At 36.3% G+C, this 230,686-nt stretch carries 190 protein-coding genes (1 of these 190 cut by a window edge); 120 read left to right on the top strand and 70 right to left on the bottom strand.

Translation table 11 applies throughout. The annotated features are described in order from the left end of the window. On the top strand, window positions 1-240 hold the 3' end of the coding sequence (argH, locus tag RE431_RS08340; RefSeq protein WP_309561523.1) for an argininosuccinate lyase. 1,038 nt of this gene lie to the left of the window's left edge; the window shows 240 of its 1,278 coding nt (coding positions 1,039-1,278); its start codon lies off the left edge, out of view; its stop codon occupies window positions 238-240. 66 nt (window positions 241-306) lie between these two features. Here argH and leuB read toward each other — a convergent pair whose 3' ends face one another. The 4 genes from leuB to RE431_RS08320 are packed head-to-tail and all read right to left on the bottom strand — an operon-like array spanning window position 307 to window position 4,611. Next, window positions 307-1,422: a 3-isopropylmalate dehydrogenase gene (gene leuB / locus RE431_RS08335; protein WP_309561522.1), complete on the bottom strand. Its 1,116-nt coding sequence runs from the start codon at window positions 1,420-1,422 to the stop codon at window positions 307-309. Beyond that, the gene (gene leuD / locus RE431_RS08330; protein WP_309561521.1) at window positions 1,419-2,051 is read right to left on the bottom strand and encodes a 3-isopropylmalate dehydratase small subunit; all 633 of its coding nucleotides are present in this window, start codon (window positions 2,049-2,051) and stop codon (window positions 1,419-1,421) included. The genes leuB and leuD overlap by 4 nt, the downstream gene beginning before the upstream one ends. Beyond that, window positions 2,051-3,433, bottom strand: coding sequence for a 3-isopropylmalate dehydratase large subunit (gene leuC / locus RE431_RS08325; protein ID WP_309561520.1), 1,383 nt, complete (start codon window positions 3,431-3,433; stop codon window positions 2,051-2,053). Before leuC ends, leuD begins: the two co-directional genes overlap by 1 nt. Before the next feature lie 5 nt (window positions 3,434-3,438). Then, a complete protein-coding gene (locus RE431_RS08320) occupies window positions 3,439-4,611 on the bottom strand; it encodes a 2-isopropylmalate synthase (RefSeq protein ID WP_309561519.1) in 1,173 nt (390 codons plus the stop codon). A gap of 148 nt (window positions 4,612-4,759) precedes the next feature. Between RE431_RS08320 and RE431_RS08315 the strand changes: the two genes are divergently transcribed. Continuing rightward, entirely contained in the window at window positions 4,760-6,304 is a 1,545-nt protein-coding gene (locus RE431_RS08315; protein ID WP_309561518.1) for a hypothetical protein, read from the top strand. 10 nt (window positions 6,305-6,314) lie between these two features. Then, window positions 6,315-7,196: a DMT family transporter gene (locus RE431_RS08310; RefSeq protein WP_309561517.1), complete on the top strand. Its 882-nt coding sequence runs from the start codon at window positions 6,315-6,317 to the stop codon at window positions 7,194-7,196. On the opposite strand, the gene ypfJ is transcribed toward RE431_RS08310, so the two are convergent. From ypfJ to panB, 3 genes are read right to left on the bottom strand one after another with little or no spacing between them, the layout of a single operon-like run. Further along, on the bottom strand, window positions 7,193-8,035 hold the full coding sequence (gene ypfJ, locus RE431_RS08305; RefSeq protein ID WP_309561516.1) for a KPN_02809 family neutral zinc metallopeptidase: 843 nt from the start codon (window positions 8,033-8,035) through the stop codon (window positions 7,193-7,195). The two genes, RE431_RS08310 and ypfJ, sit on opposite strands and share 4 nt — an antisense overlap. Window positions 8,036-8,085: 50 nt before the next feature. Then, window positions 8,086-8,790: an RluA family pseudouridine synthase gene (locus RE431_RS08300; protein ID WP_309561515.1), complete on the bottom strand. Its 705-nt coding sequence runs from the start codon at window positions 8,788-8,790 to the stop codon at window positions 8,086-8,088. Window positions 8,791-8,814: 24 nt separating this feature from the next. Beyond that, the gene (gene panB, locus RE431_RS08295; RefSeq protein WP_309561514.1) at window positions 8,815-9,633 is read right to left on the bottom strand and encodes a 3-methyl-2-oxobutanoate hydroxymethyltransferase; all 819 of its coding nucleotides are present in this window, start codon (window positions 9,631-9,633) and stop codon (window positions 8,815-8,817) included. Between the two features lie 64 nt (window positions 9,634-9,697). Here panB and RE431_RS08290 point away from each other — a divergent pair, with 64 nt between their 5' ends. Then, entirely contained in the window at window positions 9,698-10,156 is a 459-nt protein-coding gene (locus RE431_RS08290; RefSeq protein WP_309561513.1) for a nuclear transport factor 2 family protein, read from the top strand. On the opposite strand, the gene RE431_RS08285 is transcribed toward RE431_RS08290, so the two are convergent. From RE431_RS08285 to RE431_RS08270, 4 genes are all read right to left on the bottom strand, one after another. Further along, a complete protein-coding gene (locus tag RE431_RS08285) occupies window positions 10,153-11,187 on the bottom strand; it encodes a formylglycine-generating enzyme family protein (protein ID WP_309561512.1) in 1,035 nt (344 codons plus the stop codon). The genes RE431_RS08290 and RE431_RS08285 overlap by 4 nt on opposite strands. 92 nt (window positions 11,188-11,279) lie before the next feature. Further along, a complete protein-coding gene (locus RE431_RS08280) occupies window positions 11,280-12,284 on the bottom strand; it encodes an alcohol dehydrogenase (protein ID WP_309561511.1) in 1,005 nt (334 codons plus the stop codon). 55 nt (window positions 12,285-12,339) lie between these two features. Then, a complete protein-coding gene (locus tag RE431_RS08275) occupies window positions 12,340-12,885 on the bottom strand; it encodes a CPBP family glutamic-type intramembrane protease (protein WP_309561510.1) in 546 nt (181 codons plus the stop codon). Window positions 12,886-13,052: 167 nt separating this feature from the next. Next, entirely contained in the window at window positions 13,053-14,486 is a 1,434-nt protein-coding gene (locus tag RE431_RS08270; protein WP_309561509.1) for an L-serine ammonia-lyase, read from the bottom strand. Between the two features lie 214 nt (window positions 14,487-14,700). Here RE431_RS08270 and dnaK point away from each other — a divergent pair, with 214 nt between their 5' ends. Together dnaK and RE431_RS08260 are read left to right on the top strand one after the other, a co-directional pair. Continuing rightward, the gene (gene dnaK / locus RE431_RS08265; protein WP_309561508.1) at window positions 14,701-16,626 is read left to right on the top strand and encodes a molecular chaperone DnaK; all 1,926 of its coding nucleotides are present in this window, start codon (window positions 14,701-14,703) and stop codon (window positions 16,624-16,626) included. Window positions 16,627-16,753: 127 nt separating this feature from the next. After that, a complete protein-coding gene (locus tag RE431_RS08260; protein ID WP_309561507.1) occupies window positions 16,754-17,146 on the top strand; it encodes a hypothetical protein in 393 nt (130 codons plus the stop codon). Between the two features lie 17 nt (window positions 17,147-17,163). Here RE431_RS08260 and eutC read toward each other — a convergent pair whose 3' ends face one another. The 4 genes from eutC to RE431_RS08240 all read right to left on the bottom strand — a co-directional run bounded on the left by eutC (window position 17,164) and on the right by RE431_RS08240 (window position 21,298). Next, window positions 17,164-17,919: an ethanolamine ammonia-lyase subunit EutC gene (gene eutC, locus RE431_RS08255; RefSeq protein ID WP_309561506.1), complete on the bottom strand. Its 756-nt coding sequence runs from the start codon at window positions 17,917-17,919 to the stop codon at window positions 17,164-17,166. Continuing rightward, window positions 17,919-19,283, bottom strand: coding sequence for an ethanolamine ammonia-lyase subunit EutB (locus tag RE431_RS08250; protein WP_309561505.1), 1,365 nt, complete (start codon window positions 19,281-19,283; stop codon window positions 17,919-17,921). The genes eutC and RE431_RS08250 overlap by 1 nt, the downstream gene beginning before the upstream one ends. A 94-nt stretch (window positions 19,284-19,377) precedes the next feature. Next, the gene (locus RE431_RS08245) at window positions 19,378-20,634 is read right to left on the bottom strand and encodes an Nramp family divalent metal transporter (RefSeq protein ID WP_309561504.1); all 1,257 of its coding nucleotides are present in this window, start codon (window positions 20,632-20,634) and stop codon (window positions 19,378-19,380) included. Window positions 20,635-20,662: 28 nt separating this feature from the next. Beyond that, window positions 20,663-21,298, bottom strand: a complete 636-nt coding sequence (locus tag RE431_RS08240) for an alpha/beta hydrolase (RefSeq protein WP_309561503.1) — start codon at window positions 21,296-21,298, stop codon at window positions 20,663-20,665. 45 nt (window positions 21,299-21,343) lie between these two features. On the opposite strand from RE431_RS08240, the gene RE431_RS08235 reads away from it, so the two are divergent. The 5 genes from RE431_RS08235 (at window position 21,344) to RE431_RS08215 (ending at window position 26,049) form a co-directional block, all read left to right on the top strand. Continuing rightward, window positions 21,344-21,766: a PaaI family thioesterase gene (locus RE431_RS08235; RefSeq protein WP_309561502.1), complete on the top strand. Its 423-nt coding sequence runs from the start codon at window positions 21,344-21,346 to the stop codon at window positions 21,764-21,766. Beyond that, window positions 21,766-22,917, top strand: coding sequence for a chorismate-binding protein (locus tag RE431_RS08230; protein WP_309561501.1), 1,152 nt, complete (start codon window positions 21,766-21,768; stop codon window positions 22,915-22,917). The genes RE431_RS08235 and RE431_RS08230 overlap by 1 nt, the downstream gene beginning before the upstream one ends. A gap of 50 nt (window positions 22,918-22,967) precedes the next feature. Further along, the gene (gene menD / locus RE431_RS08225; protein WP_309561500.1) at window positions 22,968-24,701 is read left to right on the top strand and encodes a 2-succinyl-5-enolpyruvyl-6-hydroxy-3-cyclohexene-1-carboxylic-acid synthase; all 1,734 of its coding nucleotides are present in this window, start codon (window positions 22,968-22,970) and stop codon (window positions 24,699-24,701) included. A gap of 67 nt (window positions 24,702-24,768) precedes the next feature. Beyond that, the gene (locus tag RE431_RS08220; RefSeq protein ID WP_309561499.1) at window positions 24,769-25,113 is read left to right on the top strand and encodes a DUF2853 family protein; all 345 of its coding nucleotides are present in this window, start codon (window positions 24,769-24,771) and stop codon (window positions 25,111-25,113) included. 99 nt (window positions 25,114-25,212) lie between these two features. Next, entirely contained in the window at window positions 25,213-26,049 is an 837-nt protein-coding gene (locus tag RE431_RS08215; protein ID WP_309561498.1) for a CvfB family protein, read from the top strand. 1 nt (window position 26,050) lies between these two features. Here the strand turns inward: RE431_RS08215 and RE431_RS08210 are convergent, their stop codons facing one another. Continuing rightward, entirely contained in the window at window positions 26,051-26,503 is a 453-nt protein-coding gene (locus tag RE431_RS08210; RefSeq protein WP_309561497.1) for a hypothetical protein, read from the bottom strand. 153 nt (window positions 26,504-26,656) lie between these two features. Between RE431_RS08210 and RE431_RS08205 the strand changes: the two genes are divergently transcribed. Next, the gene (locus tag RE431_RS08205; RefSeq protein ID WP_309561496.1) at window positions 26,657-27,061 is read left to right on the top strand and encodes a DUF2059 domain-containing protein; all 405 of its coding nucleotides are present in this window, start codon (window positions 26,657-26,659) and stop codon (window positions 27,059-27,061) included. A 105-nt stretch (window positions 27,062-27,166) separates the two neighbouring features. Next, a complete protein-coding gene (locus tag RE431_RS08200; RefSeq protein WP_309561495.1) occupies window positions 27,167-28,006 on the top strand; it encodes a 1,4-dihydroxy-2-naphthoyl-CoA synthase in 840 nt (279 codons plus the stop codon). 71 nt (window positions 28,007-28,077) lie between these two features. Here RE431_RS08200 and RE431_RS08195 read toward each other — a convergent pair whose 3' ends face one another. From RE431_RS08195 to uvrA, 4 genes are all read right to left on the bottom strand, one after another. Continuing rightward, the gene (locus tag RE431_RS08195; RefSeq protein WP_309561494.1) at window positions 28,078-30,477 is read right to left on the bottom strand and encodes an alpha-ketoacid dehydrogenase subunit alpha/beta; all 2,400 of its coding nucleotides are present in this window, start codon (window positions 30,475-30,477) and stop codon (window positions 28,078-28,080) included. A 196-nt stretch (window positions 30,478-30,673) separates the two neighbouring features. Beyond that, on the bottom strand, window positions 30,674-33,484 hold the full coding sequence (locus RE431_RS08190; RefSeq protein WP_309561493.1) for a gluzincin family metallopeptidase: 2,811 nt from the start codon (window positions 33,482-33,484) through the stop codon (window positions 30,674-30,676). Between the two features lie 77 nt (window positions 33,485-33,561). Further along, entirely contained in the window at window positions 33,562-34,251 is a 690-nt protein-coding gene (locus RE431_RS08185) for an LOG family protein (protein ID WP_309561492.1), read from the bottom strand. A gap of 12 nt (window positions 34,252-34,263) precedes the next feature. Next, the gene (uvrA, locus tag RE431_RS08180; protein ID WP_309561491.1) at window positions 34,264-37,095 is read right to left on the bottom strand and encodes an excinuclease ABC subunit UvrA; all 2,832 of its coding nucleotides are present in this window, start codon (window positions 37,093-37,095) and stop codon (window positions 34,264-34,266) included. 387 nt (window positions 37,096-37,482) lie between these two features. Between uvrA and RE431_RS08175 the strand changes: the two genes are divergently transcribed. The 6 genes from RE431_RS08175 to RE431_RS08150 all read left to right on the top strand — a co-directional run bounded on the left by RE431_RS08175 (window position 37,483) and on the right by RE431_RS08150 (window position 46,791). After that, window positions 37,483-38,490: a response regulator transcription factor gene (locus RE431_RS08175; protein WP_309561490.1), complete on the top strand. Its 1,008-nt coding sequence runs from the start codon at window positions 37,483-37,485 to the stop codon at window positions 38,488-38,490. 400 nt (window positions 38,491-38,890) lie between these two features. Next, complete coding sequence (locus tag RE431_RS08170; RefSeq protein ID WP_309561489.1) at window positions 38,891-40,351, top strand: PQQ-binding-like beta-propeller repeat protein; 1,461 nt, start codon at window positions 38,891-38,893, stop codon at window positions 40,349-40,351. An 84-nt stretch (window positions 40,352-40,435) separates the two neighbouring features. After that, on the top strand, window positions 40,436-42,268 hold the full coding sequence (locus tag RE431_RS08165) for a thrombospondin type 3 repeat-containing protein (protein ID WP_309561488.1): 1,833 nt from the start codon (window positions 40,436-40,438) through the stop codon (window positions 42,266-42,268). Between the two features lie 74 nt (window positions 42,269-42,342). Continuing rightward, complete coding sequence (locus tag RE431_RS08160; RefSeq protein ID WP_309561487.1) at window positions 42,343-43,923, top strand: hypothetical protein; 1,581 nt, start codon at window positions 42,343-42,345, stop codon at window positions 43,921-43,923. A gap of 463 nt (window positions 43,924-44,386) precedes the next feature. After that, complete coding sequence (locus RE431_RS08155; RefSeq protein ID WP_309561486.1) at window positions 44,387-45,430, top strand: M12 family metallopeptidase; 1,044 nt, start codon at window positions 44,387-44,389, stop codon at window positions 45,428-45,430. A 230-nt stretch (window positions 45,431-45,660) separates the two neighbouring features. After that, window positions 45,661-46,791: a M12 family metallopeptidase gene (locus RE431_RS08150; protein WP_309561485.1), complete on the top strand. Its 1,131-nt coding sequence runs from the start codon at window positions 45,661-45,663 to the stop codon at window positions 46,789-46,791. Between the two features lie 49 nt (window positions 46,792-46,840). On the opposite strand, the gene RE431_RS08145 is transcribed toward RE431_RS08150, so the two are convergent. Beyond that, a complete protein-coding gene (locus RE431_RS08145) occupies window positions 46,841-47,434 on the bottom strand; it encodes an acyl carrier protein phosphodiesterase (protein ID WP_309561484.1) in 594 nt (197 codons plus the stop codon). Between the two features lie 139 nt (window positions 47,435-47,573). On the opposite strand from RE431_RS08145, the gene glmM reads away from it, so the two are divergent. After that, the gene (gene glmM, locus RE431_RS08140) at window positions 47,574-48,959 is read left to right on the top strand and encodes a phosphoglucosamine mutase (protein ID WP_309561483.1); all 1,386 of its coding nucleotides are present in this window, start codon (window positions 47,574-47,576) and stop codon (window positions 48,957-48,959) included. On the opposite strand, the gene RE431_RS08135 is transcribed toward glmM, so the two are convergent. Next, entirely contained in the window at window positions 48,956-49,861 is a 906-nt protein-coding gene (locus tag RE431_RS08135; RefSeq protein ID WP_309561482.1) for a lysophospholipid acyltransferase family protein, read from the bottom strand. The two genes, glmM and RE431_RS08135, sit on opposite strands and share 4 nt — an antisense overlap. A gap of 52 nt (window positions 49,862-49,913) precedes the next feature. Here RE431_RS08135 and RE431_RS08130 point away from each other — a divergent pair, with 52 nt between their 5' ends. After that, window positions 49,914-50,561 carry a rhomboid family intramembrane serine protease gene (locus tag RE431_RS08130; RefSeq protein WP_309561481.1) on the top strand — a complete coding sequence of 216 codons (648 nt, stop codon included), beginning with the start codon at window positions 49,914-49,916 and terminating at the stop codon, window positions 50,559-50,561. A gap of 48 nt (window positions 50,562-50,609) precedes the next feature. Continuing rightward, window positions 50,610-51,296, top strand: coding sequence for an SIMPL domain-containing protein (locus tag RE431_RS08125; protein WP_309561480.1), 687 nt, complete (start codon window positions 50,610-50,612; stop codon window positions 51,294-51,296). Window positions 51,297-51,344: 48 nt separating this feature from the next. Here the strand turns inward: RE431_RS08125 and RE431_RS08120 are convergent, their stop codons facing one another. Continuing rightward, window positions 51,345-52,466, bottom strand: coding sequence for a redoxin domain-containing protein (locus RE431_RS08120; RefSeq protein WP_309561479.1), 1,122 nt, complete (start codon window positions 52,464-52,466; stop codon window positions 51,345-51,347). Between the two features lie 136 nt (window positions 52,467-52,602). Here RE431_RS08120 and RE431_RS08115 point away from each other — a divergent pair, with 136 nt between their 5' ends. Continuing rightward, window positions 52,603-54,969, top strand: coding sequence for a GAF domain-containing protein (locus RE431_RS08115; RefSeq protein ID WP_309561478.1), 2,367 nt, complete (start codon window positions 52,603-52,605; stop codon window positions 54,967-54,969). Here the strand turns inward: RE431_RS08115 and RE431_RS08110 are convergent. Next, window positions 54,961-56,145: a Pycsar system effector family protein gene (locus tag RE431_RS08110; protein WP_309561477.1), complete on the bottom strand. Its 1,185-nt coding sequence runs from the start codon at window positions 56,143-56,145 to the stop codon at window positions 54,961-54,963. The genes RE431_RS08115 and RE431_RS08110 overlap by 9 nt on opposite strands. Window positions 56,146-56,202: 57 nt before the next feature. On the opposite strand from RE431_RS08110, the gene RE431_RS08105 reads away from it, so the two are divergent. Beyond that, complete coding sequence (locus RE431_RS08105; RefSeq protein ID WP_309561476.1) at window positions 56,203-59,925, top strand: metallophosphoesterase; 3,723 nt, start codon at window positions 56,203-56,205, stop codon at window positions 59,923-59,925. A gap of 65 nt (window positions 59,926-59,990) precedes the next feature. On the opposite strand, the gene RE431_RS08100 is transcribed toward RE431_RS08105, so the two are convergent. The 4 genes from RE431_RS08100 to RE431_RS08085 form a co-directional block, all read right to left on the bottom strand. Continuing rightward, entirely contained in the window at window positions 59,991-60,872 is an 882-nt protein-coding gene (locus RE431_RS08100) for a mechanosensitive ion channel family protein (protein ID WP_309561475.1), read from the bottom strand. A 14-nt stretch (window positions 60,873-60,886) separates the two neighbouring features. Then, a complete protein-coding gene (locus RE431_RS08095; RefSeq protein WP_309561474.1) occupies window positions 60,887-61,381 on the bottom strand; it encodes a Dps family protein in 495 nt (164 codons plus the stop codon). 98 nt (window positions 61,382-61,479) lie between these two features. Beyond that, window positions 61,480-61,800, bottom strand: a complete 321-nt coding sequence (locus RE431_RS08090; protein ID WP_309561473.1) for a phosphoribosylpyrophosphate synthetase — start codon at window positions 61,798-61,800, stop codon at window positions 61,480-61,482. A gap of 242 nt (window positions 61,801-62,042) precedes the next feature. Further along, window positions 62,043-62,507, bottom strand: a complete 465-nt coding sequence (locus RE431_RS08085) for a thiol-disulfide oxidoreductase DCC family protein (RefSeq protein ID WP_309561472.1) — start codon at window positions 62,505-62,507, stop codon at window positions 62,043-62,045. A gap of 114 nt (window positions 62,508-62,621) precedes the next feature. Between RE431_RS08085 and RE431_RS08080 the strand changes: the two genes are divergently transcribed. From RE431_RS08080 to RE431_RS07900, 37 genes are all read left to right on the top strand, one after another. After that, complete coding sequence (locus RE431_RS08080; protein ID WP_309561471.1) at window positions 62,622-63,629, top strand: LacI family DNA-binding transcriptional regulator; 1,008 nt, start codon at window positions 62,622-62,624, stop codon at window positions 63,627-63,629. Window positions 63,630-64,045: 416 nt separating this feature from the next. Further along, entirely contained in the window at window positions 64,046-65,419 is a 1,374-nt protein-coding gene (locus RE431_RS08075; protein WP_309561470.1) for an MBOAT family O-acyltransferase, read from the top strand. A 2-nt stretch (window positions 65,420-65,421) separates the two neighbouring features. Continuing rightward, complete coding sequence (locus RE431_RS08070; RefSeq protein ID WP_309561469.1) at window positions 65,422-66,339, top strand: hypothetical protein; 918 nt, start codon at window positions 65,422-65,424, stop codon at window positions 66,337-66,339. Between the two features lie 102 nt (window positions 66,340-66,441). Beyond that, a complete protein-coding gene (locus RE431_RS08065) occupies window positions 66,442-67,443 on the top strand; it encodes an SDR family oxidoreductase (protein ID WP_309561468.1) in 1,002 nt (333 codons plus the stop codon). A gap of 23 nt (window positions 67,444-67,466) precedes the next feature. Continuing rightward, complete coding sequence (locus RE431_RS08060) at window positions 67,467-68,744, top strand: nucleotide sugar dehydrogenase (protein WP_309561467.1); 1,278 nt, start codon at window positions 67,467-67,469, stop codon at window positions 68,742-68,744. Window positions 68,745-68,769: 25 nt separating this feature from the next. Then, the gene (locus RE431_RS08055; RefSeq protein ID WP_309561466.1) at window positions 68,770-70,164 is read left to right on the top strand and encodes a UDP-glucose 6-dehydrogenase; all 1,395 of its coding nucleotides are present in this window, start codon (window positions 68,770-68,772) and stop codon (window positions 70,162-70,164) included. A 5-nt stretch (window positions 70,165-70,169) separates the two neighbouring features. After that, the gene (locus RE431_RS08050) at window positions 70,170-70,634 is read left to right on the top strand and encodes a DUF2061 domain-containing protein (protein ID WP_309561465.1); all 465 of its coding nucleotides are present in this window, start codon (window positions 70,170-70,172) and stop codon (window positions 70,632-70,634) included. Beyond that, window positions 70,627-71,223, top strand: a complete 597-nt coding sequence (gene cysC / locus RE431_RS08045) for an adenylyl-sulfate kinase (protein ID WP_309561464.1) — start codon at window positions 70,627-70,629, stop codon at window positions 71,221-71,223. The genes RE431_RS08050 and cysC overlap by 8 nt, the downstream gene beginning before the upstream one ends. Then, window positions 71,223-72,128, top strand: a complete 906-nt coding sequence (gene cysD / locus RE431_RS08040) for a sulfate adenylyltransferase subunit CysD (protein WP_309561463.1) — start codon at window positions 71,223-71,225, stop codon at window positions 72,126-72,128. Before cysC ends, cysD begins: the two co-directional genes overlap by 1 nt. 61 nt (window positions 72,129-72,189) lie before the next feature. Continuing rightward, window positions 72,190-73,446 carry a sulfate adenylyltransferase subunit 1 gene (locus tag RE431_RS08035; RefSeq protein WP_309561462.1) on the top strand — a complete coding sequence of 419 codons (1,257 nt, stop codon included), beginning with the start codon at window positions 72,190-72,192 and terminating at the stop codon, window positions 73,444-73,446. A gap of 4 nt (window positions 73,447-73,450) precedes the next feature. Further along, window positions 73,451-74,458 (top strand): NAD-dependent epimerase/dehydratase family protein, encoded by a 1,008-nt coding sequence (locus tag RE431_RS08030; RefSeq protein ID WP_309561461.1) that lies wholly within the window; start codon window positions 73,451-73,453, stop codon window positions 74,456-74,458. Next, on the top strand, window positions 74,455-75,498 hold the full coding sequence (gene rfbB / locus RE431_RS08025) for a dTDP-glucose 4,6-dehydratase (protein WP_309561460.1): 1,044 nt from the start codon (window positions 74,455-74,457) through the stop codon (window positions 75,496-75,498). Before RE431_RS08030 ends, rfbB begins: the two co-directional genes overlap by 4 nt. A gap of 6 nt (window positions 75,499-75,504) precedes the next feature. Further along, on the top strand, window positions 75,505-76,371 hold the full coding sequence (rfbA, locus tag RE431_RS08020; RefSeq protein ID WP_309561459.1) for a glucose-1-phosphate thymidylyltransferase RfbA: 867 nt from the start codon (window positions 75,505-75,507) through the stop codon (window positions 76,369-76,371). After that, complete coding sequence (locus RE431_RS08015; RefSeq protein WP_309561458.1) at window positions 76,371-77,813, top strand: lipopolysaccharide biosynthesis protein; 1,443 nt, start codon at window positions 76,371-76,373, stop codon at window positions 77,811-77,813. The genes rfbA and RE431_RS08015 overlap by 1 nt, the downstream gene beginning before the upstream one ends. After that, the gene (locus tag RE431_RS08010) at window positions 77,797-78,474 is read left to right on the top strand and encodes a sulfotransferase (RefSeq protein ID WP_309561457.1); all 678 of its coding nucleotides are present in this window, start codon (window positions 77,797-77,799) and stop codon (window positions 78,472-78,474) included. Before RE431_RS08015 ends, RE431_RS08010 begins: the two co-directional genes overlap by 17 nt. Next, window positions 78,471-79,535 (top strand): DegT/DnrJ/EryC1/StrS family aminotransferase, encoded by a 1,065-nt coding sequence (locus RE431_RS08005; protein ID WP_309561456.1) that lies wholly within the window; start codon window positions 78,471-78,473, stop codon window positions 79,533-79,535. The genes RE431_RS08010 and RE431_RS08005 overlap by 4 nt, the downstream gene beginning before the upstream one ends. Then, entirely contained in the window at window positions 79,532-80,728 is a 1,197-nt protein-coding gene (locus RE431_RS08000; protein ID WP_309561455.1) for an ATP-grasp domain-containing protein, read from the top strand. The genes RE431_RS08005 and RE431_RS08000 overlap by 4 nt, the downstream gene beginning before the upstream one ends. A 1-nt stretch (window position 80,729) precedes the next feature. Then, complete coding sequence (locus tag RE431_RS07995; protein WP_309561454.1) at window positions 80,730-81,686, top strand: hypothetical protein; 957 nt, start codon at window positions 80,730-80,732, stop codon at window positions 81,684-81,686. Continuing rightward, the gene (locus RE431_RS07990) at window positions 81,679-82,488 is read left to right on the top strand and encodes a sulfotransferase domain-containing protein (RefSeq protein ID WP_309561453.1); all 810 of its coding nucleotides are present in this window, start codon (window positions 81,679-81,681) and stop codon (window positions 82,486-82,488) included. The genes RE431_RS07995 and RE431_RS07990 overlap by 8 nt, the downstream gene beginning before the upstream one ends. Beyond that, window positions 82,476-83,465, top strand: a complete 990-nt coding sequence (locus RE431_RS07985; protein ID WP_309561452.1) for a glycosyltransferase — start codon at window positions 82,476-82,478, stop codon at window positions 83,463-83,465. Before RE431_RS07990 ends, RE431_RS07985 begins: the two co-directional genes overlap by 13 nt. After that, window positions 83,465-84,343 (top strand): glycosyltransferase, encoded by an 879-nt coding sequence (locus RE431_RS07980; RefSeq protein WP_309561451.1) that lies wholly within the window; start codon window positions 83,465-83,467, stop codon window positions 84,341-84,343. The genes RE431_RS07985 and RE431_RS07980 overlap by 1 nt, the downstream gene beginning before the upstream one ends. Before the next feature lie 4 nt (window positions 84,344-84,347). Then, on the top strand, window positions 84,348-85,490 hold the full coding sequence (locus RE431_RS07975) for a glycosyltransferase (protein ID WP_309561450.1): 1,143 nt from the start codon (window positions 84,348-84,350) through the stop codon (window positions 85,488-85,490). Between the two features lie 19 nt (window positions 85,491-85,509). Beyond that, window positions 85,510-86,352, top strand: a complete 843-nt coding sequence (locus RE431_RS07970; RefSeq protein ID WP_309561449.1) for a polysaccharide deacetylase family protein — start codon at window positions 85,510-85,512, stop codon at window positions 86,350-86,352. After that, window positions 86,349-87,227: a GNAT family N-acetyltransferase gene (locus RE431_RS07965; RefSeq protein ID WP_309561448.1), complete on the top strand. Its 879-nt coding sequence runs from the start codon at window positions 86,349-86,351 to the stop codon at window positions 87,225-87,227. The genes RE431_RS07970 and RE431_RS07965 overlap by 4 nt, the downstream gene beginning before the upstream one ends. A 1-nt stretch (window position 87,228) precedes the next feature. Beyond that, entirely contained in the window at window positions 87,229-88,299 is a 1,071-nt protein-coding gene (locus RE431_RS07960; RefSeq protein ID WP_309561447.1) for a glycosyltransferase, read from the top strand. Between the two features lie 11 nt (window positions 88,300-88,310). Further along, entirely contained in the window at window positions 88,311-89,435 is a 1,125-nt protein-coding gene (locus RE431_RS07955) for a glycosyltransferase (RefSeq protein WP_309561446.1), read from the top strand. 12 nt (window positions 89,436-89,447) lie between these two features. Then, window positions 89,448-90,362 carry a GNAT family N-acetyltransferase gene (locus RE431_RS07950; RefSeq protein ID WP_309561445.1) on the top strand — a complete coding sequence of 305 codons (915 nt, stop codon included), beginning with the start codon at window positions 89,448-89,450 and terminating at the stop codon, window positions 90,360-90,362. A 182-nt stretch (window positions 90,363-90,544) separates the two neighbouring features. After that, window positions 90,545-91,552, top strand: a complete 1,008-nt coding sequence (locus RE431_RS07945; protein ID WP_309561444.1) for a hypothetical protein — start codon at window positions 90,545-90,547, stop codon at window positions 91,550-91,552. A gap of 11 nt (window positions 91,553-91,563) precedes the next feature. Next, the gene (locus RE431_RS07940) at window positions 91,564-92,523 is read left to right on the top strand and encodes a polysaccharide deacetylase family protein (RefSeq protein WP_309561443.1); all 960 of its coding nucleotides are present in this window, start codon (window positions 91,564-91,566) and stop codon (window positions 92,521-92,523) included. A gap of 545 nt (window positions 92,524-93,068) precedes the next feature. Next, window positions 93,069-93,887: a hypothetical protein gene (locus RE431_RS07935; protein WP_309561442.1), complete on the top strand. Its 819-nt coding sequence runs from the start codon at window positions 93,069-93,071 to the stop codon at window positions 93,885-93,887. 73 nt (window positions 93,888-93,960) lie between these two features. Next, on the top strand, window positions 93,961-95,124 hold the full coding sequence (locus RE431_RS07930; protein ID WP_309561441.1) for a glycosyltransferase family 4 protein: 1,164 nt from the start codon (window positions 93,961-93,963) through the stop codon (window positions 95,122-95,124). 36 nt (window positions 95,125-95,160) lie between these two features. Next, window positions 95,161-95,766: a sugar transferase gene (locus RE431_RS07925; protein ID WP_309561440.1), complete on the top strand. Its 606-nt coding sequence runs from the start codon at window positions 95,161-95,163 to the stop codon at window positions 95,764-95,766. Then, window positions 95,766-96,377: an acetyltransferase gene (locus RE431_RS07920; RefSeq protein WP_309561439.1), complete on the top strand. Its 612-nt coding sequence runs from the start codon at window positions 95,766-95,768 to the stop codon at window positions 96,375-96,377. The genes RE431_RS07925 and RE431_RS07920 overlap by 1 nt, the downstream gene beginning before the upstream one ends. Beyond that, entirely contained in the window at window positions 96,370-97,524 is a 1,155-nt protein-coding gene (locus RE431_RS07915) for a DegT/DnrJ/EryC1/StrS family aminotransferase (protein ID WP_309561438.1), read from the top strand. Before RE431_RS07920 ends, RE431_RS07915 begins: the two co-directional genes overlap by 8 nt. Before the next feature lie 11 nt (window positions 97,525-97,535). Further along, the gene (locus RE431_RS07910) at window positions 97,536-99,503 is read left to right on the top strand and encodes a polysaccharide biosynthesis protein (RefSeq protein WP_309561437.1); all 1,968 of its coding nucleotides are present in this window, start codon (window positions 97,536-97,538) and stop codon (window positions 99,501-99,503) included. Window positions 99,504-99,511: 8 nt separating this feature from the next. Then, a complete protein-coding gene (locus tag RE431_RS07905; RefSeq protein WP_309561436.1) occupies window positions 99,512-100,282 on the top strand; it encodes a polysaccharide biosynthesis/export family protein in 771 nt (256 codons plus the stop codon). Between the two features lie 2 nt (window positions 100,283-100,284). Next, window positions 100,285-102,687 carry a GumC family protein gene (locus tag RE431_RS07900; RefSeq protein WP_309561435.1) on the top strand — a complete coding sequence of 801 codons (2,403 nt, stop codon included), beginning with the start codon at window positions 100,285-100,287 and terminating at the stop codon, window positions 102,685-102,687. On the opposite strand, the gene RE431_RS07895 is transcribed toward RE431_RS07900, so the two are convergent. Then, window positions 102,680-103,414: a tyrosine-protein phosphatase gene (locus RE431_RS07895; protein WP_309561434.1), complete on the bottom strand. Its 735-nt coding sequence runs from the start codon at window positions 103,412-103,414 to the stop codon at window positions 102,680-102,682. The genes RE431_RS07900 and RE431_RS07895 overlap by 8 nt on opposite strands. Window positions 103,415-103,566: 152 nt before the next feature. Here RE431_RS07895 and RE431_RS07890 point away from each other — a divergent pair, with 152 nt between their 5' ends. The 3 genes from RE431_RS07890 (at window position 103,567) to RE431_RS07880 (ending at window position 108,697) form a co-directional block, all read left to right on the top strand. Then, window positions 103,567-104,856: a capsule assembly Wzi family protein gene (locus tag RE431_RS07890; protein ID WP_309561433.1), complete on the top strand. Its 1,290-nt coding sequence runs from the start codon at window positions 103,567-103,569 to the stop codon at window positions 104,854-104,856. A gap of 120 nt (window positions 104,857-104,976) precedes the next feature. Then, window positions 104,977-108,267: a PAS domain S-box protein gene (locus tag RE431_RS07885; protein WP_309561432.1), complete on the top strand. Its 3,291-nt coding sequence runs from the start codon at window positions 104,977-104,979 to the stop codon at window positions 108,265-108,267. 25 nt (window positions 108,268-108,292) lie between these two features. Next, complete coding sequence (locus tag RE431_RS07880) at window positions 108,293-108,697, top strand: response regulator (RefSeq protein ID WP_309561431.1); 405 nt, start codon at window positions 108,293-108,295, stop codon at window positions 108,695-108,697. Here the strand turns inward: RE431_RS07880 and RE431_RS07875 are convergent. Together RE431_RS07875 and RE431_RS07870 are read right to left on the bottom strand one after the other, a co-directional pair. Continuing rightward, window positions 108,666-109,778 carry an endonuclease/exonuclease/phosphatase family protein gene (locus tag RE431_RS07875; protein WP_309561430.1) on the bottom strand — a complete coding sequence of 371 codons (1,113 nt, stop codon included), beginning with the start codon at window positions 109,776-109,778 and terminating at the stop codon, window positions 108,666-108,668. The two genes, RE431_RS07880 and RE431_RS07875, sit on opposite strands and share 32 nt — an antisense overlap. 15 nt (window positions 109,779-109,793) lie before the next feature. Continuing rightward, window positions 109,794-110,615: a phosphatase PAP2 family protein gene (locus RE431_RS07870; protein WP_309561429.1), complete on the bottom strand. Its 822-nt coding sequence runs from the start codon at window positions 110,613-110,615 to the stop codon at window positions 109,794-109,796. 163 nt (window positions 110,616-110,778) lie between these two features. Here RE431_RS07870 and RE431_RS07865 point away from each other — a divergent pair, with 163 nt between their 5' ends. From RE431_RS07865 to thrC, 5 genes are all read left to right on the top strand, one after another. After that, window positions 110,779-111,909 (top strand): vWA domain-containing protein, encoded by a 1,131-nt coding sequence (locus RE431_RS07865; protein ID WP_309561428.1) that lies wholly within the window; start codon window positions 110,779-110,781, stop codon window positions 111,907-111,909. An 11-nt stretch (window positions 111,910-111,920) separates the two neighbouring features. Continuing rightward, the gene (locus RE431_RS07860) at window positions 111,921-113,384 is read left to right on the top strand and encodes a magnesium chelatase (protein WP_309561427.1); all 1,464 of its coding nucleotides are present in this window, start codon (window positions 111,921-111,923) and stop codon (window positions 113,382-113,384) included. A gap of 333 nt (window positions 113,385-113,717) precedes the next feature. Beyond that, entirely contained in the window at window positions 113,718-116,165 is a 2,448-nt protein-coding gene (gene thrA / locus RE431_RS07855) for a bifunctional aspartate kinase/homoserine dehydrogenase I (protein WP_309561426.1), read from the top strand. Between the two features lie 2 nt (window positions 116,166-116,167). Further along, entirely contained in the window at window positions 116,168-117,088 is a 921-nt protein-coding gene (locus RE431_RS07850; protein ID WP_309561425.1) for a homoserine kinase, read from the top strand. Then, the gene (gene thrC / locus RE431_RS07845; protein WP_309561424.1) at window positions 117,085-118,380 is read left to right on the top strand and encodes a threonine synthase; all 1,296 of its coding nucleotides are present in this window, start codon (window positions 117,085-117,087) and stop codon (window positions 118,378-118,380) included. The genes RE431_RS07850 and thrC overlap by 4 nt, the downstream gene beginning before the upstream one ends. Window positions 118,381-118,384: 4 nt before the next feature. On the opposite strand, the gene RE431_RS07840 is transcribed toward thrC, so the two are convergent. From RE431_RS07840 to proC, 7 genes are all read right to left on the bottom strand, one after another. Continuing rightward, on the bottom strand, window positions 118,385-119,872 hold the full coding sequence (locus RE431_RS07840; protein ID WP_309561423.1) for a S10 family peptidase: 1,488 nt from the start codon (window positions 119,870-119,872) through the stop codon (window positions 118,385-118,387). A gap of 28 nt (window positions 119,873-119,900) precedes the next feature. Further along, window positions 119,901-121,571, bottom strand: coding sequence for an AarF/UbiB family protein (locus RE431_RS07835; RefSeq protein ID WP_309561422.1), 1,671 nt, complete (start codon window positions 121,569-121,571; stop codon window positions 119,901-119,903). A gap of 46 nt (window positions 121,572-121,617) precedes the next feature. Continuing rightward, a complete protein-coding gene (locus RE431_RS07830) occupies window positions 121,618-123,621 on the bottom strand; it encodes a monovalent cation:proton antiporter family protein (protein WP_309561421.1) in 2,004 nt (667 codons plus the stop codon). A gap of 119 nt (window positions 123,622-123,740) precedes the next feature. Continuing rightward, complete coding sequence (locus RE431_RS07825) at window positions 123,741-125,615, bottom strand: M61 family metallopeptidase (RefSeq protein ID WP_309561420.1); 1,875 nt, start codon at window positions 125,613-125,615, stop codon at window positions 123,741-123,743. A gap of 99 nt (window positions 125,616-125,714) precedes the next feature. Beyond that, window positions 125,715-126,914 (bottom strand): glutamate-5-semialdehyde dehydrogenase, encoded by a 1,200-nt coding sequence (locus tag RE431_RS07820; RefSeq protein ID WP_309561419.1) that lies wholly within the window; start codon window positions 126,912-126,914, stop codon window positions 125,715-125,717. Window positions 126,915-126,948: 34 nt separating this feature from the next. After that, a complete protein-coding gene (gene proB, locus RE431_RS07815; protein WP_309561418.1) occupies window positions 126,949-127,722 on the bottom strand; it encodes a glutamate 5-kinase in 774 nt (257 codons plus the stop codon). Between the two features lie 36 nt (window positions 127,723-127,758). After that, on the bottom strand, window positions 127,759-128,565 hold the full coding sequence (proC, locus tag RE431_RS07810) for a pyrroline-5-carboxylate reductase (RefSeq protein ID WP_309561417.1): 807 nt from the start codon (window positions 128,563-128,565) through the stop codon (window positions 127,759-127,761). 616 nt (window positions 128,566-129,181) lie between these two features. Between proC and RE431_RS07805 the strand changes: the two genes are divergently transcribed. The 5 genes from RE431_RS07805 (at window position 129,182) to ggt (ending at window position 138,002) form a co-directional block, all read left to right on the top strand. After that, the gene (locus RE431_RS07805) at window positions 129,182-132,841 is read left to right on the top strand and encodes a chemotaxis protein CheB (protein WP_309561416.1); all 3,660 of its coding nucleotides are present in this window, start codon (window positions 129,182-129,184) and stop codon (window positions 132,839-132,841) included. 7 nt (window positions 132,842-132,848) lie between these two features. Then, a complete protein-coding gene (locus tag RE431_RS07800; RefSeq protein ID WP_309561415.1) occupies window positions 132,849-135,062 on the top strand; it encodes an ATP-binding protein in 2,214 nt (737 codons plus the stop codon). A 59-nt stretch (window positions 135,063-135,121) separates the two neighbouring features. Beyond that, a complete protein-coding gene (locus RE431_RS07795) occupies window positions 135,122-135,682 on the top strand; it encodes a response regulator (protein ID WP_309561414.1) in 561 nt (186 codons plus the stop codon). Further along, window positions 135,666-136,220, top strand: a complete 555-nt coding sequence (locus RE431_RS07790; protein ID WP_309561413.1) for a biliverdin-producing heme oxygenase — start codon at window positions 135,666-135,668, stop codon at window positions 136,218-136,220. The genes RE431_RS07795 and RE431_RS07790 overlap by 17 nt, the downstream gene beginning before the upstream one ends. A 69-nt stretch (window positions 136,221-136,289) precedes the next feature. Then, entirely contained in the window at window positions 136,290-138,002 is a 1,713-nt protein-coding gene (gene ggt / locus RE431_RS07785) for a gamma-glutamyltransferase (protein ID WP_309561412.1), read from the top strand. Here ggt and RE431_RS07780 read toward each other — a convergent pair. Then, the gene (locus tag RE431_RS07780; RefSeq protein ID WP_309561411.1) at window positions 137,999-138,583 is read right to left on the bottom strand and encodes a pseudouridine synthase; all 585 of its coding nucleotides are present in this window, start codon (window positions 138,581-138,583) and stop codon (window positions 137,999-138,001) included. The genes ggt and RE431_RS07780 overlap by 4 nt on opposite strands. Window positions 138,584-138,686: 103 nt before the next feature. Between RE431_RS07780 and wrbA the strand changes: the two genes are divergently transcribed. Beyond that, window positions 138,687-139,289 carry an NAD(P)H:quinone oxidoreductase gene (gene wrbA / locus RE431_RS07775; RefSeq protein WP_309561410.1) on the top strand — a complete coding sequence of 201 codons (603 nt, stop codon included), beginning with the start codon at window positions 138,687-138,689 and terminating at the stop codon, window positions 139,287-139,289. A gap of 107 nt (window positions 139,290-139,396) precedes the next feature. Here wrbA and RE431_RS07770 read toward each other — a convergent pair whose 3' ends face one another. From RE431_RS07770 to RE431_RS07755, 4 genes are all read right to left on the bottom strand, one after another. Beyond that, window positions 139,397-141,505 (bottom strand): M3 family metallopeptidase, encoded by a 2,109-nt coding sequence (locus RE431_RS07770; protein ID WP_408914515.1) that lies wholly within the window; start codon window positions 141,503-141,505, stop codon window positions 139,397-139,399. Window positions 141,506-141,722: 217 nt separating this feature from the next. Continuing rightward, window positions 141,723-142,754, bottom strand: a complete 1,032-nt coding sequence (locus RE431_RS07765; protein ID WP_309561408.1) for a helix-turn-helix domain-containing protein — start codon at window positions 142,752-142,754, stop codon at window positions 141,723-141,725. A gap of 126 nt (window positions 142,755-142,880) precedes the next feature. After that, window positions 142,881-145,439 (bottom strand): ABC transporter permease, encoded by a 2,559-nt coding sequence (locus RE431_RS07760; RefSeq protein ID WP_309561407.1) that lies wholly within the window; start codon window positions 145,437-145,439, stop codon window positions 142,881-142,883. Window positions 145,440-145,441: 2 nt separating this feature from the next. After that, window positions 145,442-146,122 carry an ABC transporter ATP-binding protein gene (locus RE431_RS07755; protein ID WP_309561406.1) on the bottom strand — a complete coding sequence of 227 codons (681 nt, stop codon included), beginning with the start codon at window positions 146,120-146,122 and terminating at the stop codon, window positions 145,442-145,444. A gap of 71 nt (window positions 146,123-146,193) precedes the next feature. On the opposite strand from RE431_RS07755, the gene RE431_RS07750 reads away from it, so the two are divergent. Beyond that, a complete protein-coding gene (locus tag RE431_RS07750) occupies window positions 146,194-146,880 on the top strand; it encodes an arylesterase (RefSeq protein ID WP_309561405.1) in 687 nt (228 codons plus the stop codon). A gap of 9 nt (window positions 146,881-146,889) precedes the next feature. Here the strand turns inward: RE431_RS07750 and RE431_RS07745 are convergent, their stop codons facing one another. The 3 genes from RE431_RS07745 to RE431_RS07735 all read right to left on the bottom strand — a co-directional run bounded on the left by RE431_RS07745 (window position 146,890) and on the right by RE431_RS07735 (window position 149,610). Next, window positions 146,890-147,279: a hypothetical protein gene (locus tag RE431_RS07745; protein WP_309561404.1), complete on the bottom strand. Its 390-nt coding sequence runs from the start codon at window positions 147,277-147,279 to the stop codon at window positions 146,890-146,892. A 1-nt stretch (window position 147,280) separates the two neighbouring features. Next, window positions 147,281-147,835, bottom strand: a complete 555-nt coding sequence (locus RE431_RS07740) for a hypothetical protein (protein WP_309561403.1) — start codon at window positions 147,833-147,835, stop codon at window positions 147,281-147,283. A 368-nt stretch (window positions 147,836-148,203) separates the two neighbouring features. Further along, a complete protein-coding gene (locus RE431_RS07735; protein WP_309561402.1) occupies window positions 148,204-149,610 on the bottom strand; it encodes an MBL fold metallo-hydrolase in 1,407 nt (468 codons plus the stop codon). Window positions 149,611-149,891: 281 nt separating this feature from the next. On the opposite strand from RE431_RS07735, the gene RE431_RS07730 reads away from it, so the two are divergent. The 5 genes from RE431_RS07730 (at window position 149,892) to RE431_RS07710 (ending at window position 159,592) form a co-directional block, all read left to right on the top strand. Next, a complete protein-coding gene (locus RE431_RS07730; RefSeq protein ID WP_309561401.1) occupies window positions 149,892-150,563 on the top strand; it encodes a TetR/AcrR family transcriptional regulator in 672 nt (223 codons plus the stop codon). 4 nt (window positions 150,564-150,567) lie between these two features. Then, window positions 150,568-152,229, top strand: a complete 1,662-nt coding sequence (locus RE431_RS07725; protein ID WP_309561400.1) for a peptidase domain-containing ABC transporter — start codon at window positions 150,568-150,570, stop codon at window positions 152,227-152,229. Between the two features lies 1 nt (window position 152,230). Then, the gene (locus RE431_RS07720) at window positions 152,231-153,586 is read left to right on the top strand and encodes an HlyD family secretion protein (protein ID WP_309561399.1); all 1,356 of its coding nucleotides are present in this window, start codon (window positions 152,231-152,233) and stop codon (window positions 153,584-153,586) included. Beyond that, window positions 153,583-154,971 carry a TolC family protein gene (locus RE431_RS07715; protein WP_309561398.1) on the top strand — a complete coding sequence of 463 codons (1,389 nt, stop codon included), beginning with the start codon at window positions 153,583-153,585 and terminating at the stop codon, window positions 154,969-154,971. Before RE431_RS07720 ends, RE431_RS07715 begins: the two co-directional genes overlap by 4 nt. Window positions 154,972-155,101: 130 nt before the next feature. Continuing rightward, window positions 155,102-159,592 carry an ATP-binding cassette domain-containing protein gene (locus RE431_RS07710; protein WP_309561397.1) on the top strand — a complete coding sequence of 1,497 codons (4,491 nt, stop codon included), beginning with the start codon at window positions 155,102-155,104 and terminating at the stop codon, window positions 159,590-159,592. Between the two features lie 2 nt (window positions 159,593-159,594). On the opposite strand, the gene RE431_RS07705 is transcribed toward RE431_RS07710, so the two are convergent. Further along, window positions 159,595-161,076 (bottom strand): MltF family protein, encoded by a 1,482-nt coding sequence (locus tag RE431_RS07705; protein ID WP_309561396.1) that lies wholly within the window; start codon window positions 161,074-161,076, stop codon window positions 159,595-159,597. A 303-nt stretch (window positions 161,077-161,379) separates the two neighbouring features. Between RE431_RS07705 and RE431_RS07700 the strand changes: the two genes are divergently transcribed. From RE431_RS07700 to RE431_RS07690, 3 genes are read left to right on the top strand one after another with little or no spacing between them, the layout of a single operon-like run. Then, a complete protein-coding gene (locus tag RE431_RS07700) occupies window positions 161,380-162,180 on the top strand; it encodes a 2Fe-2S iron-sulfur cluster-binding protein (protein ID WP_309561395.1) in 801 nt (266 codons plus the stop codon). A 27-nt stretch (window positions 162,181-162,207) separates the two neighbouring features. Further along, window positions 162,208-163,194, top strand: coding sequence for an FAD binding domain-containing protein (locus RE431_RS07695; protein ID WP_309561394.1), 987 nt, complete (start codon window positions 162,208-162,210; stop codon window positions 163,192-163,194). 26 nt (window positions 163,195-163,220) lie between these two features. Next, the gene (locus RE431_RS07690; protein WP_309561393.1) at window positions 163,221-165,398 is read left to right on the top strand and encodes a xanthine dehydrogenase family protein molybdopterin-binding subunit; all 2,178 of its coding nucleotides are present in this window, start codon (window positions 163,221-163,223) and stop codon (window positions 165,396-165,398) included. A gap of 33 nt (window positions 165,399-165,431) precedes the next feature. Here RE431_RS07690 and RE431_RS07685 read toward each other — a convergent pair whose 3' ends face one another. Next, window positions 165,432-166,634: an NAD(P)/FAD-dependent oxidoreductase gene (locus RE431_RS07685; RefSeq protein ID WP_309561392.1), complete on the bottom strand. Its 1,203-nt coding sequence runs from the start codon at window positions 166,632-166,634 to the stop codon at window positions 165,432-165,434. 239 nt (window positions 166,635-166,873) lie between these two features. Between RE431_RS07685 and RE431_RS07680 the strand changes: the two genes are divergently transcribed. The 14 genes from RE431_RS07680 to RE431_RS07615 all read left to right on the top strand — a co-directional run bounded on the left by RE431_RS07680 (window position 166,874) and on the right by RE431_RS07615 (window position 178,805). Continuing rightward, window positions 166,874-167,095: a CDGSH iron-sulfur domain-containing protein gene (locus tag RE431_RS07680; RefSeq protein ID WP_309561391.1), complete on the top strand. Its 222-nt coding sequence runs from the start codon at window positions 166,874-166,876 to the stop codon at window positions 167,093-167,095. Window positions 167,096-167,189: 94 nt separating this feature from the next. Continuing rightward, a complete protein-coding gene (locus tag RE431_RS07675; protein WP_309561390.1) occupies window positions 167,190-167,654 on the top strand; it encodes a (2Fe-2S)-binding protein in 465 nt (154 codons plus the stop codon). A 28-nt stretch (window positions 167,655-167,682) separates the two neighbouring features. Continuing rightward, on the top strand, window positions 167,683-169,962 hold the full coding sequence (locus tag RE431_RS07670; RefSeq protein ID WP_309561389.1) for a xanthine dehydrogenase family protein molybdopterin-binding subunit: 2,280 nt from the start codon (window positions 167,683-167,685) through the stop codon (window positions 169,960-169,962). Window positions 169,963-169,971: 9 nt separating this feature from the next. Continuing rightward, window positions 169,972-170,307, top strand: a complete 336-nt coding sequence (locus tag RE431_RS07665) for a winged helix-turn-helix domain-containing protein (RefSeq protein ID WP_309561388.1) — start codon at window positions 169,972-169,974, stop codon at window positions 170,305-170,307. Between the two features lie 81 nt (window positions 170,308-170,388). Next, window positions 170,389-171,543 (top strand): cysteine desulfurase family protein, encoded by a 1,155-nt coding sequence (locus RE431_RS07660; RefSeq protein ID WP_309561387.1) that lies wholly within the window; start codon window positions 170,389-170,391, stop codon window positions 171,541-171,543. Then, entirely contained in the window at window positions 171,540-172,694 is a 1,155-nt protein-coding gene (locus RE431_RS07655) for an XdhC family protein (protein ID WP_309561386.1), read from the top strand. Before RE431_RS07660 ends, RE431_RS07655 begins: the two co-directional genes overlap by 4 nt. A gap of 24 nt (window positions 172,695-172,718) precedes the next feature. Beyond that, window positions 172,719-173,324, top strand: coding sequence for a nucleotidyltransferase family protein (locus RE431_RS07650; RefSeq protein WP_309561385.1), 606 nt, complete (start codon window positions 172,719-172,721; stop codon window positions 173,322-173,324). Next, the gene (locus tag RE431_RS07645) at window positions 173,321-173,557 is read left to right on the top strand and encodes a MoaD/ThiS family protein (RefSeq protein WP_309561384.1); all 237 of its coding nucleotides are present in this window, start codon (window positions 173,321-173,323) and stop codon (window positions 173,555-173,557) included. The genes RE431_RS07650 and RE431_RS07645 overlap by 4 nt, the downstream gene beginning before the upstream one ends. Further along, window positions 173,554-174,564, top strand: coding sequence for a ThiF family adenylyltransferase (locus tag RE431_RS07640; protein ID WP_309561383.1), 1,011 nt, complete (start codon window positions 173,554-173,556; stop codon window positions 174,562-174,564). The genes RE431_RS07645 and RE431_RS07640 overlap by 4 nt, the downstream gene beginning before the upstream one ends. Continuing rightward, window positions 174,557-175,000, top strand: a complete 444-nt coding sequence (locus tag RE431_RS07635) for a molybdenum cofactor biosynthesis protein MoaE (RefSeq protein WP_309561382.1) — start codon at window positions 174,557-174,559, stop codon at window positions 174,998-175,000. Before RE431_RS07640 ends, RE431_RS07635 begins: the two co-directional genes overlap by 8 nt. Beyond that, window positions 175,001-175,897 carry a bifunctional molybdenum cofactor biosynthesis protein MoaC/MoaB gene (gene moaCB / locus RE431_RS07630; protein WP_309561381.1) on the top strand — a complete coding sequence of 299 codons (897 nt, stop codon included), beginning with the start codon at window positions 175,001-175,003 and terminating at the stop codon, window positions 175,895-175,897. Further along, complete coding sequence (gene moaA, locus RE431_RS07625; protein WP_309561380.1) at window positions 175,890-176,882, top strand: GTP 3',8-cyclase MoaA; 993 nt, start codon at window positions 175,890-175,892, stop codon at window positions 176,880-176,882. The genes moaCB and moaA overlap by 8 nt, the downstream gene beginning before the upstream one ends. After that, on the top strand, window positions 176,882-178,048 hold the full coding sequence (locus RE431_RS07620; protein ID WP_309561379.1) for a molybdopterin molybdotransferase MoeA: 1,167 nt from the start codon (window positions 176,882-176,884) through the stop codon (window positions 178,046-178,048). Before moaA ends, RE431_RS07620 begins: the two co-directional genes overlap by 1 nt. A gap of 1 nt (window position 178,049) precedes the next feature. Continuing rightward, window positions 178,050-178,805 carry a TSUP family transporter gene (locus RE431_RS07615; protein WP_309561378.1) on the top strand — a complete coding sequence of 252 codons (756 nt, stop codon included), beginning with the start codon at window positions 178,050-178,052 and terminating at the stop codon, window positions 178,803-178,805. Between the two features lie 67 nt (window positions 178,806-178,872). Here RE431_RS07615 and RE431_RS07610 read toward each other — a convergent pair whose 3' ends face one another. After that, window positions 178,873-180,720, bottom strand: coding sequence for a PLP-dependent aminotransferase family protein (locus tag RE431_RS07610; protein ID WP_309561377.1), 1,848 nt, complete (start codon window positions 180,718-180,720; stop codon window positions 178,873-178,875). Window positions 180,721-181,020: 300 nt separating this feature from the next. Here RE431_RS07610 and RE431_RS07605 point away from each other — a divergent pair, with 300 nt between their 5' ends. From RE431_RS07605 to RE431_RS07580, 6 genes are all read left to right on the top strand, one after another. Then, window positions 181,021-181,584 carry a GAF domain-containing protein gene (locus RE431_RS07605; RefSeq protein WP_309561376.1) on the top strand — a complete coding sequence of 188 codons (564 nt, stop codon included), beginning with the start codon at window positions 181,021-181,023 and terminating at the stop codon, window positions 181,582-181,584. Between the two features lie 459 nt (window positions 181,585-182,043). Next, a complete protein-coding gene (locus RE431_RS07600) occupies window positions 182,044-182,820 on the top strand; it encodes an alpha/beta fold hydrolase (RefSeq protein WP_309561375.1) in 777 nt (258 codons plus the stop codon). Then, complete coding sequence (locus RE431_RS07595) at window positions 182,810-183,565, top strand: LuxR C-terminal-related transcriptional regulator (RefSeq protein ID WP_309561374.1); 756 nt, start codon at window positions 182,810-182,812, stop codon at window positions 183,563-183,565. Before RE431_RS07600 ends, RE431_RS07595 begins: the two co-directional genes overlap by 11 nt. Window positions 183,566-183,666: 101 nt before the next feature. Further along, window positions 183,667-184,470, top strand: a complete 804-nt coding sequence (locus tag RE431_RS07590) for a hypothetical protein (RefSeq protein WP_309561373.1) — start codon at window positions 183,667-183,669, stop codon at window positions 184,468-184,470. A 476-nt stretch (window positions 184,471-184,946) separates the two neighbouring features. Continuing rightward, window positions 184,947-185,465, top strand: coding sequence for a hypothetical protein (locus RE431_RS07585; protein ID WP_309561372.1), 519 nt, complete (start codon window positions 184,947-184,949; stop codon window positions 185,463-185,465). A 32-nt stretch (window positions 185,466-185,497) separates the two neighbouring features. Beyond that, window positions 185,498-187,594 carry a hypothetical protein gene (locus RE431_RS07580; RefSeq protein WP_309561371.1) on the top strand — a complete coding sequence of 699 codons (2,097 nt, stop codon included), beginning with the start codon at window positions 185,498-185,500 and terminating at the stop codon, window positions 187,592-187,594. Window positions 187,595-187,899: 305 nt separating this feature from the next. Here RE431_RS07580 and RE431_RS07575 read toward each other — a convergent pair whose 3' ends face one another. Beyond that, a complete protein-coding gene (locus RE431_RS07575) occupies window positions 187,900-189,159 on the bottom strand; it encodes a Y-family DNA polymerase (protein ID WP_309561370.1) in 1,260 nt (419 codons plus the stop codon). Continuing rightward, window positions 189,159-189,575 (bottom strand): LexA family protein, encoded by a 417-nt coding sequence (locus RE431_RS07570; RefSeq protein ID WP_309561369.1) that lies wholly within the window; start codon window positions 189,573-189,575, stop codon window positions 189,159-189,161. The genes RE431_RS07575 and RE431_RS07570 overlap by 1 nt, the downstream gene beginning before the upstream one ends. Before the next feature lie 218 nt (window positions 189,576-189,793). Here RE431_RS07570 and RE431_RS07565 point away from each other — a divergent pair, with 218 nt between their 5' ends. The 3 genes from RE431_RS07565 to RE431_RS07555 are packed head-to-tail and all read left to right on the top strand — an operon-like array spanning window position 189,794 to window position 197,099. Next, on the top strand, window positions 189,794-193,456 hold the full coding sequence (locus RE431_RS07565; protein ID WP_309561368.1) for a DUF7149 domain-containing protein: 3,663 nt from the start codon (window positions 189,794-189,796) through the stop codon (window positions 193,454-193,456). Between the two features lie 44 nt (window positions 193,457-193,500). Next, window positions 193,501-194,964, top strand: a complete 1,464-nt coding sequence (locus tag RE431_RS07560; protein WP_309561367.1) for an SIR2 family protein — start codon at window positions 193,501-193,503, stop codon at window positions 194,962-194,964. Beyond that, window positions 194,961-197,099 (top strand): ATP-binding protein, encoded by a 2,139-nt coding sequence (locus RE431_RS07555; RefSeq protein WP_309561366.1) that lies wholly within the window; start codon window positions 194,961-194,963, stop codon window positions 197,097-197,099. Before RE431_RS07560 ends, RE431_RS07555 begins: the two co-directional genes overlap by 4 nt. A gap of 598 nt (window positions 197,100-197,697) precedes the next feature. Here the strand turns inward: RE431_RS07555 and RE431_RS07550 are convergent. Next, window positions 197,698-198,228, bottom strand: a complete 531-nt coding sequence (locus RE431_RS07550) for a hypothetical protein (RefSeq protein WP_309561365.1) — start codon at window positions 198,226-198,228, stop codon at window positions 197,698-197,700. 259 nt (window positions 198,229-198,487) lie between these two features. Here RE431_RS07550 and RE431_RS07545 point away from each other — a divergent pair, with 259 nt between their 5' ends. The 5 genes from RE431_RS07545 (at window position 198,488) to RE431_RS07525 (ending at window position 205,958) form a co-directional block, all read left to right on the top strand. After that, window positions 198,488-198,796 (top strand): DUF6660 family protein, encoded by a 309-nt coding sequence (locus RE431_RS07545; RefSeq protein WP_309561364.1) that lies wholly within the window; start codon window positions 198,488-198,490, stop codon window positions 198,794-198,796. 85 nt (window positions 198,797-198,881) lie between these two features. Further along, window positions 198,882-203,222: a CusA/CzcA family heavy metal efflux RND transporter gene (locus RE431_RS07540; protein WP_309561363.1), complete on the top strand. Its 4,341-nt coding sequence runs from the start codon at window positions 198,882-198,884 to the stop codon at window positions 203,220-203,222. A gap of 3 nt (window positions 203,223-203,225) precedes the next feature. Further along, the gene (locus RE431_RS07535) at window positions 203,226-204,413 is read left to right on the top strand and encodes an efflux RND transporter periplasmic adaptor subunit (protein WP_309561362.1); all 1,188 of its coding nucleotides are present in this window, start codon (window positions 203,226-203,228) and stop codon (window positions 204,411-204,413) included. A 7-nt stretch (window positions 204,414-204,420) separates the two neighbouring features. Then, window positions 204,421-205,065: a cation efflux transmembrane domain-containing protein gene (locus tag RE431_RS07530; protein ID WP_309561361.1), complete on the top strand. Its 645-nt coding sequence runs from the start codon at window positions 204,421-204,423 to the stop codon at window positions 205,063-205,065. Between the two features lie 11 nt (window positions 205,066-205,076). Continuing rightward, on the top strand, window positions 205,077-205,958 hold the full coding sequence (locus RE431_RS07525) for a cation diffusion facilitator family transporter (RefSeq protein ID WP_309561360.1): 882 nt from the start codon (window positions 205,077-205,079) through the stop codon (window positions 205,956-205,958). Window positions 205,959-205,993: 35 nt separating this feature from the next. Here RE431_RS07525 and RE431_RS07520 read toward each other — a convergent pair whose 3' ends face one another. From RE431_RS07520 to mnmE, 9 genes are all read right to left on the bottom strand, one after another. Next, window positions 205,994-206,731, bottom strand: coding sequence for a relaxase/mobilization nuclease domain-containing protein (locus tag RE431_RS07520; RefSeq protein ID WP_309561359.1), 738 nt, complete (start codon window positions 206,729-206,731; stop codon window positions 205,994-205,996). After that, window positions 206,728-207,315, bottom strand: coding sequence for a hypothetical protein (locus RE431_RS07515; RefSeq protein WP_309561358.1), 588 nt, complete (start codon window positions 207,313-207,315; stop codon window positions 206,728-206,730). Before RE431_RS07515 ends, RE431_RS07520 begins: the two co-directional genes overlap by 4 nt. Before the next feature lie 2 nt (window positions 207,316-207,317). Then, complete coding sequence (locus RE431_RS07510; protein WP_309561357.1) at window positions 207,318-207,653, bottom strand: plasmid mobilization protein; 336 nt, start codon at window positions 207,651-207,653, stop codon at window positions 207,318-207,320. A 132-nt stretch (window positions 207,654-207,785) separates the two neighbouring features. Continuing rightward, a complete protein-coding gene (locus RE431_RS07505) occupies window positions 207,786-208,412 on the bottom strand; it encodes a P-loop NTPase family protein (RefSeq protein WP_309561356.1) in 627 nt (208 codons plus the stop codon). Next, window positions 208,412-208,924 (bottom strand): hypothetical protein, encoded by a 513-nt coding sequence (locus tag RE431_RS07500; RefSeq protein ID WP_309561355.1) that lies wholly within the window; start codon window positions 208,922-208,924, stop codon window positions 208,412-208,414. Before RE431_RS07500 ends, RE431_RS07505 begins: the two co-directional genes overlap by 1 nt. A 110-nt stretch (window positions 208,925-209,034) precedes the next feature. Next, window positions 209,035-209,274, bottom strand: coding sequence for a helix-turn-helix transcriptional regulator (locus RE431_RS07495; RefSeq protein ID WP_309561354.1), 240 nt, complete (start codon window positions 209,272-209,274; stop codon window positions 209,035-209,037). Window positions 209,275-209,422: 148 nt separating this feature from the next. After that, complete coding sequence (locus tag RE431_RS07490; RefSeq protein WP_309561353.1) at window positions 209,423-210,079, bottom strand: hypothetical protein; 657 nt, start codon at window positions 210,077-210,079, stop codon at window positions 209,423-209,425. A 170-nt stretch (window positions 210,080-210,249) separates the two neighbouring features. Beyond that, a complete protein-coding gene (locus tag RE431_RS07485; RefSeq protein WP_309561352.1) occupies window positions 210,250-211,377 on the bottom strand; it encodes a tyrosine-type recombinase/integrase in 1,128 nt (375 codons plus the stop codon). Between the two features lie 150 nt (window positions 211,378-211,527). Then, window positions 211,528-212,952, bottom strand: coding sequence for a tRNA uridine-5-carboxymethylaminomethyl(34) synthesis GTPase MnmE (mnmE, locus tag RE431_RS07480; RefSeq protein WP_309561351.1), 1,425 nt, complete (start codon window positions 212,950-212,952; stop codon window positions 211,528-211,530). 116 nt (window positions 212,953-213,068) lie between these two features. On the opposite strand from mnmE, the gene RE431_RS07475 reads away from it, so the two are divergent. After that, window positions 213,069-213,407 (top strand): DUF4870 domain-containing protein, encoded by a 339-nt coding sequence (locus RE431_RS07475; protein WP_309561350.1) that lies wholly within the window; start codon window positions 213,069-213,071, stop codon window positions 213,405-213,407. 88 nt (window positions 213,408-213,495) lie between these two features. Here the strand turns inward: RE431_RS07475 and dnaN are convergent, their stop codons facing one another. The 5 genes from dnaN to RE431_RS07450 form a co-directional block, all read right to left on the bottom strand. Beyond that, window positions 213,496-214,614: a DNA polymerase III subunit beta gene (gene dnaN, locus RE431_RS07470; protein WP_309561349.1), complete on the bottom strand. Its 1,119-nt coding sequence runs from the start codon at window positions 214,612-214,614 to the stop codon at window positions 213,496-213,498. Between the two features lie 202 nt (window positions 214,615-214,816). Then, on the bottom strand, window positions 214,817-216,487 hold the full coding sequence (gldG, locus tag RE431_RS07465) for a gliding motility-associated ABC transporter substrate-binding protein GldG (RefSeq protein WP_309561348.1): 1,671 nt from the start codon (window positions 216,485-216,487) through the stop codon (window positions 214,817-214,819). After that, window positions 216,487-217,224, bottom strand: a complete 738-nt coding sequence (gldF, locus tag RE431_RS07460; protein WP_309561347.1) for a gliding motility-associated ABC transporter permease subunit GldF — start codon at window positions 217,222-217,224, stop codon at window positions 216,487-216,489. Before gldF ends, gldG begins: the two co-directional genes overlap by 1 nt. 5 nt (window positions 217,225-217,229) lie before the next feature. After that, window positions 217,230-217,526, bottom strand: a complete 297-nt coding sequence (locus RE431_RS07455; RefSeq protein WP_309561346.1) for a putative quinol monooxygenase — start codon at window positions 217,524-217,526, stop codon at window positions 217,230-217,232. Next, complete coding sequence (locus tag RE431_RS07450; RefSeq protein ID WP_309561345.1) at window positions 217,527-218,360, bottom strand: SAM hydrolase/SAM-dependent halogenase family protein; 834 nt, start codon at window positions 218,358-218,360, stop codon at window positions 217,527-217,529. 209 nt (window positions 218,361-218,569) lie between these two features. Between RE431_RS07450 and RE431_RS07445 the strand changes: the two genes are divergently transcribed. The 6 genes from RE431_RS07445 to RE431_RS07420 all read left to right on the top strand — a co-directional run bounded on the left by RE431_RS07445 (window position 218,570) and on the right by RE431_RS07420 (window position 224,654). Next, on the top strand, window positions 218,570-219,523 hold the full coding sequence (locus tag RE431_RS07445) for a PhoH family protein (protein WP_309561344.1): 954 nt from the start codon (window positions 218,570-218,572) through the stop codon (window positions 219,521-219,523). 18 nt (window positions 219,524-219,541) lie between these two features. Then, window positions 219,542-220,504 (top strand): phosphoribosylaminoimidazolesuccinocarboxamide synthase, encoded by a 963-nt coding sequence (locus RE431_RS07440; RefSeq protein WP_309561343.1) that lies wholly within the window; start codon window positions 219,542-219,544, stop codon window positions 220,502-220,504. 152 nt (window positions 220,505-220,656) lie between these two features. After that, window positions 220,657-222,564, top strand: a complete 1,908-nt coding sequence (gene acs / locus RE431_RS07435) for an acetate--CoA ligase (RefSeq protein ID WP_309561342.1) — start codon at window positions 220,657-220,659, stop codon at window positions 222,562-222,564. A gap of 53 nt (window positions 222,565-222,617) precedes the next feature. Next, a complete protein-coding gene (locus RE431_RS07430) occupies window positions 222,618-223,280 on the top strand; it encodes a hypothetical protein (RefSeq protein ID WP_309561341.1) in 663 nt (220 codons plus the stop codon). A 39-nt stretch (window positions 223,281-223,319) separates the two neighbouring features. After that, on the top strand, window positions 223,320-223,967 hold the full coding sequence (locus RE431_RS07425) for a hypothetical protein (protein ID WP_309561340.1): 648 nt from the start codon (window positions 223,320-223,322) through the stop codon (window positions 223,965-223,967). Between the two features lie 24 nt (window positions 223,968-223,991). Beyond that, window positions 223,992-224,654 (top strand): hypothetical protein, encoded by a 663-nt coding sequence (locus tag RE431_RS07420; protein ID WP_309561339.1) that lies wholly within the window; start codon window positions 223,992-223,994, stop codon window positions 224,652-224,654. A 53-nt stretch (window positions 224,655-224,707) separates the two neighbouring features. On the opposite strand, the gene RE431_RS07415 is transcribed toward RE431_RS07420, so the two are convergent. From RE431_RS07415 to RE431_RS07400, 4 genes are all read right to left on the bottom strand, one after another. Beyond that, window positions 224,708-225,382, bottom strand: coding sequence for a 3'-5' exonuclease (locus RE431_RS07415; protein ID WP_309561338.1), 675 nt, complete (start codon window positions 225,380-225,382; stop codon window positions 224,708-224,710). After that, window positions 225,379-227,301: a DUF294 nucleotidyltransferase-like domain-containing protein gene (locus RE431_RS07410; RefSeq protein WP_309561337.1), complete on the bottom strand. Its 1,923-nt coding sequence runs from the start codon at window positions 227,299-227,301 to the stop codon at window positions 225,379-225,381. The genes RE431_RS07415 and RE431_RS07410 overlap by 4 nt, the downstream gene beginning before the upstream one ends. A 40-nt stretch (window positions 227,302-227,341) precedes the next feature. Further along, complete coding sequence (locus tag RE431_RS07405; protein ID WP_309561336.1) at window positions 227,342-228,424, bottom strand: DNA topoisomerase IB; 1,083 nt, start codon at window positions 228,422-228,424, stop codon at window positions 227,342-227,344. Window positions 228,425-228,551: 127 nt separating this feature from the next. Then, the gene (locus RE431_RS07400) at window positions 228,552-229,640 is read right to left on the bottom strand and encodes a M42 family metallopeptidase (RefSeq protein WP_309561335.1); all 1,089 of its coding nucleotides are present in this window, start codon (window positions 229,638-229,640) and stop codon (window positions 228,552-228,554) included. Between the two features lie 153 nt (window positions 229,641-229,793). Here RE431_RS07400 and RE431_RS07395 point away from each other — a divergent pair, with 153 nt between their 5' ends. Continuing rightward, window positions 229,794-230,471: a DUF4294 domain-containing protein gene (locus tag RE431_RS07395; RefSeq protein ID WP_309561944.1), complete on the top strand. Its 678-nt coding sequence runs from the start codon at window positions 229,794-229,796 to the stop codon at window positions 230,469-230,471. Window positions 230,472-230,686 lie beyond the last annotated feature (215 nt).

Here is a 230,686-nt window from a genome sequence, read left to right as displayed (position 1 = left end):
TCGCAGGTAAAAGTGAAAGATGTTGATCTTAAGGATGAAAAATATAAATACCTGTTTACCGTAGACAGTATTAATGAATTGGTAGTTTATGGCCAATCCTTTAGAGATGCTTATAAGATAATTGGTGAGAAGGTTCAGAGTGGATCTTACGAAGCTACAGAAGGCATGAAACACACTCATACTGGCAGCAAGGATAATCTTTCGTTGAATATGATACGAGCAAAACTTCAGCAATTATAAAAAGACATGCCTCCTGGAGATAAAATCAAGCAGGAGGCAGCTGTCTAAACAAACATGAACTAATCTTTAAATTATGGTCATCTGGCCAAGATTAAGGTTTTCATTATTAATGATATGCCCTTCGGTATCGCTGATCACGCTCTCAAGGAAATCTCCAACACGTTCGGTTGAATAGTGATTGTCCTTATTGATATCGATCGTACAAACATTTAATTTAATACTTAGATCTACAGCCATTCGTACAGTTTCAGCTTCTTTTTTAAGTCCAAGATGATCTAACATCATGGCTGCGGAAAGTACTGAAGCTAAAGGATTCGCAATTCCCTGCCCGGTAGCCTGGGGATACGAACCATGAATGGGCTCAAAAAGTGCATTTTTGGTTCCAACCGAGGCAGATTCCAGTAATCCGATACTACCACCTATCACGCTGGCTTCATCAGAAATGATGTCGCCGAACATATTTTCGGTAAGGATTACATCAAATTGCTTTGGGTTCAGGATCATCTGCATAGCGGCGTTATCCACAAACAGAAAATCCAGCTTTACATCGGGATATTCTTTACCGATTTCAGTCACTGTTTTTCTCCAGAGACGGGAAGTCTCCAAAACATTAGCTTTATCTACCAGGGTTAATTTCTTTCTTCTTTCTTCAGCAGCTTTAAAAGCCAAGTGAGCTACACGTTCTATTTCTTCTACGGAATAGGAACAAAGGTCTGAAGCAGATTTACCATCTTCAGAAGTACTTTTTTCTCCGAAATAAATTCCTCCAGTAAGTTCACGGAAGATCACCATATCGGCACCTTCGATATTTTCAGCTTTTAATGGGGATTGATGGATAAGACTTTCGTAAGCCCTTACCGGCCTGATATTGGCAAAAAGGCCAAGTTCTTTTCTAAGTTTCAATAATCCCTGTTCCGGTCTTACTTTAGCAGAAGGATCATTGTCATATTTTGGGTCACCAATCGCCCCGAACAGCACAGCGTCAGACTTTTTACATAGTTCTAATGTGGCCTCAGGCAATGGATCCCCCAATAAATCTATCGCGATTGCGCCCACTTCAGCTTCTTCAAAATTGAACTCATGATCAAATCTATCTGCAACAGCCTTCAACACTTTTACCGACTGCTGTGTTATTTCAGGACCAATTCCATCTCCGGGAAGTACTGCTATATTGAATTTCATATATTTTCAGTTTGTAGGGTTTCTTGCGGCTCTGCTTGTATACCGTTACGTTTCTTTTCAAATTTCTTAATGGCTTCCAGTTTGCTCGTTAAAAAGTCGATATCATCATAACCATTAATTAGGCAGGTTTTTTTGTATGCATCGATCTCAAAACTTTCAGATTCTCCTGTACTTTCAATACTGATCCTTTGTTCTTCCAGATCGATAATGATCTTTTCTTTCGGATCTTTTTCTACCGCGGTGAATAATTTATGCAGAAATTCAGGGCTTACCTGTACGGGTAATAACCCATTGTTTAAAGCATTTCCTTTGAATATATCGGCAAAATAACTGGAAACAACAGCTTTGAATCCGTAGGCTTTGATCGCCCAGGCAGCGTGCTCGCGGCTTGAACCGCAACCAAAATTATTTCCGGCCACCAGAATAGAACCTGAGTATTTATCCTGATTTAAAACAAAATCTTTATTAGGCTCTCCGCTTTTATCAAAACGCCAGTCACGGAACACATTTTCACCGAAACCTTCTTTGTCAGTAGCTTTAAGAAATCGAGCCGGGATGATCTGGTCTGTATCAACATTTTCAGCATCCAGAGGTACGACCGTATCTGTAAGTTTTATAAACTTTTCCATTAGTTCAATGTTTGTGTGTAATCTGAAATTTTACCAGCAATCGCCGTAGCTGCTGCTGTAAGCGGACTTGCAAGAATGGTCCTGGAACCAGGGCCCTGACGTCCTTCAAAATTTCTATTACTTGTTGAAACACAATATTCTCCTTCAGGGATCTTATCATCGTTCATCGCCAGACATGCCGAGCAACCCGGCTGCCTTAGTGTAAAACCTGCTTCTTCGAATACTTTGTCTAAACCTTCAGTTCTTATTTGTTCTGCTACCTGTCGGCTTCCCGGAACGATCAGTGCGTTTACATTATCAGCTTTTTTCTTGCCTTTGATATATGAAGCAGCAACCCTGAAATCTTCGATTCTCGAGTTGGTACAACTACCAATGAAAATATAATTGATAGGTTTTTCCAATAATGCTTCACCCGGTTTAAAATTCATGTAAGCAAGCGCTTTAGCGTCGCTTTTATTTCCTTCTACCGGAATGGTACCTGTAAGTTTGATTCCCATTCCCGGATTAGTTCCATAGGTGATCATAGGTTCAATATCTTCAGCTTCGAATGAGTATTCCTGGTCGAATTCTGCGCCTTCATCGGTTTTCAGGGTTTCCCAGTGAGCTTTCATTTTTTCAAATTCAGCGTCTTTAGGAGCAAATTCTCTTCCTTCTACGTAATCGATGGTCGTCTGGTCTGGTGCGATCAATCCGCCACGAGCACCCATTTCGATGCTCATATTACAAACTGTCATTCGGCCTTCCATAGACATCTCCTCGAAAACATTCCCGGCGTATTCACAGAAATATCCTGTACCTGAATTTGTGCCAAGTTTACTAATGATATACAGGATCACATCCTTTGGAAGCACTCCGTTTTTCAGCTTTCCGTTCACGTTCACCCGAAGTTTTTTCGGCTTTTCAACCAGTAGACACTGGCTCGCAAAAACCTGGGTTACCTGGCTTGTACCAATTCCGAAAGCAATAGTTCCGAAGGCTCCGTGAGTAGAAGTGTGACTATCTCCACAAACGATGGTCATTCCAGGCTGAGTAATACCAAGTTCAGGTGCCATAACGTGAACGATCCCATTGTAAGGATGCCCTAAACCGTAAAGAGTGATATTATTCTCTTCACAGTTCAGACTCAGTTCCTTCAGTTGCTTTCGGGACAAAAGATCTTTCACCGGAAGGTGTTGATCTTTAGTTGGAGTATTATGATCTGCCGTTGCAACGATCTGATCTGGCCGAAAAACCGGAACATTTCTTTCCTTTAATTCATTAAAAGCTTGCGGACTCGTTACTTCATGTATCAGATGTTTATCGATATATAAAATGTCTGGCCCGTTGGGGATACTTTCTACCACATGAGAATCCCAAATTTTATCAAATAAAGTCTTCTTCATAATTATTAGGCGATTGCTCTTGCGCTCTTTTTGTAGATATCCATAATGGTATGAATATCATGGTCTGCAACTTCTTTCTTCGCATCGGCGAAATTCAGGAATTCAAGGTAAACGCTATCCAGTTCTAGTTTTGTAAGTTCATAACCCATTTTCTTTGCTTTATAAGCCAGCGCAGCTCTTCCGCTACGGGCAGTTAAAACAATAGCCGACTCGGTGACCCCGACATCGGCTGGATTAATAATTTCGTATGTTTCTCTGTTCTTAATGACGCCATCCTGGTGAATGCCTGAACTATGCGCAAAGGCATTCGCTCCGACGATCGCTTTATTCGGCTGGACATACATGCCCATTTCCCTGGAGACCATCTTACTGGTATCGTATAACAATTGCGGATTTATGTCTGTATTCAATTGTAAATACGGGTGTTGTCTTAAGATCATGACGACCTCCTCCAATGCTGTGTTACCGGCACGCTCACCAATTCCATTGATGGTACATTCGATCTGTCTGGCACCATTTGAGATACCAGCAATCGCATTAGCCGTAGCCAGACCAAGGTCATTATGACAATGACAGGAAATAATAACATTTTCAATTCCAACCACATTTTCTTTAAGGTATTTGATCTTTTTGCCATATTCTTCAGGTAGGCAATATCCTGTAGTATCGGGAATATTAAGAACCGTAGCACCATTTTTTACCGCTTCGGTACAAACCCGGGCAAGGAATTCATTTTCGGTTCTTCCGGCGTCTTCAGCATAAAATTCCACATCATCAACAAAGCTTTTGGCGTAAGCAACAGCTTCACCAGCTCTTTCGATAATTTCTGGCCTGCTGGCCTTGAATTTGTATTTGATATGGGAATCTGAAGTTCCAATTCCTGTATGAATTCTAGGTTTTACAGCATATTTAAGTGCTTCTGCAGCGACTTTAATATCATTTTTTACCGCGCGGGTTAATCCGCAAACAGTAGCGTTCTTTACGAGTTTGGAAATCTCATTTACCGAATTGAAATCACCGGGACTTGAAACCGGGAAACCAGCTTCAATCACATCTACACCGAGTTCATCCAGTCGCGCAGCAATCTTTAATTTTTGTTTCGTATTCAGTTTGCAACCCGGGACCTGTTCGCCGTCCCTCAATGTAGTGTCAAAAATTTCTACCTTTTCAGTACGCATATGAGATTTATTTTACTTTATCTTTATCTAAAGTATCGGAATCATTAGGCTTTTAGCTCCTGATATTCAAAACTGTTACGACGCTTGAAGTAATAGAAAATACTTGTAAAGCTCTGTTTTACAGTATTTTGTAAAATTTTGATTTACAATGACCAATGACTTAACCGAAAATCTGTTTTCTCTAATAAAATCTCTTTCTGCTTCAGAAAAAAGACAGTTTTCTTTATATGTTGGAAGAATAGGGGTGAATTCAGATTCAAAGTTTCTGAATTTGTACAAAGTAATGTCCCGGCAAAAGAAGTACAATGAAGCCGAAATATTAAAAGCTACAAAAATTACCAAGCTTCAACTTTCAAATGTAAAAACTCATCTTTATAAACAGTTATTAATCTCACTCCGGCTTAACCCGGCTCACCAGAGTATTCCTGTTCAGATAAGAGAACAAGTTGACTTTGCGTATATCCTTTATCATAAAGGCCTTTATCAGCAAAGTCTGAAATTACTGGATCGGGTTAAAACTCTGGCAATTAATTACGAAGAAAAGAATTTAACCTACGAAATTCTGGAACTTGAGAAGATCATAGAATCACAGTATATCACCAGAAGTATGAGTAACAGGGCTGATATTCTTATAAAAGAAACAGAGGAGATCAGTGAACTTAATACGATCTGGGGAAAACTGTCAAATCTTTCATTGGAATTATATTCTATTTTTCTGAAAAAAGGCTATTGTCGAAGCCAGGAGGAGGCAGACCAGATAAAGGCATATTTTAAAGAGAAACTTCCTGAATATAATTACAAACAACTAGGTTTTAGAGAGCGATTGTGGCTGTATAAAGTTCATTTATGGTATAGCTTTTTAACGCAGGATTTTTTAGGCTGTTATCGATATTCGATGAAGTGGAAAGACCTTTTTATCGAATACAAACACTTGATCCCTATACATCCTGTATCTTACTTAAAAGGGAGTCATTATTTGCTGGAATCGCTATTTTATCTGAATCATACGGATCTTTTTGAAGCGACATTAAAACAGCTGGAAGATTCTTTAAGAGACCCCAAGATTCCTCATAATGACAATATTTCTGCACTCTCTTTTCTTTATGTTTATTCTAATAAACTGAATCTTCGGTTTATGAAAGGAGAATTTAGCAATGCCGATGAGCTCGTGGAGAAGATCAACCAGAAAATTGAGAAATTCAGAGGGCGTTTAGACGAACATCATATTATGGTTTTCTATTATAAGATCGCCTGTCTGTATTTTGGCGATGGGAAGAATAAGGAATGTATCGTTTACCTGAAAAAGATCATCACTAATAAATCCCTTGAAATGAGGGAAGATCTTATGTGTTTTTCTAGAATCCTAAACCTGGTAGCTCATTATGAGGCGGGAATGGATTATCATTTAGACAGGCTGGTGAAATCGACCTACAAGTTCCTGATTAAAATGGACGATATGCATGAGGTTCAGAAGGAAATGATCAAATTCCTGAGAAATCTACCGGATGTTTCTCCACTCGATATTAAAGACGAATTCCGAAAACTTCATGCAACTTTAAAGAAGTTTGAAGATCATCCATACGAACGTAGAGCATTCCTATATCTCGACATTATTTCATGGCTTGAAAGTAATATTGAAAACAGGCCGGTGCAGGAGATCATAATGGAAAAGAGTCAGGAATATTCAAGATAAAATTTAAGGTTTGTCAGATAGGCGTCAGTACTTAATTAACATTCTCCAGTTAAATCTCGCGGTATTATTAATAAGTACTTCTGGTGCATTGGGCAGGTATATAACATTACCACCAATTATTACGATCTTTTACAGATGTTTATTGGCGGTAATCATCTTCTATCTTTTTTGTAGATGGAAGAAAATATCTTTGAAACTTGAAAGTAGGAGAGACTTATTAAAAATGATCCTCGGTGGTGTTCTAATGGGCGCTCATTGGATAACATATTTCTATTCCCTGAAGTATAGTAGCGTCGCCATAGCTTTATTGTCCCTATTTACATATCCAGTTATAACTGCCTTTTTAGAGCCTATACTTTTTAAACTGAAGTTTAATAAAGTTCATATTGCATTGGGCATTCTTGTGCTTACCGGAATCTATTTTTTGAGTCCGGAATTTGATCTTGACAATGACTATTTTATCGCGGTGATATTCGGGATCGTTTCAGCTTTCTTCTATGCTTTCAGAAACCTTCTAATGAAAAGGGAAGTAGAAAAATATAACGGTACAGCACTGATGTTCTACCAAATCCTGGTGATCGCGATTTGCCTAATTCCAGCGGTTTTCTTTAGTGAATTTGAAAATGTGCTTCTGCAATGGAAACCCTTGCTAATTCTGGCTTTACTTACTACCTGTATTGGTCACACTTTATTTCTGAAAAGTTTTAGAAATTTTAGTGTCACTGCTGCAAGTATTATGAGCAGTATTCAGCCGGTTTACGGAATCATAATCGCTGCGATTTTCCTGAGTGAAATTCCATCGCTCAAAACTATCTTAGGCGGAACATTGATTATTAGTGCCGTTATTATTGAAAGTCTTATTTCAATAAGAGAATCGAGGAAAAGCTCTTAATTCAAAACATTACTAAACGTATCTCCCTGGCTAATGTCGCCGGTTCTATAACCTTTCATAAACCATTCTTTTCGTTGCTCTGAAGTTCCATGAGTAAATGAATCAGGATTTACGCTTCCTCTAGTTCTTTTTTGAATGGCATCATCTCCAACCGCATTAGCAGCACTTAGAGCTTCATCTATATCACCTTCACTTAAATATTTCTGATTGTATTTAGTCCAGACACCGGCATAGAAATCGGCCTGTAATTCCAAACCTACAGATAATTCATTAGCTTCGGTTTGATTGGTTTGTTGCTGAAGTCTTCTAACCTTACCCGCGGTGCCAAGAAGATTTTGAACATGATGACCAACCTCATGTGCCATCACATAAGCGATAGCAAAATCACCACCTTTGGCACCAAACCTTCGTCTTAGTTCCTCAAAGAATGTTAGATCCATGTATATTTTTTGATCGGCAGGACAGTAGAAAGGTCCGCTGGCAGCTGAAGCACCGCCACAGGCAGTTTGTACGGCATCAGAGAATAATACCAGCCCAGGTTCACGATAATTCATATTATTTTCAGCAAATATCTTATTCCAGATATCCTCGGTATCTGCAAGAACCACTTCAGTAAAATCGCCAAGTTCTTTCTCTTCAGCAGTTAATTCTCTTTGTTCGGTTGGAGCCGAGGTATCCTGAAGTTGATCTAATACTGAAATATCACCATCACTTAAAACGAATTGAGCGATCAAAAAGATCACTCCAATGATACCACCACCGGCAATTAATTTACCTTTTCCTGAAGATCCTCTGCGATCTTCAACATTACCACTTTGTCTACGGCCTCGCCATTTCATGCTAGAAAGTTTTTCTAAAAATAAGAATTAAAGAAAGACAAAACTCTAAATTAAATCATAACGGCGTTCCAAATTGGGTCAGATGGAGGAGGAGCGATAATATGAATTTGGTCCTTTTTAACGGGATGAACAAATTTTAATTCTCGTGAATGCAGATGGATACTGGCATCTTTGTTACTGCGGTCAAAACCATATTTCAGATCACCTTTTATAGGACATCCAATTGCAGATAACTGACTTCTTATTTGATGATGTCTTCCGGTATGAAGATCTATTTCAAGCAAGTAATAATTATCAAGCTTTTTCTGAATTCGATAATCCAGGATCGCTTTTTTAGAATCGGGTACTTCGTTCTTATGGGCATAAGATCTATTCTGCTTAGGGTTTCGCTTCATAAAATGTACTAGCTCTCCGGAGTCATTTGGAGGAGGATTCTTCACCACTGCCCAATAGGTCTTCTTAGCCTTTTTATCCTGAAATAATTTATTTAATCTGGGTAGGGCTTTGGAAGTTTTTGAAAAAAGAACAATTCCGCTTGTTGGCCTGTCAAGTCTATGGACAACTCCCAAGTAGACATTTCCAGGCTTATTATACTTTTCCTTTAAATAAGATTTTACTACTTCACTTAAAGGTTTATCTCCAGTCTTGTCTCCCTGAACGATATCGCCAGGACGCTTGTTAACGATGATAATATGATTATCCTCATGCAGAACCTGAAGATTGTCTTTATTGGAAAGCGTTTTATCCTGATCCAAAAATGAGAGTTTTAGAAAGTAGAATTAATACTGCTCATCATCAGAAGGAAATGCTTTGCTTTTCACATCATCCCTGTAATTCTGAAAAGCTTTGGTCATCTCACCGTGAAGATCGGCGTAACGTCTAAGGAATCTTGGATTAAATTCATGTGTCATTCCAAGCATATCGTGAACAACCAGAACCTGACCGTCTACTCCGTTTCCGGCACCAATTCCAATTACCGGAATAGAAATGCTTTCAGCAACTTCTTTGGCAAGATCTGCTGGTACCTTTTCAAGAACAATCGCAAAACAACCCATTTTCTCTAACATTTTAGCGTCAGATTTCAGTTTTTCAGCTTCCTGTTCTTCTTTAGCTCTAACTGTATAGGTTCCAAATTTGTAGATAGATTGCGGCGTAAGTCCTAAATGTCCCATTACAGGAATTCCTGCATGAAGAATACGCTTAATGCTCTCCTTAACTTCTTTTCCGCCTTCAAGCTTTACAGCATGCCCACCACTTTCTTTCATGATCCTGATGGCAGATCTTAAAGCTTCTTTTGGATCACTCTGGTAACTACCAAAAGGAAGATCAACCACAACCAATGCACGATTTATGGCTCTTACAACACTCGTCGCATGATAGATCATTTGATCTAAGGTTATGGGAAGCGTAGTTTCATGTCCAGCCATAACATTACTGGCCGAGTCGCCCACAAGGATCACATCTATTCCTGCACCATCAACGATCTGTGCCATCGTGAAATCATATGCCGTAAGCATACTTATCTTTTCACCATTCGATTTCATGTCTACAAGAGACTTTACCGTGACACGTTTGTATTCCTTTTTTGCAACAGACATTTGGTTGATTTTAAATTTGAGTAAAAGTAGTAAATTCGTGAACCACATTCAAAACTACTTGACCATGAAAAAATTATTAATGGTGGCTGTATTTCTAACTAATCTGGCAGTATTCTCCCAAACAGATAAAGATGAGGCAACTCCGAAGAAACTTGTACAGGATTTCTTTGAGGCATTTCATGACCAGGATACTGTTAAACTAAAAAGTTTTGCGGTAGACAGTATGCAATTACAATCAATCTCTAAGGATGCAGAGGGAAATACACAAGTGAGCACTACTGAATATTCAAAATTCCTGAAAAATATTGCGAGTATTCCTGCAGAAACAAATTTTGAAGAAAAACTGCATGAATTCAGGATAGAGGAAAATGGATTGCTGGCAACGGTAACCACGCCATACTCATTCTATTTCAACGGAAACTTTTCCCACTGCGGGGTAAACAGTTTTCAATTGGTAAATTTTAGTGGAGAATGGAAGATTGTTTATCTGGTTGATACAAGAACCAAAGAGGATTGTTACTAAATATCCTTTACACATCTAAATCCAGTATGTTCCAGACCGGTGTCTGGAGCAGAACTCATCCTGGCAGAATTTCTATAGCCTGTGCAATAGGATTCGCTGCATAAAAAGGATCCGCCGCGAATCACCTTTTGCTGTTGCATATTTATAAAGTCATTGAAATAACCATCTTTTCTTTCTTTTAATCTGGAATAAGCATCTGGATAATAAGTATCGAGACACCATTCCCAAACATTTCCTGAAGTTTCATATAAACCATAGGAATTTGCCGGGAAACTTTTGGCAGGCGCTTTCTTTTCAAATTTATCTTCGCCCGTATTTTGTTTCGGAAAATTGCCCTGGAAAAAATTCACCATTTCCGGAGCCTTTTCAAAGTCATTTCCCCAGTGATAGATGAGCGTATCATTTCCACCACTGTTAAAATATTCATACTCGGCTTCTGTTGGTAATCTTTTACCGGCCCATTTCGCATATGCCATGGCATCATACCAGGAAACCTGTACTACAGGATAACTATCCTTTCCTTTAATATCACTGTTGGCACCGGTTGGATGCTTCCAGTTCGCTCTTTTTTCAAATTTCCACCACCATTCAGGATTGTAGGGATCGAAAACTAAAGCCCCTGGTTCGTATTTTTTGCCCTTAATTTCAAAAGATCTTTCGGCTGTAGTTACATATCCCGTAGCTTCTACAAAATCTCTGAACTGAGCATTAGTAACCTCGGTTTCATCAACCCAAATTGCTTTAATATTTTCTTTATGTCTGGGAAATTCATCCTGCCTTGCCTGACTGCTGTTTCCGCCCATCATAAAATTACCTCCATCCAACTTTACCATTCCTTTGGTAGATGAGGAATCTTCGCGTGTTTTTATATAGGAGATTTCTCTTAGATAATTTTCGTGATAATTACCGGTCTCTATTTCCGGTTTTTGTTCTACTACCTGAATAGGCGAAGACTTTTCATTGTTCTTGCAGGAAAGAAGCAATAAAAAACTGATTATTAATATGAATGATGACTTAAATCTCGATGACATTTTTGAGAAAATTAAGGCTCAAATATAGCAATAAAAAAACCGGAAAATCCAACTTATAGATCTTCCGGTCCAATAGGCTAGTATTCTAATTTTTATGGTTTCAAAACCACTCTGAATCTTGCCTTGTTATTCATCATTTTTTCAAATGCCTCATTCGCTTTATTTAGTGGGTACTCTTCGATCATCGCTTTTGTTCCGGTCATAGCACTAAATTTTAAAGTGTCTTCAGAATCTATTGCTGTACCGCTAGGCCATCCTGCTGCAGATTTTCTACCCATAAGCAATTGCATAGGAGAAACTTCAATGGGTTCTCCGGTGGCAGCCACCATGAGTAATTTTCCGTCTACTCCCAGGCCATCTACAACGGCTGATATTGCATCACTGTGAGGTGCAGTTGCCAGGATAAGTTTAGCTCCGCCCAGCTTCTGTAATTCTTCAGCTCCATCAGCGTTCCCTGTATTAATAAAATGATGTGCACCAAGTTTATTCGCTAAATCTTTTTTATCATCGCTATGTGAGATAGCAACTGTTTTCATTCCCATCTTATTAGCATACTGAATCGCAAGGTGACCAAGACCTCCAATTCCCTGAACAGCTACTACATCTCCAGCTCTAATTCCTGAATTTCTCAAGGCGTTAAAAACCGTGATTCCGGCACATAACAGGGGTGCAGCATCGGCTGAAGATAATTCTTCCGGAATATTTGCGATGGCTTCTTTTGGCGCGACCATATATTCTGCGTAACCACCATCATAAGAGATTCCGCTCACTTTTGCATTTTCGCAGCTTATAAAATCTCCACGGCGGCAAGGTTCACATTCAAAGCAATGTCCGCCATGCCAGCCAACTCCAACACGCTGACCTTTTTTCCAATTCGAAACATTATTGCCAATTTCTTCAACAATTCCTACGACTTCATGTCCCGGAATCCTTGGATATTCCAAACCTGGAAAACCACCGGCCTTCACGAAATTATCACTATGGCAAATTCCGCATGCTTCTACTTTAATTAAAACTTCATTTTCAGAAGGGCTTGGTTTATCAACATCTTTGATGATAAAATCCCCTCCTGCTTCTTCAATAATTGCTGCTTTCATAATTCAATTTTTTGGAAATAGAAGTTACAAAATGTATCACCAAATAAAATTAAGGCTATGTTAAATAGGAAAGGCTGAATGGAAGTATCACGATAAGGACAATCGAATTATTCATGCTATGCATTAAAATTGGCCATATCATTCCCTTATTTTCCAGTTTAATTTTTCCGAAGAAAAACCCTGCAATTATTCTCGGAAAGATCATCAGGAACAAAATGAGATCTACCTGAAAGGTATCTACATAATTATAGATATGTACAAACCCGAAGATAATTGCCCCCAGAATCCATATAGGCAAATAATATCTGTGCATCCAATAGCAAACACGTCTATAATAGATCTTTGGGATCAATTCTCCCATAGCATAGAAAACTAGCCCCATGACGCCGGCTAAAAGTACATATTTCAACGCCCAGTGAGCGTCATCTGGAATTAATATGAGTCCGAAAATATACAGTAAAGCACAAACAAAAATTTTTAAACTTGTTGCGGTTGGTTTTAAAATACTTCTAAAAATACTTTCTTCTAAGATAGGAGCGGCGATTGCGGCGAGAAATATGAATTTAAGCGGACTTTCCTTTAAAGTTTCCAGAAGTTCCATCTGTTCATATTTCTGAAGATCGAGGCAAAAAATCCAGGTATTTATAATTTGAAGAATAAAGAAAAAGAGAAAATAACACAGAATCATCAAAGCAAAGTTTCTGAATAGATTCTTTACATTAATTTGAAGATTGTTTTCCCTTAATACATTCAAATTTAAATTCGCTTTTAACAGTCGCTGAGACTAACTTTTACCGCGAGACCACCTTCTGAAGTTTCCTTATACTTCTTGTTCATATCTTTTGCGGTGTCCCACATAGTTTCAATTACTTTATCTAAAGGTACTTTAGCTCTGCTGGCATCACTTTCCATGGCGATCTCGGCAGCATTAATGGCTTTTATTGCGCCCATGGCATTTCTTTCGATACAGGGCACCTGAACCAGACCTCCAATAGGATCACAGGTCAAACCAAGATGATGCTCCATGGCAATTTCACTGGCCATAAGCACCTGTTCCGGAGTTCCACCCATAAGTTCAGTCAATCCACCCGCAGCCATTGCTGAAGATACACCAATTTCTGCCTGGCATCCACCCATTGCTGCTGAAATTGTAGCTCCTTTTTTGAAAAGACTTCCAATTTCGCCTGCTACCAGCATGAATCTTTTAATATCTTCATAAGTAGCATCATGATTTTCAATCACCATATAATACATAAGAACGGCAGGAACAGTTCCGGCACTTCCGTTCGTAGGCGCAGTTACCACACGACCAAGCGATGCGTTAACTTCATTTACACTTAAGGCGAAACAGCTCACCCATTTTAGGATCTGGCGGAATTTGACTTCTGTCTGTCTTATTGCCGGGATCCAATCTTCTACATTTGAATAGGCGGTTTCCCCAATAAGTCGCTGATGCATTTCAAAGGCTCGGCGCTTTACATTAAGGCCACCTGGCAGTGTTCCCTCTGTATGACAACCAATATACATGGATTCCAGCATCGTATTCCAAATTTGCTTTAATCCATTATCAATTTCCTCGTCACTACGAAGCGAACGTTCATTCTCCAGTACAATTTCAGAAATACTTTTATTTTCTTTTTTGCAGAATTCAAGCAACTCGGTTGCTTTTTCAATCGAAAATGGGAAATTCTGAAAGTTCTTTATTTTTTTACTGGCATTCTTTCGCTCCTTTTTCACAACGAAACCACCACCGATAGAGTAGAAAGAAGAAGAAGTTTTTTTGCCATTGTAAAGACAGGCTCTAAAAGTCATTCCGTTAGGATGAAATTCAAGAAATTTCCTGTTGAACTTTATATTTTCTGCAATACTGAAATCTATATTTCTTTCACCATTCAGTAAAAGTTTTCCTGTTTCTCTGATGCCTTCGATTTCAGATTCGATGATAGCGATATCCATAGTCACAGGATCGTGTCCCAATAAACCTAATAAAGTCGCAATATCGGTAGCATGACCTTTTCCTGTTAGGCTTAAAGAACCATAAAGATCTATGTGGATCTTTTCAACCTCATCAAAACAACCTTTCTTTTTCAGCTCGTCGATCCAACGCTGAGAAGCTCGCCACGGTCCTAAAGTATGTGAACTGGAAGGACCAACGCCAACCTTCAGCATGTCAAAAACGCTAATGCATTCTATTTTTCGCATTCAGAGTAAAATTTGGAGACAAAAATAGTGAATTGTTAATCCTGCCCATGAAAAATTGAAGAAATTATATCGTTGTAGTATTCGTTGCTATCAGACCAATGACAAGGTGTTTGGAAAAAGTGACAGTCTGTCAGAAGATTTGTGCTGGCATAATGATTGACTTCTTGTGACTGTAAAATTTGATAAACTAACGTAAAAAACAAGTTATATAGTTATGAGTAAAGTAATTGGAATTGACTTGGGTACCACCAACTCCTGCGTTGCCGTAATGGAAGGTAGCGAGCCAACGGTGATACCTAATGCCGAAGGAAAAAGAACTACACCCTCTGTGATCGCATTTGTGGAAGGTGGCGAGATAAAAGTTGGAGATCCTGCAAAACGTCAGGCAGTAACTAACCCAACTAAAACCATTTCTTCTATAAAGAGGTTTATGGGTAATAAGTATTCTGAATCTTCTAAAGAAGCAGATAGAGTACCTTATACTGTAAAAAAAGGTGATAACGATACTCCACGTGTAGAAATTGACGGTCGTCTTTACACTCCACAGGAACTTTCAGCAATGGTGCTTCAGAAAATGAAGAAAACCGCTGAAGATTATCTTGGACAGGATGTAACCGAAGCGGTTATTACCGTTCCTGCATATTTTAATGACTCTCAGCGTCACGCAACAAAAGAAGCTGGTGAGATCGCAGGTCTTAAAGTAAGAAGAATTATAAACGAACCAACCGCTGCAGCACTTGCATACGGATTGGATAAAAAATCTCAGGATCAGAAGATCGCTGTGTATGACCTTGGTGGTGGTACATTTGATATTTCTATTCTTGAATTAGGTGATGGTGTATTTGAAGTACTATCTACGAATGGTGATACGCATCTTGGTGGTGATGACTTTGATGAGGTATTGATCGATTACCTTGCAGATAACTTCCAGAAAGCTGAAGACATTGATCTTAGAAAAGATCCAATGGCACTTCAACGTTTGAAGGAAGCTGCTGAGAAAGCGAAGATCGAGTTATCTTCCTCTTCTCAAACTGAGATCAATCTACCATATGTGACTGCTACTTCTAGTGGACCAAAACACCTTGTAGAAACGATCACTCGTTCTAAATTTGAGCAATTAGCTTCAGAATTAGTAACAAGATCTATGGAGCCAGTAAAAAAGGCACTTAGTGATGCAGGTCTTTCTAAAAGTGATATCGATGAGGTAATTCTTGTTGGTGGATCAACTCGTATCCCTAAAATCCAGGAAGAAGTTGAAGCATTCTTTGGTAAGAAACCTTCTAAGGGTGTGAACCCGGATGAGGTTGTAGCAATTGGTGCTGCGATTCAGGGTGGTGTACTTACAGGAGATGTAAAAGATGTATTGCTTCTTGATGTTACTCCACTTTCTCTAGGTATCGAAACTATGGGAGGAGTTAACACTAAGCTTATCGAATCTAATACAACGATCCCAACCAAAAAGTCGCAGACTTTCTCTACGGCGGCAGATAATCAGCCTTCAGTTGAGATCCACGTGCTTCAGGGAGAGCGTCCTATGGCGGCAGATAACAAGACAATTGGTAGATTCCACCTTGACGGAATTCCACCAGCGCCAAGAGGAACTCCTCAAATTGAAGTGACTTTCGATATTGATGCTAACGGTATCATTAAAGTAAGTGCTACAGATAAAGCTACTGGTAAGTCTCAGGATATTCGTATCGAAGCTTCTTCAGGATTAACAGAAGAGGAAATCGAGAAAATGAAGAAAGAGGCTGAAGCAAATGCTGATGCTGATAAGCAAGCGAAAGAGAAAGTTGACAAGCTGAATGAAGCTGATGCAATGATCTTCCAGACTGAAAAGCAGTTGAAAGAATTTGGTGATAAATTATCTGATGATAAGAAAAAGCCAATTGAGGAAGCATTGGAAGAGTTGAAGAAAGCTTACGAAACTAAAGAAGTTGAAACTATTCAGCCAGCTTTAGATAAGATCAATGAAGCATGGAAAACAGCTTCAGAAGAAATGTATAAAGCTCAGGCAGAAGCTCAGGGCGGTGCAAACGGACAGCCAGGTGGACCACAACAAGGTGCAACCGGAGCTGAAGGTGGAGACGCTAAGAGTGGAGATGATGTAGAAGATGTAGATTTCGAAGAAGTGAAGTAATCTTCGAATCATAATAAATTTGAAAAGCCTCGCAGAAATGCGAGGCTTTTTTTCTATATTCACGCATCTAAAAAATAACTGTTTCGTTTACTAAAAATTATATTACATGAAGAAATTTGCTTTGTTAATGATGTTTTCTTTGACAATTTTGAGCTGTAGTGATGATGTGGTAGATAATGAAAATTCAATTGAAAAAAGTTTAGAAGGAGAGACCGTAAATTCTGAATTTAATGCGGAATGTGATACTAATTTTAGTGAATCGGACTGGTATAATGATTTGATTGAAAGCCTTGAATGTGGAGAATCAAATTGCGAAGTTTCTATTTTGAAGAGTACTTATGAGGAGGAGATTGTATTTTATATCGAAATGACTGACCCCTTATGTAATTATCAGGTGAAATATACCTTCTATGATTGTGAAGGAGAGTTTGTCGCAGAGCTGAGTAATGAAGAAAGTGTAGAATATCATAATACAGATCGAGAAGTGGAAACCTTATTTACATGTGAGGGGGCTAGTTAAAATTTTTCTCATTTGGGTCAAAAATTCAATTTATCCTGATTGGAAGAATCAGCTTTTAACTTCACACCACTTAATTTTCTACGGAAAGATTCTTTAATGAAGTATCTCAGTAATTCTGAAGCTTTTTCGATGCTTAGTCCATTTTTATGAATATTAGAAATACAATTCCGGCGTTCATCGGTAGTTCCCGGTTTTGGCTCGTAGGTTGTATAAATTCCCAGGCTTTTTGGAGAGGATAATCCTGGGCGTTCTCCAATTAAAACAGCAGTAAATTTAGCATTCAATTCTTCTGCAATTTCATCTCCAATCGCTACGCGACCATATTTCACCATGCAAAGTCCGATCTTATAATTTTTAAGTTTCGGAAGGATTTCTTTTAATAATGGAATCGCTCTTTCGTTAATCGCGTCTGCCGCAAGTCCGTCGGTGAGAATAAACAGAATATCAAAACCTTCATTTTCATCATTTGAATTTTGTGCCAGTTTTTTCCCAAGATCAGGTCTTTTTAAATATTCTTTTCGGTCTGTAACCTTAGTTTGAAAATGATATACCGGAAGCTCAATTTTTTTTAGTTTCTCTGAAAGTTCTTCTTCCTTTAGATCTGAATAGATCGCATCTTTGGTAAAAGCATGATCTTCCTGAAAGCTCAAAACTTCCTTTGTTGGAAGGCTTCCTCCAGAATTCCCCAAAGCGATCCTGGCTTTAGAAAGAGACCTTAGGTTTTCCCAGGGATCTTTTTGCAGGTAATTTGATTTTGAAATTTCCTTTGCCATTACCTAAGTTTTAGAATTTGTTCTGGAATTTCTAGTCGGTTTCCCTGTTCATCCATAATTCCCATATTTAGAAGCCATTCTTCAAATTCTGGAGCAGGTCGTTTCTTCAAAACTTTCCTCAAGTACATGGCATCATGAAAGGAAGTCGACTGGTAATTCAGCATAATATCATCAGCACCGGGAACGCCCATAATATAATTGCATCCGGCAACTCCCAAAAGTGTTAGTAGTGAATCCATATCATCCTGATCTGCCTCCGCGTGATTGGTATAGCAAACATCACAACCCATTGGTAACCCAAGTAGTTTTCCGCAGAAATGATCTTCCAATGCAGCACGTGTGATCTGTTTCCCATCATATAAATATTCCGGACCAATAAAGCCAACGACCGTATTTACCAGGAACGGATCGAATTTTCGAGCTACAGCATAAGCTCGTGACTCAAGAGTCTGTTGGTCTACTCCATGATGAGCATCTGCTGAAAGTGATGAACCCTGGCCGGTTTCAAAATACATCATTTGTTTACCGATCGTTCCCCGGTTTAATTCCTTTCCTGCATCATAAGCTTCCTGTAATAATTTAAGGTCTATACCAAAAGATGAATTGGTTTTTTCAGTTCCACCGATAGATTGAAAAATTAGATCTACAGGAGATTTATCCATGATCTCGAGAGTCGTGGTGAGGTGACTTAGGATACAGGTCTGTGTTGGAATTTCATATTGCTGTCTAAAATCATCGAGTTGTTTCAATAATTTCGAAACTTCTTTAGGATTATCGGTAGCCGGATTAATGCCGATCACCGCATCACCACAGCCATACATAAGTCCGTCGATAATGCTGGCGGCAATTCCTTTTGGATCATCTGAAGGGTTATTTGGTTGGAGCCGTACCGAAAAATGGCCTCTTTTACCGACCGTATTTCTGAATTTTGTGACCACTTCAATTTTTGAAGTTACAGAAATCAGATCCTGATTTCTCATGATCTTGGAAACTGCTGCTGCCATTTCGGGAGTTATACCTGGAGAAATATTCTTTATGGTTTCAGCATCTACTTTATAAGAAAGAAGATAGTCCCGAAATTCACCAACGCTCAGGTTTGAAATAGATTTAAATGATTCATTTCTGTGATCATCTATGATCAATCTGGTGACTTCATCTTTTTCATAAGGTACCAATAAGTCCTCTAAAAATGTTTTTAGCGGTAGTTCACTAAGGCAATACTGTGCAGCAATCCGTTCTTTATTGTCTTCAGCAATGAGTCCAGCTAAAGCATCTCCAGATCTTGCAGGGCTGGCTTTCGCCATTAATATTTTAAGATCTTTAAATGAATAAGTTTTTCCGCGAAGAGTGAATTTGTATGCCATATATCCTTGTTCCTGAACTTAATTTACAAAGTTTCGCGAACGGGGAAGAAGCAAATAGTGTTTTTAAGTTTTATTTAATCCTAAAATATCTTAGCTAAGAGAATATGGTATAAAGATAAACTCCGGCGAAAACTACCAGAACAGCGAAGCAAATATGGCTGAAAAACTTATAGGTTTTTCCTGGTCTTTCATTAATCGGCATTTGGTTTCCTGTAACAATCTTAAAATTAAACCAGGCAATTACGGGAGCTGATAAAAAGGATAGGGCGGTAGCAAAGTCGATCAATGCTGTAAAGGATGTTCCGAAGAAATAAAGAATAAGCAATGCTAAACCGGGAATCAGGAAAACATTGATCTTATAATTTCTCCATTTATGCTTTTTTGAATGAGGTTTGGTCGTATTGTTTTCAGCAAGAACTTCAGAAATTACTCGAGGGAAGGCATCGGTGACGGCTAGAGTAGTGGAGAACATCGCAATAAGTGCTGCAATTCCCACGACCGGTCTACTCCAGTCACCCAGTGTTTTTCCATACATGTCTATGAGCTGACCCGAAAATTCTACGCCGCTATTGGAAAAACTTAGTCCGCTTCCAAACATTATCAAAGCTCCCATTAGTAGAAATAAAATTCCGATGAATGTCGCGGCGAAAAAACCAATATTAAAATCGGTAAAAGCCTCTTTAATACTAGTTCTTCTTTTATTTCCTTCGGCTTTTTCCTTTGTCCAGATGGAGTGCCATACAGAAGCGTCCAATGGAATAGGCATCCAACCCATAAATGAAATTATGAAGGCGATACCTGCCTTATTCCATAATTCCGGAGTGGTATAAGAAAGAGTGTTTTCTAGTCGGCCGTCACCAAAAGCAAATATAACGGCGGTTAAAGTTGCGATAGCCAGCAGACTAATAATGATCTTCATCGTCTTGTCCAGGGCAGAATATTTACCTATCAATAGTAGAGCGATACATACCCCAAGTACAATGAAACTCCAGGTAAAGATAGACCAGCCCATGCTGAAAAGTTCTTCAGCCAGACCAGCTGAAACTATGGTCACAGCAGCCTGTACGATAAACATAGTTCCAACGGTGACCAATATAAATATACGATAGGGCCATTTGCCCATTTTTCGATAACCGGTAATTAAATGATCTCCGGTTGCTGCTGCATATCGAGGTCCGAATTCAAGAAAAGGATATTTGGTAGCACAGGCCAGAATTAGAACCCAGATTAAGAGAAATCCATAATCGGCTCCGGCACGAGTAGCCTGTACAAGATGAGAAACACCAATGGCTGCTCCTGCTAAAAGAAACCCGGGGCCTAAAGTTTTTAAGATCGATGATTTTTCAGGCATTTATAGGTGAAAAAGAATTGAATTCAAATTAAGCAAATTTTGAGATCAATTCGGTATTAACTTCATGACCTCCTTTGAAAGTTAATATTTCCAGGTTTTTTGGAAAAATTTTATTCAGTCTGTCCTTTTCGACAGTAATAATACCAGATTCAAGATATTTATCTTCAGTTCCATAGATGAAAGAGAATTTGGTATTTTTTAGAAATTTAAAATCTTCCGATGTTAATTCCTGAGGGACTTTTCCGGAATGCATGATAAGATGATCACACGTAATATTTCTTCTGGCAATAAATCTAGTAGCGACAGAAACACCTTGTGAATAACCCATTATATTCAAGTTATCTAGATTTTTTAGGTCTTCAGCTTCATAAACAGCATCGAGATAACTCAACATGTTTTCTATCTCAAATTCTGTATTCTCTCTGGTGAGCCAGGAGGCGCCAATATGGCGATATTCGCCATTCAAATAATATTTAGACTGTGCCTGCGGAGCAATAATGAAATTCTCTTCAGGGTCAAGATGCTTGAAATACTTCAGAAAATATCTACTCAAATAGCCAATTCCGTGAAAGACAAGCCATACCGTTTTGGTTTTTTCAGTCTTTTCATTCAGGGTAGAATATGTGTTAGATATAGCGTAAGAAAGACTTTTCTCTTTGCTCATGGTTGTTCGGTGTTTTGTATTTTTACAAAGTAACCAATCTTTTAAATGATGACGAAGGAAGAAATGCTTGAGCTTTCAAAAAAAGTATGTAAAGATACATTGATGGAAACTCTTGAAATTGAGTTCACTGAAATAGGTGAAGATTTTCTCGTAGCAAAAATGCCCGTAAATTCAAGGGTTCACCAGCCTGATGGTGTTTTACACGGAGGAGCCAGCGTGGCACTTGCAGAGAGTGTTGGAAGTATGGCTAGTTATGTTTTTTTGAATACCGATGAATTCTTCGTTCGTGGAATAGAGATTAATGCCAATCATTTAAAAAGTATAAAGGAAGGTTGGGTTTATGCAAAAGCTACTTTCATTCATAAAGGAAGAACCACCCAGCTTTTTGAGATCAGGATCACAGATGAGGCGGCGAACCTAATTTCTATCGTTAAACTTACTACCATAGCACTTCCAAAGAAATCATAATGATCGAGTCTACCGAATTCTTTCAGAATTTAAATGAGCATTTACAAGAGAATAAAGCTTTTGTGGTTTATAGAAAACCAGGAGCGAATATTGTAAAAGCACTACTTCAAAATGATAAGCTTACTTATAAAGTTAAGGATCATACAGAAAGCGGATTCATTTTCGCGCCATTTAATGCTGAAGCAGAATCTTATCTTATCCCCTTAGAAAATTCTGAAAGTTTTGAATTTGAATTTCGCGTAGAAGGTTCTCTGGATGATCGCTCTACAGATGAAATTTCATCAGGAGTAGATTTTGAATTGATGGAAGAAGATCAAAAGCAACATGAAAATCTGGTTCAGAATGCTATTGAAGCGATCAAAGACGGCGAACTCAAAAAAGTAGTACTATCCAGGTCTGAAAAAGTTGAGCTATACGATCCTGATGCCATTCGCATTTTTAAAAATTTGCTGAATAAATATGCGCAAGCTTTCGTTTATCTATGGTATCATCCCAAAACCGGATACTGGCTTGGAGCAACACCTGAAACTCTCTTGAATACTGAACGAACCAGGTTTAAAACCATGGCCTTAGCCGGAACACAATTATTTAAAGGGAAAATTGATGTTGAGTGGGGTCAGAAGGAAGTCGAAGAACAACAGTTAGTAACTGACTATATTTTAGATTCTTTAAAATCGATAAAAGCTACGGAAGGAATTTCGTTTTCTGAACCTTATTCCACCAAAGCTGGAAGTTTACTACATATTTGCACCGATATTTCAGGAAAGTTAAGCAGCCTTGAACATTTGAATGAGTTGATAAAAATTCTTCATCCAACGCCGGCAGTGTGCGGTTTGCCAAAGCATAAGGCGCTTGAATTCATTCTTAAAAATGAAGGCTATTCCAGGGAATTCTATTCTGGTTACCTGGGTGAGATGAATATAAAATCTGAAAGTAAAAGAAACTCCAACCGAAGAAACCAGGAAAATCAGCAGTTTTCAGCGATATCGAAAAAAACAGATCTTTTTGTGAATCTTAGATGCATGAAATTAAAGGATGGAAATGCCCGAATCTTTGTTGGTGGAGGAGTCACAACCGATTCAAATGCGGCAGATGAGTGGATGGAAACGGTGAACAAATCACAGACTATGAAAGCTGTTCTTGTTAAATAAGCTCAAAAACTATCTCTAAAATTGCCTGTAAATTGTAATTTTGAGCTTCTATGAAGTACTCAAAAATTCCTGTTGCCCGCTCGGTAGTTGCATTGTGCGTGGCAAAAGACGTCAAACATGTAGTCATTTCTCCCGGTTCCAGAAATGCGCCGCTTACCATAGGTTTTACCCATCATGATGACATAAGGCCTTACAGTATCGTGGATGAACGTTGTGCAGCTTTTTTTGCTTTAGGTATGGCGCAGCAGTTGAATAAACCAGTTGCCTTGGTATGTACTTCAGGTTCTGCATTGCTGAATTATTATCCTGCTATCGCCGAGGCTTTTTACAGTGATATACCATTAGTGGTGATTTCAGCAGACCGGCCTGTAGAAAGGATAGATATTGGTGATGGACAGACCATCAGGCAGAAAAATGTTTTTGAGAATCATATACTTTATTCAGCTAATCTTTATTCTGAATTGGTGCTGGAAAATGAATCGAAAGATCCTAAACTTCAGCAGAAGCAGTTCGAAGCACAAAAGCACAATGAGCGGGAAGTAAATCTAGCGCTTAATAAAGCGATAGAAGAAAAAGGACCTGTGCATATAAACGTTCCTTTTTATGAGCCTTTATATGACACGGTTGAAAATATAGAAGTACATCCTCTTCAAATTTTTCCGGAAATCAAGGAAAGGCATTATTCTGAAAAACAACTTCAGAATTATGCAGATGTGTGGAGTGCTGCCAGGCGAAAAATGGTAATCGTTGGAGTGGCACAGCCAAATGCTGTGGAACAAAAATTCCTCGATCACCTGGCTAATGATCCAAGTGTGATCGTACTTACCGAAACGACCTCAAATCTTCACCAGGAAGAATTTTTCACGAGAATCGATACTCTGATAGGTCCTATCGAAAAGGACTCCAATAAGGATGATCTCTTTGGAAAACTTCAGCCGGAAATTCTGCTGACTTTTGGAGGGATGATCGTTTCTAAAAAGATCAAATCCTTTCTGAGAAATCACAGTCCGAAACATCACTGGCACATAGATTCGAAAAAGGCATATAACACCTTTTTCTGTTTAAATAAACATTTTGAAACCGATGTGAATTCATTCTTTTCGGAATTCTTTCCACTTACAAAGAATATTGAGAGTGATTATGGAAATTTCTGGAAGGAAATTAGAAAAAAAAGGCAAAGCAGGCATGAAGATTACATGGCAGAAATCCCGTATTCTGATCTTAAGGCCATACAGGAGATCTATCAGAAGATCCCAAAAAATTCGGTCTTGCATTTCGCCAATAGTTCCACGATTCGCTATGCGCAATTGTTTCAATGGGATTCTAGTTTAAAAATGTACTGCAACAGGGGAACTAGCGGGATTGATGGGAGTATATCTACCTCTGTTGGTGCTGCGGTAAATTCAGAAGAACCGGTGACCATTATCACGGGAGACCTAAGTTTTTTCTACGATAGTAATGCTCTTTGGAACAATTATATCCCTTCAAATTTCAGGATCATAGTTTTAAATAATAATGGTGGTGGGATTTTTAGAATACTTCCAGGAAATAAAAATTCAGAAAACTTCGATAAATATTTTGAAACCGTTCATGATCTGCAGGCAAAGCCGGTTTGCGATCTTTATGGTTTTGAATATCAGAAAGCAAATTCAGAAATTGATATTCAGGAAGCAATGCAGAATTTCTTTACTGATACCGGAAAACCGAAACTTCTGGAGATCTTTACTCCACGAAAATTGAATGATGAGGTATTACTGGAATATTTCAATTTTATGAAATCTTAAAATTCGTCTAACATTTCTTATAATCCTTTTTTATTATCTTACAGACAGTTCAACTAAAAATTAGATTATGAGTAAATTAGATGAGAAAGTAGGACAATACATAGATGACCTTAAGTCTAAGGTTGGAGAAAGCAATCCGGATATTGATCTGGTTCGTAAAATCGCTCAGTCTATGGGTCCTAGTATTTACAATGCAGATGCTGAAACAGTAGCATCATCCAGTGAATCTGAGGTAGAAACAGTGAAAAAGAACTTTGTCATGAAGAAACTTGGAGTTTCTGATGAAGGAAAAGCCAACGAGGCCATTAACCAGGTTCTGGAAAAATACGGTAAATCGAATAGAAATAAATATAGAGTTGTAGTCTATTATCTTCTAACCAAGCATTTTGGAAAAGAAAGCCTATTTAAATAGATGATAAAATTTATAATTAAAATCCGTTTTTGGGATATTCCTTAAAACGGATTTTTTTATATGCGATTAACAGTATCTTTGTAGGCTAAAATTTATTTTATGATCCAGATAGGTGAATTTCACGAATTGATAATTATAAGAGAGACAGAGCATGGTATCTATCTTGAAAATGATGAAGGCGATGAGGTTTTACTTCCGAATAAATATGTTCCGGAAACCTGGATGGTTCACGAAAAAATCAATGTTTTTGTTTATCTAGATCATGAAAAGAGACCTGTTGCTACTACACTTAAGCCGAAAATAAAGCGTGATCAGTTTGCCAATCTTAGATGTGCAGAGGTTAGTAAGGTAGGAGCCTTTCTTGATTGGGGACTGGAAAAACACCTGTTCGTGCCATTTAAGGAGCAGGTGATCCCAATGCAAAAAGGGGAAACATACCTTGTGTTTTGTTATCTGGACCTAGAAACCGATAGACTTGCTGCATCTTCAAAAGTGCATAGTTTCCTTGATAATTCGGTATTAACGGTTAAACCTTTTGAGGAGGTTGATCTCATCGTTAGTAATCATACCGAACTCGGATTCAATGTAATTATTAATCAATTACATCTCGGCCTTATTTATCATGATGAAGTTTTCAAACCTCTTAAAATTGGAGATGAGATCAAAGGTTTTATTAAAAAGGTAAGGGAAGATAATAAGATCGATATCACCTTGCAGCGTCCGGGCTATCGAAGTATAGAACCGAATGCTCAGAAAATACTTGATAAGATAAAAGCAGCTGGAGGATTTATAGACCTTACAGACAAATCTGCTCCCGAGGAAATTAAAAATAGGCTTCAAATGAGCAAGAAAAGCTTTAAAAAGGCCGTTGGAACTTTATACAAGCAGAGACTTATAGATATTAAAGAAGATGGTATTCTTTTAACGGATAACTAATCTAATAATTGTAATTATAAGGAGAGGTGTATCTTCTGGTACCAAATCCTCTCTGATTATAATTGTTGAGGAATGGATTCGTGTAATAAGGATTCATGAAAATATCATCCTGATCTCTTGCCCGAATATCTCCGGTAACTTCAAAAATTTTCTTTTCACGCTTTCTTTGAGGAAGCGGTGATCCAAGATCTACTTTTTGCTGAACACGATTACGGTTCATTTTATCAATTGCAGCAAGCATATCTATCTGATCACTTTGAATATTATCTTTCAAATGAAGAAAAGAACCATCAGGAAGATTGAAACTGGATTGGGTTTGCCAGTTAAAGCTGAATTCTCTCCAGGTATTGTCAATACTTCGATTACTTATTTCAAAATCTTCACGATCCCAATATTCCTGTGCCTGGGCAAAGGAACCTATTAAAAGAAGTAAGAAGACTAACCTGAATTTCATTTTAATGTTTTATGGTTCTGTATCAAAAACAATGCAAACCTAAATATTTTACTTTCAGAAAATAAGATATTCCCGAAAAAATACCTAACAACAGATTGATTAAATCAGGAAACCTTTATTTTCGTGATGAAATTATACAATCTAAAACCAATTATGAAAAAATTTATTTTTACGCTCAGTATTCTGGCTATAAGCTTAACCTCATTTGCACAGGAGTCTGAAACTTTCGAAGCTAAAGCCGTTAAACTAATCAAAATGACGGCTGGTCAGCAATTCGACATCATGACAGAGCCAATCGTTGAAATGGTGCCTGAAGAAAACAGAGAAGCATTTAAAAAAGAACTGGCGGTTAGCACAGATGGTCTTTATAAAAAAATGGCCGCAGTATATACTGAAAGCTTTACTGAAGAAGAAATCGATAAGATACTTGCTTTTTATGCTACTCCAGTAGGAAAAAAAATGGTTGCAGTAACTCCTGAACTTACGAAGAAAGGAATGGAAATTGGTCAGGCTTGGGGAATGGAACTTCAGCCGTTAATGGCAAAATATATGAACTAGAATCACTGGATTCAGTTCAAAAGCCTGTTGTTTTCGACAGGCTTTTTTTATTGTGCTTTCTGAAATGATCATAAAGCTCTATTTTTACCTTAAAATTTAATTATCATGTCTAAAATTCACTGGGAAACAGTAAAGGAATACGAAGATATCACTTATAAAAAGTCGAATGGTGTTGCCAGGATCGCTTTTAACAGGCCAGATGTACGCAATGCTTTTAGACCGCATACTACTTCAGAACTATTAGATGCCTTTCATGATGCGCATGAAGATACTTCAATTGGTTGTGTGCTACTTTCTGCTGAGGGACCTTCTTCTAAAGATGGGAAATGGGCTTTTTGTAGTGGAGGCGACCAGAAGGCTCGTGGACACCAGGGTTATGTTGGTGAAGATGGTTATCACCGATTAAATATTCTTGAAGTTCAAAGACTTATCAGGTTCATGCCTAAAGCAGTCATTTGTGTAGTGCCAGGTTGGGCAGTAGGTGGAGGTCATAGTTTACATGTAGTTTGTGATCTCACTTTAGCCAGTAAGGAGCATGCCATTTTTAAACAAACAGATGCTGATGTAACAAGTTTTGATGCTGGTTACGGTTCGGCATATCTTGCAAAAATGGTGGGCCAGAAGAAGGCTCGTGAGATTTTCTTTTTAGGTAGAAATTATTCAGCTCAGGAAGCATACGAGATGGGAATGGTGAATGCAGTTATCCCTCATGATGAACTGGAAGACACTGCTTATGAATGGGCGCAGGAAATCATGGCTAAATCTCCAACATCTATTAAGATGCTGAAATTCGCTATGAATATGACCGATGATGGTATGGTTGGTCAGCAGGTTTTTGCTGGAGAAGTTACCAGGCTTGCTTATATGACCGATGAAGCTAAAGAAGGAAGAGATGCTTTTCTTGAGAAGAGAAAACCAGATTTTGAGAAAAAATGGATTCCATAGAGAATTGAAAAATATTCCAAATAAAAAAGCCGTGATTTTAATCACGGCTTTTTTATAATATAAAATTCTAATTATCTCAATTTTGGATACTTCTGAGGATTAGATTCATGCATAATAGCATATATCTTTTCAAAAATGTCTTCAGCTGAAGGTTTTGAGAAGTAATCTCCATCTGTACCGTAAGCTGGTCTATGTTCTTTTGCAGTAAGCGTTTCAGGTTTGCTATCTAAAAATCTATAAGCATTTTGCTCATCAAGAATCTTCTGAAGGATATATGCTGAGGCTCCTCCAGGAACATCCTCATCTATCACAAGCAACCTGTTAGTTTTCTCCACACTTTTCACGATATCATGATTAATATCGAATGGAAGAAGTGATTGCACATCGATTACTTCGGCATCAATATCAACTTCATTAAGTTCTCTGGCAACATCTTCAACTATTCTTAGAGTTGAACCGTAAGAGACCAAAGTGATATCACTTCCTTCTTTAACCGTTTCAGTAACTCCGATAGGCGTTTTAAGCTCTCCTAAGTTCGTTGGAAGCTTTTCCTTTAATCTATATCCATTAAGACATTCTATTACCATAGCTGGTGTATCAAGGCCTAATAGATTATTATAGAAACCTGCTGCTTTGGTCATATTTCTTGGAACCAGTACGTACATACCTCTTAGCAGGTTTAGCATTCCACCCATTTGTGAACCACTATGCCAGATACCTTCCAGCCTGTGACCACGAGTTCTAACGATAAGCGGTGCTTTCTGTTTACCTTTCGTACGATAATGAACCGTTGCCAGATCATCACTCATACCCTGCAGGCAATACATTACATAATCTAAATATTGAATTTCGGCGATAGGTCTTAAACCTCGCATCGACATCCCTATTCCCTGTCCCAGGATAGTAGCTTCTCTAATTCCGGTATCAGAAACCCTGAATTCACCGTATTTCTTTTGCATTCCTTCAAGACCCTGATTTACATCACCAATTTCTCCAGAATCCTCTCCGAAGATCAATGTTTCAGGTCGGCTGTTGAAAATGGCATCGAAGTTATCTCTAAGAATGATCCTCGCGTCTACTTCTTCAGAATTATCATCGTAAGTAGGTAATACCTCTACCTGTGTATCTTCCTCTTTATATAAATAAGATGCATAATCGCTGTGTGCCTGTTCAGAAAAATCATTTAGCCAGTTGATGATCGCAGATTTTGCTGCTGAATCTTCACCAATAAGATATCTAAGTGATTTTCTTGCCGCGGAAACCAGATCCTTTTTAAAAGGCTCTTTATTTCCTGCAATTTCTTTCTTTAAAGATTTTATGAAATTAGAATTAGCACTCGAAGATGCAGCATCATCTAATAATTTAACTAATTCCTTCTGCTTACTAAGAGTTGGTTTGAGGTAAGCTGTCCAGGCATTATGCTTAGCTCCTCTAACTTCTTTTTTGATCGCCTTTTCAAGGTCGTCCAGTTGATCTGAAGTAGCAAAATCATTTTCAATCATCCATTCCCTGAACTTCAGATTACAATCATGCTCTTTTTCCCATTTCAGGCGATCTTCAGACTTATATCTTTCATGAGAACCTGAAGTGGAATGTCCCTGAGGCTGAGTTAGCTCGACCACATGGATTAGCACAGGACAGTGCTCATTTCTGGCAATTTGCGAAGCTTTCTCGTAAGTATCTACAAGCGCCGGATAGTTCCAACCCTCTACTACAAGAATTTCATAACCTTTATTTTCTTCATCTCTCTGAAATCCTTTAAGGATCTCAGAAATATTTTCTTTTGTTGTCTGGTATTTAGCATGAACAGAGATTCCATATTCGTCATCCCATACATTCATTACCATAGGAACCTGTAATACACCTGCAGCATTAATGGTTTCCCAGAAATGTCCTTCACTTGTACTCGCATTTCCAATAGTTCCCCAGGCCACTTCATTTCCGTTATCAGAAAATTTTTCAGCCTGTATACCATCAACGTTTCTGTAAATCTTAGATGCCTGTGCCAGACCTAAAAGTCTTGGCATCTGACCTGCGGTTGGAGAAATATCTGAACTGGAATTTTTCTGCTCCATCAGGTTCTTCCACTCGCCATTTTCGTCCAGGCTATGTGTCATAAAATGGCCACCCATTTGGCGTCCACCAGACATAGGCTCATTTTCAATATTTGTATCTGCATATAATCCGGCGAAGAATTGCTCTGGAGTTAGTTCGTTGATCGCCATCATTAAGGTTTGATCGCGATAGTAACCAGATCTAAAATCTCCATTCTTAAAGGCCTTGGCCATTGCTAGCTGTGGTACTTCCTTTCCGTCTCCAAATATCCCGAATTTCGCTTTCCCGGTAAGTACTTCTCTACGTCCTAATAAACTACACTCTCTACTGGTAACAGCAGTTCTGTAATCATCAAGAACCTGAGATTTGAATTCATCAAATGAAATAGAATTTTCAGTTTGTGTTTCGCTTTGCATGAACATTATTTTGAATGGTAACAAATGTAGCGAAAACTATGATTAAATACAATTCAAATTTTAGGGCAAAAATTGACAATAATGTAATTTTAACTCTATTTTATTATTTATTTTAGAAATAAATATATCCTAATTGAGAATTCGTTGATAATACCGAAATTAGATTAAGGATGTTTTAATAATCACTCTCAACTGCCTAATACCAGCGGCGAGTGAATAACCTTATGAGCGTATTAAGGTCCAGAGCGACTATAAATCTAATACGCTGGTCGTAATCTGGTTCCCCAATCTCCCATCCCAGATTAGAGTAAACAGGAAAGAATAGTTCAAAATAATCCTGAACCAAACTAACTCTTATCCCTGAGTCATACAATAATTTTCCATTATCGCCCCTGTTTTTCACAATTCCAACGTCTCCATATGCATAGATCCAATTCCAGATATTCGTACTTGCGTTGATGGTAGTGATCCACTCATTGGCGTATTCTGGCTGCAGTTGAGATTTGAATCCTCCTTCAGCTACAATGATCTGCTGACTGAATAATCCGCTTCCCTGGCTACGACCATAATAATTATAGTCAAAAAGATAATCTGTTGGTCTGTCGAGGGCAAAGCTGAAGTAATCGTTGGAACGAACATCATTATAAAGAAAGGTTCCGGCGAAAAACCTAAGATTGATCTGCCTATTATTGGTAAATAATTTCCTGTATTCTGCTGTTGCCGAAACTTTACTGAACTTATCAGAAAGCTGGTAATCAAAAGAAGCTGTTAAGTGTTTTAGAAAGTTAGGATTGCTATAGCTATAATTCACGTTCAGAACATTATAGTCTGGGATCAATAATGGATCTACCGGATTCTGATCTCTTTTTACATTAATATTTCGGATGGAAAGTCGCTGTCTTTCATTGCTTCTTAAATAGGAATTTCTGAATGAGAATACCAGGAAAGGCGTGACCTTTTCGTAGAATAAGTTGTAGCCGTAAGAAAATCGTGAACCACCAATTCCATAATAGATCAGGTTAAGATCTTTGTTTTCGAATTGATGCGCATTATAGAAAGATGCTGAACCAACCAGTGTCTTACTCGTAAAACCGTATTTTGGGGAGATAGAGAAATTGAAAGTTTTACTAAGTACTGTCTTATTATATAGCTTAGGGCCTATGGAAACACCATCATAAAGGTTGTATTCAAATTCCGGCATAAAGAAGATCTGGTTATATCTTGGATCTTCCACATCCTGAAATAATCTAAATTGTAAAGGTTTGTTGAGCAGTTTAGACACTCCTTTATAATTGTTCCTCTGATTGAATTCTGGAATTTCCTGTTCATAATTTAACGCCAATCTCTCAAAATCATAATTAGGAATAATGACCGTTTTTGTATCCCGAACATTTTCTACCCATTCTTTATAAACGGTCTCACCATCTACCAAACCATAAAGACTTACCGGCATATCATTATTCCGAAGATTTCTGATAGTTACCTGTAGAGAGTCATCGATCTTTTTCAGTTTACTGATCTTAAAATCAATTTTCTTGTTCGTGCCAACATAATCTTCATAAAACCAGGAAATATCCTTTTCCGCATTTTTCTGAAGAACTTCAACAAAGTCCTTATCAGTGACCGGTTTGAGATTATATTTTGAATAGAATTCAGAAATGGATTTTTTAACTGAATTATCTCCGAGAAATTCCTCTAGATATTTAATTCCAACTCCTGCTTTGTAGGCATTGGCAATATTCTTATTGAATTTTACTAATGAATCCTGGCTGGTGACAAGAGGCTGATCAAGATTCATCCTTGCCATGTTCATGTAAAGAAACTGGTATTGGTCGTTGAATTCAAGATCGGCAGCATGAAACCATCTAATTCCAATGATTTTGCTAAGGCTCCCAATAAGTTTCATTTTTGGATAATACTCATCCACATAATCCATCATCAGGGAAACCATAATAGCATCGGTCACCCACTTTTCCTCTCTTGGATTTAAAAATATTGTATTCTGAAGGTAATTATTGGTAATGGTCTTAAAGAGTTTGAGATCATACTGAAACCCGTCAGGGAAAGGCCTGATAAAACTAGGAAGTTGATTTAAACCATAAATCGGGCTGTTGAGATAATCTTCCTGGGTGATAAAAATGTTCTCATGAGGATATTCACCTAGCCTTCTATTTAAAAAGCTGATGGTTCTTTCCAGGAGTGTATTCTTTACATCAAACTGGATATCCTCATCTTCAATATTCGTGATGACCTGGTTCTCATTGGCGCCAATAGACTCGAAAATGTAGGATTTGGTGATGTACATTTTGCTATCAACACGGTTGTCACCGCTAAAAGTGATCGTTTTATAGCCCTTATTGGTTTGTGTTCTTAAAAGATCTAAACTTGAAGCTGCATAAAATTCAGTAGGAATATCAATGGAGATATTGACTGTATGCGGTTTTAAATATTGCAAACCAAGATCCTGATGGCTGTATAATTTCCAGCCATTGTCCAGTGGAGCAGGAGTGAAGTACCAATATCTTAATTTGTAGTTTCCATTATCGTCACGACCGTACCTTGTGAATTTATCATCTGGAATCTTTACTTTATAGTTTAAATGTAAGTTGATAGAATCCCCCGGAGCTAAAGGCGTATTCAGCTTTACACGTATAAGGTCTGCAACATTTCCAGGTCTGTCCCAGGATAAGGAGTCTCCAGACTTTTCACCGATAGAATTGATGGTGGTATAACCTCTTTCTCTGTCTTTTGCGAAATGAAATCTTCTTGCATAATCTTCAGCAAACCGTTTGGCCAGAGCAGAAGTTTTAGAGCTGAAAGCATTATTCCAATCATTCAGATAAATGCTTACCAGCTCTCTTTCTTCAGTATTTACAAATTTTATATCCTGATCTATTTCTAAGGTATGCGTGCTATCTATTAGCCGCGCATTCACATTGATGACATTCTGTGCAGAAAGCCACCCTGAGAAAACAAAAAATATCAGGAATAACGGAAGGTTCTTCAACTAGCAATAGATTTAGTACTGATAAGCAATCAGGGCTAAATATAGTCAAAGTTTGATACCTTCAAAGGACCTGTTAACTAGAAATTAGGACTTAGGTTATATTCGTCGTAGAATTGATCCAGAATTTCGATTACTTCGTCTTCAGTATCTACAACCTGAACCAGATCTATATCAACAGCACTGATGTTATTGAAACTATCTAAAAGAGTCGTTTTAATCCAGTCTACAAGACCTCCCCAGAATTCACTTCCAACTAAGATGATAGGGAATTTATCAATTTTATGAGTCTGTATCAAAGTGATCGCTTCAAAGAGTTCATCAAGAGTACCGAAACCACCAGGCATTACCACGAATCCCTGTGAATATTTTACGAACATTACTTTTCTAACGAAGAAATAATCAAAGTCAAGGCTTTTATCGTTATCTATATAAGGATTGTCGTGTTGTTCAAAAGGTAATTCAATATTTAATCCTACTGAAGTCCCTCCGGCAAGGTGAGCTCCTTTGTTACCAGCTTCCATAATACCAGGACCACCACCAGTAATTACACCATATCCATGATCTACGATCTTCTTGGCAACTCTTTCTGCCAATTTATAGTACTTCATGTCTGGTTTAGTTCTGGCTGAACCAAATATTGATACACAGGGACCAATCTGGCTAAGTTTTTCGTAACCATTTACGAATTCCCCCATGATCTTAAAGATCGCCCAGGAATCGTTAGTTTTTATCTCGTTCCAGGCTTTATTTCTGTTATGCGTTTTCATTATATTTTTTGGTTAGGTTAATTCCTTCTTCAGGAATTTTGCTGTATAGCTTTTTTTGTTTTTAATGATCTCTTCTGGTGTTCCGGTGGCCACAACTTCTCCGCCGCCTTTTCCTCCCTCATAACCAATATCAATAATATGGTCTGCCATTTTGATCACATCCATATTATGTTCAATGATTAATACTGTATTACCTTTATTGGTAAGGGTGTTTAGAACATCCATTAAAACCCTTATATCTTCAAAGTGTAAACCGGTTGTAGGCTCGTCTAATATATAGAAAGTATTTCCGGTATCTCTTTTGGAGAGTTCGGTAGCCAGTTTTATTCGCTGAGCTTCACCTCCCGAAAGGGTTGTAGATTGCTGACCAAGACTTATATAACCCAGTCCAACATCCTGAATGGTTTTTAATTTTCGATAAATCTTCGGAATATTCTCGAAGAAAGGAGTTGCCTCATCTATCGTCATTTCGAGAATGTCTGCAATAGACTTTCCTTTATAACGAATTTCAAGTGTTTCCCGATTAAATCGTTTTCCCTGGCAGGTTTCACATTCTACATAAACATCTGGCAGGAAATTCATTTCAATAACCCTCAAACCACCACCTTTACAGGTTTCGCATCTACCGCCTTTTACATTGAAACTGAACCTTCCTGGTTTATAACCTCGAATTAAGGCTTCAGGTGTCTTTGCAAAAAGACTTCTGATCTCTGAAAACACTCCGGTATAAGTCGCGGGATTTGACCTTGGAGTTCTACCAATGGGACTCTGATTTATATCAATTACTTTATCTATATGATCCAGTCCCTTGATACTTTTGTATGGCTTAGGTTTTTTTACCCCATTAAAGTAATGGGCATTCATAATAGGGTAGAGGGTTTCATTGATCAGGGTAGATTTACCACTACCAGAAACTCCTGTTACCGCTATCATTTTCCCAAGAGGAATGGTGATATTCACCTTTTTAAGGTTATTACCTGTTGCTCCCTTTAATTCGATCTTCTTTCCATTTCCTTTACGTCTTTCTTCAGGAACTGGTATTTCTCTTTTTCCGCTGAGATAATCTGCCGTTAGCGTATCATGCTGCATAAGTTCGGTTGGAGTTCCTTCGCTAATGATCTCTCCTCCATGCTTTCCTGCTCTTGGCCCGATATCGATCACATGATCGGCACGTTCGATCATATCTTTATCATGCTCAACTACGATCACAGTATTACCTATGTCTCTAAGAGATTCCAGTGAGTTGATAAGCTTTTCGTTATCTCTCTGGTGTAGACCAATACTTGGCTCATCAAGAATATATAGAACTCCAACAAGTTGAGAACCAATTTGAGTTGCCAGTCTTATTCTTTGTGCTTCACCCCCAGAGAGGGATTTTGAACCACGGTTAAGGTTGAGATAAGTAAGTCCAACATCCAATAAAAATTGAAGCCTGGTTCTAATCTCTTTAATGACTTCTTCAGCAATTTGTAATTGCTTTTCACTAAGCTTCTTTTCAATACCGTCAAACCAGTTAAATAAATCTGTGATATCTAAATGAGCAAGCTCGGCAATATTTTTATTATGTATTCTGAAGTATAATGCTTCCTTCTTTAATCTTGAACCTTCACATTCAGGGCAAACTACCTTATCCATATACTCTTTAGACCATCTTCTTAAAGAAGTTGAATCGTTATTACGATACGTAGTTTCAATAAATGACGCGACACCTTCAAAATCTATTTTGTAGTCCCTGGTGATCCCAAGGGCCTTAGACTCACGAGAAAACTTTTCTTTTCCTCCATGAAGTATCATTTCCAGGGCCTCTTCAGGAATATCCTTTATCGCATCTGTTAGTTTAAAGTCGAATCTTTCAGAAATTAGTTCTAATTGAGAAAACACCCAGTTTTTTTTCTGTGGTCCATGCGGAGCCAATCCACCGTTTTTAATGGATTTTGAACGATCCGGTATAATTTTTTCAATATTCACCGTGTACAAAGTCCCGATACCATTACAATTAGGGCAGGCACCTTTTGGTGAATTGAAAGAAAAACTATTGGGCTCAGGATTCGGATAACTGATACCTGTTGTTGGACACATCAAATTTCTACTGAAATACCTGATATTTCCAGTATCCTGTTCCAGGATCATCAATGTATCCTCACCGTGATACATGGCTGTCTTTATACTTTCTTCCAGGCGTTTATCTGAATCTGGCTTTTCATCGATCTTCAAACGATCAATTACGATCTCGATATCGTGAGTTTTATATCGGTCCAGCTTCATACCCTTTTCGATATCCACAATCTCCTCATCGGTTCTAACTTTAATAAAACCCTGTTTGGCGATCTGCTCAAAAAGTTCTCTATAATGTCCCTTTCTACTTCGAATAACCGGAGCAAGTATGCTCACTTTCTTTCCTTTGAAATCCTGTAGTATTAGATCTTTGATTTGCGAATCGGTATAGCTAACCATTTTTTCGCCGGTATTATAGCTATAAGCTTCACCCCCACGGGCAAAAAGCAATCTCAGGAAGTCATAAATTTCGGTGATGGTTCCAACCGTGCTTCTTGGATTCTTAGAAGTGGTTTTCTGTTCTATGGCAATAACAGGCGAAAGACCTTCTATCTTATCTACATCTGGTCTTTCCAGGCTGCCAAGAAATTGCCGAGCATAGGCTGAAAACGTTTCAATATATCTTCGCTGTCCTTCAGCATAGATAGTATCAAAGGCAAGTGATGATTTACCCGATCCTGAAAGTCCGGTAATTACAACCAGCTTTTCCCTTGGGATATTAACATCAATATTTTTTAAATTATGAACCCGTGCCCCGAGTACTTCAATTCTATCTTCAGTTTTCGCCATAAAATTTTTCAAGATGGCAAAGTTACTTATTGTATTAATATTTAAAAAGCCAATGTCAATCTACTGATGTTAAGATAGCTGTAAATTTTGACGTTTTTGATCTTTGAGTTCATTAACCAGATTTGTAATCCAAAATAAAATAAAAAGTTAAAGATTGGATTTAGCGTCTTAAAATCAGGCTTTAGGCGAGCATATAAATACCTGTTTGTCAGAGTAATACTACCGATAATTTTACTGGAAATAGGTGAAATCACCTATATTTGAGTATTCAAAAAGTTCCCTATCCCAAATCATTTTTAAAATTTTAGCAGACATCGATCGGTGTCTGGGAATATCAGCCCTTGTATTCTTGAAATGGTTATTTAAAATTTTTAATGTGGATTGAAGATGGAAAAAAGGCAACTTCTAATTGTAAGTAAAGACCAGGAACTAATAGACAAACTAATAGAGCAGGTGAGTGTTAACCTGGAGGTCACCTCAGAAAAGTCTATACATGTAGCATATAATATCGCGCTCAATCTTTTGCCGGATATTATATTTTTCGACAAAACTTCTTATAACAAAGCATCAGATTTTCGTAATCTGAAAAATTTCAAATCAACTCATTTCCTTACCAAAAGTTTTCTCATCGTATATGGGAGAAGTGAAGATCTCCTGATCATGAAAAAGAGGTATAAGTCTTTAATAGATGAATACCTTCCGGAGAAAATGAATATGGATCAGATTACATCTATCCTATTAAAGAATAGCAGTCCGAAAAATTTCAATTATTGGCATGAGTGTTTTATGGGACTCTTTAATATGATGGCACAACCAATAGTTTTGCTTCAGCAGAACAATATTATCGCCATGAATGATGCCTTTAAAAAGACCTTTAAAATTGACAAACTGGATAGTCTCAAATTAACAGACCTGGTAAATATAGAAAACAAGGCAAAGGTCAAGACCAGTCTTAGAAATTTCGCTAGAGGGAAACATATGAAGGCTGTTACTACTACTTCTTTATTGATACATGATGATAAATTAAGAAATGCGAGGATAAGTTTTTCCAAGCTAAGCAGGAATGTAACCGATCAGTTCATAATGCTTATAGATTTTTCAGGGGAAGAATATTTTATAGACGAGAAGGTGGGTAGCCATTCAGATCAGGTTGAGAAGTGTTTTAAAGAGAATAGCGAACTAACAGATTTTAGTTTTACCAAAAGAGAAAAAGAGATCATTGGATTATTATGTAAAGGATATAAAACGAAGGAAATTTCAGAAACCCTTTTTATATCTCCAAAGACCATTGAAAAGCATCGCTCTAACATTATAAAAAGAACAAATTCTGAAACCATCTTAGAGAGCGTTATCTATGCAATTAACCATAAATTGGTTGATTTTCCAGTTTCTTAAACATATCATAAAAAACTGTTAAACAGGAACTTAAAATTATATTATAGGGGAATTCCCCCATCATTTAAAGCAAAGGTCTTTTATACATTTACATCATTCAATATAGAATATCCCCCCTTTCTAGAATATTGAACCTACACGTAACCCCCGAATCACTTAGTTTTTTGAATTGATACTTTTTGCTCCCAGGAGGAACATCTGTATATATATTTTATTAACCATTCTAAATATTATTAACCAATACTGCTAATTATGAAAACTTAGTCACTCCCAAGCTTTACTTCTAAGAAGTATCCCCAATTTCACATTGTATGAAATTTTCCTCGTGGATTATATCCATGACCGGAACAGATATTTTATTGACCATTCTAAATTTTTTATTAACCAAAACTTTGTAATTATGAAAAGAATTAATTTTTATTTGGCCTTATGTGCGATCTTCGCACTGATGTTGGCTGGGTGTAGTAAGGACGATACTTCGCCCAAAGAAAACCCAGATGAAACCTCTTATGTTGAGCTTTCATTTGAAGCTGCAATAAATGACCTGGTAAACAGGGCGGCTTCAGTAACTAAAGATCATTTTAATCAGATTCCAGATTGCTCAGATGGAACGCCTAGCGTTGCCCGAATTCAGTTCTCATACGGTGGAAGCACATTTAATGTAGATCTGGATATTTCATTTGATGGAACCGTATACTTTACTGACTATTCAGAAGATCTTAAAATTCCAGTTGCAAATAATGGTTCTACCACAGTAACCTTAGAGGAATTTATGGTATATGATGGAGATCCTGATGGCGATGGAAAACTTATATGGATCGCTCCAATCTCAAGCGAGGAAGGTCAGTTTGATGGATATGTAGACAATCCTTTACCTTTCGATATTATCGTAAGAGATGGTACTAAACCTTATATCCCGGTAGAAGTTCTATGTTACGATAACCGAATGGTTAACGAATACGGATATGTATTCTTCGATCTTGAAAATACCGAGCTTATTGAATTCTGTATTTTTGGAAACTTCTGTCCTCCAAGTGGTAGACACTACCTTGCATCTTATAGTGTAAAAGTATATACCGTAGATGATGAAGGTAACAATACTGCCGATCTTTATCCTGAAGGTATTATGAATTCTATTGAAGGTGGTGATGGTGAAGAATACTCATCAGACCCTGTATGTATTGTATTACCAGATAGACTTGGTGAGGAAGATCGTTATCGTATCGAAATCAGAATCCAGGATGGACCTAATTACGATGCTACCGATGGAGAGTTGATAAGAACTACTATCCTATCTGATGAAGAAGTTCGTACTTTCTTTGATGGAGATGGCAATATTGAATATTTCCATTTCTTCGAAGGTTGTGATGAGCCAGATACACCTCCAATCTTTGATGATCCGAGAGATGATGCTATGACGTACAAAACATGTGCGAAAGCAATCAACGATTCAGGAGTTATTGCTCTTGCAGCAGTTACAATCGATGGGAATAATCTTGACGTGACCATTCTTGCAACTGGCATGGCTCCAGGTATGGAACATGCTCAGCATATTCACGGATTGGATTTAGGAGATGCTACCTGTCCTCCAGACGAAGCTGATACAAATTCTGACGGATTAATTAGCCTCGATGAGGGCGCTCCTTTTTATGGTGCACCAAGATTATTTCTCTATGAAGAAGGAACAACTTTCCCGACTCCTTCAGCCACAGGAAATTATATTTATGAAAGATCTTTCACCTTAACAGCTCAACAAAAGGCTCAGTTAACACCAATGTATGAAAAAGTAGTTGTACTACATGGTATGCCTGGTATGCCTAGTCTTCCAGTTGCATGTGGTGAATTTCAATTAGTAGAATAGAACTATAACTAACTGCTCGGTAAATTCGGGCAGTTAGTGTATTATTTATTAACCATTCTAATTATTTAACTAAAACGATTTGTAATGAAAAAATTTAAAATTAGCATAAGTGTTATTGCGATCTTCGCATTGCTTTTCACTTCATGTAGTAAAGATGAGAGCACATCTCCCGGAGAAGATCCAGAAGTGCAATCAGTTGAGATTACTTTTGGCGCATTACTGAACGATCTTGCCAACAGAGCAGCTTCAGTTAACAAAGATCATTTTGATCAAATTCCAACATGTTCTGATGCGGTTCCTGCGGTAGCTAGAATTGGATTCAGCTATGGAGGAGATGAATATGAAACGGATGTGGATATTTTATCTGATGATACCGGTTATTTTACGGCTTACTCAGAAGACTTAATTATACCCGTGCCAAACAATGGTTCTGTGAATGTTTCACTGGATAGTTTTATGGTGTATGATGGAGATCCTGAAGCTGGTGGAAATCTTATATGGATTGCTCCTATTGAAAGTGTTGAAGGACAATTTGATGGATACGTGGATAACGCACTTCCAATTGTTTTTCCAGTTCGTGATGGCACCAAACCATATATTCCTGTTGAAGTTCTTTGCTATGACCGTAGAATGGTTAACGAATACGGCTATCCATTCTTTGACCTGGTTCCAGGAAAATTATATCCATTATGCTTCTTCGCAAACTACTGTCCAAGTCCGGATGGAAGACACTACGTGGGTAACTATGCTTTAGATCTATACTACGATGATGGTGAAACCAGAGTTCAATTATATAGTAGTTCAAATACTATAGCAGATACTGATGATGATAATAACTCTGCAGATCCACTTTGTTTAGTAGTTCCTGAGTCTCCTTTTGAAGACCCAGATCAGGATTACTTATTCTATGTGGTAACTCCTTTAGACTGGCCAGATTACTATGGTGATATAGATAATACGCCACTTCCAGAAGTTGGAGTTAGCTGGACAGAAATAGATGAATTATTAAATGAAGATGGAGAAACTACAGAATACATCCACTTATTTATTGGATGTGAGCCTCCAGTAGACGACTGTCCACTTACACCTGAGCAAGATCCAGATGGAGATTGTATTCCTAATAATGATTGTGTAGGACCTGAGTGTGATAATTGTCCAAGTCTTTATAACCCTGATCAAACTGATACTGATGGTGACGGAGTAGGAGATGACTGTGATAACTGTCCAACAACTGCAAATCCAGATCAGGCAGATTCAGATGGAGATGGAGTAGGAGATGTTTGTGATCAGTGTCCAGACAATGCTGGATCTACAGGATCATTTGGATGTCCAAGTGATGATTGTATAGGTCGTGATTATGATGGTGATGGTCTTATTGGAGATTGTGATCCTTGTCCATATATATCTGGAGACGAATGTGATGGTGGTGGAGATGATGAGAAAGGTTGTGAAACAGCCTGGATGTACGGAGACCACACCTGGACAAATAAAGATGATGATGGCCTAAGTGTCTCTGCTAGATGGGGATGGGCTGAAGAATTCGGTGTTGGTTCAGATAATTTTGACGGAGGAGAAGTTGGTGAATTCCCATTCTTCGCTGGAGCCGGACAGAATGATTATATGAATAATGGATATTTAGCCGGTATGGTTTCAGTTTCTGTGAGTGGTTCAACAATTACAGTTACAGTTACTGCAGAGGATGATGTTACTTTAAATGGTTTACATATCTATACCAGTGACGATATGCCAACAACAGCTGCACCTGGACAATTTGATAAGTTAGAAGGAGTAGACGGATTAAGTGATGATAGTCCTTCTTCTGATAGCGATAATGTTTACGAATTCACTTATAGTGGAGATGGAACATTCTGGATCGCTGTTCACGGTGATGTATGTGGCGATGATGCTGAAGACTAAAGTTTTGAAGCTGATCAGGAATCTCCTGATCAGCTTTTAAATACCATTCTAAATTTTAACCAAAACAAAGTATTATGAAAATTTTTAATAGATATATAGCATTTATAGCCATTGTAGCTATGCTATTCACATCCTGTAGTAAGGATGAAAACAATCCTTCAGCTTCAGATGATCCAAGTGCATCTGGCACAGTAGAGTTAACTTTTGGCGCATTACTTAATGACCTTGCTAACAGGGCTGCTTCTGTAAACAAAGATCATTTCGATCAGGTTCCAGATTGTGCAGATTCAGAACCAGCAGTTGCAAGAATCGGATTTAGTTATGGAGGAAGCGATTATGAAGTAGATGTAGATATTCTTTCTGATGAAACCGGATATTTCACTGATTATTCAGAGGAATTGAAAATTCCTGTAGCTAACAATAGCTCAGTCGAAGTAACACTGAATAGCTTTATGGTTTATGATGGAGATCCGGAAGTTGATGGAGAGTTAATCTGGATCGCACCAATCGCTGCATTCGAAGGGCAATTTGATGGATATGTGGATAATGCATTACCATTTAGTTTTGACGTAAGTGATGGTACTAAACCTTATATAGATGTAGAGGTACTTTGCTTTGATCGTCGTATGGTAAATGAGTACGGTTACGTATTTTTTGATTTAATGCCTGAAGTGATTTATCCACTATGTTTATTTGTGAACTATTGTGATGAAAATGGAAGACACTATGTAGCAGATTATAGTGTAGATCTTTTCTACGCAACTGGTGAAGATAGGGTACAGCTTTATGATCATACCACCGCTGCTGCGATGGCAACGACGGGAGAATATAGCGAAGGTGAGTATTATGCAGACCCATTATGTCTTGTAGTGCCAGGTCCGGTGCCTAATTTATCTGATGATGCACCTTATTTATATTTAGTAATCTACCCAGAAGATTGGGATGGAACAGGTGATATAGATAATTCTCCTATTGGTGAGATCCCAATATCATGGGAAATGGTTGATGGCTTGCTGAATGGAGACGGAACAACCAACGAATACTGGCACTTATTGATCGGAGAATGCGAAGGAGCATTAACCGGTGATGGTTCTGGTGGTGGAGGAACTGGAGATAATGATCTTGATGATGATGGTGTAACCAATGATATCGATAAATGTCCTAATACTCCTGCCGGAGCTATAGTGAATGCCGTAGGTTGTCCAGATACAGACGGAGATGGTATTTACGATAATGAAGATGGCTGTCCTAACGAGAATCCAACTACAGATGTTGACGGAGATGGATGTGAAGATGAAAATGGAAGTGGTCCAGTAGCTTGTTTACCAGAACCCAATACTTCATTAAGTTGTACTACTGCCTCATTCACTGGAGATGTAAGTTCTAATTTACCTCTTGATTTAATGCTGGGGAGTACTACTATAGGAACAATGACAGTGGAAATTGTTAGTGGAAATATTGAAGTTGGTGTTGCATTACTTGTAGCAGAAGGCTATGTAATTGACGATGTAGAAATTTCCATAGGAGATGAAATACAGTGTTATGACGAAACTGACTTCCCTGGTACAGGTCTTTATACACTTGATGGCTCATCAGATTTTAGTTACACATTAACAGATTTATCAATTAGAATTAATGTTTGTCCATCTGAGTAAAATGAAAAGTGAAAATATTAACCCGACTGAATTATTTGACCGGGGGGTGACTAATTTTGCGGGTTAATTTACTCATTCTTGATTCAAGGATGTTGTATGGGCTGTCTGGAGTTTTTCCAGACAGCCTTTTTTTATTAAAAAAGAATATTTTATTGCTACATATTAAAATTATTATATGTTAGATACTGTTTGTCAGTTATTTGCAAGCATGTGAAACACTCGGATATTTTTGGTAAGCACTATAAAATATGAAGGTTTCGGAAGTTCTTAAAAATAAGATTTGAAGATAAAGTTGATAACCCAAATCAACATTGATTTGCTACAACGAACAAAGTTGTAAGAAATTGATTGTTAAAAATTTAACTTTATTTTTAGTTAATATTTTTGGAATAGACTTTGCAAATCTCTGACCGAAAACAAAAAAGGAAAAAGAATTTTAAAACAAAAATTAAAAGACCTACTTATGAAAAAAGTGAAGTTAATCTTCATGCTACCAGCATTAATTTTTATTGGCTGTAGCGAAGACCCCATTTCAGACCAAATCGACAATGAAAACACAACTGAAACACAAACTAAAGAATCAATAGATGATTTAACAGAAGTTGCATTTCCAGAAGCCTACGGAACTGTAACCGATGTCTATTATGCAGGATCTCAATTGCCGGTAGAAGATGTAAATGGACAATATGTTTATCAAGGTGATATCATAATTCCTAAGTCTCAGGCAACAAAAAGTCCCGTTAAACTTGTTTACGATAAAGGGGAGACTCCTCCTCAAAAAAGCGTGGGAAGAACTTCTCATTATTGGACAGATAATACTGTCTATTATGAAATTGACGGTAGTCTTCCAAACACAGATAGAGTGTATGATGCGATTAGTCACTGGGAAGCGAATACAAATATTGAGTTTGTAAAACGTTCTGGACAGTCAAATTATATATATTTTACTCCTGGATCCGGTTGTTCTTCCTACGTAGGAATGGTAGGCGGAAAGCAAAACATTACTCTTGCTGATGCTTGTTCCACCGGTAATACCATCCATGAAATTGGACACGCGATGGGTCTATGGCATGAACAAAGCCGAGTAGACAGAGATAATCATATCACTATACATTTTGATAATATCCAGAGTGGTAGAGAATATAATTTCCAGACATATGCAGAGAATAATTATGATGGTGATGAATTCACAACTAGCTTAGATTTTGGTTCAATTATGATGTATAGTCCTTACGCATTTTCAAGCAATGGGCAGCCAACCATCACTAAGAAAGATGGATCTACTTATGGTGTTCAAAGAACTGCTTTATCAAGTGGCGATGTTAAAGGAATCAACTCTATGTATTCTTCATCTGGAAGTGGTGGAACTACTGCTACATATGTAAATGGTGAATATTACACAATTGCCGGCCTTAAAGTTCTCAGGTACAATGATAAATGGTATTATTATACAAGATGGGGATGGCGACAAATAGTTTTAACCAATGGTAATTGGTACTGGGCTTAATAATTTAAATCCCGGGAGAAGATAATTTTTCCGGGATCTTTTCTGTGTAAACAAAATGTTAAAATCACAATTATGTGGATATAATTCACAGTTAATTTTTTAACAATCCTCTTAACTTACAATATCAAATTCGACAAAGAGTAATTATAATCGACCAATGAACATTAAAAATAGTTAGACTTTTTCCAAATCAAATTCTAACTGGAATAATTAATCAAATATCCCTACTTATGAAAAACCTAAAGTATCTTTTAGCAATCCCGTTATTGGCTTTTGTGAGCTGTAGCGAAGACAACATTTCAGAATCTTCTTTCGAAGGAAACGAACCTCAATCTAGTTTTAAAGATAATATTACGGAAATAGCTTTTCCTGGAGAATCAGGCGCTGTGACTGATATCTACTTCGCTGGTAAAAAGTTACCGGTAGAAGAGTTAAATGGAGAATTTGTTTACCAGGGAGACATTTTTCTTCCGGAAGCAAATGTTTCGAAAACCCCTGTAGATCTTATTCTGGAAGCAGGTGAAGATCCTGCCACTACCAATAAGAGTGTAGGTAGAACAAAATATTTCTGGCCAGATAATATTGTCTATTATGAGATAGACTCTTCGTTGCCAAATCAACAACGTGTGACAGATGCTATAAATCACTGGGAAAGTAATACAGCAATAAGATTTGTAAGACGTACATCAGAAACTAACTATGTATACTTCACTCCAGGTGGAGGTTGTTCTTCATATGTTGGTATGGTAGGAGGTAGACAGCCAATTTCACTGGCTGATGCTTGTTCAACTGGAAATACTATCCATGAGATAGGTCATGCGGTTGGATTATGGCATGAGCAAAGTAGAGCAGATAGAGATCAAACAATCACTGTTCATTTTGACAATATTCTATCTGGAAGAGAGCATAACTTTTATACTTATGAAGAAGCAGGCTGGGATGGTGCAGATTACTCTGAAGGTCTGGACCTTGGGTCTATAATGATGTATAGTCCATATTCGTTTTCAGCAACAGGACAACCTACAATCACTAAAAAGGATGGTTCGCTTTACTCTGCACAACGTTCTGGACTTTCTGCAGGTGATGTAGAAGGCATTAATGTTATGTATCCAGGAGCTACTACCACGGAGGAAACAACTGAAGAAACTACAGGTACGAGCACCGAGGAAACAACTGGAGGTACTACCGAACCTGAACCAACAAATCCAGAACCTAATCCTGAAACAGAATATATCAATGGTGAATATTATGTTATTGAAGGCGTTATGGTCCTAAGAAAAGACGATAAATGGTGGGTTGAAAAAGGTAAGAATTTAAAAGAAGTTGAATTGATCGACGGAAGATGGAGATTCATTAAATAGATTTGAATTTAGTAATAGAAAAGGGCTGGTATACATACCGGCCTTTTTTTTATTCGATTTCGATCTCCTGAAGTTTCAACCGACTGAATTCAATAATATCTGGAAAAAATATTTTAAATTCATTCTCGAAGGTTTCATAAAACTTTTTCAATTCGTGCACTGCCAGGTTCATGTTAGATTTTCTTCCAGTTCGCCTGTTCATGCCCGCCAAAACCTTTTCGATTCCTTCAATTTCCGCATAACTTAAAAGCCAGTTATCTTCTATCATGTAAGGCAAAAAGCTCTTAACTTTTGGAGGTAAGACTTCAAAATTATTTTTTAATAATTCATAGAATTCTGAAGTGTAGATATCAAGAGATATTTCAGAATAATTTTCCCAGTTGGCCGCTAGAAAATGATCATAAAATATGTCCATTATAATTCCGGAATAATGGCCATAGGTATCAAACAATCTATGTGAACTTTGCTTAAAAACGGGATGGGTATCTGTATAAAAATCAATGCCGCGGTGAAGAATAATTCCTTTCTGAATGTCGGCAGGATACTTCTTATATTTCCTTCCTTTTATGGAGTCTGCCATAAAATTTCCAATCCTTACCTGATCATTACTTCCCGATAAGTAGATATGCGCCAAAAAATTCATTGCGGGAAGATACAAATTAAAGTTTCGCAGGGTAAATTTTTGTTAAGTTTTGGAGAGAAGGAATTGAGCCATGTATATTTGCTAAATATTGATTTCCCTGGGATTTCAAATTTGTGATAATAAAAATTTAATAAGTAAAATGACATTAATAAAATCAATTTCCGGAATTAGAGGAACCATCGGTGGTAATACAGGTGACAACCTAACACCGGTAGATACTGTAAAGTTTGCAGCCGCTTATGGAACATGGTTAAAAAAGGAATCAGGTAAAACAGATCTGAAAGTCGTTGTTGGTAGAGATGCCCGTATTTCAGGAAAAATGATTCAGGAATTAACCATGAATACTTTAACAGGTCTTGGAATTGACGTTATAGATCTTGGCCTTTCTACTACACCTACTGTGGAAATTGCTGTGCCGTTGGAGAATGCCGAAGGCGGTATCATTCTAACGGCAAGTCATAATCCAAAACAGTGGAATGCTCTAAAATTGTTAAACAGCAAAGGAGAATTTCTTGATGGAGCAGCTGGAGCTGAAATACTAGAGATCGCTGAAAATGAAGGATTTGAATTTTCTCAGGTTGACGATCTTGGAAAAATTACAAGCATCGATGATTATATTGAAAGGCATATTGAGGAAGTACTAAAATTAAATCTTGTTGATGCCGAGAAAGTTTCTAAAGCAAATTTAAAAGTTGCTGTAGACGCTGTAAATTCAACAGGTGGTATTGCTATTCCGGCACTTCTGAAAAGAATGGGAGTAGAGGTTATAGAACTATATTGCGAGCCTAATGGTCATTTTCCTCATAATCCAGAGCCATTAAAAGAACATCTAACAGATATTTGCGAACTGGTAAAAAAAGAAAACGCTGATTTTGGAATTGTAGTAGATCCAGATGTTGACAGACTGGCTTTTATCGATAACAATGGAGAGATGTTTGGGGAAGAATATACCTTAGTAGCCTGCGCCGATTATGTTTTATCTAAAACGCCGGGAAATACAGTAAGTAATCTATCCTCTTCAAGAGCCCTGCGTGACATAACTCAAAAACACGACGGGAATTACCAGGCAAGTGCAGTTGGTGAAGTGAATGTGGTAAAATTAATGAAAGATAGTAATGCAGTTATCGGAGGTGAGGGTAATGGTGGAATTATTTACCCTGAATCTCATTATGGACGTGATAGTTTAGTTGGAACTGCTTTATTCCTTACCTATTTAGCTGAAAACGGAAAGAAAGTTTCAGATATCAGGGCAGAATATCCTTCTTATTTTATGAGCAAAAACAAGATCCAGTTAACACCAGATCTTGATGTAGATGGAGTATTAAAGGCTGTTGAGAAAAGACATTCGAATGAGGAAATTTCTACGGTAGATGGCGTAAAGATCGATTTCCCTGAAAACTGGGTTCATTTAAGAAAGTCAAATACTGAACCGATCATAAGAATCTATACCGAAGCGAAGTCACAGAAAGAAGCTGATGATCTTGCACAGAAGATGATCAAAGAAATAGAATCTATTATCGCTTAATTAATAATTTCAGCATTATCAGGAATGGGCTCATTGCGATGTTTCCATCGTTTATGAGTCCATAGATAATAATCAGGTTTTTCCCGTATTTGTTTTTCCAGTAGTTCTATAAACTTCTCAGTAATGTAATGCTTTGGTTCATTGGGAGCATCTTCAGTAATTGGTTTTAAAGTCGCCTCGTAATAGCCTCTTCCTGTCTTTTCAACATGCAAGTACACAACTGCCATGTCAAGCTTTCTCGCCATCCTGTCCGATCCTTCAAAAACGGGAACTCTAATACCCATAAAATGTATCCAGTGTTTAGCCCTGCTAAGTTTAGGTGACTGGTCTGCGATCATTGCATAATTAGCGAAAATGCCCTTATCATTATTCGCTTTAATAGTTTCCGTAGTTTTATAGGTAGTGATCAGCGTACCGCCAAACCTGCCTCGAATATCCTTTACAAGCCGGTCGAAATGTTTGTTTTTAATCTTCTTGTAAATGCCATAAGTACTATGCTTGATGCCATAAAGCATTAGAGCGTTTATCCATTCATAGCTGGCAAAATGACCAAGCATGATAATTAGGCTTTTATTCTTAGTTTCTAGTTCTCGCAGATATTCAACGTTTGTGAATTTGAAACGTTTACCAATTTCTTTTTCTGAAATACTGATGCTTTTGATCATTTCCAGAAACATATCGCACATATGATGGTAGAACTTTTTCTGAATACGCTGAATTTCTTTCTCAGATTTCTCAGGAAAGACTAATTCCAGGTTATTTCTAACCGTTTTTTTTCTGTAACCGATTATATGGTAAACGAGTATATATACCATATCTGAAACAAAATAAAAAACAGGAAAGGGTAAAATGGAAATAAGCCACAGGATAGGGTAAACTAACCAGAAAACTAAGCCTTGCATAAAAATTCTTTCCGCAAATATATGGTATATTTGAAATTAAACTTAAGTATATATGGGAGATTTAAACCTTGTAACACTTGCCGTCATCGCGGTGAATGTTATCATTTCTTTTAAAGGTTTCAGTGATCGGGCATTTTTCAATAAATATAAATTTAACGTAGCCGATATTAAACGCGGCTCAAAATTTCAGATTTTCACTTCAGGTTTTCTGCATGTTGATACAGGGCACCTTTTCGTGAATATGCTTACGCTTTATTTTTTTGCCAATGTTGTTATCTATGCGCTAGGATCTCCGGCATTTTTGATAGTTTATATAGGTAGCTTATTGTTGGGCAATTTGCTTTCCTTTTATTTTCACAAAAATGATCCTAACTATACAGCAGTTGGAGCTAGTGGCGCTGTAATGGGAATACTTTATTCATCAATTCTCTTGCAACCAGATATGACCTTAGGGCTGTTCTTTATAATTCCTGTTCCCGCCTACGTTTTTGGAATTGGTTACCTCTTTTATACTATCTACGGAATGAAGAGGAGAACAGATAATATTGGTCATGACGCCCATTTTGGAGGTGCTACAGGAGGTTATCTCTTAACAATGGTACTTGCGCCTTGGGTATTTGAAAGTCATTTACTAATGGTTGTTCTATTGGCAATACCTATTGTCATTCTTTTTTTACTACAAAGAACCGGCTACATATAGTTTGGTATTCTTCTTGGTTATGTCAACTGAAACAAAATACTATTTAATATGAAAAAGTTACTTTTTGTACTGACTATTTTATTGACGATTCCTGCGTTAGCTCAGGAGAACTCTAACAGATCTATTGTAAATGTTACTGGTGAAGGAGTGGTGAAAGTGGAACCAGATGAAGTTCTTATCAAATCTCGTATTGAGCATGAAGGGAATTCAGCCGCAGAGGTGAAAAGACAGAATGATGAGGTCGTAGATAAGGTGATTAAGTATCTTAAATCACAGAATATCGATGAAAAAGATATAAAGACCGAATATGTAAATTTGAATAAGAGATATGATTATAATGATAAAACTTACTCATATGTTGCCAACCAGGCGATTTCTATAAGTTTGCGTGATTTGAAAGATTACGAGAAGATCATGAAAGGGCTATTGGAGAATGGCTTGAACAGGATTGATGGTATTCAATTTAAGTCTTCTGAAATGGAAAGGTATGAGAAGGAAGCCAGGAAACTGGCAGTTCTTGATGCTCAAAACAGAGCAAGAGAATTAGCGCAGCCTTTAGGTCAGGATATTGGTAAAGCTGTATCTATTTCTGAAATGGATTATAATAGCTTTCAACCGGTTTATCGTATGGATGAAGCTGTGGAAATGAGTGCTGCTAAAGGAAGTCAGCAAACGATTGCTCCAGGGGAATTAGAAATTAAAATAAAAGTAAACGTCGGCTTCGAGCTGAAGTAAATAAAAAAGGCGCCAATCGGCGCCTTTTTATTTTTCAGATATACAATTTTATTGAAGTAATTCTCCGATCTTATTTTCAAGAGCAGTACCTCTTAGATTCTTAGCTACGATCACTCCGTTTTCATCAAGAATAAAAGTAGCTGGGATTGCAGAGATCTTATATTTCTTAGCAATAGGGTCATTCCAGAATTGAAGATTAGAAACGTGATCCCATTGTTCTAATTTATCATCTTTGATCGCCTGTAACCATCTTTCTTTTTGCCCAGGTCTATCCAATGAAACGCTTATGATATTAAGCCCCTGATCTTTATATTTATTATAAGTTCTTACCAGGTTTGGATTTTCAACACGGCAAGGCTTACACCATGCTGCCCAGAAATCTACGATGGTAACCTTTCCTAAATTGCTATTTAAAGCAAGCTCTTCGCCTTCTGGCGTTGGTGCCGTGAATTCTGGTGCCTTACTACCAACTTCAGCAGCTTTAGCTGATTCAAGTGCCTTAGCGAGGTTCATAGCCATTGGAGTTTCCTTGATCCTATCTGAAATCTGGTCATACATATCTCTCACTTCAGAAGAACCAAGAGTTCTCATTTTAAGCATGTCATTTAATAACATGACAGAAAGATAAGAGTCTTTGTTCCTATTGAATAACTCCTTCTTGAAATTCTCGTCATTATCTCTCAATTCCGACTGAGTCTCACGCATGCTCGTTAGCTTGGCAGTATCCTGATCCATCATTGCCTGTCTCATTTCCTGCTGCATTTTACCCATTTTTCGGTTTAGTTCCTTTAAATGGTTCAGGTATTCCTGAAGCGCTTCATTTTCACTTCCACCGCTAACCTTGGCTTCTCTTAAACTGTCTTTATCTATGGTAAAATTGATCTTTTCATTTTCAGAGATATAGATCACATTTCCATTGAGGCCTTCGAATCTTAAAAAGCTAAGTACCGGAAGATCTGTCTCTCCCATTTCCTTTTCAAATTTTCCATTTTTGATCACAGTAGTGTCCACTGCCTTGGCAGAATTTGTTTCTGCATCATATTCTGAAATAAAAACTTTTTTACCGTCTTCAACCCCGGAAATATCTCCGCTTAAATAATAACCTTGATCTTCCTGGCATCCTACTAAAATTAGTGTAAGCGCGAAAAAGAGTATTGATATTTTCTTCATTTTATATGTGATTTTGTACAAAAATAAAGAACTCATGTCTCATAGGTACCCTATATTTATAAATTATTGTTAATTTCAAGAAGCTTCTTATCTCAAGGCTTCTATAACTTTTAATTTTACCTTAAATTATCAGGTTATGATGCAGCAGTTAAAAGATTTTCCATTCGATATCCATATAAGTTTTCATAAGGTCATTGAGCAATATGAAGAGGAGGTAAAGGAGATCGAAAGCAGTATTTCCAAGGAATACATGGAGAATATGCTTAAATATATCGCAGATTATCCTGAGCTTACCGAAGGCTTCGAGGATCCAAAATTATTGAAGAAATACAGGGAGCCAATAAAGATTTTACTCGATGATCTTTTTCCTAGTATTCTTACGAATAATGAGATAAAAGCTGCAGCCGTTCCATTTCATAATATTCTTTTCAATTCATCTAAGAGATTAACTCAAATTCTTGAAGATGCTGGGGAAGATTTTGAAATTACCTTCAGAAATATGGATAAGGATCTTATTTATGTTTTTGCATGTATACAGATCTTAAGGCAATATTATAAATATGAGGTGGATATTTCCAGGCCTATGTACTATGATATTCCTGATGCCGACGGTATTAAAAGACATTACAGGATCGCAATGAATGCCGATTTTGTTGAGATTTTCAAAAAAGATAATGCACCAGAGATCACTCAAAAGGATGTAGATGTATTGCTTCAAAATGTTGACGATCTCGAATTATGGAAAGAAAAATTTCCTCCTAACAGTTATATATTTAAAGGTTTCACGATCGTCAATCTTACAGACGTTACTATAGACGATGCTATTTCTGAACTTAAAACCACACTACTCTTCGAAGAAGTAAATGAGGCGGAGGAACTAGAGAAGCTGCAGGAAATATTCAGATCTATTTACAAAATTCCAGATCTGCGTGTTGGGTTCACGGTTTTTAACCGAAGGGATATGGTATTTGAGAGAATGGAAAATGATGACGCAAAAAGTTTCATTCTAGATGATAAACTGGTAAACGATTGTGATACGGGTATTTGTGAGAGAGGTTTTCAGAAGTTGATCGAAGACAACTCTTATTTCACAATTTCTAATGTCGACAATTACCTTAAAAAGAATAAGAACCTTTTAGCAAAGAACCTTAAAAAGAATAAGGTTAAAAGTTGCCTTCTTGCACCTATCGCTAAGAACGGTAGGCTATTGGGAATACTTGAGCTGGCTTCAGAAAGAAAAAATGAGCTTAATAGTATCAATGCTATTAAACTGGATGATATTTTACCTTATATCGTAACCACGGTAGAAAGAAATCGAAATGATTTTGAGAATAGGGTAAAGGCGGTGATTCAAAGTGAGTGTACTTCAATTCATCCCAGTGTTCTTTGGGTTTTTGAAAAAGAAGCAAAGAAGTTCATCAAAGATTATGATAAAGATGGATTGGCTTCCTTTAAAGACATTTCTTTTAAAGATGTTTATCCTCTATATGGGCAAATTGATATAGTAGCTTCATCTGAAGCTCGTAACGATGCAATCAAGAAAGATTTGCTAGACCAATTAGAGATAATCCTCGACATCATCAAGAAAGCCTACGATATTGAAGAATTGCCAATCTATGATCAGGTAAAATACAGGATTTCCGATTTTAAAGAAGAGCTACAGGATCATCTAAATGCCAGTAGTGAACAAAAGGTTTTCAATTTGTTGAAAAAGGAGGTGAATCCTCTAATGAGCCATTTAAAGAAACAATCTGAGGATATTAAGAAGCTTGTAGAAGAATATACGAACAAGCTGAATCCTGAAACCGGTCTGGTTTATAATCATAGAAAAAAGTATGATGAAACTGTTCAGCAGATCAATCGAACCATGTCCCGGTATATTGACAGAAAACAGATCCAGGCACAGGAGATCTATCCACATTATTTTGAAAGATATAAGACCGATGGTGTAGACCACAATATGTACATAGGTTCTTCTATGGCTAACAAAAGGCCTTTTAATAAGGTTTACCTTTTCAATTTGAGGTTATGGCAATTGAGCACTATGTGTGAGATGGAAAACCGCTTCTACCAACTACAGGAAAATACTCCAATAAAACTCGAAGCTGCTTCTCTAATTCTGGTTTACAATAGTACTATGTCTATCAGATACAGAATGGATGAAAAGAAATTCGATGTGGACGGAACTTATAATGCTAGGTATGAGATCATCAAAAAACGTATCGATAAGGCCTTTGTTAAGGGAACTGAAGAACGGGTTACCCAGAAGGGTAAGATGACCATCGTTTACTCGCAAAGTAGCGATGAAAGAGAATATCTGCAGTATATTAAATACCTTCAGGCCAGAAATTATTTTGGAGATGAAATTGAATTATTGGAACTGGAAGACGTTCAGGGAGTAGTAGGATTAAAAGCTATCCGTGTAAACATTCTTTATTCACCAGATCGAAATCATCCCGAAAACACTATCAATTACGAAGATCTTATGGAAGAATTACATTAGGTAGAAAGCTAGTATAAATGCAATTACCGAAATGATAATTCCCATCATGAAGACAGTATAGGTCAATCTTAAAAGGAAATATTTTCGATGCAATACTTTACCGAGAAGGTGAAGATCCAGCATCAACATTTCGTAAACGTAATCCTTATCCTTTATCAATTCATTCATCCCCCATTTGAATTGTTCAAAAGGCATTTTATGGTAATTTCCGAAGAAAAGTAAATTCACATTACGGTTTTTCACTTGCTCTTTGGTGAATTCTCCACTGGTAACATTTGGCCTCGTTGACAGAATCGATAAAATGATGGAAGCCACACTAAATAAAACCAGGATCAAACTTGGAATTAGTAAGTGTTTATTTGATTCAGCCTCAAGTTTAGGGATCAGGTTTGCAAGGGCAAGCGAAATTATAATGGCGTTAACTGAAAGTAAGATGTTAGCCTTCGTATCAGCGATATCACTTAACTTAATATGGTTTCTCAAAGTAACACGGAAAAGAGTTTGAATACTTCTCTCGGGATTCTCATTCTTGTATTTGGCCTTCATGCGAGCTTTATGCTCTTCCTTTTTCAGCTTTTTTTCCTGTTTGTTCTTACTTTCGATGAGCTCTAAAAGATTTTCTTCCTTCTTAGGTTTCCATTCCTTAATCGCGTAATCTGTATAATATTGATGTTTTTCGGTAAATACCAGAATGTTCTCTTCCAACCATTCTGCATTTGTGAAATTTTTAATATTGTGAAGTTCTAATTCCTGTCTTAGGAACTCACTGGTTTCTTCAAAATAATCCTTTCCGAAATGCGAAGAATCTGCGTCACGAATAATCTCTTCTTCCAGTCCGTTAGGTGTACTGGAAAATCTGGTGGCTAAAATATATTGTTTAACTTTTTCACGTAGCTCTTCGGTCGCGTTGTTTTCCTGCAAAAATTCATCTGCGATCTCTGCGCTTTTTTCTTCATGTCCGTTATAAACGTGAGTATAGCCTGTATCATGGAACCATGCCGCAAGAATAAGAGCCTCAGCCTCTTTAACATTAATTTCAGAATTATCGATTAATTCTTTAGTACTTTTAACGACGCGCTCAGTGTGCTGGTAGTTGTGATAAATAAAGGTGTTTGGCAGTTTTTCTTTAAATAATTCTTCAACAAATTTATCGGCTTTCTCAATGAGATTATTCATACATGAAGTTCTTTATAACATCGACCAAATTACAAAAAAAATTGACCATAATTTTCTATGAAAAAAGTTAAACTTTTAGCCCCTTTTATCATCTTGTTCCTTGTTTTTGCGTGTGCTACAGTGGAACCGAAATATAGAGATGGTGAGCCAAAATCTGATTTTGGATACCCTACGAATAAGGAGATTGAAAAGTCATTTTATCTATTGGGTGATGGAGGATACTCGCCACCTGGAGGAACCTCTTTAGGACTTATCGCTTTTAAGAGATATTTAGATTCTGTGAATAAGACAGAGAACTATACAATTTTCCTTGGTGATAATATTTATCCTGATGGAATGCCTCCTGAAGGCTCATCTGAACGTGAAGCAGCTGAATATCGTCTGGATGCTCAACTAGATGCTATTGAAAATTATAAAGGGAAAGTTGTTGTTATACCCGGAAACCATGATTGGTATAATGAGAAGCTTAACGGTTTAGAACGACAAAAGGATTACCTGAAGAGCAAATTCGAAGATATTTTGCTATGGAGTCCTGAAATTGGATGCGGTTTACAATCACTGGAAATTTCAGAAAATATTCAGCTTATCGTAATTGATTCTCAGTGGTATCTTGAAGACTGGGATAAAAACCCTAAAATCAACGATAATTGTGAGCAGATCAAAACGAGAGAAGCAATGTTTCTTGAGTTAGAATCTGAGATCAAAAAGAATCAGAATAAAACAACTTTGATCGCGTTACACCATCCAATTTACACTAATGGTGTCCATGGTGGTCAGTATACTATAGATAGACATATATATCCTTCTCAAAAGAAAATTCCTTTACCTATTCTTGGTTCTCTCGCGACTTTGATCAGGACTACTGGAGGAGTTTCTATTCAGGATGCTCAGAATAATCGCTATAAATCACTTGCCAATAGGTTGTCTGTGATCGCTCAGGGATCTGAGAGAGTGATTTTTGCTTCCGGTCATGAACATTCACTTCAATATATAGAACATGACAGCGTTAAGCAGATCGTTTCCGGTTCTGGATCAAAGGCATCTTATGCGACTTTAAGTAATGATGGTGTTTTCGCTTATAACGGGCAGGGATTTGCTGTTCTGGACGTGTTTAAAGATGGTTCTTCATGGGTGAGTTTCTATGGAAATCAGGACAATAAGCCAAAATTATTGTTTCAAAAGGAAGTTCTGGAAACACCGGTTCCCTTTGAATTTAAGGATTACCCGGATAGTTTTCCAGAAACCATGACAACTTCTATTTATAAGGAAGATGAGGATACAGATAAAAGCCCTGTGCACGAAACAGTTTGGGGTGAGCGATATCGTGAGCTTTATGGCACAGACGTAACTCTTAAAGTTGCAGATTTGGATACTTTATATGGCGGATTGGAAGTAGTTCGTGAGGGTGGTGGACACCAGACAGTTTCCTTGAGGGTGAAAGATAGTCTTGGTAGAGAATATAATATAAGAAGATTGCGTAAAGATGCTCTACTGTTTCTTCAAAATGTTGCCTTCAAAAATCAACCGGTTGAAAATAAATTAGAGAATACAGTTGCAGAAAATCTACTTACAGATTTTTACACAGCTGCTCATCCTTACGGATTTCTGGCAATTCCAGATCTAAGTCAAGCTGCAGGTGTTTATCATACAAATCCTGAGGTTTTCTACCTTCCTAAGCAAAAAGCATTAGGGAAGTATAATTCGGTGCATGGAGATGATATTTATATGATCGTTGAAAGACCTGAAGAAGGCTGGACGGGTTATGAATATTTTGGAAGTCCAGACCATGATATCGTGAGTACAGCAGATATGATCGAAAGATTGAGACGTGATGAAAAATATACACTGGATGAAGCTGCTTATGTAAGAGCAAGAATGTTCGATATGCTTATTGGAGATTGGGACAGGCACCAGGATCAATGGCGCTGGGCCGAAATTGAGGATGCAGATGGAAATCACATTTTCGAGCCAATCCCAAGGGATCGTGATCAGGTTTTTTCAAATTTTGATGGTGCTTTCTTTGGGACACTTAGAGCACTTACAGGATTTGCAAACCAGTTTGCCGTATATGGCGATGATATTAAAGATGTTGAATGGTTCAATATTGCAGCTATGGGTCTTGATAGATCATTACTTCAGAATACAGGTAAAGAAACCTGGCTGGAACAGGCAAAATATATTCAGGATAATGTAACTGATGAAGCTATTAAAAAGGCATTCTCAAAACTTCCCGAAGAGACTAGCGGAGAGACTACTCTAAGCCTAATTGAAAACGTAAAAGGTAGAAGGAACAATATTGTAGACATCGCCGAGAGATATTATGAGAAGCTAGCCAAGCTGGCCATTGTAACTGGTACCGATAAGGATGATTTCATCGACGTGGTTAGAATGGAAGACGGGAATACGCGCGTAACGATTACCCGTAATAAAGATGGTGAGAGAGCTGAAAACTTAAGCGATAAAATTTATAAATTTGGTGAGACTACAGAAATCTGGGTTTATGGTCTTGATGATGATGATAAGATTTTAGTGAAAGGCGAAGGTCCTGCAAAGATCTTTGTTCGAGTGATTGGAGGACAGAATAACGACGTATATACGGTTGAAAATGGTAGCAATTTAAAATTATACGATCATAAGTCCTTACCAAATACCGTAAATAAGCAGAATAAGGCAAAGGTTAGGTTTACAGATAATTATGAGATCAATACTTATGATAAGGACAAGAAAACATTCGATTCGGGTTCTATTTTACCCGATCTTGGGTATAATCCCGATGACGCGTTTTCTTTCAGCCTTGAATATGTGAAATCCATCAATAAGTTTAAGAGAAATCCATTTACCTCTCAATATACGTTCTATGGTGAATATCATTCAGCAACCAATGGTTTTGAACTGAACTACTCCGCTGAGTTCGCTAGCATTGTAGGTAAGTATAATCTATTGCTTGGAGCAAATTATGCCAGTCCGGAATATTCAGAAAACTTCTTTGGTTTTGGTAATGAAACCAGCAATTTTGAGGATGATCTGGACATGGATTATAACAGGGTAGGGCTTAATGAATATGGTGTAAAAGCCTCCTTAGTGAATAAAACCCCGTTTGGTAGTTTCTTCGGATTTACGGCAAGTTTTGAAGGTATTGAAGTACAGGAAGATGAAGGGCGATTTATTACCGAGGATTTTGTGACTTCAGATCCTGACTTCTTCGCCAGAAAGTATTTTGCAGGTTTAGATGCACTTTATAAGTATGAAAGCTATGATGATGTGCTGAATCCAACAAGAGGTATGTTATTTGAATTGAACCTTGGAGCTAAAATGAATACAGCAGATCCTGGGCGTCAATATGGTTATTTCAAACCATACATGGGATTTTATAATGCTCTTACTAGAAATAGAAAATTAGTTATCAAAACCAGGGCAGAGGCTCATATAAATATTGGAACTGAATATGAGTTTTACCAGTCTGCACAATTAGGTGCAGATAGCGGATTAAGAGGTTATAGATTTGAAAGATATTCAGGTAAAAGTTCCTTTGGTACTGGCGCAGATCTTAGATATTCGTTTAATACAGTAAAAACCAGCTTCCTGCCATTTCAATTAGGAATTTATGGAGGTTATGACTTAGGTAGAGTATGGACGGAAGAAGAAAATAGCAAAGTGTGGCATGATAGCTACGGTGGCGGATTTTGGATAAATAGCGCTGATGCTATTCAGGGGAAATTAAGTCTGTTCGCCGGAAGTGAAGGAGCAAGACTACAATTTTCAGTTGGATTGAAATTCTAAGATTGGAGACTATAAAAAAGCCCGGCTCGAATGAGCCGGGCTTTTTTATATAATTGAGGGCAAAATTATTCTCCGCCTTTATTCAACGATAATTTATTAGAAAAATCAATGGTTCTAATAGGGAATGGAATATTAACTCCTTTCGCGTCAAAGGCTTTCTTAATTGAGATAATGGCTTCGTGCTGTGCAACCAATAGATCTCTGTTTTTAGTTGCATCTATCCAGAAACGAACCACAAAGTTTATAGAACTATCGCCAAATCCATTATACATGAATTCAACTTCTTCGTTACCGCGTTGAGGAAACTTATCTTTAATGACTTCAGTAGTAAGATCACGAACCATTTCAAGGTCTGATTCATATCCAACGCCACAGTCAACAAAAACTCTTGATCTGGAGGTTCTGGTAAAGTTTTTAAATGGTTCTTCCACAATTTTTGAATTCGGAATCACTACATAATTATTATCAGATTGTTTGATCACGATGTTTCGTAGGTTGATTTCGGTTACAGCTCCGGCATAGCCATTTGTTTCAACCCAATCGCCGATTTGCAATTCAGGAAGAAAGCTTAGAATAAGTCCTGAGAATGTATTGTTAAGCGTTCCCTGTAGGGCTAACCCAATAGCTAAACCAACAACACCGGCACCTGCAAGAACTGAAGTTAAAACCTTATCAAGGTTTAGCAGTCCTAGAGCTATAAAAAAGCCAATAAGAATTACAATGGCTTTGATAACCTTTACGACCATAAGTCGTATAGAATCCTGTTTAATCTGTTTCCTGGTGATCCTTTCGAATAATCTACCGACGTATTTGGCAATAAATATGAATAATACAAATACGATTACGGCCAAAAGAAAATTAGGCAGATTCAGGATTAAAGAATCCAGCCATCCGCCTAATTTGTCCCATATACCTTTGATTGATTCTTGTAAGTCGAAATCCTGCATATGTTATAAGTTAATTATTTTACTGGTTTATGCTGTTCTGTTGTCTTCATTTTCCATGCATCTAACATCCAGCTAGTCTTTTCAAGCTCACGTATGTAGGCGCCAATAAGGTCTATTGTACCTTCATCGCCACCAGCATCGGCAACTTCAACTACCTTTCTCATTTGTTTCAGTAGAAATCCATGATCGGTTAGTAATAATTCGATCATTTTGCTATCTGAAATATCGGAAGGAGATTCTTTTAAATTAGAATCTTTAAGGTAATCGCTTAAATTACTTGTTGGCTGATATCTCAATGTAAGAATTCTTTCGGCAATTTCATCAACTTTCAATTTAGCATCATCGTATAATTCTTCAAATTTTTCATGTAGATCAAAGAAATTTTTACCGATAACATTCCAGTGAAAATTACGTAGTTTCTGATAGTATAAGTGATAATCGGCTAAAAGGATATTGAGTTCTTCAACAGTCTTTTTCGTTTTACCGGAGTCCAAACCTAAATAATTCATAGTTTTTATTTATAGTATTTTTAATTTCTATTCAAAAATATAATAGTTAGGCCGTTTGCCCAACTAATGCTTAGCATTTAATAGAAGTTTAACTTTGGTTAATCTAGCTCTCGATGGTCTTTTAAATCCAGTTTCTCCATCATTTTTTTAGAGATCTGGCCGCTGGAAACACCGTATCCGTCTACAAGTACTCCTTTATGATTGTCTGAGGTAGTAATAGCGTAAAGAATTGCATTGTCATCTGGATTACTCATTCCTTCAAATCGCAGAACTTTATCCACCTCAAATTCTTCCACTCCAAAAGTCTGGTCTTTAGATTTTAGTTCGATTTCCTCATCCAGAAGATTGAAATCTTCCTCGTAACCTTCTTCTAGTTTAAGTTTATTTATTGCTTGTGATAATGTACCGTAATCTTTCATTTTAGTTCAATTTTATTTGAATTCAAATTACAGTGAAAGCCGCATTAAAGCAAAAACTTGGAAGGGTTTAATATAAGTTTAACTCCCGATTAATAGAAGGTTTCAGGCTTACTTATCTTTATTATTTGAGCTAAATAATCCTAATGGTAACACCAATAAAAAGAAGAAATACCATCCTGTAACTAAACCGATGATAGTTACAATTGCCGCGGCGATATAGAACCAATATGATTTCAAAAAATTCATAACAGGCTAAAAAGTATGATTATTAAAACTAGGTATAATAACCAGTAAGGTTTTAAATGAAGAGGATCTTTTCCAAATAGAAACTTGGTCAGTTTGAAATAGAATGATCTATTCTTGGCAATATGGTTATAACCATGATTGCTTAATTTTTCAAAAATGGAACTGGAAGCATATAACTGATGCCAGAATTTATTTCCCGCATGCCATAAGCTACGATATGCTGAGTCTGGTCCGCTGTAAATTTTTCCATCCGTTTCAATAAGACGGCTAGCCTTCTTAAATTCTTTTATAGGAAAGTCTTTAAAATTTTCAGCTGACTCCTGATAGGTTTTGAAAATTACTTTTCCTTTGGTCTTTTCTTCCCACCTGGTTTTCCAGAATTTACAGAAACCGCATTTGCCGTCCCATATTAGAACATTCTGTGGAGGGTGATGCTCTGTATATTTAATTTTCCCGAACAAAATCTATTTTTTTAAGTAAAGGACTGAAAAAAATAAGTTTACATCAAATCTGAAATCTTTATTTGTGCCAATTCAAGATTTTTTTTAACCTTTATACTTCATACCCTATGACCTATGAAGAGTAAAATTACTTTAAAGGAACTTGCGAAACTATTGAATGTGAGTGTTTCCACGGTTTCAAAGGCCTTACATGATAGTCCCGAAATTAGTCCGAAAACTGCTGAAAGAGTTAAGGAGCTGGCAAGTCTGCACAATTATAAGCCAAATCCGGTTGCTGTAAATCTGAAAAAAAGTAAGACGGGAACGATTGGTGTGGTAATTCCAAATATTTCTAATAGTTTCTTTGCTCGAGTACTGTCTGGGATGGAAGCAGAAGCTCAGAAGCATGGACAGCAGGTAATCACTTATATTTCAAATGAATCCCTGGAAAGAGAAAAGCAGATCTGTGATATGCTAACCTCCGGATTTGTAGACGGTGTGTTGATCGCGGTTTCTGAAGAAACTCAAAAGAAGCAGATATATGATCACCTATTTGGATTACTTGATTATGATATACCGGTAGTGATTTATGATAGAATCAATTTAGGCCTACCCGCCGACAAAATAGGGGTAGACGATGAAAAAAGTTTCTATGACGCCACAAAATTTTTTAAAGCCAAGGGATTAGAAAAAATTGGCCTTGCTTCTGCAATCCATCATGTGGGTATAGGTCAGTTAAGGATCAAAGGTTATGAAAAGGCGTTGCAAAAAGATGATTCCAGTTTTATGGCAACAAGCACTAAACCTGATGATTTAAAAAGAAAGATTAAAATCCTTATTACCGAAGAGAAAGTGGAAGCGCTTTTATGTACAGATTTTGAAAGTGCAATAATGGCTACCAGAGTAGCCTATGAAGAAAAAATCAACATTCCTAAGGATCTCAAGTTAATAGGATATATAAGCAAGGATATAGCTGAATTTCTAACTCCATCTCTAAGTTACATCGAACAGCATCCCCAGGAATTGGGTTCTAACGCCATTAATATTCTAAACAATCGAATCGAGGGAAAATACCAATCGGGTAAATTCGAGGAAGAAATCATTGCTACGACGCTAGTACATTTGGAGTCTACGAGGTTTTAGACTGTATTCAATCTGACCTTAAATTAAATACTATATTTGCCTAAATTATCAACCCAAACAATTAAATGTTATTTAATTCTCTTGATTTCGATCTTGCCGATTGTATCTATACTTTATTGGTTCGTTTTTAATCGAAGAATTTTTACACTATTTTAAATACGCGAAAAGAATAATAAATTTGATTTAATCAAGGTTAAATTTAGTTGAATATTCATAAAAATTTTATTTTTAAAATTAATCCATATACATTTGATTTAGAATAATATTTATTCGAAGGCATTCATGTTTTTTTTTTTTCATCACATTGTAAATTGTATAAGGCCACTGTCTATTAATAAATGTTATTTAATTCTTTAGACTTCGCAATATTTTTACCAATTGTTTTTTCCCTTTATTGGTTTATTTTCAATAAAAAATTGAAGTGGCAAAATTTATTTCTCTTAATTGCTAGTTATATTTTTTATGGATGGTGGGATGTTAAATTTTTGATTCTAATTTTTATTAGTACCCTAACCGATTATTATACGGGCTTAAAAATAGCTACTTCTGAAAATCATAAATTTAGAAAGTCATTCTTAATATTAAGTATTTTTGTTAATCTTGGAATGCTTTTTGGTTTTAAGTATTTTAACTTTTTTATCGATAACTTTAATAGAGCTTTTACCTTATTTGGATCATCGTTTGATTTAAATACACTAGATATAATCCTACCAGTTGGTATTAGTTTTTACACGTTTCAAACCATTAGTTATACCATTGACATTTATAGAAGGAAGATAGAACCGACATCAGATTTTATTGCATTTTCTGCATTTGTGAGTTTCTTTCCCCAATTAGTTGCAGGTCCAATTGAAAGAGCTAAAAACCTGTTGCCGCAATTTGAAAATAAACGGAAGTTTGAATTTTCTCAAGGTATAGATGGTTTAAGACAAATTTTATGGGGTCTTTTTAAGAAATTGGTAATTGCAGATAATTGCGCTGTTTTTGTGAATTATATTTTTGAAAATTCAGCAGATTTATCAGGTAGCACTCTTCTACTTGGAGCTGTTTTATTCATTTTTCAGATTTACGGTGATTTTTCTGGATACTCTGATATTGCAATAGGTACTGCAAGATTATTCGGATTTAATTTGATGCAAAACTTTGCATTTCCACTTTTCTCTCGCGATATCCCTGAATTTTGGCGAAGGTGGCATATTTCCCTTACTACCTGGTTTAGAGATTATTTATATATTCCTTTATCAAGAAGAGGAAGTGGCAATTTCTTTAGAATTAGAAACATTTTTATATTATTCTTAATTACTGGATTTTGGCATGGAGCAAAATGGACTTTCATTGCTTGGGGTGCACTTAATGCAATTTATTTTTTACCCTATTTACTAATTAGAAGAGTTAAGTCAAATAAGGGAATTGTGGCAGAGCACTCTATTTTTCCAAACCTAAAGGAAATTTATCAAGTAACTAGATCATTTGTGCTTGCAGCCATTGGAATTATTTTTTTTCGGGCAAGTGATATCCAGCATGCGATTAACTATCTAATAGGGATTTTTGATGAATCATTATTCACCTTGCCATATTATAGAGGATTAGGTTATATAAGACCTTTAATTATTCTTATTATATTTTTTATGGTAGTTGAATGGTTTGGTAGACGAAATAAATATGCTTTGGAATTAGTAAAAAGTTTTAAATTTAAAAGTTTACGCCGAGCCTTTTATTTTTTAATCATTTTATTAATTGGATTATATATGTGGTCTGAAACTAATGATTTCATCTATTTTCAATTCTAATTATGCGACTATTTCTTCGTAAAATATTCTTATTTCTAATACTTACATTAGGCAGCTATATTGTCTCTATTAATCTGTTGGAGTTAATTTTACCGGATATCTATAAACCTAATATTCTTTATCAGGTAGGGGATGGTATGTTAAAAAAGAAAATGCGGGACAGTGAAAGAATTTCTTCGCCAGATGTAGTATTTTTAGGTTCTTCACACGCATATTATAGTTTTGATCCTGTTTTCTTTGATAAAATAGGTGTTTCGAGTTTCAATTGGGGAACAAGTCAGCAAACTCACCCTCAAACTCAAATGGTTATTAAAGAATACATTACTCAAAATAAACCAAAATTGGTTATTTATGAGGTATTTCCAGAAATCTTTGCTATGTCAGGTCGCGAATCAATGGCAGACTTTTTAAATGCTGGCGAGCCATTTGAAGTCAGTTTTGGAGATATTTGGCATTTCGACAATAGTATTGCATTAATTAATACATATTTAATTAAATATAGTAGAAGAATCTTGGGTGTAAAGGATAAAACTGAGTTTTTTGACGATAAGGAGTCTTATGATCGTGGATTTATTAAGGAAACTAATTTAAATAATAATCCAAGAAATATTCCTATGTTAAAATGGGTTCCGAGAGAGAATCAGTTAAAAGCATTTGAAGAAAATTTGAAACTTTTAAAGGATTTAGATATTCCTGTTTTATTAGTGATAGCGCCTTACCCATTTGATTATAAAAATTCAGATGATTTCATGAGCTACTTACAACCCAAAGCTAAATTGTTGTCTTATAAGGAAATTTTAGAATTCGATGAAATTGAGGATTTTAGTGATTTTCATCATTTAAATTATAATGGAGTTCTGAAGATGAATAGGCATCTAATTGAATTTTTAACAAAAAACAACTATCTTTCCAAATCGTAAAAATTACTTGAGTTTTGGGAATTCTTTAAGATAGGTTTTAAGAATTGTTCCTCAGGAAATTTTATATTTGCCATCTTCAAAAAATACTAAAATTTCTACATCTTGATTACTGAGTTTCAGAAAGGAAAAATTTCAAATTCACGAATATTAGTAACCGGCGGGGCAGGATTTATTGGCTCTAACCTCTGTGAAACTTTATTGAATTATGGAGCACAGGTTACATGTCTTGATAATTTTGCTACAGGACATCGAAAAAACCTCGAGCCATTTTTGGACGATTCCAATTTTATTTTAATCGAGGGTGATATTAGAAATCTGGAAACATGTCAAAAAGCATGTGCAAATACTGATTATGTTTTACATCAAGCGGCATTAGGTTCTGTACCTAGATCTCTTAAGGATCCTATAACTAGTAATGAGGTAAATGTAACTGGTTTTTTAAATATGTTGATAGCTGCGCGAGATAATGATATTAAGCGATTTGTTTATGCGGCTAGTTCTTCAACATATGGGGATTCCGAATCACTTCCAAAGGTGGAAGACATAATTGGTAAACCACTTTCTCCATATGCAATTACGAAGTATGTAAACGAATTATATGCTGATAACTTCAAGCGTTCATACGGTTTAGATACAATCGGATTAAGATATTTTAATGTTTTTGGCAGAAAGCAAGATCCTAATGGAGCATATGCTGCCGTTATTCCAAAATTTGTAATGCAATTTATGGATCATGATAGTCCGGTCATTAACGGAGATGGCACTTTTTCAAGAGACTTTACTTATATCGATAACGTATTGCAAATGAATATACGGGCCATTACAACTCAAAATCCTGATGCACTTAATCAAGTTTACAATACTGCAGTTGGAGATCGCACTAATCTTAAAGAGTTGACGTATCTATTGAAGAAATATCTTAGCGAATATGACTCAGAAATAGCTGATGTTAAAGTAAAGCATGGACCTAATAGACCTGGTGATATACCTCACTCATTAGCTTCTGTGGATAAGGCCAAGGAATTACTCGATTATCAACCAACTCATAAAATCGAAGAAGGACTTAAGGAGGCGGTTAGCTGGTATTGGGAAAATCTTCAATAAATTTTAATCATCAAATTAAATTAATGAATAAAAAAATTGCCGTAATAGGTTTGGGATATGTAGGATTACCTCTAGCTAGGTTATTTGCCACCAAATATTCAGTCGTAGGTTTTGATATTAATCAAGCTCGTATTGACGAATTAATGACGGGTATAGATTCAACACTTGAAGTTGAAAATGATATTTTACAGGCTGTTCTAAAGCAAGAAAATAGCACCGAAAATGGATTGTATTGTACTGCGAATATATCAGAAATTGAAAACTGTAATTATTATATAATTACAGTGCCAACACCTGTAGATAAAAATAACAGGCCTGATCTTACACCATTATATAAAAGTAGTGAAACAGTAGGTAAGGTTTTGAAAAAAGGGGATATTGTTATTTATGAATCTACGGTTTACCCGGGTGTTACTGAAGATGAATGCGTCCCTGTTCTTGAAGAGTCTAGCTCACTTAAGTTTAATGAAGATTTTTACGTTGGTTATTCTCCCGAAAGAATTAATCCAGGTGATAAAGAGCATACAGTAGAGAAAATTCTAAAAGTCACCGCAGGTTCTACACCAGAAATTGGTAAAAAAGTTGATGACCTATATTCTGAAGTAATTATTGCTGGTACCCATTTAGCACCAACCATTAAGGTGGCGGAGGCTGCAAAAGTTATAGAAAATAGTCAAAGAGATATTAATATCGCCTTTGTAAATGAATTGGCTAAAATATTCAATATGATGAATATTGATACACAGGCGGTTCTTGAAGCAGCTGGGACAAAATGGAACTTTCTTCCATTTAAACCAGGTTTAGTTGGCGGACATTGTATTGGCGTTGATCCTTATTATCTGGCTCAAAAAGCGCAGGAGATAGGATATCATCCAGAAATTATTCTTGCTGGTAGAAGAATGAATGATTCCATGGGGCAATATGTCGCAAGTGAAGTGGTAAAGCTCATGCTGCAAAATGATCTCAAAGTTAAAGGGGCAAATATTCTAGTTCTTGGTATAACTTTCAAGGAGAATTGCCCAGATGTTCGAAACACTAAGGTTGTTGATGTCATTAAGTCATTAAGCGAATACGGTGTAAATATAACAATATATGATCCCTTAGCCAGTCCGGTAGAAGTTGAGCATGAATATGGTTTAAAAACAACTTCAATCTTACCTTCAAGTAAATTCGATTCTATAGTATTAACGGTAGCTCATAAGGAATTTAATGACATCAATTATAATAACCTTAAGAATAAGGGTGCCGTTGTCTATGATGTTAAAGGTGTTCTTGGAAATAAATGCGATAAGAAATTATAATTTACCTGAATAAGAAAGAAGTAGAATGGAGATTAATAATATTTGTTGTATAGGTGCTGGTTACGTAGGGGGGCCAACCATGGCTGTAATTGCTCAGAAATGTCCTGAAATTAAAGTAACTGTAGTAGATATAAATGAAAAAAGGATTGCTGACTGGAATGATGAGGATGTTGAAAATATTCCTATATATGAACCAGGGTTGTCAGAAATAGTTGCAGAAGCAAGAGATAGAAATTTATTTTTTTCTACTGATGTTGATGCTGCTATAGATAAAGCAGATATGATTTTCATTTCTGTTAATACGCCTACGAAAACTTATGGTATTGGGAAGGGTATGGCTGCAGATTTAAAATATATCGAATTATGTGCTCGACAGATTGCTAGGGTTTCCACTTCTGATAAAATAGTAGTTGAAAAGTCAACATTACCGGTAAGAACTGCAGAGGCTCTTAAGAATATCTTGGATAATACTGGAAATGGTGTGAATTATCAGATTCTTTCTAATCCTGAATTTTTAGCAGAAGGGACAGCGGTTGCTGACCTTATGAACCCTGATCGAGTTTTAATAGGAGGAGATATTGAGACAGATAATGGTCAAGAGGCTGTTCAAGCGCTAGTAGATGTTTATGCACATTGGGTTCCAAAAGATCAAATTTTGACAACCAATGTTTGGTCTTCTGAATTATCCAAATTGACTGCAAATGCTTTTCTTGCTCAAAGGGTATCAAGCATAAATGCAATGTCTGAATTATGTGAGAAAACCGGTGCTGATGTAAATGAGGTAGCAAAAGCTGTCGGAATGGACTCTAGGATTGGTTCTAAATTTTTGCAATCTTCCGTTGGTTTTGGTGGATCCTGTTTTCAAAAAGATATTTTAAACCTTGTATATATAGCTAAGTCATTTGGCCTTGAAGAGGTTGCAGATTATTGGGAACAGGTAATTATAATGAATGATCATCAGAAGAGAAGATTTGCAGCTAATATTGTAAAAACTTTATATAACACTGTATCCGGTAAGAAAATTGCTATTCTGGGTTGGGCATTCAAAAAAGATACCAATGATACAAGGGAATCTGCAGCAATTTATGTGGTAGATTATCTATTGAATGAGCAGGCCGAAGTTGTAGTTTATGATCCTAAGGTAAAACCAGAACAGATATATGCAGATCTAGATTATTTAAATACAAGATCTGAAAAAGAGAATAGAGATCGAGTAACAGTTTTAAATACTCCATACGAGGCTTGTGAGGAAGCTCATGCAGTTGCTGTGTTAACTGAATGGGATGAATTCAAAGACTACAATTGGTCTAAAATCTATGATGACATGTTAAAGCCAGCCTTTCTTTTTGATGGTAGACGATTACTGGATGGTAAAAAGAAAAAGGAGATGGGATTTGAATATTATGCAATAGGATCATAATTTAAATGGCCAGTACTCACAAGCGACATATTGCCAAATCTATTACCTGGAGGGTAGTAGGGACTTTAGATACAATTTTATTATCGTGGATTGTTACGGGGAATCCTTACACAGGACTGAAGATTGGATTTTCTGAGGTAGTTACCAAGATGGTGTTGTATTATCTTCATGAGCGTGTTTGGTTCAATATAAAGGCTGGAGTAACTAAACACGGTGATAGTCGCAAAAGGCATATTGCCAAGACGATCACCTGGCGTGCAGTTGGTACTTTGGATACGATGCTTTTAGCCTGGTGGATCTCTGGTAATCCTCTTACTGGAATGAAAATTGGGGGCATTGAGCTTGTGACAAAAATGGTGTTATATTATTTCCACGAGCGAGCCTGGTACCGTTATGATTTTGGGCTTCAACAAAGAAGAGATAAAAAGTTAAAAGCAGAAAAAGAAGAATTAACCTATACCGATGAATAATATAGTTCCCCATACCTTTCATGTAGATCGTGAAGACCGGAATATGCAGAATGAACATACATCATTTGTAGTTTGGTTTACCGGGCTTTCAGGTTCTGGTAAATCCACCCTTGCTAATATGGTGGAGCGAGAATTGTTTGAGTCAGGGATACATACTTTTTCTTTAGACGGAGACAATGTTCGTGGCGGTCTTAATAATAATCTTGGTTTTAGCCGTGAAGATCGCAAGGAGAATCTACGCAGGATTGCAGAGGTGGCAAAACTTTTTGTGAATTCGGGAAGTGTAGTGATCGCTTCTTTTATATCTCCTTTAGCATCAGATCGTACCTTTGTAAAAGAGATCATCGGTAAGGAAGATTTTATTGAAATTTTTATAAATACGCCATTGGAGATTTGTGAGAAGCGTGATGTAAAGGGATTGTATAAAAAGGCGAGAGCCGGGGAGATCAAGAATTTTACAGGAATAGATGCGCCTTATGAAGCGCCAGGATCCCCTGAATTAGAAGTTAAAACGAACCTTGAAGAGGCAGAGGCCTCAGTAAAGCGTATCGTAGAATATTTAAAGAGTAAACTGGAAATAACGAAGTAATGAGTAAATATTATCTGAACTATCTTGACGAATTGGAATCTGAAGCGATCTACATCCTTCGTGAGGTATGGGCTCAATTTGAGAACCCGGTGATCCTGTTCTCAGGTGGAAAGGATTCAATCTTAGTAACCCACCTAGCAAAGAAGGCGTTTTACCCAAGTAAGATTCCTTTTGCACTGATGCATGTAGATACCGGACATAACTTTCCGGAGACTATTCAGTTTAGAGATGATCTTATTGAAAGTCTTGGGGCGCAATTGATCGTAGGATCCGTTCAGGAATCGATCGATCAGGGAAGAGTAGCAGAGGAGAAAGGAAAGAATGCTACCAGAAACGCTCTTCAGATCACGACACTTCTAGATGCCATAGAATCAAATAAAGTAGATTGTGCTATAGGTGGAGGACGAAGAGATGAGGAGAAAGCCAGAGCTAAAGAACGTTTCTTCTCACACAGAAATGATTTTGGAGAATGGGATCCAAAGAACCAGCGTCCAGAATTATGGAACCTTCTTAATGGAAAACATTATGAGGGAGAACACTTCAGAGCCTTTCCAATAAGTAACTGGACCGAGATGGATGTGTGGAACTATATCAAAAGAGAAAACATTAGTATTCCATCTCTATATTTTGCTCATGAGCGTGAAGTAGTCTTTAGAAGTAATTCCTGGATTCCGGTATCAGAGTATCTAAAGCTTGAAGAAGGCGAGAAGATCGAGAAGAAGAAGATCAGATTTAGAACCCTGGGAGATATAACCATCACCGGAGGGATCGAATCTGATGCGGATACCCTTGATAAGATCGCAGATGAAGTATCAGCGATGAGAAAGACCGAACGAGGAGATCGATCAGATGATAAACGTTCAGAGACGGCCATGGAAGACCGTAAGAAACAAGGATACTTCTAGAAGACAAACTGTCCTGAATTAAGAATTAGAGAATTACAGAATAAAAAGCTTAGCATAGATAATGGAGATCAATAATAATCAATTACTAAGATTTACAACGGCAGGAAGTGTCGATGATGGGAAAAGTACCCTAATAGGGAGATTGCTTTATGATTCTAAATCGATCTTTGAAGATCAGTTGGAGTCGGTAACCAACACGAGTGCCAAGAAGGGGCACGATGGAGTAGACCTTGCACTTTTCACTGATGGATTGAAGGATGAAAGAGAACAGGGGATCACCATTGATGTAGCCTACAGATACTTTACTACCCCAAAGCGAAAATTCATTATTGCTGATACTCCAGGACATATTCAATATACCCGAAATATGGTAACTGGAGCTTCTACAGCCAATGCAGCTTTAATCCTGATCGATGCCAGGCACGGAGTGATCGAGCAAACCAAGAGACATTCTTTTATTGCATCACTTTTAAATATTCCTCACCTTATTGTATGTATCAATAAGATGGATCTGGTAGACTTCTCCGAAGAACGATACAATGAGATCATCACCCAGTTTGAAGAATTCTCTTCAAAGCTTCTTGTAAAAGATGTGCGTTTTGTACCTATGAGCGCATTGCTTGGTGATAACGTGGTGAACCGTTCAGAGAATATGGATTGGTACGGCGGTGGAACATTGTTAAGCATATTAGAGACCTTACATATTAGTAGTGATATTAATAAGATCGATGCGAGGTTCCCAGTACAAACGGTACTTCGACCACAAAGCGAAGAACATAGAGATTACAGAGGTTATGCGGGTAGAGTCGCTAGTGGGATCTATAGAACAGGAGATGAAGTAGCGGTATTACCATCAGGATTTACCTCAAAGATAAAATCGATGAATACCGGAGAGCAGGAGGTTGAAGAAGCCTTTGCTCCAATGTCTATTTCAATGACTTTAGAAGATGACATCGATGTAAGCCGAGGTGATATGATCGTAAAGAAGAATAATCAGCCGGAGGGTGAGCAGGAATTTGACGTGATGTTATGCTGGTTGAATAACGATGCAGCCAAACCAAGAGCGAAATATACAGTATTGCATACCTCAAATGAACAACGAGCAATGATCAAAGATGTGGTATATAAGATCGATATCAACACTTATAACAGAAACAAGGAAGATAAAGACCTTAGCATGAATGATATTGCCAGGGTAACGATACGAACTACACATAGAATCATGTTGGACTCGTATAGAGACAACCGAAATACAGGTAGTGTTATCCTGATTGATGAAAGTACAAATGAAACCGTTGCGGCGGGAATGATAATTTAAATCTATGAAATCAATTCTTGTTACTGGTGCTGCAGGCTTTATTGGTTACCACCTTTGTTCTAAATTAGTTGATAATGGATATAAAGTTATCGGGTTAGATAATATTAATGACTATTATGATACAAATTTAAAATATGATAGATTAAAGCAATTAGGTATACCAAAATCTAAAGCAAGTCAATTTAATTTACTTGTCGAGAGTGATAATATCCCAAGATTCTCATTTATCAGATTAAATATTCAGGACAGAGAAAATTTACCAATATTATTCTCTCAGCAAAAATTTGAGAAGGTAATTAATCTAGCTGCTCAAGCTGGTGTTCGTTACAGTCTTCAAAATCCTCACGCTTATATTGACAGTAATATTGTTGGGTTTGCCAATATTCTGGAATTATGTAAGAATAACGATATAGAACATCTTATATATGCAAGTAGTTCTAGCGTGTATGGCGAAAATAAAAAAATTCCATTTAGTGTAGAAGATAATGTAGATCAGCCTATAAGCTTGTATGCAGCTACGAAAAAAAGTAATGAGTTAATGGCTTATACGTATAGCCATTTATTTAAGTTTTCTGTTACGGGTTTAAGGTTTTTCACGGTTTACGGTCCATGGGGTAGACCAGACATGGCTATGCATTTGTTTACAGATGCCATTGCAAATAAACGAACCATAGACGTTTATAATAATGGTAATCAAGAAAGAGATTTTACTTATATAGATGATATAATTTATGGCATGTTAAAAATCATTGAAGATAAGAACCCAAAAAAAGAATCACTATATAATATAGGTAATAGTTCCCCTGTAAACCTAATGTCCTTTATTGAAGAAATAGAAAAGAATATGGGAACAAAAAGTGATAAGAATTTTTTACCTAAACAGCCTGGTGATGTAAGTAGAACTTGGGCTGATGTAGAATCTTTAAAAAATGATTATAGTTACAAACCCAGTATTAATCTTGAAAAGGGTGTAGGGAAGTATATACAATGGTATAAACAATATTATCTATGAAAATTTTAATAACAGGTGGAGCAGGGTTTATTGGATCTCATGTAGTAAGATTATTTGTGAACAAATACCCAACTTATCAGATTTACAATCTTGATAATTTAACATATGCTGGTAATTTAGAGAATTTAAAAGATCTGGAGAATAGACCAAACTATCATTTTATTAAGGCAGATATCTGCGACTCAGATCATATGAATCAACTTTTTAAAGAGTATAATTTTGATAAAATTATTCACTTGGCTGCTGAATCTCATGTGGATCGGTCGATCAAAGATCCTTTAGCCTTCGTTAAAACGAATATAATTGGTACGTTAAATCTTTTAAATGCCGCCAAGATGATATGGGAAGATGATTTTTCGCACAAACTCTTTTATCATATCAGTACTGATGAAGTATATGGTAGTCTAGCGGATACTGGACTTTTCAAAGAAGAAACTTCTTATGATCCCAATTCACCTTATTCGGCTTCAAAAGCATCATCAGATCATTTCGTACGTGCTTATGGGGAAACATATGGTATGCCGCATGTTATTTCAAATTGTTCTAATAATTATGGACCTAATCAGTTTCCAGAAAAACTTATACCCCTTTTCATTAACAATATTGTAGAAAATAAGTCCCTACCGGTATATGGAGATGGAGATTATACTAGAGATTGGTTATATGTAAAAGATCATGCAATTGCAATTGATCTTATATTTCATAGCAACAATCTGAATGAGACGTATAATATTGGTGGTTTTAATGAATGGAAAAACATTGAACTTGTTAAGTTGCTTTGTAAGTTGATGGATGAAAAACTAGGTAGACCGCAAGGTATGTCTGAAAAATTAATAACATTTGTTAAAGACAGACCTGGACATGATAAACGCTATGCTATTGATGCTTCCAAAATAGAAAAAGAACTAAACTGGTATCCTACTGTTACTTTTGAAGAAGGCCTGTCTAAAACCATAGATTGGTATCTGGATAATAAGGCTTGGCTTAAAAATATAACTACTGGGGAGTATCAAGATTATTATAAAAAACAATATAACTAAAGCGATATGAAGGGAATTATTTTAGCAGGAGGAACTGGTACAAGGTTGTTTCCAATAACAATAGCGGTGAGTAAACAATTGCTTCCTGTTTATGATAAGCCTATGATATACTATCCATTATCGGTATTAATGCTGGCAGGAATAAAGGATATATTGTTCATTACAACACCTCATGATAAACAAGCCTTTAAAAAATTGCTTGGTGATGGATCTCAGATTGGTTGTAATTTCCAATTTGAAGTTCAACATGAACCTAATGGACTTGCTGAGGCTTTTATTATAGGGGAAGAATTTATAGGAAATAATAAGGTAGCTCTAGTACTTGGAGATAATATTTTTTATGGTAATGAGTTTGGAAAACTTTTAAGAAGTCAAATTGATGTGGAAGGTGCATCCATTTTTGCTTATCCTGTTAGGGATCCGCAACGATATGGAGTAGTTGAGTTTGATCAAAATAATAAGGTTATCAGCATAGAAGAAAAACCTTCAAAACCTAAATCTAAATTCGCTGTCCCCGGATTGTATTTTTATGATAATAAAGTAGTAGAATATGCGAAAAAAGTTAAGCCGTCTGCCAGAGGTGAAAAAGAGATATCTACACTCAATGAGATGTATTTAAGTGACGGGAAACTTGAAGTAGGCGTAATGACACGAGGAATGACTTGGTTTGACACTGGGACTGTCGAGTCTTTAGATGATGCAAGTGAATTTATAAGAGTTCTGCAAAATAGACAAAGCACAATGATTGGATGTATTGAAGAGGTTGCTTATCAAAGAAGATTTATAAATAAGGATCAATTGAAACAACTATCATCCAAATACGGAAAATCAAAATATGGGAGATATCTGGTTGAAATTTCCAAAAGCATTTAATGTCATTAAGAAAACAAGCAACTTTAGGCCTGGTATGGACCTTCTCACAGCAATTTGGCACACAATTAATAAGTTTTATTGTATCCTTATTTCTTGCTCGGATATTATTGCCTGCAGAGTTTGGGTTAATTGGTATGATTGCCGTTTTTATATCAATAGGAAAAGCATTAGTTGATTCTGGACTAACCCAATCTATAATTAGAAGTAAAAAGTTAGATCAGGAAGATTACTCTACAGTATTTTTCTTTAATCTCGCTGCTAGTTTTTTAATCTACTTAATAATTTTTTTTATTGCACCTTTTATTGCTGATTTCTATAATCAATCTATACTTGTTGATATACTGAGATTATATTGTATAACATTTATAATTTCAGCATTTTCTGCAGTACAGTTAGCACGTTTAACACAACGAATGGACTTTAAAACCCAAACAATAATTGCAATCCCATCAATATTGATAGGGGGTATAGTTGGAATTACTATGGCCTATTCAGGATATGGTGTATGGAGTTTAGTATGGAATCAAATTATTACAGCTTTGGTAAGTTCAATTCAAATTTGGATTTATTCAAAATGGACACCTAGTTTTACATTCAGTCTACGAAAATTTAAAGATCATTTTAATTTTGGTTATAAATTAACAATCTCAAGTTTATTAGATCGAATTTTTTCAAACCTATATATTATTGTTATAGGAAAATTTTTTGCACCGAGTCAAGTGGGTTTTTATACCCGTGCGGAAACTATGAAACAACTACCCGTTTCAAATATTTCCATGGCTTTGAATAAAGTTACATACCCTTTATTTTCTACTATTCAGGATGATAATGTCAGGTTAAAAAAAGTATATAAGAAATTGATGAGAATGGTTGTTTTCGTTATAGCTCCTGTGCTTATGATTTTGGCAGCTCTAGCAGAACCTTTATTCCGCTTTCTTTTTACAGAAAAGTGGCTTCCTGCTGTTCCATACTTTCAAATTCTTTGCCTTTCTGGAATTTTATATCCTGTCCACATGTATAATCTTAACGTTCTTAAGGTTAAGGGGAGGAGTGATCTATTTTTAAAACTGGCAATTATAAAGAAAGTTTTGGTGGTAATATTGGTAGTAATAGGTCTTCAATTTGGTATTTACGGAATACTTTGGTCCCAGGTCATTATGTCTTGTGTTGCTTTTATAATAAATTCCTTTTACACAAATAAATTTATTAATTACTCTGCTTTTGAACAAATTAAGGACCTTATACCAATTTTTTTAGTATCTGGATTGATTGGGATTTCAGTGTATCTGGTTGATTCTTATTTACAATTTTCCTTGGATATAGCTCGAATATTAGTTTGGGGTACGACAGGAACAACGTTGTATTTGATTATATGCCATGTATTAAATTTTGAAGGTACTCATGAAATAAAAAACATCGTAAAAAATGTCATTGAAAAATAGGTTAGTAGAATTTAAAAGAAGGTTGCAAGTTTACAATAAACCTAAAATTTTTGGTATAGGTGCAAATAAAACTGGGACAACCAGCTTGAAAGCAGCTATGGATGACCTGGGATTTATAGTAGGTGATCAAAGAAAAGGTGAGCTGTTATTAGAAGATTGGGCCCACAGGGATTTTTCCAATATTATTAAATTATGTCGTCAGGGACAATTTTTTCAGGATGTACCATTTAGTCTACCTAACACTTATGTTATTTTAGACAATACATTTCCCAATAGTAAATTTATTTTGACAGTTAGGGATTCCGCTGAACAATGGTATAATTCTATAACAAAATTCCATGGAAAAAAATGGGGTAAGGATGGTCAAATACCTACAAAAGAGGACCTGGTAAATGCAGATTACATATTCAAAGGTAGAGCATGGAGAGCTAATAGATTAATATTTGATACTCCGGAAAATCAACCGTATCAGAAGGATAGGTTATTAAGTTTTTATAATAATTATAATGATAATGTGAAATATTACTTTAGAACCAGACCTGATGATTTACTGGTTTTGAATGTTGGAGAAAAAGGAGCATATAAAAAATTATGTGATTTTTTGAAAGTAGAATCTAAACGCAAGGAGTTTCCTTGGAAGAATAAAACTATAAATAAATGATACCTGTAACCAAAACATTTTTCCCACCACTTGAAGACTACGGGAAACAATTAAAACGTATTTGGCAAAATGAATGGTTGACTAATCGTGGAGCTCTTGTTAAGGAATTAGAGGAATTAATTCAGAATAAACTTGAAGTACCAAATATTATTCTAACTACAAATGGAACATTACCTATACAAATTGCGTTAAAAGCTCTAGCAAATAATGGTCATGTTATTACCACCCCATTTAGTTATGTTGCAACAACTTCTTCAATAATATGGGAAAACTGTACACCCGTTTTTGTTGATATTCATCCTGAATATCTGACAATTGATGAAACCAAAATTGAAAATGCGATAACAGATAAAACAACGGCCATACTAGCAACACATGTCTTTGGGAACCCTTGTAATGTGGAAGCAATTGAGAAAATTGCTGAAAATTATAATTTAAAAGTAATATATGATGCTGCACATTGCTTTGGCGTTAAGTATTTAGGTAAAAGTTTATTTAGATATGGTGATATTAGTACTTGTAGTTTTCACGCAACAAAAATTTTCCATACTGGTGAAGGTGGTGCAATATTTAGTAACGATCACAATAATAATAATGAATTATTCTACAGACATAATTTTGGACACAACGGACCAGAAAATTTTGATGGTGTGGGGATTAATGCTAAAATGAGTGAACTTCAGGCTGCAATGGGACTTAGTGTTCTACCTTATTTCAAAGAGATTTTACGCGATAGGGAAGATGTAGTAAATTTTTATAATGATAATCTAAGTTTTATAGGATATAAGAAAATTAAAATACGAGAAAATACAGAATGGAATTTTAGTTACTATCCAATAATCTTTGACACTGAAGAAAAGCTTTTAAATGCTCGGGAGCGATTAAATAAAAATGATATTTATCCTCGTCGATATTTCTATCCTTCTTTAAATACTTTAAAATATCTCAAGTACTCACCAATGGAAATTTCAGAAAGTATTGCATCTAGAATATTATGTTTACCTCTCTATAAGGGAATCAACTCCCAATCATTAAAAACCATTGCAAGAGAATTATCATGAAAAAATTAATGTTGTTAGGTGGGCTTAGATATTTAATTCCAGTTATAAAGGAAGCTCAGTCTATGGGTATTTATGTGATTACCTGCGATTATATTCCTGAGAATATTGCTCATCGATACTCAGATGAATATCAAAATGTAGACATAACCGATCGTGAAAAAGTACTAGCTATAGCTATTACTTCCAAGATTGATGGCATTATGTCTTTTGCTGTTGATCCAGGAGTTCTAACCGCGGCCTACGTTGCTGAAAATTTGGGTTTACCTACTGCACCATTGAGGTCTGTAGAGATTCTGCAGAATAAAGCATTATTTAGGAAATTCCTTGAAGAGAATGGATTTAATGTGCCATTAGCAAAATCATTTTCAAACCTGCAGAGTTTATTAAAAGGTATAGACGATTTTAAATTCCCGGTAATTATTAAACCCGTAGATTCTGCAGGTAGTAAAGGGGTAAAAAAAATATTAAAGAAAGATGAAATTGAGGATTGCTATAAGATCGCGAATTCGTATTCTCAGAGTAATACTGTTATTGTAGAAGAATTTATTGAGGCTAATAATTTTGCATCAGACTCCGACTGTTTTTCACTGAATGGTAAATTTCAAATAGTTTCATTCTCTAATCAGTATTTTAATAGTAACTCCGAGAATCCCTATACACCTTCTGCCTATAGTTGGCCTTCTGTACTGAGTGACAAGATAAAAACCGAATTGAAAGATGATTTACAAATGCTGATTTCGTTATTGGGAATAAAAACTTCCATATATAATATTGAGGTAAGAGAAGGAAAAGATGGTAAACCATATATAATGGAAGTTTCTCCTCGTGGGGGAGGAAACAGATTATCAGAAATGATAAAGCATTCTACCGGTATCGATTTGATTAATCTATCTATTAGGGCTTCTTTAGGATTAGAAATTCATTCACCTATGGCAATCAATTATAATGACCAAATAGTAGAATTGATTTTATATAGTAATGCTCAGGGAAAATTCAATAAAATCGAAATCGATCCGTCTATAGAAATGTTTTTAATAGAATCAGATTTATGGGTAAGTTCTGGAGATCAAGTTTTTCCATTTTCATCAGCCAATTTCGCTATAGGGACTATGGTATTTAGGTTTGAAACATTTGAACAAGTGCAAAACATTATACAAAATAGAGACAATTTAGTGAACGTTTTAGTATACTAGAATGAATAAAAAAGAAATTGGCGGATATTTACCTTTGGAATTAAATAAATTCCATCCATACCATGTGAATGCCACAGAATTAAATTCTGGTAGAAATGCGCTTGAGTATATTTTATTAAATCGAGTGGTAGATATAGTTTATTTACCACTTTATACCTGTGATGCGGTGTTAGCACCTCTGCAAAATCTTAATATTAATTATAGATTTTACCATATTGATAAATCTTTAGAACCAATTTTTGACTTCAATAAACTAACTATAAACGATTTGTTTTTGTTCAATAATTATTTTGGTCTTAAAGATGATTATCTTGCTACAATTCCAAAAGATCAGAAAGGTATAATTGTAGATAATTCACAAGCCTTTTTTTCTTTGCCTGTTAGTGACTTTTCAACTTTTTATTCACCAAGAAAATTTTTTGGGGTGCCGGACGGCGGCTATGTGTATTGTAAGGACAAATCGAATGTGTCACTGGAACGGGATGAATCATTCTCCAGAATGAGTCATTTAAATGGAAGTATTGATATTGATACTGCAAGCTTTTACAATAATTATTTAAGAAATGAAGAGGTAGTAGGAGGTATCCCTTTAAAAAAAATGTCCTTCTTAACGAAAAGTTTACTTGGGAATATTGACTATCATCAGATTAAGAATAGGAGGATTTCGAACTTCCGCTATTTAGATAATGAATTACGTTTTAGAAACGAGCTAGAGTTGAAAATGACTGAAAATTCGGTTCCTTTGTGTTATCCTTATTTAGTAGAAGACGGTAGCTATTTAAAAGACAAATTAATTAATAACAAAATCTATATTCCTACTTACTGGCCAAATGTATTGCAATGGACAAGAGACGAAATTTTTGAAACTTATCTAACAAATAACTTGGTTTGTTTGCCCGTAGATCAAAGATATAATGAGGATGATATGAAAAGATTATTAAAAATATTACATGAATAAGGTCGCAATTTTCTCAGTCCCACGTTCAGGTTCTTCATGGCTCGGGCAAATACTTAATAGCAATGAAAATGTTGAATTTAAATTTCAGCCTAATTATGCATATAGTTTTCCTTTAGAGTTAACGGAAAATGATTCCTCCGAGGATATTAATTTATTTTTTGAGGAGCTTAGAAATACTCAAGATTCTTTTGTAAACGGGAAAATAACAATTAGTAGTAAAAAAGGTATTGAATTCAATAAAAAGGATACCAGCTGTCTTGTATTTAAAGAAACACATTATATAAACGTCTTACCTAATCTTTTAAAAAAATCTAATATTAAAATTTTAGGATTAATTCGTTCACCTTTCGCAGTAATAAATTCGTGGATTAAAATACCTAAAGAATTTAATCCTGAATGGGATTTAAAGGAGGAATGGGAAAACGCAAGTATTAAGAATAGTAACAAGAAAAGTCACTATTTCGGGTATAACAAATGGAAAGAGGCAGCATTTCTTTTTTTAGATCTTCAGGAAAAGTATCCGGATAGGTTTAAGATTATTAATTATAATTCATTTTTAAGTTCTAAAATAAGCTTAACCAAAGAAATCTATAATTTTTGTGGCCTTGAAATGTCGGATCAAACTTTGAAATTTATAGAAGATTCCTCAACGAAAAATGATGCAGATGATGCATACTCGATATTTAAAAGAAAAGACAAAGATGATCAGTGGTCCTCAGAATTGCCTCAATTTATTATAAATCAAATTAGGAAGGATGAAGACTTCAAGACTCTTAATAAAATATTTAGATGGATTCCTTAGAATTTAGAACTAAATATGAGTTGGAGAAGGTAGTTGAGAGTGATAGTTATATTTCTAATAACTGTCTAGTTTCTGTATGTGTCCAAACTTATCAACACGTCGATTTTATAACTGATTGTATAGAAAGTATATTGAAGCAGAAAACAAAATTTGATTTTGAAATTTTAATAGGTGACGACGATTCTACCGATGGGACAAGACAAATTTGCGAAAAGTATTCCAAGTTATATCCTAATAAGATCCGCTTGTTTTATCATCATAGAAAAAATAATATACAAATAAAAGGGCAGCCAACTGGTAGATTTGTCATGATGACAAATTTCTATAATGCTAATTCTAAATATATAGCACTTTGTGAGGGCGACGATTATTGGATCGATGAATTTAAATTACAGAAGCAAATTGATCTTTTAGAAAATAAAGAGATCTATGTTGCCAGTTTTACTAATGCTATTATTATAGATAAAGGGAAAAAAGTGAATACTTATAATAATAGAAAGAAAGAAACCTATAGCACTTTTGATGTGATTGAGCAAGGTGGTGGGTTTTATCCCACTGCATCCTTGGTGTTTAGGAATAAAATAAGGGATTGGCCAAATTTCATGTTCAATTACCGTTCTGGCGATAGAATTTTGAGTCTATTATTATCCCTTTATGGGGAATTCTATTATCATGATGAAATTACCTGTGCATATAGACTTCATGATCAAGGGGTTTTTAATTCTATAAAAGAGAATGCTAATGTTCGTCAAAAAATTAATTATGAGAATATCCAACTCTTAAAAGACTTTGACGATTTCAGTAAAAAAAAATATCATAGAGCCATTAAGAAAAATACATCAAGATTAGCCAAAGTAGGTCTTCTTAAGAATAATAAAATCGTTTTAGACAAGCCTACTAGAATGGCGTTAAGAGAATTAAATTTCCTAGACTGGCTATCTTTTCTGAAAACATATCTTTTAAAAAATGTAGCGTAATGATTTCAATTATCACCCCTACTTATAATAGAGCACATCTTATCTCTAGAATGATTAAAAGCGTAGTAGCTCAAACTTTTAAGGACTGGGAACTACTTGTTATGGATGATGGTTCTACTGATAATACAGAAGAAATCATTGAACAGTTTCAGGATTCGAGAATCAAATTTTACAGCGGTTCCAATACCGGAGCCTCACAAAAGAGAAATGATGGAGTTGAACTGGCAGCTGGGAACTTTATTATTTTTTTGGATAGTGATGATGAGGTTTACCCAAATTGGCTTTATGAATTTACTCAACATATCGGCTCTGTTGATAACTCTGTAATCAGCTGTGCCTGGGAGAAAATTGATCATACAGGCAAAAGAGTGGAGGCGGGTTATCCTAAAAATCACGGAAAAATTTTTGATGATATATCAATCAATTTTCTTGCGGGCACTCTTATGCTTAAAAAAGAGTTTTTTTTAGAAGCAGGAGGTTATGACACTGAATTATCTTCGGGACAGCATACCGAACTACTAATGCGTTTGATACCTGTCTTTAAAAATTACAATACAAAAATTATTGCGATAAACAAGATTCTGGTTCAAATCCATTTGCATCAGGGAGACAGGATCCGTAAGAATTATGAAGGTATTTTTAAGGGAAGTACAAGAACCTTGAAAAAGCATAGGAGTTTGTTCAGAAAAGATCCAGAAATGCATTTCAATTATAATTCCATAGCTGCAGTGATGGCCCTAAGAACTAATCGATTAAAAGAAGCAAGATTCTATCTTAGAGAAGCTGTAAAGATCAAACCTTTAGAGCCTAGAACTTATTTTAGGTATCTAATATCTTTTCATCCTTCATTAAAAAATAAATTTTACCCCAATAAATAATATTTTGAAAGTCCTTTATATAATAGATACGATTAATGGTTCTGGAGCTGAAAGAAGTTTGGTGGAGATCACCTCTAATTTTGAAAATGTAACTCCGGTATTTGTGCATATTTATCCTGGTGAAATGCTGAAGGAATATTTGGAGTCTAAAGAAATCAAGGTCTATTCTCTTAATATTACAAAGAAATATGGGTATAATGAAGCCGTTAAAAGATTGGTTGATATCTATAAGAAGGAAATACCAGACCTAATACATTCAACTCTCTACAGATCGGACATGATCGCAAGAAGGCTTAAGAAAAAATTCCCTGAAATTCCTTTGGTAGGCAGTTTTGTTAATAATTCTTATAATCCTCTTCGTTATACCGATAAATCCCTCTCCCTAAAGCTGAAATTGTATTTTTCCTACTTGCAAGATCGTATTACGGCTAAAAAGGTAGACTTTTTTATCTCGAATTCGGAAACTATTAAAAAAGCTGAAGGAAACGCTTTAAACATCCCTCAGGAAAAAATTAAAGTAATCCATAGGGGCAGAGATCCTAGAAGATTCACCGTGGTTCAAAGCTCAAAGGTCAAAAATTTAAAAGATTCTCTTGAGCTTCATGGAAAAAACGTCCTGGTGAATGTTAGTAGGTTAATCGAAAGAAAAGGGCAATTAGATATTATAGGCATAATGCCAGACATTGTGAAAAGTTTTCCAAACACGGTTCTTTTAATTGCTGGTCACGGAAGTTTCAGAGAAATCTTAGAAGCTGAAATTTCAAATCTGGGGATGGAGCAACACATTAAATTACTTGGAAGGTTTGGGAAAATACCTGAATTGTTAAAAGCTACAGACATCTTTTTATATCCTTCTTATGCGGAAGGTTTGCCAGGGGCTTTAATTGAAGCGATGATGGCGGGGAAAATTATAATCAATTCCGATATTGGTGAAAATATGGAATGTGTTGGATCTAATTCTAGTATTGTCTTTCCTGTTGGAAACACCAAGACATTAAAAAATAAAGTCTTCCAGGTTCTGAATGAAGTTGATTCTTACCGGTATCTTGAAACAAGGGCAAAAAAATTAGCTTTGGAAAGATTTGATATTAAGATGATAGCTAAGGAATATGAAAGAACATATAGTGAACTAATAAATAATGGTTAGAAATTTATTATTTAGATTTTTGAGTATTATATCGGCTATAGGCATTTTATTTTTCAGAAGGAAAATAAGAGTACTAGCCTACCATAAAGTACCCGATATTAGAAGTTTCCAGGAACAGGTAAAATATTTAAAATCGAATTTCAATATTATAAGCCTCGAGGACCTAATCGATGCTTTTTACCATGGGAAAAAATTAAACCCCAAAAGTTTATTAATTACGTTTGATGATGGTGACTATAGTGTATATGAAAATGCCTTGCCTATACTAAAAGAAGAAAATATTAATGCAGTTTTATTTATAATTACCAAACTGATCAACAGCAACCAGACCTTTTGGTGGGATGAGCTCGAATATTATTTGGGCGAAAATAAAGGTAATGAGATTACCTGGAAACTCAAAGATTTACCAAATATCGAAAGAGAAAACTTTTTGAGCGAACTAAGAGATAAATCAGAAAAACCTTCTTTAAGGGTGAAGCAGTTAAAAAGTGAAGAATTACAAATCATGAATAAAAGTAATCTTCAAATTGCCAATCATTCGCATACACACCCTATGTTTGACAAATGCTCAGTGGCAGAACTTGAAAAGGAAATGGATCAATCTATGAGTTTTCTAAAGGACCTAAACCTTTATTCTGATGTTTTTGCTTATCCTAATGGGAATTTAGATTTAACTTCAGAAAAAGTATTGCAAAATCAGGGGATAAAACTGGCTTTTTTATTTGACCATAAATTAGCCAATTTATACAATCCATTACGAATTTCAAGAATACGGGTAGATGCGAGTCTTCCAATCCATGAATTTAAAGCAAAGGTCTCCGGTTTACATTCAATTATTTATCATAGATCTATAAAAGTATGAGTCATTCTATTTCTTTAGAACCCATTGATTATTCTTCTGCACAAATCAAAGAAATTGTAGAGTTGATACGGAAGAATTTAGATCCAGATTTTTCAGAAGAATTCTTTAAATGGAAACATCTTGAAAACTCCTTTGGAAAATCATATGGATTACTAGCGATAGATAATGGTAAAATTGTCGGGCTAAGAATGTTCATGCGATGGGAGTTTTTTTCAGAAACTACTCAGAAAACGTTCCGAGCGATAAGACCTGTAGATACTGTGGTAGATAAATCCTACAGAGGTCAGGGCTTGTTTAGCAGATTAACACTATCAGGTATAAAAGATTGTGAGGGTGAGTTTGATCTTATTTTTAACACACCAAATCAAAATAGTTTACCTGGATACCTGAAGATGGGTTGGCAAGAGATGCAAAATGCCCCAAGTATACGACTAGGTCTTATTAATCCGTTTAATACTTCTAATAACTATAAAGTAGTTTCTAAAGGAGAATATGCTGCATGTGGCTGCAACTATGAGAAAACTACTACCACAAATTTAGAATCCGGGTATTTGGATTGGCGCTACATTTCTGATAGAAATGTAATGTTTACCAATGAGAACGCTTCCATAATCTATTCGATTGAGAAAAGAAAGGGAGTTAAAATTGTTATAGTATTTGAGGCCCTTGGAGATTCAACCGAATTTTCAAAATTGTTAGGTAGTATATCTAAATATGAAAATGCCTATTTCTGTTTATATTCAGTTAATATTCAACAACTCAAACCATTATTTTCAATTGAAAAAAAGAAATCTACAGTGGTTTTTAAGGACGATGACAAAAATGTAATAAATAATACCAGACTTACACTTGGTGATCTAGAAGGAATATTGTGATATGAAAATTCTGCAAATTATTCACAAACCTCAAAATAGGGGTGCGGAGACTTTTACCTGCCAGCTTTCATCCCATTTGATTGCTGAAGGTCATAGAGTAAAGATTGTTTCCATCTATGATGGGAATGCAACACTTCCTGGTAATTTTAAAATTGAGAGTCTCGGAGGGAAGTTAGATGCAAAATTTTTTGACTTTGCAGCATGGAAAAAATTAAATAAAATAGTCCTACAATACAAACCAGATATGGTTCAGGTGAATGCTGGTGATAGTTTAAAATATACCGTGTTTTCTAAATTTGTTTTTAGATGGAACCGGCCAATAGTGGTAAGAAACGCTAGTGAAGTTGGCCAGTACATAAAATCTAATATTCAGAAAAATATCAATAGATTCTTTTATAAAAATATAAGACATGTTGCGTCGGTTTCTGAAGCTTCAAAAAAAGATATAAAGCAGCTCTTCCCTTTTTTAGAAGATAAAATAAGTGTAATCCCGATTGGCTTAGAGCCTATTCATAATATTCCTAAGATTGATCTGGGAGAAACTAGAAATATTGTTCATATTGGCGGTTTTACGTTTGAAAAAAATCACACTGGTCTTATCAGGATTTTTGAAAATGTTTTTGAAAAGAACGGGAATGTTAAACTTCACCTGGTTGGGGATGGCCCTTTAAGATCAGAGATTGAAAACCTTGTTAGATCAAAAGGTCTTGAAAAGAACGTGGTATTTCATGGATTTGTAAATAATCCATTGAGTTATGCAGCATCTTCCGAACTTTTGGTGTTACCGAGTATCATTGAGGGACTACCAGGTGTAATCTTGGAAGCAATGTATTGTAAAACTCCGGTTATTGCGTACAATGTTGGCGGTGTTTCAGAAGTACTGAATGAAAGTTCAGGATACCTGATCACTAAGGGTAATGAAATAGATTTTGCTAATACTATTAACGAAATTCTTAAATGTAGGCCGATCTCAAAAATTGAACATGCATATCAATTAGTTTTAAATAGCTATATGAATAAGGAAATTACCAGAAAATTTATCAAGGTTTATAAGACTGTGGTATCACAATAAAAAATATAGGTTTGAAAAACAAGATACAAGTTCTGCATATAATAAAGTCTTTAGGGAGGGGAGGAGCAGAAACTTTGCTTCCTGAAACTCTTAAACTTCATGATCAGTCAAGATTTAAATTTCATTATATATATTTTTTACCTTGGAAGGATCAAATGGTAGATGCTATTTTAAATGCTGGAGGGGAAGTGAAATGTCTAAATGCAAAAAATAACATCATACTTATTTCCAAATTTAATGATGTTGTTAAATATTGCAGGTATCATGATATTTCGCTGATTCACTGTCATTTGCCATGGGCTGGCTTCGTAGGAAGGCTGGTACATAAGTTAACAGATATCCCAACTGTATATACTGAACATAATATGCAGGAAAGATATCACTTTGTAACAAAAGCAATTAATAAGTTCAGTTTCAACTTTCAAACTTTGGCATTAGGTGTGTCTAAGGATGTAAGCAATTCAATAAAATCCAACATTCAACCTAAAATTCCTGTGAAAACACTTATGAATGGTGTAAATACTGTGAGTTTTAAAAGAATGAATAGTAGCACAGTTCGTGATGATTTCAATATACCTAGTAATGCTATTGTATTTGGAAATGTTGCAGTTTTTAGATTTCAAAAAAGATTGAAAGAGTGGTTAAATGTTCTTAAGCAATTAAATGACGTCAACAAGAATATCTATGGCATCATTGTAGGCGCTGGACCTCTCGAGGATGAGATTAAAGAAGAATGGGAAAAGTTAAACCTAAATGGAATTGTATTTTTTACAGGTTTGCAAACCAATGTAAAGCCTTATTTTGAGGCAATGGATGTTTTTATGATGACATCCTCATTTGAGGGACTTCCAATAGCGCTGTTAGAAGCTATGAGTATGGAATGTGCTGTCATTTCAACAAATGCTGGAGGCATAAAAGAAGTTATTCGCGATAATGTTGATGGTTTATCTGTATCTGTTGATAAGTGGCAAACGCTTGTTGCAAAATCAATGGAATTGATCGAAAATTCTGCTAAATTATCACAGATGAAAAAAGCTTCAAGGGCGAGAGTTGTTAGTAAATTCAGCATGGAAGTAATGGTGCAGAATTTAGAGCAGTGTTATATAGATATATTAGGTCAAAAAAGTAATAACTAGTTAAATTACCCTATGATTATTCGAGAAGCAACAGTAAATGATATTGCAGAAATTCTTTTTGTTTTGAAAAGAAGTTTGGGTGAAACTTCTTCAAAAAAAACTGAGGATGTTTGGAGATATAAGCATATTGATAATCCTTTTGGAAGATCTCTGGTCTTAGTTGCTGAAGAAAAGAATAAAATTGTTGGTGTTCGAGCTTTTATGAGATGGAAATGGCAGCGAGAAAATCAGATTTATAATTCTTATCGGGCCGTGGATACGGCCACTGATCCGAGCCATCAAGGTAAAGGAATATTTAAAAAGCTTACACTTAAAGCATTGGAAATTGCAAAAGAGGAAGGTGGAGAATTTATTTTCAATACTCCGAATGAGCAAAGTAAACCTGGTTATTTGAAAATGGGATGGCAGGAAGTTGGCAGGTTGAATGTAGCTTTAAGACCTGTTTTGAATATTGGTACAAGCAATAATCAACATTGCCATATAATTAAAAATAATCTTGGTCTAGATGTTATTGAAAAATATAAAGGGTGTAAGATGGATAGCAATAAAATTTTTACCCCTAAAAATAGAGACTATATAAATTGGAGATATAAAAAATGTAGACTTCAAAATTACTGGATTTTTGAGGATTCTAATGTTTTCTTGGCTTGCTATCCAAAAAAAAGAAAATTTATAACTGAATTACGAGTTTCCGAAGCCATTTTTACAAATTCTATTGGAAGAAAAACTCTAAATAAAAAGTTGTTGGAAATCAATAAGAAGATAGGAGCAAATTTGATAAGCGACTCAACAGGCTTATTAAGATATAAATTAGTAGGCAATTTTGGTCCAGATTTTACTATTAGAAATCTAAATAATCAAAATTTAGATAACACTTTTATGTTAGAATACTGGGACTACAGTTTAGGTGATTTGGAATTATTTTAATTATGATAGGTGCTGTAATCTTACTTATTTTATTATATGGAATTAATAATATATTATTCAATTCCTTTAAAAATAAATTTAAATGGTTCGATAGTAGAAAAGTAAATTATGTTTTTTTATATCATCTTCTGTTTTTCTTAGTTTATTACACGTATGCTTATTTTGCACCATCCGATTCCAAGATGTATTTCGAGCGACCAACTTACTCTCAGAATTGGTTAGATTATTATGGGACCTCTACTACCTTTATAGATTTTGTTTCCTGGCCATTTTTGAATGTTTTTGGTTTTAATTATGAAATGATGATGTTGTTATATGCGTGGTTTGGCTTCATTGGGTTTTTATACGCTTATCTTTTTTTTAGAGAGAACATTCCGATTAAAATTACCGTTTTTAAGAATTTTGACTTTTTGACTTTAATACTCTTTTTGCCAAATATGCATTTCTGGACTGCTTCACTTGGTAAAGGAGCGCCTATTTTCCTTGGGCTCATGATGTTCGCGTATGCTATTAAGTCGCCCAAAGATAGATGGGTTACACTACTTTTGGCATCTATTATCACCTATCATATTAGACCTCATGTTTTTTTATTTGTGGCTGCTGGTACTGTATTAGGATACATGACGGGAAAGGAAAAAATTGCATGGTGGAAAAAAATGTTGGTATATGTAATTATGATTGGAAGTTTAATTGTGGTTCAAGATACTATATTAGGAATGGCAGGTTTGAATGAATCAGATGATTTGATTCAAGAGTTTGAAACCTTTTCAGATGAAAGGGCAGGCGAATTAAGTGATTCTGGATCAGGAGTAGATATGGCTAATTATTCACTTCCAGTTAAGTTATTTACATTCTGGTTTAGACCATTGTTTTTTGATGCTCCAGGTGTGTTGGGAATAATTGTATCATTAGAGAACTTAATTTATTTACTATTATTTTTTAAAATTTTAAAAAAAGGTTTTTTAAAGTTTTTGAAGAATTCTCCTGTTAGTGTAAAAATGAGTTTAACGACATTTTTTTTAGCTTCTTTAGCTATGTCATTCGTGATGTCAAATTTAGGTATAATTATTCGACAGAAATCAATGGTAATGTATTTTCTATTTTTTGTGATTTATTATTTTTTAGCGCAACAGAAATACGATAAAATTATTAAGCTGAAAAAGGCTAGAAAATTACAAATGCAATCTTAAATTTAAATAATATGTCTAAAGGGTCATTAGTAATTTCTCTTGATTTTGAGTTTATATGGGGAGTATTTGATAAAGTTTCGCATGTAGATAAAGAAACTTATTTTTTAAATACTCGAAAAATGATTCCTCAGCTCATAAACTTGTTAGAGGATTACGGCATTCATGCTACCTGGGCTACAGTTGGCATGCTATTTAACAAAGACTGGGATCAGTGGATGGAAAATATTCCAGAAGTCAAACCTGATTATAATAATAGATTCCTCTCTGCGTATGACTATGGGTTAAGATACAAAAGCGAAATCAATGATAATTTATGTTTTGCCAATGATCTAATTAAAAGGATAACCTTGGGGAAAGGTCAGGAAATGGCCACACATAGTTATTCCCATTACTACTGTCTTGAAGATGGACAAACAGATGAAAGTTTTAGACAAGATTTAAGTAAGGCTATTGAAATTGCCTCTAGAAGTAATATAGAGATTAAGTCTCTGGTTTTTCCAAGAAATCAATTCAATAAAAGTTATTTGGAAATTTGTTCAGAATTAGGATTGAAAACTGTTCGAACTAATCCATCTAATTGGTACTGGAATGATACTCATGGTGATGGGTTGAAAAATAAGATTTTTAGAACGGGTGATGCATATATTGGGACATTTGATAAATCATATAAGTCGGAGGAATTGATAAGCTACAATGATTCTATTGTTATGCAGAAAGCCAGCAGGTTATTACGACCGAAGGAAGGTAAGCTGCTTGATTTTTTAAAAATTAATAGAATTAAAAAAGAGATATCCTACGCAGCCAGAAATAATGAAATTTATCATCTTTGGTGGCATCCGCATAATTTTGGAAATGATGTAGTTGGTAATTTAGATAATCTCAAAATTATTTTGGATCATTTCATTGATTGCAAAGAGCGGTACGGTATGCATAGTTTAAATATGATTGAGATCGCAGAAGAATACAATTAATATTATGTAATTATTCTACAGTAAATTGTAGAAAAAAGATCCTTTTTCAATCCCGAATAGTCAATAATACCTATTTCAAAGGCATTTTAAGCGTTGGCAGGTATTTTGTTTTATTCATAGGCAATAAATAAACTATGAATAGTCAAATTTTACTGCAAATATTAGAAACTCTCTTTCTTATCCCATTTCTTTATGAGATAAATCAACGTGTTTTAGAATCTCTTAGAAAGAGATTTCATTTTTTCTCCAAAAGTAAAATGAACGGGCTATTTTTCTATCATGTTTTATTTGGAGTAATATATTATATTTATGCCTGGAATCATCCATCTGACTCCCATAGATACTTTAATATCCCAAAATCATCTTCAAATTCTTGGTTTAGTTATTTAGGAACCGAAACTACATTCATAGACTTTATTTCATATCCTTTTATTAATTATCTAGGTTTCACATATGAAATGATGATGTTATTGTTTGCCTGGATTGGTTATTGGGGATTTGTATTAGGATTCTTATTCTTCAAAGAAAATATAAAAGAGAAGGTAATGGTTTTCAAAAAAGTGGACCTTCTTACCCTAATTTTATTTTTTCCTAATATGCACTTCTGGTCAGCATCCCTGGGGAAAGGGGCTTTAATTTTCTTCGGCTTAATGCTGTTTGCATTTTCGATTAGCCGACCTATGGAGCGAAAGTTTGGTTTGATTTTATCATCGTTATTGGTATTTGCAATCAGGCCGCATATGTTTTTATTAATTTGTGTTGGAGGATTATACGGACTATATTTTGGTAAAAACCTGATATCAAAACGATACAAGGTTTTTGGAGGTCTAGCAATACTTTTAGGACTAATTCTAATTCAGGATAAAATATTGGCGGTGGTCAATCTTGGTAATTCAAATAATTTAATTGGAGACTTTCTTGAATTTTCCTCTAATAGATCAGATAAATTAAGTACTGCTACATCAGGTTTAAATATGGCGGGTTATAGTCTACCAGAAAAAATCTTTACATTTTGGTTTAGACCTTTATTTTTGGATGCACCAGGTTTTCTAGGCGTTATAGTTTCCATTGAAAACTTAATATACTTATTGCTTTTTGGTAAAATCTTAAAACTAAATTTTTTCAAATTCTGGAAAAATGCTCCTTCACATGTAAAATCATGTTTGATGATTTTTGTCCTAACATCATTTGCGATGACTTTTATTATGTCTAATTTAGGGATAATGATCCGTCAGAAAACAATGATCATGTATTTCATGTTTTTTGTCATCTACTATTTCTTGGCCTACGAAAAATCAACTGAAGTCAAACTCAAACTGGAAAGGTTAAGTGCGTCGGCATCTTATAAGGCGATAAAGATTTAGACTATTCATTATTAATAATAGTGAAGACATCTAATTTTCTATAAATTCGCGTTTGAAGTCTTAAAATAGATTAGTGCAAAAATTAGTTAGAATTACAACTATTCCGCTTTCGCTAGAAAAGCTTTTAGAGGGGCAGCTTACCTACATGAATGATCATTATGAAGTGATTGCGGTTTCAGCCGAGGAGGAAAGATTAAAAAAGTATGGTGAAGAAAATCATGTTCGTACATTTTGGATTGAAATGACCAGAGCGATTACGCCATTAAAGGATTTAAAATCTCTTTACAAGCTATACAGATTTTGTAAAAAAGAGAAACCGCTAATTGTACATAGTCATACACCAAAAGCTGGAATTATAGGGATGTTAGCTTCTAAACTCGCTGGTGTGCCTTTAAGGTTGCATACTGTTGCTGGATTACCATTATTGGAAACTTTAGGGAATAAGCGAAAAATTCTGGATTTTGTAGAAAAACTAACTTACTCTCTTGCTACTAAAGTATATCCCAATTCCTTCGTATTAAAAGATATTATTAAAGAACTCGGTTATGCTGATGATGATAAATTAGAAGTGCTTGGTCAGGGTAGTTCAAACGGAATAGATACTAATTATTTTAATCCTGAAAACTATACTGATGAATACAGATCAAATCTGAGAAGAGATATTGGTATCCCAGAATATGATTTTGTTTATATATTCGTAGGGCGTTTAGTATCGGAAAAAGGTATTAACGAATTAGTTACAGCCTTTGTAGAGCTTGAAAGTAAAAATCCTGATGTCTCATTACTTCTTGTTGGTCCATTTGAACAGGAATTGGATCCTATAGATCCCGAGGTATTTAAATTAATAAATTCTCATTTAAAGATTTATACAACTGGATATCAGCAAGACGTTCGTCCATATTTTTCAATTTCAAATGTGCTGACTTTTCCTAGTTATCGTGAAGGATTTCCAAATGTGGTCATGCAGGCAAATGCGATGAGTCTTCCAGCTATTGTTTCAAATATAAATGGGTGTAATGAAATCATTAAAAATGGTGTAAATGGTTTAATAATTCCAGTGAAGGACAAGAATGCATTAGTGAAAGAAATGAGTAATGTTTTAAATAATGTAACTTTAAGGGAGAAATTAACGCAAAACGCACGCCGATTGATTCAAAGCAAATATGAAAGAAAACAGTTTTGGGAAATACTGTTAAAAGAATACAAAGAATTAGAGGAGCTTCATAAACATGATTAAATTCGCCGCCGATCAACGCGATGCCTAATAAATTGAATGTACAGGAATATTATTAAACCATTATTTGATCTACTAGTAGCTTTAATTGCATTGATCCTGATCAGTCCGGTTTTGCTAATTGTGATAATTCTTTTATCGATTGCGAATCACGGTAAGCCTTTTTTCTTTCAGAAAAGACCTGGAAAATCTGGTGAAATCTTCAATATAGTTAAGTTTAAAACCATGACTGATGCAAAGGATACTCAAGGTAATCTTTTGCCAGATTCTGAACGATTAACCAAGGTTGGTAGTTTTGTTCGAAAAACTTCTATTGATGAGATTCCGCAGCTATTTAATGTTTTAAAAGGAGATATGAGTATTATTGGTCCCAGGCCTTTACTACCTCAATATTTGTCGATTTATACGCCTGATCAAAACAGGAGGCATGAAGTTAAACCGGGAATTACCGGCTGGGCACAGGTAAATGGTAGAAATGCTATTAGCTGGACACAGAAATTTCAATACGATATTTGGTATGTGGAAAATATATCGTTTTTTTTAGATCTGAAGATTATTTTTATGACCATAAAGAAAGTGTTGATTTCAGAAGGAATTAACACAGCAAACATGGCGACGACGGAACCATTTAACGGTAGAAATTAATGATTATATACGGGGCAAGCGGACATGCTAAAGTAATCATAGATGTACTAAAATCTATTGGTAAAGAAATAGATCACATTTTAGATGATGATCGATCTTTAAAAAAGATTCTAGGTTTTGATGTAAAACATGATATATCTCAGGATATTGAGAAACTAGATGCGATCATTGCCATTGGAAACAATTCTATTAGAAAAAATGTTTCGAAAAAGCTATCTAATAATTTTTGTGAGGCAATAATAGATAAATCTGCTGTGGTAAGTAAGGATACAGAAATTCAATACGGTACAGTAGTTATGCCAAATGCTATAGTTAATTCTTCTACATCTATTGGTGCTCATTGTATTATAAATACCAATTCCGTAGTTGAGCATGATGTAATTATAGGTGATTTTGTCCATATTTCACCTTCAGCAACTGTAACCGGAAATGTGAAAATTGGTGAAGGCAGTCATATTGGAGCCGGGGCCGTAATTATTCCCGGTGTTAAAATAGGAGAGTGGGTAACTATCGGTGCAGGATCGGTAATAATAAATGATATACCAGATCATGCAGTAGTGGTTGGTAATCCAGGGAAAATAATAAAGTATAATAAGATTGATAATGGGTAAAGATAAAATCTGGTTATCATCTCCTCATATGGGAGGAAATGAACTTAAATACATAAATGAAGCATTTTCAGAAAACTGGATTGCTCCACTTGGACCTAATGTGAATGGATTTGAAAACGATATTAAAAACTATTTGGGTGAGGCAAGTTCAAATAATATTGAAGTAGCCGCTTTAAGTTCTGGAACTGCTGCTCTCCATTTAGCATTGATCTTATGCGGAGTTGAGCATGGAGACGAGGTGTTATGTCAAAGTATGACTTTTGCTGCTTCAGCAAATCCTATTGTTTATTTAGGAGCAACACCAATATTTGTCGATAGTGAGTCAGAAACATTAAATATCTGTCCTGAGCAATTAGAAATAGCTATAAAGGATAGAATTTCAAAAGGTAAAAAACCAAAAGCAATAGTTGCCGTTCATTTATATGGAATGCCATATAAGGTTGATCAAATAAATGAAATAGCTGAAAAGTACGAAATTCCCGTAATTGAAGATAGTGCGGAAGCCTTAGGAAGCACTTTTAAAGGAAAGAAGTGTGGGACTTTTGCCAAATTTTCCATTCTATCTTTTAATGGAAACAAAATAATAACGACCTCTGGAGGCGGTGCTTTGGTAACCCAATCCTCAGATAGTAAGAAGAAAGCTGTTTTTTTAGCTACTCAGGCGAGAGATGATGCTCCCCATTATCAGCATAGCGAAATTGGATATAATTACAGATTGAGTAATATTTCTGCTGGTATAGGTCGTGGACAAATGGAAGTTCTTGATAAAAGAGTGGAAGGTCGCAGGGATATGTTTCATTTTTATGTAAATTTATTCCGTGATGTCGAAGGAGTAAAAGTTTTTAAGGAGCCTAATGACGATTATTTCAGTAATCACTGGCTGTCAGTAATAACAATAGATCCGGAAAAGACCGGCGGAGTTGATAGAGAAGATTTAAGAAAGTGTCTAGAATCTGAAAATATTGAAAGCCGACCTCTTTGGAAACCAATGCACATGCAGCCGGTATTTACTAACAATCCGTTCTATGGCACGGGAATTGCCGAAGAGATGTTCAAAAATGGTTTATGTTTGCCGAGTGGTTCTAATCTTTCAGATAGAGACAGAGAAAGAATTCAGGATGCAATTTTAAATTGTTTGAAAAAATAGAATTTAAAATTATGGGTAGAATCAATAGAGCCCTAAAAAATATTCTTACAGGTCCCGACAACGCATTAGATATTAGAAATTTAAAATATCTTCCTCGTTGGGCTGTTTTGTTGATAGATATAGGTCTGGTAGTAATTTCCACAGTATTAACCATATTTATCTTACTAGATCTTTCCCCATTTCAATATACTCTGCTAAGTTTTTTTGATAAAGGGGTTATTATTGTAGCTACGAATATTATTTTCTTTTATATTTTTAAAACATATGCGGGGATCATTAGGTACTCTTCGAATATAGATGCTCTGAAGTTATTATTGGCTACTATTGGAAGCTTTATAAGCTTATTGGTGGTAAACTATGCTACCTACTTTATAATCGGTGAAAAGGTATTTCTAGTGGGAGGATTGTTGATCAATCTTTGGATCTCATTTTCGCTACTTTTCTTATTTAGGCTGGGTGTTAAACAGGTTTACGAATATTTTAAGCTAGTTCAAAAGAATCAATCCTTAGTTAGGGCAGTTATACTTGGAGTTGATGAGAATGCTATTTCTATTGCAGGTGCATTGGATATTGAGCATCCTAAAAGATTTAAAATAGTTGGATTTTTAACTCAGGGATCACACAAAAGTCTGAGAATATTAGATAAACCTGTATTAAGGCATACTCAGAAAATTCATGAAGAGGTTAAATCTCTTGGTGCTGAGGCCATCATTTTTTCTGAAAACACTTTTACTCCTGAAGAAAAATTTAAGTTAGTTGAAGAATGTCTTGAGCATGATATTGCGGTTTATAATGCACCGCTAGTATCTTCTTGGGACGAAAACCAACCTATCGCGAAGAAGGTTAAGACATTACAAATTGAAGACCTTCTTGAAAGAGAGCCGATTCAATTAGAAGTTCAGAATAAAATTGATCAGTTAACCGGTAAAACAATTTTAGTGACGGGTGCAGCTGGGTCTATTGGTAGTGAAATTGTGAGGCAGGTAGCAGAATATAATCCTAAAAGGTTAATTATACTTGATCAGGCGGAAACACCATTACATAATCTGCAATTAGAAGTTGAGTCTAAGTTCCCCGATTTAAACTTTAAAGTAATTGTTTGTGATGTTGGAAATCAGAAGAGATTGGAATTAATGTTCCAGAATCAAAATATCGATGTTGTTTATCATGCAGCGGCCTATAAACACGTGCCGCTTATGGAAAGTAATCCTCATGAGGCTATTTTTGTAAATATACATGGAACAAAAAATTTAGCAGATCTTGCAGTTAAATATAATGTTGGACATTTTGTAATGGTTTCAACAGATAAAGCCGTGAATCCTAGTAATGTGATGGGGGCTTCGAAAAGAACGGCAGAAATGTATGTTCAATCTCTATATCATGATAGTATTAAAACAAACCCGAATAGTACTAAATTCATCACAACTAGGTTTGGTAACGTATTAGGTTCAAACGGATCGGTGGTTCCATTGTTCAAAAAACAAATTGAAGCTGGAGGTCCCGTTACAATCACACACCCCGATATTATTAGGTATTTCATGACTATTCCAGAGGCCTGCCAGCTCGTGTTGGAAGCAGGTGCCATGGGTAAAGGAGGAGAGATCTTCGTTTTTGATATGGGCGAGCCGGTAAAGATTATGGACCTAGCAATAAAGATGATTAAACTTGCTGGCTATCAGCCCAATAAACACATTAAAGTTAGAATAACTGGCTTAAGACCGGGGGAAAAGTTGTATGAAGAATTACTTAATGATGAGTGTAAAACTCTTCCAACTCATCATAAAAAAATAATGATTGGTCAGGACGTAGTGCGTGATTACGAAATGATTAACGAAAAAGTTGAAAAGATTATCAAGTCTGCAAATAAATTAAAAAACGATAAAGTCGTTGCAAAATTAAAAGATTTAATTCCCGAATTTAAAAGTAACAATTCCTCCTACGAGAGACTGGATAATGTTGCTGAACTTAAGAAAGAATAAAAAATTATATGAGAAAAATACTTAGTGCACTCATCATTAATTTGGTATTTATCAGTTGCGCAACGAAGGAAAATGTAGTTTATTTTTACGAAGGAAAAGAGGTATTAGAAAATCGTGAAAATCTTTTAATGTATGAACCTAAAATTAAAAACAATGATGTTTTAAAAATTGACGTTTCTTCTTCCTCATTAAACGAAGAAATTGTTGCTCCATTTCAAATGAGATCTAATTCTGAGGCAACCGGAGGTGGTGGACAGAACCTTTCTTTGTCTGGATATCTCGTTAGTGAAAAAGGAACAATTAATTTTCCAGTATTAGGTGTTATTGAAGTTGTTGGTTTAAAACCATCTGAAGTTCAAGATAAGTTAGAATCCAGAATTGAAAAATATGTCAAGTCGCCTATAGTTGATATTAGGATTATCAATTATTCTATAACTGTTTTAGGTGAAGTTGCTGCCCCGGGTAGATTTCAAGTTAATGATGGTAGAATAACCATATTAGAAGTTATTGCAATGGCGGGAGATATTACAATTGATGGTAAGAGAGAAAATATAACAATCATTAGAGAAGAAGATGGTATGAAGAAGGTTGCTTCAGTAGATATTACTGAGACCTCATTTTTCAGTAGTGAATTTTTTTATTTGAAACAAAATGATATAGTATATGTAGAACCTACTTACCGAGCTGTTAAGTCTGCAGGATTTCTCACAAGCGTCCAGGGTATTTTAGGATTAGGGACAACTATTTTAAGCATTTACTTACTTATCAATAGTCTATAAGAATGGAAGAATTTACGGATTTATCAGAGGAAAAGAGCGAATCGAGTATAGATTTTAAAGCAGAAATATATAAATATCTAACTCATTGGAAATGGATTGTTTTAGGTATACTTGTCGGAGGATTTCTAGCATTTCTTTATAATAGATATACTATACCAAAATATAGAACTTGGTCTACAATGATAATGGTAAAAGATCAAGAGAAAAATGCTCTAAGTGCAATTCCATCTGGAGGAGGAAGTCTATTTGCATTGGAAGATGATGGATTACAAAGTCAAATTGAAAAGTTAAAGTCTAAAAAGCTAGTATCAAGTGTTATAGATGAATTAAATCTTAATCAATCATATTATTTCGAAGGTAATGTCATCACTGTTGAAGCATATAAAACTAGCCCAATTATAGTACAGTTTATTTCTCCAGATTCCATTGTAAATAAATCTAAATTAAATTTATATATAACTCCTGAATCTGATACTCGTTTTGAGCTCCGCTTGGCAGAGAATGATAATAGTAAAGAGTATAGGATTGGTGAAATAATAGAAATTGATGGTTTAAAATTTACAGTGTTACCCCAATCTCGAAATATAAAGGGAGCATTTAAAAGCTCAAATACCATTAATTTTAAAGTAGAGCCTTTAATTGAGACTGCTAATAGGTATATCCAGAATTTGGTTATAAGTCCTAAAGGACAATCAAAAGATATTCTTGAATTATCGATAGTCAATGAATCAGAATCTAAATCGGAAGATTTTTTAAATTTTTTAATGAAAAGGTTTAATGAAGAAGGAGTTAAAGATAAACAAGAGGTAGCAGAGAACACAACTAAATTTATTCAAGATCGTTTACAAATGATTACAGATGAACTTGATTCTGTAGAAGTTGACATTGCTGAGTTTAAGCGAGAGAATAGCTTAATGAATGTACAGGCTGGTGCTACTGAATTCCAATCGAAGTTTTCAATAGCAGAACAGCAAATATTTGATCTTGAAACTCAATTAGAATTACTCAGGTCTATAGAGGAAATTCTAAGGAAACAAGCTGAATTTGAATTATTACCTGATGTAGGAATTAATGAGGGGGGTGTATCTGGTTTGATTAACAGTTATAATAGTTTAGTAATTGAAAGAAATTTATTCCTAAAAGGTTCTACCGTAGAAAATCCTGCAGTTCAGGCTATCTCCGATCAAATTACAAGTTTAAAACAAAATTTGTTTCAAAATATTGAAAGTACTCGTGAATCTATTAATGTTAGATTGAGCGAATTAAATGTAAGAGAAAATACTGCCAAAGGTAAATTCCAGACTTTTCCGGGTCTAGAAAAGGGAATGAGAAATATAGAGCGTCAGCAGCAAATAAAAGAACAATTGTACCTGTTTTTATTACAAAGACGCGAGGAGGCAGCGATTTCATTTGCCGCAACTGCTTCTGTAGCTCGAGTTGTAGATGCAGCTTTTACATTGGATAAACCAGTTGATCCTGAGCCGTGGTTGATTTTATTAGGAGGATTTTTAGCTGGCTTAATAATTCCCGTTTTAATCATTTTCATTAAAAACCTAATAGATACTAAAGTTCATCATAAGGGTGATTTAAACAGTTTAATTAAAAACATACCATTTTTAGGAGAGGTACCACGAATAAAAACCGAGGAAATGGACATTATTCAATTGAACGACCGAACTCCATTGGCAGAATCCTTTAGAATTTTGAGAACTAACCTAGCGTATTTAATTCAAAATAAAGATAGAAACGTAGGGAGCACAATTTTTGTCACATCTACAGTTAAAGGAGAGGGGAAAACTTTTATTTCCTATAATCTTTCTAGAACTTTAGCAAGTACAGGTAAATCAGTTCTTTTAATAGGAGCTGATATAAGAAACCCTAAACTACATAGATATACAAGTACCACTCAAGGTGCAAAGGAAAAAGGTCTTTCAGATTACCTTTATGATTATGAAGTTGCTTCATCAGACGTAATTTCTCATACAAAAGATGATAATATTGAAGTCGATGTAATTTTATCTGGACCAATACCCCCTAATCCTGCTGAATTGCTTATGAATGATAGAATGGAAGATTTAATAGATCATGCAAAAACTAAATATGACTATGTAATAGTTGATACAGCTCCAGTAATGATAGTAACAGACACTTTATTAATAAGCCAATTAGCTGACTATACTCTTTATGTTACTAGGGCTGATTATACTGAAAAAAATCTATTAGAATTTCCTAAGGATTTAAAAAAGCAGGGTAAACTTAAAGGTTTAGCCATTATATTGAATAATGTAGATTATTCTAAATTCTCCTATGGTGCTCAATATGGATATTCCTACGGCTATGGTTATGGTTATGGAGCGGATCAGGAATCTAGGTGGCAGAGAATAAAAAAAAGATTGTTTAACTAGAAAATAAATTTCTATTATTCTCAATCACTTTTTCTAATGAAACCAGTATTTTTTTTGGAATTTTTATTTCTTTTATTTTATCGAGGTGACTTATTTTGTGCGCATCACTACTAATAAAATCGATTAGATTATTTTCAAGCAACCTAAAAGCTATTTTCTGAATTCCTATACCGTAATGGTTGGACAATGAAAGCATGTTCAGTTGAAAGCTGCATCCTCTGGTTTTAATTTGCTTTAATTTTTCTAGATTCTTTGAATGCCAGTAAGTATATCTTTCAGGATGTGCTAATATCGGGGAGTAACTGTTATTCTGAAGTTTAAAAAGAATTTCGTTGAGATTAATAGGTGGTTGAAAATAAGACATTTCAACTAAAACTTTATTCTTGATGATCGGTAAAATCTTTTGTTTTTCAATTATTTCAACAAAATGCTGATCCATCATGTATTCAGCCGAATAATTAAAATTTACCTTATTAGAGATATGCGGTTGAATTTTTTGAAATGCGTTTTCAATTGATTCAGGTGTATTGGGATAATATTCCCCGATCACATGCGGCGTTGCAACGAAATCAGTTATACCAATATTTTGAAATTCATTTATCAGCTCTAATGAATCTTCAGTTGTTTTCGCTCCATCATCGATTCCAGGCAATATATGATTATGAAAATCAGTTATTCCTTCAATCAGATCAATTAAAAATGTTTTCTTTTGAAAAATTGATAACATATGAACTATTTTGCTTTTCAAAATTACATAATTTAAATTCTTATTCTTAATATTTGCAGAGATCCTGGATCATTCAAATGAAATTAAGTTACGTATCTCTTATTATATTTTTTTTACTCACTAATTCCGCCTTTAGTCAGGTAATTTATAGTTTGAATTTTGAAGGTCACGGCAGGTTATCTACAGGAGAAGAATCTCCTTTTTGGATGCACACTAATTACAGGGGACGTTTAGATGAAAAAACACATCTATCAGGAATATTAACCTATAAAGCAAATATAGATCTAGCAGGAGATAATGAAGCTGAATTTGGATTAGGCGGATTTTTTAAGGATGGCTATGAAGATGGTTTTAATTTAGATGAGGCATATTTCTCTTTTTCTACTCCAAAAATAGGAGTTGTTATTGGTAAAAAACAGCGTCCAGATTTATTTCAAGGTTTAAGTGCATCTAATCAAAGTATACTTTGGAGTTTAAATGCTTCACCATTACCTGGTATTCGGTTCTTTTCCAGAGACCCTTTATTTATAAATGGCGAACACGGTATAGGATTTAAGGCAAGTCTTGAAGAATACCTACTTACTGATGATCGATATATTGAAAATACCCGTGTTCATCATAAAAGTGCTCATATTGTCTACAGAAGTAAAACAAATTTTGAAATCTCCTTAGGTTTTCAGCATTTTGTTCAATGGGCGGGTTACTCTGAAGAATTTGGCGAATTGCCTGGGAGTATAAAAGACTATACTCGAATTTTTACTGGTATGGCAAGTGAGAACGATGTAGGGAATGGGCAGGAAGTTAATGCCCTAGGTAATCAAATTGGGAGTTATGAATTGAATTTGAAAACTAAAATTAGAGATGTCGATTTTCAATTTTTATATAATCACATTTTTGAAGATGCTTCCGGTTTGAAGGCCGGGAATTTACCTGATGGGCGTTATGCAATTTATTTTGAGGATAATCGTGATTCTTTCTGGGGTAATTCTTGGTTTAAAGCATTCATGTATGAATTTTATTATACAAAAAATCAAAGTAGAAGAAGAAAAAGTTCCGAGGTAGATGGCGCCGATAATTATTTCAATAATAATTTATATAGGTCTGGCTGGACTTTTAGAAATCAGGTGATTGGTCTACCTTTTATTCTTTTAAATGAAGAGTCAAGATTTAGAATAGGGACCAATATTCTTACAGTTCATCATCTTGGGATTAAGGGTCTGGCGTTTGACAAGTTGCCGTATAGGTTTCTTCTAAGTTATCGTAAAAATTATGGTGTCAAAGATTCTTTCTTTCCTAATACAAGAGAGGTTTTTTCTTCCCTTATAGAAGTTGAATTAATAGATAGTGCCTATAAGCTGAAAGCTCAAATTGGAGCTGATATAAAATCTTATGAAGATTCTAACTTCGGAATCGGTATCAATTTTTCAAAAAACATTTTTTAGGTTTTAACTGATTAATTTTTGTACTTTCCACGAACCTAAATCTATTGTTAAACCTTGAATACGGAAACTTCCAAAATTTCTCAGGAGGCTTTCATAACTTTGTGTTATGAGAAGGGCGTAGTGGCATATAATCAAGCGGCTCAAGAAGTAATTCAAGATGCTTTTGATCTTCAATTAGAAAATGGTAAATGCTTTTCAGACTTTCTTCCTTTAAATTTAAGAACAGAAGTCAAACATCGGCTAAGGATTTGCCGCAATGGAATAAAGCAATTCTTGGTAATCGATTATTCGAATACTAAACTTCAATTTACCTTTACTCCAATTCTTAGCATAGATGGAAAAGTAAACCAGTCTTCAATTTCTATAGAAAAATCAATTCAGGAGAATTTAGAATCAAGCTTAAAAGATTCTGATTTAATTAAGAAGGAGATGGAATATAATAAGCAGGTTTATTCTAATCTTTTTTATAATAATCCCGATGCTGTTTTTTCCTTTGATCTTGAAGGAAATTTTGTTAATGCTAATGCGGCCTCAGCAAAACTAGCGGAGACTTCCATTAATACTTTGCTTAACATGCATTTTCTACCACTGGTTACTGAAGCGGATCAGGAGATGGTGCTAAATAGATTTGCAAAGGCGGTTGAAGGGGAAAGTCAAAATTATATAATTAATTTCCTGAGTTTAAAGGGAAATAAGAAAATACTTGAGATAAACAATTTCCCTATAACTTATGAAGGAAAAATAATTGGTATCTACGGTATTGCCAAGGATATTACTAAACAAAAAGAGACTGAAAATAAAATTGCTGAAGAGCGGCAAATGCTCAGAGCAATCATTGATAATATCCCTGATTATATTTTCGTAAAAGACCAGGAACATAGATCTATCCTGGCAAATAGAAAATTTTATACCCAAATGTTAGGTGAGTCCAGTGACCAGAGTTCCGAAGGATATACACCAATGGATTATTTTGATTCTGAAAAGGGTTTCGAGATCATTGAGGATAATGATCGCGTTATGCAGACTGGGGTGCCAGTTATCAATCGACCGGATCTGGTGACAAATGTTGATGGAAAACAAGAAATGGTTCTGTTAACTAAAGTGCCTCTTAAAAATAAAGAAGATGAGACTATTGGTCTGGTTGGTATTGCACGAGATATAACAGAAACTTACCTGCATAATAAAAAACAGGATCTGATATTTAAAATCATAAAAGTATTTGGTGATAAACCTACCTTTAATGAAGCAATGATTCAAACCTTAAAAGTTTTCTGTAAAGATTTAGGTTTTGATTATGCTGAAGCTTACAAAGTAAGTATCAACAATGAAAATTTAGTGCGTACCGCATTCTGGCCACCAGAAAAGGATCTTGCGGAATTAAGTAGTTCTGGAACCACTTATTTAAGAGGTGAAGGCTTGCCTGGCAAAGTATGGGAATCTGGTGAAGTGGAGATTTTACGTCAGAAAGAGGAGGCAGATCTATTTGAGAAAATGATTCTGAATAATAACGAATCTATCAAATCGGCCGTCGGTATTCCTATTATCTTTCAAGGTAAATTGATTTCTATCTTTTGTCTTGGTTCAGTTAGCGATGCGAAAAAAATAGAAACTGATGTTCTAGGGGATATAACCTTACAGATAGCTTCAGCTATAGAGCGAAAGCGTAGCCAGGATCAATTGAATGATTTCTTCCAGTTTTCACCAAATCTTATCGCGGTAATCGGAATGGATGGTTTTGTGAAAAAAATTAATCCATCATTTGTTCAGAAATTTGGCTTTTCTGAATCGGAAATTTTAAGTAAACCGTTTACTGAATTTCTTCATCCTGATGATCTTGATAAAACTTATAAAGCCATTGAAGATATTTCAATTCAGGGAAGCGACTTTGAGTTACGTTGTTTAAAAAAGGATGGCGATTATCTCTGGATATCCTGGCGCTTCTCCAGATATTTTATTGAAGAGAATGTAGTTTTCATTTACGGTACAGATATCACACCACTTAAGAAAGTTCATGAAGAGCTTTCTGGACATATCGCCGAGCGTAAAAAGGTTCAGAAAAAGCTTGAGGAATCAGAAAAGAAATATCGTAGCCTTTTTGATGCCAGTCCTTTACCAATGTGGGTACTGGATAGAGATGAACTTAAATTTTTGAAGGTTAATAAAGCTGCTATTGAACTTTACGGATTCACTGAAGAAGAATTTTCCAGAATGAGCGTGAGAGATCTTTGGGCTCCTAAACAGGAAGACAGAATTGAAAAGGTTATCGCTAAAAATACGGATAGCTTTTTTCAGGTTAAGGTGGAACATATCAAGAAAAATGGAGATCGCATTTTTGTAAATGTGAATAGTAATCCAATGGTTTTTGCCGGTCAAAATGCTCGTGTTTCTTTAGTTAGAGATGTAACCGCAAGGATCAAAGCAGAAGAACAATTGCTTCATAGCGAAAAACGATTTAAATCCTTGGTTCAGGAAGGCTCTGACCTTATTTCAATAGTAGACAAGAGCTTCAATTATATTTATAATAGTCCGGCAACAAAAACGGTCTTTGGGCTTAAGCCTTCAGAGATGAATGGTACAGATTTTAAAGACTATATCAATAAAGATGATTATAAGAATATTGCTCCGCATTTAAATAAATTAGACAGCTCTAAAAGGGTTCAGTTGCCATCTTATAGAGTTAGGAATGCTAAAGGTAAATGGAGCTGGATAGAAACCATCATAACTAATTTAAATAATGATCCGTCAATTCAGGGGATCGTAATGAACTCCAGGGATATTACCGAATTTGTAGAGCAGGAGCGAGAGCTTATTGATAGCTTGCGTCGTTATGATATTGTTGCCAAAGCGACCAGTGATCTTATTACAGATTATGATATCGAAAAGGATGAAATGAGGGTTAGCGATGTGGCTACAGAATTATTTGGCTATTCAAATGATGATGGTGTGTATTCCGGAGATTGGTGGAATAATAAGATTCATCCAGATGATATTGAAAATGTAAGGTGTCTTGCCAAGCAAATGAGAGTTGAAGGTTTGAAAAACCTGACAACTGAATATCGTTTTCAGTGCCTCGATGGTTCTTATAAATACATCCTGGATCGTAGTTATTTAATTACTGATGAAGATGATAATCCAAAGCGTATTATTGGATCTATGCAGGATATCACGGAAAGAAAACAGCATTTAATTGCTATAGAAAATCATAACCAGAGACTAAAAGAGATCGCATGGACACAATCTCACGTTGTAAGAGCACCTCTTGCAAAAGTGATGGGATTGGTTGATTTACTGCTTAATTATAAAAATGATCTTGAAAATGTCAATGAAATACTAGATAATATTTTAACTTCAGCACAAGAACTTGATGTAATAATCAGGCAGATTGCGATTCAAACCGAAAAGGAATTGTAAGCTGAACCCCAAAAACGCCCTGCTCATGTTGAGAACAATAATTATTGATGACGACGAAATTGTTACATTCCTGCAAAGAAAAATCGTAACAAAGTGTGAACTGGATACCGATCCATATGTATTCAAAGACGCACAGCAAGGTCTGGATTTTCTGGAAAATGAATCAGATCAGGAGGTAGATTATCTAATTATGTTAGATATAAACATGCCTAAAATGGACGGTTGGGAGTTTCTACGGAAATTAAAAATGGTTAAAAACAATGAGCGTATTCACGTTGTAATGGTTACTTCTTCCATCGATCGTAAAGATAAAAGGGATGCAGCTGAAGATTCTCACGTGGTAGATTTCATAGAAAAACCGGTTTCAGCAAGACATTGCTCCAAATTAAAAGGAATCTCTAAGTTGTCAGCCTATTTTGAAGAGGGATAATATCTAATTTCTGACGAATGGGATCAGCACTTTTGATCTTTTCTTCAGCCCATTCTTTCTCTTCATCATCAGCCTCGTCTGTATCTTCATTGATCACCTCTGCAGTTGGCTCATAATTCAGTTTGATATACATGGGGAAATGATCAGATCCTACGTTTCTTTCCCTGGCAATTTCTATCAATGTGAAATCTTTCGTGTGGAAAACATGATCAAGAGGCCATCTTAAAAGAAAATAATTTGAATGAAATGTGTTAAAGAATCCTCTTCCAATCCTTGGATCCATTAAACCACTTAGCTTTTGAAATAATCTTGTAGTTCTGGACCATGCAACATCGTTTAGGTCACCTACAACCAGTATGGAATCTTTTTCAACATCTACGTCTCTACCAACCATCAAAAGTTCAGCGTCTCTATTGGTTGAAGTTTCACTTTCAGTAGGACTGGGAGGCATTGGATGTAAACAATGTAATCTTACCTTTTTTCCTGATCTTAGAATTACATAACCGTGAATAGAAGGGATATCATCCTGCACAAGATATCTTACTTTTATATCCTTCAATTCCAGTTTTGAATACAAATGCATTCCGTAAAGGTTGTCCTTCGGAATTTTTACGTTGTATTTATATTCTTCTTCTAATTCTGAAAGTTCCTCCTCCCATCTCTTATCTGTTTCCAGCGTAAGAAGAATATCCGGTTTACGATCATTTACTAGTGAAATGAGTTTATCACTTCGCTTGTTCGGTGTTAGCACATTACTAACCAAGATAGATACAGTTGCATTAGGATCTGAACCTTTAAATTTTAGAACCTGTTTTTTTGAAATATAAGTATAAGGATATATTTTTTTGAACTGATAAAGAAGACTTAGCCCTAGAAGACCTACAGCAATAAATTGCCATAGTTTTTCAAAGTCATAAAAAATGATCGAGGCTACAATCACGCAGATTATCAGAAAACTTATCTGTATCCTGGGAAAATCAAATCCTCGAACCCACCACTGATCAAACCTTGTTAGGGAGGCCAGTGTAGGGATGCACATTAAAACAGTAAAAAACAGTAAGGTAATTTCTCCAATACTCATAAAAATAGTTCGGTTTTAGAAGGTATAGTTAAAGCCAATACCCTTAGTGTCTATACCGGTTCCCATTACATTTGTATTCATTGTTGGATAAACATCCAATTTCTCATTCCCGATCTTGTGGATTTCTGGAACTAAGATACCACATGCAGCACCAATTCCAAAGCCAATTAAATTATCTGTTAGAAAATGCTTTCCGGCCTTAGTTCTTAAATAACCAACATAGGCAGGAACTGCAACCGCACCAGCCCATACATAAGGAACTGCAGGTGAGTCTGGATTAAAATCCTGAAATACTTTAGCTGTAAAGAAGGTTGCTGCAGCAGTGGCCGCAGTATGCCCTGCAAAAAACGATCTTTGAGCATCAGAATCTAATCTATCTTCTATTGGAAGATTTTCATTATAAACCAAAGGTCTGCTTTTTTCAACATTCCCAGCCGTCAACGTAAAGAATGCTCCGGTGGTGGCCATAGTTTCAATAAACATTACAGAGATCTGCCCGAAATTTTGTCTTTCATCTTCTCCAAGTAGAAACAGTAAAGGTGTTGCGAAAGATGCATAAAATGGTATATAGCTCAATTCATCTGCATTAACAGAATAATTTCCAACGGCTCCGCGGTTAATTCCCCAGATATCATTACCATCCAAATTTGCCAAATCTGTTTCTGTGAGATCGGGTTTATTTTGAATGCTCATAACACCTACGACATTCAGCCCAACAGATCCTGCAACCCAGGCTCCGTCCTTCCAGAAGTCAGTTTTGTAGGGAGATGATTTTTCCTGGGCATTCATATTAAATGAGATCAGCCCTACGAGTAATATATAAAAGTATTTGTTCATCTTTTTTTTTCAAATCTCTTATATCCTAATAAAAATGAGAAGTAATTAAGAAAAGAATAACAAGAATCGGCCAAATATGGAGATTTTTCAATTAACAAAAGTTTATTGAGTGTTCACGTCTCTCCTTTTTAATTTCTCTTCAAAAAAGATTAATTTTAAGACTATGAAAAGGAATGCAGATAAGGAGATCAGGGGATTTATATTTGATAAATATGATGCGCCTGAAGTTTCTCCTTTTGAAAAATTGTTTGAAATCTTCAAGGAGATCATCACTCATACTTCAGGTGATCTGGATGAAGCGCTGGACTGGTTAAAACAGCTTGATGAAGAATACCAGTTAACTACAGATGAGTATACTCTAGACGATTTTGTGGAAGATCTGAAGAAAAAAGGATATATCAGGGAAGAGATAGACCAGGATGGTAAAGGCAGTATGGCTATCACCGCAAAAACCGAACGAGCTATAAGGCAACAGGCTCTGGAGCAGATTTTCGGAAAGCTAAAAAGAGGATCATCCGGAAATCACCGTACCAATCAAATTGGTAGAGGAGATGAGCATACAGGAGATTTCAGATCTTACCAATTTGGTGATTCTCTAAGCAGAATTTCTATGACCGAAAGTTTGAAGAATGCCCAGATCAATCACGGAATTGGAGAATTTTCTATGTCTGAAGATGACCTGGTTGTGGAAGAAACTCATCATAAAGCTCAGATGAGCACGGTTTTGATGATCGACATTAGTCATAGTATGATCCTTTATGGGGAAGATCGAATTACTCCTGCTAAAAAAGTTGCCATGGCATTATCTGAACTTATCACTACCAGGTATCCTAAGGATACATTGGATATCCTCGTTTTTGGTAATGATGCCTGGCCAATATCCATCGCGGAACTACCTTATTTAAAGGTCGGTCCATATCATACGAACACGGTTGCCGGACTCGAATTGGCTATGGATCTTCTCCGTCGAAAAAGAAATACCAATAAACAGATCTTTATGATCACCGATGGGAAACCAAGCTGCATCAGGGAAAGAAATGGTAGTTATTACAAAAATAGTATGGGATTGGATCCTTACGTCGTAGACAAATGTTATAATATGGCCAGGCAGGCCAGAAAAGTTAGAATTCCAATTACCACTTTCATGATTGCACAAGATCCTTATTTAACTCAATTTGTTCAGGAATTTACTGCTGCGAATCAGGGTAAAGCTTTTTATACAGGGTTGAAAGGTTTAGGTGAAATGATCTTCGAGGATTATGAGATCAACAGGAAAAAAAGAATTAGAGGCTAAGAAAAATGAAAATGAATAAAGAAAAGATCAATACTCTAGGAGAGCTGAAAAAAGTTGGTTACGAAAGTAGGAGCATAAAAGATGAGCTCCGTGAGAATCTAAAACAGAAAATAAAGAATAAGCAAAATCCATTTGAAGGAATACATGGTTATGATTATACTGTAATTCCTGAACTGGAAAGAGCTATTCTCTCTCGACATAACATTAACCTTTTAGGTTTAAGAGGACAGGCAAAGACACGTCTAGCCAGGCTCATGGTTAATTTGTTGGATGAATGGATTCCTGTAGTTGAAGGATCTGAGATCAATGATGATCCTTTGAATCCATTAAGCAGGTATGCAATTGAACTAATTAAAGAAAAAGGAGATGAAACTCCAGTATCCTGGATACATAGAGATGAACGTTTCTTTGAAAAGCTTGCCACTCCAGATGTTACGGTTGCAGATTTGATAGGCGATGTTGACCCAATAAAAGCGGCAAACCTTAAGCTGAGTTATGCTGATGATAGAGTTATTCATTTCGGAATGATCCCCAGGGCAAACCGAAGTATTTTTGTAATTAATGAATTACCCGATCTTCAGGCAAGGATTCAGGTGGCACTTTTCAATATTTTGCAAGAGGGTGATATTCAGATTAGAGGATTCAAATTGAGACTTCCGTTAGACATGCAGTTCGTTTTCACTGCAAATCCTGAAGATTACACTAATAGAGGTAGTATTGTAACCCCATTAAAGGATAGGATAGGTTCTCAGATCTTAACACATTATCCTGAAGATATCGAAACAGCAAAAATAATTACTGCGCAGGAGGCTCAGTTAGATTCAAGGCAAAGAGAACTGGTACATGTTCCTGAAATTGCAAAAGATCTCCTGGAGCAAATAAGTTTTGAAGCTCGCGACAGCGAATTTATAGATCATAAAAGTGGTGTTAGTGCAAGGATGAGTATTACAGCTTTTGAGAATCTATTAAGTACAGCCGAAAGAAGAGTTATTAGGAATGATGAAGAAAATACTTTATTGAGGTTCAGTGATTTCTTAGGTGTTATTCCATCTATTACCGGAAAGGTGGAATTGGTCTATGAAGGAGAGCAGGAGGGTGCCGCCTTTGTTGCACAGCAACTGATAGGCGATTCTGTAAAAACTTTATTTCCAGACTATTTTCCGAAGATTGAAAAATTACAAAGACCAGATGAGACCACTCCATATGATGATCTCGTAGAATGGTTTTTTGAAAGTTCAGGGTTTGAATTACCAGATGATCTTTCAGATAAAGAATATAAAGAGAAACTGGATTCCATTGAACCCTTAAACAAACTGATTGAGAAATATCAGCCGGAAGCTAATAATGAAGATAAATACTTCATAAAAGAGTTTTTATTGTGGGCTTTAGTGGAATTTAAAAAGTTGAGTAAGAAACGTTTTTCAAAAGGTCTACAATTCAAAGATCTATATGGAAGTTATATTAGCGGACTATAATTAGTTTTCTATATTGTTAATAATCAGCCCGATAATTTAAATTATCGGGTTTTTTATTGCCTAAAACTGTCAATTCGATAATTCTCTACATGATTCAAATAAAAAGTTTTGCTGGTAGAATTATTTGAATACCTTTAAATAAGTTTTCGAGGAAAAACCGTGAAAAAACTTCAACTAAATATCAATAATATTATAGACGAAATCACATTTCGTCTATATACTACTGTTATTACTATTACAGGTATTACCCCTTGTGGGGTCCTTGCTATATAACTTTCGTCCATACACCTGTATTTTATAATAACTTATTAATTCTTTAAAACGATTTCAGTTATGTATATCCTGAAATTTGGCGGTTCATCTTTAGCCACTCCCGAACGTATTAAAATGGTTGCTGAAACCATACAAAATCATCTTAAAAACGATAGCGTCGTTAGCGTGTTCTCAGCTTTTGGCGGAGTTACTAACGATCTTTTATTGATGGCAGAGCTAGCTTCAAACGAAGATGATTCCTATAAAAAACTTCTTGTAAAAAACGAAAAACGCCATATTGATGCGGTGAAGGAATTAATTCCTGTTACCTCTCAAAGCGGAATTTTAAGCAAGGTTAAAAATCAGTTCAATAGACTTGAAACATTGTATGAAGGAGTATTTCTTCTGAATGAACTTTCAGATAAGACCAGGCATGTGATTTCAGGTTTTGGAGAGATTTTAAGTTCACAGATCATTGCCGAATATTTTAAAAGTCTCGAAGCCAATAGCCTATGGGTAGATTCTTCAGAATTGATCGTTTGTAAAAATGTGAATGAAAAAGTTCAGGTGAATTACGAAAAAACCAATGCTCAATTATCTGAATATTTTAAATCTCATGAAGCAGATTTGTTTGTGGTTCCGGGTTTTGTAGCTAAGAACGATCTGGGTGTGCCGAGTACTCTAGGTCGTGGAGGATCAGATTTTACTGCAGCTATTATTGCCGGAGCTCTGGATACAGACAAGGTTTTGATCTATACAGACGTAAACGGAATGTTCACGGCAAATCCAAATCTAGTTCCGCAGGCTTATTCTTTAAATCATATTTCTTATGAGGAAGCCATGGAACTCTCACATTTTGGTGCCAAGGTTCTATACCCCCCAACTTTACAACCTTTACTGGATAAGAATATTGAAATACATATTAAAAATACCTTTGAACCTGAAAATGCCGGAACCGTAATTTCAAAATCGAGCAAGAAGAATTTTAGATGGGTTACCGGAATTACTCATATTGACTCTATAAAACTTCTGAATATTGAAGGTAGCGGCATGGTTGGTATTCCAGGTTTTTCGAAACGATTTTTTGAGATTTTATTCCAGGAGCATATCAATGTTGTATTAATCACTCAGGCATCTTCAGAACATAGTATTTGTATAGCGGTGAAGGCTGATGAAGCTGAAAAAAAAAAAGAGGCATTAGATGAAGCTTTTGAGGTGGAGATCACAAATAAAAAGATCAAACCAGTGGAAATTGAAGATAATGTATCCATCATCGCTTTGGTAGGTGACCAGATGAAGAGCCACCACGGTCTAAGTGGTAAAATGTTTAGCGCTCTGGGAAATAACAATATTAATATTAGAGCCATTGCGCAAGGTTCTTCTGAAAGAAATATATCTGCGGTTATTGCAAAAAAAGATGTTGTAAAAGCTCTTAATACGCTTCATGAGCAGTTCTTTGAAGTTCCTTCGAAGGAATTGAACTTATTCATTACTGGAGTTGGAAATGTGGGAAGCAAGCTTTTAGATCAACTTAAAAAACAGGAACAATATTTATTAGACAAATTGAGATTAAAAGTCCGCGTTTTGGGGCTTTCCAATTCGCGAAAAATGCTTTTCGATGAAAATGGGATCGATCTGCAGAATTGGAAAGAGTTATTAGATAATGCAGAGCCGGCAGATAAACATTTGTTCTTTGAAAAAGTGAAGGAATTCAATCTTCGGAATAGCATTTTTGTTGATAATACCGCTAGTCCTGAAATTTCCGGCTGGTACAAGAATTACCTGGCTAATTCAATTTCCGTAGTTACCTGTAACAAGATCGCTTGTGCAGATGCTTTTGAAAATTATCAGAATCTTCAGGATCTTGCAAGGGAATATGGAGCATCATTTTTATATGAAACTAATGTAGGTGCAGGTCTTCCGATTATTGATACGTTACAAAATTTGGTTGCATCCGGAGATAGAATCAGGAAGATTCAAGCCGTACTTTCGGGAAGTTTGAATTTTGTTTTCAATAATTACAATGGAACTGAGCCATTTTATAAAGTGGTAGAAACTGCCATGAAAGAAGGATTTACTGAACCGGACCCGAAAATTGATCTTAGCGGAGTTGATGTTGCAAGGAAAATCCTCATACTTTCAAGGGAAAGTGGTTTGCAGCTGGAATTGGAAGATATTGAAAGAGACGACTTTCTGTCTCAGGAAAGTCTGAATTCAGTAAATAATGAAAGATTCTTTGAGTTGCTGGAGGAGGATGAACCCGAATTCAAAAAAATTTATGATGATGCAAAAGCTGCGGATGCTGAATTAAAATATGTTGCACAACTAGAAGATGGGAAGGGTAGGGTAGGACTGCAACAAGTTGGTGCGCAACATCCTTTTGCTAACCTTAGTGGAAGTGATAATATTGTTTTATTCTTTACTGAACGTTATCCTGAACAACCATTGATCGTGAAAGGAGCGGGAGCGGGAGCAGATGTGACAGCTTCAGGGATTTTTGCCGATATTATAAGAATAGGTAAAAAGTAATTATGGCAGAATTAAAAGTTTTTGCGCCGGCCACTGTAGCAAATCTCTCTTGCGGATTTGATGTTCTGGGTTGTTGCCTGGATTCTGTAGGAGATGAGATGTTGATCAGGAAAAATAATTTAAACCAGGTAAGAATCACAAAAATTACCGGTCAGGATCTTCCAATGGAAACCGATCAGAATGTCGCTGGAGTTGCGGTGAAGGCATTGCTTAAAGAATTAAATTCTAACCAGGGATTTGATATTGAAATTGATAAAAAGATAAAACCAGGAAGCGGAATTGGAAGTAGTGCGGCAAGTTCAGCCGGGGCGGTTTACGCGGTCAATAAATTACTGAACGAACCATTCGATGCTCAAAAGCTGATTTCCTTTGCCATGCAGGGAGAACTTCTTGCCAGTGGAAATGCTCATGCAGATAATGTAGCGCCAGCCTTGCTCGGTGGTTTCAGTTTAGTGAGAAGTTATGATCCACTGGAAGTTCTTAGTCTTCCTGTTCCTCAGGAATTAGTGGTGGTAGTTCTACATCCAATGATCGAGATCAAAACCAAAGATTCAAGGTCGATTATTAAGCAAAACGTAAGTCTTAAATCGGCGATTAATCAATGGGGTAATTTGGGAGCATTGGTCAGCGCTTTATATACGGAAGATTATGATTTGCTGGGAAGAAGTCTTCAGGATGAAATCGTTGAACCTGTAAGATCTATTTTAATCCCATACTTCCAGGATCTAAAAGTACTTGCATCTGAAAACGGAGCTTTGGGATTTGGAATTTCAGGTTCAGGTCCATCGGTTTATGCCTTGTGCAAAGGAGAGCAAATTGCTAAAAAGGTTAGAGATGCAATTGAAGTATTCTATTCAAATAAATACATAGATTTTGAATTGCATTTGTCTGGCATTAATAAACAAGGAGTGAAAGTATTATGAAGTATTTCAGCTTAAATAATAAGGAACATAAAAGTAATTTTGAGAATGCGGTTGTAAATGGACTGGCGCCGGACAAAGGTTTGTATTTTCCAGAATCGATCGAGCAACTACCGGTTTCATTCTTCGAAAATCTTGAAAAACTGTCTAAACCTGAAATTACCTTTGAAGCTATTAAGTCTTTTGTTGGCAATGAGATTCCAGATTCAGCACTGATCGATATTATTGAAAAAACGATTGACTTTGATTTTCCTGTCGTTGAGATAGAAAATAAGATTTCCACTTTAGAATTATTTCACGGTCCTACATTAGCATTCAAGGATGTTGGGGCCAGATTCATGGCGGGAAGTCTCGGCTATTTCATTAAAAAGGGAAATCTCGGAAATATAACGGTTTTAGTAGCGACCTCGGGTGATACCGGAGGGGCAGTTGCCAATGGATTCCTAGGTGTTAAAGGAATTGATGTTGTTATCCTTTATCCAAAAGCTAAGGTTAGTGATATCCAGGAAAAACAGCTTACTACTTTGGGTGAAAACATCACCGCTTTAGAAGTAGATGGAAATTTTGACGATTGCCAGGCTATGGTAAAAAAGGCCTTTTTAGATAAGGAAGTCACATCTTCTCGAAGGTTGACTTCGGCTAATTCCATAAATGTAGCAAGGTGGCTTCCGCAGATGTTCTATTATTTTTTTGCTTACAGGCAACTTAGCAGCAAAAATGAAAAACTTGTTTTCTCTGTGCCGAGTGGAAACTTTGGAAATATATGTGCAGGAATGATGGCTAGAAAAATGGGTCTTCCAATAGACCACTTTGTAGCAGCGAATAATTCAAATGATGTGGTTACCAATTATCTAAAATCTGGGGAATATCTTCCAAAGCCCAGTGTGCAAACGATCTCAAATGCTATGGACGTTGGAGACCCAAGTAATTTTGTAAGGATCTTGAAAATTTTCAATGAAGATTTATCTAATTTGAAAGAAGGTTTTTCAGCTTATAGTTTTGATGATAAGGTAACGAAACAAGCCATACACAAAGTTTATGAAGAGAATGGATATGTAATGGATCCACACGGTGCAGTTGGATATCTTGGATTACAGAAGTTTCTGGAGGAGCACACCGGTTATTACGGAACCTTTTTAGGGACTGCGCATCCGGTAAAATTTCTTGATACTGTAGAAAGGACCATAGGTGAAAAGGTGGAGATCCCAGATTCAATTCAGGATCTTATGCATAGACAAAAAAAATCCCTTCAAATCAGCAATTACGAAGACCTGAAGGGATATTTGTTAAGCTGAAATATTAGTATTTAGCCGCGTCGGCTCCAGGAAGGCTATTTTTGATAAATTCTCTTACATCATCATTAGCTTTCTTTAGATCTTCGCTTCTTAGGTACATCATATGGCCGCTTCGGTATCCTTTAAAACTGAGGCGGTCTTTCATTTTACCACTAGGATCCAATTGCCACATAGAATATTTCGCGTTGAAATAGGTTGTCGCACCATCAAAATAGCCAGACTGTATCATCACATCAAGATTTGCATTCTGAGCCATCGCCTGTCTTAAATTCTCACCAGTATTATTTCCACTTCTATCCCATGGGTGAACCGGGCCAAACATGAAGTATTTCAGGTCTGTTTTGAACTTTAATTCTTCTCTTAAATAATAATTTATGGCTGGAGTAAATGAATGTAACCAGGAAGTTAATTCAGCATTATAATCTGGACTGTCACCGGATTCTTTTGAATCAAGTCCTCGATATCTGGAATCCAGGCGACCAACGGTATAACCTTCTTTCTCTCTTAGTAGATCTTTCCAGAAATACCTGAATGGAACTTCCAGGTTATTTTGCATGATCACTTCTTTTTTGATACCGGAATAATAAGCCATTTTTTCGGCTACTTCTTCTTTCTTTGATTCATCTGTAAAACCACCTTTCACCAGAACTGGCAATAGTTCGTTTATTGCATAATTCTCAACTTCCGGTAGCAGTTCATCAAGATCCTTATTCTGTAATTCTGAAGGCAGTACTTTGTGATACCAAGCTGCTGCAGCGAAATATGGTAGTCTGTTAGCAATTTCCACAGGTCCTTCACGGTCTAAGCCAATTTCAGTTGGAGAAACCAGGATAACCCCATTAAGATACATCCACTGGCTATTCTGAAGTTCCAGAGCTAGCCCGGAAACTCGAGTTGTTCCGTAGCTTTCACCAATTAAATATTTAGGAGACAACCACCTGTTTTTGCGTGTTACAAAGGTGTTTAGCCATTCAGCCAGATAAGTAATATCAGCCTGCACACCGAAGAATTTCTTGCGATCAACTTTTCCTTCTGCATCAGGAATTGGTCTTGAATAACCAGTATTCACAGGGTTAACGTAAACAATATCGGCTACGTCAAGGATAGAATTCGGATTTTCCTTAATTCCATAAGGCTGAACTGGAAATCCTTCATCATCAATCTTTAATACCCTTGGCCCAGTATAGGCGATATGCATCCATACTGAAGCGGAGCCAGGTCCACCGTTAAAGGAAATTACCAAAGGTCTGTTCTCATTATTTTTTACGCCATTCCTGGTGTAATAGGTATAGAATAAGCTCGCAGTTGGTTCACCATCATCATTCCATAATGGCATCATACCGGTTTCGGCAGTATAATCTATAGATTTCCCATTGATATTTACAGAATGCTGCGTAGTTACTGAAGTATCTATCGGGATTTCAACTTTTTGAGCTTTCACTTCTACTAAACTAATAGCTAAAAGAAGGGTTAATAGGTAGAGTTTTCTCATTATAAATTGTGAATTCTAAGGTTAAAATTTAATTCTTATTATTTAAGTTTTCGTCTTTGAAAATGATCACATAGCTAAGTACAATGGCACCAACAGCTGCTAAAAGAAAAAATAGCATAGCTAAGCCAGGATAGCCTAAAATGGTGAAATCTGAAGGCACCTGCATCAACATGGAAGCTCCAATGATCATAGATGCGATAATAAGGCCTAAAGTAATTCTGTTCGCTACTTTTTGAAAGCCGTCGGTAACTCGTTTTTCATCAATTGCATCGATCTTGATTTTGAACTCATTATTGGCCAGATTCTCTGAGATCTGGTTCATACGTTCCGGCATTTTTTCTACGAAATGCTTGGTTTCAAGTAGGGTGCTGAAGAAATTTTCGGGTTTCAATTCACTGATCATTTTTTTGCGCATGATCTCGTGAACATTTCTTTGAATTGCAGCTCTTAGATCGAATTCCGGATCTAGCATCGCTACGATCTGGTCAAGATTCAATAAAATCTTTCCTAAGATATTTATCTCAACCGGCAGTTTTATATGAGTAGCCAATGCCAGCCTGTTTAACTGGATAAGAATTCTACCTGTTTGAAGATCTTTCGCCCGGCTATTTTCGCTTTCCATGATAACATCACTTACAGTTTTCGCGAATTGCTTTTTCTGCGAATCTTCAGATAGTTCACTCATCTTTAATAAAGAATGAGCTGTCTTTTCCCCGTTGCTCTGACTTATAGCCAGGAGCAGTTCAATTAGATTTTCCTGCAGCTGAGGTGTGAATCTGGCTACCATACCAAGATCTATCAAGGCGATCTTATCATCCTCAGTGAACTTTATATTTCCAGGATGTGGATCTGCATGAGCAAAACCATCATTTATAATTTGCTGCAGATATGCCTCCACTAATTCTTCAACATGTTCAGAATAGTCATTTTCCATCTGCCTTAATGGAGAAAGCGAAGTGATCTTTTTGCCGCTTACGAATTCCATCGTTAGAACCCTGGTAGAGCTATAATCATCGATAGGTTCCGGAATGATCAGGTGCTCGTATTGATCGAGATTTTTCTTTAAAGTTTTAAGGTTCTGCGCTTCTTTTTTGTAATCCAGTTCATTTAAAAGAATACGCCTTAATTCAGCAAAAACTTCATCAATAGCGTACGTTTTAGCAGTTTCCAAGTGGTTAACGGCCATTGCCGTTAATTCATCTAAAGTGTCAAGATCGTCCATGAACTGCTGAGCGATACCTGGTCTTTGAACTTTTACGGCTACCGGTCTGCCTGAATGCAATTCAGCGCGATGTACCTGACCAATAGAAGCACTAGCCAGTGGCTTTTCATCAAATGAATTGAAACCTTTACTGATCTTAGTTCCCAGCTCCTTTTCGATGATCTCTTTAACTTCTTCAAAGGGAACCGGAGATACATTATCCTGGAGATTTGCCAGCGCATTAAGATATTCATCGGGTAAAAGGTCTGGTCTTGTAGAAAGAAGCTGTCCCAATTTGATATAAGTAGGACCCATTGCTTTTAGGTCTTCTACCAGTTCTTCTGGAGTTTGATCGAACTTATGTTCGTCATCATCTTCAGAAAGTTCATCATTCATGGCCACAGCGCTGGTTTGTCTAAACAGATCGCTGTTCCAGTATTTAAGCATAAAACGAATGAACTTGTAATATCTTCTGATCTTATCTGGCGTGTTGCTCATTAATGGCTAAGTTGTTAGGTCTCTAAATTTATAAAAATAAGAGATATTAGAAAGACAGTAGATTGTTTAAATGGTTAATATTATTGGGGTGGCCGAAAAGATATAATAAGTCACCCTGTTCAATCATAGTTCCAGGAGAAATCTCGGTAAGGTATTTTCTATTTCGCTGAATAGCGAGTAGCGTTACATGATAATTCTTACCAATTCCTGAATCTTCAATAGTTTTTCCTACGATCTGGTGATTGTCTCTCTGCACCTTTAAAGTTACGATTTCCCGGTTTGGAATATTTAAATGTTGCAGGGCAGGGGAGTGCGGACTTTTCTTCATGGAGGTAAGCATCTCATAATCTGAAGATCTTATCTGGTTGATAAATTCCTGAATTTCATCAAATGGTACCAGATACTTTTTAAGAACCCTTGTAAAGATCTCGATAGAAGTTTCAAACTCCTCAGGAACCACTTCGTCTGCACCTAATCTTATAGCATCTTCCATATCCTTCACATACTTGGTTCTAACAATTATAGTGGCAGTTTGCGTAAATTGTCTAATGCTGGTTAGCATTTTCCTGGTAGCTCCTGGATCTGAAATTGCAATTACGATCACCCGTGCTTCCTGTATATGTGCGTGTTTTAAAATTGTGGCCTGGGTGGCATCACCAAAAATAATGGGTTCTCCACCATTTTTCGCTTTTTCAAAAGACTCTGGGTTTGCATCGATGATCACGTAAGGAATTTCAGCTTTACGTGCAGCTTTGGAAATGTTGGAACCATTAATTCCGTATCCGATCAACACCAGGTGATCATGCAGATTTTCTTCTGAAAACTCTTCTTCAGCCTTGCTGCTTTTTTTGATATTCTCCAGTCTTTTTCTTACTGCTGGTGGTATAGGTGCTTTCAGCAGAGAATAGGTAATCTTTGGAGCTGCAGAAATAAGGAATGGCGTCACACCCATAGTAATTATTGAAATGGCCAGGAAATACTGATAAATGTTTTCCGGAATTATGGCACTATCCTTTCCAACGTTTGAAAGGAGTAATGAGAATTCACCAACCTGGAATAGGCTGAATAAAGCCAGGAAGACTGTTCTTACCGGGTATTTAAGAATTAGAACTGTAATTCCAACTACCAGCATTTTCAGTAAAATCACCCCAACAACAAGCAGAAAAATATTCAGCAAATTGCTGAAGAAGAATTCCAGATTCAATAAAGTACCTACGGAAACAAAGAAAAAACTGATAAAAATTTCCCTAAATGGTAGAACATTTGCCGTCGCCTGGTGACTATAGTCAGATTCAGAAATGATAAGTCCGGCGAAAAATGCTCCCAGGGCAAGAGACAATCCAACGGTTGAAGTTAACCACGCAACACTAAAACAGAATACGACCACTGTGAGTATAAAAAGTTCCTGGTTTTTAGTTTTTACCACCCAACCAAAGATTTTTGGTGCAACAAATCGTGCTAATATGTAAACGATAACCAGGACCAGGAGAATTTTCAAAGCCATGATAATGATGGTAGAAATAATATTAGGCGTTTCTCCAGCGAGTAAAGGCGTAAAAAGCATCATAGGTACCACGATGATATCCTGAAATATCAATATTCCCAGGCCTATCTTTCCATGAGGCGTGGATATCTCTCCGCGCTCCTGTAGTAATTTCAACACGATCGCGGTACTACTCAAGCTGAATAGAAAACCGAGGAAAATTGAGGTATTCATCGGTAAGCCGATAAAATAGGAAATCGCAGCAGTGATCAAAATGGTCCCTCCAACCTGAAGACCACCTCCAAGAAAAATTATTTTTTTTATAGATGCCAGTCCTTTTAGGGAAAGTTCTATTCCAATAACGAATAGAAGAAATATAATTCCAATCTCAGAAAGCAATTCTACCTCATGCTGAGAACTTATCAGGTTGAATGCATGTGGTCCAGCGATAATACCTGCAAGTAGAAAGCCCAGAATGGCCGGAAGCTTTAATTTCTGGAAGACTAGAATTATCACGATAGATAAACCTAGAATTATAACAATATCCTGAAGAATAGGAATTTCCATGAATTGGTTGGTTTTTAAGGAAACTAAAGATAATAAGTTACGGCTTTTAAGCAGGATTTAAAGCAAAAAAAAGCGACGGGAATTTTCCCGTCGCTCTTCATACAAAAATCTATTTCAGATTATCCTTTTAACCAGGAGTTTCTTAGTTCCATTTCGTCACCATCAGCATTCTGAGACTCAACGATCTTCATCTCTTTATCCATAGGTTTAGTAACTTTCCCTTCTAATTTCATTTCTTCTCCATCACGAATAATTGTCATGCTAATTGCATCACCTTCTTTCCATTTATTAGATTCGGTAATCAGCTCGTATACATTCTGAATGGTATATTCAGTTCCATTAACAGATTTAACTATGTCACCGCCCTTTATTCCAAGGTCGTTAAGGAAAGAATTTAGTTCGATATTATCTCTGAACATAATCTGCATAGTAGCCTGGTTTGCCGTGATATATGGAGTTTGTCCTTTAAGGAAGTATCCAACTTCACTCATCACTTCTTTTTCTTCAAGTCCAGCTTTTGCGAAGAATTCGTTGTAAGGAATTGGAGTTGTTCCAGTAATATACGTATCAAAGAAATCCTGAATTTCAGGATAGGTTAATGCCACGATATCAGAGATCAATTGATCATCTTCGAAAGGCTTATCTTTTCCATATTTAGCATTCAGCTTTTTCATAAGGTCAAGAATCCCCATATTTCCACTGCTAAGTTCCCTTAAGCGAATATCCAGCGCCATTCCTATCAAAGCACCTTTCTGATAAACATTGTAATAAGAGTCTTTGTACTCATCAGTTAGAATGTTTTTACTCATTACAGTAAAAGGAACTGTATCATCAAATCGCTTGGAAATATTGATCTTATCAACCATTCTGTCATAAAACTCCTGATTGCTTATAAGTCCCTGGTTTACCTGAAACAGGTTAGCGAAATATTCAGTTACACCTTCGTACATCCATAAATGCTGAGACATTTTAGGATCATTATAATCGAAGTAGTGTACTTCATTTGAGTGAATTCCAAGCGGAGTGATAATATGGAAGAATTCATGGGAAACGATATCGGTCATACTTTCATCAAAAGCTTCTGCTTCCATAGTTTCTGGCATTACCACAACTGTAGAGGTATGATGCTCTAAAGCTCCAAAATTACCAGCGTCATTCTTTCCTGGAGTAGCTGAAAGATAAACCAGAATCGCATATTTGTCTGTACTATTGATATCTCCTAAAAATCTTTTCTGAGCACGGATCATCTTCTCAAGATTCGGCTTAAGACTTTCAGCTGAAAATTTCGCATTTGGAGAGTATACATCGATTAGTACTTCCATATCCTGAACCATAAAGCTCGTAGTATCTGGCGCAGAATACATGATTGGGTTATCTATTACCTCGAAGTAGCGATCTAGGTTATACACATCTGTTTTTACAGCTGTATTTTCATCACTTTGAGTGTCAGCAATAGTTAGAGCAGTACCTGCAATAAGATCTGCTGGTCTCTTAATTTCTAATCTGAATGGTTTTTCTTTAGATTTTTCGAAGTAACCTACAAATCCGTGAAGGTTCAAAAGAAAATTCTTGTCTTTGGTAATATTAGTTCCGGCCATGGAATACACGCCGCCTTCTTTTTCCCAGTCGAATGAATCGTTAACCAGATACATTACCTTATCCAGGTTTTTGGCATTTGCGATGGTCCAGCTATTGTCATCGATCTTTTCAAATGACATTTCGTTTCCTTTATAATCCAATGCCTTAAAACTCTCGGAGAATTTACCATAGTTATCGGTAGAATAGGTTCCCGGAACGGTTTTCGGAATAAAGAAAGTGGTAGAATCTTCTGTAAATCTATCTGGATCTACACTAACCCAGACCTTATCATCTTCTACATTTACCAGATCGATTTGCGCAACGGTTGGTTGCTCCACCTGAGGTTCAGATACATTTTGTGTTTTACAGGCAAAAAGAAGTGTCGCAGATGCTACTCCTAAAATTATTTTTTTCATGAATATTGTCTTTGTTGTATAAGACTAAAACCTATTTAATTTGTTACATAAAAAAAGGCGCCAATCGGCGCCTTTTTAAAATTATATAGTTTTTAGCTCTTAAACTCTTACGTGTCCTTCACCTAGAACATAATATTTATTAGTTACTAATTGCTTCAATCCTAATGGACCTCTATGGTGAAGTTTATCGGTTGAAATTGCCAGCTCGGCTCCAACTCCCATCTGTCCACCATCGGTGAATCTTGTAGAAGCATTATGATAAACCGCAGCACTATCTACCTGCTCCATGAACGTAACTGCTTCATCCTTATCTTTTGTGATTATAGAAGCAGAGTGACCTCCTGAATACTGGTTGATTTTTTCTATCGCATTTTCCAGACCGTCAATTGTTCCAATTACAATTTTCATCGCAAGGAATTCTTCATACCAGGTATCTTCTGAAGGAACTTTTTCTTCATCAGTCAGCACTTTTGCTACTTCATCATCTACAAGAATATTCACTTTATTGTCTCTGAATAATTCTTGAAGTTCCTTTAATTTACTTTCGTAACCTTCGATATTCTTATCTACAAGAACCTTATCTAAAGCATTACAACCTGATATCTTATCGATCTTAGCATTCAACATTACTTTTTTAGCAACATCAAAATCTGCATTTTTAGATACGTATAGGAAGTTATTTCCTCTACCGCTCACAAGCACTGCTCCGGTTGCATGTTCTTTCACAAATGCAATTAATCTTTCACCACCTCGTGGTACGATTAAATCAAGCTGTTCCGGCGGATTTTTAAGGAATTCCTGAGTTTGTGTTCTGTCAAGATGTAACAGTTTTATCCATTCTTTCCCTAAACCATTTTCTTCAAGCGCTTCATGCCAGCATTCTTCAAGGATCTTGTTACTATTAATGGCTTCTTTACCACCTTTAAGATAGATCTTATTATTGGCCTTAAAAGCAAGTACCGCAGCCTCGATAGTAACATCAGGTCTTGACTCGTAGATGATCATTATATTTCCGAAAGGGGCTGTCTTATTTGTAATGTCAAGACCTGTATCAAGTTTTCTGTGTTCGATCACCTGTCCAACAGGATCATCCTGATCCATAACTTCTTTAACGGACTGGATCATACCATCAACTTTTTTCTCATCTACGATCAATCGGTCATACATCGCCTGGTCATCTTTACTAAATGCTTCTAGGTCTTTTTTATTTGCCGAAATAATTTCAGCACGTCTCTTATCCAGAATATTCATCATGGATTTAAGTACGTTATTTTTAGTTTCAGATTTTATCAACTTCATTTTCTTTTTTCTTTAGTTTAGTTAATTCTTTTGTTTACGAGGTGAACTTGGTACCAACCGGTTTACCAGCCATAATATCAAGTATCACGTTGTCTCGCTTACCGTTTGCGATGTAAGTGGTAATATTCTTCGCTGCAGTACCTTTGGCGATCTTGATTTTAGACTCCATGCCGCCACGGCCTTCACCTTCACCTTTATTAGATTCCTGAACATATTTCTCAACGTTCTCATCGATCTGTACTTTATTCAGTTTCTCTGAATCATCATGTTCAGGGTGTCCTGTGTATAATCCGTCAGTATCACTTAGTATGATAAGCTTTTCAGCACCGATTAGTTCAGCTACCAAACTTGCCAGCTCATCATTATCAGAGAACATAGACATGGTTACAGAAACCGCATCATCTTCATTTGCAATTGGAATGATTCCTTCAGACAGAAGAGATTCATAACAATTAATCATATTCTCTCTGTGAATTCCCGGGCTAAAGTCTCTCTTTGTTGCAAGAACCTGTGCACAACGCATTCCATAATCATGGAAAATACTATAGTAGTGGCGCATCATACGAGGTTGTCCTACTGATGAGTAAACCTGTCTACGTTTACTTTCATCTTTAATATTTATTTCGCCAAGAATCTCTTTCCCGGCAATTGCAGAACCTGAGGAAACAAGAACTACCATAATATCCTCTTCATATAGAGTGGCGATCTGTGTAACAAGGTTCTTTAGTACTGGACCTAAAATTCTGTTGTCTTTATTGGTCATTACATTCGTACCAACTTTTACAACAATTCTTCTTTTCTTATCCATTTTTAACGTCTTTCGTTGTATAATTTTTAAGTTGTTTTATTTATCTTCTCCTAGTTCTACTGCACGATCAAAAGCCGCATATGCTGCCTCTTTAATCAGTTCCTTAACATTATTGTCGTCCATAGAATCTAAAGCGGCTCTGGTAGTTCCACCTTTTGAGGCTACTCGATCCATCCAAGTATCTGGAGAAAGATCGTTCTGGTTGAATAGTTCAACAGCACCTTCAAAGGTTTGACTTACTAATACTTTTGAATCGTTTTTAGAGAATCCCATTTTACGGGCAGCTTCAAGCATTGAATTCATGAAATAGAATACATATGCAGGACCGCTACCTGAAATACCTGTAGAGGCATCAATGTAATTTTCGTTTTCTACATGTATAGATTCTCCAGTAGTATCAAGTAAATTTCTTACCATCAATAGTTCCACTCGGGAAACCTCAGGAGATTCAGTATAAGATGTAACACCTTTACCTACCTGTGCAGGTAAATTAGGCATTGAACGAACAACTTTTTTCACTTGAAGACCTTCCTGAATCTTGGCAATGGTCACCCCGGCCATAAGAGAAACAAATATTTGTTCTTTATTAACCATAGGTTTCATTTCTTCAAAAAGATCATCACAGTGGTAGGGTTTTACTGCAACGAATACCATATCTGCTTGGGGCAGGCACTCTTCAAGGGATTCATATACGTCAAAATGGTCAAGATCTCTCAATCTTGCAATCACATCTGCTGACTTATCGAAAACCATAAGATTTCTTCGATTAAGCATTGCAGACTGTGCCATTCCTTCGGCGTAAGTTAGTCCCATGTTTCCTGCTCCAATTACTAATGTCTTCATTTTTACTTTTTTGGTTCAATTAATATTGACTTTCTGCCAATCAATTTCAGCCTTAATTGGACAAAGACCGTGCGATAATGCCAATATTGTTGGTTAGTAATTATTTTGAGACGATAATTTACCCTGATTTTATGAAAACCTGCATTAATAAAAACTTAAAATCCGTTGAAATATCCTAAATCGAAATACTTTAAAGCTGGGAATTACTCAGGTAATCAATTCATTTTCTGACTATTTATGGGTAATATTTCCCCTTTAATAGAAATATGGAAACATATTAGTTATGTAAGATAACGTGAGATTCTTCTTTTCTTAAAAAAATGTTATTTCTAATTTGACTTTCTTAAAGAATCTAAATCTTTGCAGAAATGGCAAGATTATGCAATAATGTCAGGTCTTGTAATGAGGCTGGTGTCTCGATTGAAATTATGATAATAAATTTTGGCACGACTTTTCCACAGGGAGAAGAGCAAATAGTTGGAATCATCAATAAATACTAAGCATTTGCCGCAATAAATGTTTGTATTGTAGTAAAAAATGAGAGAAAAAATTTATATTATTACAGATTCCTAATAATCTTTGTGATTGTTAAAGTAAAAACCTACTACTCAGATTAATGAAAAGTACCAAAGAGAGTTCTACAGTAGAAACTGTGAGTGAAAATAATGTTGATCAAACTAGGATTATTGCAGTAGGAGCAAGCGCCGGAGGCTTAGAAGCCTTAAAGGCTTTTTTTAAGAATATCCCTGCAAGTGATAAGAATGCTTATGTTGTAATTCAACATTTATCCCCGGATTATAAAAGTATGATGGGAGAACTTCTCAAGAAGAATACTAATCTACCAATTGTACAGATAACCGATCAGATGGAAGTGAAATCTGGTCACGTTTATCTAATTCCACCTGCTAATAACTTAGTTCTTGAAGATGAAATTCTTAGGCTTACTGAAAAGCCGAAGAATCAAACTCTCAATTTGCCTATAGATATGTTTTTCGAATCCATGGCTAAGCAGCGTAAAGAACAGGCCATTGGAGTTGTTCTTAGTGGAACCGGAAGTGATGGGACAAGAGGAGCCAGAGCTATTAAGGAGAACGATGGTATGGTCATGGTGCAGGATCCAAAAGAAGCGAAATTCGATGGGATGCCAAAAAGCGCTATTAATACAGGCCTTGTAGATTATATTTTATCTGTAGATGAAATGGGTGCGGAATTGAGAAACTTTATTTCCAGTCCTCCAATATTTCACTTCAAAGGTGGCGACGTTCAGTATGACGAAAAGGAATTGAACAGAATCCTTAGTTATATAGATGAAAAAGCCGGTCTTGATTTTAGAGAATATAAATATGCCACGCTGGCAAGGAGAGTTGCTAGAAGGGTTAATATTTGTAAGTGTAAAGACCTTAAAGAATATTATGACTACCTAACTAAGGAAAAAGAAGAAGTTGAAATTCTATATAGGGAATTCCTTATTGGTGTAACCAAATTCTTCCGTGATGAAAAGGTTTGGGAAGTTTTGAAAAGAGACGTGTTCCCTAAAATGATCCAGGAGAAGGAAGATGGTGAAATTTTAAAGGTATGGGATGTTGCCTGTAGTACGGGTGAAGAGGCATACTCTTTTGCCATGTGCCTGCATGAGGAAATGGAAAACCAGGGAAAAGACCTTGAGATCAAGATCTTCGCTACTGATATTTCTCAGCCTCACCTTGATATAGGAGGAAAAGGGATTTATCCTGAAAGTATTGTTGCCGATGTTTCCAAGGATCTTCTATTGAAGTATTTCTTAAGTAAAACGAACGGTTACCAGGTTTCAGATAAGATTAGAAGATCTGTGATATTTTCTAAACATAATATTATAAAAAATCCACCTTTCAGTAATATGGATATGGTGGTTTGCCGAAATCTTTTGATCTACTTCCAGAACAGTATTCAAAAGAAAGCACTGAATATGTTACACTATGCATTGAAACAGGATGGGGTATTGGTGCTTGGAACCAGCGAAAGTGTGCATACTCATAAAGAGCATTTTAACGAGATAGATCGTAGATGGAAGATTTACAGAAATATCAAGCCAAGTACTCGTTTAAAGAATGGAATAAGTCATGCATCTGCTACAGGAAGTCCAACAGCAGGTTTGCTTGAAAATAAATCGGATAGAGAAAGGAAAGTCTACAGGTCTAATTCTAATCCTATTCGTCAGAAACTTCAAGGGGAACTTAATGAAGCAATTCTTGACCAGTTTGGCGGAGCTTCGGTTTTTGTAGATTCAGAATACAATATTTTACAGGCCGTTGGAGAATTTAGAAAATATGCCAACTTTCCGGTAAGTGGATTCTCTATCAACCTTCTGGATATGATGGATTCTGAATTGAAATATGTGGTTCAGTCTACCTTTAATAAAGCTTTTAAGAATGGTGAAAAGGTAGTGTATCGCGATGCGGTGATCACTCACAAAGATTCTAAGTTAGGAGCTGATATTATTGTAAAGCCTTTTAAAGATCACAGTCTGGAAGGTGAAACCAATTATGTGATCACTTTTATAGAGAAGGAGCTTAATTATAAAGAAGTAGAGGAGGTTGCAAAAGTTAGTCCTTCAAGTCAAACGAAGGAATATGTTGCAAGCCTTGAAAATGAACTGAAGCAAACAAAAGAAGATCTTCAAACTTCACTGGAAGAAATTGAAACCAGTAATGAAGAATTACAGGCGGCGAATGAAGAATTGCTAGCTTCTAACGAGGAACTTCAAAGTACAAATGAAGAACTTCAAAGTGTAAATGAAGAGATTAATACGGTAAATGCTGAGAATATTCAGAAGATGGATGATCTTGCTGCATTAAATGCCGATATGAACAACCTGCTGAAAAGTACTGATATCGGGGTTATTTTCCTTGATTCAGATCTTACCATCAGGAAATTTACTCCTGCAATTAAGAAGCATTTCAGCCTGATCAATGGTGATGTTGGAAGGCCAATTGATAATTTCACAAATAGCTTTGGTCTTACAAGGAGACAGAGTTTTCTTGATAGATGTGAAAAGGTATTGAATACCGGTAAAACATTAGAAAAGCACATTGTCTCAAGAGAAGGGAAGAATTACCTGCAAAGGATCTCTCCTTATATGGAATCTAACCGCGAGATCAACGGAGTTGTAATTTCATTCATCGATATAGAAACGATTCAGAAGTCTAAGGAGAAATTGATGGCTAGTGAGAAACGTTTCAAGTCATTCTATGAAGATGATCCGGTTCTTCACGTAAGTGTAGATCCAAAAACTTCAGAGATCGTTCAGTGTAATAGAAAAGCTGTACAGAAACTTGGATATGATTCTAAAGATGATCTTATTGGAAAATCTATAGTTGAATTATTTGATAAGGAGTCTCAGATAAGTACAATGAAGCTGAAATCAAGTATTAAGAAATCTGGTGAGCTCATTAATATTGAGCAAAATATGATCACTAAGAAAGGTAGAATTTTACCGGTAATTCTTAATGCAACGGCTGAAAAAGATGAAAATAATAATCTTAAGACCATTCGTTATACCTGTGTAGATATTTCTGCACTACAAAAAGCACAGGAACAATTAAAAGAGCAGAAAAATGATCTTGAGCGTGCCAATAGAGATCTGGAGCAATTCGTTTCAATATGCTCTCATGACCTTCAGGAACCATTAGCAACTATTAAGTTTGGTAGTGATGTTCTTGGAAAGATGTACGCAAGTCAACTTGACGAAAAAGGTGAAAATTATATAAAATACATAAAAAATGCTTCAGACAGGCTTTCGGCTCAGATCCGTGCTCTGTTAGAACATTCAAGAATTGGTAAAAACGGTAAGAAAACTCTTGTAGATACTAAAGAGATCGTTGAGGTAGTGAAGTATGATCTTGGAAAGAGTATCAAAGATTCAAATGCAAAAATTCATACAGGAGCATTGCCAGAACTTAAAGGATATGAGGTTGAACTAAGGCTTTTATTCCAGAATCTTATTAGTAATGCCATAAAATATGTTCCTAAGAGTAGGGATCCGGAAATCAGAATTTCAGCTTATAAAGAGGATAAATACTGGGTATTCTCTATAGTTGATAATGGGGTTGGAATTTCCAAAGAAGATCAGAGAAACATATTTACGATTTTTAATAGGGTTCCTGGAAATGATGATATGGAAGGAACCGGAGTTGGTCTAGCTCACGTAGAGAAGATCGTGTTATTGCACGAAGGATCTATTTGGGTTGACTCACAAGAAGGAGTAGGGAGTACCTTCTATTTCAAACTAAAAGCTTAATTAGAGAATGACTGATAACAATCGGTACCCCGAAAAAGTAGATCTTTCAAGTTGCGAAAAAGAACCAATTCATATTATAGGAGTTACCCAGGAACATGGCGTTCTAGTTGCTTGTGATAAGGAAACAGGAAGAATTGGTCAGGTAGGGGAGAACAGCAGTGAGTTTTTCGGAATTGCTGCTGAAGAGTTGCTTGGAAAGAGCCTGGAATCTATTCTGGGAAGTAAACTCGCCGATGCCCTTCTAACTACTATTAAAAACGATGAAGTTTTTGAAGTTGAAGAGACTTCGATCAATGGGAAACAATTCATTATTATCCCACATCTTTCCAGACAAAATCTAATTCTTGATATCGAACCTATCGATGGTAAAGGTGATAATTTTGATTTTCAGAAAGAACTTACGAGCCTTTTAAATACACTTAGCGCATCAGAGGATGCTGAAGAATTGTGTACAGATGCAGCAAAGATCACGAAATCTATTTTTGGCTATGATAGGGTAATGATTTATAAGTTTGATGAGGAGTGGAACGGTAAGGTCATCGCTGAGGAAAAGAATGAAGGAATGGATAGCTGGTTGGGATTGCAATATCCTGCAAGTGATATTCCTAAGCAGGCAAGACAGTTATTCCTCAAAAACCGGGTTCGTACAATTTCAAAGGTTAATTATAAACCTGTGAAGATCATACCATTGATTTCACCGATTAATAATGAACCTCTAGATCTTACAAATTCGAAATTACGTGGTGTTTCTCCAATTCATATTGAATATTTACAGAATATGGAAGTTGGAGCTTCACTAACCGCAGCTCTCATTAGCAATGGTAGATTATGGGGATTAATAGCCTGTCATCATTACGAGCCGAAATTCATAAACTATTACCAGCGTCAAACCTGCGAGTTCCTTATTCAGATTTTTTCAAATGAATTATCTCTGAAGAATTCGAACAGCTTTTTGACCAATATTGAAAAGGTTGATGAATTGCGTATCAAATTGGTCAACCAGATACATCAGAAGAATAGTATTAAAAAAGGACTGAGTGGTCAGAACATCAAATTAACCGATCTATTTGATTGTGGTGGTGCAGCGATCGTTCTTAACGGCAAGGTGAAAACGGTAGAAAATACTCCTTCTAAAAAAGAGATCAAAAAACTGACAAGCAATTTCCTGGCGAAGAAGAGCGATAGCTTATTCTTCACAAAGAATCTTTTACAGTTTTATCCAGAAGCGAAAAACTTCAAGGAATCAGGTTCTGGAATTTTAAGTTTAAGGCTTGGACAAAGCGACCGCGATTTCTTAATATGGTTTAGGCCTGAAGTCATTCAAAGCGTTGATTGGGGTGGGAATCCTGAAAATAAAGCGACTTATGATGCTGAAAAAGAACGTTTGACTCCAAGAAAATCTTTCGAAAAATGGACGGAGGAGCTTACTGGTGTTGCAGATACATGGAAAGATTTTGAAATAAGTGGTGCCAGAAAATTAAGTGAAAGTGTTAGTTACGTAATTCTGGAGAATCAGAAGAAAGAGATCGATAAATTAAACGAACAATTGATTGAAGCTCATAATGAGCTGGAATTGTTCAGTCAGGGATTATCACATGATCTGAAAGCTCCACTTAGAGGAATTGATGGTTATGCTCATATTTTAAAAGAAGATCATTATTCAGACCTTCATAAAGAAGGTCAGATGGCCGTGGATACGATTCTAAGCTCAGTTGAAGAGATGCAGGATCTTATTGACAATATTTTGTCTTTCGCCGGAGTATCTAATAAGGATGTTGTAAAGAACACGAATTCTATAGATCGTATGATCCAGGATATTTTAACAGGTTTTAATGTAAAATCTAATTATCCTAATACAAAAATTGAGGTGGAGGGAAATCTTCCAAAAGTGGTTGGAGACAAACGTATGTTAAGCCAGGTGTGGTCTAATTTAATCACCAATGCTCTTAAATACAGTGAGAAATCTAAGAATCCGAAGATCGAAATAGGTAGTGAAGTTCGAAATAGAAAAACTGTTTATTACGTAAAGGATAATGGTATAGGCTTCGATCCGAAATTTAAAGAAGAGATCTTTAACCTGTTTTCAAGGCATTCGGGAGACGATTATCAGGGAACTGGTATAGGTCTGGCAATTGTTAGAAAGATCATAGAAAAGCATGATGGAGAGATCTGGGCTGAAAGTAAGCCTAATAAAGGATCAACATTTTACTTCTATGTTTAACTTTTAAGCATTGTTTAATATACAGGATTCTCTTACTTTCGCACATATTCGTGTAGCAAATGATCAAGAAGAAACTTAATATCCTACTTGTAGAGGATAATCAGAACGATATTTTTCTAATTAAGAGGCAGATCGGCAAGATCGTCTCTGAACCAAATATCGAGATAACCGATAATCTTGAGGACTGTAAAGACCTATTGGTCAATTTTGCACCAGATGTGGTTTTATCAGATTACAATCTTCCAAATTGTACAGGTCTAGATATTATGGAGATGGTGAAAGAATATGATGAGACCATTGAATTTATCTTCATTACCGGGACCATTAATGATGAAGAACTTGCTGCAAATACAATTCTAAGTGGTGCTGCGGGTTATATCCTGAAAAAAGATATAAATAATCTTGGGGAAAAATTGGAGCCGTTGCTCAAGAAAGTGGTGATCAATATGGTCTCTAAAGATGAATTAAGAGAAAGAATCAGAAATAACAAGATCACAGTTAATCAAATCTACAGCTATCTGGACAAAATAAATTCAGATAATGCAGAGCAGCGTGATAACATTAAGCAGATCAAAGAGGCGATAGACAGATTTAATTTGGAAGATGGAGATACTGAATAGCTTAAGAGAAAAAACCAGAATACTACACGAAGAAATTGAAAAGGATAACATCGCAGGCAAGATCATGGATCACTCCATAAGCCTTGACGAATATAAACTGCTGCTTTTTCAAAACTATGTTGCTTATAAATCCTCCGAATCTGAAATAGCCAGGTTTTTGCCTGATTACTCCATGGATAAAACCTTACGACTTGAGAAGGATCTTAAAAATTTAGGAGTTACTGATCTCGACCTGGAATTAGATTTCAATTGCGATACTGTAGCGGAAGCCATTGGTGCCGCTTATGTGGTTGAAGGATCTGCTATGGGCGGAATGTTAATTGGAAAAGAGATCAGGAATTGTGATACCTTAAAATCAGTTGGAGATCAATATTTTTTCAGCGGGGACAGAAGCAGCATGGCAGGATGGAATCAATTCCTAAAATACCTGCGCTCCAGAGATTTTAATTCTGAAGAAATTTCAGCAGCAACCAAAAAGGCAAAACAAACCTTTCTTTTATTCAAAGAAGCATTCAATTTAGAACTTACCAACTGCTAAAAATTATAATTTTTCAGGTTGTTTTAAAGTTCAATTTTAAGTAGGTTTAGTTTTTCTAAATCATATTGAATGCGAACTTTCACCAGGTCTTTTTTAGCTCTATTATTTATAATTTTCTCAATTTTTCAGACCCAAGCTCAGGGAGGAAGAATTCCTGTTTCAGCAAAAAAGGGAATGGTGGTGAGTAGTCATTACCTGGCTTCTGAAGTTGGTAAAGAAATACTTGCAAAAGGTGGTACCGCCATGGATGCGAGCATAGCAACTGCTTTTGCTTTGTCTGTAACCTTACCTGCTGCTGGAAATATTGGCGGTGGTGGATTCCTTGTTTATTACGGTGGTGATGGTGAAACTACAACATTCAATTTCAGAGAAAAAGCTCCTCTTGCAGCTACCCGTGAAATGTATCTGGATGAGAACGGAAAAGTAAAAGATAATTCTAATCATGACGGAATTTTAGCCGTTGGTGTTCCGGGAACGGTCGCTGGTTTATATAAAGCACATCAGAAATTTGGAAAATTAGACTGGGCTGATCTTGTACAGCCGGCGATTGAGATCGCCGAAAAAGGTTTTCCGGTTAGTCCACATATCGTAGGTTTTTCCAACTGGGTTCTGGAAAATAGTGATGAATATAAATCTACGGCTAAGATATTTTTGAAAGATAAGGAAGCGGCATTTGAAGTAGGGGATACCTTAATTCAAAAAGACCTTGCTGAATCTTTAAAACGAATCAGGGATCATGGAGCTGATGGCTTCTATAAAGGAAAGACTGCCAGTCTTATCGCGAATTACATGAAGGCTAATAATGGTATCATTACTAAAAAAGATCTGGAGGTTTATGAAGCGGAAGAGATGCAGCCAATTGAAGGAACTTATCGCGGTTATGATATAATCGGTATGGCACCGCCAAGTTCAGGAGGAGTAACTATTGTTGAAATGCTGAATATTCTGGAAGCTTATGATCTAACTGAAATGGGTCACAATTCCGCAGAAAGTTTACATTTTATTACCGAAGCCATGAGAAGAGCTTATGCCGATCGTGCACAATTCCTGGGCGATCTTAACTTTAATCCTCAGGTTCCATTAGAAAGGCTGACGTCAAAGGAATATGCTGAGGATTTGAGAAAAGGTATTCTGGCAGCAAAGGCTTCAAAAAGTGATTCAACTAATTTCAATAAGGCCCATGCAGCTTACGAAAGCCCGGAAACCACACATTTGTCTGTAGTTGATTCTGAAGGAAATGCGGTTTCTCTAACTTATACTTTGGAGCAATCTTACGGTTCAAAAATAGTATTGGAAGGCGCTGGTTTTTTGCTGAATAACGAAATGGGTGATTTTAATGCCATTCCCGGTTATACAGACTCCAAAGGAAGAATAGGCACAGAACCAAATCAGATTGAGCCTGAAAAAAGGATGTTATCCAGTATGAGTCCAACAATTGTGGCAAAAGATGGAAAACCGGTTATTGTGATCGGTTCACCAGGAGGAAGAACTATTATTAATACGGTTTTACAGGTTATTCTGAATGTGGTAGATCATAAAATGGATATCGCAAAAGCGATTGAATCGCCAAGATTCCATCATCAGTGGCTTCCTGATACTTCCTATTTTGAAGATTGGGGCTTCTCTCCTGATACTTTTAAAATTTATACTGAAAAGGGACATGAGATCGAAACAAGAGAAACACAGGGTAGGGCAATGGGAATATTTATAGATCCTGTTTCCGGAGAGTTAGAAGGCGCTGCTGATAGCCGAAGTTATGATGGGAAAGCAGTTGGTTACTAAACATCAACCTTATCAAGTTCAATTACTTCACCTGCTTTCATATTATCCAGCTTTTCACTACCAATGCGTACTCTTACCAGTCTTAAGGTTGGAAAGCCTACGGCAGCCGTCATTTTTTTAACCTGGCGAAATTTACCTTCAGTAAGAGTAATACTAACCCAACTGGTTGGTCCATGACGTTCATCCCTGATCTTTTTTGCTCTTTCAGGAAAAACAGGTCTAACTTCTAATTTGTGCGCTTCACATTCTAAGGTCATATAAGCCTTACCATAAATACTGATCTCCACACCCTTCTGCAACTTTAATAAAGCTTCTTCAGATATATCTCCATCAACCTGGACGTAATATTCCTTTTCACTATTTCCGGCAGTGATCTTTGTACTTAATTTTCCGTTGGTGGTTAGTAAAAGAAGACCTTCAGAATCTTTATCAAGCCTGCCTATAGACATTGTATTTTCAGGAAAATTATAAAGCTCACCAAGTAATTTAAACTTACCAGCAGATTTCTGATTGGTAATAAACTGGCTTAGATAACCATAAGGCTTATAAATTTTAAAGTGTTGGTGATATTCTTCCTTCATGATGCTCAATATATATTATTACGTCAAAGTTTATAAAAATTTTAAAAGTTGTTTTCAAAGAATCTGATTAAGTTACGGTGATGATTTAATAAAACTTATAATTATGAATATTGCAATCATTTATTACAGTGCGACAGGTACTAACCATAAAATGGCCAATTGGGCTGCTGAAGCCGCTAGATCTCATGGAGATTACGATGTAAGATTAAGAAAAATTAGAGAGACAGCACCTAAGGAAGCCATGGAGGCTAATGAGGATTGGAAAAAGCATCATCAGGCAACACAAGATGTTGAAGTCGCTGAGTTAGATGACTTAGAATGGGCAGATGCGATTATTTTCAGTATACCAACAAGATATGGCAACGTACCATCACAGGTACAGGCCTTTTTTGATACTACCGGCGGCTTGTGGAGCCAGGGGAAATTGGTTAATAAAGTAGTTTCGGGTATGACGAGTGCACAAAATCCACATGGCGGGCAGGAAAGTACTTTACTATCACTTTATAAGAGTATGTACCATTGGGGAGCGATAGTCGCTGCACCAGGATATACTTCTGAAGAATTATTTAAAACAGGAGGAAATCCTTACGGATTCAGTACCAATGGTGGAGTAGATAATCTTGATGAAAAGGCGAATACCTCAATCTCGCATCAGGTAAAACGCGCAATAAAGATCGCAGAATGTATCAAAAGCAGTATGAAATAGGAATTCCATTTTTTATAAATTGAAATGGCTTAAATTATTTTCGAAGCCATTTATAATGAAAAATGCCCTGAGTTCTCAGGGCATTTTTCATTATTCTTATCTAAAATTTATTTTTCATCTTTTTCCGGAACAGGAAAACCTCTGTCACGCATTAATGCATCGATCTCTGCATCTCTTCCTCTGAACTTTTTATAAGCTTCAGCAGGATCCATAGCATTTCTAGGAGCAAAAAGATATTTTACCAGCTTGTTAGCCACTTCCTTATCATAGAATCCACCTGGCGCATCGGCAAAAGCTTCTGCGGCATCAGAGGTAAGTACATCAGCCCATAAATAACCGTAATATCCGGTTGCATATCCTTCACCTGAAAAAACATGTCCAAAATGTGGCGTACGATGACGCATCACAATCTCTTCCGGCATATTCAATTCTTTTAAAGTTTCTCTTTCAAAAGTATCCGGCTCAATTTCATCAGGATCTGTAGTATGATATTTCATATCCATGATCGCCGAAGCAAGGAACTCGGTAGTTGCAAATCCCTGGTTAAATGTAGATGCTTTTTTAATCTTTTGCACCAGCTCATCTGGAATCACTTCATTTGTCTCGTGATGTCTCAGGAACTGGTTGATCACTTTATCAGTAGATAACCATCTTTCCAGTAATTGAGACTGAAATTCAGTATAATCTCTCACTCCGCTGTTTAAAGTTGGATATTCGATATCTGCGGATAGGAAATGCAATGCATGTCCAAATTCATGAAAGAAAGTTTCCGCATCATCCCAGGAAACTAATACAGGCTCACCAGGAGCAGGTTTTATAAAGTTCGAGTTATTAGATGAAAGAACGGGCTTTTTACCCATAAGCTCACTGTAACTGCGGTAGGTGGTAGCCCACGCTCCAGATCTTTTTCCCTGTCTTGCATAAGGATCAAGATACCAAAGCCCTACGAGCTCACCAGAATCTTTATCGCTCACTTCCCAAACTTTTACGTCTTCATGAAAAACAGGAACAGTTCCTTCTTCTACCGGAGAAAATTCAAAGTTGAAAAGTTCACCAGCCGTGAAAAATAGTGCCTGAGTCAGGTTTCCAAGTTCCAGATACTGTTTTACTTCTTCACTATCCAGATCATATTTTTCTTTTCTAACCTTTTCAGCATAGAATCTGTAATCCCAAGGCTTAATAGTAATATCTGCACCCTCAGAATCGGCAACTTTCTGCATATCGGATACTTCCTCCTTTACACGTGCGAGTGCAGCCGGCCATACTTTCATCATTAGATCCATCGCGTTTTCAGGATTTTTAGCCATCCTGTTTTGCAAACGCCATTGTGCATAATTATCATAACCTAAAAGTTCCACACGTTCATCACGTAGCTTAAGGATCTTTTTTACGATCTCGTTATTGTCAAATTCATCGGCATTATCTCCTCTGGAATAATAGTTTTTCCAAACCTTTTCTCTCAATTCACGTTCAGTAGAATAGGTTAGAAAAGGATCCATAGAAGATCTTGTATTAGTAACCGCATATTTACCTTTTTCACCACGATCTTCTGCAGCCTGTGCTGCAGATTTTACATATGATTCAGGTAATCCCTCCAGCTGGTCTTTTTTTAGGTAGATCACATAATTTTCTTCATCTGCCAGTACGTTATTAGAGAATTTGGTATAAAGCCCTGAAAGTTCCTTATTGATCTCAGCGTAGCGTTTTTTGTCAGCCTCATTAAGATCTGCTCCCTGCATTGCAAAATCTTCGTAGATAAGATCTACAACTCTTTGTTTTGCTGGTTCAAGTGGTTCATTTTGCGAATTCTCGTAAACAGTTTTAATCCGTTGAAATAATTTCTCATTCTGACTGATCTTAGAAGAGAATTCTGAAATTTCCGGAGCAAGTTCTTTCTGAACTTCTCTGAATTCAGGACTCGAAACGTTACTGCTGTAAATGCCATAATAGGTAAAAGCACGGTCCAGTTTCTGTCCGGCTTTTTCCATAGGAATTATGGTATTTTCAAAGGTTGGTGCATCATTATTTGCCGTTATTTTATCAATATCGGCAAGATGTAATTCCATTCCTTTTCTAATCGTAGGCTTAATAAGATCTACCTGCATTTTATCGAATGCCGGAACACCTTCATAAGGTCCGGTCCATTCTGAAAGTAGGGGATTATCTGTCATAGATTTTTTTTCATTTTCCTGTTCCTGCGCCTGGGCATAACCCATCACAGAGACGAGTGCAAAAACACTCAGTCCTTTTTTTAATCTTTGGTTCATGTTCTGTTTCCGTTTGTAAATAGGTCTGAATATACGAAGTATTGAATTTTTATCAGAAAGCTTAACATCAATATAGCATTCAGGTATTTGATCGATTCAAATACGATCATTCGCTTGTTTTATTAAAAATGTTTTAGGAAATGATCTGATTTAATAAGCTAACTTTCTATTTCTGAAGTTTATTGGAAGTGGCCTTGCCGGAAAGCACTTTTCGAGGTGAAACTCCATATTTGGCTTTAAATATCTTAGAGAAATAACTTCTGCTGGAAAGACCAAGCTCATACACCACTTCACTTACGTTCTTATTCCCGGCGGTAAGCATATTAAGCGATTTGCTCAATCTTATATCCCTAATATATTCGTTCACGGTTTTCCCATAAATCACCTGAAATCCTTCCTGAAGTTTGTTGGTGTTCACCCCGGCGATTTGAGCCAGATCATTTACCGTTCCTGTTTGCGAGATATTAGCATCAATATATTCTACCGCTGCTTCGATAGCCTTACGGTCTTTTTCTTTCATCTCATTGCTTTCGAAGCGCTGACTTTCCTTTTTAAACCTGGCCAGCATGTAGCTCAGTACTTCCAACGCTTTTGCTCCAATAAAATTGATGCGTGGGAACCCAGTAAGATTACAATTCCTAATCTCTTTGATGGTATCTGCAGTTTTTAAACTGAAACTACCGGTTTCGGAAATTCGGTTCTTTGCCTGTATATCGCTAAAGATTTTATAAAATACAGGCTCCAGGTCGTGAAGATCGAATGAAAAATATTGCTGAAATTTTAAACGATCTATTTCCAGGTAGCATACCACAATATCTTTATCCTTATTAAAAATAAGACTGTGTTTTTCCTTATCGGTTGGAGCTACAATTAAAAACTGATGGTCTGAAATATTTACCAGGTCTTCATCATTTTTAAAATGACTCTGCACCTCGCCCTTAACGCAATAAATAAAACGTATTGGTTTTATAAATGGTTGAGAAATACACAAACTAATATCGGTATTCAGCTTGCAATGATAGGTGTATAAGCCAATTCCATTAGGGAAGTTGATTCCTTTAATAGTTCCTTCACCTTTACTTTCAGGAATCTCAAGCTGAAATTCTCCAAGGTGTTCGGAATATTCGGTTCCAAATTCGCTCGCAAGTTCAGGTATAAATTCGTCTACATCATTTAATTCTAAATGATAATTTTCCATGTTTTGGTTGGTTCAAGTTTAGCCAGTTTTAAAAATACGTCCTACTTCCTTGATTCACCTAAAAATCTCAGTTAAACTTATACTAAATCCTTTTTAAATATCTATTTCGGCAGTGAATTTGTGCAATTACTGCAATTCTTTCCGAAGAACCACCAGTGGGGGACTTTTGATCACACCAAGACTATTGCTTAAACCAATAGACATTACCAGAATAATAATTCCAGGCAGTAAAATCAGAAATGGAATCAGTGATGGAATAAAGCTTGTTTCAAAGACAAAATACCCCAGAAGCTGGCTACTAATAAGTGAAAGGATAATTCCCGAAAAAGCACCAATAAACCCGAGGTAGAAATATTCTAATGCCAGTATTTTAAGGATCTGGTCACTTTTAGCACCAAGTGTCCTTAATAATACACTTTCCCGAATTCGTTGGTATTTACTCGTACGCACGGCACCTATCAATACAATGATTCCTGTTAGAATACTGAAGAATGCGATAAAGTTGATCAGCCATGAGATCTTGCTTAAAATCTTTTCGATCAAACTTAAGACCTGCCTTAGATCAATGATAGTAACATTTGGAAATTTACTAACTAGTGCCTGCTGAAGTTCTGCTGAACCGGTTTCATCTTTAACTTTAGTGGTAAGCACACGAAATTGCGGAGCATCTTCCAGGACACCACTTGGAAATACCACCGAAAAATTCAGCTGCATTCTACTCCAGTCTACGGTGCGCACACTTCCCACAACTGTATTCAATAAAACTCCCTGAACGTTGAAGCTCACTTCATCTCCAATAGAAACTTCAGCATCTTTGGCGAAATTATCACTTACCGAAATCGGGATTGGGCCATTTGCTGGCTTGTTTCCAATCCATTCTCCCTGTTCGAGAACTTCCGAATCTATAAGAGAATCACGATATGTTGTCCTGAATTCGTGCTGTAATATCCAGCCATTAACCGTAGAAGTGCTGTCTTCCCGAATATCATTTACCGATCTTCCTTTTAAACTTTCCACACCCATGGTGACAATAGGAATATTCTCCAGAACGGGAAATTGATTTGCCTGAATAGTTGCTGCGACTTGCTCTTGTTGCTCAGATTGAACATCCAGAAGTATCATATTAGGACTTTTAGCCTGTTCTTCCAGTGAAGCCTGAGCCAGAAGTAGATCTTTGGTAAAATATAAAGTGCTAATAAGAAATGTACCAATCCCAATTGCCAGTACCAAAATTAGCGTTTGATTTTGAGGTCTGAATAAATTTAAAAGACTCTGCCTGGAAATAAATCCCCAGCTGGAAGGGAAATATTTTCTGATCATTTTCATGAAAAGATTTGCCACACCTGCCAGTAAGGAGAAGGTTATAATAATCCCCAATACAAAGAATACCGAATATTTCCAGTCTTCCAGTAACCAGAAAGCGAATAGAAAAATAAATAAAAAAATACCCAGCAATACCAGTATTCCTGCGGTTGTAGATTTTGAACCATCGTTATTTATCACTCTCAAAGCCTGCAATGGTGAAACATATAAAGTTCCCATTAGTGGATAAAGCGCGAAAAGAACAGACATCAGTATACCTAGCAGAATTCCCATGAATATCGTCCTTAGATCAAACGATATCTCAACATTTACCGGTAAAATATCCTGAAGGATCAATGGAAATAGTTGCTGCAAGACAAGTCCCAGGGAAGTTCCGATTATACCACCAATTAGACCTATAATGGCGATCTGGATCAGGTAAATGAAAAAGGTCTGTTTTCTGGATGCCCCAAGGCACTTTAATACCGCAACCGATCGTAATTTTTCTTTTATATAAATATGAATGGCACTGGCAATTCCTATACAACCGAGCAATAATGCGATAAATGCAACCAGGTTTAGAAATTTTCCAAAGTTTTCATAGCGGCGCCCTAATCTTTCACTGGTAGATTTATGCGTGTCCAGGTCGGCATCATTCGCGTCTAGGATCGGATCTATTTTTTCTTCGAATTTTTCAAAATTCAAACTGGGTTCAGCCTTGAAGTAATAATTATAACCAATTCTACTTCCTACCTGAACCAGCCCGGTTTTTTCAATAAATTTATGTGGAATGATTACCGGAGGAGCAATAGAGCTGAAAATAGCTGCACTTCCCGGCACCGATTTCAAGGAGCCTCCGATGGGTAGCGTTACCTCACCTATTTTAATTTTGTCACCAACCTCGATTCCTAATTGAAGCATCAAAGTGGCATCAACCAGCGCTGTTTCATTTTGGAGATAATTTCTTGCAGCAGCCACCGGCTCAGTTTCCATTTCTCCGTACAAAGGAAAATCACCCTTTATTCCACGAACTCTAACAAGCTTAGTGCCTTTCTTTCCTGGAAAGGCTGCCATAGAAGCAAAGCTGATCTCTTCAGAATCTGGACTGCCCAGTGAATCCATAATAGACTGAACCCTTTCATTAGGCTCATTGTCCATGTCGATTCTATAATCGGCACCCATCAAAGATTTTGATTGCAGGGCAATATTGTCCTTCAGGTTATTGCTAAAAGATTGAATAGAAACTACCGCTGCTATTCCCAAAACAATAGAAGCCATAAAGAGGATCAATTTCTTTTTACTTGCTCTACCATCTCGAATGGCCATTTTTAGCAACCAGTTGAAGTTTGCTTTTTTATTGAAATTTGAATTCTGGTTAGGCATTTTTAGGCATTTATAGTTTCAAGTACACGTCCTCCTTTTAGCCTGAGAATTCTCTGCGTTTTTTTAGCAAGTTCCATATCGTGAGTTACGATAACCAGCGTGGTTCCTGAATCGGCATTTAGTTCCATCAGTAATTCAACCACTCGTTTTCCAGTTTCTTCGTCAAGATTACCTGTTGGTTCATCAGCAAAGAGAATATCAGGCTTAGTACTGAATGCCCTGGCGAGGGCAACCCTTTGTTGTTCACCTCCGGAAAGTTGAGAAGGATAATGATCAAACCTGTCTCCAAGTCCCACTTTTTCCAGAAGTTCCTTTCCAACTTTCGTAGCTGACTTATCACCTCTTAACTCTAGAGGTACAGCCACATTTTCCAAAGCTGTAAGGGTTGGAATAAGCTGAAAATCCTGAAATACGAAACCCACTTTTTCATTTCTTAATAGCGCTCTCTGGTCTTCAGATAGATCATTGATCAAGGTTCCGCAAAGTTCAACGCTGCCAGAATCTGCCTGATCCAGACCTGCACACAGTCCTAGAAGAGTCGTTTTTCCACTACCTGACGGTCCAACAATAGCAAAAGTTTCATTTTCCTCAATATCAAAACTGATGTTTTCCAGCACAGTGAGTTGTTTTGACCCGCTGCTATAGCTTTTCTTCAGATTTTGAATGTTTAAAATTTTTGCCATCTTCTTACTTTTAGGTTTCTTTATCAGGAGAAACAAAATAAAGAAATGATTTTAATTAAATCTACCCGATCATGAGAAGCTTCACATTGTTTTTATCATTGTTTATGTTCATTACACTCACATCATGCGGAGAGAGCAATAAAGAAGAGAAGCAACAAAAAACTGAAATTTTAGCGGCAAATGACAATTCTGAGGAAAATGCTGAACAGGTCATCCTTTTCTTCGGAAACAGTCTTACCGCGGGATACGGGTTAGAAAAAGGAGAGGCTTTTCCTGAATTGATCCAGCAGAGAATCGATTCTTTAGAGCTGAGTTACAAGGTGGTAAATGCCGGTTTGAGTGGAGAAACCACTTCTGGAGGTAAAAATAGGATTGATTGGGTGCTTAAACAAAATGTTGATGTTTTTGTTCTGGAACTTGGTGCAAACGACGGGTTAAGAGGAATAGCGATCGAAGAAACCAAAAATAACCTTCAGGAGATCATAGATTTCGTAAGGGAACAAAATCCTGAAATTGAGATTATTCTTGCAGGAATGCAGATCCCTCCAAATATGGGGCAGGATTATACTACGGGCTTCAAACAGATCTTTCCTGATCTGGCAGAAAAGAATGATGTTTACCTTATCCCTTTTCTCTTGGAAGATGTAGCCGGTATACCTGAATTGAATCAGCAGGATGGAATACATCCAACGGCTGAAGGTCAGAAGATCCTGGCCGATAATGTCTGGGATGTGCTGGGGGAAATTATTGAAGATTAAAGCCTGAATTTACTTCAATTTCTTTATTGATTGATTTATCGCAAATGTAGTGCACAGGGAGATAGCGGCTGTGGTTCCAAGACTACCACCGAATCCTTCAAAGTATGAGCCTGTTAGCAGGTAGATCGTTGAAAAGAAAAGGCCTGAAACTGCAATTACCCAGTATTTTTTTATAATGCGTGAACTTGCCATTCCTATGAATGAGCAACCCATCACAACCAGCGGTATGTTGTTTGAAAGATAGCCTGTGGAAATATCAGGGAATAAATGAAATAATCCCCCTGCAAGAACAGATACTCCTGCTGAAGCCATGACTCCTCCCAATTGTAAACTGTTATTCAGATAAAAGGTTAGCAATGCTCCAGTTATTCCGGAAAATATGATAATACTTATTTCCATATTAGCTAAAAATAAATATTATCATGGAAATCGTAATTACTCCACCAAAGGCTATGGTTCCAAGCTTACCGCCAAATCCTTGAAGAGTGCCTTTGGAAATGATAAGGATGAGACCAGTAAAAAAACCAGCTAGCGCGATGAACAAATAACCATTTGCGATCATAGGAGCCGTCATACCAGCAAATGATCCGCAGTAGATCGCTACTGGTAGCTCACGAAGTAAATCAGATCTTTTATTCATAAGCGGAATAAAAGAACTTAATAGTCCCACAATTCCAGCTGAAAGAACTGCTCCGAATTCATAGGCTACATTCAAGGCATAGGTAATAATCGCACCTAAGATTGATAAGAATACTAACAGAAGATCAATTCTTTTAAACACAGAATGATCGGCCTTGAAGTTTCTGAAATAAAAGATTCCGAGAAAAGCAACCAGGCACAAAAGAAAAATAACTGATGACTTATCATCCCTATTCTCATAGATCACTACGCCAAGGAAAATAAAATGCAGACATAGAAGAATTAAAACAGGTATTTTCTTTAGGAGTTGCGTCAATTGCAGATTATTTAATTTGGCAGCAAAAGTCAGAAAAACTTTGGAACTATTGCAGAATAACGAGTGATTAACTTTGTTTAAAAAACTAGTCGAATTATCCTGAAATTTTTAACCCCATTCTCTGTGCCTAATTATAGCTGATTTTTCAATAGAAAAACTTGAAATAAGTAAACCTAAATCAGGATAGAATAATAAGTCAGGAGGAGGGAATCTATGTATTTATGATCGGCAGAATATTAGCAGCGAAGAGAAGGAATTGTTATTCTACAAAACATATTACTCCGTTTCCATAGTAGAATAATTGGATTGCAAAAAAAAAGAGTAGCTTAAAAAAGCCACTCTTTTCAGTACTATTTGTTCTGATAAGTTTACTTCAAAGTTGATGGACACACGTAATTGGTTGTATTAACACCTGCTTCTTTGATTGCTTTATAACCACCCTGAACATCGATCAGGTTATGGATACCACGACTTTTCAAAATAGATGCCGCTATCATACTGCGATAGCCACCTGCACAGTGCAAGTAAAAATCTTCATTTTCGGGATATTCAGCTAAATGCTCATTGATCTCTGAAAGTGAGGTATGTTTTGCATCAACAACATGTTCAGATTGAAATTCTCCGGGTTTTCTAACATCAAAAACCGGAGCTTTTTCTGCCATTGGCTTAAACTCTGAAGCAGGAATAGTTCTTACTGTATCTATTTCCTTTCCTGAATTTTTCCAGGTTTCAAAACCTCCTTCGAGGTAGCCAAGAGTATTGTCAAATCCTACTCTCGATAACCTGGTTATAGCTTCTTCAATCCTGTCTTCATTTCCGATTAACAGAATTGGTTGCTGTACATCTTTAATTAAGTCTCCAACCCATGGAGCAAAACTTCCGTCAATACCTATAAAAATAGAACCGGGTATATGCCCTTTTGCAAATTCGCCTTGATGTCTAATGTCCAGCATTACTGCACCGGTCTCATTTGCCGCAGTTTCGAAAGCATCTGCATTTAAACCACTGTGTCCTTTAGCCATTACTTCATCAATATCCTGGTATCCTTCCTTGTTCATTTTCACGTTCATCGGGAAATAAGCTGGAGGTGGTAAAAGGCCATCGGTAACTTCCTTAACGAATTCTTCTTTGGTCATATCAGCTCTTAACGCGTAATTCATTTTCTTCTGATTACCTAGAGTGTCAACTGTCTCCTTCATCATATTCTTTCCGCAAGCTGAACCGGCACCATGAGCCGGATATACGGTAACATCATCAGCCAGTGGCATTATTTTGTTTCGAAGGCTATCATATAAAGTTCCGGCAAGCTCTTCCTGAGTCATATGTGCAGATTTCTGAGCAAGATCTGGTCTTCCCACGTCGCCTAAGAAAAGAGTGTCTCCGGAAAATAAGGAATGGTCTTTACCATTCTCATCTCTTAGCAAGTAAGTTGTACTCTCCATGGTATGTCCAGGGGTGTGCAGCACTTTAAAAGTAACCGCTCCCAATTTGAATTCCTGACCGTCTTCAGCAATAATAGATTCAAAATTAGTCTTTGCATTAGGCCCGAAAATGATAGGAGCCCCGGTTTTCTCTGAAAGCGTTACATGTCCAGAAACGAAGTCGGCATGAAAATGAGTTTCAAAGATATATTTGATCTTAGCTCCGGCTTCTTCAGCTTTATTTATATAAGGCTGAACTTCTCTTAGCGGGTCTATGATCGCGACTTCGCCATTACTTTCAATATAGTAAGCTCCCTGAGCTAAACATCCTGTATATATCTGTTCTATTTTCATAATCTTCAATTAAAACTTTCTAAGCTAATATTTTTCAAAATTAATATAAGTATGCTGTCTTCCAAGTAACTTTTATTACATACATCCATTTTGGTCAAATTAGAGATAGTTTCTTCAAAATTGAAACGATTTACTTATTAGAAAATTGAAGCAAAATATTCAATTTTTAATGGATGTTGAGATTAGTGTAAGAAAAAAAATAGCTAGACAGGTGTTAATTAATAGCTAAACTTTGATATTCTAATAGTAATACTATTATTTTTGAACTTTTTGAAAATGAAATGGAAGAACTTTTAAAAGATTTAAAGATAAGAATTAACGAGGATTTGTTCCTTAAAGACCCTGAATCCAGTAAACTAGGAAAGAAAATTTTAGGGGAAGGCATACTTCTTATCTCGGAAATTGGCTTTGAGGAATTTACTTTCAAGAAGCTAGGGAAACGAATAGGTTCGAATGAAAGTTCGGTCTACAGGTATTTTAAGAACAAGCATATTTTTCTTGTTTACATAATTAATTGGTTCTGGGGCTGGAAAGAGTTTCAACTCACTTTTGCTACTCATGGTATTCAGGATCCCTTAGAGAAATTATTAAAGGCAATTGAGGTGATGGCTCATCCAGTGGAAGAAGATATTCGTTTTGCTCACGTTAATGAGGTTGCACTTAATAATATCGTTATTAATGAGGCTTCTAAATCTTACCTCACCAAAGAGGTAGACCAGGAAAACCAATTTGGATATTTCCTTATTTATAAAAGACTTATCAGCCGCATTAGTAAAATGATAGATGATGTAGACCCGGAATACGCGCATCCTTACAGTCTATCTTCAACTATTGCAGATGGTGCGCTCCACCTTCATTTTCTGAACAAACACTTTTCAACGATTACGGATGCGAAAGGTAAATGTGATCCTTCACATTTTCTGAAAAACATGGTTACAAACCTATTGAAATAGAGAAATGGAAAAAAAATATAGTCCTTTAAAAAGATTTGTTGGATTGCTGAAGCTGGAAAAACGGGATTTTCTTCAGATTTTCTATTATGCGATTTTTGCTGGTTTTATTAGCCTGTCGGTACCATTAGGAATCCAGGCGATCGTAAACCTAATGCAGGGAGCAAGAATTTCTACATCCTGGTTCGTACTTGTTATATTAGTGACCTTAGGAGTTGCTTTTGTTGGTGTTTTACAGCTAATGCAGATACGAATCCTGGAGAATGTTCAGCAGAAGATCTTTACACGATCTTCATTTGAATTCATTTATCGCTTTCCCAAGATAAAAATGAACCAGTTGCGAAATTTCTATCCGCCTGAACTGGCTAATAGATTTTTTGATGTATTAAATATCCAGAAAGGATTATCTAAAGTAGTCATTGATTTTCCCGCAGCATTAGTGCAGGTATTCTTTGGCCTCATCTTACTTTCTCTTTATCACCCGTTCTTTATCATTTATGGATTTCTACTGGTCATTTTACTATATATAGGCTTTAAATTAACAGGTAAAAGAGGATTGGATGCGAGTATCGCAGAATCAAAATACAAATACCGAATTGCTCACTGGATCCAGGAAGTTGCGCGTACGCTGGTAAGTTTTAAAGTTTCCGGAAGAACTAATTTCGCAATTACCAAGAATGATAATATGTTATGCGATTATCTTGATGCGCGTGAAAGACATTTCCAGGTTTTACGAATTCAGTTTGTTCAGTTAATTCTTTTCAAAGTTCTGGTAACTGCCGGACTTCTGGCGATAGGAGGTATGCTGGTACTAAATCAGGAAATGAATATAGGGCAGTTTGTGGCGGCAGAAATCATCATTCTTTTGATCATTAATTCTGTTGAAAAGATCATACTTGGGATTGAATCCTTTTATGATATTCTAACTTCTCTTGAGAAAATGGGTCAGGTTGTAGATAAGGAATTAGAAGACCAGGGAGGTGAAAAACCTTTTGAGATTGGAGAGGAACTGAAAATTGAACTGGATGGAGTTCAGTATAAAGGTTTTAATGATAAAAAGATCCTGAAAAACATCAATCTGAAAATTAATCCGGGAGATAGAATATTACTGAAAGGTGAAAATGGTTCCGGTAAATCTACTCTTTTGAAGATTATTTCCGGGTTATATACACCAAGTCTGGGTGAAATATTTATAAATGATATTTCAATTCATGCCTTAAATCCTAATCACTACAGGGCATTGATTGGTCAGTCGTTAACAGAAGAATCTCCATTTGAAGGTACTATCCTGGAAAATATTACCCTTGGTGATTCAAGTATTCCTAAACAGGATATTCAATGGGCACTGGAAAAAACTGGCCTGGTAAGTTTCATCAAACAGCAGCCCAAAGGCTTAAAAACCATGATATTTCCTGAAGGAATTCAAATGCCTTATTCCATATCCAAAAAGATCATTCTGGCCAGAAGTATTGTTAAGAAACCTGCGGTTTTAATTCTTAACGATCCGCTAGATCAATTAGACGACAATGATGAAGATAAGATCCTTGAATTCTTGTTCAGTAAAGAGAATAAGTGGACGATTATAGTTGCGAGCAAGGAAAAGAAATGGGAGCAATATTGCGATAAAATGATTTGGCTAGATAACGGAAAAATTAAATCCAGAGATTAAGATGTTAAACATCACGAAAAATAAATTGCACGAAAAAGTAGATCTTACCCAATATGCTTCGGGAAAGAAGGTCTTTAATGAGCGTAATCAGAAATATTTCAACAGGTTTTTGATCGTGTTCGGTGTCATACTTATAATCATACTGTTGTTGCCATGGACGCAAACGGTCGCAGGTAAAGGCTACGTAACTACATTGACTCCGGCACAAAGACCGCAAACCTTGCAATCGCCAATTCCAGGAAAAATTGAGAAGTGGTACATCCGTGAAGGTGATTTTGTGGAAAAAGGGGATACCATTCTTCATATTTCTGAAGTCAAAAGTGAATATTTTGATACGATGATCGTGGATAGAACCGGTGACCAGATAAGAGTTAAGCGAAGCAGCCAGGAGTCCTATGAAGAGAAGATCCAGTATCTCTCTAACCAGGTAGGATCACTTCAGCAGGAAAGAGGTCTAAAGACAAATCAGGCTGAAAATAAACTTGAGCAGAGCAAGCTGAAATTCAAGAGTGATAGTATCGATCTGGAAGCAGCCAGGACCAATTATGAGATTGCGCAAAGGCAATACAATCGTATGGAAGCATTAAATGAAGAAGGTCTTAAATCTACTGCTGAGGTTGAAAATTACCGATTAAAACTTCAGGAAGCAAAAGCGAAAGAGATCGCCCAGGAGAACAAAGTTCTGGCTTCCAGAAATGAGATCATAAATGCATGGATAGAATTAAATAGAATTCAGGCTGAGTATGGCGAAAAGATCTCTAAGACTCAGAGTGATCGTTCTACTGCTGAAAGTGACCTATACCAGGCCCAGGCAGATATTAGTAAACTGGAAACAGATTTTGCCAATTACGATACTCGAAAGGGAATGTATTATATCCGGGCTCCACAGTCTGGTTATATCAATAAAGCGATTAAGGCCGGTATTGGAGAAACTTTCAAGGAAGGCGAACCACTGGTTGGAATTATGCCATCCGATTATGAGATTGCAGTAGAAACCTATGTAGATCCTATAGATATGCCTTTGCTTCATATAGGTGAAAAAGTAAGGGTGCAATTTGACGGTTGGCCGGCAATTGTCTTCAGTGGATGGCCTAACAGTTCTTACGGAACCTACGGTGCAGAGATCGTAGCAATTGAAAATTTTATTAGTCCGAATGGGAAATATAGAATCTTATTAGCTCCAGACGAAGAAGAACACGTCTGGCCAAAAGAGATTAAAATTGGCTCTGGAGCCTCTACTTTAGCCTTACTTGAAGACGTGTCTATCTGGTATGAACTATGGCGACAATTAAACGGTTTCCCTCCGAATTATTATACACCAGAAAGTTCAACTACTTCAAATGAAAAGAAAGGATGAGAAAATTAATTTTTTTTCTAATGACGCTTACTTTCGCTTTTTCCTCTGCACAGGAGCAGGATAGCCTGCAGCTGGAATTTGGAGAATATATGGCGATTGTCAAGAATTTCCATCCGCTAGTGAAGCAGGCAGGTTTGGTAGTAGATGAAGGTGAATTCAAGCTGATGAAAGCTCGAGGAGCATTTGATCCTAAGATCGCTGGTGGATTTTCAAATAAAGAATTTAAAGGAACAGAGTATTACAGCCTTTTTGATGCCGCGTTTAAAATTCCTACTTATTACGGTTTGGAATTCAATGCGAAATTTGAAGATAATGGTGGTTATTATCTGAATCCGCAGAATACAGTTCCAGAAGATGGATTGTTTTCAGCAGGTGTAAATCTTGATATCACCAATGGTTTATGGATGAGTGAACGCATGGCTTCACTTAAACAGGCAAAGATCTACCGCGAACAAACAAAAGCTAAAAGAGACATTGCCGTAGCTAATGTTATTTACAATGCGGTTAATGCTTATTTTGAATGGTATGCTACATACCAGGAACTGGAATTGTATGAGCGTTTTTTAGATAATGCAGAATTTCGTTTAGAGTCGGTTAAAACTTCATTTAGAGCAGGAGACATGCCTGCTGTTGATACACTGGAAGCGAATACTAATTATAGAAATAGAAAGATACAGTACCAGCAAGCGCAACTTGATTATACAAAGAGCTCCCTAAATTTATCCAATTATCTCTGGACAGATAATGATGTTCCTGTAGAGATCACAGAAAACGTATTTCCAGATGAAGAACTTTTCCAGGAAGTAGATCAACTATGGATTCCCAATGAATTGAATGCCTTGGAAGATGTAGAGAACAATCCCAAGATAAGATCTCTGGAATATGATCTTGATATTAGAAGAGTAGAACGAGATTTGATGGGAAATAAGTTGCTACCAAATATCGATCTTACCTACAACTTCCTTACGAGCGAGCCGAGAGAATGGAGAGGCTTAAATACAGCAGATTACAAATTCGGATTGAAACTTGAATTACCAATATTCTTGCGTAAGGAGAGAGGGAATCTTCAGCTCGCCAAGGTTGCTTTAGAGAATACTCGTTTTGAATTGATAAGTGCCAGTCGCGAAATTGAAAATAAAATCCAGGCGCTCCAAACCGAGATCGCTTCTTTTAGAGAACAGTTGGTGGAAATGAATGAACTTGTAGATAATTATGATGATCTTGTTTCTGCTGAGGTACGCTTGTTTCAGCTTGGCGATAGCTCACTTTTCCTGGTAAATAACAGGGAGAATTCCTTTATTTCAGCTAAATTAAAAGAGATCAGTCTGCAGAAGAAATATCTGAAAAGCAGGGCAGAACTTAAGAAGATCACCGCCAATTTTTAAGAACTGTAATATGATAAATACGACCTGTTCTAAGTGAAAGATTAATATCCTGTTGTATTCTTCTTAAACCCGTTTCTAGCTGTAAGAATCTTTTTATATTGAAATTTCTAAAAAGAAATTTCAAGCTTATATGCGCATTATTAATGCCCACCAGAATAATCTCAAAAATATTGATTTAAGTATTCCTGAAAATCAATTAATTGTGGTGACAGGTTTGTCTGGTTCCGGGAAATCTTCATTGGCGATGGGCATTATTGGAAATGAAGGTTATCGTTATTTCCTGGAAAGTCTTCCGGCCTATAATCAGCAAAATGCCCAAATGATTCCAACTGCTGAAGTTGATGATATTGAAGCCTTACCGCCGGTGATCAAAGTGGAGCAGTCCAAACGTTTTCAATCTATCAATGCTACTTTTGGAACGCTTTCTGAACTTACTGCTGTTTTCAGAATTCTATTTGCCCGTTATTCGGCTGAAGAAACCATGAGTAAATCTCTTTTTTCTTTCAATCATCCAAAAGGCGCCTGCGAGCGCTGTAGAGGAATTGGAGAAGCAGAATATATAGATCTGAACAAACTGGTTGGGGATAAGAATAAAACCCTGAGAGAGGGTGCAATCACTACCACACTACCAAGCGGATACATCGTTTATTCACAGGTTACTGTTGAGGAACTGAATAAGGTTTGCGCAGAACACGGCTTTAATGTGGATATTCCTTGGAAAGATTTATCTGATGAGCAAAAGGATGTTATCCTGAATGGAAGTGATCGTATCAAAGTTTTCTACGGAAAGCATAGTATAGAATCTCGATTGCGCTGGAAGGGTTTTAAAGCAAAACCTCGCGAGGAAGGATATTACAAAGGAATTCTTCCTATTATGAACGATATTCTAAAACGGGACCGGAATCCTAATATTCTGAAATTTGCCAGTTCGAGTATCTGTCCTAAATGTAAAGGTGCACGGATCAAAGCGGAACATCTCAAATTTAAATGGCAAGGCCTGAATTTCCAGCAATGGATGGAACTTTCGCTGAACGATCTATATGAAAAGCTGAAGTCCCAGGATCTGAGTGCAGGGGAAGAGGTACTGGTTGATAAGATCTGTGACCAGTTATTTGATCTGATCAGACTTGGAATGGAAGATTATAAGTTAAGCACACCGAGTACTGAAATTTCTTCTGGTGACGGGCAGCGTATCAAACTGATCAAACAGGTAAATAGCAGTTTACAGGGAATTCTTTATGTTTTCGATGAACCATCCATTGGTCTTTCTGAAAATTATCAGAAGCATTTAAGACATATTCTTGATCGCTTGATTAGCCGTGGAAATACGGTTATGGTTGTAGAACATGATCTGAATTTTATCAAAACTGCTGATTGGATTGTGGAGCTCGGCCCCGAAGCTGGGATTCATGGCGGAGAAGTAATTTTCAACGGGACTATAGATGACTTTCTGAATTCAAAAGAATCATCAAGTCCGACTTTAGCTGAATTACATCAGGAAAATACAAAACCCAAGAATAGGTCAATATCTGAATCAGCGGATTCATTTCAGCCGCAATTAGGTGAACTTGCTGTAATCAGCAGGAAAACTCAGAAGATTCTCAACAAATTAAATGTCTATGCAAAAAAGCAGGATTTAAAACTGGTTGCGGTTTCAGATCAGCCTATTGGGAAAACACCTCGAAGCAACCCGGCTACTTATACCGGGTTGGCAGATAAGATTCGTGATCTTTTCGCGAAATCTTTGGAAGCCAAATCTCAGAAACTAACTAAAAGTGCATTTTCTTTCAATAATAAGACAGGAAGATGTGAAACCTGTGAAGGCGCCGGAGTGATAACGCTTTCCATGAATGTTATGGGTACTATCAACCAGGTTTGTCCCAGTTGTAATGGGAAACGTTTTAAACCTGAGGTTTTGAAGGTGCACTGGAATAATAAAACAATCGCCGATATCTATAATCTCAGTATTGAAGAAGCTTTGGATTTCTTTTCTGGAGAGAAAAAGATTAATACGATCCTATCATTAATGCTACAATTAGGTTTGGGTTATATTAAATTAGGGCAACCTTCCAACACCTTGTCCGGAGGTGAAGCACAACGAATAAAACTTACCAAGCATTTTGCCAGGCAATCCAAAGATACGCTACTTATCCTGGAAGAACCTAGTATAGGTTTGCATCAGAAAAATGTAAGACAGTTGTTGTCTGCTTTGCACGAACTCAAAAAACAAACAGCCGGGATTTTCTGTTTTGAAAATCATTCACTATTCCAGTCTTCCTGCGACAGGCTCTTAGATAATGCTCTAAAAACGCAAAGCGAAGAGCTTAGAAAATTAAAAGATCAACGCACAGATAAGATATCCATAAAAGGTGCGCGAACTCACTATTTAAAAAACCTCGATGTAAATTTTCCAAAGAATAAATTATCGGTGATCACGGGTATTTCAGGATCAGGAAAATCATCTTTGGTCATAGATACACTGCATGGCTACGGACTTCAGGAAATGACAAAGCAATTTTCGGCTTATCAGCAATCCAGGGCGGGTGTGAATTTTCAGTTGGAAGTGGAACATATTGAAGGCTTAACTCCTACGATCTGTGTAACCCGAAAGGAAAAAAATTTTACGGAACGTTCTGATATTTCAAAACAAACCGGGATTGATAAGATCCTGAGATTTGCATTTTCACGGAAGGCTCAATTTGAAGGAGAAGAACTTTCTGCCAGTCATTTTTCAAATAATCATGAGTTAGGGAAATGTGCTGTTTGCGATGGGATTGGTGAGGAACTTCTACCTGATCTTGATAAGATTGTACTTGATGGAGCGATGAGCATCGCAGACGGACTATTTGAGCATAACAAATCGCTTGCTTACTATGGTCAGGCAGATAGCCAGTATATGGCGATTATTAAAGAGATAGGTGCAGAGTATGGTTTTGATCTGAATACACCATTCACAGATTTTTCAGAAAAGCAGAAAAATATAGTGTTTTACGGTACTGGTGAAACTGAATGGAAAACGAGCTGGGAATTTAAAACGAAGACCAGAAAAGGCTCGCAGGATATTAAAATGCAATGGAAAGGACTTTTCCAGTATTTGACAGATGAATATTATAAAACACGTAAGAACAAGCATATTGAAAAACTGAAAGCTTTATTTACTCCTTCGCAATGCAGTCATTGCATGGGAAGCGGATTAAAGCCGGAGCGTCTCAAGTTCCAGATTGCAGGAAAATCTATTCATGAGATTAAATTGATGGACTTTCAGGATTTAGAGGATTGGTTGTCTGGAAAAATTAAAAAAGAGAAAGTAGATGAACAGCTAATCTCTAAAATTGAACCGCATCTTATCAATACCATTAAACGCGCCAGGCAATTACACATTGATCATTTGCAACTTAATCGAAAATCGTATACGCTTTCAGGTGGAGAAAATCAGCGGGTAGCGCTTATCCAGCAGTTAAACTCCCCGCTTAAAGGAATCACCTATCTTCTGGATGAACCATCGGCAGGATTGTCAAATGATAATATTCCAGATCTCATCCAGATCCTGAAAGAATTGATCGATAAAGGAAATACGGTTCTGGTGATCGAGCATAATAAAGAGATTATTTTGTCTGCGGATGAGCTGGTAGAGATCGGTCCTGAGGCAGGAAAACAGGGTGGTTACATAACCTATCAGGGAAAACCTGAAGAATTTGTAAAAGAAGTTAATTGTCATCCTTACTTAAAAGAAGTCTCTAACCCGGTTGAACTGAAAAAGACTAATACAGCTATAAAAATTCAGGATATTTCGAGATATAGCCTGGTGAGGAAAACTCTGGAAGTTCCCATTGGAGGGATCACAGCCATTAGCGGAAAATCAGGAATTGGTAAAACTACTTTGGTAAAGGATATTCTCATTCCGAGCATTGAAACCGGCATACCCGTGAATTGTAGGAGCATTAAATTCCCTAAGAATTATACAGAAGCGCATTATTTCGAAACTAAAAAACTGCGGTCTCATTCCAAGACCTTACTGGTTTCATATTTGAATTTATTGAAGGACATCAGTAAGATTTTTTCCATTGAAACCAGTCTTAAGGCTCGTGATTTTTCTTATAAAACCAAAACGAGTCAGTGCCCGAATTGTAAAGGAAAAGGCTATTTGGAAACCAGTCTGGATGTCGCTGCGAACTCCATCGAAAAATGTGAAGTTTGTCAGGGTCAGCGATACCAACCTGAAATTTTGAAACATCAAGTTCAGTCAAAGAGTATAGCTGAGGTACTTGCCTTGAATATTTTTGAACTTGAAAAATGGTTTGAAATGTCTAAAATTCCAGAGAAAACAATGAAGTTCTTGGGTCAATTAAAAGAGATCGGCTTGGCGCACTTAAGGCTTGACCAGCCGGTACAATCTCTTTCTTCAGGGGAAAGGCAACGATTGTTATTGCTGAACTGGTTACAGAAAAAAAAGTCTAATATGTTGTATATTTTAGATGAACCAAGCACTGGACTACATTATTCTGATATTGATCTTCTGTTTGCAATACTTGAAAAGCTCAGTAAGGATAACGATATTCTAATCATAGATCATAATCCGTATTTACTTCAGAAAATAGGAGTAGGGGTTGTGCTGAAATAATTTCAGGAACGATCGGCGATCTGAATTTCTGGCTCCTGATCTATGAATTGTTTGTAGTGTTCATAGCGCAGAAAAATATCGCGAACATAGTTATATGGTTCAGATCCTCTAACATAACCATGGCGAACCACATCATCCAGGTAATATTTTTTCTGGGTGAGTTTCAGGATATATTCTTCCACGTTATTGTCCCATACATTAGGATTTTTTCCGTTTTTTTCTGCCAGACGCATGGCATCAAAAACATGACCGGCACCACAATTAAAAGCGGCCAGAGTAAATTTCACTTTCTGAATAGAATCTGTTACATTTTCAAACCGATCTCGCATTCTGTCCAGATATTTTACACCGCCTTTTACATTCTGTTCAGGATTAAAAGTATTGCTTACCCCAACTTCTTTTGCGGTGGCGGGCATCAATTGAATGAGTCCGGTTGCTCCCGCCCAAGATTTGGACTTAGGATTAAACCTTGATTCCTGATAAACCTGTGAACTTAGAAAGCGCCAGTCCCAACCTATCCTCGAAGCATTTGATTTGATAATATCATCGTAACGGCTGATCTTATTTCCATTTTTGCTGTAGAAATCACTAGCAACCCTACCTCGATAAGACTTTTTGTTTTTGAAATATTTATTGTAGATCACATAATAATCATCAGTTTTTTTCTCTTTATCAATCCATTTATTGATGGCATTCATAAGCTCCGGAGAATTTTGTCTTACCGCCCAGGCAATGCGTTGTGAAAATGATATTCTGGTGTCAATATCAAGAATAGGATAGAAGGTTTTATTTACGGCGGCAATATTATAATCGGCAATTGTTCTTTCAATTTTGCCATCTACCACCATCTTGATGATCTCATCTGTAGTTTTGTTTCCGGGAATATGTTCAATGGGAATTTCGGCACCCATTTCGTTCTGCAAATTTTTAAGTCTTTCGGCATACGATGAATTTTCCCGAACCCATACGGGATCATTTATCAATTCCAAGGTATTTGAGATTAATTGCCTGTCTATCTTATAACCCGGCAACGATCTCCAATTTTTGGGTTTACGCTGTACTAAGACCTGGTGCGTTACATAGTGGTTCTTGGTAAAGCTAACCAGTTTTTTTCTCGGTTTCGTGATCGTAAGACCGTAAGCGATAAGGTCACTATCACCATTGTTCAACATATCAAAAAGCTCATCAATATCGTCTGCCACGGTAATCTTCAGTTCAAGGTCGAGATCATCGGCCAGGCGAGACAGTAGCTCGTATTCAAATCCCATAGGCATTCCTTTATAAAGAAAATAACTGGTAGAATTATAGATGGTTATCGCGTGAAGAACACCATCCTTCTTGATTTCTTCAAGATCCTTATATGTTTTGTAGGGAGCGTCATCATCAGAGAAAAATGCTTTATTATCTGAATTCCGATTTCTGTTAGAACAACCTGAGATAATTAATAAAACGACAATAAAAAGAGCGATTGGTTTTATTTTCATGGCTCATAAAATACAATATTCTATCGTTTTATTTAAATATTTGTTAAAAAACTAATTCATCTTAGTTTTATGTGCTGGATTTTATCCAGATCTCATTTTTCTAAATTTCTTGTTATGGTTAATTAATTATGATAAAGATATTATCAAATCTTATAGATCAAGACTTCATTTCTGCTTGAGCTATTTCTATCAATTCAAATTTAAAACTTGAGTAACTTCAAAATTTTCACATATCTCTAACGGAAACAGCGCGCCAATTGATTTAACTTATACCCAATTAACTTCCCTATTAAATTTATAAGTATGAACGATCCGGAAAAATGGCGAGAAGATTTAGATTCAAGAGATCTTACTGAAGATGAAAAAACGATTTTCGATGAGGTTGGACTAAATGGCACCTCAAGAAGAAAGTTCCTCAAACAAATGTCGGCGGCAAGCTTAAGTATCTGGGCTTCTACCTATTTCAGCAACGAACTTTTTGCAAATACAATGAAAGACCTTCCTGAAAATCCAGAGGTTTTCTGGAATGAGATAAAAATAAATCTCCGCGTAAATGATTCGGTTAAACCATTGACAATCGATTCCAGGATGAGTTTGCTGGACGCGCTTAGAGAAAGACTGGCATTAACCGGAACAAAAAAAGGTTGTGATCACGGTCAGTGCGGAGCATGTACGGTGATGATAGACGGTAAACGTAAATTATCCTGCCTTACCCTGGCTGCAACTTGCGAAGAAAAGGAGGTCACGACAATTGAAGGTTTAGGAACCCCCGGAAATATGCACCCGATGCAGGAAGCATTTTTGAAGCATGATGGCTTTCAATGCGGATATTGTACTCCGGGACAGATATGTTCTTCAGTTGCCTTGCTGGAAGAAGCCAAAAACGGTGAAGCGAGTTATGTGACTGAAGATTTTAAAATGATCAATAAAGATCTAAAGCTTTCCGAAGAAGAGATACGCGAGAGATTATCTGGGAATATATGCCGTTGCGGTGCTTATAATAACATCGTACAGGCTTTCAAGGAAGTCCATTCCGGAGATGATGAAATGCCAACCTGGGAATTTGCTACACAGGAACAAATGGACAAAGCGAAGAATGCCTAAGCGAAAAACAGCACAAAAATTTAAAACATGAGACCATTTACATATACCGGTACAAAAACTAAAGATGAAGCCTTGCAAGCTTATTCTAAAAACTCGCATTATCTGGGCGGAGGCACAAATCTTGTTGACTTGATGAAAGAAGATGTTGAGAAACCAAATCAATTAATAGATATTAATAATCTAGATTTTGCTGAAATCTCGAAAAATGATGACGGTGGTTACAAGCTTGGAGCAATGCTGAGCAATTCTGAAACTGCCAATCATCCCGATATTAGAAAAAACTATCCATTACTTTCCATGGCGATGCTGTCTGCGGCTACTGCTCAGATTAGGAATATGGCGACAAACGGAGGAAATTTGCTGCAACGCACTCGTTGTCCCTATTTCTTTGAAACCTCCATGCCGTGTAACAAGCGTGAGCCGGGAAGTGGCTGTGGAGCAAAAGATGGGATGAACGCCCTGCACGCGATCTTTGGATACAGTGATAGTTGCATTGCTGTAAATCCTTCAGATATGAATGTTGCTTTAGCTGCAATTGGTGCCGAAGTGGAAGTTCAAAAAACCGATCTCTCCAGTAGAATGATTCCATTTTCCGATTTTCATAGATTACCTGGAGATCAGCCTGAGAAGGATACCAATCTGGAACCGGGAGAATTGATCATGGCTATTCATTTATCGAAACCAGTTTTTGCTGATCATTATTATTATCTAAAGATCAGGGAGCGCTCCAGTTACGCATTCGCGCTAATTTCTGTTGCGGCAGGAATGGAATTGAAAAGTGGAGTCATTTCAAATATTGGCCTGGCAATGGGTGGAGTAGCGCATAAACCATGGAAACTAACCAAAGCCGAAGAATTTCTGAAAGGCAAAAAGCCCGATAAGTCTAATTTTGAAAAGTCAGCGGAACTAGCGATGCAGGATGCAAAACCTTTTGAAGACAATAAATATAAAGTTGAAATGGGCAAGAAAGCAATTGTTCGCGCATTAACCCAGGCATACGAAAGAAAAGCATAGACCATACTCAAAAATCAAAACTTATTATGAAGACATTAAAGGCATCTGGAGTTGGAAAAGCTATTGATAGAGTAGAAGGTCACCTTAAAGTGACTGGAATGGCCAAATATGCTTCTGAATTTCCGATAGAAAATAAAGTTTACGCCCAGGCGATCAATAGTACGATCGCTAAGGGAGAGATCACTTCCATAGATACTTCTGAAGCTGAAAAGCTGAAAGGCGTTCTAAAAGTGATCACTTATAAAAACGCTGAAAAATTAAAGACCTTCGATAAAGAGCGTCCTGCGATTGCAACCGATACGATTGCACCGGTTTTGCAGGATAATAAAATACATTACTACGGGGAGTATGTAGGACTTGTAGTTGCTGAAACTTTTGAAATAGCTCAGCATGCGGCAAGATTGGTGAAATACACTTATAAAAAATTCTCAGATCCCGCGATTCGTTTTGATGAATTGAAATCGAAGGCATATAAACCAAATGATAAATCTGATTATTCCAGGGGAGATGTAGATAAAGGTCTTGCAGAAGCAGATATTTCAATAGATTCGGTTTACACAACACCTATTGAGCACCATCATCCTATGGAATTGCACGCGATCATTGCCTCCTGGGAAAATGGGAAGGTGACCGCGTATGCAAGCCAGCAGATGGTGGAAGATGCTACAATTGCAATTTCTGATACCTTCCAGATTCCGCAGGAAAATGTACGTGTGATCGCTTCTTATGTAGGCGGCGGATTTGGTTCCAAGCTGAATGTAGAACGTCATGCGATTCTTGGAGTTATGGCTTCCAAGATGATTGGCAGCCCCGTTCAGATTACTGTAACGAGAAACCAGATGTTTACCAATACAGGGCTTCGCCAGTTCAATGAACAACGAATGAAAATTGGAGCTAAGAATGATGGGACATTAACTGCTCTGGCTCATGAAACTATTTCGCATACTTCAACAAACATGGAGTTTCAGGAGCAATGTGGAATGGTTACCAAAATGCTTTATAAAGTTCCGAACAACAAAGTCACTCATCGATTGATTCCGATGAATTTGCAAACACCTTTTGCCATGCGTGCGCCTGGTGAGGCTACAGGAAGTTTTGCCCTGGAATCGGTTATAGATGAGATGGCCTGGAAACTGAAAATGGATCCTATCGAATTCCGCATAAAAAACGATACACAAACCGATCTTAGTAAAGATCAACCGTTTTCATCCAGATTACTCGTAGAATGCTTGCGGATTGGTGCGGAAAAGTTTGGCTGGGAGAATAGAAAGCAGGAGCCTCGAACAAATACGAATGGCAACTGGCTGATAGGTTATGGAGTGAGTGCCGCGTCTAGAAATTCACCTTATCAAAAGACCCATTCAAAAGTAATTCTAGATGCTGAAAATGGAAAAGTTCAGGCTACAATACAGATGGATGCGACCGATATCGGGACAGGAAGTTATACGATAATCGCGCAAACGGCTTCGGAATATCTTGGTATTCCGGTTGAAAATATAAACGTTGAACTGGGAGATTCAGATTTTCCTGTAACTCCGGGATCTGGTGGTTCATGGGGAGCGGCTTCTTACTGTAATGGCGCCAGGGCAGCTTGTGAGATTGCCGTAAGCGAATTGAAAAAGAAACAGAATATTGCTGAAGAGGAAGAAGTTAGTATTGCTGAACTGCTGAAGAAAAACAATCTTACAAACTATGAGGCTAAGGGTATGGCCGAGCCATCAGAAGAGTTCAAGAAACATTCGGTTTTTTCATTCGGAGCTAATTTTTCTGAAGTATGGGTTGATAAGGATACCGGGATGTGGAAGATCAAGCGCATGGTAAATGTAGGCTCTGCGGGAAGAATATTGAATCCAAAAACCGCTTATGGACAGATCATTGGCGGACTTACTATGGGTGCAGGAATGGCGATCGCAGAACAAACCAGGGTAGAACCGAATTTTGGGAATTTCATTACCCGTTCTTTTGCCGATTATCATGTACCGGTGAATCTTGATCTGGCTAATATCGATGTGATTTTCCTTCCGGAAGAAGATAAAATTGCCAACAAAATGGGAATTAAGGGGATTGGTGAACTTGGTATAACCAGTGTAGCCGGCTCTATTGCCAATGCTATTTTTAATGCAACTGGAAAACGAATGAGGGATCTGCCAATTACTCCTGAAAAATTAATAGACGCACCGCTGGAAGAAGGTGTGACAGCATAAAATTAAAAGCCCGGAATTGATCCCGGGCTTTTTTTATCTTCCGAATTTATAATATTCAAGATAATCGTGCGGTTCTTTATGGAGGATTGGTAAAATACAGTCCATTGCCATTACGCTAAAAGTGATCCCGTTGCCTCCAAACCCCAGAACATAAGATTCATTTTTATCTTCATCTGGCTTCCCGATATATGGCAACCCGTCTTTAGTTTCTCCAAATGTACCAGCCCATGAATAATCCGGGATATATTCGATTTCGGGGAAAGTTTTATTGAAAGCTTTTAAAAGTGACTTTTCTTTTTTTGGTAATAACGCATCTCTTTTTTTGGCATTTTTAAAATTCTCATCACCACCACCCATAATGATACGGTTATCTACCGTGGCCCGGAAATATAAATACGGCTCATCAGTATTCCAGAAAATATTTTTTTTAAAGGCATTCGGTAATTTTTTCAAAGATTCACTCGCCATGGCATAAGTGCTTTTAAGCTTCACCACTTCTTCATTCAAGGATTCCGTACTTTCATAACCCGTGCAGTGAATAACATGATCGCAATAGATGATACATCCGGTCTTGGTCAAAAGTTCAATACCTTTATCCAAATAATTGATCTTGTCAATTTCGGTACGATCGTATATATTCATACTCTTATCGGTACAATATTTCAGCAGGTCTTTACTTAGTTCATAGGGATCCATTACAGCTCCAGATTTTGATTTTATCCCAAGCAAGCCTTTTTTGATCCCTAGTTTTTGTAAAGCTTCTTTCTGCAATAATTGAACTTCAAAACCATATTCTTTCCGAACCTCGTATTCTTTCCGTATAAAATCCAAATCAGACTTATTGGAAGTAAAATAGATGCTATTTTTTCTTTCGAATTCACAATCACTTTTAACCTCTTTTACGATTTTTTCCAGATCAAATATCGCTTGCTCGCAATTTCTGTAGCTGCTCACTGCATTGGTATGCCCTACTTTTTCGATCAATAAGTGTAAAGGCTCATCAATTTCATATTGTAACATCGCAGTACTCGCAGCGCTACTTCCATTAAAAACGTCCCTTCGCTCCACCATCACGACCTTGAAACCTTCATTTATCAGCTTGTAGGCGATCAGAGCTCCGGTAATTCCTCCGCCAATGATGACTACCTGGGAATTGATATTTTCCTGCAAAGAAGGATAACTTGTCCCAAGGCTGTTTTTAATAAGCCAGTATGGCTCGTTGGATCTTATATCCATAAATTTAGAATTGCTTGTTGTAATAATGCTGAAAAGCAGGTGCTATAAATCGAATTTCCAGCATCAAATTCATCTAAAATTACTTCAGTAGTGCGGGCTAAAATTTTATTTGTGAGGAAATTAACTTGAATATCTCTAGCTTAAATTTGAAGAAATTCTTTAGAAGAATCAGAGCTTAAAATTTAGCTGAATTTTGAAGTTTTTGCACGTATATTCGTGTTTCAACTAAAACTAAAAAAATGAGCAAGACTAAACTTACCGTATTAAGTAACGGATCTTTAAAAGTACAAGGCGATTTTGAGATCGTAGATAAGGACGGAAATGTATACGATTTAGGCGGAAGAGAACTGGTTTCACTTTGCCGTTGTGGACTATCAACAAATAAACCTTTTTGTGACGGTTCTCACAGAAATCATTTTGAGCATGATGCTAAAGCATTTGACCTTCCTCCAAAAAAATAGTTTTCTTCCGGAAGACCTCAACAATCGCTAATTTTCTATTTTCTTAAAAATTTTAAGATTTTATCCGTAATTTAAAGGACTAAAAATTATCTCCATGGCAGAATTCAATGTAAAAATCAACGGAAAAGATCACTCTTTTGATGTGGATCCATCTACACCCATGTTATGGGTATTGAGAGATCATATGAAATTAGTGGGAACAAAATTTGGATGCGGTATCGCACAATGCGGGGCCTGTACCGTTCACTTTAATGGTTCTGCCGTAAGAAGTTGTCAGCTTCCTATTTCTGCAGCTGCAGATAATGAGATCATTACGATCGAGGGCCTTTCTGAGAAAGGAGATCATCCAGTTCAGCAAGCCTGGCTGGACGTAGATGTTCCTCAATGTGGTTATTGCCAGGCGGGACAGATCATGTCTGCCGCCGCTTTATTGAAAAGAAATCCTTCGCCAAGTGATGAGGAGATCGAAAGTGCCATGAACGGAAATATTTGCCGTTGCGGAACTTATACCCGAATTAAAGAGGCCATCAAGAAAGCTTCAAATTCTCAGATAGCATAAGCCTGATTCAATTTTAAATATTCAAGAAATGACAAAAGTAAAAACAGGATTAGGAAGAAGATCTTTTATAAAAAGTGTTGGAGTTGCTAGCGGTGGTTTGATCATTGGCTTTAACTGGATGGCATGTAAGGGACCTGAAGAAGAGGGATCTGAAGAATTGGCGATGCAAATGCCAGATGAATGGTTCGAGCTGAATGGTTACCTTAAAATTGGAGATAATGGAATTGTAACGATTTATTCACCGAACCCTGAAATTGGACAGAACGTGAAAACTTCGATGCCTATGCTGGTGGCTGAAGAACTGGATGTAGACTGGAATAATGTGATCGTTGAACAGGCACCTCTAAATACTGATGTTTTCACCAGGCAACTTGCCGGGGGAAGTCAGTCTATTCGTCAGGGATGGGAATCTTTGAGAACTGCTGGAGCAACTGCCAGACAAATGTTGCTTACTGCCGCTGCAAATCAGTGGGAAGTTCCGGTTTCTGAACTTTCCGTTGAAAATGGAATGATCAAACATGAAGGAAGCGATAAGACTATCGGTTATGGGGAGATCGCCAAAGCTGCAGCGCAGGTTGAAGTGCCTGAAGAAGTGGAATTAAAAGACAATGATAGTTTTAAGATTATAGGAACGTCCCGTAAAAATGTGGACGCCAAAAAAATTGTAACCGGTCAGCCACTTTATGGTTTGGATACTTATAAAGATGGAATGCTTATAGCGATGGTGGTTCAGCCACCTGCTTTCGGGATGGAATTTAAATCCATGGATGCCGATAGCGTTAAAGAAATGCCTGGAATTACAGATGTTTTTACCATAGATACCTATCCGGAAGATATGGAAAAGGAGTGGAGTGATGTTGGAGCATTTTCCAAACTTGTGGTGGTGGTGGGAGAATCTACCTGGCAGGTAATGCAGGCGAAAAAAGCTTTAAAGGTTGAATGGGATTTAAATCCTGAATTGACCAAAGAAGTGGAGATTTTAGAGAAATCTGCAGGAATGGAAGATGCCAGCGGACTCGAAAGTAGTAATATTCACGCCACTCTCATGGCCGATGTAGGCTCCAAAAAGTCGGAAGTTGTTCGTAAGGACGGAGAGCCTGAAAAAGCTTTTAAGAATGCTGCGAAAGTAATTGAACGTTCTTACACCTGTCCGTTTCTTGCTCATAACTGTATGGAACCAATGAACTTTTTCGCTGACGTAAGCGGCGATAAAGCCGAATTATTAGGCCCTATTCAGACTCCGGAATATGCTGAAAAAAGTATCAATAAGCGACTAGATTTTGAACTTGAAAATATAGACATACAGATGACGCGTATGGGTGGTGGTTTTGGTCGCCGTTTATATGGTCATTTCCTGGTAGAAGCAGCGGTTATTTCTCAGAAAATGGGGAAACCAATAAAATTGGTTTATACTCGTGAAGATGATATGACCAATGGAGTTTATCGCCCGGCTTACCACGTGACGTATCGGGCTGCCTTAGACGGAAATAACAATTTAACTGCTTTTCATGTGAATGCAGGTGGTATTCCGGAAAGCCCTCTTTTCGCCAATCGTTTCCCGGCCGGTGCGCTGGATAATTATTTAGCTGAAAGCTGGACACTGAATTCTAATATTTCAGTAGGTGCTTTTAGAGCTCCGCGTTCTAATTTTATTGCTGGAGCAGAGCAATCATTCCTTGACGAACTTGCTGAAGAAATGGGAAAAGACCCAATTCAGTTTAGATTGGATATGCTGGATAGAGCACAAAAAGATCCGGTAGGTGAAGAAAATGATTATGATGCAAAACGTTATGCGGGAGTACTTGAATTAGCCAGGGATAAATCTGGTTGGGAGAATGGTAATTCTACGTTGAGTCGTGGAGTTTCAGCATATTATTGTCATAATTCTTATGTAGCGCAGATCCTGGACATGTCGGTTAAGGGCAATGAACCTATTATCGATAAAGTGACTTGTGCGGTAGACTGCGGAATTGTGGTAAATCCAGATGCTGCTAAAAATATGGTTGAGGGTGGAACGATCGACGGAATAGGACATGCGCTTTATAGTGAAATGACTTTTGATGAAGGTAAGCCTCAGCAAAGCAATTTTGATAAATACAGATTGATCAGGCACAAAGAAGCACCGAAAAAAATAGATGTTCATTTTGTTGAAAATGGGATCGATCCTACGGGACTTGGTGAACCTCCATTTCCTCCGGTACAGGGTGCCCTGGCAAACGCATTATATAAAGCTACAGGTCAACGATTCTATAAACAACCTTTTATCAATCAGTTAAAAAATCCTGAAACCAGTGATCTTAAAACTTAAGATTTATAAATGAAGGAATTAAGGATCAAATGCTGGGTAGAAGATGACGGTGAAAAATTCTATGGACCCGGTCCAAATGAGTTGATCAAGAAAATTCAGAAGGAAGGTTCACTTTCCAGGGCAGCATCTGAAATGAATATGTCTTATAAGAAAGCCTGGGATTTGATTCAACGATTAAACCAACATGCTGAAAAGCCTTTGGTGATACTTAAAAAAGGCGGTTCACATGGTGGTGGAGCAGAAGTTACCGAATATGCCCGGGAAATTGTTGCTGAATATGACCAGTTGGAAAAGGAAATTGCCAGATTAATTGAAAAACAAAATTTACTGAAGGTCTTAAAATAGCTATAAAGGTCGGGGATTTGTCTTCTGCCTTTATTACATTTAAAGATCGTTATATACACGAATACATAACGCCTTAAATTAATGGCTTCAAAAAAGAAGATATATCTGGACTATAACGCAACGACTCCTACAGATTCAAGAGTGGTGCAAGCCATGTTGCCTTATTTTTCAGAAACTTTCGGTAATGCCAGTAGCGATCATGTTTTTGGTTGGGATGCTGAAGAAGCTGTGGAAAATTCTCGTGAGCAAATATCAAAATTAGTCGGTTGTAAATTTTCAGAACTCACATTTACGTCTGGAGCTACAGAGGCGGCTAATCTCGCTTTGTTCGGATTTTGCGAGAGCAACCAAAATAAAGGTAAACACATTATAACCTGTAAAACAGAGCATAATGCGATCCTTGATACAATGCTGGCACTGGAAAGCAAGGGATTTGAAGTTTCCTATCTGGATGTAAATGATGAGGGGTATATCGATCTGAAAGACTTTGAAGCCACCATCAAATCTGAAACTATTCTGGTTTGTTTGATGCTGGCGAATAACGAAACCGGATTGATACATCCTCTTAAAAATATTACAGAAATAGCCCATTCTAAAGGGGTGGCGGTGATGAGTGATATTACCCAGGCAGTCGGTAAAATTCCTTTTAATCTAAAAGATCTGGATATTGATATGGCTGTCTTTTCAGCCCATAAATTTTATGGACCTAAAGGTATCGGCGCGTTATATATCAATAAACAGCATAAAATAAGAGTTGTGGCTCACATCTTTGGCGGCGGGCAGGAACAAGGTATGCGTCCGGGAACTTTAAATGTTCCAGCCATCGTTGGATTTGGTATGGCGGCAGAAATCGCTTCTGCTGAAATGGAATCGGAATCGGTGAGATTAAATGATCTGAAAAAAGAAATGGAGACTCATTTACTTGAAATTGATGATGCCCAAATCAATTCTATAAATGCTTCTCGATTGCCTAATACTACAAATGTTAGTTTCAGAAATATAGATGGAAGTCAGTTACTTCGAAGATTGAATAAGCTTGCAGTTTCTCGTGGATCTGCCTGTTCAGCGAATACCATCAAGCCATCTCATGTATTAAAAGCTATGGGATTAAGCGACGAATTTGCCTTATCATCTCTCCGTATAAGTCTAGGAAAGGATACTTGCCAGGAAGATATCAAGTTTGCTGTTGCAGAGATCAAATCCGCGGTAAATGATTTAAAACTGGTGAAAGCATGAGAGAGCTGGATGCAATAGCGGCAAATTATGATAAGCTGAAATCTTCGGGGACAGATGCTGTATTGGCTACCGTTGTTCATGTGGAAGGATCATCTTATCGTAGAGCCGGTGCAAGAATGCTGGTTGATGAATTTGGGAATATTACCGGTGCCATCAGTGGTGGTTGTCTGGAAGGGGATGCACTGAGAAAGGCACTTCATGCGATGCACCATAAAAAAAATAAATTGGTTACCTACGATACCAGCGACGAAGATGATGCTTTTATAGGTGCACAATTAGGTTGTAATGGGATCATCCAGGTCTTGTTCGAGTTTCTCGATTATTCAGATTCTAATAATCCATGTGAATTGCTGAAAAATGTTATTGCTACAGATCTAAAACAAGCGATCGTAGTTCAGTTCAATTTAGATAAAACTAAGGAGCAAGCAGGTACAAAAATGATCCTTGACAAAGAGTCAAAAATAATAGGCAAAAAGGCACAGAATGAATTACTTGAGGTAATAGTAAATCAGGGTAAATCAGTATTAGAGGATAATAGACCACATTTTTCTGAAGTGAAATTATCGAATAAAACACAGCATATTTTTATCCAGAATTATAATCCACCGATAAAACTCATCATCGTTGGTGCTGGAAATGATGCCCAGATTCTGGCAACACAAGCAGAGTTGCTTGGCTGGAATGTGATCGTTACCGATGGCAGACCTACTCACGCCAATAAGGATCGTTTTACCAGCTCTTGCCAGGTAATCGTGACCAGGCCGGAAGACACTCTGGCAAATATCAGGATTGATGAGCGCAGTTGTTTTGTACTGATGAGCCATAACTACAATTATGACCTCGCGGTACTAAAACTTCTTTTGAATGAAAATCAGGTTCCATATATCGGGATTTTGGGTCCACTAAAGAAATATCAAAGAATGCAGGATGATTTGAAAACTGAAGAAATCAGGTTGAGCGAAGATAATTTGAAAAAGATCCATGCTCCTGTCGGGTTAGAAATTGGTGCTGAAACTCCGGCGGAGATCGGACTTTCAATTCTGGCAGAAATTCAATCTGTACTCATGAACAAAGAAGCTAGACCTTTAAAAGAAAAGAATGAACCAATTCACGATAAGAATGAATTTCGATTTAAAAAAGTAATTGCCTAGAGCTGAATTTAAAATAGTATTTAATTGATTGGAAATAAAAAAATTGGAATTGTTATTCTGGCGGCGGGAGCTTCCAGCCGACTTGGATTTCCGAAGCAATTGGTGAAATTTAAGGGTAAAGTATTGTTGCAAAATATAATAGACCTGGCAGATTCATTTGATTTTAAAACCAAAATTCTGGTGCTTGGAGCTAATGAAAAAGAGATCAGAGAACAAATAGATATAAAAGAATTCGATACTGTTTCAAATGAAAACTGGCAAGAAGGAATGGGTTCAAGTATCCGTTCTGGTCTGGAACGAGCTTTAAAGCTTCAGCCGGAGTTGGAGCATTTGATGATCTTATTATCTGATCAACCTTTGGTTACAAGGGAACAAATTCAGCAGCTGGTAAATGTGCAGATCAAAAATAATGTTCAGGCTGCATTTTCAGAATATGAAGGAGAAACCGGAGTTCCAGCGATATTTTCAAAGGAATTATTTCCGCAGTTATTAAAATTGGACGGAGACCAGGGAGCAAAGAAATTGATCTTTATATCAGATCTTAAATACGAAACTGTAAGGTTTGAAGGTGGAAAATTTGATGTGGATACTCAGGCAGATGTGGAATTACTTAAAGATTTAGAAAAATGAAACTCAATATAAAATATTTTGGAATCATCGCTGAAGCGGCCGGAAAGACCGAAGAAGTTCTTGAGGTTTCCGATGAAGTTAGTCTGGACGAATTAAAACAAGAACGAGTTCAGAATTATAAAATTCAGGATCCAGATTCGATTCAACTCGCTGTAAATCATGAATTAAAATTTAACATAAAATTAAAGGATGGCGATGAGATCGCTTTTTTACCGCCATTTGCAGGAGGATGAGATACGACCGACAAATAAAATTAAATGAAGTTGGAGCTTCCGGACAGGAAAAACTCCGCCAGGCTAGCGTTTTGATCGTTGGTGTTGGTGGTTTAGGATGTCCTGCTGCTCAATTTCTAGTCGGTGCCGGTATTGGTAGAATCGGGCTGATAGATTATGATAGGGTTTCGCTTTCAAATTTGCACAGGCAGGTTCTATTTTCTGAAGAAGATCTGGGAAAACCTAAAGTGCATGTTGCTAAACATAAACTTCAGCAACTTAATTCAGAGGTAGAAATTGATATTTTCGAAGAACCTTTGAGTATTGAAAATGCTGAAAATCTTTTTCAGATGTACGATATCATTCTGGACGGGACTGATAATTTTGAAACCAAATACCTGATAAACGATGCCTGTATCCTGGCTGAAAAGCCCTGGGTATACGCCTCTATTTATAAGAATGAAGGTCAAATCTCAGTATTTAATTATCAGGATGGACCTAGTTACCGCTGTTTATTTCCGCAAACCACCCGACAGAACATTAGTTGTGAAGAAACTGGCGTGTTAGGTGTAACACCGGGTATTTTGGGAACAATGCAGGCGGCGGAAGTTCTAAAAATAATCCTCGGAGCTGGCACAATTTTGTCTGGAAACCTAAAACTTATCAATATTCTAAGTGGTAAGGATCAGATTCTCAAAATTTCAAAGCGAACTGAAGAGATCGAAAAGATCAAAAATCAAGGTATTATTCCGGTTAGTATTCATTGCAGGATCTCAGATGAAACAAAACTATACCTTGATATTAGGGAAATATTTGAACAACCAAGAATCTCTTCAGATAGAGTGCTTCAAATTCCGTTAAGTGAACTGGAAGATCGCCTGGAAGAAATTCCGAAGCAGGAAGACATATTGGTATTTTGTCAGTCAGGGAAAAGAAGTAAAAAAGTAGTGGATTTATTAAAAGCAGAATTCAATTTTAACAACCTTAAAAATGTTGAAGGAGGAGTAGAAACAATTATTGATGGATAAGAAGAAACCGAAAAAAGTATTTGTACAAGGTGCAATTCCACCGGAAAAGATCGCGAATTCTATTGCGAATCACCAGTCCAAGACTAATATTGGTGCTCACAGCATTTTTCTAGGGCAGATAAGAGCTGACGAGATCGATGGAAAAATAGTGACCGCGATAGATTATTCAGCCTATGAGGAAATGGCGGAAAAAGTTTTTCATGAGATCAGGGAATCGGCATTTTCGAAATTCGATATGACCTGTTGCCATATTTATCATAGCCTTGGGAAAGTGAAGACCGGAGAGATATGCCTTTTTGTATTCACCTCTTCGGCACATCGTAAGGTCGCTATCGAGGCCTGTAATTACCTGGTAGAAGAGATCAAGGCGAAAGTACCAGTTTTTGGAAAAGAGATTTTTGAAGATCGAACACATCAATGGAAAGTAAATAAATAGATGGTAGATATTACCCATAAAATTACGACACTGCGCGAAGCGACGGCGATAGCCATTGTCAAAACGAGTAGTGAAGAAACGATAAAACGGATCAGGGAAAATACGGTTCCTAAAGGAAATGTATTCGAAATGGCCAAAGCTGCCGGACTACTTGGAGTTAAGAAAACTCCGGAATTGTTACCGGATTGCCATCCCTTACCAATTGAATATACCGGCATCGATTATGAGATCAACGGACTGGATATCAAAATTTCGGTTACGGTCAAGACGATCTATAAAACCGGGGTTGAGGTTGAAGCCATGCATGGAGCGAGTATAGTAGCTTTGACCATGTATGATATGCTAAAGCCAATTGATAAGCATGTTGAAATTGGAACCATCAAACTGGAAAAGAAGCGAGGAGGAAAGTCTTCTTTCAGAATAAATTCTGAAGGCTTATTAGCTCAGATCGTCGTGTGTTCCGATACTATTTCTGCTGGTAAAGGCGAAGACAAAGCAGGGAAAGCAATTGCTGAAAAACTGAATAACTTAGGTGTTAGTTCAGAAATCAAGATCATTCCCGATGATGCCGAGCAGATCCTTTCAGTTTTAAATGTATCTGAGGCGGATATTCTAATTTATACTGGAGGAACCGGGGTTGGACCACGCGATGTTACTCCGGAAACGATTCTGCCATTGCTTGATCTTCAGCTAAAAGGGGTAGAGGAGCAAATGAGGAATTACGGTCAAAATCGGATGCCTTATGCGATGCTATCCCGATCTGTCGCAGGATTGAAAAACGGAAAAGTAGTACTGGCATTACCAGGTTCTACGAAAGGCGCTGCGGAATGTATGGATGCAATTTTCCCACACGTTCTGCACGTTTTTAAAGTGATAGAAGGAAAAAGACATGATTGAAGAGAAAAAGAGAATAGTAGATAACTTCGGAAGGCCACATACCTATCTCAGGATTTCACTGACAGACAGGTGCAATCTTCGTTGTTTTTACTGCATGCCGGAAGATGGAATTCAGTTGATCGATAAGCCGAATATCATGAGCCTGGAAGAGATCATTGAACTCGCCACCAATTTCCGTGATCTGGGGGTTGATACTATTAGGCTAACTGGAGGTGAGCCATTGGTTCGGAAGAATTTTGGGTACCTCGTAGAGGAACTGGCAAAACTTGGAGTAACGCTGAAAATTACCACTAACGGAATCGTTCTGGATAAGTATCTGGAATTGTTCCAAAAGATCGGGCTTAAAAAGATCAATTTAAGCCTGGACACTTTGGACAAAGCAAGATCTGTATTTATCACAAAACGCGATTATTTCGATAGAATTATGAAAAATCTCGAAATGGCGCTGGAAATGGATATGCAGGTAAAACTGAATATTGTTTTGATAAAGGGTGTGAACGATAAGGAGATCAACGATTTTATTCAGCTAACCAAACATAAAAATCTTACCGTCAAGTTCATCGAATTTATGCCCTTCAAAGGCAATAAATGGGATTGGAGCAAGGGCGTTGGGAAAGATGAAATTCTGAATACTATTTCAGATCGATTTGGCGAGATTCAGGAACTGGAAAACCCCAAACATAGTACCTCCACTAATTTTACAATTCCAGGACATGTTGGAAATTTTGCCATTGTAAGTACGATTACAAATCCGTTTTGCAGTGAATGTAATAGAATTCGGGTTACAGCTGATGGGAAAATGAAGAATTGCCTTTTTGCAAATTCTGAAACCGATTTGCTTACGCCGCTTCGAAAAGGCGAGAAAATGGATGATATCATCATGAATTCAATCAAAACAAAGAAATACTCACGTGACGGAATGGATGTAAAAATGGATGCCGACCATTATGAGCAGAATCGTTCCATGATTTCAATAGGAGGCTAATGGTTAGCATTGAAGAAGCTTTAAAGATCCTAAATGATCAGGAAATTGAATTACGAACCGAAACTCGCGATCTGGAGAATAGCCTCGGTTATGTGTTGGCTGAAGAAATTAGCGCTCCCTTTGATATGCCTTCTTTTGATAATTCAGCTATGGACGGTTACGCTTTATGCGGAATCTCTATGGATTACCAAATTATTGGAGAAGTCGCTGCTGGGGATAACAGTAAGATTGTACTAAAGGAAGGACAGGCGGTAAGAATTTTTACTGGAGCTAAAATTCCTGAAGGTGCTACTGCAGTCATAATGCAGGAGAAAACTAAGGCGGAAAGAGACCAACTTAGACTTGATCAGGAACCAAAACCGGGTCAGAGTATTCGAAAACAAGGGGGCGAATTACACAAAGGGCAATTGGTCTTTGAAAAAAACTATAGAATAACTCCTGCAGGTATTGGTATGATAGGAGCCCTTGGAATTCAAAATTTGAAAGTCTATTCAAAACCTAAGATCAACCTCATCACAACTGGAAATGAATTGATCTCGCCAGGTCAGGATAAAAAAGAAGGACAGATCTATGAATCTAACAGTTACGCATTGACTGCTGCAGCTAAGAAATACGGATTTGAAGTTTCTGACAGGTTACAGATCGAGGATGATTTTGAGGCTATCAAAACAGAGATAATGAAGTCTCTGGAAGAAACCGATGTTTTGATTTTATCCGGTGGTATTTCAGTTGGGGATTATGATTTTGTAAAACAGGCGCTCGAAGAGAATGGAGTAGTACAACAGTTTTATAAAGTTTTTCAGAAGCCTGGGAAGCCGCTCTATTTTGGAAGAAAGGATGAGAAATATGTATTTGCTTTACCTGGAAATCCTGCGTCTTCTTTAAGCTGCTTTTATATATATGTGCTTCCATTCCTGCAGAAATTAAGCGGTATCAAGAATTCAGGACTGGAAACTTATTCGTTTCCTATTTCTCATAGTTTTGAAAATCGTGCCGATAGGCCTTCATTTTTAAAAGCTAAGATTGAAAACGGAAAAGTTGAGATTCTAGATGGCCAGGGATCGTCTATGATCCAGTCGATGGCATTAGGAAATGCATTAGCTTTTATAGACGCAGAGACGAAACTCAATGAGGGTGATCAGATCAAATGTTATTTAATCTCCTGAAATGCTGTTAGAATACCTCCCGTTCATTTTTTTCTTTATTGCACTTTTTTATAGTTCGGTAGGTTTTGGAGGTGGTTCCAGCTACCTGGCAATCTTAAGCCTGGTACTTACCGATTTTTACGAAATTCGTTCCACGGCATTAGTGCTTAATATTTGCGTGGTCACAATCGGAACGATAATTTTTATCAAAAATGGAGTTTTGAAACCGAAGATCATCTGGCCCTTTTTTGTTCTGAGCATACCGCTGGCTTACCTGGGAGCAATGGTCCAACTTTCCCAATCAATATTTTTTCTAATTCTTGGAGGAGCATTGATCCTCGCAGGATTCTTTATGATACTGAAATTTGTCAATAGTAAATTAGAAGCTATCGAATTTTCGAATCCCAAAAAGTTTCTACTGGGAGGAAGCATAGGCTTACTTTCTGGAATTTCAGGAATTGGAGGTGGAATCTTTTTATCTCCGGTACTTAATCTTTTAAAATGGAAAGATCCCAGGGTGATTGCTTCGCTGGCTTCAGTTTTTATCCTGGTTAATTCTATCGCCGGACTCATAGGCCTAAATGTTGCCGGTACTTTTCATCTGGATTATGATCTCGTTTTTAAACTGATCATAGCCGTAGTTCTTGGTGGTAGTCTTGGATCTTATTTATCTAACAAAAAATTCAACTTAAAATTTCTGGGGATATTAACTGCAATATTGGTTTTTTACGTTGGCTTAAGATTGATCCTTCAATATAGGTTTGGAGTGAGAATCTAGGACCAGTTGATCTATTGAAAAAACAAGGCCAGATGTTTCATCTGGCCTTTATAAGAATTTGCCTAGTTTACTTAATCTTTTCTACAAAGTCAGCAAAAACCTGTTTGTGTAATTCGAGATCAAGATCTGGTGAAGCCGAAACACGAGCGATATAATCTTTGTCATCTTCTTTAGTGGTTCCCTGTGTAGAGGTTGCCGGGATCGTCCAATAGCATCCTTTTAACTGCCCGTAACTCACACAATATTTACTTTCATTCGGTATCCTGGTGATCATCATATCTATCAGCTTATGGTTAAGCTCTCTTTTATAAGCTTCTCTTTCTTCAGCAGTTTTTCCTTTTGTAGGAAGATCTAGTGAGAATACAGAAGGGGTGAAGTCCTGTTCAGCCAGCTCTTCAGAAACAAAATTGATCTTAGCTTCGGGTAAAGTGGTTTCTATAAAATTGACGAACTCACGAGCATTTTTATAAGCATCTTTGATCCTTTGATTCATGGAAGGCAACTGTTCAGATAGAATCTCAACCTGAAGTGCTGTGGCTTCATTATCACAAAGTATCAAATGCTTTTCGATATTTCCCATTAATGCTTCCGCCTTTTTATTAGCGACGCAATATCCTGCAGTACATCTTCCTCCACTTGGGAATTTGGATCCACTCACATAAGAAATAGTTCTAATCGAAGATAGAATACCATTTTCACCACAGAACTGAACATTAGGACAAAAGGTTTGATCCAGTATAAAAACCGGGTCTATCGCGATTTCTCCTGAATCTGTATTACGCGGTTTACTTAGAACTTCCCGTAATGGATCCAGATCTGGAACTTCAACTCTTGGATTGGTTGGAATTTCAGCAATTATATAGGGAACTGCATTTTCCTGAGCAACCTGGTCAAGAACCTTATCGGTACTTTGAACCATATCATTATTGCCATCTACAGGCAGATCCAGAATTTCAACATTTTCCAGGCAGGCAGCAACACGCCTGGCCTGATCGTTCGTTCCACCATAACAATTTGGTGGTACAATGATCTTTACATTCTTACCCGGATGTTGCTCAATTGCTTCTTCAATTAGGCCCATCATAATGGCATACTGAATAGATAATCCGCAAGAACCAAGCAGGACTTTGGAAGAAGTTGCGGTAATATCCTTAACCAATTCCTTAACCTTAGACTTATTGGATTTATTATCATCTGCCAGGTGATTATTGATAGAACTCCCCGTTAGATCTTGTAATAGTTCAAAGCAATCTGCAGGAGTCATTGCTACTGTCTCCCTTCTTCTTACATGTTGAATATCTGAAACATATTCTTCATTTTTTTCGCCATTCACCACTAAAACGCTTCCTAATTCTGAGTGAAGGCTGACCATGAAATCGGTATTTGAATTGAGATCAAGATCGAAAAGCTTTTCATCAGAAGAAATAAAGATAGTACTACCATCAAACTCAGTGAAATCTTTTTTATTTTCTACCTGAACTAATTCAAATTGATAACCGTACACCTGCTTTAGGGCTTGAAAATCGTAACAATCCGGTAATTTATCGGTATATGCGATTCGAGTATTTTTCTTGTCGAATAAATTTTTTCTAAGAACGGCAAGAACAGGCATTGTTCTGGAAGAAAAACTAATTACACTTTCCGGTTTGATATTATTTGATTTGGCAATTCCCCATTCCAGAACACTGGACAATGGATGTCCTAATCGAATATAATCATAGGCAGTAGGCAATTTTTTCAAGTCCGATCTTTCAGAGTTCTGATTAGCATACATGCTTTCGAACTGATGAAGAAATTCGGTTTTAGCAAGTTCTTCATTATAAATATCCAGCCTGTGAGTAGTTAGTTTAATCCAGTCTTCCGGCAAATTACCCAGTACATTCTTTATATATTCAGTGATATTTGACTCTTTCATTATCTATTTTTTAGATCGGCGGGAATATAAGGAATTGGGATGTTTAAATAGGAATTGCAAAGAATTTTATTACTGGTAGTTAAATGATAATTTAAATTGAAACTCTAGTATGAAAAGCCTAAAAATAAGTAAACTGAGTTATAGAAATATACTTAATTAGAAAAGTTGACGAAAAACTTCTCAAACTGTTCATAATATTTTACTAAACCTTTAAAGTCAAGTTAAAACCTGTTTTCAATAAATAAAAAAGCTAAATTTTTCTTTTATTTCACCGAGAAATTCACGGCATAAAAATTTTAAATGAAAACACCTGAAAAACCTGAAAACGAAAATTCAAGGTTGAGAGCTGTAAGGCAACTTGGCATGCTGGATAAATTATCGCAGGAAACTTATGACAATATCACGGCACTAGCTCAGGAAATATGCGAATCTCCTGTAGCCCTATTAACAATATTGGATGATAAAATACAATGGTTTAAATCTAAAAAAGGATTTGATCTTAATCAAACAGACAGGGATATTTCATTTTGTGGTCATGCTATTTTGAATCCAAAGGAAATATTCGAGGTAGCCGATACCTTCAAAGACTCTAGGTTTAGTGATAATCCATTGGTGACATTTGAAGGTTATAGCGTTAGAGCCTATGCCGGAGTTCCTATTCTAAGTGCGGATGGGCACGCTTTGGGAACTCTCTGTGTAATTAATCAAAAACCGAAAAAATTAAGTCTTAAGCAACGAAAATCCTTAATTGCATTGGGAAGGCAGGTTGAAATTCTTTATGAATTTAATTTGAAAAGCATTGAGCTGGCAAATCTTAAAGAAGAAATTGCCAGGAATGATAAAAATTCTAGACCATCTAAATAATTAATTGTAGGATTATGCTTATTTAATCTAATAAGCAACTTCATTTTGCTAATATTTAATTTTACTGAATTATTCTAATTACTTCCCAATACAGAAATTAAAAACCATTGAATTTACTGGTGCCTGGAGGCTGGTGCGGTACAAATGAGGTACAAAAGCCGAAATTCAGATTAAATTTCTGAATTTTTGATTATAAGGATTTCTTTGAATCGGATTCTAAATTTATTAAACAATTTCTTTTGCTGAATTTTTCAGGTGCGACCACGATATTCTCCTCCAAAATTAACCTTACCATTCTCCAGAAAGTTCAGATGATTTACAACTTTCATCAATTAATTCTACCTGGCTAGATTTTTCAAAATTACAATAACTTAATTCGATTCAACTTTTAAACCTTAACCTAATTTTTCTTATATTTCACAATATCAATAACTTACGGTTTTAAAATAAACTCATCTAATGATATATACTCAATCAAATGGGATAAATCTAGATAATAAAGTATTGAATTTGGTTTTTATTCATGGAAATTCCATGAATTCCGATTTATTCATGCCTCAATTAAAATCTAGAGAATTTAAAGATTATAACTGTATTGCCTTGGATCTTCCCGGGCATGGAAAATCAGATAAATCTGAAAGTTATTCAATATCAGTAATCGTTGAAAAAGTTTCAGAAAAATTATCTGAACTAAAGAGATTTATACTGGTCGGACATTCACTTGGAGGTCAGATTGCTATTCATCTATTGGAAAAATATCCTAATCAATGCAAAGGCATTGTATTAATTGGCACACCACCGTTGGATCCAAATTTTCATATTTCAGATATCTACAATCTTAATTCATCATCACAATTATTACTGCAAAAAGATCTGAAAGACGATGAAATCTTCTCTTTACAAAAATTCTTATATCCTAAGGTAGATAAATGGACAGAAACAATAACCAAGTCATTAGTCTCCACAGATTCTGAGTTTAGAATTGGATACGGATCATCTTTAATGGATTTAAAGAATTTGAATGAAGTTAAAATTTTAGATCAATTCAAAGGCTATGTACAAGTCATAGTAGGGGAAAAAGATTCATTATTGAAAATTTCATATTTAAAAAAAGTCTGTACTAGTTTATGTACGGGATTAAATATTATTGATGATTGTGGACATTTCCCACATCTAGAAAAACCTGAAATAATAAATCAGCTCATACTTTCTCAAATACATCAAATTGAAAAATAATTTTCAAAAATATGACATACTAGAATTTTGTAATGAGATTGCAGATTTTCATGGAAAGCCTTTGGTTAAAGATGAATATCTGGACCTAGAAAAATTTCCATTGCAGGAGAAGCAATGTATCTATATTTTGAACTGGTCATTACCAGCTATAACTTATACTCGTGGAGTGAAAGATTTATTAGGATATACTGATAATGAATTTACACTTAATGTAGCATTAACAAATATTCATCCTGATGATTTAGACTTAGCTAACAGAATAACAAGGGCCACCGTTAGTCACTGTTGTAAACATGGAAATTCAAGAGACTCATATTTAAATGTTACTTATAGAATCAAAAGAAAGGATGGAATATTTATAAAAGTGCTTCGACAGTCAGGATTATATTTAGGAGATGAAAACAATAATCTAATTTCTAATTATTCCGTGCTTACAGATATTTCATTTATGAATTATGGAAACACTGTTGACTGGGAAATTAAAGCGAATGAATTAAATACAAAAAATTTTCATAGCGAGATTTATAAAGAGTTCAGCACCTTATTTTCAAAAAGAGAAAAAGAAATTATCTTACAAATTCATGATGGTCTAAGTAATTCAGACATCTCTAAAAAACTTAATTTAAGTCCACATACTGTAAGTACCCACCGAAAGAATATACTTCGCAAATCGAATTGTAATTCAAAAGAATCTCTCATATTCTTCTGTATAAGAAACGGGGTAATTCAATCATCTAAATTTTAACAAAAAATACCCTAATGAGGGTATTTTTAATATAGGTACATAAACTTAAATTAGATTTCTAATATTCTGATTTTTAATTGCTAACCATAAATAATAATATTATGAATATCAGGAATCGTCTTTTAATAGTTTTTATGTTTTCAGCATTAGCTGGTTGTCAAAGAGAAGAACTTGACATTAATTTTGCTGAAAAACCATCTAAAATTGAAAATATAGCATATTCAATTTCTCAAAATAAAAGTTCTCAAGATGGAATTGCAATTGGTATGTATACTTCAATTGAGCAAGCTATTAATAACTGTACGGATTACACCATAAATCCTTATGAGGTTAATTCCTCAAATATTGACGGAGCAATCAATCCAGACATTGGATTAGGATCATATTACGGTTTAAGATTTAGAGATGTTAGTCCTGATAATAGTGGAATCAAGTTTACAATAAGATCATCCCAAGGCGAGGTAGTATATGAGAAAATATCATACAACACATCATATGAGTGGGTAATTTTTGCTGCAAACCAATTAGTCTTTATCAATGCATCTCCCGTTATACCAGGTCCACATATAGATTTGACTAGCTTTTTTAGGTCCACATGTGAATTCAATCAGACCGCCGATACTGATGGAGACGGTATTTATGATGATTTAGACCCTGTAGTAAACTCAAATTACGAATCAACAATTATAATCGATGAATGTGATTCGGGCATAGATAATTTTGAATTTGGTGATGGTTATACTTTTGCTGATAAGGTTGATGAATTAGAAAATGATGAATATAAAAACCATGGTCAATTTGTAAAAATTGTATCACAATATTTGAATGATTTGATTGAAGAAGGTTTTATTACAGAAGCTGATAAAAATTCACTGATGGCATGTACGGGAAGTTCAGATATATAATTACTTTTTAAATCAAAAAACTCCTCAAAGGATTTCAGCTGAAATTTTATATCGTAATATTAAACTGCAATCTTAATTTTTCTGTTAATGAAAGCCTTAAACTTAAGTGTGTAACTCTTAATATTCTCAGGAAATTACAATTTTTCTAAGTAAGATAATCATTTTACCAATTGCTGGCAGAATGTTTCTAACAGTTCTATGGTCAGTGCTAAAAGAGGAAACGCTTGCAATAATCCAAAATCTCTAAAGGTGTATGTAGCTAACAATTATGATTATAAAATAACCGCCGCATTTTACTTTAAAGATAAGAATGGAAGTTTTAATAGTAAACCTACAAAATTAGCTATATCATCGAATTCTAATGCTAATCATCATATTTGCGAAGCTAATTCAAAATGGAGATTATGATGTATTTATCAAAAGATTTGATGAAGATTGTGGTGAGGATCCGCGTGTAAAATAAAACTCTTTTAATTATGAAAGCAATCTATATAATACTTCTTTTGGCAGTCCATTATTCGGTTACAGGACAGGAATGTAAGGATAATGAAGAAAAGAAGATTCAATGCATTTCTTATAAAGGCAAAACTGTTCAAGCATTTTATGGTGATGAAAGTCTGGTAGGAGCTCATATTGATAATGGTGGTTTTTGTGTAGAATACAGACCTGATGGGACTGGTCAGTTTGTCAATTTTGCGTACCAAAAAATGTACGATCCCATTGAATTCAGGTACGGACTTATAATGAATGATAGCACAAATAATATTGTTGAAGGTTCAAGTACCTACCCAGCGACAAATCAAAACTCTGAAACTATAGTTAAATACTACTATATTATTCACAGTGGAGATGAAGATTTAAGTCCGCATTTGAGATTAATGAAATATACCTATACCACTCCTCAAAATGCACTGGTTGGAAAATTAAAATACAAACGAATGCCTAATTCATATAGTGATTGGAAATCGATTGTTAGTGAAATATTTGATAAATGAAAATGATGAAAAAATTACGAATTATACTGATTTTGTCATTTTTGTTGGCCTGTTCGGGAGAGGATGAATCTTCCATTCCATCGGAGCCTGAAATTATCATGCAACCCCCAACTGAAGAAAATGAAGAAGGAAGTAGTGGAGAGGGAAATGAAACTCAAACTTTAAATTTGGTGATCGAAGGTTTGGACCTGAACTTTGAAAACCTGGAGGCTGTTTCTATATCTGGCAATTCTAATTTAAAAGAGGATGGTAGTTTCCAAGAATTGGAATCAGAACTTGGCATTCCGGTTATACTAACGGGCGAAAATGAAGATTTGCTCTTTGGCTATTATCCATCCCTCTTAAATTCAGAAGAAATTACAGACAAGGATTTGATTGTGTTCTTTATAAACACTTATCCAGATTTTGCAATTCAGAACTATGACCTGAAGGATCTCGTTAATGAACTTGCTAATGTTGATTATAATAATCTAAAAGGGGAAATGATTCATAGCTTAAACGCTTACAATAATCCTTATTACAATTCAAATTTTCTTTCTGAGCTAAGAAATTTAACCTCTGAATTAAAAGCAAGACTTACCGATATAGAAGCAAATAGAAGTTCAGAAACAGATGATGAATTTGAAATAGAATACACAAGAGATAATAAAATTTCTTTTCCTAAAAAATCACCTTTATATGTTTCTATTGGAGTTGGTTTCGAACATGATATAGAAAATGAAGTATATAGCGAGTATTTAACACCTAAATTAACTTCTGATTTTAGAAAATCAATAGCCGATAAAATCGAAGAGTTTTTATATGGAGAAGAAGAGCAAACTGAGTTAGCTTTTCAGGGCAGCCTTGTTCACGATGGGGAATGGGGTGTTAGAATTACTAATGGAAGACATGGAGATAGTAGACTCGCCGTGGACACAAGGCATCAAAATACTAAACAACTTAATGCTCTTATCCTTAGTTATTGCTTACCAGTAGTTTTCGAAATTTTCGATTTAAATGGTCCATGTGGTGATGGCTTTATAGAAATCGCAGAAGATTTACTCAGTCAACTTCGAAGTAAACTTGAAGATCCTAATATTAATTTTGATGCCAAGTTTTACGAGGAAACACTAAAAGGAGAAAGTGAAAATTTATTCCAGATGTATGAGGCTTGCCTTTCTCCAGAGAACAAAAAGTTAGCCTATGTGAAAGTTTTTAAGAAATGGGTAGGTAAGATTTTTAATATAATTACTTTTTCCGAGGATCTGGGTCAGCTAATACTTATTGACCGTGATTTTACCAGTTCAATAATTGATCAATACGGCACATTGTATTTAGAAAAAGAGCAAAACCTTCTCTTTAGCATATTAGAATATCAAAATGTAAGTGATACCTCTTTTGAGGGCAATACTGGAGATATTTTCAATTATGAAGCAATTGTAAAAGAATACTGGCAGAAGTATGAAATTAAAAGTACATCAGTTAGATCAGAATTTATTAAGAAACCAATAGAGAGACCTGGTGATCAACTCCCATTTAAGGTGGGAAAAGTAAGCGGAGATGCATCTTATAATGATGGTGCTATTACGAATGATCAGGGTGAACTTAAACTCAATTTCGAGTTGAAGGAAGAGAGCTCAGAGTTTAAAATAGAATCTCATTTACAAAATTCAACCTTACCTGAGCAGAATTTAAAGATTGAGGTCCAAAATGGTGAAAGAAACCTCCTAGATGGCTATTGGGAATTATGTTGGGATACGATAGAATCTTTTTCAGATGGTTGTAGTTCAGTTGATGCAGGCAATTGTTGGAGATATGGGAAAGTTAGATTTCTTGACAATAATGAATTGGATTTTCCAATTAATTATGGTACTCCAAGTGAAGATGTAGTTGAATCTTCCTATAATTTAACAGAAAATCATCTTTATTTTATTAGAAAAACTGAATATGAAGGAACTTCCTCAACTACAGATCCTAATACAGGGGAAACTATTAAGTCTTTCATAAAAAGAGAGCAAAGTTTTGAAGGAGAAATTATCTCAGAAGGATTAATCAAAGGGGTGTATAAATATCAAACCTATGTTACCTATTCCAGTTATTATAGTGACACCTCATGTACCTATATTTACAATTCAACTTTGTCTAAATAACATTCTGTTTTTATAAAATTATCAGGACTACCACCCTTAAACCAATTTGTAGAATGGCAATGGATAGGTTCATCTTGTGGAATTATATAAACGAAATCATGTGTGAAGCCATCATTCATATAATAGGTTTGATAAATTTCCTTGGAATATGGCGGTGTATCCATTTATCTGGTAAGATTATTTTCTGACTGATTTAATGACTTATTGATAGTACATAATTTAGTATTTTATTAAAGATTTAAATACAGAAATAGAGTTATTTGGACTTTAACGTTAGAATAGTAAAATAGTCAAACATTTTTTGTTCAAATCTTTATAATTATCAATTCATTTAATCTAGTGCTAAATTTATTAGACAATTTCTCTTGCTTAATCTTCCAGGTTCGCCCGAGATCCTGACCTCCAAATTTCACTTTCCCATTTTCCTTAAAATTTAATTGATCTACCACCTTCATTAATTGCTCATGCTTTGGGTTTTCTTGAGAGAAAAGTTTGAATTGTTTTTGGGTAGATGGGGTAAGTTTCATAGCAATGATCCCTGCCTTCTTATATTGGTAGCCTTCTTTATAGATCATATCCAGACCGGTTAAGGCTGTTTTGACTAACGTAATGCTCGAATTGGTAGGATAGGGGGTGTAGACTGAAATGCTAGCACGGTATTGTTTTAGATCCTGACGAAATGAATTTGTGAGCAGGAAAACTTGGAGTAGAGAACAATTGCTACCCTGCCGCCTAAGTTTTTCTCCAATTTTTATGGCATAGGTAGAGACTCTTTCTTTCAATTCAGCATAATTGCTGTACATACTTTCAAAAGCCCTGGTGACAGCAATATTTTTTTTAAGTGGAGTAGCTTCTAGTGACAATGTGGTTAATCCAGACAGATCTCTTTTTAATCTCAATCCAACAACTGAAAATTCTTTACGTACATATTCATCATGTAATTCTACAAATTGTTGAGCATTTTTGATATTAAGAGATAATAATCTCTTTTCATATTGGCGGCCAATGCCCCAAACATCCCCAATTTTGGTCCACAATAAAGCTTTCCTGGTTTTTTCTGGAGCATCAATGATATAAACTCCACCCGTTCGAGCAGCAAATTTCTTGGCGATCTTATTCGCAACTTTTGCCAGGGCTTTGGTGGGTGCAATGCCAATACTAATCGGAATACCAGTTTTACTTCGAACAGCTTTGATCATTTCTCTGCCATACGAATAAAGATCAAAATGCTCCTCAAAGCCTTCAAGCAACAAAAAGGCCTCGTCGATAGAATAGATTTCAATATCCGGAGTGAACCGGGAAAGTATGTTCATTACTCTCCTGCTCATATCTCCGTAGAGAGCATAATTGGAACTGAAAACATATACTCCATTCCTTTCAAATAGCTTTTCATATTGAAATGCTGGAGCTCCCATAGGAATGTCCAGGGCTTTAGCTTCGTTACTTCGAGCAATGACGCAGCCATCATTATTGGATAGAACTACCACCGGTTTATTTTCCAGGGATGGATTGAAAACTCGTTCACAAGAAGCATAGAAATTATTGCAGTCTACCAGGGCGTACATTACACATACTTGATTACGTTAGTAACTATTCCCCAAATCAGGAAGTCATTTTCTGCCGTAACCTTTATAGGTTGGTATTTCTGGTTCTCAGCAACTAACCAAATCATATCTTCCTCGATTTTAATGCGCTTCACAGTAAATTCCCCATCTATAAAACAAACAGCTATTTTGCCGTTCTTCGGTTCCAATCCTTTATTAATTACTAAAAGATCACCGTGTTCTATTCCGGCTCCGGTCATGGAATCACCTTCAACTCTGCCAAAAAAGGTGGCATCCCTGTCTTTGATTATTTCAGAATTGAGATCTATAGATTTATCCAAATGGTCATCTGCAGGAGAAGGGAAGCCAGCAGTTATATTTCCAACAAAAGGAAAATGCAAAAATTGAGAAATTGAAAAATGGAGCATTACTTTCATGCTCCAAATTTACGAAATGGAAACAATCCAACTATCAGGAAATAATCCTAATTATTAACTATTTTCAATTAATTATAAATGGCTGATTTAAAAATGGTATTATTAAACTTCTTTATATATTGTTGAAAATTTAAATTAGGTTGTCAGACATTTGCTGAATACCTAAAATTTTAAGCATTCCCTACAGGCTGTCTAAATAATATTAACCTCATTTCTGCATGCAGACGGAACAAGAAACCGATTCAAAAAGTTTCAATTTACTCAAGCCAAGGAAGGCTCTTAATAAGGCTTTTTTAAAGGTAAAACCCAATCGCTCACACATAGAGAGCTTTAAAAAAAACCTTAAACAATTACTGGATCGAACCAATGATTCCGAGTCTGAGGAATTCCATAAGAACCTTGTTATTGATTTTCTGAAAAAGACCTATTACGATCCAGATCATTTCATCAATACTAAGGGACGCAATGACTTGGTAATACATAATGGCAAGAAGGCTAAAAGTACGGTGGGGGTGGTCATTGAGGCTAAAAAGCCTACGAATAGAACTGAAATGATCAGCAGGGATAGGATTAATGTAAAGGCTTTTCAGGAACTGGTGTTGTATTATCTAAGGGAACGAATCAGCCAGAAAAACCTGGAGGTAAAATACCTGGTCGCTACCAATATCAACGAGTGGTATATTTTCGATGCCAATATTTTCGAAAAATCTTTTGCACAAAATAAGAAGCTGGTAAAGCAATTCGAAGATTTTGAAGCCGGGAGATTGGCTGGTAAAACTACCGATTTCTTTTACCGGGAAATTGCCGACCCCTTTATTGCGCAACTGGATACCACATTGGAGTTTACATACTTCGATATCCGCAATTATGAGAAACCGCTGCGAAATAATAACCCGAAAGACGACAATAAGTTAATCACTCTTTTCAAGCTTTTTTCTCCTGAACATTTGCTCAAGTTGCCTTTTACCAACGACAGCAACAGCCTGGATAAAAAGTTCTATGGTGAATTACTTCATATTATTGGCCTTACCGAAACTAAACAGGGAGGCAAGAAGATCATCGAGCGACAGAAAGAAGGCAAACGGAATACCGGTTCTTTTTTGGAAAATGCCATTATACAGCTGGATAGTACCGATAAGATTGGCCGACTGGAAAACCCATCGCAATTCGGGGCGAACAATGAAGAAAGACTGTTTAATGTTGGTCTGGAACTGAGCATCACCTGGCTTAACCGCATCCTATTTTTGAAATTACTGGAAGCGCAATTGGTCACTTATCATAAGGGAGATCGAAGCTATGAATTCTTGAGCTTTGATAAGATCCATAATTATGATGATCTCAATAGTTTATTTTTTCAGGTTTTGGCCAGGCAATATGGGGAGCGAAATGAAGATGTAAAAGCATTGTTCGAAAAGGTGCCTTATCTGAACAGTTCCCTTTTTGAACCAACAGATATAGAGCATGCTACCTTATTTATAAGCAATCTCCGAGACGATAAGATCCTTCCAGTTTACAGTTCAACGGTGCTCAAGGATAAAAAAGGAAAGAAGAGAAACGGAGAGCTGAATGCCTTGGAATACCTGTTTGAATTTTTGAATGCCTATGACTTTAGCAGTGAGGGCGGGGAGACCATACAGGAGGATAATAAAACGCTTATTAATGCTTCTGTGCTGGGGCTTATCTTTGAAAAGATCAATGGTTATAAAGACGGTTCTTTCTTTACCCCCGGTTTTATCACTATGTATATGTGCCGGGAAACAATTAGAAAGGCAGTGGTACAAAAGTTCAATGAAACCAAAGGCTGGAATTGTAAAAACCTTGATGAACTTTACGATTCTATAGAAGACCGTGAGGAGGCCAATAAGATCATAAACAATTTGAAGATCTGTGATCCCGCAGTTGGGTCTGGGCACTTTTTAGTTTCTGCTTTAAATGAAATGATTTCCATTAAGAACGACCTGAACATCCTACAGGATCGTACCGGCAGAAGATTAAAGGAATACCAGGTAGAGGTAGTGAATGACGAACTGGTGGTGACTGATGAAGAAGGTGAATTAATTGAATACAATCCTAATTCTAAGGAGAGCCAGCGGGTACAGGAAGCGCTTTTCCATGAAAAACAACAGATCATCGAAAACTGTCTTTTTGGAGTGGATATCAATTCCAACTCGGTTAAGATCTGCCGCTTACGTTTATGGATCGAGCTTTTAAAGAATGCTTATTATCGGAATGAGACCGAACTGGAAACCCTGCCTAATATTGATATTAACATCAAGTGCGGGAACTCTTTAATAAGCCGTTTCGACCTGGGTGCCGACCTGAGCAAGGCCTTAAAGGATAGTAAATGGAGCATAGACAGTTACCGGGTGGCGGTGGATACCTACCGGAATGCCGAGAATAAGGAACAGAAACGGGAGATGGAGCGCATCATCCATGATATCAAGAATGATTTTAGAAGTGAGATTTCTGCGAATGACTCTAAGGTTAAGAAACTGCATAAGCTTAAAAGCGAGTTATTTTTGATGACGCAGCAACCTAAGATGTTCGAGCTTTCAAAAAGGGAAAAAGCTAAGTGGAATAAAAAAGTTGAAAAGCTAACAAAGGATAGCAAAAAACTGGAAGAAGAGATTCAGGAGATCAAGGATAATAAGATCTATGAAAATGCCTTTGAATGGCGTTTCGAATTCCCTGAAGTTTTAAATGAAGCTGGGGATTATACAGGGTTTGATGTGGTGATCGGGAATCCCCCATATGTCAATTTTAGAGATTTAAAAGAAAAGGACGAAAAGAAATTCCTTCTTGCTAAATATGATACATCAGAATATCAATCAGATCTTTTTATTTTATTTATCCAACTTGGATTTAAACTTTTAGAGGGAAAAGGAGAATTTTGTTTTATTGTTCCTAATTCCTTGACCAATAATCTGAATAATTCTAAGATTAGGAAATTTATTCTTAGCACCTCCAAAATTAATTTTTTAATAGATACACCTATTGGTGTTTTTCCCGATGCCACAGTTGATACCATAGTTTTGTCAACTTCCTTACCCAAAATAGAAGGAAATCTGATAAATTGTTTAATTAGTAATGATCAACAAATATTTTCTTATGGACACTCTTCGCAATTAGATTTTGAACAAAATGATAATTATTATTTTGATTTCCTAACTAGTCCAGAGAGCAGAAAAATTCTTAGAAAAATGGAGGAGGATTCAATACTACTTGATAATATCTGTGATTCTTCAAGTGGTATAAAGGAGTATGAAACAGGGAAAGGAACTCCACCGCAAACAAAAGAAGATCGATTACAAAAGATTTTTAATTCTTCAGAAAAAATTAGTGACGGATACAGAAAACATATTTCTGGATCTGAGGTAGAAAAATATACCTTGAATTGGAAAGGAGATTATATTTTATACGGTGAAAATTTAGCTGCACCTCGGGATGCTAAATTTTTTCAAGGTGATCGGATAATTATACGTGAAATTCCTAGTAAAAAATCTTTGATAGCTTCATTTACAAACGAAGATTATACAGTAAAAAATACAGCCCATATTTTTCTAGTAAATCTACCCTATGAAACTAAATATGTTTTAGCATTACTCAACTCAACTTTATTCGGATTCTATTTTCGAAATAAATTCTCTGAAAGAGATGATGTTTTTCCGAAGGCAAAAATCGGACAATGTAGAGCTTTACCCATAAAAAAGATTTCTCTGGCAGGACAAAAAATTTTTATTGAAAAAATAAATGAAATAATTAAGTTAAGAAAAGAAAACTCTCCTGAAGACACCTCAATTATTGAAAAGGAAATAGACAAGCTCGTTTATAATATCTATGGATTAACAGAGGATGAAATTGAGATAGTGGAAAACTCATAGGAGCTTAAGGCTCAAATATGAATTATATATTATTACCTAATTGAATGAAATATTTCGAACCTACCAAGAACAAAATTTTTTTTGGAAACTCTGACAAACTCTCAGAGTGGACTAATGAGTCAATGGATCAAGCTAAAATTATTGATAAGATCAAGTTAATGATGAAAAATTATCTTGAATTAGATAACGTTAGTTTTCTATTTGGGTCTGGAACTTCCATCCATTTAGGTGCTGTAGCCATAAGAAATTTTCCCATAGAGGTAGAAAAGTATATTGTAGATGAGGACAAAAAACCAGAACTACAAGGTATTAATGATGAATTAGAAACTACAGTTAAAGCACTACAAGCTGATTTTTTAAAATACGGCAAGGAAAAAATTGGGGAGGATTCAGTAGAGACCTTTCAAAATGAAAAAGGTTGGGAATTTCACATTGAAGATGATATTGTTAGAGATGGTAAATCCAATGAAATTGCCTTAGAATATGAGAAGATCTTAAATTATTTGATTGCCAAAGATTTTGTTCTAGGAGAAAATAAGAATGGAACTAGAAGTGATAAAATTCCAGAATTGATCACAACAATTAAAGAAGGATTATTTAATGTCTGTAATCTAGAGAATCGCATTGTTCCACAAAATATAATTGATAAGAAGAAATCTAGTCAATTTGAAAAAGAAAAAGCCCAAGGGAAATTACTTGAAACAAAGAGTAAATATATTTTCCATGAAAAATTTATTAAGGCTCTTCTACAAAGACCATTGAATTTGAGGCGTGCAAATATTTTCACCGCCAATTATGATTTAGCATTTGAATATGCGTTTGATAAGCTGGGAGTCCACTATATAGATGGTTTTTCAGGATTCCATAAGAGATTCTTCAAACCAGAAACTTTTGAATACGATATTTTCTATCCGGGATCTACTACTTCCGGTAAAGTTCAAAGAATAGAAAAAGTTGTAAGATATTATAAATTGCATGGTTCGTTATCTTGGGTTAATTCAGAATCCAGGGATGCGAATAACCTTTATGGTATTGAAGAGAAGCCTCTTGAACTAATAGATTCTCGAAAGAAAAAGGGAGAAATTATTATTTATCCCTCAGCCATAAAAAAGTCATATACTCTTGATCTTCCGTATTCTGAATTATTTAGACAATTTGCGGCAACCATTACTCAATCCCAATCTGTTTTAATTACAGTTGGGTATGCCTTTGCAGATGACCATTTTAATGATATTATCTACCAGGCGTTATCAAATCCTACATTTACACTTATTGTAGTGGACTTTCAAGGTACTCAGAACGAGTATATCCTTAAACTTAAGGAACTTAATGATCCAAGAATTATAATACTTGAAGGAGAGTTTTTTGGTGATTTCCTAACATTTGCAGATACTCTAATGCCAAATTTCAACAATAACGATAGTAATGAAAATGTAGCAAATACCTTGAACAAACTTTTGAGTACGAAAACTTCGAATATCGAAACTACTAAACCTGGAGAAGAATGAGCGAAAAAAGCATCGGTAAAGTAATTTCTGTTGATAGTTTTAGAGCCTATATTAGGCTTGATGATGATTTAAAAAGTCTTTATAAAAGCGGTTATGAAGATATCTTTGAAGTCGCACGGATAAATTCTTATATCATTATACCAATAGGGGCTGATAAAATTGTAGCTATGGTTACAAGTGTTCGGGCCATTGATGAAACTGAAATTGGTAAAAATAAAGAGGCGATATTTTTAACCAAATCTGCAAGGTATTTAGTAGCCACTATGATTGGTACTATTGAGAATAGTGGTAAATATATTCAAGGAGTTTACAATTACCCAATACTTGACAACCCTGTTTGGTATGTAACCAGCCAAGATCTGAATAATATTTTTGACCAAAAGAATAAGGATGATTTGAAGGAAATAAACTTCGAAGATGATTATTACTTACCTATTGGGACATCGCCTTCCTTTTCTGATTATAAGATTAAAATCAATCCAGATAAGTTTTTCGGTAAACATGCCGCCATTCTTGGCAATACTGGTTCGGGAAAATCTTGCACGTTTGCATCTATGATTCAAAGCATGTTTGATTTTGATTATAATGGGAAGAAACTGCAAAACGCTCATGTGGTAATATTTGATACCAATGGAGAATACAAGCGAGCGTTTCAAGGAACTAAGGAAAATCCTTATAAGAATCTCGAATTAGTAAACCCATTTCATGTCGATAAAGAAGGTATGAAGGTTCCCTTTTGGTTTATGAACTTCGCTGATTATGATTATTTATTTGAACCAACATCTGGAACACAAGCCCCGGTTTTTAAAAGAGCTTTAGGACTAGCTAAAAATCAAAAAGAGGTTTCCGAAAAATCTATTCTGAACAAATTTACAGAAAGAGGAATAATTAATCTTTTTGACTCTTCACCAGATGATATAAAAAAGAAAAAATGTTCACAAAGCTATGGGAATTGGAATTATAAAGAAGATAATGAAATAATCGGTTTAGCAAATTCAATTAATCCAAATGGAAATCAACTTTTAATTGATATACAAAACGCCCTATTAAAACTAGGAGAAAACAATAATATAACAGAGGAAAAAAATGCTTTAGAAATTTTAGAAGAAAAATACTTGGAATACTCCAGTTCACAAAACGTTGAGCAAATTGCAATTGAAAAGAATATTGATTTACCAATTTGGTTTAATTTTCAGGATTTAATTACGAGATTTTTTGATGAAGCAATCAACGAACAGGAGAATGCAGGAAATAGGCTAAGAGAGTTTGTTTCAACTCTCAGGTTAAGATTGCAGTCTTATTTGGGGGACGAAAGGATTTCACAACCCTTGCTTCTAAATCAACCAGCGGAAATTCTAAATGCTCTGGCAAAGTTCATTGCATTCATTCTTGGAGATTTTTGTAAAGTTTATAAATCTGAAGATACAGACCTTTATACTGATTTTTATAAGAGACAGTTAGATAAAGAAGAAATTGAAAAACTTCAGGAAGACAAGGCAAGTCAAGTTACAATTATAGACATGTCTTTACTGCCTTATGAAGTCTTGGAAACAATAACAGGATTAATTGGAAGACTTATTTTAGAATTTGTTTCACGGTTTCCCGAAAGTGATAGGGGTAAACTTCCAATTGTTTTAGCCTTGGAAGAAGCTCAAAATTATATTCCAGAGAAAAATAGAGGTGATAGAGAGTCAATAGCTAAAAAAGTGTTCGAGCGTATTGCTCGAGAAGGACGTAAATATGGTATTTCATTACTAGTGTCTAGTCAAAGACCATCTGAATTATCTAAGACAGTATTGTCACAATGTAATTCTTTTATTATTCACAGGTTACAGAATCCAGAAGATCAGAAATATGTTCGCCAGTTAGTTTCTGCTGCCAATGAGGATATTCTACAACAATTACCAATTTTACCCCAGCAGCATGCTGTAATTATGGGTGATGCCGTTAGGACACCTGTTCAAGCTAGAATAAATAATGCAAATCCGATGCCTAATAGCAATAACCCTAAATTTGTTGAAAACTGGACTAAGGAATTGCCAGTAGAATTCCCTAACTATGAAAAGATTGCTGAAGCTTGGGAAAAAGGGGAGAAACACAATCCAAATTTAAAAGAATCCGAGGAAGAAGAATAGCTGTAACAAATTTTAACTAATTTATTTATTTAAATCTTTGACCTATCACACCTTCAATCGAAGTCTGAAAAATTCTGCATCCATTGCATATGGTGATATTGGAATTTAATTGGTTATAAATATTAGTCCGGTTGCGAATTATCATTTCAAATTCTTGAGTGCAACTTTCACATATGACTTTATAAATGGCATAATACTTCGCGGACCTAAGATCATTAATCATATAAGAGTTCTTATACTTCACGAGAAATTCATCTACCGAATAAATAAAGCCCTCGATATCATTAACGGTTTTGACGGAAAAATACGTTTCTACCATATTTTTAGTTTCAAAACTTAAGCTGGGATCGATATAAATTTCTTTCTGTTTCATAGTATTATTTTAAAATGATTATATGTTTTTACCAAAATGTGATTTTAATGGATTACTATAAAGCAATAATATGGTATTAAAGAAATACTAGATTATTGTAATATAGGTTTATAGTTTTATTTCAATATTGTATTGATCAATCCACCTAAATGCAATCGAATCTATTGATTTCGCTCCGCTCAATAGGTTTTTTCTTATCGTTTTCTTCTCAAAAGCAGAACATCATTAACACAATGGTTTAAATGGAGTTGGATGAAAAGTATGTTCTATGATACGCACGTTTGTATTCTCAAAGCCTAATTTTCTATAGTGATCGCTGCAGTCAGCTTTATAGGAAGTGTAGTAAGGTCTACCCGTTTTGTTGATTTTATACCTAAGCCAGTAGCAGATATATCCTCTTTGACTCAGTTCTTCGAGTTTTGAATATGAAAACCTTTTATCGCGACTATCAAGTTCTATAGCCACTTTAGGTCCGACAGTAGGTGTTATGATGAAATCTACAATACCGCCGTATTTTTTATTGTATTTCTTTTTCAAGCTCTCCGAAAATAGGAATTCAACCTCACAGTTCAATTCTATTCCCAGTCTTTTACAGGTTTGTTCAATGGATACTGAAATTGCTTTGGTGCATCTTGTTTTGCTCACGGGATACTTTTTATTGAACCGTCCAAGGTTAATCTTTTCGATATCTTTCATTATCTCGATCATTAATTCCTTGGAGTTTAGTTTTGGCTTTTTTGGAATTCGCTTAAACATAATATTCAGTTTTAATTAGTTAGACTTCAATCCTTTCTTTTTTCGTGCATAACTAAAAAGCCTGTAAAATCCTGATAAAGACGTATATAAAACGCAGTGGCTTTATGCCGTCTTCAGGATTTTACAGGCTAGTTTTGCTAAAGAAAAAAAGAGGGATGGTCTAATAAAACCTGAATAAATCTTATACGGTTTCATTTGAATGGCGCAAGCTTATCTATCTTGCAATTGCATTGCATTTATTTTCACCTACATTTGCATTATGAAATTTCTGGCGGTCATATTTTCCGTATACTTCCTTGGGCTTAGCTTCATGCCCTGCGAAGACGATGTGACGACTCTTGAGGATGCTACAGAATTTCATCAGGTTGATAATACTCAATCTTCTGGAGCTGCTGCAGATGACTGCAGTCCTTTCTGCCAGTGTCATTGCTGTCACATTCATATTACGACTATCGAAAGTGAGGAAGCAGATTTTCTAGTTCCTGAAATTTCTACCAAGATCTCCTCATTTAGATATGATATAGGAGATGACATTCCACATTCCCTTTTCCAGCCCCCGCGCATTTAATTCAGATTATAGGATAGTTATGTCCTGACGGGAGTTTTCCCGCAGGTTCTATTTTTAATTTTTACTGATTTAAACATACAATTTCATGATTAACAGAATCATTGATTTTTCAATCAATAATAAATTTATTATCGGGCTTTTTACGCTGGTCCTGATCGGTGCAGGAATATGGAGTATGACCGATGTTCCTGTAGATGCTCAGCCTGATATTACCAATAATCAGGTACAGGTGATGACACAGGCACCAAACCTTGGAACCGAAGATATAGAACAGTTTGTAACCTACCCCGTAGAGATCGCTATGAGTAACCTACCGGGAGTTAAAGAGATCCGCTCTGTCTCGAGATTTGGTCTTTCGGTTGTAACCATAGTCTTTGAAGATGATATGGGTACTTATCTTCCCCGGCAGTTGGTAGGAGAAAAATTAGATCAGGTGAAAGATGAGATCCCTGATGGTTTTGGCCAGCCTTCCATGGGTCCTATCTCAACTGGTCTGGGAGAGATCTATCAGTATACCCTGGAGGTGGATGAAGCCTACAAGGATGAATATACACCTACCGAACTACGGAGTATTCAGGATTGGATCGTTCGGCGGCAGATGGCTATGGTTCCCGGAGTAGTTGAAGTAAATGGTGTTGGGGGCAAGATCAAACAATACGAGGTGGCCATAGATCCCGATGAACTGCGTGCAATAGGCCTTAGTATTTCAGATGTTTTCTCCGCTTTGGAGATGAATAATCAGAATACGGGAGGTGCTTATATCGCCAAGAATCACCAGGCAAACTTTATCCGTGGAGAAGGTCTGGCCAGAAATATTGACGACCTTGAAAATATCGTCGTGGCCAATTCCAACGGAATCCCTATTACCATAGATGATGTAGCGGAAGTGCGAATTGGCAGTGCCGTAAGATATGGAGCCCTCACCAAGGATGGAGACGGGGAAACCGTAGGGGGAATGGTCATGATGCTGAAGGGAGCGAACTCTAATGAAGTGATCGAGAATGTCAAAACTAGAATCGAACAGATACAAAAATCACTTCCTGAAGGTATTTCCATTAAACCCTTCCTGGATAGAAGTGAATTGATCGCTAATACCACATCTACTGTAAAAGGCAATCTTCTCGAAGGCGGGCTTATAGTCATCTTTGTGCTCGTTCTGCTCCTTGGGAATTGGCGTGGCGGACTCATTGTAGCATCCACCATTCCATTATCCCTACTATTTGCCTTTATCCTGATGCATATTTTCGATGTCTGGGCAAACCTAATGAGTCTTGGAGCGATCGACTTTGGGATCATCGTGGATGGTGCGGTAATCATTGTGGAAAGCACCGTCTTTATTTTGCACCGGAAAATGCAGAAAGACAGGAAAATAGATCAAGCAGAGAAAGACCGAATCGCAGGCTCTTCAGCCAAGAAAATGATGAATTCTGCTTTTTTTGGGCAGTTGATCATTTTGATCGTCTTTTTACCAATTCTGGCCCTTGAAGGTGTAGAAGGCAAGATGTTCAAACCAATGGCGCTCACTTTTATCTTCGGCATGCTTGGAGCCATGATCCTTTGCCTTACCTATGTTCCAATGATCTCTTCTTTATTTCTGAAGGAAGCCAGGAATCAGAAAAGCTCATGGGGAGATAAATTCGTAGCCGGGTTACAGAAGAAATATGAGCCGATACTTCAGAAATCTTTAAAAAGAGGAAAGCTTGTATTAGGCTTTTCTGTTCTTCTATTTGGAATAGCCGCTTTTATGTTTACCAGGATGGGAGGGGAATTTATCCCGCAACTGGATGAAGGTGATATCGCTTTCCACGTTATCCTCCAACCTGGCAGTTCCCTGGATGAAGGTATTCAGACTTCTACCAAGATCGAAAGCTTGCTGTTGGAAAAGTTTCCTGAGATCGAACAGGTAGTGACCCGTTTTGGAGTATCAGACGTCCCCACAGATCCAATGCCTATGGATATTGGGGATAGTTTTATCATTCTGAAGGATAAATCCGATTGGACTTCCGCGGAAACAAAAGATGAACTGATCGCAAAGATTAAAGAAGAGATCAGTGTTTTTCCCGGGGTTAGCTATGAATTCACCCAGCCGGTGGAAATGAGGTTCAACGAATTGCTCACCGGGGTTCGCGAAGATATAGCAGTGAAACTTTATGGGGAAGACCTTGATATGCTGGCATCCAAGGCCCAGGAAATTGGTGGTCTTATTGGCAATATTGAAGGGGTTGCAGATATGAAAGTGGAAGCTACCGCAGGCCTACCACAGATCACGGTAAATTATAACCGCGATAAGATCGCTCAGTACGGTCTTCAGATCGAAGAATTGAACTCACTCATCCAATCGGCCTTCGCCGGTGGTAAGGCCGGAGTGATCTTTGAAGGCGAGAGGCGTTATGACCTGGTGGTTCGTTTGCAGCCTGATGAACGTACGGGTATTGAAAATATCCAGAATCTATATGTGACCCTTCCTTCTGGAGCACAGATCCCGTTAAAAGAAGTTGCCAATATCAGCTATCAGTCAGGTCCCATGCAGATTAGCCGGGACAACACCAACAGGCGTACTTACGTGGGAGTGAATATCAGGAACCGTGATGTAAAGTCGGTAGTCGAGGATATTCAGGATAAACTGGATGCCGAACTGGAACTTCCGGCAGGCTATTATATAAGATACGGCGGTGCCTTTGAGAATTTTGAAAGAGCCAGGAAAAGGCTCCAGATAGTAGTTCCCATAGCTCTACTCCTTATTTTTATACTTATTTATTTCGCTTTAAAATCCCTGAAACAAACCAGCATGATCTATATCGCCATCCCGCTGGCTGCGATAGGAGGTGTTTATTCTCTCTGGCTAAGGGATATGCCATTTAGTATCTCGGCAGGAGTCGGATTCATAGTGTTATTTGGGGTGGCAGTGCTTAACGGACTGGTGCTCATAAGTGGTTTTAATGAACTCAAAGAAGAAGGTGTTGCCGATATCAATGAACGTATAGCACTGGGTACAAAAAGGAGAATTCGCCCAATTCTGCTTACCGCTTTGACCGATGTTCTTGGATTTCTGCCCATGGCGATTTCGAGTTCAGCCGGTGCCGAGGTACAAAGACCTTTAGCTACGGTTGTGATCGGTGGTTTGGTAACTTCTACCTTTCTAACATTATTCATACTGCCAATTCTTTATAGATGGGCAGAAACCAAAAAATCTGGAAGTATGATGAATAAAAAAGTGCTGACAGGATTGACAGTTATTGCAGGTCTTATTTTAAATATAAATTCTGCAAAGGCTCAGGAAAAGCTTCAGCAGGCTCAGACCATAGATAAGGATGAAGCGGTTGAGATCGCACTGGAGAACTATCCTTTACTGAAAAATGAAAAGCGCAGGATCAAGCAGGCAGAAGCTATGAAAGGGGCTGCCTTGGATTTTGGCCGGACCTACATTTTCACCGGAGGTGAGGAATTAAATAATGACAGAGGTATCTATACCCTAGTTGGTTTTCAGCAGCAGCAAATAGACCTGCTGGGAATTCCCTCGAAAAACAAGCTTTATAAGAAGCGTGTGGAACTGGCATTGAGTTCCTACGATCTTTCTGAACTTGAGTTAAGCAGGGAAGTTAAAAAATCCTGGAGTGAAGCCTTTTCTGCCAAAAGAAAATTGCAGTTGTACAACAGACTGGACTCCCTTTACAGGAAACTGGATAAGGCTGTTTCACTCCGATATGAAACCGAAGCGATTTCAAAACTTGAGATGCTTACTGCCAGGAACCGAATTACGGAGATAAGCATTCAGAAGGACCAGGTAGTTCATGATTATAAAATTGCCATTCAGAAACTGAATCTCTGGCTTGGAAGCCGGAATTATGACGTTCCTGAGGAAATTAAATTAACCCTCGTGCCTGATAAAACCATACAAAAAGAACTGGAAGCGCATCCCGCTCTGGAAGTTTCAGAAAACGAACTGAATGTCGCTGATGCCAGGTTCAGGGTAGAAAGAGCAGACTTTCTCCCAAGCTTTAATCTTCAGTATGGAATCCAGGAAGTTAATGAGATGGATGGATTTTACAGTTACCAGGCAGGAATTTCCATTCCTGTTTTTTCCGGAAAAGAACATGCCGAGGCAAAATCTGCAAGAATTGAAAGGGAAATAGCAGAAGAAGAATTACAGTTCAGGAAAGATCAACTGGATACAGAATACAGGTCGGCTCTTCAGCAATTTGAAAAATGGAGGTCCTCATGGATGTTTTACCGCGATGAAGTATTGCCGCTGCTTGACGAACAGCGAAAAGGTACCTTGCTAGCCTTCAATGAAGGAGCTATTGATTATGTGGAAATGATCCAGAATCTGGATATCGCGGTTCAGTCTGAACTCAAAGCTATTGAAGCTTATAATAAATACCAGTTTGCCCTGGCAGAAATTGAATACTACCTAAATACAAAATAAGAAATGAAACTCATAAATATCCTATTAGTAACTATTAGCCTCTTTGTAACAAGTTGTGCTGAAAATAAGGAGAATAAGACTTCAGAAGAAAATTCAACTAAGAATTCAGATACAACCAATAAGCCCGTACAGAAGGAGGTAATGCTTACTTCTGCCCAGTTTGAGGCACTTGATATGAAGATCGATACACTTAACAAAAGAATGATGAGCGGTTTCGTGGAAGCGAACGGGCATCTGGAAGTTCCGCCTCAAAGCGAGGCGACGGTAACCCCGGTGATTGGAGGGAATGTGACTTCAATAGAGGTTATAGAGGGGGACGAGGTAAATAAAGGCAGTGTGCTTGCGTACCTGAGTCATCCAGACATCATCAAGGTTCAGACAGATTATATTAATACCGCAAATAGGCTTCAATTTCTTCAGAAGGATTTTGAACGTCAGAAGAAATTATATGAAGAAGGGGTTGGTTCTGGAGAAACTTTTCAGAAAGCTGAATCTGAACTTGAAAGTGCTAAGGGCCACCTAAAAGGAATGGAGGCGCAGCTTCGGCAGTTACATATCAACCCGTCATCAATTAGGAATGGAAATATCCAGCAACAGATTCCCGTTTTAAGTCCTATTAACGGGGCTATTCAAAAGGTAAATATCAAGACCGGCCAGTTCGTCGAAGCAAGATCCAATATGTTCGAAATTATTAACACCCATCACGTGCATGCTGATCTCATGGTTTTTGAAAAGGATGTAGCGAAGGTGAAGAAGGGACAGAAAGTATATTTCAATATCGCTTCACAGCCCAATAAGGAAATGGAGGCGAGTATACTTTCCATAGGGAAAAATTTCGAGCAGGATCCAAAGGCCTTACACGTTCATGCAGAGATAAAAGATCGAAAAGAAAACCTCGTTCCTGGCATGTATGTTAGGGGAAGAATAGCCGTGGAAGATATAAAGACGCTGGCTGTACCTGAAGCTGCTTTAGCCAAGAATGCCGATAAGTTCTTTATATTCAGAGCTGAAAAGGAAGGAGAGGATTGGAGCTTTAAACCCCTGGAAGTGAGCACTGGAGCCAGGGAAAACGAATGGACAGAGATTAAATTTTTAAATGAGACAACACCTGATTCAAGATTTGCATTGAATAATGCCTATTATTTAATGGCCGAAATGAATAAAGGTGAAGGCGGCGGACATCATCATTAAAACAATTATGGAAACTACAGACTTTAATAAGAAATTAAATTATGCACTGATTTTAAGTGTAATAACTATCATCTATAATACTCTCGAAGGCTTGGTTTCAACCTTTTTTGGAGCCAGTGATGAAACTCTTGCACTTTTTGGATTTGGAGTTGATTCTTTTGTGGAGGTACTCTCAGGTATAGGGATAGCTCACATGATTTTCCGGATGAAACGAAGCGAAATAAAGGAAAGAGATAGATTTGAGATTACAGCTCTCAGAATTACAGGTTCTGCACTTTACATTCTTACAATCGGATTGATTGTTGGAGCAGGAATTGCTATTTTAAATAAATCTGAACCAGAAACTACTGTCGTAGGAATCATCATTGCAGTAATCTCCATCCTGACCATGTATTTTCTTTATCGGGAAAAATTAAAGGTGGGAGAAAAACTTCAAAGCCAGCCCATCATTTCGGATGCTAAATGCACTAAGACCTGTTTTTATTTATCCTTTATATTACTAATTTCTAGTGGAATATACGAGATATGGCATATTCCATATATTGATGCTATTGGCAGTCTTGGAATTGCATGGTATGCATTTAAAGAAGGCCGTGAGGCTTTTCAGAATGCAAAATCCAAAAGTCTAAGTTGCGCCAGTAATTGTTGCTAATTAAAATGAGGATGGGACATAATCATTTACACGATCATTCAGGGAAAAACCTGAAAGTTGCATTTTTCCTGAACCTGGCATTTACGATCCTGGAATTCATAGGTGGGATCTATGTAAATAGTATTGCTATAATTTCAGATGCCGTACATGATCTGGGAGATTCATTGTCTCTTGGAACCTCCTGGTATCTTGACTCCAAAAGTAAGAAAGAAGCAAATTCGAAATATTCTTATGGATACAGGAGGTTCTCTCTTTTGGGAGCACTTATTAACAGTATCGTGCTTATTGCCGGTTCGGTCTATGTTATCTATGAAGCAGTAGGCAGGATTCTGGAACCGGAACATTCAGATGCACAGGGAATGGTGATTTTTGCCCTTATTGGAGTATTGGTAAATGGATATGCAGCTTACAAATTGAGTAGCGGGAAATCCATGAACGAAAAGGTGGTATCCTGGCATCTCATGGAAGATGTCCTTGGATGGGTAGCAGTACTCATAGTAGCAATAGTTCTTTATTTTAAGGATATCCACTATCTGGATCCAGCTTTATCATTATTGATCACTTTGTATATTCTGTACAATGTATTTAAAAGGCTGAAGGAAACGCTGTTTATCTTTCTCCAGGGCGTTCCTGCAGATATCGATCTTGATGAGATAAAAAATAAAATTCTGGAACTGGACTATGTAAAGTCATTACACCATACTCATATCTGGTCACTGGAAGGGGAAAGACATGTTTTTACTTCTCATGTAATCCTGAAAAACATAGAGGGCTTTAAGCAGGTAATTAAAACAAAATCTCAAATCAAAAGATTTCTGGATGAATATAATTTTGAGCACTATACGATCGAAACTGAACTGGATGAGGAAAGTTGCAGATTGAGAAAAAAGTAATTTTTCAAAATTTTAGTATGTTTCTAAAATTGCAGCTACCAGGAAATACCTCTGCTAAACCTCTTTTCCTGTTCTTTATAACGAAGTATTTTCTCAATACCTTTTAAAGAGAATTTTCTATCAATATGCGAACCCTTCTTTTTAATTCCATTTTTGGTAAAAGATATTCCTCTACCAATATTTGTCTTTATTTTTCGGTTTTCAAGGTGAAAGATTAAATCCTCCATGGAATCAGACATTTTAATAGCAGCAAAAATTTCTTCTTTCAAGTCTTGAACTATTGCGTCAGTAGATATAAATTTTTCTTGGGCTTTAAATTTCTCTAGTCTCCGATCGACTTTTCGCAAATTATACCTGGCTTCAATTTCTCTAGAGAAGTCCATATTCTTATAGTGGGTATGGTCATCGCGTACAGCTAAATTGTTATCACCAATTCTCACAGATACTAGGTGACAGTGCTCTCTGTCAGTATTTTGCTTATGGATGTATAATGCGTAGAGATTATTTTGGAACCCAATTTTCTGAGCATAGTTTTGTCCGATATCGATCCAATCCTGTTTACTTAATTTTCCTTTGTCCTCAGGTGCTTGTCTTATTTTAATATGGAAGAATCGTTTGATGCATCGGTCATTAAATCTAGCCTGAAATTTCATCTGTTCGTAAATTTGGCTTGAGTTGCCTAAACACTTATTGGTAAAAAGTACTTCACCACCTCTTTCGCAATAAGCCAGTGCATTTTTACCATATGATATAGATTCTAACTTTACGATCATTTCTCTAGGTTTTTAAGGGCAGTTTTTAATTTTTCTTTTTCAAGATATTTCTTGTACTTTGGAGTCAGTCGCCTGACATAATTGATAATAGCTGTATCATGTGATTGGATTTTCTGTTTAAGATGAATAAAATCATTAGGAGCTTTCTCATCCTGCTCAAAGGAATTTAGAACTGCATAATCATAGAACATTTTATATGTGTCTCGTTCTGCCTTTAGTTCACTCTTATGAATTAGATATTCGGGAATGTATTTGAATGCTTGAAAACTAATAAAAATGAGAATGATAGTGCTAAGGAGTAGTTTTGAAGAGAAGGGTGTGTCTTTTCCAAAAATTACATTTTCAGTCTTATGATGAATTTCCTGTTTATTCTCTGTAATCAATTTTATTAATTTTTCCTTTTCGATTAGCTGATTGTATATTGCAGTTTGCCTACCAACAATTAGGCGAACTTTTGGATCTTCCTCTGGAGGCAGATCTTTTTCTTCTGTGGATTTTAATTCTTTAACTTCCTTTAGCAAATGATCGAGACTATCCGATACATTCTGCATTAAATTTTCTATATGTTTATTTTCATCCTCCATTACTACAGTTTTGAATTAATTTCTAAGATGTGTTTTTTTAAATCATCAATATCCTTTAAAACTGATTTTTGATCTGCAATTAGAAATTTCGAATCAGAGTTTAAATTGTGAGCAACCTGGTTTAAATTGTTTCCAATTTTGAGGAGCTGGGTGGTGTAATTTTTAACATCTATATCTTTCCTCTTGACTTCAATAATTGGTTTGCCTAGTTTTTCCAGTACACAATTCCTTACATAAAACGCGACTGATACTTGAAGAAATTGACATTGATTTTTAAGTAATTCCCGATCTTTTAAGTTTAAATTAAAGACTACTCTTTTATTTGTTTCTGATTTCATACTTAATTAGTTTTAGTTGTAAATTTTCTATGAGCGGCTTCGGCTGCGAATAGCCAGGTTCGCTAAAGTGTGCACTATTTGTGCATCTTTAGCACGCCTGGCAGCGGCAGAGCCTAACGGCTCTTGCCTCTTTTATTTCCTTCTAGAATCACCATTCAACGGTATGAAATTGAACATTTCAAACAATCTATCATAAACTCTTACTCCATACCTTTTTCGGGCTTCATCGGGTGAAAGATTTGTTGAGATATAAGTTCTACATGATACTCTGCGAGACGTTGAGTAGCGCAATTGAATTAAATCAGACATGATTTCAACAGAATTGCCAAAATGATTTAATTTGCTTTCTGCTCCAAGATCTTCAAAATGAATATTCCCTTTATTGTATTTTGAGTATAAAGAATCATCATTAGGCGCTAATTTCTTTGGGTTTGAAAGTTGACTCATATATTGATCAGTTAGATCAATTGTATGAACAGTTTTAATTCTAAGAGCAGGATTTTGGTAAGACTTGTAAATTTCTTCTAAAATTTCAAAAAATAGACTTTTACCAGTACCACATCCACCATAAAAATAAATTCCTTTATGAGCCATACCCTTTAATTTTTTCAAATTTTCTAAATCTGAGAAATAGGAAATAAAAAATTCAACGGCATATTTGTTGAAAAGGTCAATTTCAAATTTTCTATTTTCTCTTCTCATTAATAATTCATTGGCTTTATGAAGAAATAGATCTTTAAATGTTTTTTGACTGCCCATTATTTTCTAGGATTTGGATTTGGATAATTTGAAATTTTCGTGTCTTTTGAACTACTATTACTACTATTTTTAAATTCTGTTTTTTGTTGAGAGTTAGTATTAGTAGGTGTTTGACTTTTACTGTCACTTCTTTCTTCTGTAGCTGAATTTTTCTGTGACGGAATATTTCGTCTACTTCCAGAGTCTAAATTGTTAGTTAACTCTTCCGATTGTAATTCATATGGAATTGGAAATAGATGGTAAATTTTCTCTGTAAATCTTCCATTAATATATTTTTGATTTTCAACTTTAATCCATCTTTTTGAGCAAAGCTCATCTCTATACTTTCTAAAAGTGTCTGGATGCATTCTTAAGCATTTGCTTAGATGCTTCGTACGGAAAGTCCAATCTTTCGGTTTGTGTACCAGAAAAATATAAAGAAACCTTGATCTATCAGACAGAGTATTATCCTCAATAAGTGAATTAGGAATAATGGTAAAATTACCATTAAGATGATTTTTTATTATATTCATTTTTCGATCGATTTATATCATACCGAAAGAGTAAATGCATAAATTTGCACTATACTCAATGGTAGGGTGGTGAAATTTATAGAGGCGTTCAAAATTGCAGTTTTGAACGCTTATTTTTTTCTTGATTTATTTATGTATTCTTGAGCTTCCTGATCTATTTGAGAAATAGATTTATTCTTATTTTGACGAAGCCAGTCTTCAATTTCAGATCTCTCAAAGAAGACAAATTTCCGGTTAGGTCTATAATGTGGTATAATATTCTTTTGACACAACTTCTGTATATACTTTTCCGAATAACCGGTATAATTGGAGACATCCTTCCGATTTAAGATTTCTTTGGATGAATCCATTATGATTTTTTCTAAATGAACAAGTTTGTCGAGAATAATTTGAGTTTTTTCCATAGTCTACTTTCGAAGAGTTTCAGGTCCAAATTTTGGAAAAAACAGGATGGTAAAAAGCTGAATATTAAGACGTCTTAATCTTTTATTTAAAACCTTAATCTTTTTTTACTAAAGAATTAGAAAACACATCTTTCAAATCATTATGTCTTTTCGGGAGGATGTCAGTATTACTATATGATGATTCAATAGATTCCCTAGTTGCCTTTTTATTTTTGTTTTTAAAAATTTTTAAAAATTTGTCTAGGGTAAATCCTTCACTATTATGACTCAATAAATCAAAAAATAATTTTGTTTGCCGATTATCCATATTCAGCTTAAATAAAGGCGACTCAGGTAATTTCCCATTAATGATTATTTCTGAAAAAATTATATAATCTAGATTTTCCGAATTCTCATCTATAACTTCAACAAAATTTTTTTCGTCTAAGTTTTTATAAATTAAGTTTAATTCCTCTGGACTATTCCACTGTAGAGAAAACGAATTATTATTCTTTCGTGAGATTTTCTTTTGAATCTTAGTTATAAACTTGCTTTCAAAATCTTGGTGCCAAGTAAATATTAAAACACAGCTTAGAGTAATATGTAAAAGGACGAAAATTGTTGATATGATATAGAAATCAAGGAAGTTTCTTTTGTCAACATAATAATATAAATAGAGCAAAAGAATGCTAAAACTGCCAAAAATTAAATAAACAAAAAGTCTTGGTCTTTCAATTTTTTTATCAAAAAAACCAGAATTAAGATTGAACATATATGATATGAAATATTTCAATAAGATTCTAAGTTCTTTTATGAATAAATATGATGTGGTAATAACCATGAATATGAATATAATATCGTAAAAATCTTTGGATCGATATGTATTAGCAAGGAGAGAGATTATCAATCCGCATAAAATGGAGATAGAGTATAATTTTTTCATTAAAATTTGATTGTAGGTATGAGATTAGAAGCTTCTTTCATTTTTTGATCTACTATCTTCGCATAAATAGCAGTGGTCCTAATTTCTCTATGTCCAAGTCGCTTTGAAACAGTGTAAATGTCTGCTCCAGCTTCAAGCAATAGAACTGCATTTGTATGACGTGCACTGTGAAAAGTTATATGTTTTGATATGCCTGCCCGATTGCACCACCGTACAATTTCATTATTATAAACAGCCGAGTATTTTAAGCCTGTAAAAACCTTATCAAAAGGAGCCATACGTTTACCTAAAATATCTCTAGCTTGTTTGGAAATGTAAAGGTATTCAACACCATCAGTTTTCTGTTGAGTATAATTTATACGACTTGATTCTCCTTCTTCTCTAACTTCATTCCAGGTTAACTTATTTATATCAGACCACCTTAGACCTGTAAGACAAGAAAAAAGAAAAGCTGACTTTAAGACCTGATATTTACATTCGGTGTTAGCTAATTTTTGAAGTTCTTCAAAAGTCAAATACTCTCTTTTGCTTTCAGCTTGCTCAAAAGACTTGACCTTCGATGCATAATTAATAGATAAATAACCTTCATCATAAGCTGATCTTAATGCAGCTTTAAACTTATTGAAATATGAATATTTTGAATTTAGAGAGAGAGGTAGCTGGCTTTTAGTGTAGGCGTCATTATCAAAATAATTTCTAACCTTCTTTACAAATTGTTCATCAATCTCTTCAAAGGTTGTTTTAGAAGAAATACATCTTTTTAAATGGAGTAGGGTAGCGGTCCAGTTTCCATAATTTTTTGGGCTATTATATTTTTCTTCAGCTTTCTCTTCAAAATAGTCAAGGAAACACCTTTGTGATTTAGTTGAATTCTTAAGATCAAACCTGCCTTGATAATATTCAGCTTCTCTTATAGATAGAATTTTCTTAGCTAGCACTAGATTTTCCTTATTCTCTTTTCTTTCGACAGCATTTTTAGGATGTTGAAATAGAAAAATTTTTAGATTTTCATTATCACGTATATGTCTTCTTTTCCCTTCGGTAGTTATTTCTGAACCTTTATAGTATTCTATAGAAAGACTGATTTTTCCACTTTTTAACTTGCGCTTTTTGAGAGATATTTTCATAATGAGGTACGTTTGTACCACATATTTTATAAGTGCAGTACATTTGAAGTACCCAATATACTACAAAACTCTTCGAAAGTGCAAATGGATTCTCTTTAAAATGCTGGTAATAAAGGAAAGTAGTGGAAAGTAGACGAAAGTCTCTTTAATCTATTTCCCAATACAGAAGTTCGCAAAAATATTCCCCAAAAGATCATCATTAGTGATCTCTCCCGTGATTTCACCAAAGTGTTGTAAAGCCTGACGAATATCGATTGCCAACAGGTCTCCCGAAAGATCGGCATTCAATCCGTCTTCTACTTTGTTGATTTCTTCTAATGCCTTTAAAAGAGCTGCATAATGTCTTGAATTGGTAACGATCGTATCACTATTTCGAAGAGCGCCGGTATTTACGAATTCAAGAAGCCTTTCCTTTAGTTCTTCAACTCCAAGGTTCGTTTTTGCAGATAAAAGTAGGAATTCTGCTCTTTCAGCATGACTGGAAATATCTTCGAGCTTAGTTTTTAAATTCTCGACTTCTTCTTCAGCTAAACGATCGGTTTTGTTGGCGATGATCAATAATGGCTTCTGTGGAAATTTATTTTTGATCTTTTCAATTTCAATACGTATTTCCTGAAGTCTTTCTCTATTTACTGCAATCTGAGAACTATCAACAAGGTAAACTACTACCTGCGCCTGACTGATCTTTTCAAAGGTCTTTTTAATACCGATACTTTCCACCACATCTTTGGTTTCACGTATTCCAGCGGTATCTATAAAACGGAAACCAACTCCGCCAATACTCATTTCATCTTCAATGGTATCTCTTGTTGTTCCGGCGATATCGGAAACGATTGCTCGTTCCTCGTTCAGTAGAGCATTCAGCAATGTGGATTTTCCAACATTAGGTTCACCAACGATAGCTACCGGAATTCCGTTTTTCAGAACATTTCCGGTCGCAAATGAGTCTATCAACCTTTTTAATACGGTTTGTATTCTCGAAACCAGGTCTCTGAATTGATCCCTATTGGCAAATTCCACATCTTCTTCAGCAAAATCCAGTTCCAGTTCGATTAGCGAAGCGAAATTCAGCAATTCTTCTCTAAGCTTAGCGATTTCATTTGAAAATCCTCCACGCATTTGCTGCATGGCCATCTGGTGAGAGGCAGCATTTTCAGAATTGATCAAATCGGCCACGGCTTCTGCCTGACTCAAATCCATTTTTGCATTTAGGAAGGCGCGAAGGGTAAATTCTCCGGCTTCCGCAGAACGACATCCTTTTCTAATCAATAATTGAATGATCTCCTGCTGAATATAAGGACTTCCATGACAGGACAATTCCACTGTTTCTTCTCCAGTATAAGATTTCGGAGCTCTGAAAATCGACGCCAGCACTTCATCGATCGTTCTTTCGCCGTCCATAACATTTCCGAGATGAATAGTATGAGTGGGCTGCTCAGCAAGATCTTTTTTACTTTTCGCTTTAAATAGCGGAGCAACGATCTTGATCGCGTCTGGTCCTGAAACTCTAATTACGGCAATAGCACCGGCGCCTGATGGTGTGGCAAGGGCAACAATAGTATCATTCAATTTCATGTGGCAAATTTATAAAAGAAATCATTGCTGAGCCTAATTCTGTAACAAACCTCAATTTGCCTCGTCTTTTATATAGACACCATCAATAACCATCAATAACCATCAAAATTTTAATAATGAGAGAAGACAAACAATTGTTAGTGATTACCCATCTTAGTCAATTACTAGATCTGGTAACCGGAATTGGAGGATTTATAGTGCCGCTGGTGCTCTGGCTAACACAGAAAGATAAAGTTGCGGGTATGGATATGCACGGAAAAATGATATTGAACTTTCAGATAAGCCTGTTCATTTATTCCATCTTATGTATTCCTTTAATAATATTATTAGGATTGGGGATCATCTTATTGATCATTATTGGTTTAGTAGCGTTAATTCTACCAATTATGAATGCGATAAAAGTGAGTAATGGAGAAATGCCATATTACCCATTGACGATACAGTTTCTAAAATAGAATGCTTTAGTAGTTGGTTTTTTTTAATTAGTAACAAAAAGCCCGTTCAAAATATTGAACGGGCTTTTTTATAATATAATTGTATTTTTTAGCTGTTAAGCATAACCGGCATCACAAGCATAGTGATTTTCTCTCCCGGATCCAATCCGTCTACAGGAGTAAGAATTCCAGCTCTGTTTGGTAAACTCATTTCAAGCATCACATCATCCGCCGTAAGGTTACCTAACATCTCAATAAGGAATCTTGAGTTGAAACCAATTTGCATATCATCTCCCTGGTAAGAACAGGTTAAACGCTCTTCAGCCTTGTTACTGTAATCTACATCTTCGGCAGAAATATTAAGCTCGGCACCGGCGATCTTCAATCTTACCTGGTGAGTTGTTTTATTAGAGAAAATAGAAACCCTTCTTACAGAACTCAAAAACTGGTTTCTTTCAATAGTTAGTTTATTTGGATTCTCCTTCGGAATAACCGCTTCGTAATTTGGATATTTCCCGTCGATCAATCTACAGATCAATTGAGTATCGTCAAAAGTGAACTTTGCGTTAGAATCGTTGTACTCGATCAATACTTCAGATTCGCTTCCTGCAAGAATTCCTTTTAAAAGATTCAGAGGTTTCTTAGGCATGATAAATTCGACAGCCTGGTTCGCTTTTATATCTTCTCTGGAATATTTTACCAATTTGTGAGCATCTGTGGCAACGAAAGTAAGTCCGTCTTCAGAGAATTGGAAAAACACTCCACTCATTACCGGTCTAAGATCATCATTTCCTGAAGCGAAAATTGTTTTAGAAATTGCAGAAGCCAGGATATCAGCTTCAACAATGGTACTGCTTGGATCTTCAAGCTCTACCGGATTCGGGAATTCTTCACCATCGGCATACGCAAGCGCATATTTACCATGGTTAGAACTCAATTCTATAGTATTGTTATCTTCAACTACAAAAGTTAGTGGTTGCTCTGGAAAGGTCTTCAGCGTGTCTAAAAGTAACTTCGCAGGAACGGCAATTTTTCCTTCAGAATCTGACTCGACCTTAAGTTTCGCAGACATCGTTGTTTCAAGGTCTGAAGCAGAAACCGTTAGTTCATCATTGTTAAGATCGAAAAGGAAATTGTCTAATATTGGTAATGTATTACTGTTGTTGATTACCCCTCCAAGTATTTGTAGCTGTTTCAGCAGATAGTTGCTGGATACAATAAATTTCATCGGCTTTTATTGATTTATTTTGAATCAATTACAAATATATTTTAATAAGTCAAAAATAACGGGTTGTTCAGCGAGTTTTTATTAACAGACTTGATTGATAAAATACATTTAAAATCTTGTAAAATAAGGTGTTGTGAAAATTAAGCTATTGAAAATTGTTAATATGTGCACATTGAATGTTCAAGTACATTCTGCGGAAGCTTTACTTTACATATTTCTGCTTTCGGTAGAATCTGAAACCAATACCGAAAATTAGAAGGAGAAGGATTGGGCCGGCAAGATTAATTAGTTGCCATTGCTCTCTTTGCTCAGCTGTTTTTTCCTTGTCTAAGAATGCTAAATTGATCTCTTTGGAACGAATATCTATCAGTCCAGTGTCGTCCAGTAGATAATTGACGGCATTCAGAAGAAATTCCTTGTTTCCGTAAATATTACCGGTATACCGCTGAAAACCGAGTTCCATTGGTTTTCCTCCCTGAATGTCATTTTTTATCACATCTCCATCTGAGATGACCAGCATTTTTGATTCTACTCCCTGGTCTTTATGAGCTGAAATTTGAAAAGGTTTTACCCGGTTCTTGTAAACCGATTTGAAATTTCCTTCAAGCAAAACTGCCAGAGGTTGTTCGCCAGCAGTATACTCATTCATGTCTGGTTTATCGCCAACCATATCGAGGCTTATCTGGGCTGGAACACCTTCGAGTTTTGTCCTTGGTGAACTGCTAAGCAGAATGCTTTTCTTGATGTTGTTCGACAAAGTATCTATCGGGTTGGCATATTCAAACTTCACCGCTTCGATATTGTTGATAATCGGGTGCTCATTAGGAGAACTCGTTAAAGGACTATAGAACCAAGGATATGGATTGAATCTTGTATTTTGTCCGTTACCGCTTGCCAGAATGATCGGGGCAGAGTAGAGGTCGTTCACCAATTCAGGATTTATACGTACACCGTAAGAGAAAAAATAGTCTCCAAGATTTAGATTTCTAGGTAATGCGATGGCCGTTCCCTGCTGATTGAATAGACTATCATTTTCCATATTGGTAGTTTCCGCCAGCCAGAGCATTTTTCCGCCATTCATTAAATATTGATCCAGTACATATTTTTCATTTTCAGAAAAGGCCTTAGTTGGTTTCGGGTCGAGTACCAGGTCATATTGTTTTAGGTCTTCCAGAGTTCTTTGCGGATTTACCGCAGCAGAATCCAAAGTAAAAGGAGCCATAAAATAATATTCCTGAATGGTCTTTATAAAGTCGGCGATCTGACCATCGGGTAATTCACCGTTTCCGCGCATTACCGCGATCTTCTTTTTACGAGGATAGATTAGTTTGCTTAAACCGTCGGCCAGCGAATATTCCAGTTGTTGCACTGATGCATTCACTCTTTCTTCATCGGTCGCCCCGATCTGATTTTTTAGTAATGGGATCTTTACGGTCTTATCTCCATAATTCGCGATCGCCCAGGGAAAGATGATACTTTCACTATTCTTGCCATTTTCCTGAACATTCAACCGCGCCGGAGTCATTCCCATCTTATAGAATTCTTCAGCGATAGCATTGGCATCACCACCTTCTTCAAGCGGATCTACAAAATTGAATTTAATATTTCGGTTATAGGCCGAAAATTCCTCCAGCATTTGCCTGGTCTCATTCTGCAATCTTCTGAATTCTGAAGGAAAACTACCTTCAAGAAAAACATCGAAAATCACAGGCTGTTCAATATCTGCTACGATTTTTTTTGCGGCGGGGGAGAGACTGTAGCGTTGATCCTGAGTTAGATCGAACCTGAAGTAAACTTCTGAAGCAAGGAAGTTGGCGGCTACAAGAATAACCAGCAAAATAAGAAGAGATTTTATTTTGTTCTGTTTATTCATTATCTCGTGTTCCTGGTTCCTGAAAGATTGATCTCTGTGAGTTTTAAGAATAGGAAGATCAAACTTAGAAAATATACAATGTCCCTGGAGTCAACTACTCCACGGCTTATACTTTTATAATGAAAACTGATTCCGAAAGATTCAAGGATATAATTAGAAGTGCCAAAAATGTTGGTTTCTGCCAGGCCTTCAAAAGCATAATAAGAAATAAAGCATAGAAAAACTCCCAGTAAGAATGAAACTATCTGGTTTGAAGATAAACTGGAAGCGAAAATTCCGATAGCAGAATAACATCCACCAAGAAAGATCAATCCAATATAAGAACCTATGGTAGCTCCAACATCAAAATTGCCTACAGGGCGTCCAAGTTGACTAATACTCAATACGTAAAGAAGTGTTGGAATGATGGCTAATATAACCAGGAAAAGAACTCCCAGATATTTTCCTGTAATAAGTTTCCAGAGTCCGATAGGTTTGGTTAATAGGATTTCCATGGTTCCCATTCGCTTTTCATCAGCAAAACTTTTCATGGAAATTGCAGGGATCAGGAAAAGAAAGATCCAGGGTGCCAGATTGAAAAATGGTTTCAGATCGGCAAAACCGCTGTCCAGAATATTATAACCGCCGGAAAATACGAAGAGGAAAAATGAGCAGGCAATAAGGAATAGTCCAATTACGAGATAGCCCGTAAGGGATGAAAAGAAGGATTGTATTTCTTTATTCAGTATTGCTAACATTTCTGTTATTCCAAAGTCACTAATTTATCTACACTCCAGGCTTCAGGCTTTTCATTGAAAAGCACTTTTGTATTCGCCCAGACGTTTTTAAAGAGTTCAGAATTTTTATAGTTTTCCAGAGATTCTTCATCTTTCCAGTAACTATACGTGAAAAACTGGTTTGTATTGTCTTTACCTCGATAGAGTTCTAAAAACTTACAACCTTCAAAACGTCTTATCTTGTCCTTGTTCTGCTCAAAATTCGCAAGGAACTCATCGATCTTTTCAGGCTGAAATCCCATTTTCACTATTCTTACAAACATCTACTCAAAGTTTACTGTTATCGTATCCAGGTATTTAAGTCCGAACAAACTTGCCGCACTTCCTACCGTACTAGGATTACTTTTATAAATAGCCAGTTCTATATATCCTGCCGAATTGAATACCGCCAGTTTTTTACCATCTTCTTCTTTCCGGTTTTCTTTTTCAACATCAAAATTAATAGCATGGCTATAGGTTTCATAAATGGTGTTGAAATTTACATTCCTGGCGCTAATTTTAAACTCTCGACCCTTACCAACATTATCGAATAGTTTTCTGGAAATATTAGTGATGACATTTCCATAGTTATCAACATAAATAACATGACCAAGAATCTGATCTTTTTCAGAATTTATAATCGGCTCAAACTGTTTGAGATATCGTATTTCACTAACGCTTTTACCTATTACTTCCAGGGTGCCGCCGCGAGCAATGTGACAGGCAACTTTCACGAAAACATCAAGCACTGGAAAGTTGGTCTGTATCTTATCATGAATGTTGATCTCCACGATTTTTTCCGGTCTTATTTCTGAAGCCAGGAGAGAAAGAATTCCGTTGTTAGCACAAATAAAATAATGCTCATCCAGTTTTACTGCAAGATGCTTATTTTCCGGGGTCAATTCAGAATCTATACCAATAATATGAATGCTTCCTTTAGGGAAACTCTTATAAGCGTTCTTAATAATATAGGCTGCCTCACTAATATGAAAAGGGGAAACAGAATGGGAAATATCAACAATTCTAACATCACTTAGCTCACTATAGACTGCACCTTTAACCGCACCAGCGAAATAATCTTTCTCCCCGAAATCGGTCGTTAAAGTAATGATTGCCATAGGCGATTGTTAATATTTTTTTAATCTGAGACTGGTAATTTTCCTTAAGTTTGTATAGAAGGCGAATATAATTTTATTTTTAGTGATTCGCTTAGGCTAAAAGGTAAAAAATACCATAATTTCGGTTTCAAAATTAGGATAATGAAATGCGAAGGGCAAATAAAAATGACCTGAAAATCTACAATGCTTCATCTTAAAAACCATAGCTTTTGAACGAACTTCTTATTGAACTCTCAGAAATTAGCCCTAGAGAATTTTTCGGGCAACAGAATGAACACATTGAACTTTTAAAAAAGTACTTTCCAAAATTAAAGATCGTCGCCAGGGGTAGTAAGATACGTGTCTTTGGAGATGAGGAAATGCTGGAAGAATTCGACAAACGTTTTTCAATGCTGATGGATCATTTTGGGAAATACAATAAACTCGATGAAAATACCATCGAAAGAGTTTTAACGAGTGAGAGTGAGCAGGATTATGAAAGTTCGAAAGAGAGTGGAGAGACCATCGTTCACGGTATTAGTGGTAAGGTTATTAAGGCCCAAACTGCGAACCAGCGCAAGCTTGTAGAGCTTTCAAAGAAGAACGATCTGGTTTTCGCCATAGGCCCGGCCGGAACAGGTAAGACCTATACAGGGGTTGCACTAGCAGTAAAAGCTTTAAAAGAAAAGCAAGTCAAAAGAATTATCCTTACCAGGCCTGCGGTTGAAGCTGGCGAAAATCTTGGTTTTTTACCCGGTGACCTTAAGGAAAAACTGGATCCTTATATGCAGCCTTTATATGATGCCTTAAGAGATATGATCCCTCATGAAAAACTGGAAGTTTTTATTGAAAAGGGAGTTATCCAGATCGCACCTTTAGCATTTATGCGTGGTCGTACTTTAGACCATGCCTTCGTTATTCTGGATGAAGCACAAAATACTACCCATGCTCAGATGAAAATGTTTCTAACCAGGATGGGTAAGAGCGCTAAATTTATGATCACGGGCGATCCAGGACAAATTGACCTTCCTAGAAGGACTATTTCCGGACTTAAAGAAGCGCTTCTTGTGCTTAAGGATGTCAAAGGAGTTGGAATGGTTTACCTGGACGATAAGGATGTGATTCGTCACAGATTGGTGAAAAAGATCATTGCCGCTTACAAAACAATTGAACACAACGAATAATAAACGAATAAGCTCTTTATGAGTAATACGATAACCATAACAAATTTCAATTTCCCGGGACAGCAATCGGTTTATAAAGGGAAGGTTAGAGATGTATATTCAATGGAAGACGATCTATTAATTATGATCGCCTCAGATAGACTTTCAGCTTTTGATGTAGTCATGCCAAAAGGGATTCCATATAAAGGCCAGATCCTGAATCAGATCGCTACTAAGATGATGGAGAAGACCAGCGATATTGTTCCGAACTGGCTGGAAGCTACTCCAGATCCTAATGTTGCTGTTGGTAAGAAATGCGAGCCTTTTAAGGTGGAAATGGTTATTCGAGGGTATATGTCTGGCCATGCAGCCAGGGAATATAAGGCGGGAAAAAGAGAATTATGCGGAGTTTCCATGCCTGAAGGTTTAAAAGAAAACGATAAATTTCCTGAACCTATTATCACTCCTGCTACTAAAGCGGAGCACGGTGATCATGATGAAGATATTTCACGTGAGAATATAATAAAGCGAGGAATAGTTTCTGAAGAAGATTATTTAAAACTGGAAGATTACACCAGGAAGTTATTTCAGCGAGGAACCGAGATTGCAGCAAAGCAAGATCTTATTCTTGTGGATACGAAATATGAATTCGGAAAAACAAGTGATGGTGAAATTGTGCTGATCGATGAGATCCATACTCCAGATTCTTCAAGATATTTTTATAAGAATGGCTACGAAGAGAGACAGGCGAAAGGAGAGGCTCAGAAGCAGTTATCCAAGGAATTCGTTCGGCAATGGCTAATTTCAAATGGTTTCCAGGGATTAGAAGGGCAATCGGTTCCGGAAATGAGCGATGAGTATATTGAATCAGTGTCTGAAAGATATATCGAATTATACGAGAATATAACCGGTGAAAAATTCAATAAAGCTGATGTTTCTAATATCGAATCCAGAATTCAGAAAAATGTAGAAACATATTTAAAATCGAGAAAATTTATCTGATTATCATAAAAGCATGAACTATTCTATCAAATTTAGAATAATAAATTGCTTTTAACTCGACTTCTCTTTTTTGATTCCATACGATTTAATATTTTTAAAGGCATAACCGGTTCAGCCGGTTTTGTCTTTTTTTATTTAAACCAACTTCAATTATGAGTAATTATCACATTAAGAACCTGGAAGAATATTTTCAGGTGTATAGAAAGTCTGTAAGAGAGCCGGAAAATTTCTGGCAGGAGATCGCCGAAGAACATTTCGTATGGAGAAAAAAATGGGATAATGTACTTAGTTGGGATTTTTCAAAACCGGAAGTGAAATGGTTTGAAAATGCAAAATTAAATATTACTGAGAATTGTATAGACAGACATATGCTCGCCCAGGGTGATAAAACGGCTATAATCTGGGAGCCAAACGATCCTAAGGAGGAAGCCCAACATTTAAGTTTTAAGGAGCTACATAAAAAAGTAAATCAATTTGCCAATGTTCTAAAAGATAATGGAATTAAAAAAGGAGATAGAGTATGTATCTATTTACCTATGATCCCGGAATTGGCATATGCGGTTTTAGCATGTGCAAGAATTGGCGCGATCCATTCGGTTGTTTTCGCAGGTTTTTCAGCTTCAGCATTGGCAACCAGAACTCTGGATGCCGATTGTAAAATGATGATCACTTCAGATGGATCGTATAGAGGAGACAAGACTATCGATCTTAAGGAAATCGTGGACAAAGCGTTGGAGGATTGCCCAGACGTAAAGACTGTACTTGTAGCAAAAAGGATCGGCTCTGATGTAAATATGAAGGATGGTCGTGATAAATGGTTGCAGCCTCTGATGGATAAAGCCTCTGATGATTGTACACCAGAAATCATGGATGCTGAAGATCCGCTTTTTATTTTATACACTTCAGGGTCTACAGGAAAACCGAAAGGAATGCTTCATACTACAGCGGGGTATATGGTTTACTCAGCTTACACATTTAAGAATATTTTCAATTATCAGAATGATGACGTTTATTGGTGTACTGCCGATATTGGCTGGATTACCGGGCATTCATATATAGTTTACGGCCCGTTGCTTAATGGAGCGACAACGGTAATGTTTGAAGGTGTTCCATCTTATCCTGACTTTGGTCGATTCTGGGAAATAGTTGAAAAGCATAAAGTGAACCAGTTCTATACGGCTCCAACGGCAATTAGAGCATTAGCCAAAAAAAATCTTGAATTCGTAGATAAATATGACCTTTCCTCACTAAAAGTTCTTGGAACTGTTGGAGAACCTATCAATGAAGAAGCATGGCACTGGTATGATAATAATATTGGAAAAAATCAAAGTCCGATAGTTGATACCTGGTGGCAGACAGAGACCGGCGGGATCATGATCTCTCCAATACCATTTGCTACACCAACCAAACCAACATTTGCAACTCTGCCATTTCCGGGAATTCAGCCTGTTTTAATGGATGAAGAAGGTAAAGAGATCAAAGGAAATCAGGTAGATGGTAGATTATGTATAAAATTCCCATGGCCATCTATGGCGAGAACTATCTATGGCAACCACGATCGATACCGAGATACATATTTTTCTGCTTTTGAAAATAAATATTTTACTGGTGATGGAGCTTTAAGAGATGAAACCGGATACTACCGAATTACCGGTAGAGTAGATGATGTGATCATTGTTTCCGGGCATAATTTAGGAACAGCACCTATTGAAGATGCTATCAATGAGCATCCTGCAGTGGCAGAATCGGCAGTTGTAGGCTTTCCGCATGAAGTGAAAGGAAATGCGCTTTATGGATTTGTTATCTTGAAAGAATCTGGTGAATCAAGAAATCAGGATAATCTTAGAAAAGAGATCAATCAGCAGATAGCAGATAAAATTGGGCCAATTGCCAAGCCTGATAAAATACAATTCGTAGAAGGCCTTCCAAAAACAAGAAGTGGTAAGATTATGAGAAGGATTTTAAGAAAGATCGCTTCCAGGGATACTTCAGATTTAGGTGATACTTCAACACTTCTAAACCCAGAAGTAGTAGAAAATATAATAAAAGGTGCGTTGTAATATTTATTCGGCACCGTTATTGATAATTAAAAGTTAATAAATCAAATCAAATTATGAAAAACACAGTTTTAGGTATATTGTTTTTAGCTATGGTTGGGTACCAAGCAAATGCTCAGGTAAGCCAGGATGTCGAAAATAATGGAATGCAAATATTTACAAAGGTAAAAGAACCAGAGAAGGCTACTGGGTCTCCATTTTACGAAAAAGACTTTGTATGGGGAAAAGTAATAGATAATGATACTCGTCAAGTCGAAATGTTAATGCGATATAATGCGGTTGAGGATATTGTTGTTTTGAGACCAAATCCGCAAAGCGAAGAAGAATATGTATTGCCTAAAAAAAGATCTATAACTTATAACTTTGGTGATTATACCTATTTCATTGATGGTTTGAAAACTACGAAAGGTTATAATGAAAGTTTTTTCGCGAAATTTTATGATGGTGAAAAATCAAAATTTGTTGGTCAACCAGTGGCAGATATTACTCCGGCAAAAGTTGCCAGCACCGGTTATCAACAAGATAAGCCTGCTCATATGAAGGTAGAAATGGTTTATTATATCTCTGTTGATGGTAAACCTTTTCAAGAAGTAAGACTTAAAGAAAAAGACCTTGAAGATCTTTTTGATTCAGAAAAAATGGAAGATTACTTTGATGATAAAAAGATAAAAACTGAAGATGACGTGATTGCTATGTTGAAGTTTTACGATTCGAAGTAATCTTCAGAAATTGAATCCTTAATCTCAAAACTAAATTTAATGAGACATCTTTTAACATTAACATTTTTATTTGTTGCATTTTCTATAAATGCCCAGAACTTTTTAAATGGAGCTTTAGCTACCTACAGTCCTGCTGAACCTGAAAGTTATACTGGATCTCCATTTTACGAAGAAGAATTTGTTCAGGGTGTAGTTAGAAATAGTGAAGGACAATCTCAAAATTTATTAATGAGGTATAATGCAGTACAGGATGTAGTTGTTTTAAAATTAAGACCTCAGAGTTCTAAATTATTTTTGTTGCCACCAGTTTCAGACATCTTTTATGAAATGGGAGATTACACTTATATGTTGAATGATCCTGATCTTAATATACCTGCTTCTACGAATTACTACGCAAGTTTTTACAAGGGATCGAAAAGTCACTTTATTGGAGTTCCGAGATTAGATCTCAATTCGAAAGTAAAAGCAAAAACTGGTTATGAGGATGATATTCCCGCAAATTTTAAAGTTGAAATGAAATACTATCTCTCCATTAATGGTGGAGATTTTGAGGAGGTTAACTTTCGTCCGAGGCAATTATCGAGTTTATTTGAAAATCCAGAAATGGCAAGGTATGTTGCAGATCTTAAGATCAAAAAGGCCGATGATGTCGTTTCATTATTAAAGTATTATGAAAATTTAAAATGATTTAATAATCGAAAAATGATCAATATGAAAAATTTTACAATCTTAATTGCATTATTAATATCGGCCAATGTTATAAGTCAGCAGAATAACGTATGGAGTGTATACGATGGGACAGATATTATCCCACGTCTTGAAATTCCATCTAATGAGAGTGAATATTATACTTATAAGGGTTCACCTTACTTTGAAAAGGACTTTGTCGAAAGTATAGCAGTAAATGATAAAGGCCAATCTGAAAAGGTTTTAGTACGGTATAATCTCGTTTCAGATGCATTACATATAAAGAAAGATAAAGCTTCGAATGAGGTTTTGGAGATGCCAATCGCTCGGGATGTTGTATTTAAAGTAAATGATTATCAATATAAAGTAACTGCTGAAGGTGATAATATCCCTGGAAGTACAAACTATTATGCGGAATTTTATAATGATGATAATTTACATTTAATAGGTATTCCTGGTTTGAATTTGATAGAAGGCAATATTGAAGGGCACCAAAATGACTACTATAAGAATGGTAAGTTTGAGGTGAGAATGGATTATTATATCTCTTTGGATAATGGAAAATATGAGTTACTGGATTTAAAGGGTAGTAGTAAAAAGAAATATGCAAAGACCCTAGCTATGGTTGATTTTTTAGATAAAAATAAAAATATCACCGAGGCAGAAATTAATAATTTTCTAGAATAAATTTAAGGCTAAATCTTTATTTTTATATACCCTCTTGTTTTCAAGAGGGTTTTTTAATACTTCCCTTTTAATAAATTTTTAGTAGTAAGTTCTTTTGTTTTCAGCTTATTCAAAAGTTTCATGAATGCTATGGCAGTTATAAAGGCATCACCAGATGCTGTGTGCCTGTCAGTAGTTTCAATATTATAAGCTTCCGCAATTTCATCAAGGGTATATTCTTTATTTTGATCAATCAGATTTGTAAGTATCCTGGTTTTTTTGTACATGACTGATGTATCCAATACACTATTCTTGAGTTTTGGAAGACCGTTTCTTTTCAATGCCTTATTTACCATTTTGACATCGAAACCGGCATGATGGGCAACTAAAACTGAATTCTGAATATAGCTCAGGAATTTCTTTATAGCATCGATTTCAGATAATTTCTCGAACCTTTCATTTTGAATGATACCATGAATCTTTACCGTTTCGGGATTAAACTTTTTTTGATTGAGAAAAACCTCGAAATTATCACTGATCTCAATACTCCTATTTTCTACCCTAACAGCTCCAATACTTAGAATTCTGTCTTCTTCGTAATCAAATCCTGTAGTTTCAGTATCAAATACTACAAAACGTACGTCTGATATTTTATCAGATAGTTTCTCTTCAAAACTTTTGGAGTAATTCTGCCAGAAGTAAGGAAGATCTGGGTCTATCGATTCTTTTTTAAACCATTTTCTGATCATAAGTAATAGGTAGTTTCAAATCTAACCTTAATGAATTCCTGAATTTCTTTAATTGTTTTGAAACAACGCTTTAGTTTGATCTTATCCTCTTTGCTTAGATCTTCAAGATTTATAAACCTTCCATTATCCTTATGCTTTAGACCCTGTTTAGTTCTGAACTTTATTAATGCTCTGGAAGAATAAGCACAAGCCTGATAGATCTCTTTGTTATTCGGTTCCAGTTGCGCCAGCTTCTCAAACCTTTCTGAAGTATTGCTAATATTTTTTACACGATGTTCCAGAATTAGCAACCTTGCAGCATCAGTTAAAGGCATAATACCTCTCTTTTTAATATCAAACAGATCTTTCCTCTCACCGTCCTGTTCTACCAGGAACTGCCGGAAGAATCCAAGAGGCGAAGGGTTTCTTAAGGCTTGCGCAGCCAACCTGTTCAGGAAGTTTCTGTTTCCTTTTAGGATATCAAAAATATGATCAGAAATGGAATTGGTCAGTTTTACTTCACCATATGAAATATCGAAATCAAAAAATATCTGGCACAATAAGATCTCATCATTTCCCGAAGTTGTGACCCATTGAGAAAATTGTTCCTTCCATTCGCTTTCTGAAAGACAATATTTTGGATTTCTGGCCAACATCTCTGCCGGGCAGAATTCATAACCTATAATATTAAGTCTTTTGGTGACTTTGGTAGCGAGTTTTAAAAAATAGGCCCGGGTTTCCTCAAGTTTTTCCTCGGGTACATCTTCGAATATCAGGGCATTATCCTGATCTGTATGTAGTAATTGCTCCTTTCTTCCCTGACTTCCAAGCGACATCCAGGCAAATTTTGCAGGCAAAGGAGTATCCATTTTTTCAATACATCTTTTTATAGTTCGCTTGATGGTAGCATCATTTAATTCAAAGATGATATTTGATATGTGTGTAAGCGGAATATTACTTTTTAAATAACCATTCAATAAGATCATTATTTTATTCCTGATCCTTTTAAGTTTTTTTGTGCTACTTGCCCTGTTGATCGCTTTCATTAGAACCGCAGGATTATTACCCTGTGATACGATGATGTCGTGCTCAGACACAATACCTTTTACCTTGGTATTTGGGGTTCCATCTTTTGTGATGCATATATGGTTTATATTATGCTTCATCATAGTAAGTTGTGCCTGTGCAATAGTTAAATTCTTTGAATAGCAGATCACGGGAGAATTCATTACCTCACTAATTGAATTTTGTATAGGAAGTTTTCCTGTAGCTACAAGTTCCCTAAAATCAACATCGGTTACAATTCCAACTGGCTTTTGATCTTCTACTACGATAACTGAACCAACTCTTCTGTTGCTCATCAAAATGGCCGATTTCTGAATACTGGTGTCGGGTGAAACCGTTACCATTTTCTTGACGATGGGTATTGGTTGAAGTTCAAAAAGTGCTTCCTTTTTAAAACTGATATCTTCTTCGTCTGAGATGAGTTTTCCCTTATGTTCATTGGAATAGGGATTCCTGGTATTTGAAGCAAAGCTCTCCATCAGGAAATTCCCAACGTGAGGATTACTGATTGCATAGGGTTTAAAAACATTTAAAGGAATAGCGTAAATAACACTTTCTTCATCTGTGATCGCATTGATCTGGTAATTTTCCTTTGCAAACAGCGGACGTAAACCAAAAACATCTCCTTCGTCACATTTATCAATAGTTTCCGGCTCCTGATTATCATTCATTTTTTGCAGATCTACTGCGCCTTTTTGAACGATATAAAAATAATCATGGACACTTTCATCCCGGGCAAAGATCGTTTGCCCCTGTTCAAAATACATAACCTTGATTTCACTGGCAATAAGATCAAGTTGATTCTTCTCCAGGAGAGAGAAAGGAGGGAAGTTGCTTAGAAAATCAGCAATTCTTGAAGCAATAGAATTCGTCATAAATCAAATTTATCTGATTTATGACAAATATCTAATTTTATTAATCTTCAATTTCTATTTTGTAATCTTTAATTAGTTTATGCACTGCCTTTTCAGTTTCTGAAAGTTGTGCATAAGTTGGAGCATCTTCAGTTTTTACTTTTTTGAAATAAGGCACTATTTCTCCGGTTTCATAAGTCTCAATTACCTTTGGATGAACATAGTAGCTACGACAAACGGCTCTGGTATTACCTAAACCTTCTGCTGCAGCATCAAAACCTTCCAGGATATTTTTTTTATTCTCTTTCTCATCTTCCACAAAACCTTTTTCAATCAATGTTTCAAAAAATATTTTAGTGGCAGACCAGGTTCTGAAATCTTTTGCCGAGAATATATCTCCACTAATCTCATGAATATATTCATTGATCATTTCGCTATTGATACTTTGTTTTTGCCCATCTTCATTATAGAATTTGAAAAGCTCCCAACCCGGAATTTCCTCACACTGGTTAATAAGATCAATTAATCGAGGATCCTCTACGGTAATAGAATGTTCTTTTCCTTTTTTACCAATAAATTCAAATTTGATTCCATCCTCAAAAGTTTTTACGTGTTTTGTTCTAAAAGTGGATAGCCCGTAGGTTTTATTCTTTTTAGCGTAGTAATGATTTCCAACTCGTATATGTGTCTCTTCCATCAAACGAATCACCAGAGCAAGAACTTTACGCTTTGGCATACCTTTCAGGTTAAGATCTTCTTCAACTTGTTTCCTTATCCTAGGCAACATTTTTCCGAAAGAAGTCATCTTAAAGAATTTGGTCTGATTACGAATTTCAGACCAGGTGGGATGATACATGTATTGCTTACGCTCTTTTTCATCTCTTCCTACTACCTGGAGGTGTCCATTTGGTAAATGGGTAATTCTAACATTTTTCCATGCAGGTGGAATTACCAGTTTTTTGATCCGTTCCAGGGTTTTAGCATCTGATACTTTTTCTTCTTTTTTATAATAAGCAAAACCACGTCCCACTTTTTTTCTTTCGATGGACAAATGGTTTTCAGAAACGTATCTTAAGTTAGCCAGTTTTACGGCTTGGTGAGTATCGGTCATCACCACTTCAACATCATCAGGCGACAGGGTCATAATTTTTTATTTAAAGATAAGCTGAAAACTAACGGTTGGTATTTAAATATTTGTGAAAAATTCATCTCTTAAAAAAGAAAACTCCCTGATTTCAGGGAGTTTAACAATAATTTATGTGCTGTTGAATCTAATCGAAATAGCTAAAGCTATCTCCTTCCTTAATTTTAAGTAGAGATTCGTAAATAAGATTGATCACATTTTCTACGTCGTCACGATGAACCATTTCAACGGTGGTGTGCATATATCTTAATGGTAAAGAGATCAATGCAGAAGGTACTCCGCCGTTACTATAAGCGAACGCATCGGTGTCTGTTCCTGTAAATCTTGAAGAAGCATGCCTTTGGAAAGGGATTTTCTTGTCTTCTGCTGTATCTATAATAAGTTCTCTAAGTTTATTCTGAACTGCTGGCGCATATGAAATCACAGGTCCGTCTCCAATCTTATTCAAACCATTGGTCTTTTTCTCTATCATTGGAGTAGTGGTATCATGAGTTACATCAGTAACAATCGCCACGTTTGGTTGAATTCTATGAGTGATCATTTCAGCACCTCTAAGTCCAATCTCTTCCTGAACTGAATTCGTAACATAAAGTCCGAAGGGTAGTTTTTTCTTATTCTCCTTCAAAAGTCTCGCTACCTGCGCGATCATGAATCCACCTATTCGATTATCAAGAGCTCGGCAAACAAACTTATTTTCATTCAGAACAAAGAATTCATCTGGATATGTTATTACACAACCAACATGTACACCAAGTTTTTCAACATCCTCCTTATTATTACATCCAACATCTATACAGATATTGTCCATTTTTGGTGATTGTTCTTTCTCTTTATCACGAGTATGAATTGCAGGCCATCCAAATACTCCTTTTACTATACCTTTTTTAGTATGAATATTCACTCTTTTGGAAGCTGCGATCTGGTGATCACTACCTCCATTTCTAACTACATATATAAGACCTTCATCGCTAATGTAATTTACATACCAGGAAATTTCGTCAGCATGACCTTCAATAACAACTTTGTATTTTGCTTCAGGATTGATAACACCAACAGCAGTACCATAGGTATCAGTTATAAATTCGTCTACGTAAGGTTTCAGGTATTCCATCCATAATTTCTGTCCTTCAGATTCATATCCTGTTGGTGCAGCATTATTTAGATAAGCCTCTAGAAACTCTAATGATTTTTTGTCAAGTACTTCGCTTTTCTTCATTATTCAATTTAATTTTCACGAATTTAAAAAATTTAGATTGGTAACAACTTGCTAATGATTAATTTTGGAATGATTTTGGTAAAATTCATTTCAGAAATACTCGAAATTGTACAGTTAGTGATCAAAAGAAATCTTTACATAATAGTGCTTTTAATGGGATTCATAAGTTTCGGACAGGTTAAAGAGTCTGAAGAAAGGGATACCATTGAAAATGATTCTATCGAAAAACGGTATATGATTATCGCCGGAGATTCCATTCCAAGGGAAGCAATAGATCTTGAGGAGGTGGTTTTATTACGTAAGTTGAGTTTTGATAGTAATAATGATAGAAAGCGCTACCTTATATTAAGGAGAAAGACGCGGAAGGTATATCCTTATGCAAAATTGGCTTCTGAAAGATTAGTGGAATTAAATTCAAGGTTAGATCATATCAAGTCCAGGCGTGAAAGAAAGAAATACACCAAAATAGTCCAGGATTATATTGAAGATGAATTTTCTGCCGAGTTAAAAAAACTAACCAGGACAGAAGGGCAGATTCTTGTTAAGCTTATTCACCGACAAACCGGAATTACAACCTTCGAACTGGTAAGAGAATTGAAAAGCGGTTGGAGGGCTTTCTGGTATAATACTACTGCGAGTATGTTTGATATTTCCTTAAAGGAGGAATATCATCCGGAATCTGACCAGGAAGACTTCCTTATAGAGGATATTTTACAGCGTTCTTTTAGAGATAATATTTTAGAAAGGCAGGCGAGCGCTTTGGATTTTGAATACCTTGATCTTAGTGATAAGTGGAATAAATCCAGATCAGCGAAAAAAAGGAGCAAATAATTTCATACTTCAGCTTCTGGCGATCAGTCTTTTATATTTAAATCATAATTTCCCCTTAAAAAACCTGAAGATTATTTTGGTTGTAATAAAAAAAGGGGTGTATATTTGCAGCCGCTTTGAGAGCAAGGCGTAAGTTCACTGAAAGTACTGAGAGTAGGCGATACCGAGTAAAAAGGGTTAAAAAAATAATTAAATTTTTTTCAATTTTAATTTGG

The sequence above is a fragment of the Christiangramia sediminicola genome, assembly GCF_031344135.1.
GTDB lineage: Bacteria > Bacteroidota > Bacteroidia > Flavobacteriales > Flavobacteriaceae > Christiangramia > Christiangramia sediminicola.
Note: the sequence above shows the minus strand (reverse complement) of the source record. Positions and strands in the feature narration are given on the sequence as shown.

Bases quoted from the DNA above. Each gene is read 5' to 3' on its own strand.
- leuB (WP_309561522.1), bottom strand. From the start codon at position 1,422: ATGAAATTCAATATAGCAGTACTTCCCGGAGATGGAATTGGTCCTGAA.
- leuD (WP_309561521.1), bottom strand. From the start codon at position 2,051: ATGGAAAAGTTTATAAAACTTACAGATACGGTCGTACCTCTGGATGCT.
- leuC (WP_309561520.1), bottom strand. From the start codon at position 3,433: ATGAAGAAGACTTTATTTGATAAAATTTGGGATTCTCATGTGGTAGAA.
- RE431_RS08320 (WP_309561519.1), bottom strand. From the start codon at position 4,611: ATGCGTACTGAAAAGGTAGAAATTTTTGACACTACATTGAGGGACGGC.
- RE431_RS08315 (WP_309561518.1), top strand. From the start codon at position 4,760: ATGACCAATGACTTAACCGAAAATCTGTTTTCTCTAATAAAATCTCTT.
- ypfJ (WP_309561516.1), bottom strand. From the start codon at position 8,035: ATGAAATGGCGAGGCCGTAGACAAAGTGGTAATGTTGAAGATCGCAGA.
- panB (WP_309561514.1), bottom strand. From the start codon at position 9,633: ATGTCTGTTGCAAAAAAGGAATACAAACGTGTCACGGTAAAGTCTCTT.
- RE431_RS08290 (WP_309561513.1), top strand. From the start codon at position 9,698: ATGAAAAAATTATTAATGGTGGCTGTATTTCTAACTAATCTGGCAGTA.
- RE431_RS08285 (WP_309561512.1), bottom strand. From the start codon at position 11,187: ATGTCATCGAGATTTAAGTCATCATTCATATTAATAATCAGTTTTTTA.
- RE431_RS08280 (WP_309561511.1), bottom strand. From the start codon at position 12,284: ATGAAAGCAGCAATTATTGAAGAAGCAGGAGGGGATTTTATCATCAAA.
- RE431_RS08275 (WP_309561510.1), bottom strand. From the start codon at position 12,885: ATGGAACTTCTGGAAACTTTAAAGGAAAGTCCGCTTAAATTCATATTT.
- RE431_RS08270 (WP_309561509.1), bottom strand. From the start codon at position 14,486: ATGCGAAAAATAGAATGCATTAGCGTTTTTGACATGCTGAAGGTTGGC.
- dnaK (WP_309561508.1), top strand. From the start codon at position 14,701: ATGAGTAAAGTAATTGGAATTGACTTGGGTACCACCAACTCCTGCGTT.
- RE431_RS08260 (WP_309561507.1), top strand. From the start codon at position 16,754: ATGATGTTTTCTTTGACAATTTTGAGCTGTAGTGATGATGTGGTAGAT.
- eutC (WP_309561506.1), bottom strand. From the start codon at position 17,919: ATGGCAAAGGAAATTTCAAAATCAAATTACCTGCAAAAAGATCCCTGG.
- RE431_RS08250 (WP_309561505.1), bottom strand. From the start codon at position 19,283: ATGGCATACAAATTCACTCTTCGCGGAAAAACTTATTCATTTAAAGAT.
- RE431_RS08245 (WP_309561504.1), bottom strand. From the start codon at position 20,634: ATGCCTGAAAAATCATCGATCTTAAAAACTTTAGGCCCCGGGTTTCTT.
- RE431_RS08240 (WP_309561503.1), bottom strand. From the start codon at position 21,298: ATGAGCAAAGAGAAAAGTCTTTCTTACGCTATATCTAACACATATTCT.
- RE431_RS08235 (WP_309561502.1), top strand. From the start codon at position 21,344: ATGATGACGAAGGAAGAAATGCTTGAGCTTTCAAAAAAAGTATGTAAA.
- RE431_RS08230 (WP_309561501.1), top strand. From the start codon at position 21,766: ATGATCGAGTCTACCGAATTCTTTCAGAATTTAAATGAGCATTTACAA.
- menD (WP_309561500.1), top strand. From the start codon at position 22,968: ATGAAGTACTCAAAAATTCCTGTTGCCCGCTCGGTAGTTGCATTGTGC.
- RE431_RS08220 (WP_309561499.1), top strand. From the start codon at position 24,769: ATGAGTAAATTAGATGAGAAAGTAGGACAATACATAGATGACCTTAAG.
- RE431_RS08215 (WP_309561498.1), top strand. From the start codon at position 25,213: ATGATCCAGATAGGTGAATTTCACGAATTGATAATTATAAGAGAGACA.
- RE431_RS08210 (WP_309561497.1), bottom strand. From the start codon at position 26,503: ATGAAATTCAGGTTAGTCTTCTTACTTCTTTTAATAGGTTCCTTTGCC.
- RE431_RS08205 (WP_309561496.1), top strand. From the start codon at position 26,657: ATGAAAAAATTTATTTTTACGCTCAGTATTCTGGCTATAAGCTTAACC.
- RE431_RS08200 (WP_309561495.1), top strand. From the start codon at position 27,167: ATGTCTAAAATTCACTGGGAAACAGTAAAGGAATACGAAGATATCACT.
- RE431_RS08195 (WP_309561494.1), bottom strand. From the start codon at position 30,477: ATGCAAAGCGAAACACAAACTGAAAATTCTATTTCATTTGATGAATTC.
- RE431_RS08185 (WP_309561492.1), bottom strand. From the start codon at position 34,251: ATGAAAACGCATAACAGAAATAAAGCCTGGAACGAGATAAAAACTAAC.
- uvrA (WP_309561491.1), bottom strand. From the start codon at position 37,095: ATGGCGAAAACTGAAGATAGAATTGAAGTACTCGGGGCACGGGTTCAT.
- RE431_RS08175 (WP_309561490.1), top strand. From the start codon at position 37,483: ATGGAAAAAAGGCAACTTCTAATTGTAAGTAAAGACCAGGAACTAATA.
- RE431_RS08170 (WP_309561489.1), top strand. From the start codon at position 38,891: ATGAAAAGAATTAATTTTTATTTGGCCTTATGTGCGATCTTCGCACTG.
- RE431_RS08165 (WP_309561488.1), top strand. From the start codon at position 40,436: ATGAAAAAATTTAAAATTAGCATAAGTGTTATTGCGATCTTCGCATTG.
- RE431_RS08160 (WP_309561487.1), top strand. From the start codon at position 42,343: ATGAAAATTTTTAATAGATATATAGCATTTATAGCCATTGTAGCTATG.
- RE431_RS08155 (WP_309561486.1), top strand. From the start codon at position 44,387: ATGAAAAAAGTGAAGTTAATCTTCATGCTACCAGCATTAATTTTTATT.
- RE431_RS08150 (WP_309561485.1), top strand. From the start codon at position 45,661: ATGAAAAACCTAAAGTATCTTTTAGCAATCCCGTTATTGGCTTTTGTG.
- RE431_RS08145 (WP_309561484.1), bottom strand. From the start codon at position 47,434: ATGAATTTTTTGGCGCATATCTACTTATCGGGAAGTAATGATCAGGTA.
- glmM (WP_309561483.1), top strand. From the start codon at position 47,574: ATGACATTAATAAAATCAATTTCCGGAATTAGAGGAACCATCGGTGGT.
- RE431_RS08135 (WP_309561482.1), bottom strand. From the start codon at position 49,861: ATGCAAGGCTTAGTTTTCTGGTTAGTTTACCCTATCCTGTGGCTTATT.
- RE431_RS08130 (WP_309561481.1), top strand. From the start codon at position 49,914: ATGGGAGATTTAAACCTTGTAACACTTGCCGTCATCGCGGTGAATGTT.
- RE431_RS08125 (WP_309561480.1), top strand. From the start codon at position 50,610: ATGAAAAAGTTACTTTTTGTACTGACTATTTTATTGACGATTCCTGCG.
- RE431_RS08120 (WP_309561479.1), bottom strand. From the start codon at position 52,466: ATGAAGAAAATATCAATACTCTTTTTCGCGCTTACACTAATTTTAGTA.
- RE431_RS08115 (WP_309561478.1), top strand. From the start codon at position 52,603: ATGATGCAGCAGTTAAAAGATTTTCCATTCGATATCCATATAAGTTTT.
- RE431_RS08110 (WP_309561477.1), bottom strand. From the start codon at position 56,145: ATGAATAATCTCATTGAGAAAGCCGATAAATTTGTTGAAGAATTATTT.
- RE431_RS08105 (WP_309561476.1), top strand. From the start codon at position 56,203: ATGAAAAAAGTTAAACTTTTAGCCCCTTTTATCATCTTGTTCCTTGTT.
- RE431_RS08100 (WP_309561475.1), bottom strand. From the start codon at position 60,872: ATGCAGGATTTCGACTTACAAGAATCAATCAAAGGTATATGGGACAAA.
- RE431_RS08095 (WP_309561474.1), bottom strand. From the start codon at position 61,381: ATGAATTATTTAGGTTTGGACTCCGGTAAAACGAAAAAGACTGTTGAA.
- RE431_RS08090 (WP_309561473.1), bottom strand. From the start codon at position 61,800: ATGAAAGATTACGGTACATTATCACAAGCAATAAATAAACTTAAACTA.
- RE431_RS08080 (WP_309561471.1), top strand. From the start codon at position 62,622: ATGAAGAGTAAAATTACTTTAAAGGAACTTGCGAAACTATTGAATGTG.
- RE431_RS08070 (WP_309561469.1), top strand. From the start codon at position 65,422: ATGCGACTATTTCTTCGTAAAATATTCTTATTTCTAATACTTACATTA.
- RE431_RS08060 (WP_309561467.1), top strand. From the start codon at position 67,467: ATGAATAAAAAAATTGCCGTAATAGGTTTGGGATATGTAGGATTACCT.
- RE431_RS08055 (WP_309561466.1), top strand. From the start codon at position 68,770: ATGGAGATTAATAATATTTGTTGTATAGGTGCTGGTTACGTAGGGGGG.
- RE431_RS08050 (WP_309561465.1), top strand. From the start codon at position 70,170: ATGGCCAGTACTCACAAGCGACATATTGCCAAATCTATTACCTGGAGG.
- cysC (WP_309561464.1), top strand. From the start codon at position 70,627: ATGAATAATATAGTTCCCCATACCTTTCATGTAGATCGTGAAGACCGG.
- cysD (WP_309561463.1), top strand. From the start codon at position 71,223: ATGAGTAAATATTATCTGAACTATCTTGACGAATTGGAATCTGAAGCG.
- RE431_RS08035 (WP_309561462.1), top strand. From the start codon at position 72,190: ATGGAGATCAATAATAATCAATTACTAAGATTTACAACGGCAGGAAGT.
- RE431_RS08030 (WP_309561461.1), top strand. From the start codon at position 73,451: ATGAAATCAATTCTTGTTACTGGTGCTGCAGGCTTTATTGGTTACCAC.
- rfbB (WP_309561460.1), top strand. From the start codon at position 74,455: ATGAAAATTTTAATAACAGGTGGAGCAGGGTTTATTGGATCTCATGTA.
- rfbA (WP_309561459.1), top strand. From the start codon at position 75,505: ATGAAGGGAATTATTTTAGCAGGAGGAACTGGTACAAGGTTGTTTCCA.
- RE431_RS08015 (WP_309561458.1), top strand. From the start codon at position 76,371: ATGTCATTAAGAAAACAAGCAACTTTAGGCCTGGTATGGACCTTCTCA.
- RE431_RS08010 (WP_309561457.1), top strand. From the start codon at position 77,797: ATGTCATTGAAAAATAGGTTAGTAGAATTTAAAAGAAGGTTGCAAGTT.
- RE431_RS08005 (WP_309561456.1), top strand. From the start codon at position 78,471: ATGATACCTGTAACCAAAACATTTTTCCCACCACTTGAAGACTACGGG.
- RE431_RS08000 (WP_309561455.1), top strand. From the start codon at position 79,532: ATGAAAAAATTAATGTTGTTAGGTGGGCTTAGATATTTAATTCCAGTT.
- RE431_RS07995 (WP_309561454.1), top strand. From the start codon at position 80,730: ATGAATAAAAAAGAAATTGGCGGATATTTACCTTTGGAATTAAATAAA.
- RE431_RS07990 (WP_309561453.1), top strand. From the start codon at position 81,679: ATGAATAAGGTCGCAATTTTCTCAGTCCCACGTTCAGGTTCTTCATGG.
- RE431_RS07985 (WP_309561452.1), top strand. From the start codon at position 82,476: ATGGATTCCTTAGAATTTAGAACTAAATATGAGTTGGAGAAGGTAGTT.
- RE431_RS07980 (WP_309561451.1), top strand. From the start codon at position 83,465: ATGATTTCAATTATCACCCCTACTTATAATAGAGCACATCTTATCTCT.
- RE431_RS07965 (WP_309561448.1), top strand. From the start codon at position 86,349: ATGAGTCATTCTATTTCTTTAGAACCCATTGATTATTCTTCTGCACAA.
- RE431_RS07960 (WP_309561447.1), top strand. From the start codon at position 87,229: ATGAAAATTCTGCAAATTATTCACAAACCTCAAAATAGGGGTGCGGAG.
- RE431_RS07950 (WP_309561445.1), top strand. From the start codon at position 89,448: ATGATTATTCGAGAAGCAACAGTAAATGATATTGCAGAAATTCTTTTT.
- RE431_RS07945 (WP_309561444.1), top strand. From the start codon at position 90,545: ATGTATTTCGAGCGACCAACTTACTCTCAGAATTGGTTAGATTATTAT.
- RE431_RS07940 (WP_309561443.1), top strand. From the start codon at position 91,564: ATGTCTAAAGGGTCATTAGTAATTTCTCTTGATTTTGAGTTTATATGG.
- RE431_RS07935 (WP_309561442.1), top strand. From the start codon at position 93,069: ATGGTTTTCAAAAAAGTGGACCTTCTTACCCTAATTTTATTTTTTCCT.
- RE431_RS07925 (WP_309561440.1), top strand. From the start codon at position 95,161: ATGTACAGGAATATTATTAAACCATTATTTGATCTACTAGTAGCTTTA.
- RE431_RS07920 (WP_309561439.1), top strand. From the start codon at position 95,766: ATGATTATATACGGGGCAAGCGGACATGCTAAAGTAATCATAGATGTA.
- RE431_RS07915 (WP_309561438.1), top strand. From the start codon at position 96,370: ATGGGTAAAGATAAAATCTGGTTATCATCTCCTCATATGGGAGGAAAT.
- RE431_RS07910 (WP_309561437.1), top strand. From the start codon at position 97,536: ATGGGTAGAATCAATAGAGCCCTAAAAAATATTCTTACAGGTCCCGAC.
- RE431_RS07905 (WP_309561436.1), top strand. From the start codon at position 99,512: ATGAGAAAAATACTTAGTGCACTCATCATTAATTTGGTATTTATCAGT.
- RE431_RS07900 (WP_309561435.1), top strand. From the start codon at position 100,285: ATGGAAGAATTTACGGATTTATCAGAGGAAAAGAGCGAATCGAGTATA.
- RE431_RS07895 (WP_309561434.1), bottom strand. From the start codon at position 103,414: ATGTTATCAATTTTTCAAAAGAAAACATTTTTAATTGATCTGATTGAA.
- RE431_RS07880 (WP_309561431.1), top strand. From the start codon at position 108,293: ATGTTGAGAACAATAATTATTGATGACGACGAAATTGTTACATTCCTG.
- RE431_RS07875 (WP_309561430.1), bottom strand. From the start codon at position 109,778: ATGAGTATTGGAGAAATTACCTTACTGTTTTTTACTGTTTTAATGTGC.
- RE431_RS07870 (WP_309561429.1), bottom strand. From the start codon at position 110,615: ATGAACAAATACTTTTATATATTACTCGTAGGGCTGATCTCATTTAAT.
- RE431_RS07865 (WP_309561428.1), top strand. From the start codon at position 110,779: ATGAAAAGGAATGCAGATAAGGAGATCAGGGGATTTATATTTGATAAA.
- RE431_RS07860 (WP_309561427.1), top strand. From the start codon at position 111,921: ATGAATAAAGAAAAGATCAATACTCTAGGAGAGCTGAAAAAAGTTGGT.
- thrA (WP_309561426.1), top strand. From the start codon at position 113,718: ATGTATATCCTGAAATTTGGCGGTTCATCTTTAGCCACTCCCGAACGT.
- RE431_RS07850 (WP_309561425.1), top strand. From the start codon at position 116,168: ATGGCAGAATTAAAAGTTTTTGCGCCGGCCACTGTAGCAAATCTCTCT.
- thrC (WP_309561424.1), top strand. From the start codon at position 117,085: ATGAAGTATTTCAGCTTAAATAATAAGGAACATAAAAGTAATTTTGAG.
- RE431_RS07840 (WP_309561423.1), bottom strand. From the start codon at position 119,872: ATGAGAAAACTCTACCTATTAACCCTTCTTTTAGCTATTAGTTTAGTA.
- RE431_RS07835 (WP_309561422.1), bottom strand. From the start codon at position 121,571: ATGAGCAACACGCCAGATAAGATCAGAAGATATTACAAGTTCATTCGT.
- RE431_RS07830 (WP_309561421.1), bottom strand. From the start codon at position 123,621: ATGGAAATTCCTATTCTTCAGGATATTGTTATAATTCTAGGTTTATCT.
- RE431_RS07825 (WP_309561420.1), bottom strand. From the start codon at position 125,615: ATGAAAAAAATAATTTTAGGAGTAGCATCTGCGACACTTCTTTTTGCC.
- RE431_RS07820 (WP_309561419.1), bottom strand. From the start codon at position 126,914: ATGAAGTTGATAAAATCTGAAACTAAAAATAACGTACTTAAATCCATG.
- proB (WP_309561418.1), bottom strand. From the start codon at position 127,722: ATGGATAAGAAAAGAAGAATTGTTGTAAAAGTTGGTACGAATGTAATG.
- proC (WP_309561417.1), bottom strand. From the start codon at position 128,565: ATGAAGACATTAGTAATTGGAGCAGGAAACATGGGACTAACTTACGCC.
- RE431_RS07805 (WP_309561416.1), top strand. From the start codon at position 129,182: ATGAAAAGTACCAAAGAGAGTTCTACAGTAGAAACTGTGAGTGAAAAT.
- RE431_RS07800 (WP_309561415.1), top strand. From the start codon at position 132,849: ATGACTGATAACAATCGGTACCCCGAAAAAGTAGATCTTTCAAGTTGC.
- RE431_RS07795 (WP_309561414.1), top strand. From the start codon at position 135,122: ATGATCAAGAAGAAACTTAATATCCTACTTGTAGAGGATAATCAGAAC.
- RE431_RS07790 (WP_309561413.1), top strand. From the start codon at position 135,666: ATGGAGATACTGAATAGCTTAAGAGAAAAAACCAGAATACTACACGAA.
- ggt (WP_309561412.1), top strand. From the start codon at position 136,290: ATGCGAACTTTCACCAGGTCTTTTTTAGCTCTATTATTTATAATTTTC.
- RE431_RS07780 (WP_309561411.1), bottom strand. From the start codon at position 138,583: ATGAAGGAAGAATATCACCAACACTTTAAAATTTATAAGCCTTATGGT.
- wrbA (WP_309561410.1), top strand. From the start codon at position 138,687: ATGAATATTGCAATCATTTATTACAGTGCGACAGGTACTAACCATAAA.
- RE431_RS07770 (WP_408914515.1), bottom strand. From the start codon at position 141,505: ATGGGTTATGCCCAGGCGCAGGAACAGGAAAATGAAAAAAAATCTATG.
- RE431_RS07765 (WP_309561408.1), bottom strand. From the start codon at position 142,754: ATGGAAAATTATCATTTAGAATTAAATGATGTAGACGAATTTATACCT.
- RE431_RS07760 (WP_309561407.1), bottom strand. From the start codon at position 145,439: ATGCCTAACCAGAATTCAAATTTCAATAAAAAAGCAAACTTCAACTGG.
- RE431_RS07755 (WP_309561406.1), bottom strand. From the start codon at position 146,122: ATGGCAAAAATTTTAAACATTCAAAATCTGAAGAAAAGCTATAGCAGC.
- RE431_RS07750 (WP_309561405.1), top strand. From the start codon at position 146,194: ATGAGAAGCTTCACATTGTTTTTATCATTGTTTATGTTCATTACACTC.
- RE431_RS07745 (WP_309561404.1), bottom strand. From the start codon at position 147,279: ATGGAAATAAGTATTATCATATTTTCCGGAATAACTGGAGCATTGCTA.
- RE431_RS07735 (WP_309561402.1), bottom strand. From the start codon at position 149,610: ATGAAAATAGAACAGATATATACAGGATGTTTAGCTCAGGGAGCTTAC.
- RE431_RS07730 (WP_309561401.1), top strand. From the start codon at position 149,892: ATGGAAGAACTTTTAAAAGATTTAAAGATAAGAATTAACGAGGATTTG.
- RE431_RS07725 (WP_309561400.1), top strand. From the start codon at position 150,568: ATGGAAAAAAAATATAGTCCTTTAAAAAGATTTGTTGGATTGCTGAAG.
- RE431_RS07720 (WP_309561399.1), top strand. From the start codon at position 152,231: ATGTTAAACATCACGAAAAATAAATTGCACGAAAAAGTAGATCTTACC.
- RE431_RS07715 (WP_309561398.1), top strand. From the start codon at position 153,583: ATGAGAAAATTAATTTTTTTTCTAATGACGCTTACTTTCGCTTTTTCC.
- RE431_RS07710 (WP_309561397.1), top strand. From the start codon at position 155,102: ATGCGCATTATTAATGCCCACCAGAATAATCTCAAAAATATTGATTTA.
- RE431_RS07705 (WP_309561396.1), bottom strand. From the start codon at position 161,076: ATGAAAATAAAACCAATCGCTCTTTTTATTGTCGTTTTATTAATTATC.
- RE431_RS07700 (WP_309561395.1), top strand. From the start codon at position 161,380: ATGAACGATCCGGAAAAATGGCGAGAAGATTTAGATTCAAGAGATCTT.
- RE431_RS07695 (WP_309561394.1), top strand. From the start codon at position 162,208: ATGAGACCATTTACATATACCGGTACAAAAACTAAAGATGAAGCCTTG.
- RE431_RS07690 (WP_309561393.1), top strand. From the start codon at position 163,221: ATGAAGACATTAAAGGCATCTGGAGTTGGAAAAGCTATTGATAGAGTA.
- RE431_RS07685 (WP_309561392.1), bottom strand. From the start codon at position 166,634: ATGGATATAAGATCCAACGAGCCATACTGGCTTATTAAAAACAGCCTT.
- RE431_RS07680 (WP_309561391.1), top strand. From the start codon at position 166,874: ATGAGCAAGACTAAACTTACCGTATTAAGTAACGGATCTTTAAAAGTA.
- RE431_RS07675 (WP_309561390.1), top strand. From the start codon at position 167,190: ATGGCAGAATTCAATGTAAAAATCAACGGAAAAGATCACTCTTTTGAT.
- RE431_RS07670 (WP_309561389.1), top strand. From the start codon at position 167,683: ATGACAAAAGTAAAAACAGGATTAGGAAGAAGATCTTTTATAAAAAGT.
- RE431_RS07665 (WP_309561388.1), top strand. From the start codon at position 169,972: ATGAAGGAATTAAGGATCAAATGCTGGGTAGAAGATGACGGTGAAAAA.
- RE431_RS07660 (WP_309561387.1), top strand. From the start codon at position 170,389: ATGGCTTCAAAAAAGAAGATATATCTGGACTATAACGCAACGACTCCT.
- RE431_RS07655 (WP_309561386.1), top strand. From the start codon at position 171,540: ATGAGAGAGCTGGATGCAATAGCGGCAAATTATGATAAGCTGAAATCT.
- RE431_RS07645 (WP_309561384.1), top strand. From the start codon at position 173,321: ATGAAACTCAATATAAAATATTTTGGAATCATCGCTGAAGCGGCCGGA.
- RE431_RS07640 (WP_309561383.1), top strand. From the start codon at position 173,554: ATGAGATACGACCGACAAATAAAATTAAATGAAGTTGGAGCTTCCGGA.
- RE431_RS07635 (WP_309561382.1), top strand. From the start codon at position 174,557: ATGGATAAGAAGAAACCGAAAAAAGTATTTGTACAAGGTGCAATTCCA.
- moaCB (WP_309561381.1), top strand. From the start codon at position 175,001: ATGGTAGATATTACCCATAAAATTACGACACTGCGCGAAGCGACGGCG.
- moaA (WP_309561380.1), top strand. From the start codon at position 175,890: ATGATTGAAGAGAAAAAGAGAATAGTAGATAACTTCGGAAGGCCACAT.
- RE431_RS07620 (WP_309561379.1), top strand. From the start codon at position 176,882: ATGGTTAGCATTGAAGAAGCTTTAAAGATCCTAAATGATCAGGAAATT.
- RE431_RS07615 (WP_309561378.1), top strand. From the start codon at position 178,050: ATGCTGTTAGAATACCTCCCGTTCATTTTTTTCTTTATTGCACTTTTT.
- RE431_RS07610 (WP_309561377.1), bottom strand. From the start codon at position 180,720: ATGAAAGAGTCAAATATCACTGAATATATAAAGAATGTACTGGGTAAT.
- RE431_RS07605 (WP_309561376.1), top strand. From the start codon at position 181,021: ATGAAAACACCTGAAAAACCTGAAAACGAAAATTCAAGGTTGAGAGCT.
- RE431_RS07600 (WP_309561375.1), top strand. From the start codon at position 182,044: ATGATATATACTCAATCAAATGGGATAAATCTAGATAATAAAGTATTG.
- RE431_RS07590 (WP_309561373.1), top strand. From the start codon at position 183,667: ATGAATATCAGGAATCGTCTTTTAATAGTTTTTATGTTTTCAGCATTA.
- RE431_RS07585 (WP_309561372.1), top strand. From the start codon at position 184,947: ATGAAAGCAATCTATATAATACTTCTTTTGGCAGTCCATTATTCGGTT.
- RE431_RS07575 (WP_309561370.1), bottom strand. From the start codon at position 189,159: ATGTACGCCCTGGTAGACTGCAATAATTTCTATGCTTCTTGTGAACGA.
- RE431_RS07570 (WP_309561369.1), bottom strand. From the start codon at position 189,575: ATGAAAGTAATGCTCCATTTTTCAATTTCTCAATTTTTGCATTTTCCT.
- RE431_RS07565 (WP_309561368.1), top strand. From the start codon at position 189,794: ATGCAGACGGAACAAGAAACCGATTCAAAAAGTTTCAATTTACTCAAG.
- RE431_RS07560 (WP_309561367.1), top strand. From the start codon at position 193,501: ATGAAATATTTCGAACCTACCAAGAACAAAATTTTTTTTGGAAACTCT.
- RE431_RS07555 (WP_309561366.1), top strand. From the start codon at position 194,961: ATGAGCGAAAAAAGCATCGGTAAAGTAATTTCTGTTGATAGTTTTAGA.
- RE431_RS07550 (WP_309561365.1), bottom strand. From the start codon at position 198,228: ATGTTTAAGCGAATTCCAAAAAAGCCAAAACTAAACTCCAAGGAATTA.
- RE431_RS07545 (WP_309561364.1), top strand. From the start codon at position 198,488: ATGAAATTTCTGGCGGTCATATTTTCCGTATACTTCCTTGGGCTTAGC.
- RE431_RS07540 (WP_309561363.1), top strand. From the start codon at position 198,882: ATGATTAACAGAATCATTGATTTTTCAATCAATAATAAATTTATTATC.
- RE431_RS07535 (WP_309561362.1), top strand. From the start codon at position 203,226: ATGAAACTCATAAATATCCTATTAGTAACTATTAGCCTCTTTGTAACA.
- RE431_RS07530 (WP_309561361.1), top strand. From the start codon at position 204,421: ATGGAAACTACAGACTTTAATAAGAAATTAAATTATGCACTGATTTTA.
- RE431_RS07525 (WP_309561360.1), top strand. From the start codon at position 205,077: ATGGGACATAATCATTTACACGATCATTCAGGGAAAAACCTGAAAGTT.
- RE431_RS07520 (WP_309561359.1), bottom strand. From the start codon at position 206,731: ATGATCGTAAAGTTAGAATCTATATCATATGGTAAAAATGCACTGGCT.
- RE431_RS07515 (WP_309561358.1), bottom strand. From the start codon at position 207,315: ATGGAGGATGAAAATAAACATATAGAAAATTTAATGCAGAATGTATCG.
- RE431_RS07510 (WP_309561357.1), bottom strand. From the start codon at position 207,653: ATGAAATCAGAAACAAATAAAAGAGTAGTCTTTAATTTAAACTTAAAA.
- RE431_RS07505 (WP_309561356.1), bottom strand. From the start codon at position 208,412: ATGGGCAGTCAAAAAACATTTAAAGATCTATTTCTTCATAAAGCCAAT.
- RE431_RS07500 (WP_309561355.1), bottom strand. From the start codon at position 208,924: ATGAATATAATAAAAAATCATCTTAATGGTAATTTTACCATTATTCCT.
- RE431_RS07495 (WP_309561354.1), bottom strand. From the start codon at position 209,274: ATGGATTCATCCAAAGAAATCTTAAATCGGAAGGATGTCTCCAATTAT.
- RE431_RS07490 (WP_309561353.1), bottom strand. From the start codon at position 210,079: ATGTTCAATCTTAATTCTGGTTTTTTTGATAAAAAAATTGAAAGACCA.
- RE431_RS07485 (WP_309561352.1), bottom strand. From the start codon at position 211,377: ATGAAAATATCTCTCAAAAAGCGCAAGTTAAAAAGTGGAAAAATCAGT.
- mnmE (WP_309561351.1), bottom strand. From the start codon at position 212,952: ATGAAATTGAATGATACTATTGTTGCCCTTGCCACACCATCAGGCGCC.
- RE431_RS07475 (WP_309561350.1), top strand. From the start codon at position 213,069: ATGAGAGAAGACAAACAATTGTTAGTGATTACCCATCTTAGTCAATTA.
- dnaN (WP_309561349.1), bottom strand. From the start codon at position 214,614: ATGAAATTTATTGTATCCAGCAACTATCTGCTGAAACAGCTACAAATA.
- gldG (WP_309561348.1), bottom strand. From the start codon at position 216,487: ATGAATAAACAGAACAAAATAAAATCTCTTCTTATTTTGCTGGTTATT.
- gldF (WP_309561347.1), bottom strand. From the start codon at position 217,224: ATGTTAGCAATACTGAATAAAGAAATACAATCCTTCTTTTCATCCCTT.
- RE431_RS07455 (WP_309561346.1), bottom strand. From the start codon at position 217,526: ATGTTTGTAAGAATAGTGAAAATGGGATTTCAGCCTGAAAAGATCGAT.
- RE431_RS07450 (WP_309561345.1), bottom strand. From the start codon at position 218,360: ATGGCAATCATTACTTTAACGACCGATTTCGGGGAGAAAGATTATTTC.
- RE431_RS07440 (WP_309561343.1), top strand. From the start codon at position 219,542: ATGAGTAATACGATAACCATAACAAATTTCAATTTCCCGGGACAGCAA.
- acs (WP_309561342.1), top strand. From the start codon at position 220,657: ATGAGTAATTATCACATTAAGAACCTGGAAGAATATTTTCAGGTGTAT.
- RE431_RS07430 (WP_309561341.1), top strand. From the start codon at position 222,618: ATGAAAAACACAGTTTTAGGTATATTGTTTTTAGCTATGGTTGGGTAC.
- RE431_RS07425 (WP_309561340.1), top strand. From the start codon at position 223,320: ATGAGACATCTTTTAACATTAACATTTTTATTTGTTGCATTTTCTATA.
- RE431_RS07420 (WP_309561339.1), top strand. From the start codon at position 223,992: ATGAAAAATTTTACAATCTTAATTGCATTATTAATATCGGCCAATGTT.
- RE431_RS07415 (WP_309561338.1), bottom strand. From the start codon at position 225,382: ATGATCAGAAAATGGTTTAAAAAAGAATCGATAGACCCAGATCTTCCT.
- RE431_RS07410 (WP_309561337.1), bottom strand. From the start codon at position 227,301: ATGACGAATTCTATTGCTTCAAGAATTGCTGATTTTCTAAGCAACTTC.
- RE431_RS07405 (WP_309561336.1), bottom strand. From the start codon at position 228,424: ATGACCCTGTCGCCTGATGATGTTGAAGTGGTGATGACCGATACTCAC.
- RE431_RS07400 (WP_309561335.1), bottom strand. From the start codon at position 229,640: ATGAAGAAAAGCGAAGTACTTGACAAAAAATCATTAGAGTTTCTAGAG.
- RE431_RS07395 (WP_309561944.1), top strand. From the start codon at position 229,794: ATGGGATTCATAAGTTTCGGACAGGTTAAAGAGTCTGAAGAAAGGGAT.